We start from the raw sequence: 164,072 nt of genomic DNA, 5'->3' as shown, positions 1-164,072 counted from the left end.
GCTGACGGTCGGCGGCGGTGTCCGCACCGCCGAGGACGTCGACAAGCTGCTGCGGGCCGTGTTTCGTGCGTGGGGGCGTGGTTGGCCAAGGCCGGTGATTCTGCCGATGTACGGGGCGGGTCCTGGGCGGACAGTTGCCACCGCAACCATTGAGACGGACCCCCGCCGTCGCGTGGCGCGCGTCCTCCGGTTCCCCATGCCGGTGCGGTGCCTCGACCGCGGCGCGGGCCCGTCCTCCCTCACCGAGAGGACGCACCCACCGTGACCGTGCAGCAGCTGAACCGCGTACTCCCCGCCACGCCCGGCGGACCCGAACCGTCCCCCCGTCGACCGCACCGGCTCACGAGCCGGCTGGTGCGGGCCGGCCTCGCGGTGCTCCTGGCCGCGGGCGGCCTCGTCGCCGCCCAGGCCACCGGGGCGCGGGCCGTCGCCGGAACACGGGCGCTCTCGGCGCAGGCCGCCACGAATCCGTACGAGCGCGGCCCCGCCCCCTCGAACGCGAGCATCGAGGCGGCCACCGGGCCCTACGCCGTCTCCACGGCCACCGTCTCCGCCCTGTCCGTGAGCGGCTTCGGCGGCGGCACGGTCTACTACCCGACCTCGACCGCCGACGGCACGTTCGGCGCGGTCGCCGTCGCCCCCGGGTACACCGCCTACCAGTCGTCCATCGCCTGGCTCGGGCCCCGGCTCGCCTCCCAGGGTTTCGTGGTGTTCACCATCGACACCCTCACCACTCTCGACCAGCCCGACAGCCGCGGCCGGCAGTTGCTGGCCGCGCTCGACTACCTGACCCGGAGCAGTTCCGTGCGGACCAGGATCGACAGCGGCCGGCTCGGTGTCATGGGCCACTCGATGGGCGGCGGCGGCACACTGGAGGCCGCGAAGAGCCGTCCCTCGCTCCAGGCGGCGATCCCGCTCACCGCCTGGAACCTGGACACCACCTGGCCGGAGATCAAGACGCCGACCCTGATCGTGGGCGCCGACGGTGACACGATCGCGCCGGTCGCCACGCACTCCGAGCCCTTCTACGCGAGTCTGCCGAGCTCGCTCGACAAGGCGTACCTGGAACTCAGGGGCGCCACCCACTTCACGCCCAACAGCGCGAACACGACGATCGCGAAGTACAGCATCGCGTGGCTGAAGCGGTTCATCGACGACGACACCCGGTACGAGCAGTTCCTCTGCCCGCTGCCGCAGACCTCCCCGACGATCGCCCAGTACCAGGGCAACTGCCCGCACACCTCCTGACCCGCCCGCACGGTCCGACCCGTGCGCGGGTGACGGCCGCCGCTTTCGGCGGCCGTCACCCGCAGGTGTGTCCGGGGGCGCGCCGCCGCGCTTGTGCGGGCGCACAAGCCTTGCCCCGCGGCCCTGGGAGCCTGCCCAGCCGCCGTCCCGGCGAAGGCCTTGTCCGCCCAGGTCAGACAGGGTTTCCGGGTCCGTCGGCGCAAGTGAACGCGGGGCTTCCGCCGTCGTTTACGCGGAAGTAACGTGACGGTCGTGACGGGAAACTCGACCGCGCGAAGCCTCCTCCGGACAGCGGCCCGGAGTTCATTGCCGTCGCCCGTGAGGGGCACGCCGAACGAGCCGGACCCGGGCCGCGTCCCCGGCCGGCCGCCCGCCCCCGGGCACGAGCCGCAACCGGACGCGCCACGCCCGGCCCGCACCCTCTACGCCACCGTCGCACCGGCCCGCCGCCGCGCGCGGCGGGCCGGCTGCCGGCTGCCGGCTGATCCCCATACCGGGGAACCGCGCGCACTGCCGGTCCTCTTCCACCGGGCTTCGGCCGCTCGCGCCGCCACACCGGGCCTCGGTGACGCGCTCGCGGCGGAGGCGGAGCCGACGAACGGCGGACTCACACACGCGGAGCGTTCGGCGGCCCGGGAGCGGTCGGCCGAACTCACCGCCGACGCGGGACTGCGCGCCGTGCGCCTGGTCGACGCCGCCGAACAGGCCCGGCTGGCCGGACTGCCGCACCGCGCACGGGAGTTGCTCGCGCGCGCGGATCGCGAGGGCCCGCACGGCACCGTGCGCGGCGCGGCTCAGCTGGTGAGCGGACGGCTCGCGCTCCAGGACGGCCCGGTCGCCGACGCCCGCGAAGCGCTGCTCCTGGCCGCCGAGTTGCTGGCGCCCGCCGACGCCCACCGCGCCCTGGCCGCCCGGCTCGCCGCCGTCGAGGCGTCCTGGGCGATGGGCGACGCGGCGGCCTGTGCGGAAGCCCTGGGCCAGGGCCCGGCGCAGCCGCGGTCCGACCGGCTGCTCACGGCCTACCGGACGGGCCTGTCCGCGGTGATGCGCGGCCGCCCGGACAGCGGACGGCAGCCGTTGCGGGAGGTGGTGGCCGGAGCGGGGACGGCGGCCGGAGCCCTCGACGGCCCGGAGGCCCTGCTGCGGGCCGGCGGCGCCGCCCTCGTCGTCGGCGACCTCACCGCCGCGGCTCGCGCCAACTCCCGTGCCCTCGCCGTCGCCAGGGCCCGGGGCCCGTACATCCTGGTCGCCCAGGCGCTGGAACGGCTGGCCTACGGAGAGCTGCGCGCGGGCCGCCACGCCCGTGCTCGCGCCCATGCCGAGGACGGCCTGCGCACGGCTCTCGGCGCAGGTCAGGACAACCTCGCGTCGCACCACCACGCGATTCTCGCGCTGGTGGCGTCCGTCGAGGGTTCTCCGGAGTCCGTCGCGGAACACGCCGCGGCTGCCGAACGCGTCGCCGCGGCCCATGGGCTCGCGCAGGCGGCCACGCTGGCCCAGTGGGCGCGGGCCCGCGCCGACCTGGCCTGCGGCCGGCTCCCCGAGGCCGCGGCGCGGCTCGGCCCCCTGGTCGCGGCCGGCCCGCGCCGTGGCCATTTCGCGGTACGGATGCTCGCCGTCCCCTGCTTCGTCGAAGCCGCGGCCCGCACGGGACGGACGGATGCCGCCCGGTCGGCCGTGGCCGAGTTCGCCCACTGGTCCGATCAGGGCTCGGATCCCCAGGCCCGGGCCCAACTGGCCCGCTGCCGTGCACTGTTGAGCGACCCGGAGGAATGCGAGGCGCTGTTCCGCGCCGCGCTGGCCCAACACGACCGAGCGGCCGGGGACTTCGAACGCGGACGTACCCAACTCCTCTACGGCGCCTGGCTGCGACGGCGGCGCAGACCCGGTGAGGCCCGCCTTCGGCTGCGGGACGCGCTGGTGTCCTTCGAGCGCGGCGGGGCGCTCGGCTGGGCCGCCCAGGCGAGGGCCGAACTGCGGGCCACCGGAGACGCGGGACCGGGCGAACCGGCGGGCCCGCTCGGCCTTCTGACGCCCCAGCAGCTACGGATCGCGCGCTGCGTGGCGGAGGGGGCCACCAATCGCGAGGTGGCGCTGCGCCTGTCCGTGAGCCCCCGCACCGTGGACCACCACCTGCGCAATGTCTTCGCCGCGCTGGGGGTCCGCTCCCGGGTCGAGCTCTCCCGATGGGTGGACCGGGCCGAGAAGACCGTCGCACACCCCTAGGTACCGACCGGGCGGTATGTCATCCTGCGGGATCAGGAGGTGCGGAGCACCCGTGTGCCGCGTGTCGGCCCGGGCAGCCCGGCCGAGCCGACCCGGTGGAGGACAGCGATGCAGCACCTCGTACCCGACCACGTCCGGTACCGGCCCGGGCCGCGGCCCCCGGCACCGGACGCCCGCCCGGCTCTCGACGCGGAGGCGCTCCCGGTGCTGCACCGCGCCGCCCGGGCGCTGATGGCGGGGCTGCCCGAACTCTCCGAACGCCTGGTGGACCTCTTGGTGGCGCGTGAACCCGCGTACCGCGCGGCCATGGAGGCGGACGCGGAGAGCGTCCGCGACGAGGTGCGGCGCTCGCTGAAGCTCAACGTCGGATCCCTGATCCGGCCGGGTGAACTGCGCGAGGCCGCCCACCGCTGTTCCTGGGCCATCGGCAGGGCCCGCGCCGAACGCGGCTTTCCCCTGGACGCCCTGCTGCGGGCCTTCCGGCTGGGCGGCGGCATGATCTGGCAGGAGCTCGTCGACGAGACGACCCGCAGCCATCCCTCCGACGCGCGCCTGCTCGTGCACGTGGCCGCCGACGTCTGGAACTTCGTCGACGACCACTGCGCCGTCGCCGCCGACGCCTACCGCCAGACCGAGCGCGAGCTGATGTGGCGCAGGGAGAACCGGCTGCGGCTGATGACGGCCGCCCTCCTCGACGGCACCGCCCGGATCGCCGATCTGCCGGCCACCGCCGCCGCCCTCGGCCTTCCCGAACAGGGCCGGTACGCGGTGCTGCTGGTCCGCCTGCCGGCCGGCCGGGCGTTCACGGACGTACGCGGCCAGGTGTGCCTTCCGGGCCTGCGGATCCTCTGGTACCGCGACCGCGACCGTGACGGCGGGGGCTGCTACGGCATCGTCCTGCTCGGCGGCCGTTCACCTGACGGGGAGCGGCCCGGCCGAGGTCACGACGGCGGCCCCTTCGAGGCGGGCCCCGGGCCGGTGCCCGCCTCGGCGGCCGAGGCGGCTCCGGACGTCGCCGGCGGCCCGAGCGGGAAGCGACCGGGGACGCGCGGACCCGTGATGGACGCCGGGGAGATCGCCCGCCGGCTGACCGCACCGCAGGTCGCCCGGGTCGGAGTGAGCCCGGTCGTGGAGGGGCTCGCGGCGATCGGTGACGCCCGCCGGCTGGCCGACACCGCCCTGCGGGCCTGTCCGCGCTCCGGCGGAACCGTCGTCCTGGAGGAGCATCTGCCCGCCGCGCTCGTCGTCTCCGCGCCGGTCCTCGGCGCGGCGCTGTCGGAGCGGGTTCTCGGGCCGCTGCTTCGGCTGGACCCGTCCGAGCGGGACGTCATGCTGGACACGCTGAGGGTCTGGCTCGACTGCGACGGCTCCGCCCAGCGGGCCGCGGGGCGCCTCTACTGCCACCGCAACACCGTCCTGAACAGGCTGCGCCGCTGCGAACAGCTCACCGGCCGCGCTCTGACCCGGCCGGCGGACGTCGTGGAGTTGTTCCTGGCCCTGGAGGCACACTCCCTGCTCGATCCATGAGGTCCCTCCCGCGCCCCGGTCCCCCCGACCCGGTCCCTCCCGCGATCCCGGTACGGAGGTGAAAGTCCCGCCGACCGCGGCGTGCGGAACGGGACCGGTGGCGCAGGTCGGGAGCGACGGCGGGGCAGGCCGGGCGGGCCGGTGGGGCAGGTCGGGTGGGCCGCCGGCCGGGCCGTACCGACGCGTCCGGGCACGGCAGGTCCGGGCGCGCCGCCCGGACCGGTCCGCGCCCGGGCGATCCGGACAACGCCCCTGGAGCCCGGAGGCCCCGCTGCTCCTAGATTCCCAGCTGCTTCGCCTCGTGGAGCTTGGTGATCGCGTCCTTGTCGCCGTCCAGCTCGACGTCCGCCACGGCCTGCCGGCCGAACGCGAACAGCAGCAGCTCGGACGGCTCACCGGTCACCGTCACCACCGGCGTCGCCTTGTTCAGCACCGCCGTCTGGCCGTTCGGGCGGCGCAGGACCACGCCCGTCGGAGCGCCGCGGCCCATCAGCCGGGCCGTCCGCTCCAGGCGCGACCACAGGGCCTCCTGGAACACCGGGTCCAGCTCGCGCGGCGTCCAGTCCGGCTGCGCCCGCCGTACGTCCTCGGTGTGGACGTAGAACTCCACCACGTTCGACGCCTCGTCCACCTGCTTCAGGGAGAACGGGGAGAACCGCGGCGGACCCGTACGGAGCAGCTGGATCAGCTCCTCGTACGGCTTCTCGGCGAACTCCGCCATCACCCGCTCCAGCCGGGACGCGAGCTGTTTGACGACGACACCGCCGGCGGCGTCGAGGCGCCGCTCGCGCACCACCACGTGCGCGGCGAGGTCCCGGCTGCTCCAGCCCTCGCACAGGGTCGGGGCGTCCGGTCCCACCGCGTCCAACAGATCGGCCAGGAGGAGCCGTTCGCGCTTCGCATGGGTCGACATGCCAGCCAGCCTACGGCCGGGCACCCGCTCCGCCCACCGGAGAGCGCGGCGGATCCGGCCGGGCACGGCCTGTGGAAGACCGCACAGGTCCGGCCTGTGGACAACGGCCGGGAGGGACGGCCCGGCGCGGCACAATGGCACCCATGACCAGCACGCCCCCCGCCAGCAGCCTGGACCCCGAGATCGCCGCCCGCCTCAAGCGCAGCGCCGACGGACTCGTCCCCGCCATCGCCCAGCAGTACGACACCGGTGAGGTGCTGATGCTCGGCTGGATGGACGACGAGGCACTGCACCGCACGCTCACCACGGGCCGCTGCACCTACTGGTCCCGCAGCCGCCAGGAGTACTGGGTCAAGGGCGACACCTCCGGCCACTTCCAGCACGTCCGGTCGGTGGCCCTGGACTGCGACGCGGACACCCTGCTGGTGCGCGTCGACCAGGTGGGCGCCGCCTGCCACACCGGCGACCGCACCTGCTTCGACGCCGACGTGCTCCTGAAGGACTCCGGCGACCGGGCCGAGAGCGCCGATTCCGGTGCCCCGGCCGGGAATCAGTAAGGTCAGCCGCCATGGACCTCGAGACGTTCCGCAAGCTGGCCACCGACCGCCGTGTCATCCCCGTCAGCCGCAAACTGCTCGCGGACGGCGACACGCCGGTCGCGCTGTACCGCAAGCTGGCCGCCGAGCGCCCCGGCACGTTCCTGCTCGAATCCGCCGAGAACGGCCGCACCTCCCTGTCCTGGTCCCGCTACTCGTTCGTGGGTGTCCGCTCCGCCGCGACGCTCACCGAGCGCGACGGACAGGCGCACTGGCTCGGCACCCCGCCCGTCGGCGTCCCCGTCGACGGCGACCCGCTCGCGGCCCTGCGCGCCACCATCGAGGCGCTGCACACCCCGCAGGGCGAGGGACTGCCGCCCTTCACCGGCGGCATGGTCGGCTATCTGGGTTACGACATCGTGCGCCGCCTGGAGAAGATCGGCCCCGGCGAGCGGGACGACCTGAAGCTGCCCGAGCTGACCATGCTGCTCACCAGCGACCTCGCCGTCCTCGACCACTGGGACGGCTCGGTCCAGCTGATCGCCAACGCGATCAACCACAACGACCTGGACACCGGTGTCGACGAGGCGTACGCGGACGCCGTCGCCCGCCTCGACGCCATGGAGGCCGACCTCTCGCGCGCGGTGTCCCAGCCGCCCGCCGCGCTCCCGCCCTCCGAACTCCCCGAGTACACCGCGCTCTGGGGCGGCCCCGACTTCCAGGACGCCGTCGAGGACATCAAGGAGCGCATCCGGGCCGGCGAGGCCTTCCAGGTCGTCCCCTCCCAGCGCTTCGAAACGCCGTGCACGGCCAGCGCGTTGGACGTCTACCGGGTCCTGCGGGCGACCAACCCCTCGCCGTACATGTACCTGTTCCGCTTCGACGGGTTCGATGTCGTCGGCTCCTCCCCGGAGGCGCTGGTCAAGGTCGAGGGCGGACAGGCCATGGTGCATCCCATCGCGGGCACCCGGCCGCGCGGCGCGACCGTCCAGGACGACCAGGCCCTCGCCGACGAACTGATCGCCGACCCCAAGGAGCGCGCCGAGCACCTCATGCTCGTCGACCTGGGGCGCAACGACCTCGGACGGGTCTGCGAGCCCGGTTCCGTCGAGGTCGTCGACTTCATGTCCATCGAGCGGTACTCGCACGTGATGCACATCGTGTCCACGGTGACCGGCCGGGTCGCCGCCGGCCGTACGGCCTTCGACGTGCTCACCGCCTGCTTCCCCGCCGGAACGCTTTCCGGCGCACCCAAGCCGCGCGCGATGCAGATCATCGACGAACTGGAGCCGTCCCGGCGCGGGCTGTACGGCGGCTGCGTCGGTTACCTCGACTTCGCCGGCGACTCCGACACCGCCATCGCCATCCGTACGGCCCTGCTGCGCGACGGCACGGCCTACGTACAGGCCGGCGCCGGCATCGTCGCCGACTCCGTCCCGCAGGCGGAGGACGACGAGTGCCGCAACAAGGCGGCCGCGGTCCTGCGCGCGGTCCACACGGCGAACCGCCTCGGGCGGTAGCGCGACGCTCCGGCGGGCGGCCGCCGTACGGCCCGGCTGTGTCCGGGCTGTACGACGACTGTCCCCCGGCTGTGTCCAGGGTGTGCGCGACGGCGGCGGAACGCGGCCGATAGGACGAGGGTCACGCAACCCCGAATGACGGTTCGCCCGGGGTTCAGGCGATAGTGGGGTCTGTGACTGCTGTTCCTCACCCACGAACCGAAGCCGCGGGACCCGCCCGGTCCGGCCGCCGCAGCCTTGCCGTGACCCTGCTGAGCGGCGCGCTCGGCGCGGCCGTCGTCCTGCTCGCCACCCGGCAGAGCTGGGCGCGGGGGACCGCGACCGTGGCCGGCGGCGACTTCCCGCTGACCGCCAAGGGCAGCGACATCACGGGTGTGCCCGCGGCGCTCGCGATAGTCGGCCTCGCCGCGCTCGTCGCCGTCTTCGCCGTCCGCCGCTCCGGCCGCCTCCTGGTCTCCGCGCTGCTCGCGCTCTCCGGCGCGGGCATCGCCGTCGCCGCCGTCCTCGGCGTGAGCGACAGCTCCGCCCTCGACGAGCGGGCCGCCGCCGCCTCCGGCAACACCGCCGCCACCGCGGCCGGGCTCAGCCACACCCTGTGGCCGTACGTGGCCGCTGCGGGCGGCGCGCTCATCCTGCTGGCCGGGCTGCTCGCGCTGCGCCACGGCCGCTCCTGGCCCGTCATGTCCGGCCGCTACGAGCGGGACGGCACGCCCCGGCCCCGCAAGGCCAAGCCGGTCGACCCGGACCGCCCCGAGGACCTCTGGAAGGCGCTCGACCGCGGCGAGGACCCCACCGGCCCGGACCCGGCCGGGACGTAGGTCCCCGGCCCCCGGGGCCCCGGCCCCGGGCCCTTCGTCGTGACCCGGCCCGACCGGCGCGCATGGGGTGACCCCCCGCTCACACCGGACCCGTGCGTACGGGACAATGGGCGGTGAGCGTCCGACTCACACACGCATACAGCAACGAGGAGCAAGTCATGGCGGGCAGCAGCCACGGTCACACCCCGGCCGCCTGGACCGGTGTCATCATCGCCTTCATCGGTTTCTGCGTCGCGGGTGCCTTCATGGTCAAGGCCGAACCGCTGGGCTTCTGGGCCGGCATGGTCATCGTCGTCCTCGGCGGTGTCGTGGGCATGGTCATGCGGAGCATGGGTCTCGGCCAGCCGAAGACCGCCGCCACGCACTCCGTGAACACGGCCGGCTCCACCGTGGGCGCCGACGCCTGACCCACTGAGGCTTCACGGAAGGCGGCCCCGGCACCCTGCCGGGGCCGCCTTCCGCATGTCCGGGCGTCGCCCCCCGCAGACGCGCGCGTCTGCCTCCCGGGTACGCGCGTGACGCCTTCCGGGTGCGTGCGTGACGCCTCCCGCCTACGCACGTGACGACCTCCGCGGGTCCGGGCGTGACGTCTTCCGCGTACGCGCGTGACGCCTTCCGCGGGTGCGGGCGTGACGCCTTCCGGGTACGCGGGCGAGCGCCCGCCACCCGTGCGAGGCAGAATGCGTCGCGTGAACGCCGAAACCCAGAGGGTGACGCGGACCGGGCCGGACGCGGGCGTCCTGCGACGGCTCGCCGTTCCCGGCGCGCTGCTCGCGACCGTCGCCGGAGCCTTCGCGTACGTCGGGACCGTCGACCCCGACGAGCCCGGCCACTACCCCGTCTGCCCGCTCTTCCGCCTCACCGGCCTGTACTGCCCCGGCTGCGGCGGTCTGCGCAGCGCGCACGCCTTCGTGCACGGCGACCTCGCCACGGCGCTCACGGACAACGCGCTCGCTGTCGGCGGCTACCTGGTCTTCGCCCTCGTGTGGTCCTTCTGGGTGATCCGCGCGGCACGCGGACGGCCGGCCCGGCTCGATCTGGGACCGGTGCACCTGTGGAGCGTCGGCGCGTTGGTGCTGGTCTTCACGGTTGTCCGGAACCTGCCCTCCGGCGGCTGGCTGCATCCTTGATCGAACGGTAAATGTCCAGGTAGTGGGACCGGCGTCAACCGGATGCGAGGGCTACGCCTTCCTCCGGATACCATCGCAGTGACCCGACTTATCCGTCAGGACGGTGAACCCGGGTCCACTGCCCCACCGCTTCAACCGTCCACCGCAGGGAAGGGGGCCGCTCGCGTGAGTGTGCTCGACGAGATCATCGACGGAGTCCGTGCCGACCTCGCGGAACGGCAGGCGCGCGTCAGCCTCGACGAGCTCAAGGAGCGCGCGGCGAAGGCTCCGGCGGCCAAGGACGGCGTGGCCGCCCTCCGCGGCGACAGCGTCAAGGTCATCTGCGAGGTCAAGCGGTCCAGCCCGTCCAAGGGCGCGCTCGCCGCGATCGCCGACCCGGCGGCCCTGGCCGCCGACTACGAGGCGGGCGGCGCGGCCGTCATCTCCGTCCTCACCGAACAGCGCCGCTTCGGCGGCTCGCTCGCCGACCTGGAGGCCGTCCGCGCCCGCGTGGACATCCCGGTGCTGCGCAAGGACTTCATCGTCACGTCGTACCAGCTGTGGGAGGCCCGCGCGTACGGTGCCGACCTGGCGCTGCTCATCGTCGCGGCCCTCGAACAGCCCGCCCTCGAGTCCCTCATCGAGCGCGCCGAGTCCATCGGGCTCACGCCGCTGGTCGAGGTGCACAACGAGGACGAGGTCGAGCGGGCGGTCGACGCCGGGGCGAAGATCATCGGTGTCAACGCGCGCGACCTGAAGACTCTGAAGGTCGACCGTACGACCTTCGAGCGGGTCGCCCCCGAGATCCCCGACACCATCGTCAAGATCGCCGAGTCCGGTGTCCGCGGACCGCACGACCTCATCGCGTACGCCAACGCGGGCGCCGACGCGGTCCTGGTCGGCGAGTCCCTCGTCACCGGCCGCGACCCGAAGACCGCGGTCTCCGACCTCGTCGCCGCGGGCGCCCACCCGGCCCTGCGGCACGGACGGGACTGACCCGCCGGTGCCCGCCCCGACCCTCGCCCCCGCCGTACCCCGTCCGGGCCTTCGCCCCGACGGCGTACCGGCGCGCGCGGGGTCGGCCGCACCACGTCGGGCCGCACCACGTCAGGCCGTACCCCGGCAGGGTTCACCTCGTCCGGCCGTACCGCGCCCGACAGCCTCCACTGCGGGCGCTCCGCTCTCGGCCGCGCTTCGTCCGGTCGTACCGCACGTCTCCCTCTCCAGGGATCCGTACCCCAAGTGCGCCCGGGTGCGGTCCGCCGTCGTGCTCCCGGTTCCCTCGGCGGCCCGTGACCCCTACGCCCGTCTCGCCCGCGGCTGCCGGCCGCGCGGCTGCCGGGCGCCCGCCCGCCGTGTGCACGGGCGCCGGGTCCGTTACGTCATCGGCGACGAGCCGGGGCAGGTCAACGGCATGCGATGGCCCGAGCGCGTACGCGCGCTCACGCCCTCCTCGGCCTGATCACCTTCACGGGTGAACCGGGCCCCGTCCCCCTCCGCCGCGAGCCGGGCCGGCCCCACCGCAAGCGTGGACCGGTCCGAGTCCGCGGCACGGGCGGACCGGGCCGCGTCCACCCCGCACAGGGACCGAGCCGGAATCCGGCACCCCCGGTCCTCGCGACGGCACGTCCGTCGGCTGCGCGGGCGGACCTGCGGCAGGAGCGGCATCGTCACCGGCGGAGCAGCCGGTGACGGTCGGAGCGCGCGTGCGTCCGGTTCCCGTGACCCTGTCCGATCCCTGACCGGGGCTGTCGCCCCTGCGAGGTATCCGCATGCCCAGCGAGTTCTTCATTCCCGACCCCGACGGTCAAGTCCCCAGCGCCGAAGGCTACTTCGGCGCCTTCGGCGGCAAGTTCATCCCGGAGGCGCTGGTCGCCGCCGTGGACGAGGTCGCCGTCGAGTACGACAAGGCGAAGGCCGACCCCGAGTTCGCCCGCGAGCTCGACGACCTGCTCGTCCACTACACCGGACGCCCGAGCTCCCTCACCGAGGTGCCCCGCTTCGCCGAACACGCCGGCGGCGCGCGGATCTTCCTCAAGCGCGAGGACCTCAACCACACCGGCTCGCACAAGATCAACAATGTGCTCGGCCAGGCCCTGCTGACCCGGCGCATGGGCAAGACCCGCGTCATCGCGGAGACCGGCGCCGGCCAGCACGGCGTCGCCACGGCCACCGCGTGCGCGCTCTTCGGCCTCGAATGCACCATCTACATGGGCGAGATCGACACCCGGCGCCAGGCACTGAACGTGGCCCGGATGCGCATGCTCGGCGCCGAGGTCATCGCCGTGAAGTCCGGCTCCCGCACCCTGAAGGACGCCATCAACGAGGCGTTCCGCGACTGGGTCGCCAACGTCGACCGCACGCACTACCTCTTCGGGACCGTCGCCGGCCCGCACCCCTTCCCCGCCATGGTCCGCGACTTCCACCGGGTCATCGGCGTCGAGGCCCGCCGGCAGATCCTGGAGCGCGCCGGACGGCTGCCCGACGCCGCCGTCGCCTGCGTCGGCGGCGGCTCCAACGCCATCGGCCTCTTCCACGCCTTCATCCCCGACAGCGGGGTACGCCTGATCGGCTGCGAGCCGGCCGGTCACGGCCTGGAGACCGGCGAACACGCGGCGACCCTGACCGCGGGCGAGCCCGGCATCCTGCACGGATCGCGGTCGTACGTCCTCCAGGACGACGAGGGCCAGATCACCGAGCCCTACTCGATCTCGGCCGGACTGGACTACCCCGGCATCGGCCCCGAGCACTCCTACCTCAAGGACAGCGGCCGCGCCGAGTACCGCGCGGTCACCGACGACGCGGCGATGCAGGCCCTGCGGCTGCTCTCCCGCACCGAGGGCATCATCCCGGCCATCGAGAGCGCCCACGCGCTCGCCGGGGCCCTGGAGGTCGGCAAGGAGCTGGGCAGGGACGGGCTGATCGTCGTCAACCTGTCCGGGCGCGGCGACAAGGACATGGACACCGCCGCCCGCTACTTCGGCCTGTACGACGAGGGCGCCGACGGCGTCGTCGCGGCGGACGCCGACACCGAGAACGCCGAGATCGAGGGGGACGTCAAGTGAGCGGCAACATCCGGCTGTTGAGCGACACCCTCGCCGGCGCGAAGGCCCAGGGGCGGTCCGCCCTCATCGCCTACCTGCCCGCCGGCTTCCCGACCGTCGACGGCGGCATCGCGGCGATCAAGGCGGTCTTCGACGGCGGCGCCGACGTCGTCGAGGTCGGACTGCCGCACAGCGACCCCGTCCTCGACGGCCCCGTCATCCAGACCGCCGACGACATCGCCCTGCGCGGCGGCGTCAGGATCGCGGACGTGATGCGGACCGTCCGGGAGGCGTTCGAGGCCACCGGCAAGCCCGTCCTCGTCATGACGTACTGGAACCCGATCGACCGCTACGGGATCGAGCGCTTCACCGCCGAGCTCGCCGATGCGGGCGGCGCGGGCTGCATCCTGCCCGACCTGCCGGTCCAGGAGTCGGCGCTGTGGAGGGAGCACGCCGACAAGCACGGTCTCGCGACCGTCTTCGTCGTCGCGCCCAGCAGCAAGGACGCCCGGCTCGCCGAGATCACCGCGGCCGGCAGCGGCTTCGTGTACGCGGCCTCGCTGATGGGGGTCACCGGGACCCGGGAGTCGGTCGGGAACCAGGCCCAGGACCTGGTCGCACGCACCAAGGCGACCACCGGTCTGCCCGTCTGCGTCGGCCTGGGCGTCTCCAGCGCCGCGCAGGCCGCCGAGGTGGCCCGCTTCGCCGACGGTGTGATCGTCGGCTCGGCGTTCGTGAAGCGGATGCTGGACGCGCCCGACGAGGCGGCCGGCCTCGAAGCGGTACGGGAACTCGCGGCCGACCTCGCCAAGGGTGTGCGCGGAACGGCGTAACGCGACGGAGCCGATCCGCACGCGGCAGATCTGCGTGTAACGGACAATCCGCTCACTCGAACGAGTGGACCTTGGACCGGGGAGGCGCGCTGCGCCTCCCCGGTTCGTTCTGCCGGATGTGAGCGAGAAGAACCGTGACGGAAAGCGCAACGCCCGCGAGCGGCTGGCGGCCGAGCGAGAGAAGCAGAAGGCCGCGGACAAGCGCCGCCGCGCGCTGATCGTGGGGGCGTCGGTGATCTGCGTCCTCGGCCTGGCCGCCGTGATCGGCGTGGTGGCCGCCAACTCGGGCAAGGACAAGAAGAGCGACACCTCGGGCCCGGTCGTGTCGCCCTCGGGCGCCACCGGCAAGGACAGTCTCGCGATCCCCGTCGGCAAGGACGGCGCCAAGTCGACCCTCACGGTGTGGGAGGACTTCCGCTGCCCGGCCTGCCAGGCCTTCGAGACGGCCTACCGCCCGACCATCCACGAACTGGTCGACGCCGGTCAGCTGAAGGTCGAGTATCACCTCGTCACCCTGATCGACGGCAACATGGGCGGCAGCGGCTCCCGCAAGGCCGCCAACGCCGCGGCCTGTGCCCAGGACGCCGGGAAGTTCCGCGAGTACCACGACGTGCTGTACGAGAACCAGCCCAAGGAGACCGACGACGCCTTCGCCGACAACGCCAAGCTCATCGAGCTGGCCGGCAAGGTGGGCGGTCTGGACACCCCGGCCTTCCGCACGTGCGTGAACGACGGCACCCACGACAGCTGGGTCCAGAAGTCGAACGCCGCGTTCCAGGCCGGCGGCTTCACGGGCACCCCGACCGTGCTCCTGGGCGGCAAGAACATCTACGCGGACCAGTCGATGACCCCCGCCAAGCTCAAGCAGATGGTGGAGGCGGCCAACAAGGGCTGAGCCGTCCGCACGCTCCGGCGCCCCCCGCCTTCCGCGGGCCGGGGGCGCCGCACGTTATGGACCCGTTGCGGGCCTGCCCGTCGCGGGTGGCGTCCGGCACGGTAGCGTCGACCTTGCCATGGAACTTGCCTACATTCCCAGCCCGTCGCACGGTGTGCTGCATCTCGGCCCCATTCCGCTGCGCGGCTACGCGTTCTGCATCATCATCGGCGTCTTCCTAGCCGTCTGGCTGGGCAACAAGCGCTGGATCGCCCGTGGAGGGCGGGCCGGCACGGTGGCCGACATCGCGGTCTGGGCCGTGCCCTTCGGCCTCGTCGGCGGCCGGCTCTACCACGTGATCACGGACTACGAGCTGTACTTCAGCGAGGGCCGCGACTGGGTGGACGCCTTCAAGATCTGGCAGGGCGGGCTCGGCATCTGGGGCGCCATCGCCCTCGGTGCGCTGGGCGCCTGGATCGGGTGCCGCCGCCGCGGTATCCCGCTGCCGGCCTGGGCCGACGCCGTGGCACCCGGCATCGCCTTCGCCCAGGCGTGCGGGCGCTGGGGCAACTGGTTCAACCAGGAGCTGTACGGCAAGCCGACGGACGTTCCGTGGGCGCTGCACATCACGTCCTCCACGGACGGGCGCGTCCCCGGCTACTACCACCCGACATTCCTGTACGAGTCCCTGTGGTGCGTCGGCGTCGGCCTCCTGGTCATCTGGGCCGACCGCCGCTTCAAGATGGGCCACGGGCGGGCCTTCGCCCTGTACGTCGCCGCGTACTGCGTCGGCCGGGGCTGGATCGAGTACATGCGTGTCGACGACGCCCACCACATCCTGGGCCTGCGTCTCAACGACTGGACCGCGATGGTGGTCTTCGTCCTCGCGGTGCTCTACATCGTGATCTCGTCCCGGCTGCGCCCGGGCCGGGAGGAGATCGTCGAGCCCCACGCCGACGAGGACGCGCCGGCCGAGGACGACGCGACGGCCTCCGCCGAGGACAAGGCCGACGACAAGGCCGCGGACAAGGCCGACGACAAGGCCGCGGACAAGTCCGAGGGCGAGGCCGGGACGGACGGCAGGAGCGGGGACGGGGACGAGGACGGGACCGACGGCGGCTCCGTCGACCTCGGCAAGGAGACCGTCACCGGGTCCGACACGTCCTCGGTGAACGCTGGTTCCGCCTCCGGGACGGAGTCCGAGAAGGAGACCGAGACCGAGACCGAGGCACAGCCCGTGGCGCGGGACGAGGCCGGGTCGGCCAAGAAGAGCTGAGTTCTCCCCGTACACATGAAGGGGGCGCCGCGTCCGGGACGCGGCGCCCCCTTCATGTGTACGGCCCGTTGTCCCGGCACCCCGTCCCGCACCCGTCGTCGCGCACGCGGCGTCCCGGTGGCCTGTGGTCTCAGACCCGGCGCTGAGCGAGGGCGAGGGTGCGGCGGGCGCCCGTGACCACCGCCGCGTCGATGAAACGGCCGTCCGGCAGGGCCTGCGCGCCCGGGTCGGCGGCGGCCGCCCTGATGACGGCCTCGGCGGAATCGACCTCGGCCGGGGTGGGGAGGTAGGCCCGCTCGATGATCGGGAGCTGGCGGGGGTGGATCGCCGCCCGCCCGAGGAAGCCGAGGGCGCGACCACGCGCGCAGGACGCGGCCAGGCCCTCCACATCGCGGATGTCGGGATAGACCGACTGGGCCGGTGGGGGCAGCCCCGCCGCCCGCGCGGCCACGACCAGGCGGGCCCGGGACCAGTCGAGGCCCGCCTCGTCACGGACACCCAGATCGGCCCGCAGATCGCTCTCGCCGAGCGAGATGCCGCGCAGCGCGCGATGGGACGACGCGATGGAGTACGCCTGCTCGATGCCCAGAGCCGTCTCCAGCAGGGCGTAGAGCGGGATCGTCTCACCCGCGTCGGGGGTCGCGTTCTCCGCCACCCGTATGACGTCGGAGCGCGAGGTCACCTTCGGCAGCCGCAGGCCGGACAGCCCGCGCAGCGGCGAGAGCGTCTTCAGGTCGGCGTCGCAGAACGGGCCGTCGAGGGCGTTGACCCGGACGTGAACCGGGACGGGCGGTGCCTCGGCGAGCAGGTCGGCGGTGGCGGAGCGGGCGTACTCCTTGCGGTGCGGCGCGACCGCGTCCTCCAGATCGACGAGGACGACGTCCGCGCCCGAGACCAGCGCCTTGGCCACCACCTCGGGACGGTCTCCCGGAGCGTAGAGCCAGGTCAGCGGCAGGAGGTCCGCGGTCACAGCGCCCCCTCCGCCCTCAGTTCCTCGATCTCGGGCGCCGTCAGGCCGAGTTCGGCGAGTACGGCGTCGGTGTCCGCGCCGTGCGGACGGCCCGCCCAGTGGATGGCGCCGGGGGTCTCGGAGAGCCGGAAGAGGACGTTCTGCATGCGCAGCGGCCCGAGCTCGGGGTCGTCGACGCTGGTGACGGTGTCCAGGGCCTGGTACTGGGGGTCGCTCATGACGTCCCGGACGTCCTGGACCGGCGCGATCGCCGCTTCCGCCTTCTCGAAGGCGGCGAGGACCTCGTCCCGGGTGCGTTCGGCGATCCACGCGCCGACGGCACCGTCCAGGATGTCGGCGTGGCGGGCCCGGTCCGCGCCGGTCGCGAACCACGGCTCGTCGATCACGTCGGGGCGGCCGACCAGGCGCATCACCCGCTCGGCGATCGACTGCGCCGACGTCGAGACCGCGACCCAGGAGCCGTCCGCCGTGCGATAGGTGTTGCGGGGCGCGTTGTTCGCCGAGCGGTTTCCGGTGCGGGGCTGGACATGGCCCAGCTGGTCGTACCAGATCGGCTGCGGGCCGAGGACGGTCAGGATCGGCTCGATGATCGCCATGTCGATCACCTGACCCTCGCCGGTGCGGTCGCGGGCCCGCAGCGCGGTCAGCACGGCGTACGCGGTCGCGAGGCCGGCGATCGAGTCGGCCAGACCGAACGGGGGGAGGGTCGGCGGCGCGTCCGGCTCGCCGGTGATCGCCGCGAAGCCGCTCATCGCCTCCGCGAGCGTGCCGAAGCCGGGGCGGTGGGCGTAGGGGCCGAACTGGCCGAAGGCGGTGACCCGGGCGAGGATCAGCCGGGGGTTGGCCGCGGACAGCTCCGCCCAGCCGAGGTCCCACTTCTCCAGGGTGCCCGGACGGAAGTTCTCGATGATCACGTCGGCGTCGGCGGCGAGCCGGAGCAGGGTCTCACGGCCGCCCCGCTTGGACAGGTCGAGTGTGATCGTGCGCTTGTTGCGGCCGAGGAGCTTCCACCACAGGCCGATACCGTCCTTCGAGGGTCCGTGTCCCCGGGACGGGTCCGGCCGGCGGGGGTGTTCGACCTTCACGACCTCCGCGCCGAAGTCGCCGAGCATCGTGGCGGCGAGCGGCCCGGCGAACAGGGTCGCGAGGTCGAGGACGCGCAGGCCGCCGAGGGGGCCGCCCCCGGTGGGGCCGTTCATCCGCCGGCCTGCGTGTCGATCTCGGAGCGGTAGGGCATCGAGGACGTCGCCCCGTGCCGCTGCACCGACACCGAGGCGGCCGCCGACGCCCACACGAGGGCCTCCGACATCTCCCGGCCCTCGGCGAGCGCCACCGCCAGGGTGCCGACGAAGGTGTCGCCCGCTCCGGTGGAGTCGACGGCGGTCACCCTCGGGGCGGGCACTGTGATGGGGTCGGCGCCCCTGGTCGCGTACAGGCTGCCCTCCGCGCCCAGGGTGACGACGACCTCCGGGACCTGTTCGAGCAGGGCGGCGGCGGCTCCGCGCGGGTCGGTGAAGCCGGTGAGCGCGGCGGCCTCGTGCTGGTTGGGCACCAAGAGGTCGATGGACGCGAGCAGTTGGGGCGGCAGGAACTGTGCGGGGGCCGGTGTCAGGATGGTGCGGACGCCGTGTCTGCGCGCGGCCTCCGCGCCGGAGAGCACGGCCTCCATCGGGATCTCGAGCTGGAGGAGAAGCGCGTCGGCGCTGGCGATGAGGCCCTCGTCGCCGGGGGCCAGGGAGGTGACGGTGCCGTTGGCGCCGGGGATGACGACGATCGCGTTGCCGCCCTCGTCGTCCACCACGATGTGCGCGGTGCCCGACGGTCCCTCGGTGGTGCGCAGATGGTCGGTGTTCACGCCGAAGTGCTCGAGCGTGGAACGGAGTTGGCTGCCGAAGGAGTCGGCGCCCACGGCGCCGACCAGGGAGACGTCGGCGCCCGCGTGCGCGGCGGCCACCGCCTGGTTCGCGCCCTTGCCGCCGGGGACCGTGCGGAACTCCCGTCCCGTCACGGTCTCTCCGCGCTGCGGGGCTTTGGCGACATACGCGACGAGGTCCATGTTCGTGCTGCCGAGCACGGCGATATGGGTCATGGGCGAACGGTCTCCCGTTGTGTGAGGTGGGCGAGGGCGTCGAAGCCGATGCCGTCGAAGTCGGCGACGGAGGTGGCGAGCCGGTTCTTGAGGGGGGCCGTCCAGTGGGCGGGCAGGGCGGCGGGGTCGCCCGCGAGCAGGCCGGCGATGCTTCCGGCCGTCGCGCCGTTCGAGTCGGTGTCGAGACCGCCGGACACCGCCCGGCAGACAGAGCCGCCGAAGTCGCCGTCCGCGTGGGTGAGCGCGGCGGCGATCAGCGCGGTGTTCGGGACGGCGTGGACCCAGTGGCAGTCGCGGTGGGTGGCGTGCAGTTCGTCGACGACCGCGTCGAAGTCCGGTGTCGTACGGGCGAGGTGGACGGCGTGGCGGACGGCCCGGGCCAGCCGGGAGCCGGGCGGGACGACTCTCAGTCCGGTGCGCAGGCACGAGTGGACGTCACTGGTCCCGGTGGCGGCCTCGGCGACGGCGGCGGCCGTGAACATCGCCGCGTAGACGCCGTTGGCCGTGTGGGTGAGGGCCGCGTCGCGGTGGGCCTGTTCGGCGGCCCTGGCCGGGTCGCCCGGGTTGGTCCAGCCGTGCACGTCCGCGCGGATCAGCGCGCCGATCCACTCACGGAACGGGTTGTGCCGGAGGGCGGTCTCCGGGGGCTCGATGCCGCCGAGGAGGTTGCGGTAGGCGACGCGTTCCGCGGTGAAGGCGCGCCCCGCGGGGAGTTCGTCGAGCCAGAGGCGGGCCACGTCGGCGGTGGTGAAGTCCCGGCCGTACCGCTGGAGCAGCAGAAGGTTCAGGAGCGGGTAGTTGAGGTCGTCGTCCTCGGGCATCCCGTCGATGTTCTCGGCCAGCGAAGTGGCGGCCGAGCGCCGGTTCCAGGGGTGTGCGGCCAGCAGGTCCGGGGGTACGCCCCTCGCGGTGAACCAGGTGCGCAGGGGCCAGTTGCCGGAGGCTCGCGCGAGGGCCCGGATCGCTTCGAGGGGGAGCTTCTCCACGGGTTTGCCGAGCAGGCAGCCCACGGCCCGCCCGAGCCAGGCCGCTTCCAGGCGGGCCGGGCCGGGGGAGGGCACGGGCGCGTACCGCGGGGGCGGCCAGTCGGGGCACTGTGCCTTGATCAGTGCCGGATCCGTCGGTTCGTCGTCCGCCAACCTGCCCGGCAGGGCGGCGAGTTCGTCGAGGAGGACGGCCGCCAGCCGGCGCAGGGACGGCGAGGCCGGGGTCGCCGAGGCGCCCGCGCGCAGCGGGGCGGGGCGTCCGCCCGCCGCGTACCAGCGGGCGGCGACGCGGGAGGGATCCCGGCCGTCCTGCACGGCCTGGTGGATCTCGTGGCCGAGGAGGTCCTCGGGCTGGACCCAGGTCAGCCGGAGCACGGTGCTCCCGCCAGCGCGGCGTACGCCGTCTCGTGGGCCCGGCGGCGGTGGACGTCACGGTCGAAGATCTCCCGGGTCACCTCGGCGAGCGTACGCGCCGGGGCGTCCAGGTCGAGGCGGCTGGACTCGGCCACCGTCTTGGCCCAGTCGTGCGGGACCTCGGCGCCCAGCGCGCCGGCGAGGGCGCCGGCCATGGTGGCGATGGAGTCGCAGTCCCGGCCGTAGTTGACCGAACCGAGGACCGCGTGCCGGAAGTCGCCGCCCGACACCAGCAACATGCCGAGCGCGATGGGTAGTTCCTCGATGGAGTGGAGCCGGGAGGGGCGCCGGGCGCCGAGGGAGGGGGACCGGTAGTCGGGGCCGACCGTGTCGAAGGGGGCCACCGCCCGGCGCAGCGGGGCGAGCGCCGACTCGAAGTCCGTGTGCCGGGAGGCCACTTCGCAGACCGCCTCGACGGCGGCGCGGGTGCCGTCCTTGGCCAGCGCGAGGCACGCGGCGACGACCGAGCCCGGGGTCGCGCCGGGGGAGCAGGCCGCCGCCACGGCCGCCGCGAAGACGCCCGCGGCCTCGCGCCCGTACGAGGACTGGTGGGCGCCCGCGATGTCGAGCGCCTCGGCGTACGCGCCCGCCGGGTTCGCCGCGTTGACGAGGCCGACCGGGGCCATGTACATCGCGGCACCGCAGTTGACGATGTTGCCCGTGCCGGCCTCCCGGGGGTCCACATGGCCGTAGTGGAGGCGGGCGACCATCCACTTCTCGGCGAGGAAGATCCGCTGGAGGGGGAGGGCCTCGGCCTCCAGCTCCGGGATCCAGCGGGGTGTCGTCATCAGGTCCGGGACCAGGTGCTCGGCCACCGCGTAGGCGTCGAGGTGGTCGCGGACGGTGGCGTACACCCGTACCAGCGCATGGGTCATCAAGGTGTCGTCGGTGACATGTCCGTCGCCCTTGTGGTAGGGGGCGATGGGGCGGGCGGTGGGCCAGGCGTCGCCGTTCCAGGGGCCGACGACGCCGTGCACGCGGCCGCCGTGACGTTCGGCGATCTGCTCGGGGGAGTACCCCTCGACGGGGCCGCCGAGCGCGTCGCCGACGGCGGCTCCGACCAGGGCTCCGCCGATCCGTTCGTCGAGGGTTCCTGTTCCTTCTCCTTTGGGCGTCATGCCCGAATCATCCCTCTGGGGCGGTCAGTTCCGGGGAATCGAGCGGGTCGGCGAGTCCTGTCGCCTCCAGGAGTTCGGCGAGCCCGATGAGATCCGTGCCGGTCAGCCGGGGCAGCGCGCAGCCTGACAGGGTGCGGCAGGCGTCACGCCAGGACGCGGGGATCGCGGCGCCGCCGCCGAGTGCGCCGGTCAGCGCTCCGGTCAGGGCGGGGGCCGAGTCGGCGACCCGCGACAGACACGCGGCGGCCGGTACGGCCTCGGCGACCCGGCCGCGCGCGGCCAGCGCCAGGGCCAGGGCGACGGGGACGGTCTCGGCGGCCGCGATCCCGTAGCTGTAGACGTGGTCGACGATCTGGTGCTCCAGCAGCGGGACCAGGGCGAAGGTGCTCTCGCTGTCCCGGGCCAGCTCGAGGGCGTGCCGGGCGTTGCGGCCGATCTCCGTGGCGGCGGGCAGTTCGGTGAGGGCCGCCTCCACGCAGGTGCCGACGTCGTGCCCGGCGAGGGCGAGCGACACGGCGGCGGCCATGGCGCGGGCGCCGTGCACACCGTCGCCGTCCTGGGTGTACCGGGCGTCGAACTCGGCGAGTTCCGCGGCGAGTCGGGGGTCTCCCGGGTGTGCCACGGCGAGCACGCAGGCCCTTACGCAGGCCGCGTCGTCGAAGTAGTGGGGGTTGTCGTGGCCGGTGGCGGGCGGGCGCAGTCCGGTGGCGAGGTTGCCGAGTCCGGCCCGCACCGAGATCCGGGCGCGCAGCGGGAGCAGGGCCGACTCCACCTCGGGGGCGCGGTCCGCGGCGGCGGCGACCTCGCTGGCCACGGCGTTCCAGGACAGGTCGATGGACGCGCGCATCCTGCGGCCGAGGCTCAGGTCGCCGAGCGCCGTGGTCTCCCCGGCCCGCAGGACGGCCTCCGCCGCGAACGCCGCCCACTCCGCGTCGTCCGAGGGACCGAGCCGCAGCGGTTCCGGCGGCTGGTTCAGCGCGATCGGCACGGGCAGGGTGGTGGTCGCGTTCTGCTCCGCGAAGGTATCCAGCTCGCGGGTCAGCCGCCGGGTCCACTCGGGCATCCGGGCGGCCCGGTGGCGCGCGGCGGGCCAGCCGGCGGCGTCCCCGGCGGCCAGCCCGAGCAGCAGCCCCTCGATCCGCCGGACACCCGGCCCCCCGACCGTCTCCTCCGGAACCCCCCTCGGCTCCCGCCCCGCCCCACCACTGCCCCGGCCCCCCACCTCGAGCAGGACCACCCGGTACGACATCCCCGGTTCCGGGGCCGGTACGGGCGTCCCGGGCTCCGGGGCCGGTGGGGGCGATCCCGGCTTCGCCCCGGTGCCGGGCGGTCCCGGCTTCGCGGTCGGTGCGGGCGTCCTCGTGTGCGCGGTCGGTACAGGCGTCCCCGGTTCCGTTCCGGTTCCGGGCACCCTCGGCTCCGTTCCCGTGCCGGGTACCCCCCGCTCCGTCCCCCCGGCGGGCGGTCCCGGTTCGGTGGTCGTGCCGGGGTGAGGCGCGTCGGTCTTCGTTTCGAGGTGGGTCGGCGCGAGGGGTGTCGCGGAGGTGGCGCCCTCGCCCGTCCGTTCGCCGGGCTCGTCGCCGGCCAGGCCGGGGCTCACCGGTGGGCCCCGGCGTCACCGGCGGGCGTCCCGTACGGCTCGGGCGGAGGATCCGTCTTCCCGCCGGCGTCCGGGGGCGGCGGGGCGAGCGTCTCGGGGGCCGGCGGCACGTGCCCCCCGGCGCCCCACTTCTCCTCGTTCTCCGGGGCCAGGAGTTCCGCCACGTCCAGGATGTGGTGGCCCTCCATCGAGGGGAGGCAGCTGCCGCGGGCCGGTCCGATGGCCGCGGCCCACTCGGCCGGGATCGAGGACATGCCCCGGGTCGCCCCCGCCAGCGCTCCGGCCACCGCCGCCGTCGTGTCGGCGTCGCGGCCCATGTTCACCGCGGTGAGCACCGACTCGGTGAACTCCCCGTCCGCCGCCGCGTACGCGCCGAAGGCGAGGGCCACGGCCTCGGGCGCCAGGTCGGTCCACGGATAGCCGCCGATCACGACCGCGGAACGCACCGCGCGTTCGCCGCGGTGCGCCACCGCGACGGCGCGGCGCAGCGAGCGGGCCGTCCAGGAGTCGTCCGGGACGACGGCCAGGGCGGAGGCGACGACGGCGGCGGTGGAGGCGCCCGCCATCGCCGCCGCGATGGCGGCCGCGACCGCCTGGCCGCCGTAGATGCCCTCGCCCTCGTGGCTCACCGAGCCGTCGATCGCCACGAGCCGGGCCGCCTCGGCGGGCCGCCCGGCCGCGAAGACGCCGAAGGGCGCCGCGCGCATGGCCAGACCGTCGCTCCAGGCGTGCCGGTGCTGGGCCGAGATCGGCGCCGCGAGCCCCCGGCGGAGGTTCTCCAGCGTGCCGCGCTCGCTGAATCCGGCGCCGCGGAACGGCCCCTCGTCGCGGTCCGCGATCCACTGGTGCCAGGCCGATTCGACGTGCGCCACGGTCAGCGCCGAGCCGTGCCTGGCCAGCAGCAGCCCCGAGAAGATCGCGTACTCGGTGTCGTCCGTCCCGGCGGGATGCTCGGCGACGTACCCGGTGATCCGCCCCCACCGGGCGCGGATCTCCGACGGCTTCATGTTCTCGGCGGGCGCGCCCAGCGCGTCCCCGACGGCGAGTCCGAGCAGTGCGCCGCGTGCCCGGTCACGGAGATCCGCGGCGCCCCCGGATGCCGGGGTCGAGGGAATGCAGGCGATGGAAGCCATACGTGCCTCTCTCTCAGGGTCCCTGCCGGCGCGCGGAATGCGGCGGGCGGAGCCCCTTGCGGATCTGTGCCACGTTGGCGGTTGACAGGAGCCTCGGGGGCTCCGTTGTCACCCGGTCGACATATGTGCATGACATGCCACGGATGAGCGCTGAGAGGTAAAAGCGCAGGTTAGCCCAGCCTTTCCTTGCTGGCGGCAGGGAAATTCGCCGCGTACTTTTAGTGTTGTCGAAAAGTGGAAGCAGTCCAAAAAAGCACTCTGGGGGACCGGTATGGCGATCATCGAGACCGAGGCGGCGCTGCATGTGGCGCACCGGGACAACCACACCCACCGCGACGTCAACGGCGGATGGCTGCGCCCGGCCGTGTTCGGCGCCATGGACGGCCTGGTCTCCAACCTCGCCCTGATGACCGGCGTCGCGGGCGGCGCCGTCTCCCAGCAGACGATCGTCATCACCGGACTCGCGGGGCTCGCCGCCGGAGCCTTCTCCATGGCCGCCGGCGAGTACACCTCCGTCGCCTCCCAGCGTGAGCTCGTCGAGGCGGAACTCGCCGTCGAGCGGCGCGAACTGCGCAAGCACCCCAAGGACGAGGAGCGCGAGCTCGCCTCGCTGTACGAGGCCCGCGGCGTCGAGCCCGAGCTGGCCCGCGAGGTCGCCCGGCAGCTCTCCCAGGATCCCGAGCAGGCCCTGGAGATCCACGCGCGCGAGGAGCTCGGCATAGACCCCGGCGACCTGCCCTCCCCGGCCGTCGCCGCGGTGTCCAGCTTCGGCTCGTTCGCGCTCGGCGCCCTGCTGCCCGTACTGCCGTACCTGCTGGGCGCGACCGTGCTGTGGCCCGCGCTGGTGCTCGCCGTGATCGGGCTCTTCGCCTGCGGTGCCGTCGTGGCCAAGGTGACCGCGCGGTCCTGGTGGTTCAGCGGGCTGCGGCAGCTCGCCCTCGGTGGTGCCGCGGCCGGTGTGACGTACGCCCTGGGCAGTCTGTTCGGCGCGGCCGTAGGATGAGGCCTCGATCACCTATGCACGGGACTGCATAAGTAATTGTTACCCGGCGGTTTCGATTCCGTGGCCACTGGGAATGAGCCGTAAGCGCCGCGGGCAATGACGCCCGCGCCGCATCTCTCGCGGCGGATCACGACCTCCTCCGCGAACCGGACCGATGGTCATCGATCTGTCCGCTCAGGTCCCGTACCTTCCACCGCTGAAGCGCGTCACACCTGCCGCGGCTCCTGTGGTGTCCGCATGTTGGAACGAAGTATCCGGTTCACGAGAACCACTCCATCATGTAACCTGCACGAAATTTTGCACCCAGCAGAGGGCCAGAGTCGTCCCTCGGCAGATGTCTCCCCAGTGCCCGAGAGCCAGGGAGACCCCCCGCCCCGACGACGACGGGAGAGCCGATGCGTACTCCGCGCCAGCCGTCCCAGCACTCCACGAACGACCAGAAGTGGTCCTTCATGGATGCTCGCCCTGCTGCGCAGGGTATGTACGACCCCCGCAACGAGCACGACGCCTGCGGCGTCGGCTTCGTGGCCACCCTCACCGGCGAGGCGAGCCATGCGCTGGTCGAGCAGGCGCTCACTGTTCTGCGCAACCTGGAGCACCGCGGTGCCACCGGCTCCGAGCCCGACTCGGGTGACGGCGCCGGCATCCTCTCCCAGGTCCCGGACGCCTTCTTCCGCGAAGTGGCCGGATTCGAACTTCCCGCAGCCGGTGCGTACGCGGTAGGCATCGCCTTCCTCCCCGAGGACGGCACCGCCGACACCGTCTCACGCATCGAGACGATCGCCGCCGAAGAGGGCCTCACCGTCCTCGGCTGGCGCGAGGTCCCGGTCGCCCCCGAACTCCTCGGTGCCACCGCCCGCTCGACGATGCCGGCCTTCCGCCAGATCTTCGTCACGGACAACGCCAGTGAGGGCATCGCCCTCGACCGCACCGCGTTCGTGCTGCGCAAGCGCGCCGAGCGCGAGGCCGGGGTCTACTTCCCCTCGCTGTCCGCGCGGACCATCGTCTACAAGGGCATGCTGACCACCGGCCAGCTGGAGCCCTTCTTCCCGGACCTGTCCGACCGCCGCTTCGCCTCCGCGATCGCGCTCGTGCACTCCCGGTTCTCCACCAACACCTTCCCGAGCTGGCCGCTCGCCCACCCGTACCGCTTCGTCGCGCACAACGGCGAGATCAACACGGTCAAGGGCAACCGCAACTGGATGGTCGCCCGCGAATCCCAGCTCGCCTCCGACCTGTTCGGCTCCGCCGGCAACGGGAACGACAAGGGCCTGGAGCGGATCTTCCCCGTCTGCACCCCGGACGCCTCCGACTCGGCCTCCTTCGACGAGGTGCTCGAACTCCTGCACCTCGGCGGCCGTTCGCTCCCGCACTCCGTGCTCATGATGATCCCGGAGGCGTGGGAGAACCACGACTCCATGGACCCGGCCCGGCGCGCCTTCTACCAGTTCCACTCCACGATGATGGAGCCCTGGGACGGCCCGGCCTGTGTCACCTTCACCGACGGCACCCAGGTCGGCGCGGTCCTCGACCGCAACGGCCTGCGCCCCGGCCGCTACTGGGTCACCGACGAGGGCCTCGTCGTCCTCGGCTCCGAGGTCGGCGTCCTCGACATCGATCCCGCCAAGGTCGTCCGCAAGGGCCGCCTCCAGCCCGGCAGGATGTTCCTCGTCGACACCGCCGAGCACCGCATCATCGAGGACGACGAGATCAAGGCCGCCCTCGCCGCCGAGATGCCCTACGCGGAGTGGCTGGAAGCCGGCGAGATCGAGCTCTCCGACCTGCCCGAGCGTGAGCACATCGTGCACACCCACGCCTCGGTCACCCGCCGCCAGCAGACCTTCGGCTACACCGAGGAAGAGCTGCGGATCATCCTCGCGCCGATGGCCAAGGCCGCCGCCGAGCCGATCGGCTCGATGGGCACCGACTCGCCGATCGCCGCGCTCTCCCAGCGCCCGCGGCTGCTCTTCGACTACTTCACCCAGCTGTTCGCGCAGGTCACCAACCCGCCGCTGGACGCGATCCGCGAAGAGCTGGTCACCTCCCTGCGTTCCTCGCTCGGTCCCGCGAGCAACCTGCTGGAGCCCACGGCCGCCTCCTGCCGCTCGGTCACCCTGCCCTTCCCGGTGATCGACAACGACGAGCTGGCCAAGCTCATCCACATCAACGCCGACGGCGACATGCCCGGCATGAAGGCCGCGACCCTGTCCGGCCTGTACCGGGTCTCCGGCGGCGGCGACTCCCTCGCCGCCCGCATCGAGGAGATCTGCGCCGAGGCCGACGCCGCCATCGAGAACGGCGCCCGCCTCATCGTCCTGTCGGACCGCCACTCCGACGCCGAGCACGCGCCGATCCCCTCGCTGCTGCTCACCGCGGCCGTCCACCACCACCTCATCCGCACCAAGCAGCGCACCCAGGTGGGCCTGCTGGTCGAGGCCGGAGACGTCCGCGAGGTCCACCACGTCGCCCTGCTCATCGGCTTCGGCGCCGCGGCGGTCAACCCGTACCTCGCGATGGAGTCCGTCGAGGACCTCGTCCGCGCCGGCACCTTCCTCCAGGGCATCGAGCCCGAGCAGGCCATCCGCAACCTGATCTACGCGCTCGGCAAGGGCGTCCTGAAGGTCATGTCCAAGATGGGCATCTCGACCGTCGCCTCCTACCGCGGCGCCCAGGTCTTCGAGGCCGTCGGCCTGGAGAAGGCCTTCGTCGAGAAGTACTTCAACGGCACCGCCAGCAAGATCGGCGGCGCCGGCCTCGACGTCGTCGCCAAGGAGGTCGCCGCCCGGCACGCCAAGGCCTACCCGGCCTCCGGCATCGCCCCCGCGCACCGCGCCCTGGAGATCGGCGGCGAGTACCAGTGGCGCCGCGAGGGCGAGCCCCACCTGTTCGACCCGGAGACGGTCTTCCGCCTCCAGCACTCGACGCGCTCCGGCAGCTACGAGATCTTCAAGAAGTACACGGACCGGGTGAACGAGCAGTCCGAGCGTCTGATGACGCTGCGCGGCCTGTTCGGCTTCGCCTCGGACCGCCCCTCGATCTCCCTCGACGAGGTCGAGCCGATCTCCGAGATCGTCAAGCGCTTCTCCACCGGCGCCATGTCGTACGGCTCCATCTCCAAGGAGGCGCACGAGACCCTCGCCATCGCCATGAACCAGCTGGGCGGCAAGTCCAACACCGGTGAGGGCGGCGAGGACGCGGACCGGCTGTACGACCCGGCGCGCCGGTCCAGCATCAAGCAGGTCGCCTCCGGCCGCTTCGGTGTCACGTCCGAGTACCTGGTCAACGCCGACGACATCCAGATCAAGATGGCCCAGGGCGCCAAGCCCGGCGAGGGCGGCCAGCTGCCCGGCCACAAGGTCTACCCGTGGGTGGCCAAGACCCGTCACTCGACCCCGGGTGTCGGCCTGATCTCCCCGCCGCCGCACCACGACATCTACTCCATCGAGGACCTGGCTCAGCTGATCCACGACCTCAAGAACGCCAACCCGAAGGCCCGCATCCACGTGAAGCTGGTCTCCGAGGTCGGCGTCGGCACGGTCGCGGCCGGCGTGTCCAAGGCCCACGCGGACGTCGTCCTCATCTCCGGCCACGACGGCGGAACGGGCGCCTCCCCGCTGACCTCGCTCAAGCACGCGGGCGGCCCCTGGGAGCTCGGCCTCGCCGAGACCCAGCAGACCCTGCTGCTCAACGGCCTGCGCGACCGCATCGTCGTCCAGACCGACGGCCAGCTCAAGACCGGCCGCGACGTCGTCATCGCCGCACTGCTCGGCGCCGAGGAGTTCGGTTTCGCGACCGCGCCGCTCGTCGTCTCCGGCTGCGTCATGATGCGCGTCTGCCACCTGGACACCTGCCCGGTCGGCATCGCCACCCAGAACCCGGTGCTGCGCGAGCGGTTCGCCGGCAAGGCCGAGCACATCGTGAACTTCTTCAAGTTCATCGCCGAAGAAGTCCGCGAGATCCTCGCCGAGCTCGGCTTCCGCACCATCAAGGAGGCCGTCGGCCACGCCGAGAACCTCGACGTGGAGCGCGCCGTCACCCACTGGAAGGCGCAGGGCCTGGACCTGTCCCCGCTCTTCTACGTGCCCGAACTGCCCGAGGGCGCCGCCCTGCACCAGGTCATCGAGCAGGACCACGGCCTGGAGAAGGCGCTCGACAACGAGCTGATCAAGCTCGCCGCCGACGCCCTGGCCGCGGACACCGCGACCGACGCCCAGCCGGTCCGCGCCCAGGTCGCGATCCGCAACATCAACCGCACCGTCGGCACCATGCTCGGCCACGAGGTGACGAAGAAGTTCGGCGGCGCCGGCCTGCCCGACGACACCGTCGACATCACCTTCACCGGCTCCGCGGGCCAGTCCTTCGGCGCCTTCCTGCCGCGCGGTGTCACGCTGCGCCTGGAGGGCGACGCCAACGACTACGTCGGCAAGGGCCTCTCCGGCGGCCGGGTGATCGTCCGTCCCGACCGGGGCGCCGACCACCTCGCCGAGTACTCGACCATCGCGGGCAACACCATCGCCTACGGCGCGACCGGCGGCGAACTGTTCCTGCGCGGCCGCACCGGCGAGCGCTTCTGCGTCCGCAACTCCGGCGCGCTGGTGATCTCCGAGGGCGTGGGCGACCACGGCTGCGAGTACATGACCGGCGGTCACGCGGTCGTCCTCGGCGAGACGGGCCGCAACTTCGCGGCCGGCATGTCCGGCGGTGTCGCCTACGTGATCGACCTCGACCGCGACAACGTGAACGTCGCCAGCGTGGACGCCGTCGAAGAACTCGACGACGCCGACAGGCGGTGGCTGCACGACGTCGTGCGCCGGCACGCGGAGGAGACCGGTTCCACGGTCGCCGAGAAGCTGCTCGCCGAGTGGCCCGTCGCCGTCGAGCGCTTCAGCAAGATCATCCCCAGCACGTACAAGGCAGTGCTCGCCGCCAAGGACGCCGCCGAGCGAGCCGGACTCGACGAGTCCGAGATCACCGAGAAGATGATGGAGGCGGCGACCAATGGCTGATCCCAAGGGCTTTTTGAACCACGGCCGTGAAGTCGCCAGGTCCCGGCCGGTCCAGGACCGTCTCAAGGACTGGAACGAGGTCTACGTTCCGGGCTCGCTGCTCCCGATCATCTCCAAGCAGGCCTCGCGCTGCATGGACTGCGGCATCCCGTTCTGCCACAACGGCTGTCCGCTGGGCAACCTGATCCCCGAGTGGAACGACTACGCGTACCGCGAGGACTGGCAGGCCGCCTCCGAGCGCCTGCACGCCACGAACAACTTCCCGGAGTTCACGGGCCGCCTGTGCCCCGCTCCGTGCGAGTCCGCGTGTGTGCTGGGCATCAACCAGCCCGCCGTGACCATCAAGAACGTCGAGGTCTCGATCATCGACAAGGCGTGGGACAGCGGCTCCGTCGCGGCCCAGGCCCCCGAGCGCCTGTCCGGCAAGACGGTCGCGGTCATCGGTTCCGGTCCCGCCGGACTCGCCGCCGCCCAGCAGCTCACCCGGGCCGGTCACACGGTCGCGGTGTACGAGCGCGCCGACCGAGTCGGCGGCCTGCTGCGCTACGGCATCCCCGAGTTCAAGATGGAGAAGCGGCACATCAACCGCCGCATCGAGCAGATGCGCGCGGAGGGCACCCGCTTCCGCACCGGCATCGAGATCGGCCGCGACCTCAAGGCCACGGACCTGCGCAAGCGGTACGACGCCGTGGTCATCGCCGCCGGCGCGACGACCGCCCGCGACCTGCCCGTCCCCGGGCGGGAGCTGACCGGCATCCACCAGGCCATGGAGTACCTGCCGCTGTCCAACAAGGTGCAGGAAGGCGACTACGTGGCGCCCCCGATCACCGCCGAGGGCAAGCACGTCGTGGTCATCGGCGGCGGCGACACGGGCGCGGACTGCGTGGGCACCGCCCACCGTCAGGGCGCGGCCTCGGTCACCCAGCTGGAGATCATGCCGCGGCCGGGCGAGGAGCGGAACCCGGGCCAGCCCTGGCCCACGTTCCCGATGCTCTACAAGGTCACCTCCGCGCACGAGGAGGGCGGCGAGCGCGTCTACGCGGTCTCCACCACCCACTTCGAGGGCGACGAGGACGGCAACGTCCAGTGGCTGCACCTGGTGGAGGTAGAGTTCACCGCAGGCAAGCTGAACCAGAAGCCGGGCACGGAGCGCAAGATCCCCGCCCAGCTGGTGACGCTGGCGATGGGCTTCACCGGCACCGACGTCGAGAACGGCGTGGTCGCCCAGTTCGGCCTGGAGCTCGACGAGCGCGGCAACATCGCCCGCGACGCCGAGTTCGCGACCAACGTTCCGGGCGTGTACGTCGCCGGTGACGCGGGCCGCGGCCAGTCCCTCATCGTCTGGGCCATCGCGGAGGGCCGCTCGGCCGCCCGTGGTGTCGACCGCTTCCTCACCGGAGCGAGCGACCTGCCGGCCCCGATCCGCCCGACGGACCGTTCGCTGACGGTCTGACCCATGAACGCGTGACCTGACACGGTCACTCAAGAACGTCCCGCACAAAGGCGTGCGGAACACGAGACGGCGCCTGCCTCACTGTCCCCGACCGGACGACCTGGCAGGCGCCGCCGCATGCCCGCCGGTCTCTCCCGCTCACGGCACGTGGTACGTCTCGCCGTACACCTTCCACCGCAGCGGTGTGTGCAGATCCAGGTTCCCCTCGTCGAGGAACCAGCGCTGGGCCGTGTCGATGCGGGTGGTGTCGCGGGCGGGGTTCCTGGACTTCATGGCCTCGCGGCGGATGTCCAGGAAGATGTCGAGGTACGCCTTCTCGTCGCCGCCCTCGGACGGCGGTTTCGCCTCGCGCCCGGCGCGCTCGCGCAGCCCGTAGAAACCGTCGGGGCCGGTGCCGGGACCGTGCAGCACGATCGCGTCGTAGTAGATGAACTGGCCGAGGGTGCCAAGACCGTCGAGCTTGGCGAGCCGGACGGCGGGGTCGAAGTAGATCCGGTCGCGTTCGTCGTCCTGGGCCTTGCGGAACGCGGGGGCCGTGGCCTCGTGGCGCCAGGCCGCGACGAAGCCCGGGTCCAGGCCCTCGTGGGAGTCCGTGCCGTCGACCTTGCGCAGGGCCGGGAGATAGCGGGCGAGTCCGTTGGCCGGGTGCGCCCCGGTGTAGCGCTCGACGAGAGTGAGCAAGTCGTGGGTGCCGGTGCAGAAGCCGATGACGCCCGCCGTGTAGCCCTGGCCGTCGCCGATGTCCTCGATGTAGCCGTACGCCTCGTGCCAGTTCAGCGTGGAGTTCTCGGCACTCGCCACGATCTCCTGGGCGAGCTCCTTCTTGTCCGGAGCGGCGAGGCCCGCCGGCGGGCGGGCGGCGGCGTTGTCGTCCGTCGCCCGCCCCGACTCGGCCTTGTCCGCCGCCCGCCCCGCCTCGGCCCTGTCCGTCGCCCGGGACCGCGACACGGGCGCCGGGCCGCCCTTGGCGTCGGCCGTGGCGTGCTCGTGTCCGGGCGTGGCGAAATAGAGCGCCGCCGTGATCAGCACGGGGGCGAGGGCGCACAACAGACAACCCGTACGTTTCATGACGCACAGGGTACGCAGGACCGGCGTACGGGCGGGGAGGCCGGGCGGGCCATGTGCGCGCCCCCGGTGCTCTGTTGCACCGCGCCCGTCTCAGCTACACCGCGCCCGTTCTCAGCGCCGACACCTTCAGCACCGCGAGCACCAGCAGCACCGCGAGAAGTCCCACGCAGACGGCCGACTGGACCAATGCGCGACGGGGGCCGCGGGGAGCGTACGCGAAGGCCGCCGTCACCAGCCCGCCCGCCAGCAGTCCGCCCAGGTGACCCTGCCAGGACGTCAGCCCCGCCGAGATCACGAGCCAGATCAGCAGGCCCGCCATGAACCGGTTGACGCCGGCCATGTCCGCGCCGAGCCGGCGGGCCATGACGTAGTACGCGGCGCTGACGCCGAAGATCGCGCCCGACGCGCCGATCGTCTGCTGGTCCGGCGCGATCAGCAGCACGAGGACCGAGCCGCCGAGCGCCGACAGCAGATACAGCGCGAGATAGCGGACCCGGCCGAGCTGGGCCTCGACGGTCCGGCCGATGTTCCACAGCGCGAACATGTTCATCGCGATGTGGGCGATCCCGAACGTGCCCTGCGTGGGCGGCAGATGAAGGAAAGCGCCGGTCAGCAGCCGGTACCACTCCCCGGCGACCAGGCCCTCCGGGTGGTAGAACGAGGAGTGCGCGGCGTCCCAGAAGTAGTGGTTCCCGTCCGAGTCCCCGAGTCCCGCGCCGAGCATCGCGAACCGGTCCACGAACGAGGAGCGCAGCAGTTCGGCCAGATAGGCCAGCACGTTCAGACCGATGAGGACGTACGTGACCGCGGGCACCGTCGAGATCCGGCCGCCGAAGGCCGTGCGGGCCTGCCGGATCGACTTCGCGCCCTCCTTCACGCACTCCACGCACTGATGACCGACGGACGCCTCGCGCATGCAGCCCGGGCATATGTAACGGTCGCATCGGGTGCAGCGCACATGCGACTCCACCTTGGGGTGGCGGTAGCAGGTGGTGACTGCGGACTCGGACTCCACGGCCGGCTCCTCGGAACGCACGGGAAAAGGGGAAGGTGAGCCGGTGGGGGCGGCGGTGATCAAACTATCCAACACGCCGTCCCGCGCGGAACGGCAGGGCCACGATCCGTGGCCGCGGCAGGCGAACGATGCTGCCCACGCTCCGGACGCGGCAACACCGTGACGTAATCTCGTCGCTCCGCCGTCCTCGCACCACGGGAGTCCCGCATGGCCGGAATCAGCCTCACGAAGATCGAGGAGACCGCGCCCGCGCTGGTGGGTGCCTACAAGAGCGCCGGGGTCAGCCTCACCAAGAACGGACTGAGCGGGCAACGGGCCGCCGTGTACCTGGTCGTCGACTACTCGGGGTCGATGAAGCCGTACTACGACGACGGCAGTGTGCAGGCCCTGGCCGACCGGGTGCTCGGCCTGTCCGCCCACCTCGACGACGACGGCACCGTCCCGGTCGTCTTCTTCTCCACGGACGTCGACGCGGTCACCGACATCGCGCTCGACAACCACCGGGGGCGGATCGAATCGATCGCGCGGGGGCTCGGGCACATGGGCAGGACCAGCTACCACCTCGCCATGGACGCCGTCATCGACCACTACCTCGACAGCGGATCCGACGCCCCGGCCCTGGTCGTCTTCCAGACCGACGGAGGGCCGATCAACAAGCTCGCCGCCGAACGGTATCTGTGCAAGGCGGCCCGGCTGCCGATGTTCTGGCAGTTCATAGGCTTCGGCGACCGGGGCAGCAAGCAGTTCGACTTCCTGCGCAAACTCGACGAACTGGCCGTGCCGCAGAAGCGGGCCGTCGACAACGCGGGCTTCTTCCACGCCGGTTCGGATCCGCGCGAGGTGAGCGACGGGGAGCTGTACGACCGGCTGGTGGCGGAGTTCCCGCAATGGCTGGTGGCGGCACGGGCCCGGGGCATCCTGGCCTGACCCGGTACGCCCCCGCCCGAGCCGGTTCGCCTGCCCCCGCCCGGGCCGGTTCGCCCCCAACCCGGTCCGGTTCGCCTCCCGCCGCCCCGGCCGGTCCACAACCGCCGCTCCGGCCCCGCCCGCCCCAACACCCCTGCCACGACGCCCCGTTGGCTTCGGGCGGCCGACGTGCCACCCTGGTGGGCCGAGGGGAGCGGCGAATGGGCGCACGAGAGATCGACTCCGGCACGGCCGCACGGACTTCGGTGAACGAGGCCTCCGGGAGCGGGACTTCGCAGGACCTCGGACCGGAGGGGACCTTACGGGCCCGGCGCGCGCCGAAGAGCGGCAAGGGGGAGCGGCTCGCCGACTGGGCCGACGGACGCCTCGGCGTCTACTCCCTGGCCAAGGCCAACATGCGCAAGGTCTTCCCGGACCACTGGTCGTTCATGCTGGGCGAGATCTGCCTCTACAGCTTCCTCGTACTGATCCTCACCGGCGTATATCTCACCCTGTTCTTCGAGCCCAGCGGCGTCGAGGTCGTCTACCACGGCTCCTACGGGCCGCTGAACGGCATCGTCATGACACGGGCCTACGAGTCCACGCTCGACATCAGCTTCGACGTGCGCGGCGGACTCCTGATCCGCCAGATCCACCACTGGGCGGCGCTCGTCTTCCTCGCCGGGATGCTCGTGCACATGATGCGGGTGTTCTTCACCGGCGCGTTCCGCAAGCCGCGCGAGGTCAACTGGCTCTTCGGCTGGACCCTGTTGATGCTCGGCCTCATCACCGGACTGACCGGCTACTCGCTCCCCGACGACCTGCTCTCCGGCACCGGCGTCCGCTTCGCCGACGGCGCCATCCTGTCGGTCCCGGTCGTGGGGACGTACCTCTCCTTCTTCCTCTTCGGCGGGGAGTTCCCCGGGCACGACATCATCTCGAGGTTCTTCCCCATCCATGTCCTGCTGCTGCCGGGCATCATGCTGGGACTGGTGGCCGCCCATCTGATCCTGGTCTTCTACCACAAGCACACCCAGTACCCGGGGCCGGGAAAGGACCAGAAGTCGGTCGTCGGCATGCCCTTCATGCCCGTCTACATGGCCAAGGCGGGGGGCTTCTTCTTCCTGGTCTTCGGAGTCCTGGCGGTCATGGGCGCGATCGCCACCATCAACCCCGTGTGGGCGTTCGGGCCCTACCGCCCCGACCTGGTGACCACCGGCGCGCAGCCCGACTGGTACCTCGGCTTCTCCGAAGGACTCATCCGCGTGATGCCGGGATGGGAGATCAACGCCTTCGGCCACACACTCCAGCTGGGTGTCCTCATCCCCTTCGCGCTCTTCCCGCTCATCATGACCGCCATCGCCGTCCACCCGTTCATCGAGGCCTGGGTCACCGGCGACAAGCGCGAGCACCACATCCTGGACCGGCCGCGCAACGCGCCCACCCGCACCGCACTCGGCGTCGCCTGGCTGACGCTGTACGCCGTCCTGCTGGTCGGCGGCGGCAACGACCTGTGGGCCACGCACTTCCACCTGTCGATCAACGCGATCACCTGGTTCGTCCGCGTCGCCGTCTTTGCCGGGCCCGCCTTCGCCTACGTCCTCACGAAACGGATCTGCCTCGGCCTCCAGCGGGCCGACCACGACAAGGTGCTGCACGGACGCGAGACCGGCACGATCAAGATGCTGCCGCACGGCGAGTACATCGAGGTCCATCAACCGCTCACCCCGGCCCAGCGATTCACCCTCACCCAGCACGAACAGGCGCCGCCCTACGAGGTGGGCCCCCTCGTCGACGCGAACGGCGTGGCCCGCCGCGCCGGCCCCGCCCGACGGCTGCGCGCCCGGCTCGCGCGCGCCCTGTACGGGCCAGGCACGAGGATCCCGAAGCCGACGGCCGAGGAGTACCGGGCGATCACGAGCGGGGACGACCACCACCACTGAGACCGGCCAGCGCCTCGGCCCTGCACTCGGCCGGTGTGCCCCAGACCGACCGCAGGGCGCGGGCCCTGGTGAACCACAGGGACAGGTCGTACTCCGCCGTGTAGCCGATCGCGCCGTGCAGCTGCAACGCGGTGCGCGCCGTGGCGTACGCGGCCTCGCACGCCGTCACCTTCGCCGCGGCCACGTCCGCCGGCGCCATCGACAGCGCGGCCCCGAACAGCAGCGGGCGCGCGAACTCCAGGGCGATCATCGCGTCCGCGAGCCGGTGCTTGACCGCCTGGAACGAACCGACGGCAACACCGAACTGGGTCCGCTGCCCGACGTACGCGACCGTCCGGTCCAGCAGAGCGAGGCCCGTCCCGAGCGCCTGGGCGGCGATCGCCAGCCGGGCCCAGACCGACGCCCGCAGCGCGGCACGGGCGACCTGCGGTCCGGCGGCGAGGAGTTCGCCGCCGGCATCGATCGGAGCGAGCCGCCGGGCCGGGTCCACGGACGCCCGTACCGGCCCGTGACCGGACGCCAGCCACAGCCCGTCACCGTCCACCACGAGCAACACCGTCGCCGCGTCCGCGTCGAGCGCGTATCCGCGCGGCGGGGCTGCCGCGCGCGGGCAGGGCGCGGGCCCGTCGGACGGGGGAGCGGTGCCGGCGTCGGGTGCGTGGCTGCCGGACGAGGACGATGTGCCGGCGTCGGGTGCGTGGCTGCCCGATGAGGACGATGTGCCTGCCTCGGGTGCGTCTCCGCCGGACAGGACCAGTGTGGTGACGCTCTTGCCCGAGGCGAGGGCCGGCAGCAGCCGTTCGGCGGGGCCCGGCTCGCCCAGCCGGCTCAGCTCGCTCAGCAGGGCGGCAACGGCGAGCGTCTCCGCAACCGGTCCCGGAACCGCGTGCCGCCCCAACTCCACGCACGCGAGCGCCAGTTCCACGGGAAGCGGGCCCACCCCCTCGTACGCCTCCGGGACGGCCAGCGCGAAGACCCCCGCGTCGGCGAGCCGCGACCACAGGGCCCGGCCGGGCGCGTGATCGCCACCGGCCCACGCCCGCACGATCGACGGCGTGTCCGCGGACGTCAGCATCGCGTCCAGCGAGGCGGCGAAGGCACGCTGTTCGGCGTCGAGGAGGAAGCGCATCAGCGACGGCCCTTCGGAAGGCCGAGCAGCCGCTCGGCGACGATGTCGCGCTGGATCTCGTTGGTGCCCGCGTAGACCGGGCCCGCGAGCGCGAACACATACCCCTCGGACCACGCGGTGCCGGCCAGCTCGCCCTCGGCGCCCAGCAGATCGAGCGCCGTCTCGTGCAGCGCGATGTCGAGCTCCGACCAGAACACCTTGTTCAGACTGGACTCCGCGCCGATGCTGTCCCCCTCCAGGAACCGGGACGCGTTCGCGTACGTGAACAACTGATAGGCGCGGGCGCCGATCACCGCGTCGGCCACCCGGTCGCGCAGGGCCGTGTCGGACGGGTCGCCGTGCGTGCGCCACAACGCGGCCAGCCGGTCCGCGGCGGCCAGGAAACGGCCCGGCGAACGCAGCGTCAGACCGCGTTCGTCACCCGCCGTCGACATCGCCACCCGCCAGCCCTGCCCCGGCTCGCCGATGACGTCCTCGTCGGGCACGAACACATCGTCCAGGAACAGCTCCGCGAACGCCGGCCTGCCGTCCAGCCGCCCGATCGGACGGACCGTCACCCCCGGCGCGCGCAGACCGAACATCAGATACGTCAGACCCTGGTGGGGCTTCGCCAGGCCCGGCTCACTGCGGAACAGGCCGAAGGCCCGGTCCGCGAACGCGGCCCGCGAGGACCACGTCTTGTGGCCCCGCAGAAGCCAGCCGCCCTCCACCCGCACCGCGCGCGACCTCAGCGAGGCCAGATCCGAACCCGCCTCCGGCTCCGACCACGCCTGCGCCCACACCACCTCGCCGGTGGCCATCGGGGGCAGCACCCGCGCGCGCTGCTCCGCGGTCCCGTGCCCGAAGAGGGTCGGCGCGAGAAGGCTGACACCGTTCTGCCCGACCCGGCCCGGCGCGCCCGCCGCGTGGTACTCCTCCTCGAACGCCAGCCAGCGCACGAGGTCCGCGTCCCGGCCGCCGAACTCCGCCGGCCACGACACCACCGACCAGCGGTCCGCCGCCAGTTCGGCCTCCCACTCCCGATGTGCCGCGAAGCCCTCCGCGGTCTCGAGCGAGGGCAGCGGAGCCGCCGGGACATGGGCCTCCAGCCAGGCACGGGCCTCGGCGCGGAACACCTCGTCGGCGGGGGAGCGGGTGAGATCCATACGGCGGCACCTTCCGGCAACCTTCCCTAACAAGTGTTTGGTAGGTTAACTTGGCGGCATGAGCGACGTCGAGAGCCCGGCGTACGTACCCGGCCACGGACTGCTGAAGGGCCGCACCGCCGTCATCACCGCGGCCGCCGGCGCCGGCATCGGCGCGGCCACGGCACGCCGGTTCCTCGAAGAAGGCGCCCGCGTCATGGTCAGCGACGCGCACTCCCGCCGGCTCAAGGAGACCGCCGAGACCCTGACCACGGAGTTCGGCCCCGCCAACGTGAGCGCACAGCCCTGCGACGTCACCGCCGAGGACCAGGTCCAGGCCCTCTTCGACACCGCCACCGCCCACCACGGCCGACTGGACATCGTCGTCAACAACGCGGGCCTCGGCGGCACCTCACCCCTCGTCGACATGACCGACGACCAGTGGTCAACCGTCCTCGACGTCACCCTGAACGGCACCTTCCGCTGCACCAGGGCCGCCCTGCGACGACTCAAGGAAAGCGGCGACGGCGGAGTCGTCGTCAACAACGCCTCCGTCCTCGGCTGGCGCGCCCAGTCCGGACAGGCCCACTACGCCGCCGCGAAAGCGGGCGTCATGGCCCTCACCCGTTGCGCCGCCGTCGAGGCCGCCGCCTACGGCGTCCGCGTCAACGCCGTCGCGCCCAGCCTCGCCCTGCACCCCCACCTCGTGAAGGTCACCACCCCCGAACTCCTGGAAGAACTGACCGCCCGCGAGGCCTTCGGCCGGTACGCCGAACCCTGGGAGGTGGCCAACGTCATCGTGTTCCTCGCCTCCGGCTACTCCTCGTACCTCACCGGCGAGGTCGTCTCCGTGAGCAGCCAGCACGCATAGGACGACAATGACCGAGTGCCTACCAAGAAGAAGCCCCAGGTGACCGCCGCCCCCGAGCGCCGCCGCGAACTGCTCGGCACCGCCGCCGAGGTGTTCGCCGAACAGGGCTACAACGCCACCACCGTCCGCAGAATCGCGGACGAGGCCGGGATCCTCGCAGGCAGCCTCTACTACCACTTCGACTCCAAGGAATCGATGCTGGAGGAGATCCTGCGGACCTTCCTCGACGAGCTCTGGGCCGGCTACGACACCGTCCTCGACGCCGGACTCGGCCCCCGGGAAACCCTCGAAGCCCTCGTCACCGAATCCTTCCGGGAGATCGACCGGCACCGCGCGGCCGTCGCCATCTACCAGAAGGAATCCCGGCACCTCGCCGCACAGCAGCGCTTCGCCTTCCTCACCGAGTCCCAGCACAACTTCGAGAAGGCCTGGCTCAGCACCCTGGAACGCGGAGTCGACGCCGAGGTCTTCCGGGCCGACCTCGACATCCGCCTCACCTACCGCTTCGTCCGCGACACCGTCTGGGTCGCCGCCTCCTGGTACCGGCCAGGCGGCCGGCACAGCCCCGAGGAGATCGCCCGCCAGTACCTGTCGATGGTGCTCGACGGCATCTCCGTCCGCACATAGCCGCAGCGAACCACTCATCCTGGCAAGGGAGTCGTCATGGCCGAGGCCTACATCGTCGAAGCGGTCCGAACACCCGTCGGGCGACGAAAGGGAGGACTCGGCGCCGTCCACCCCGCCGACCTCGGCGCGCACGTGCTCAAGGCCCTCGTCGAACGCTCAGGAGTCGACCCGGGCGCCGTCGAGGACGTCGTCTTCGGCTGCCTGGACACCGTCGGCCCGCAGGCCGGCGACATCGCCCGCACCAGCTGGCTGGCGGCCGGACTGCCCGAGGAGGTCCCCGGAGTCACCGTCGACCGGCAGTGCGGCTCCTCCCAGCAAGCCGTGCACTTCGCCGCCCAGGGCGTCCTGTCCGGCACCCAGGACCTCGTCGTCGCCGGCGGCGTCCAGAACATGACCCAGATCCCCATCGCCTTCGCCACCCGCCGGGCCGCCGAACCGCTCGGCCTCACCGAAGGCCCCTTCGCGGGCAGCGACGGCTGGCGGGCACGCTACGGCGACCGCCCCGTCAACCAGTTCCACGGCGCCGAACTCATCGCCGCCAAATGGGGCATCAGCCGCCGCGACCAGGAGGAGTTCGCCCTCCGCTCCCACCAGCGGGCCGTCCGCGCCACCGACGAGGGTCGCTTCACCCGCGAGATCATCGCCCACGGCGGCATCAACGCCGACGAGGGACCACGCCGCGACACCACCCTGGAGAAGATGGCCGCCCTGAAACCGGTCGTCGCGGGTGGCACCGTCACCGCCGCCTGCTCCTCCCAGGTCTCCGACGGCGCCGCCGCGATGCTGCTCGCCTCGAAGCGGGCGCTGCGCGAACACGGCCTGACCCCCCGCGCCCGCGTCCACCACCTCTCCGTACGCGGCGAGGACCCGATCCGGATGCTCTCCGCCCCCATCCCCGCCACCGCGTACGCCCTGAAGAAGACCGGCATGTCCATCGGCGACATCGACCTCGTCGAGATCAACGAGGCGTTCGCCCCGGTCGTCCTCGCCTGGCTCAAGGAGACCGGCGCCGACCCGGAGAAGGTCAACGTCAACGGCGGCGCCATCGCCCTCGGCCACCCCCTCGGCGCCACCGGCGTACGCCTGATGACGACCCTGCTGCACGAACTCGAACGCACCGGCGGCCGGTTCGGACTCCAGACGATGTGCGAGGGCGGAGGCCAGGCGAACGTGACGATCATCGAACGGATCTGAGGCACCCCGGTCCGCGCGGCCGGACGAGGCCGGACCCCGTGACCCGCCGCAGGCACTCAACCCCTCGGCCCGCCACGGGCCCCGGGGCCCGGCAACCTGTCCGAGTGGCCGTCAGCCGTCGAGCGAGAAGCCCAGCAGGACACCGGCATGGACCTCGACCGCGCCCGGGGCCAGATCGCCCTCCGAGCCGCCACCGCCGCTCCCGTGACCCCGGTGACCGCGGAGCTCCCAGGACTCGGCGTCCACGTCCTGCACATGCAGGACCGTCCCCAGCGAGACGCCCGCGGCCTGCGCGTACACCTCGGCCTTGCGGCGGGCAGCGGCGACAGCCCTGCGCCGCGCCTCGTCCCGCATCGCGGGCTTGTCGAGCACGTCGAACGTGACGTCGTCGACACGGTTGGCGCCCGCGTCGACCGCGTCCACGATGAGCTGCTGAAGATCGTCGACCGCTTCGGTCTCGATGGTGTACGACGCCTGGCAGCGGTAGCCGAGGAACTTGCGGCCCGCGCCGTATCCGTCGTACTCGGAGTTGAGCTTCAGCTTGGAGCCGGAGACCGACGCGTCCGGTATCCCGTGCCGGCGCACCGCCTCGCGCAGCCCGGACACCGCCGTACCCGCCTTGCGGAACGCCTCGTCGGGCGAGGACTCCAGAAGGTCCACGGCCAGCCTGACCCGCACCAACTGCGGCTCGGCCCGCACACTTCCGGCGCCGAAGACGCTGAGGCCCCACGGTTCTCTGATCGACTGATTCATCCCGGCATTCAACCACCGCCTCCCACAAGGGCGTCGAGAGTTTCCCCGGCCTGCGCCATCACCCGTTCGACCAGCTCCGCGCACGACGGGAGATCCTCGATCACCCCCGCCACCTGACCAGACGCCATCACCCCCAGATCCGTCCGGCCGTCCACCATCGACGACTTCAGGAGCATCGGCGTGTTCGCGGCGAGCAGGACCTGGCTCCAGGTCAGATCCCGCCCGTGTTTCATGGCCAGGCCGTCGCCGATCATCCGCGACCAGGACAGACCGGAGAGCCGCCGGAACCCGGCGGCCCGGCGCACCGCCTGGACGAGCGCCCCCGCGCGCCCAGCCCCCTCCAGGGCGTCGACGAGCTCACTGCGCAGCATGCGGTGCGGCAGCCCGTCGACCGCCGTCGTCACCGTGACGTCCTTCACCGTCGCCGCCAGATACCTCGCCTTCACCGCGTCGGGGACCGTCGAGTCCGACGTCAGCAGGAAACGCGTACCCATCGCGATGCCCGCCGCCCCGTACGCCAGCGCGGCCACCAGCCCCCGCCCGTCGTGGAACCCGCCCGCCGCCACCACCGGGATGTCCACGGCGTCCACCACCTGGGGCAGCAGCACGCTCGTCGCCACCTCCCCGGTGTGGCCGCCGCCCTCGCCGCCCTGCACGATCACCGCGTCGGCGCCCCACGCGGCCACCTTCTCGGCATGCCGCCTGGCGCCCACGGACGGCACGACGATCACTCCCGCCTCCTTCAGCCCCGCGATCAGCTCGCGGGAGGGGGCGAGCGCGAACGACGCGACCCGCACCCCCTCCTCGACGATGATCCGCACCCGGTCGCCCGCGTCCCCGGCATCGGCGCGCAGATTCACCCCGAAGGGCCGGTCCGTACGCGACTTGACCTCCCGCACCGCGTCACGGAGCTGATCGAGCGTCATCGTCGCCGACGCCAGGATCCCCAGCGCGCCCGCGTTCGCCGTCGCCGAGACCAGCCGGGGCCCCGCCACCCAGCCCATACCGGTCTGCACGACGGGGCACCGGACACCGACGAGCCGTGTCAGCGCCGTCTCCATCAGCCCCGGCCCCCGCCCGGACCAGCGGTCGCGCCGCCCCGGGGATCGGGCACCTCACGGTCGCGCAGACCGTCCGGGTCGATCACCGTGCGGATCAACTCCAGCTCCCGGGGGCTCGGTTCACGGGTGAAGGGAACCTCGTCCGGGACCATCAGCCCGAAACCCGTCGCCCGCGCGACCTGCTCGACGGTGACGCCCGGGTGGACGGACACCAGCCGCATCGACCGGTCGGGCGTCGCGAAGTCGAGGACGGCCAGGTCGGTCACCACCCGAGGGAGACGATGGAAACGCGCGGCGCCCGGACCCGCGGCCGCGACCCGGTCGTACCCCACCCCGCACACCATGTCGACCCGGTCCACGAACACCCGTGGAGAGTGTCTGGGTATCCAGTAACTGGTCGGATTGTTGAGCGTGTTGACCGGAGCACCACGCACGCCGAGCAACTGGCGCCGGGGCCGGGACCAGTCACCGACGCACGAGATGTTCTGGTTGCCGAACCGGTCGATCTGACTCGCGCCCATCATCACGTGCCGCCGCCCGCCGGTCACCGCCGTCAGATGCCTGCGGTACGGCAGCCACCCCTCCGGGCTGCCGTCCGGGCCGACGAGCAGCGCCTCACCGTCGGTCAGCAGCAGATCCGGCGAGAAGGTGTGCCGGGCCAGCCGGGCGCCGACGGACGGGATCAGGCCCATCGGACTGGCCAGCACCTCGCCGTTGTCCCGCCAGGCCTCGGCGCACGCGATCACGCAGTACTCGGCTCGAGTGACGCTCACTGTTCCCGCTCCTTCCGCCAGTCCCGCACGGCGCTCTGATAGGCGTGCTCGCCACCGCCGAGGAACCGCTCGGCGAACTCGGCGTACGGCGTGGCCGCGTACAGCCTCTGGAACTCCTCGTCCCGCCCGTAGTCCGGGACGCACGAGGTGAAGTGCGCGCCGTTCGGCGTCTCCACCACCCCGGTCACGGACGACCGCTGGAGCAGCAGGGTCTGCGGCGCCGCCTCCTTGGTCAGCTCCGCCGTGTCGACGATCCGCTCGCAGGAGACGTACGCCGAGTCCGCCGCCTCGCAGAACAGATCGTCGAAGTACGGGTCGGGGCCCAGATACTGGCCGTTGCCCGCACGGTCCGCCCGGTTCATGTGGACCAGGGCCGCGTCCAGGCGCAGCGCGGGCATGGCCACCAGCTCCTCCGGTATCCCCGAGAGCGCGTCCGGATACGGCGAGGTGACCGTCCGCAGGTCCGGGTTGACCCGCATCACATCCGAGCCGAGTCCCGCCCGCACCGGGAGGAACGGCAGCCGGTTCGCCGCCGCGTGCAGCCCCCACATGAACATCGCCTCGTCCACCTCCCTCAGCTCGAACGCGCCGCGCTCGCGGGCAGCGCGGTAGTGCGGTTCGAGCGGGACGGAGTCGAGCGTCACGAAGGCGGTCACCAGCGTGCGGATACGGCCGGCGGCGGCCAGCAGCCCGACGTCCGGACCGCCGTACGACACGACGGTCAGATCGGTGATCCCGCTCCGGAGCAGCGCTCTGACCAGAGCCATCGGCTTGCGGCGCGACCCCCAGCCGCCGATGCCGAGGGTCATCCCGCTCTCCAGCCGGCCGACGACGTCCTGCGCCGACATGGTCTTGTCGCTCACCGGGGGGCCTCCTCGCCGAAGGTGTCGCGGACCCGGGCCGCCACTCCGGTGAGAGCGGCCTCGAAGGTGAAGCCCTGCTCGAAGCGGTAGCTGCGGCGCACGTCGACGGGATCGATGCCGTTGATGGCGGCCTTGGCGAGCCGCAGGAGCCGCCCGTCCTTCGCGGCCATCTCGCGCGCCAGCTCCAGCGCCGCCGACCGCAGTTCCCCGCGCGGCACGACCCGCCACACCGAGCCGTGGGCGTGCAGCTCGGCCGCCGTCGCCGTGCGCGAGGTGTAGTACAGGACACGCATCAGATGCCGGGGCACGAGACGGGCCAGATGCGTGGCGGCGCCGAGCGCGCCGCGGTCCAGCTCGGGCAGGCCGAAGACCGCGTCCTCGCTCGCCACGATCGCGTCCGCGTTCCCCACGAGCCCGATGCCGCCGCCCAGGCAGAACCCGTGCACCGCCGCCACGACGGGCACCTCGCACTCGTACACCGCTGCGAAGGCCTCGGCGCAGCCGCGGTTCGCGCCGATCAGCGCGTCATGACCGGTCCTGTCGCGTTGCAGCTCCTTGATGTCGACGCCCGCGTTGAATCCGCGGCCCTCCGCTCTCAGGACGACACAGCGGACCCCGGGATCGCGGCCCGCCGCGCGCACGGCCTCGGCGAGGTCGAACCAGCCCCGCACCGGCAGCGCGTTCACCGGCGGGAAGTCGACCGTGACGACGGAAATCCCCTTTTCCGGGGACGAGGTGGAGACACCCATGGACACATCAGCTACCTTTCCACCAAACGTTTGTTAGGTGTGATGCGAAGCTAGCAGCGATCGCGGCCGCGCGGGAGGCCCTGTGGACAACGCGGACACCATGAACGGGTCCGGATCCTCGGACGGGTCCGGATCCTCGGACGGGTCCGGATCCTCGGACGGGTCCGGATCCTCGGACGGGTCCGGATCTTCGGGCGGGTCCGGGCCCTCGGATCAGTGCGGCTCCTCGGACCGGCTCGGGCCCTTCGTGGATCTCGGCGGCCGGACCGTCGTCGTCACGGGCGGCACCCGAGGCGTCGGAGCCGGCATCGCGCGCGCCTTCGGGCGAGCCGGCGCGCACGTGGTGGTCTGCGCCCGCAGGCCGCCCGAAGTCCCCCTCGAAAAGGCCGACTTCGTCCCCGTCGACCTGCGCGACCCGGCCGCGGTCCGTGCCTTCTTCGACGCCCTGCCCCGCCTCGACGTACTGGTCAACAACGCGGGCGGAGCCCCTTACCGGCCCCTCGCCGAGGCGGACGCCGAGCGGCACGCCCGGGTGATCGAACTCAACCTCACCGCACCGCTCACCGCGTCGATCGCGGCCCACGAACACCTCAGACGGACCCGGGGTTCGATCGTGATGATCGGCAGCGTGAGCGGCTCACGCCCCTCGCCCGGTTCCGCGGCCTACGGCGCGGCCAAGGCGGGACTGGAGAACCTGGCCCGTTCGATGGCCGTCGAGTGGGCGCCGGAGGTCCGGGTCAACACCCTGGTCGTCGGCATGGTCCGCACCGAACTGGCCCATCTGCACTACGGAGGCGAGGACGGCCTCGCCGCCGTCGCCCGTACCGTCCCGCTGGGCCGCCTCGCCCGGCCCTGCGACGTCGGTGCCGCCGCCGTCTTCCTCGCCTCCGACGCCGCCGCCTACATCAGCGGCGCCTCCCTCCTCGTCCACGGAGGCGGCGAACGGCCCGCCTTCCTCGACGCCGCCACCGTCAACAAGCGGCGGCAGGCCACCGCCGACCGGCAGCAGGCCACCGCCCACCAGCACGAGCAGGGAGAAACCCGATGAGCGCACCACTGCTGTGCGAGGGGAGGGTCGTGATCGTCACGGGCGCGGGCCGCGGGCTCGGCCGGGCCCACGCGCTGGCGTACGCGGCCGAGGGCGCCCGACTCGTGGTCAACGATCTCGGCGTCGGCCTCGACGGGACCCCCGCGGCGGACGGTCCCGCCCGGCAGGTGGCCGAGGAGATCCGGGCGGCGGGCGGCGAGGCCGTGGCCCACGGCGGCGACATCGCGACCACCGAGGGCGCCGAGTCCGTCGTCCGCACCGCGCTGGAGACGTACGGGCGTCTCGACACCCTCGTCAACAACGCCGGGTTCCTGCGCGACCGGATGCTCGTCAACCTCGGCGAGGACGACTGGGACGCCGTCATGCGGGTCCATCTGAAGGGGCACTTCCTGCCGCTCAGGCAGGCGGCGGCCCACTGGCGGGCGGAGGCGAAGGCGGGCCGGGCGCCCGACGCCAGGGTCGTCAACACCAGCAGCGGGGCGGGCCTGCTGGGGTCGGTCGGGCAGGGCAACTACAGCGCTGCCAAGGCCGGAATCGTCGGGCTCACCCTGGTCGCGGCGGCCGAGATGGAACGGTACGGCGTCCAGGTCAACGCCATCGCCCCGGCGGCCCGTACACGGATGACCGAGCGCACCTTCGCCGACACCATGGCCGCCCCCGGCAGCGGCTTCGACGCCATGGACCCCGGCAACGTCTCGCCGCTGGTGGTCTGGCTCGGATCGGCGGCCAGCGCCGGGGTCACCGGCCGGGTCTTCGAGAGCGAGGGCGGCCGGATCACGGTGATGGAGGGCTGGCGGCCGGGCCCGAGCGCCGACAAGGGAGCCAGGTGGACCCCGGCGGAGGCCGGCGAGACGGCCCGCGAACTCCTGACCCGGGCCACTGCTCCGGGGGCGGTGTACGGGTCCGGGTAGCGGCCCCGGTGATCAACGAGGGCTCAGTGCCCGGGGCGGGTCGTGCTCGCCTTCAGCAGGGTGACGATCTCCGTGTGGCCGGTTTGGAGGTCGTCGCCCGCGAACGGCCTGCCCCGGGCGTCCAGGAGCTGGACCTCGACGGTGACGCCCTCGGGCGACGGATGCCGGTGGGTGACCGAGGCATGGCTGTGACCGTGCGTGCGGGCCAGGCCCTCCCTGAGCTCGGCCTCGACACCGACGCCGAGCAGACGGCGGGCCTCCGCCAGCGCCTCGCCCCGCGCCCCCGCCCCGTGCGCGAGCAGGGCCCGTACGCAGCCGGCGGAGCCCCGGTGCGCGGCCGTCACCAGCGGGGGTTCGCCCGCCGGTCCGGGCCGGCCGGGGTCCGCGCCCGCCCCGAGGAGCGCCTCCGCGACGGCGGTGTGACCCCGCCGCAGGGCCCAGGTCAGCGCAGTGAAACCGAAGGCCTCCACCGTGTCCGGGTGCGCTCCCGCCGCGAGCAGGGCGCGGACCACCTCCGTGTGACCGCCGCAGGCGGCGCCGCACAAGGGAGCGTCCGTTCCCAGGCTCAGCCGGTCGGGCTCGGCGCCGACGGCCAGCAGCAGCCGTACGACGGCGGGCCGGTCGCTCACCGCCGCCAGATACAGGGCGCTCTGCCCGTCCTCGTCGACCGCCTCGGGGCTCACTCCGGCCCGCAGCAGCCGTACGACCGTGTCCTCGTCCCCCTCGTACACGGCGGGGAAGAGAAGAGCGGTCGGGTCGTTCGTGCTCATCCTTCGACCCTCGCTCGCCACCGACGCGCGAGGCAAAGACTTTTGAGGTGTTCTGCCTCACCCGGGCCGCCCATCGCGCGTGCGGTGCCGGCGATCGGCCCATCCCCTACGTGTCGCACTCCAGCACCGTCCGGCACAGCGCGCACCGCGCCCGCACCCGGCCCCGCACCGGCACCCTGATGCGCTGGTGGCAGGTCGGGCACGGGAAGGAGACGCGCAACGGTCCGCGGTCGTCGGGCGCGAAGGTGTAGGGGACGCCGGAGTGGTCGGGGGCGCGGTGGTCCTGGGCGTGGCGGCGGTCGCGGGCGTAGCGGCGGCGGCCCGCCCAGCCCGCCGCGGTCAGCGGGGGCTGCTGCCCGTCACGCAGCGCCAACTCCTTGCCCTTGGTGTACGCGGTGTACGCCTGCGGGCTGGTGAACCACACCGAGGGGTCCTCGTCGAAGACCAGGGCGCGCTTGGCGAGGACGTAGCCGTACTCCTCGGGGGTCAGATAGCCGAGCTTCTGCGAGGACGCGCCGTCCTCGCGGTAGGCGTCGAGGAGGAGCCATCCCGCGCCGAGGTAGGCCGCGGCCGTGTCGGTGAGGATCTCGGTGTCGCGGGTGCCGGGGAAGGAGAGGTCCAGGCGGTGCAGATAGACGTGCATCACCTCGTGGGCGAGGGCCGCGCCGATGTCCCTGCGGTGGGTGCGGAAGCGGTCGTTGAGCTCGATGAAGTACTCGGGCCCCGCGGCTAGTTCGACATGCGCCGCGTGGGTCATCTCGCGGAAGCCGACGATCATCCGGGCGTCCGGCAGCCGGTAGTGCCGCACCATCTCGCGGGCCACGCGCTGGGCACCCAGATGCAGGTCGTCGACGTCGGCGAAGGCCACGTCGGCGGGCGCCACGCTGGCCGCGAAGGTGTGGACGGTGTCGTACGAGAGCCGCTTGTACAGCGCGGTGATCGATGCCCGCACCGTGTCCAGATGCGGGTAGCCGTGCTCGACGGGTCCGCCGTTCGCCACGCCCGCACCCCCAGAAGACGCCGGAACTCCTCTCCACTGTAAGCGGGGTTCCGCCCGGTGGCGGGGGAGCGGGGCGGGGCGGGGCGGGGGCTGGCCGGAATGCGGCTCTTGCCCGGTACGGCGGCCGGTCCCCATAATCCCCACCAGCTTGGCAGGTGCATGGCAGTAAATGGTTTCCGTGCACCCGCCCGGCGGACAACCCCCCACGAAAGGAAGCACGTTGAAGTCTCCCAGGAAGTACGGCGTCATCAGAAGACTGCTCGCCGTCGGCACTGTCGCGCTCGCCGCCATGTCCCTCCAGCCGCTCACCGCCCACGCCGCACCCGCCCCCGTCGTCGGCGGGACACGCGCCGCCCAGGGCGAATTCCCCTTCATGGTCCGCCTCTCCATGGGCTGCGGCGGAGCCCTCTACACCAAAAGCATCGTCCTGACCGCCGCGCACTGCGTGAACGGCTCCGGCACCAACACCTCCATCACCGCCACCGCCGGCGTCGTCGACCTCCAGAGCGGCAGCGCCGTCAAGGTCAAGTCCACCAAGGTGCTCCAAGCCCCCGGCTACACCGGCAAAGGCAAGGACTGGGCCCTCATCAAACTCGCCCGGCCCATCGAGCAGCCCACCCTGAAGCTCGCCACCAACACCGCCTACAACAACGGCGACTTCACCATCGCCGGCTGGGGCGCCACCCGCGAAGGCGGCGGCCAGCAGCGCTACCTGCTCAAGGCCACCGTCCCCTTCGTCGACGACGCCACCTGTCAGCAGGCCTACGGCAGCGACCTCGTCCCCGGCGACGAGATCTGCGCCGGATTCGTCACCCAGGGCGGCGTCGACACCTGCCAGGGCGACTCGGGCGGACCCATGTTCCGCAAGGACGACACCGGCGCCTACATCCAGGTCGGCATCGTCAGCTGGGGCCAGGGCTGCGCCGAACCCGGATACCCCGGCGTGTACAGCGAGGTCTCGACCTTCGCCGCCGACATAGCCAGGGCCGCCGCCGGCCTCTGACCCCGCGAACCACAGCACCCGTCCGTACGACACACGAACCGTACGACCCGTGAGCGCGCCGCCCACGACCCCGGTCGAGGGCGCCGCGCTCACGGCGTCCCACAAAGATCGAGGCCCCCGCGGCCACGTAGGGTTGGCTGTCATGACCACCAGCAAGCCCCAGGAAGCCGGCCCCGACGTCAGCGCGGAGCTCGCCCGGCTGCGCGACAGCATCGACAACATCGACGCCGCCGTCGTCCACATGCTCGCCGAACGCTTCAAATGCACCCAGCAGGTCGGCCACCTCAAAGCCGCCCACCACCTGCCGCCCGCCGACCCCTCCCGCGAGGCCCACCAGATCGCCCGGCTGCGCAGCCTCGCCGAGAACGCCAAGCTCGACCCGGCCTTCGCCGAGAAGCTGCTGAACTTCATCATCGCCGAGGTCATCCGCCACCACGAGCGCATCGCGGACGACGCGGACGGCGCCACGCCCGGCACACCTGAGTGACGGCGGTGGGCCGCCACGCCCCCACCCGACAGGACACCGCAACCCCCGCACATCCCCCGAACACACACCCCGACCGCGGCCCGTGACCAGGGGACGCCAATGAGTACATACACGACCACCCCTGTGTCCTGACCCCACCATCGGGCAGCATGGCCTCATGTCCGTACTGACGCGCGACGAAGCGCAGACCCGTGCCAAGCTCCTCGACGTCCACCACTACGGGATCGAACTCGACCTGACCACAGGGGACGAGACCTTCGACTCCCTGACCGTCATCCGGTTCACGGCCCGTGCCGACGCGGACACCTTCGTCGAGCTGAAGCCCGCCGAACTGCGCTCCGTCACCCTCGACGGCCGCCCCCTCGACCCGCAGACCCTGGACGAGAACCGGCTGCCCCTCAAGGGACTCACCGCCGGCGAGCACGAACTGCGCGTCGACGCCTCCATGCGCTACTCCCGCACCGGGGAGGGCATGCACCGCTTCACCGACCCCACCGACGGCGAGACCTACCTCTACACCCAGCTGTTCATGGAAGACGTCCAGCGCGTCTTCGCCGCCTTCGACCAGCCCGACCTCAAGTCCGTCTTCGAACTCACCGTCACCGCCCCCGAACGCTGGACCGTCCTCGCCAACAGCGTCACCGAACACCTCGGCGGCGGCCACTGGACAGCCGCCCCCACCCCCCTCATCTCCACCTACCTCGTCGCCGTCGCCGCCGGCCCCTGGCACTCCGTACGCACCGAACACGGCGGCCTCCCCTTCGGCCTCCACTGCCGCCGCTCCCTCGCCCCGTACCTGGACGCCGACGCCGAGGAGATCCTCGACATCACCCGCGCCTGCTACGACCGCTACCACGAGAAGTTCGACGAGCCCTACCCCTTCGACTCCTACGACCAGGCGTTCGTCCCCGAATTCAACGCCGGCGCCATGGAGAACCCCGGACTCGTCACCTTCCGCGACGAATTCATCTACCGCTCCGCCGTCACCGACACCGAGCGCCAGACCCGCGCCATGGTCATCGCCCACGAAATGGCCCACATGTGGTTCGGCGACCTCGTCACCCTGCGCTGGTGGGACGACATCTGGCTCAACGAGTCCTTCGCCGAGTACATGGGCTACCAGACCCTCACCGAAGCCACCCGCTTCACCGACACCTGGGTCGACTTCGGCGTAGCCCGCAAGTCCTGGGGCTACGACGCCGACCAGCGCCCCTCCACCCACCCCGTCGCCCCCGACCCCGACGCCGTCCCCGACACCGCGTCCGCCATGCTCAACTTCGACGGCATCTCCTACGCCAAGGGCGCCTCCGCCCTGCGCCAACTCGTCACCTGGCTCGGCGAGAAAGACTTCCTCGCCGGCATCAACACCCACTTCGCCCGCCACAAGTTCGCCAACGCCACCCTCGCCGACTTCATCGACAACCTCGCCTCCGCCACCGAACGCGACGTCCACGCCTGGGCCGACGCCTGGCTGCGCACCACCGGCGTCGACACCATCGAGCCCGAACTCACCGAGACCGACGGCACATGGCAGCTCACCGTCGGCCACCGCGGCAGCCGCCCCCACCGCGTCGCCGCCGGCGCCTACGACACCGTCCCCGGCGAGCAGACCCGGCTCACCCTGCGCGAGCGCTTCGAACTCGACGTCCCCCAGAGCGACCCCACCGCCCCCAGGCCAGGCCGCCGCCCCGACCTGCTCCTCCTCAACGACGGCGACCTCACCTACGCCAAGGTCCGCTTCGACACCAAGTCCTTCCAGACCCTGCGAGCCGCCCTCGCCGGCCTCCCCGACCCCCTCACCCGGGCCGTCGTCTGGAACGCCCTGCGCGACGCCGTACGCGACGGCGAACTGCCCCCCACCGCCTACATCGAGACCGCCCGCACCCACCTGCCCCACGAGAACGACCTCGCCGTCGTCCAAGGCGTCCTGACCTTCGCCACCGCCCACGTCGCCGACCGCTACCTGAGCCCCGAAGAGCGGCCCGCCGCCCTCGCCACCCTCACCGACCTGTGCCGCGACCTCGTCCGCCGCACCGAGGACGGCTCCCACCCCGGCCTGCGCCTCACCGCCGTACGCCACCTCATCGACGTCGCCGCCCACCCCGACACCATCAGCGCCTGGTTCTCCGAGGGCACCGTCCCCGGCGGCCCCGAACTCGACCCCGAGCTGCGCTGGCGCATCCTCGGTCGGCTCAGCGTCCTCGGCGCCGTCGACGACGCCGTGATCGAAGCCGAACTCGTCCAGGACCCCAGCGCCACCGGCCAGGAAGGCGCCGCACGCTGCCGCGCCGCACTGCCCGACCCGCAGGCCAAACGCGCCGCCTGGGAAGCGATGTTCGCCGGCGACGAACTCTCCAACTACCTGTTCACCGCCACCGCCCAGGGCTTCTGGCAGCCCGAACAGACCGCCCTCGTCCACGAGTACGTCGAGCGCTACTGGGCCGACGCCGTGGCCGTCGCCGAACGGCGCGGCCCCGCCATCGCCGAAGCCGCCGGCCGCTGGGCCTTCCCCGCCTGCGTCGTCACCCCCGAGACCCTCGCCCTCGGCGAGGCCTGCCTGCGCGACGCCGACCCCATCCCGGCCCTGCGCCGCAGGTTCACCGACCAGCTCGACGACCTCGCGCGAGCGCTGCGGGTGCGCCAGGCCTAGACACCACGCGGAGTCCGGAGTCCGGAGTCCGGAGACCCTAGACCAGGGACCAGGGACCAGGGACCAGGGTCAGGGGCCAGGGACCAGGGACCGGCGCCACGCCGGACGCCGGGGCCGACGCCGGACACAGAGCCCACACGCCCGAAGCCGACGCCGGACATCGAGCCCGAAGCCCGAAGCCGATGCCGGACACCGAGCCCGAACCCGACGCCGGACACCGACAGCACACCAGACGCGAACCCGGACGCCGGACAGCTGCACCGCAGCCGTCCGGCGTCCGGCGCGTCCGGCACCGCTCACACAAATCCTCCGTACGGCAGTACCCCCGCCGGGGCCGAATCGTTGTCCTTGGCGGGCGCACCTGCCCAAAACCACACACGCCGGGAAGGACCCCGCCGCACGTCCACCGGAGGACACCATGAGCACGCCGCCCCTCGCCTCAGGCCCCCAAGGCCCCGACGTACTGCGGCCGTTGCTCGAGACCGTCCTGCACGCCCTCGCCGAAGGCACGGCCGCCCGCGGCGGACCCCTCCCCGCCGGAGGACCCGAACACGTCGCCGGACGCCTGCGCACAGCCCTCGGCGACCCCCTGCCCCACCACGGCAGCCCCGACGCCCTGCACACCCTCGTCCGCGCCCTCGCCGAAGGCGCCGCCGACCCCGCCGACCCCCTGTGCGCGGCCCACCTGCACTGCCCGCCCCTGGCCGTCGCCACCGCCGCCGACCTCGCCGCCTCCGCCCTCAACCCCTCCCTCGACTCCTGGGACCAGGCCCCCGCCGCCTCCGAACTCGAAGCACTCGTCGCCCGGGCCCTCGCCCACCAGGTCTACGGCGACCCGGACACCTCAAGCACCCCGGACAGCCGAGGCACCCGGGACACCCCAGGCACGCGAGGTGACGCCCTCATCACCACCGGCGGCACCGAATCCAACCAACTCGCCCTCCTCCTCGCCCGCGAGAAACACCACGGCGTCCAACTCGTCTGCGGCACCAACGCCCACCACTCGCTCCACCGCGCCACCTGGCTTCTCGGCCTCCCCGAACCCGTCGTGATCCCCGCACCGGCGGGCACCCTCGACCCCGCCGCCCTCGACAGCGCCCTCACCGACCTGCGCGGCCCCCTCCTCGTCGCCGCCACCGCAGGCACCACCGACGCAGGACTCATCGACCCACTGTCCGACATCGCCGACCTGTGCGCCGCCCACGGCGCCCGCCTCCACATCGACGCCGCCTACGGCGGAGGCCTCCTCTTCAGCGACCGGCACCGCACCAAACTCGACGGACTCGCCCACGCCGACACCGTCACCCTCGACCTCCACAAACTCGGCTGGCAGCCCGTCGCCGCCGGACTCCTCGCCGTACGCGACCCCACCGACCTCACCCCCCTCACCCACCGGGCCGACTACCTCAACGCCGACGACGACACCGAAGCGGGCCACCCCGACCTCCTCGGCCGCTCCCTGCGCACCACCCGGCGCCCCGACGTCCTCAAAATCGCCGTCACCCTCAAAACCCTCGGACGCCACGGCATCGGCCGACTCGTCGACCAGGTCTGCGCCCACGCCCACGAACTCGCCGACCTCACCGCCGCACACCCCGGCTTCGAGCTCTACGACCACCCCGTCATCAGCACCGTCCTCTTCCGGCCCCACGACGCCACCGACGACACCGTCGCCGCCGTACGCCGCACCCTCCTCGACCAAGGCCGAGCCGTCCTCGGCCGCGCCACCCTCGACGGCCGCCGCTGGCTCAAAGCCACCATCCTCAACCCCCACACCCGGCCCGGCGACCTGGCCACGCTCCTGAAACTGGTGGAAGGACACACCCCCCGATGAGACCGACACCCCACCCCCAGCGCCCCACCGCCGAAACACCCCGCGACCTCGTCGGCATCGGCATCGGCCCCTTCAACCTCTCCCTCGCCGCCCTCGCCCACCCCCTCACCGAACTCGACACCGTCTTCTACGAACAACGCCCGGGCTTCGACTGGCACCCCGGCCTCCTCATCGACGGCGCCACGCTCCAAGTCCCCTTCCTCGCCGACCTGGTCACCCTCGCCGACCCCACCAGCCCCTGGTCCTTCCTCAACTACCTCAAGGACCGCGACCGCCTCTTCCCCTTCTACTTCGCCGAGCGCTTCCACATCCAACGCGCCGAATACGACGCCTACTGCCGCTGGGTCGCCGACAACCTCCCCGGACTCCGCTTCGCCCACCAGGTCGACACCGTCCGCTGGAACCCCGAACACGAGCTCTTCGAAGTCGACTTCACCCAACTCGACACCAACGGCCAGGCCCAGGCCCTCGGCCGCACCCACACCCGCAACATCGTCCTCGGCGTCGGCACCGCCCCCCACATCCCCGAACCCCTCAAACCCCTCGTCGACGCCCCCGACGCACCCGTCATCCACGCCGCCGACTACCTCAAACACCGGGACCGCTTCCTCACCGCCGACCACATCACCGTCATCGGCGCCGGCCAGTCAGGGGCCGAAGTCTTCCTCGACCTCCTCCGCAACCGCCCCATCGGAAAAGAACGAATCCACTGGCTCGCCCGCACCGAGGCCTTCGCCCCCATGGAGTACTCCAAACTCGGCCTCGAACACTTCACCCCCGACTACACCCGCTACTTCCACGCCCTCGGCGAACCCGTCCGCGACCGCCTCCTCGCCGCCCAATGGCAACTCCACAAAGGCATCGACGCCGACACCATCGCCGCCATCCACGACGAGCTCTACCGCCGCACCCTCCACGGCGGCTGGCCCGACGCCGTCCTCACCCCAGCCGTCACCGTCCGTACCGCCGGCCGCATCGCCACCACCAAAATCGAGCTCCACCTCGAACACGTCCAGCAAGGCACCCGCTCCCGCCTCACCACCAACGCCGTCGTCCTCGCCACCGGCTACCGCGAACGCCCCATCGCCCCCCTCCTGGCCGGACTCGACACCTACCTCCGCCGCGACAACGCCGAACGCCCCGCCATCGACAACCAGTTCCGCCTGGTCCTCGACCCCACCGTCACCGGCCGCGTCTACGTCCAGAACGCCGAACTCCACACCCACGGCGTCGGCACCCCCGACCTCGGCCTCGCCGCCTGGCGCAGCGCCACCATCCTCAACTCCCTCACCGGAAAAGACCCCTACCCCCTCCCCGGCCGAACCGCCTTCACCACCTTCGGCCTCGAACACACCCCCCGCGTCCCCGCCGCCCGCAAAGAACCGAGAACACTCACCCCCCTCGTCCCTCTCGTACCTCTCGTCCCCCTCATTCCCCTCGTCGAAGGACGATGAGGACCACCCCCACATCCCCTCATCGGACGAGCCCCACCGATCGGTTCACACAGCGGCCGGGATTTCTCCGATCGCCTCGTACACCCGCCCAAGACAAAACGGCGCCGACGCGAAATCCGCGCCGACGCCGCCCATCCGAACCACCACCGCCCTAGAACACGGGCACACCCTCACGCGTCAGCTTCCAGTCCACCGACGCGAACTCCTTCGGGTCCAGCACACCCTTCGCCGTGACCCACTCCGCGATCCGCGTCCGGATCTCCGTCGACTCCGACCACACCTCGGTCGCCGAAGCGACATGCGGGAACGCACCGCCACCATTGGCACGGTAGTTGTTCACCGCCAACACGAACTGCTGAGCATCGTCCAACGGCGCACCGCCGAACGTGACGTTCTTGATCCGCGAACCCTCCGCCTGCGCGATGTCGATGTCGTACCCAAGACCCGACACATAGTCAAAGTTGTAGTCCGGACGACCGTTCGCGTTCGTCAGCTTCTCCGTGTCGACCACCGCACCCACGGCCGTCTGCACGAAGTAGTTCGCCGAGTACTCCAGGTACGCACGGACCTGCGCGCCCGTCAGCACCTTCGCCACCAGCGTGTTGTCATACACGTACAGACTCGACAGATCCCGGATCGTCACATTGCCGGCCGGGATCTCCGACGTCCGCGAGAACGGCGACGCCTGCGCGATCACCGGCAACGACGCGTACTGCGTCCCCACCAGCGCCGCCCGCACCACATCCTCCTGGACCTTCGTGATCAGATCGATGATCGGAGCGTCCTTGTACCGCGCCTCCACCGTCGTCAGCGTGTCCGTCGCCGTACCTACCACCTGGTTGACGTACGCCACCACAAGATCGTGCTCGGCCTTCAGCAGCCGCGTGATCTTCGGGTCGTCCGCCACCGAGTTCGTGTTGCGCACCGAAGCCGCCACCGACTCGACCCGCCAACGCCCCTTCTCGAAGACCAGCCCGAAGTCGAACACCGACAGCCGCTCCGCGTACGCCAACGGCTCCGACAACACCACCGTCTTCCCCGTCGCCACGTTCGTCACCTTCAGCTCCGGGATCTCCAGATGCGCGTGACCCACCAGAATCGCGTCGATCCCCGGCACCTGCTGCGCCACCAGCGCCGCCGAGTTCTCCACGTACCGCACCTGATCACCGTACGACGACGTACCCGATGTACCCGAATGCGCCGACACCACCACCACGTCCGCACCCATCGACCGCAGCTTCGGCACCCACTTCGCCGCCTGCTCCTCAAGACCGGGGAACGTCAACTTCCCCTGCACATACGCCTTGTCCCAGATCGCGATACCCGGATTCGTCAGCCCCAGCACGGCCACCCGCACCGGCGGAGCCCCATGAACATGGAAATCCTTCATGAAATACGGCGGGAAAGCCGGCTTCAGCGTCTTCGCGTCCAGCGCGTTCGCACCCAACAACGGGAAACGACACTGCGACTCGAACTTCCGCAACGTCTCGATCCCATAGTTGAACTCATGGTTCCCGAGCGCCACCGCGTCATACCCGATCGCGTTCATCGCCTGCGCCATCGGATGCACCGGACCACCCTTGGCGGTGATCGGATCCACCTTCGCGTAGTAATACGCCAACGGAGTGCCCTGGATCGTGTCACCCGCGTCCAGCAACAGCGTGTTGCAACGCCCCTTCTCCGCCCGGATCCCGTTCACCAGCGTCGAGATCCGTGCCAGCCCCTGAGCGTTGCCCGCCTTGTCCGCGTACTCCGCGTCCTTGAAGTAGTCCCAGTTGAAGACATGACCGTGCAGATCGGTCGTCCCCATCACCGTCAGCTCGTACCGCTTCACCGACCGGCCCCCCTTCGCCCCCTCGGCGGCCTGCGCCACCGGAGCCGCGCCCACACCCGCGAGCGCCACCCCCGCACCCGTCACGGCGGACTCCTTCAGAAACTTCCGGCGATTCAACGGCATGTCTCGAACTCCTCGGGAAAAGGTCAACGACGCGCGTAGATTCTGGCCCAACACCCGCCCCCGCAAAAGACCCTGGAGGTTTCCATCTGATGGCCGGACGACACCACCGACCACCCACCCAGTGACAGAGCGGGACGAATGACCCCCGACCCCACCCCCACCGACCGACGCACCCCGGCCACCACCCCCGCCGCCCGACACACCCCAGCCATCACGCCCGCCGGTCGCTACGCCTCAGCCACCACCCCCGCCGGCCGGTACATCCCAGCCATCACACCCACCGGCCGGGTCAACGCCGCCTCACCGCGGCGCTACCACGGCTCCAGCCCCACCTGACAACATCACGGAAAGTCACCGGACGACTCTCCCGCGCACCCACCCCACCGGCAGACGCACACTGGACGGACACGGGCACAAGAACGCGCCGACCGCACGAAGAGCAATACCCTGCTCATCGGAGCGGCACGGCGCACAATTCAACACTTGTCAATAACCCTTCACGCAAAGGTTGTTGAGTAGTCATGCGCGACCAATTCTCTACCGACCGGTAAGGCCTAGGCTCGAATCATGCGCCGAGCAAAAATCGTCTGCACACTGGGCCCCGCAACCGACTCGTACGACCAGATCAAAGCCCTGGTCGAAGCCGGAATGGACGTAGCCCGCTTCAACCTCAGCCACGGCACCCACGCCGACCACGAAGAGCGCTACCGACACGTCCGGAAAGCCTCCGACGAAACCGGCCACAGCGTCGGCATCCTCGGCGACCTTCAAGGCCCGAAGATCCGCCTCGGCCGCTTCACCGAAGGACCCGTACTCCTTGAACGCGGAGACACCTTCACCATCACCGTCGAAGAAGGCGCCCAAGGAGACCGCGACCACTGCGGAACCACCTACGACGGACTGGCAGCCGACGTCACTCCCGGTGAACGCATCCTCGTCGACGACGGCAAAGTCTGCCTCGAAGTCACCTCCGTGGACGGCCCCCGCGTCCACACCACTGTCATCGAAGGCGGAATGGTCTCCGACCACAAAGGCCTCAACCTCCCCGGCGTCGCCGTCTCCGTCCCCGCCCTCTCCGACAAGGACGAGGACGACCTCCGCTGGGCGCTGCGCACCGGCTTCGACGTCATCGCCCTCTCCTTCGTCAGGAGCGGCAAGGACATCCACGACGTCCACCGCATCATGGACGAAGAAGGCCGCCGCCTCCCCGTCATCGCCAAAGTCGAAAAGCCCCAGGCCGTCGCCAACATCGACGACATCGTCGCCGCCTTCGACGGCATCATGGTCGCCCGCGGCGACCTCGGCGTCGAAATGCCCCTCGAACAAGTCCCCATCGTCCAGAAGCGCGCCGTCAAACTCGCCAAGCGCAACGCCAGACCCGTCATCGTCGCCACCCAGATGCTCGACTCGATGATCGACAACTCCCGGCCCACCCGCGCCGAAGCCTCCGACGTCGCCAACGCCGTCATCGACGGCACCGACGCCCTCATGCTCTCCGGCGAGACCAGCGTCGGGAAGTACCCCGTCGAGACCGTCAGGACGATGGCCAAGATCATCGAAGCCGCCGAGGAGGACATCCTCACCAAGGGCCTGCCCCCACTGACCGAACGCAACAAGCCCCGCACCCAGGGCGGCGCCGTCGCCCGAGCCGCAGCGGAGATGGGCGACTTCCTCGGCGCCAAGTTCCTCGTCGCCTTCACCCAGTCCGGCGACACCGTCCGACGCCTCTCCCGTTACCGCTCTCCGATCCCGCTCCTCGCCTTCACTCCCACGCCCGCCACCCGCTCCCAGCTGAACCTCACCTGGGGTGTCGAGACCTTCCTCGGCCCGCACGTCGACTCCACCGACGCCATGGTCGACCAGGTCGACGAACTCCTCCTGAAGTACGGCCGCTGCAACAAGGGCGACATCGTCGTGATCACCGCGGGCTCCCCGCCCGGCGTCACCGGCTCGACGAACCTGGTCCGCGTCCACCACGTCGGCGAGGACGACAGCCCCAAGTAACCGGACTTCGCCACTGGGTCAGTACTTGGGGCCCACGTGGGTGTCCATGAGGGCTACGTGTGCCTTCTTGGCGACCGAGATGTTGTACGGGTTCCCGTGCCGGGTGCAGTGCGTCCAGTCGACGCCGAGCTTGTCCAGGGTGCCGGTGAAGAGCTGTCGGATGTCGTCGGAGACATTGGTGAAGAAGTACCGGGGGTACTCGTAGCGCTTGAGCTCACCCCCGACGATGCGCGTCGTCCAGTTAGTGATGCGGCAACCGTCGGAGTGGATGAGGCCCCGGATGAACTCCCAGGGTTGGGCGTCGACGATTTCCTGCTGCCAGACTTCGAGCACGATGAGGCGCTCGTGCTTCTTGCCGGGGCCGTGCTGGGGGAAGAGGCAGGGCCAGTGCTTGGTGAAGGACTTCACTTCGACGCAGCCCTGCCTGTGGCGCCGGCCAATGTTCGGCAGGGGCATCACCTTGCGCATGGCATCTTCGGCGGCTGTGATCAGACCTGTTTGCGCTGCGTTGCAGAACACCGAAAGGTGGTGTTGCTTCCGCTTGGAGATGATGTGGCCGTCGCCGAGGTAGAGGCCTAGCAGGTAGGCGTACGAACCCTGGTCGACGGCGCGTTCAGTGCAGCGCGGGCAGTCCGTCGGGGGCTCGTAGCTTTCGCCGCGCGCTTTGCGGTCTTCGCTGCGCCACCAGCCGACGGTTCCACGCGGGATATTGAGGCTCTCTGCGACTGCGCGGTTGGGAATGCCTTGGCGCATGAGTGCGATCGCTTGAGCCCGAATCGAAGGGCTGTGCTGTTCCATGTGGCCACTTTGAGCACGTGGGGTGGGCGACACGCAGCAAAAAGCGGATGTTCACCAGAATGGGAACATCCGCTTTGCAGTCAACCTTCGAATCGAAGGAAAAGTGCCCCGGGTGGGATTCGAACCCACGCTGTCGGTGGTTTGAGCACCGTGTCTCTTCCGCTGGACTACCGGGGCTTCCTCTAAAACAAAGGCTGGCGGTCACCCGCCGTGCCCTCACCTTATCGCAGCTAGGTAGGCTCTTGGGAGCTGTACCCCGCCCTGAACGAGGAGCCCCCGTGACCGCCCCCGAGTCGCCCCAGCCCGTAGACGCGCCCGACGACGACAAGTCGCACGTGCCTCCGCTGACGACCCGTGTCGTCATCGCCGAGGACGAGGCGCTGATCCGTCTCGACCTCAAAGAGATGCTGGAGGAGGAGGGCTACAGCGTCGTGGGCGAGGCCGGTGACGGTGAGCAGGCCATCGAGCTGGCCCGCGAGCACAAGCCCGACCTGGTGATCCTCGACGTGAAGATGCCGAAGCTGGACGGCATCTCGGCGGCGGAGAAGATCGCCGAGGAGTCGATCGCCCCAGTGCTGATGCTGACCGCGTTCTCGCAGCGCGACCTGGTCGAGCGGGCCCGTGACGCGGGCGCGATGGCGTACCTGGTGAAGCCGTTCAGCAAGAGCGACGTGGTGCCGGCGATCGAGATGGCGGTGTCCCGGTTCGCGGAGCTGAAGGCGCTGGAGGGTGAGATCGCGGATCTCACGCAGCGTCTGGAGACGCGGAAGCTGGTGGACCGTGCGAAGTCGGTGCTTCAGACGGAGTACGGCCTGACGGAGCCGGCGGCGTTCCGCTGGATCCAGAAGACGTCGATGGACCGTCGTATGTCGATGCAGCAGGTGGCGGAGGCGGTCATCGAGGACGCCGAGGAGAAGAAGGCGGCGAAGGGCTAGATCCCGCCCCTTGCCGGAGAGTTCGTGTCCGCCTGGTCGTGGTGGACGGAAAGAGGCCCGCACCCCTGACGGAGGTGCGGGCCTCTTCGTGTGTGCGGCTCGGCCGCGGTGGTTCAGTCCTCGCCGAGGTACGCCTTGCGGACGGACTCGTCGTGGAGGAGGTCCTGGCCGGTGCCGGAGAGGACGATGCTGCCGACCTCCATGACGTGGGCCTGGTCGGCGAGGGAGAGCGCCGCCTGGGCGTTCTGCTCGACGAGGAGGATCGTCGTGCCGGACGCCTTGAGTTCGGCGATGGTGGCGAGGATCTTCTGCATCATGATCGGCGAGAGGCCCATGGAGGGTTCGTCGAGCATGAGCAGTTTGGGCTGGGACATGAGGGCGCGGCCCATGGCGAGCATCTGCTGTTCGCCGCCCGAGAGGGTTCCCGCGGCCTGCTTACGGCGTTCTCCCAGGATGGGGAAGAGGTCGTAGGCGCGCTGGATGTCCTTCTCGATTCCCGCCTTGTCGCTGCGGAGGAATGCTCCGAGCTGGAGGTTCTCCGCGATGCTGAGGCGGGGGAAGATGTGCCGGCCTTCGGGGGAGTGGGCGAGTCCGAGGGCGACGATCTTGTGGGCGGGGACGTTGGCGAGGGGCTGGCCGTCGAAGAGGATGCGGCCTCCGCTGGGCTTGAGGAGCCCGGAGAGGGTGCGCAGGGTCGTCGTCTTGCCGGCGCCGTTGGTGCCGATGAGGGTGACGATCTGGCCGGCTTCGACGGTGAAGGAGATGCCCTTGACGGCTTCGATCTTGCCGTAGGCGACCTTGAGGTCTTCGACCTCGAGCAGTGCGGTCACTGGGCGTTTCCTTCCTTGGTGGTGCTGCCCTGCGCGTCGGAGTCGTCGGACGCGGCGGGGGCGGCGTCGGATTCGTCGGACGGGGTGGCGGCCTCGGGCTCCGCGGAGGCTTCGGAGTCGTCGGTGGCCTCGGGGGCGTCGGATGTTTCCTCGGCTGCCGCGGGGGCTGCGTCGGTGTCCGTGCCGTCCTCGGCTGCCGGGGTCTCTTCGGCTTCCTCGACCGCGGGGGCTTCCGCCGTGTCGTCGGCCGGGGTGGCCGCGGGGGTTCCGGCGGCTTCGGCGGCCTCGACCTCGGCGAGTTCCTCTTCGCCGGGGGCGCCCTCGAAGGGGGTTCCGAGGTAGGCGGCGATGACGCGTTCGTCGCCCTGGACGACCTCGGAGGTGCCTTCGACGAGCTTCTCGCCCTGGACGAGGCAGGCCACGCGGTCGGACAGGTTGAAGATGAAGCGCATGTCGTGCTCGATGACGAGGACGGCGATGCCGCGGTCGCGGATGGCGAAGACGAGTTCTTCGGTCGCGCGGGTTTCCTGCGGGTTCATGCCGGCGGTGGGCTCGTCCAGGAGGAGCAGGCCCGGCTCGCTCGCCATGGCTCGCGCGATCTCCAGCTTGCGCTGTTCGCCGTAGGGGAGGTTGCGGGAGAGGTGGTCGGCCTTGTGGGCGAGGCCGATGAACTCCAGCAGTTCCATGGCGCGTTCGCGGGAGGTGGCTTCGGCCTTGCGGAAGCCGGGGCCGCGCAGGAGGGCCGACCAGAGGCCTTCCTTGGTGCGGGTGTGGCGTCCGACGAGCACGTTCTCCAGGACGGTCATGTTGGCGAAGAGCCGGATGTTCTGGAAGGTGCGGGCGATGCCGGCGCTGGTGACCAGGTGCGGCTTGGGGGGCAGCACCGTGCCCTTGTAGGCGACTTTGCCCTCGGTGGGGACGTAGAGGCCGGTGAGGCAGTTGAAGAAGGTGGTCTTGCCCGCGCCGTTGGGGCCGATGAGGCCGACGATCTCTCCGGCGTTGACCGTGAGGTCGACGTTGCGGACGGCGGTGAGGCCGCCGAAGCGCATGGTGACGCCGGTGGCTTCGAGGACGGGGCTGGGGGCTGTGGTGGTGGTCATGTTGGTTACGCCCCTGCCTTGGTGACGCCGACGGTGGAGTCGGGCAGGCCTTGTTCGGGGATGTGGACGGTCTCGTCGCTGTCGTCGCTGTCGTCGCTCTCGTGGAATTCGAGCTGGTTGCGGCGGTTGGCGATGATGCCTTCGGGGCGGAAGCGCATGAGGACGACGAGCGCGACGCCGAAGGCGAGGAGTTGGTACTCCTTGAGGAACTGGAGCTTCTCAGGGAGGAGGTAGAGCAGGGTGGCGCCGAGGATGGGTCCGCTGACGGTGCCCATGCCGCCGAGAACGACCGCCGCGAGGAGGAACGCGGAGTTCGGGGGTACGGAGCCGGCGAACTGGTACGGGGCCGGGTTGACGCTGTAGCCGACGTGGGCGCTGACCGTTCCGGCGAGGCCGGCGAGGGAGGCGCCGAGGGCGAAGGCGACGAGCTTGACGCGGAAGCCGTTGATGCCCATGGCGGTGGCGGCGGTCTCGTCCTCGCGGATGGCGATCCAGGAGCGGCCGATCCGGGAGTCGGCGGCGCGGGAGAAGACGACGACGACGAGTCCCGTGATGAGCAGCATCAGCAGGAAGTAGTTGGCGAAGCGGCCGAGGGTGTGGCCGGCGACGTCGTGGGTGGCACCGAAGTCGAACCCGAAGATGTTGAGGTCCGGGATCATGGAGATGCCGTTGGGGCCGTTGGTGAGGTTGGGTCCGGAGGTGCCGTCCAGGTTGTTGACGGCGATGCGGAAGATTTCTCCGAAGCCCAGGGTCACGATGGCGAGGTAGTCGCCGCGCAGTCGCAGGGTGGGGGCGCCGATGAGGACGCCGAAGACGAGCGATGCTGCCATGCCGGTGAGCATGGCGGCCCAGAAGGGGAACTGGACGCCGGAGAAGCGGGAGAACTCGGAGCCGGAGACGAGGGCCGCGGCGTAGGCGCCGACGCCGAGGAAGGCGACGTATCCGAGGTCGAGGAGTCCGGTGAGGCCGACGACGATGTTGAGGCCGAGGGCGACGGTGCCGACCACGAGAATGCTCACACCGACGTTGGAGTTGTGCTCGTTGTCCGCGACGTAGGGGAAGATCGCCGCGGCGAGGAACGCCATGGTGGTGGCGAATCCCTTGTGGCGGGCGTTGAGCTGGGCGAAGCGGTCGAAGAGTCCGGCGGTCTGGAGGGCCCAGGTGCCGAAGACGACGAGGAACAAGTAGCCCAGGAACGTTTCGCTCGCGTCGGGGTCGACGCCGATGCCGTAGTTGAAGACGATCAGCGCGACGGCGGTGACGCCGGTGATGACGAGGCGCTCGCCCCAGCCGGGCAGCTTGGCGGCCGGCGGGATGAGGTCGGGCTTGGTGACGTAGTCCTTGAAGGTGTCACCGGGCTTGGGGAGTGCCAGGGTGCCGAGGAGGGCGACGAGGGAGCCGACGGCGGCGAGGTAGGCGCCGGGGTCGAGTGCGACGAGGCCCTTGAGGTCGACGGCGATGGCGATGGCGCTGAACCAGCTCACGGCGAACGCGGAGGCGGCGGCGAGGACGACGGGCTGGGTGGCGCCCGCCGGGTTGAGCCAGCCGAGGCCGCGGACGTTCCAGAGGGTCAGGGCGAAGAGGAGCGTGAGGGCGCCGGCGACGATGTCGAGGACCTGGAGTCCGGCCGGGGAGCCGTAGTAGGTGAGGTCCCCGGGGAAGTCGGACGTGTAGGTCCAGGACATGAAGGTGCTGGCGATGGTGGCGATGGCGCCGACCGCGACGAGGACGCGGGCCGCGCTCTCGGGGAGCGCGATCAGGCCGCGCTCGGGGGTGGTGGTCTCGGTGGTTGCCATGGTGCTCACGCCCTGTCCGCGACGCGTTCGCCGACTAGGCCTTGTGGCCTGAACAGCAGTACGAGGATGAGGAGTACGAAGGCCCAGACGGAGGACCAGCCGCCGCCGCCGAGCTGCTGCATGCCGGGGATGCCGTCGATGTAGCTGGTGGCCAGGGTCTCGGCGAGGCCGAGGACGAGGCCGCCGATCATGGCGCCGTAGATGTTGCCGATGCCGCCGAGGACGGCCGCGGTGAAGGCCTTGAGGCCCATCTGGAAGCCCATGTCGTACTTGACGGTGCCGTAGCGCAGGCCGTAGGCGACGGCCGCGACGGCGGCGAAGAAGCCGCCGATGGCGAAGGCGATGACGATGATGCGGTTGGTGTCGATGCCCATGAGCTGTGCGGTGTCGGGGTCCTGCGCGGTGGCCTGCATGGCGCGGCCGGTGCGGGACATGCTGACGAACAGCGCGAGGGCGGCCATGCACAGCGGGGCGGCGACGATGACGAATACGGAGCCGCTCTGGATGCTGACGGAGCCGATGTGCCAGGGGCCGAAGGGGAGCTGGGGGAACGTCAGGTCGGTCTTGGCGTTCGGGTAGGCGTTGAAGACGACCTGCTGGAGGGCCAGGGACAGGCCGATGGCGGTGATGAGGGGGGCGAGGCGTGGTGCTCCGCGCAGGGGGCGGTAGGCGAAGCGTTCGGCCCCGACGGCGATGAGGACGGAGACGATTCCGCCGCCTATCAGCATCGCTGGGAGGGCGATCCACATGGATGTGCCGTTTGGCAGAACGTACAGGTAGACCGAGAGTGCGCCGAAGCCGCCGGTCATGAAGATCTCGCCGTGGGCGAAGTTGATGAGCTGGACGATGCCGTACACCATCGTGTAGCCGATGGCGATCAGCCCGTACATCGAGCCGAGGAACAGCCCGTTGGCCAGCTGCTGCGGCAGGGTGTTCACCGCGTGGCCTCCATGTGGTGGGGAGAGTTGAGCAGGGCGTATGGAGCGGGCCGCGCGGTGACGTGTGGTCGTGGCCGCGCGGCCCTGGGGTTGTGCTGAGGGCCTGTCCGGTGGACCGGACCTGGCTTACGGTGCTGGTCGGCTCCGTGGCCTGGTGTCGGACCGATCCGCCGGAGTGGTCCAGGGTGGTGCTGATCAGCCGGTGAACGTACCGCTCTTGACGGCCTTGAACTTGCCGTCGACGACCTGGTAGACGGTGAGCTGCTTGTTCGTGGTGTCGCCGTACTCGTCGAAGGAGACGGGGCCGGCGATGCCGTCGAACTTGGTCTTCTGGACCTCGGCGACGATCTTGGCGCGGGCGCCGTCCGGGATCTTGCCGTCCTTCACGACAGCGCCGATGGCCTTGATGATGGCCGTGGCGGCGTCGTAGGAGTAGCCGCCGTAGGTGCCGTAGTCGCCCTTGAGGCCGGAGGCCTTGTACTTCTTGATGAAGTCGGCGGCGGAGGGCAGGGAGTCGACGGGCGCGCCGACCGAGGTGACGAGGTCGCCCTCGGAGGTCTTGCCGGCGGTCTGGATGTAGGTGTCGGAGAACATGCCGTCACCACCGAACAGCGGGATCTTGGCTCCGCCGTCCTTGAGCTGCTTGGTGAGCTTCTCGGACTCGTCGTACTGGCCGCCGTAGTAGACGAGGTCGGCCTTGGAGTTCTTGATCTTGGTGACGAGGGCGGAGAAGTCCGTGTCGCCGGTGTTGACGTGGTCCTCGCCCGCGAGCTTGCCGCCGGCCTTGGTGAAGCCGGCCTTGAAGAGCTTGGCGAGGCCGGCGCCGTAGGTCTGCTTGTCGTCGACGACGTACACCTTGCGCTTCTTCAGCGTGTTGTAGGCGTAGTCGGCAGCGAAGCCGCCCTGGAGGGCGTCGGTGGTGGCGGTACGGAAGTAGGTCTTGAACGGGCGGGACTTGGCGGTCTGCCAGTTCTTGCCCTGGGTGAGCTCCGGGGCGGTGTTGGACGGGGAGATCTGGACGAGGCCGGCAGTGTCGAAGACCTGCTGCATCTGGGTGGCGACGCCGGAGTTCAGCGGGCCGACGACGCCGAGGACCTTGTCGTTCTGGACGAGCTGGGTGGCGTTGGCCTGGCCGGAGGCCGGGATCGCCTTGTCGTCGAGCGCCTGGACCTTGAACGTCACGCCGGGAACGGTGTTGTTCTTGTTGGCGTCGTCGACGGCGATCTGGACGCCGCCCTGGATGCCGAGGCCGGTGGCGGAGTTCTGGCCGGTCAGCGGCGCGTCCACGCCGATGATGATCTCGGTCTTCTTGTCGCTCTTGCTGTCGCCGCTGTTGTCGCGCGAGCCGCAGGCGGTCAGCGTGAGTGCTCCTGTCGTGAGCACGGCGGTGAGTATGACCATGGAACGCTGTCGCACGTTGAATCCTCTCCCTGGCGCGGCACCCCAGGGTGGGGGCCGTGTGTCTCGCCGGGCCGTACTGGGTGAAGCAGGGCCGTGCAGTGACGCGCCCGGCGGCGCGGTGACTGGCCGTGACTATAAGCGCAGGTTGGGGGGGTGGGGAGGAGCGTGGGGAAGGCTGTGACGCTCTTGTTATCCGGGGGGTGCCTTGCGGGGCGTGGGGCGGACGATCGGAGCATTTCGGCGCGTCGGCCGGAGGTGCTTGTGTGTTCGCATGGTGAGAACGCGCTGTTCCGGGTTGATGGCGGATACCGGAAGCTGCACGTGTGATGGCGGTTCGGGGTGCCGTCGCGAACGTGGTGCGGTGCGGCTCGCGGCGCGGGGATTGCTTTATTGCAGCAGAGGTAACCGTCTGTTACCGCCGTGTGAGGCGGGTGCCGGTGTCCTGGCCGGGTGAAGTGGGTGTGGGGAAGGGCCTGTTGGGGAAGGCGTGGGCGGGCGGGCAGGTCCTCGGCCCGTAAGGCCGGGTGCCGCCGAGGTGAGGCTTTGCTGTTGCCGTGCGTTGTCGTCGCCGGTGGGCAGGTCGGGGCGGGGGGCCTCGATCGCGGACGTGGGGCGGGCGCGGTTGTATACGGCGCTGCGCGAGGCGATGGGCCGGGGATTTCCGGCCTTCACTGTCAGTGGCAGCGGGGGCCTTGCGGCACGCCCAATTGGGTCGCCCAGGCGCCTACTTGGAGGACGCTGACGACCGCACGGTTGCCCGCTGCCACCTCGAAGCGGAAGCAAGTGGCGGCGCGGCGGGGGTCGTTGCGGCGGGCGCCGACGGCGCCGATGGTCACGGGCGGTGGCCGTGGGTGGCGCGAGTGCGGGGCGACGGGATGCCGGTTGCGATCGCGACGACGGCCCGGGATCCGGGCGGGTCGCCGGGGCGGCCGGGGGTGCGCGGTCCCGGGCGAGCCGGCGCCGGGCTCGCGCGGGCGCGTGGAGGGTCCTTCTGTGCCGGGGGGTCGGGTCCCGCAGGGCCCGCCGTCATCGTGTCTCGGGTCGGCCCGGAAGGCGCGGCTGTCAAGAGGGCGGTACGGGGCGGGAGTTCGGGCTTCTGGCGGGCCTGACCCCGGGAGGCTGGGCGGCCCCTCAGGACCCCCTCAGGACCCCTCAGAGCTCCGCGGGCCCCGCAACAGGGCCCCGGAGGCGTGGAGCCCCCGGGTGCCCGCGTGGGGTCAGCTCTGGGGCGCGTCCTTGAGGATGCAGGTGAGGCGGGCGCTGCAGACGCGCTTGCCGTCCTCGCCGGTGATGACGATCTCGTACGTGGCCGAGGTGCGGCCGCGGTGGACGGGTGTGGCCACGCCGGTGACGAGGCCGGAGCGGACGCCGCGGTGGTGCGTGCAGTTCAGGTCGACGCCGACGGCGATCTTGGTGATGCCGCCGTGGAGCATGGCGCCGACGGAGCCGATGGTCTCGGCGAGGACCGCGGAGGCGCCGCCGTGGAGCAGGCCGTAGGGCTGGGTGTTGCCCTCGACGGGCATGGTGCCCACGACGCGGTCCGCGGAGGCCTCGATGATCTGGACGCCCATGCGGTTGCCGAGGTGCCCGGCGGAGAAGAGTGCGGGCAGGTCGACGCCGAGTGCGGCGTACTCGTCGATGACCCCTTGCGGAAACTTCGGGGTGTGCTGTTCGCCCATCGGGTCCGGCTCCGTTCGTCGTGGACCACTTCTGCGTGGATGCCCTCGCTGAGCGAACGCTCAGTCGGCTGTCGATTGTTCCAGACGGACGACCACGGATTTGCTGGCAGGGGTGTTGCTGGTGTCGGCGGTGGAGTCGAGGGGGACCAGGACGTTGGTCTCGGGGTAGTAGGCGGCTGCGCAGCCGCGGGCGGTGGGGTAGTGGACGACGCGGAAGCCGGGCGCGCGTCGTTCGACACCGTCCTTCCATTCACCGACGAGGTCGACGTACGAGCCGTCGGCGACCTCCAGCTCGCGGGCGTCGTCGGGGTTGACGAGGACGACCCGGCGGCCGTTCTTTATGCCCCGGTAGCGGTCGTCGAGTCCGTAGATGGTGGTGTTGTACTGGTCGTGCGAGCGCAGGGTCTGCAGGAGCAGGCGGCCTGCGGGGAGTTCGGGGTGTTCGACGGGCGCGGCGGTGAAGTTGGCCTTGCCGGTGGCCGTCGGGAAGCGGCGTTCGTCGCGGGGGGCGTGGGGGAGGGCGAAGCCGGCGGGGTCGGCCACGCGCGCGTTGAAGTCGTGGAAGCCGGGGATCACGCGGGCGATGCGGTCGCGGATGGTCGCGTAGTCCTTCTCGAACTCTTCCCAGGGGGTGGTGCAGGCCTCGCCGAGGACTCTGCGGGCGAGGCGGGCGACGATGGCGGGCTCGGAGAGCAGGTGGGGGCTCGCGGGCTCCAGGCGGCCGCGTGAGGCGTGCACCATGCCCATGGAGTCCTCGACGGTCACGAACTGTTCGCCGCTGTCCTGGAGGTCGCGTTCGGTGCGTCCGAGGGTGGGCAGGATGAGGGCGCGGGCGCCGGTGACGGCGTGCGAGCGGTTGAGTTTGGTGGAGACGTGGACGGTGAGGCGGGCGCGGCGCATGGCCGCTTCGGTGACCTCGGTGTCGGGGGAGGCGGAGACGAAGTTGCCGCCCATGGCGAAGAAGACCTTGGCGTCGCCGTCGCGCAGGGCGCGGATGGCCCGTACGACGTCGTAGCCGTGTTCGCGGGGCGCCTCGAAGCCGAACTCCTTCTCCAGGGCGTCGAGGAAGGCGGGGGCGGGGCGTTCGAAGATGCCCATGGTGCGGTCGCCCTGGACGTTGGAGTGTCCGCGGACGGGGCAGACGCCGGCGCCGGGGCGGCCGATGTTGCCGCGCAGGAGCAGGAAGTTGACGACTTCGCGGATGGTGGGGACGGAGTGCTTGTGCTGGGTGAGGCCCATGGCCCAGCACACGATGGTGCGCTGTGAGGCGAGGACCATCTTCAGGGCTTCGTCGATGCTGTCGCGGGTGAGGCCGGTGGCGGTGAGCGTCTCGTCCCAGTCGGCGGCGCGGGCGGCCTGGGTGAATTCCTCGAATCCGTGGGTGTGTTCGGCGACGAACGTCTCGTCGACGGCGCCCTCGGTGTCGAGGATCAGTTTGTTCAGCAGGCGGAAGAGTGCCTGGTCGCCGCCGAGGCGGATCTGGAGGAAGAGGTCGGTGAGGGCGGCGCCCTTGATCATGCCCTGGGGGGTCTGCGGGTTCTTGAAGCGTTCCATGCCCGCTTCGGGCAGCGGGTTGACGGTGATGATCTTCGCGCCGTTGGCCTTGGCCTTCTCCAGGGCGGAGAGCATGCGCGGGTGGTTCGTGCCGGGGTTCTGGCCGGCGACGATGATCAGGTCCGCTTTGTAGAGGTCCTCGAGCAGGACGCTGCCCTTGCCGATGCCTATGGTCTCGTTGAGCGCGGAGCCGGACGACTCGTGGCACATGTTCGAGCAGTCGGGGAGGTTGTTCGTGCCGAGCTGGCGGGCGAACAGCTGGTACAGGAACGCGGCCTCGTTGCTGGTGCGGCCGGAGGTGTAGAAGAGGGCTTCGTCGGGGGAGTCGAGCGCCGCGAGTTCCTCGGCGACGATGTCGAAGGCGCGGTCCCAGCCGATGGGCTGGTAGTGGCCGGCGCCTTCGGGGAGGTACATGGGCTGGGTGAGGCGTCCCTGCTGGCCGAGCCAGTAGCCGCTGCGTCCGGCGAGGTCGGAGACGGGGTGCGCGGCGAAGAAGTCCGAGGTCACCCGGCGCAGGGTGGCCTCCTCGGCGACTGCCTTCGCGCCGTTCTCGCAGAACTCGGCGGTGTGCCGGTGCTCGGGTTCGGGCCAGGCGCAGCCCGGGCAGTCGAAGCCGTCCTTCTGGTTGACGCGCAGGAGGGTGAGCGCGGTGCGGCGCACGCCCATCTGCTGCTGCGCGATGCGCAAGGTGTGTCCGATGGCGGGGAGCCCGGCCGCGGCGTGCTTGGGCTCGGCTACCTGCGGAGCGTCCTGGACCGGATCGCTTTTCGGCGGCTTGCTGGCCATCGCTGAACCCCTTCGCGTGCGCACGGCGGTGTGCGTGTGTTCGTACCTCTTCGATCCTCGCACGCGTGAGCGACGGCGTCGGTCGTGGGTTGTGGGAATCCGGGGCGGGGAGGGGGTGGGCCGGGCCGGGAGGGTCCGCGTTGTCAGTGGGCCGTGGCAGGATCGGGGGTGTGGCAGAGACAGCATCGAAGAAGACCGAGAAAACCGCAGGTACGGGCCGCCCGCGCCTGATGCTCATGGACGGGCACTCGCTGGCCTACCGCGCGTTCTTCGCGCTGCCCGCGGAGAATTTCACCACCGCGACGGGTCAGCCGACGAACGCCATCTATGGTTTCGCGTCGATGCTGGCGAACACGCTGCGCGACGAGTCGCCCACGCATTTCGCGGTCGCGTTCGACGTCTCGCGCAAGACGTGGCGTTCCGAGGAGTTCACCGAGTACAAGGCGAACAGGTCGAAGACCCCGGACGAGTTCAAGGGGCAGGTCGAGCTGATCGGCGAGGTGCTGGACGCGATGAACGCGCAGCGGTTCGCGGTGGACGGTTTCGAGGCCGACGACATCATCGCGACGCTGGCGACGCAGGCCGAGGCGGCGGGGTTCGAGGTGCTGATCGTCACGGGCGACCGTGACTCGTTCCAGCTGGTCTCGGAGCACACGACGGTGCTTTATCCGACGAAGGGTGTCTCGGAGCTGACCCGGTTCACTCCGGAGAAGGTCTTCGAGAAGTACGGGCTGACGCCGGCGCAGTATCCGGACTTCGCGGCGCTGCGCGGTGACCCGTCGGACAACCTGCCGGGCATTCCCGGGGTGGGGGAGAAGACGGCCGCGAAGTGGATCAACCAGTTCGGTTCGTTCGCGGAGCTGGTCGAGCGGGTCGACGAGGTCAAGGGCAAGGCGGGGCAGAACCTGCGTGATCATCTGGAGGCGGTGAAGCTCAACCGCCGTCTCACGGAGATGGTCAAGGACGTCGAGCTGCCCCGGACGGTCGAGGACCTGGAGCGGGCGGCGTACGACCGTACGGCTCTGGCGATGGTCCTGGACACGCTGGAGATCCGTAATCCCTCGCTGCGTGAGCGGCTTCTGGCCGTCGATCCGGGGGCCGCGGAGGCCGAGGAGGTGCGGCCGGCCGTCGAGGGTGTCGAGATCGACGGTGCGGTGCTGGGCGCGGGTGAGCTGGAGCCGTGGCTCGCCGGGCACGGCACCGGGCTGCTGGGCGTGTCCACGGTCGACTCGTGGGCGCTGGGTTCGGGGTCCGTCGCCGAGGTGGCGCTCGCGGCGGGTGCGGGGCCCGCGGTCTGGTTCGACCCGTCCCGGCTGGACGAGGCCGACGAGAACGCGTTCGCCGCGTGGCTCGCCGACTCCGCCAGGCACAAGGTGATGCACAACGCCAAGGGCGCGATGCGGGTCTTCGCCGAGCACGGCTGGACCATCGAGGGCGTGACGATGGACACGGCGCTCGCCGCCTATCTGGTCAAGCCGGGCCGTCGTTCCTTCGCGCTGGACGCGCTGTCGCTGGAGTATCTGGGCCGGGAGCTCGGACCCGCCGTGGCGGCCGACGGACAGCTGGCGTTCGGTACGGACGAGCAGGCCGAGGCCGACGCGCTGATGGCGCAGGCCCGCACGGTCCTCGATCTGGGGGAGGCGTTCGGGCAGAAGCTCCAGGAGGTCGGCGCGGCGGATCTGCTGCGTGACATGGAGCTGCCCACGTCCAGCCTGCTGGCGCGCCTGGAGCGGCACGGCATCGCGGCGGACCGGGCGCATCTGGAGGCCATGGAGCAGATGTTCGCCGGCGCGGTGCAGCAGGCGGTGAAGGAGGCGCACGCGGCCGCCGGGCACGAGTTCAACCTCGGTTCGCCCAAGCAGCTCCAGGAAGTCCTCTTCGGCGAACTGGCCCTGCCGAAGACGAAGAAGACGAAGACGGGTTACACGACGGACGCGGACGCGTTGGCCTGGCTCGCGGCGCAGACCGAGAACGAACTGCCCGTGATCATGCTCCGGCACCGTGAGCAGGCCAAGCTGCGTTCCACGGTCGAGGGTCTGATCAAGACGATCACGGCGGACGGCCGTATCCACACGACGTTCAACCAGACGGTGGCAGCCACCGGCCGGCTGTCGTCGACCGATCCGAACCTCCAGAACATTCCGGTGCGCACGGACGAGGGCCGTGCGATCCGCCGCGGGTTCGTCGTCGGTGAGGGCTTCGAGTGCCTGATGACCGCGGACTACAGTCAGATCGAGCTGCGGGTGATGGCCCACCTGTCCGAGGACGAGGGGCTGCGGGAGGCGTTCGCCTCCGGTGAGGACCTGCACACCACGGTCGCCTCGCAGGTGTTCTCGGTGGAGCGGTCCGCGGTCGACGCCGAGATGCGCCGCAAGATCAAGGCGATGTCGTACGGCCTGGCCTACGGGCTGTCGGCCTTCGGTCTGTCCCAGCAGCTGAACATCGAGGCGGGCGAGGCCCGTGCGCTGATGGACACCTACTTCGAGCGCTTCGGCGGTGTACGGGACTATCTGCGCCGGGCGGTCGACGAGGCCCGGGCCACGGGCTACACGGCGACGCTGTTCGGGCGCCGCCGCTATCTGCCCGATCTCAACAGCGACAACCGGCAGCGCCGTGAGGCGGCCGAGCGCATGGCTCTGAACGCGCCCATCCAGGGCACGGCGGCCGACATCGTGAAGATCGCGATGCTGAATGTGGACCGGGCGCTGCGCGAGGCGAAGCTCGACTCCCGCATGCTGCTCCAGGTCCATGACGAAATCGTCCTGGAGATCGCTCCGGGTGAGCGGGAGCGGACCGAGGAACTGCTGCGGCACGAGATGGCGTCCGCCGTGCGGCTCGACGTCCCGCTGGACGTCTCCGTCGGCGCGGGCCGGGACTGGGAGTCGGCGGCGCACTAGGACCTGTTCCCTGCGGCTTGATCGGCCGGACAGGTCCTAGGCGTCTGGCACCGCTTTCACCGGAGGGCCGTGGGCCCGGCACCGCGAGGTGGCCGAACCCACGGCCCTCCGCCGTCCCCAGCCACGGCCCTCCGCCGTCCCCAGCCACGGCCCTCCGCCGTCCCCGGCCACGGCCCTCCGGGTCCCCGGTTACGGCCTTCTGGCGTCTCTGGCCACGGCCCTCCGGGGCATCCCCGGCAACGCCTCTCCGGCTCCCGCGGCTGTGCGCCGGCTGTCTTCGTGCCCGCGCCGGGCGGCTCGGGGTCCCGGCGCGGGGGGTGTCACTCGCGTGGCTCTTACGGGGCGCCGCGTACCGGAGGGTGACGTAAGGATGCGGGCATGGGTATACGCACGCTCCACCGCCGTACGGCCACGGGTATGCGCACGCTCCACTGCCGTACGGCCATGGCCACGACCGTGGTGGTCGCGACCGCGACGGTGGCCGCGGCCGTCGTCCCGGTGCTGCTCGCGCCGGTGCCCGCGGTCGCCGCCGGAGCGGGCACGGCCCAGCTGCCGGAGTCCGGCCTCTCGTCCCGTGAGGATGAACGCGAGGAGGATTTCGGGGCCCGGTTGTCCCGCGATCTACAGGCGGCGCTGTCCGCGCGCCCGGGCACGGTCCTGGTGTCGGTGCGCGACGACGGGAGAGGCGCCCGGGCCCGCGCCACAGCCGACGACCGGTTGCTGTGGCCCGCGGTGGTCGCCGGTGCCCGCGCGTTCCGGAGGGCCGGCGCGCGGGGCGTCCGGGTGCTCGCCAGGCTCCGCGACAGCCGGCGCCGCCCGGCGTTCCTCGGTCTGCCGCGGGTACTGGGCGCGCACATCTCGACCGGCCGGCTGCCCCGGGCCGCGAACGGCGGGCGCGTCCACGCCATCGGCTCCTTCGCGGGCCCCACCCGCAGCTACCGTGTCATCGTCCTGTCGTACGACCGTCAGGCGATGTCGTACGGCGCTCGGGTCGTCGAGCGGTTCGCCCGGGCCGTGCACCGGAGCCTCGGCCGGGGCCGCGGTCTGTTCCGGGGTCCGGCCGCCGGTACCCCGGTCAGCGAGCGGCGGGACGGCTCGGCTCCGTACGCGTCGGAGCGGGGCCGGGACGAGCCGGGGTGGGGCGCCAGATCCTGACCGCCGTGACGTACAGGCACAGGCCGAGGACCAGGCCGGCGCCTCCGCCGAAGCACAGCGGCGGAATGAGTTCCCACGGCTTCGCGACGGACTTCCAGTACGCCCACCACCGCACCGCGCGCTGCACCGCGGCGGCCAGCGCGAGGCCGCCGATCACCGCGGCGGCCAGCCGGCGGTCGGCGGTGGACAGTGCGGGCACTCCGACGGCGGGGCCGTCCGGGGCGCGGCGCAGCGCGCGCACCACGAAGGTGACGATCACGACGGCGGCGACCGCCGAACTGCCGTACTGGACGTACCAGTAGAGCGGCGAGCCGGCGAGGGTCCGCCCGAGGGCGGGGAAGAGCCGTACTCCCCACCGATCGTGATGGGTGAACGCGTCCCACACGACATGCGTCAGCGCGCCGAGCGCCGCGGAGACGTACCACCACAGAACGGTCGGCGCGCGCACCGGCTCGCGCGCGGCCCCGCAGCGCACGAGCTGAGCCGTGCGCCCCTGTCGTGCCGCGGGCATCAGCGCCACCAGCGGTTCGCGCAGCAGCAGCCAGGCGCCGACGAGGATCCATGCGATGAGCACATCGACGGTGAACACGCCGGTGAACGAGTGGGTGAACGTGCCGAACTCCATGGCCCCGGGCGCCACGCCGGCCGCGTAGTAGGTCAGGTCGGGGGCGAAGGAACCCGTCACGAGAACGGCGGGAATCAATCGGCCGCGGCCGTTTCCGTTAGCGCGTATTACGGGCAGCACGGCGGCCGCGTGACTGAGAGTGAAGGGCAAATCGTCCCCCTGTGTCACCTGTTGACCGGCTGTGTTCGGTCAGTTGATCACCGGAGGCCAGTATGCGGGACGACGGTACATGGCCAACTGGTGAATATCGGGCGCGAACGGGTCCCTGGGCAACGGAAGTTGTCGTAGGGTCACTTGGGTTGCCGTGCGGGGGCGCGCGGCCGGAATCAACGGCATCGCACAGGTCCGAGGGACGACAGGCTACGCCGGTCGTCGGTGGGAGGGGTTCGATCGATGGCGGCGCAATTCGGCAGGAGGCTGCGCAAGGGCGCGGCAACCACCGCTGTGGCCGCGGCCGCGGTCGCGGCTCTGTCCGCTTCGCAGGCCCCGGGTGTGATCGTCGACAACCACGGCAGACAGTCGACGGGCGCCGACCTCGGCCTGGGCACCGGTGACACGGGCGGTGACGGCACCGCGTCCGGCAACTCGCGCTACTACACGGACCTTCCGCCGCTCGAGAGCCCGAACCCGGCGCCGAGCGCGAGCGAGGGAAGCGGTACGCCCGCGGCCACGGGCGCCGCAGAGGCGGGCATCCCCGCGACCGTCCTGGCCGCCTACAAGCAGGCCGAGGCCTCGCTGCACGAGTCCAAGCCGACCTGCAACCTGCCCTGGCAGCTGTTGGCAGCCATCGGCAAGGTCGAGTCGGGTCAGGCCCGCGGCGGCCGCGTCGACGCGAACGGCACCACCCTGTCGCCCATCCTCGGCCCGGTCCTGAACGGCAACGGCTTCGCCAGCATCAAGGACACCGACCACGGCGCGTTCGACGGCGACAGCACGTACGACCGCGCGGTGGGGCCCATGCAGTTCATCCCCTCCACCTGGGCGTGGGCGGGCCGTGACGGCAACGGCGACGGCAAGAAGGACCCCAACAACGTCTACGACGCGGCGCTGGCCGCGGGGCACTACCTGTGCCGCTTCGACCACGACATGTCGGTCCAGGCGCAGATGAACGCGGCGATCCTCAGCTACAACAACTCGACGGCGTACCTCAACACCGTCCTGTCGTGGCTGGAGTACTACCGCAAGGGCACGCACGAGGTGCCGGACGGCACCGGCTCGCTGCCCTCGCACAACAGCGACGAACCGTCCTCGCCGAGCCCCACGCCCACGCCCGTGCAGCCGTCCCCGCCGAGCAGCCCCCGGCCGGGCGGCGGTCCGACGAGCCCCGCCCCGACCCCGCCCGCCACCCCGACCCCGCCGGCCACACAGCCCCCGACGGGCACGCCCACGCCGACACCGACGCCCACCCGGACGGTGGACCACCTGACGAACATGGGCGCAGGGAAGCTCAAAGCGACGGCCGGGGACACCTTCGCGCAGAAGCTCGTGGTGCGGACCGACGACGCCGCGGGCAAGCCCGTGGCGAAGGTCCGGGTGCGGTTCACCATCGTCGGCGACACCGACGCCACGTTCGCCGGCGGTGAGAGCGTCGCCACCCAGGTCACCAACGGACTCGGCGTGGCCGCCGCTCCCGCGCTCACGGCCGGTGAGAAGACGGGTGACTTCACGGTCCGCGTCACCGTCGTGGGCCGCGTCATGGCCGGCCTCGACTACACGGCGAGCGTCACCGCTCGCCAGGCCGACACCCTGACCCGCACCGGCGACACCGCCCTGACCTGCGTCCCGGGCGGCGAGTTCGCCGACCAGGTCGAGGTGAAGGCCACCTACAAGGGCGCCGCCGCGGGCAAGGTCGCCGCCACCGCGACCCTGGTCAAGTCCGCCGACGACGCAGGCGAGAACGACAAGGGCCCCTACTTCAAGGACGCGGACGGCAAGCCCGTACGCACCCTCGGCGTCCTGACCACCGACGCCGACGGCCTCCTCCAGCTCCCGAAGCTGTACGCCGACGACTCCACCGGCACCTTCCTCCTGCGCCTCACCACCACCGGCGGTGCCACGCTGACCGTCGAACTGACGGTGGCCGCCGCTCCTGCTCCCGCCGCCACCCCCGCTTCCTAGAACCGAGCCGCCACCGCGCGGCACCAGGTCGCCTCCAGGGCGCCCTCCCGGCTCACGCCGCGAGGGCGCCCTGATCCGTTGTGTGTGCGACGTGTTCTCATCTCGCCCCGCCGTTGCTACGGTGCCGGACCTGACGATGTATCAGCTAATGGCCCCGGGAGGCCCGCATGCGTGCCCTCATCGCCGCCGCGACCGGTCTCGCCGTGGCGTTCGCGCTGGTCCTGACCATCACGGCCATGGGCTCGCCGGCCGGACACACCTCGCCGAAGCCGCTGCTCACCACCGTCCCCAAGCACCCCTGACCCAACGCACCGGGAGGGCCGTCGAGATGCGCCGCAAGGCAAGCCTGATCCTGCTCGCGCTCGCCGTGTTCTTCGCGGCGCTGTCCCCGCTGCTGCGCTGGTACGCCTTCCCGCGCCTGGCCAAGATCCCCGCGGGCCAGTACCAGGACATGGTCCTGGAGGCGAAGGACGCGACCCTCCTCGACTACGGCACCATGAAGGCCAGGAAGGTCTCCGAGGTCACCGTCGTGCAGACCCTCAAGGGCAACGTCGAGGCCTCCGACCGGATCGAGCGGACCGCGGGCCGTGACGTCGTCGTCTGGGACTCCCTGTCCTACGTCCAGGGCCCCGACGGGAAGATGGTCTCCAAGATCCCCGAGCGCTACATCTTCGACGCGCACAGCCAGGAACCCGTCCACGCCACCGGCGAGTCCGTCGACGGCGATCCGGTGACCCGTCAGGGCATCGAGTTCAAGTGGCCCTTCCGGACGGAGAAACGCGACTACGAGTACTTCGACGCGCAGACCCGCACCTCGGCGCCCATCCACTACAAGGGCACCCGGACCTTCCGGGGCGTCGACGTCTACTACTTCGAGCAGACCATCCCCTGGACCGAGGTGAAGTTCCCCAGGGTCATGCCGGTCCAGGGCGTCACCCCGCAGTCCCTCGCCAAGACCGGCACCACCCGCTGGTACACCACCGTCCGCAGGTTCTGGGTCGAGCCGGTCACCGGAGCACCCGTCTACGGCGAGGAGATCCACAAGGAGGAACTCCGCGGCGGCACACTCCTGGGCGGCCGGGACAAGGTGACCGCCTTCTCCGGGGACGTGAAGATGCGCGAGGACTACATCAGGAACACCGTCGCCCTGGTCAAGTCCAACCGCACCCTCGTCCTGATGATGACCTCCTACCTCCCCTGGGGCTTCCTGCTCCTCGGCGCGGCCCTGCTGTCCCTCGCGCTGTACCTGGAGGCCCGCGGCCGCAGGCCGGGCGAACCCGCACCCGCCCCGGCGGCCGACCCCGACCCCGAGCCCGTCAGCGCCTGAGCCGCGCGTTCGTGTACCGCGTCGGCTCGGCGCTCGCCGGGTCCTCGGGCCACGGGTGCTTGGGATACCGGCCGCGCAGTTCGGCCCGTACGCCCTTGTAGCCGTCCTTCCAGAAGGACGCGAGATCGGCGGTGACCGCGGCCGGCCGGCCCGCGGGGGAGAGGAGATGCACGAGTACGGGCACGCCGGCGACGGCGGGCGACGCGTGCAGCCCGAACATCTCCTGGAGTTTCACGGCGAGCACCGGCTGCGCCGGGTCGGTGTAGTCGACGCGGATCCTCGACCCGCTGGGCACCTCGATCCGCTCGGGCGCGAGCTCGTCCAGCCGGGCCGCCTCGCCCGTCGCCCAGGGCAGCAGCCGGTTCAGCGCCTGCCCCGCGTCGATCCGCGCGAGGTCGGCCCGCCGCCGGGCACGGCTCAGCTCCGGCTCCAGCCACTCCGACTCGCGCGCGTGGAGCGCTTCGTCGGAGACGTCCGGCCACGGGTCACCGAGCCGCCGCCGCAGGAACGCGAGCCGCTGCCGCAGCACCTCGGCGTCCGGCGGCCACCGCAACAGACCGAAGCCTTCCTCCCGCAGCCCTTCGAGCAGCGCCTCCCGCACGAGCCCGGGGTCCGCGTTCCGCAGCGGCCGCACGGCCAGCTCCACCGCCCCCAGCCGCTCCACCCGCCGGGCGACGACATCGCCCTCGGCCCAGTGGACCTCGTCGCCCTCGCCGTGCAGGCCGTCGGCGGCCCGCCTCGCCGTCGGCTCGTCGATCACCGCCGCGAGCCGCACGCGCGCGTGCCCTCTGCCCACGGGACGGTCGGCGACCGCCACCGCGATCCAGTAGGCACCGCGCAGGACGGACCCCTCACCGGCGTCGGCGCGGGTCCCGCTGACCATGAGGTGGGAGCCGCCCCGCAGGTGCGCGACACGTTCGGGGAACGCCAGCGCGGCGACGAGCCCGGCGACCCGGTCGTCCCCGCCCCCCATGTCCGCCCCGCCGTCCACCGGGGCACGGTGCCGGTCCCCCGCGGGGGGTGCCAGGCCCGGTGCCGGTGTGGGGGCGGCGGAAGCGGGAGTCAGGCCGGCCGCGGCCGAGCGGAGGCGGCGGGACTCGGCGCGCCAGCGGGCCGCGTAGGCGTCGCCGCCGCGCCGGGCGGTGCGCCAGGCCGCGGCCAGGTCGTCGCCGTACTCGCGCGGGGGCTCCTCGCTCAGCAGGGCGACCACATCGGCGGCCCGCCCCGCGCCCACCAGCGGGGTCGCGTCCAGCAGGGCCCGCGCCAGCCGCGGGTGAAGGCCCAGGCGGGACATGCGCACACCGCGTTCCGTGGCCCGCCCCGTGGCGTCCACCGCGCCCACGGCCGACAGGACGGCCCGCGCCGCCGCCATCGCCCCGCCGGGCGGCGGATCCAGCAGGGCGAGCCCGGTGGCCTCCGGATCGCCCCAGCAGGCCGCCTGGAGCGCGAACGCCGTCAGGTCGGCCACCTTGATCTCCGGGGCCGGGAACCGCGTCAGACGGCCGTCCTCCGCCTCCGCCCAGCACCGGTAGACCGCGCCCGGCGCCTCACGCCCGGCCCGCCCCGCCCGCTGCCGTCCCGCCGCCTGTGAGGCCCGTACGGTCGCCAGGGCGCTCAGCCCGCGCGCGTGGTCCACCCGCGGCTCCCGCGCCAGTCCCGAGTCCACGACCACCCGCACCCCCGGAACCGTCAGCGAGGACTCGGCCACCGACGTGGAGAGGACCACCCGGCGCCGGGCACCGGCCGTGAGCACCGCGTCCTGCACGGCCGCCGGAGCCCGCCCGTGCACCTGGAGAACGTCGACGTCCCCGAGGCCGCCCAGCTGCCCGGCGACCCGCGCGATCTCCCCGACCCCGGGAAGGAAGCACAGGACGTCACCCGAGCGCTCGGCCAGCGCCCGTCGCACCGTGGACGCCACATGCGTCAGCAGCGCCGGGTCCACCCGCATCCCGTGCGGCGGCCGTACGGGGCGCGCGGGCGGCGCCCACACCGTCTCGACCGGATACGAGACGCCCTCCGCCTCGACCACGGGCGCGTCGCCCAGCAGTCGGGCCCAGCCTCCGGCGTCCGTCGTCGCGGACGCGGCGAGCAGACGCAGTTCGGGACGGAGCGCGGCCCGCACGTCCAGCAGGAACGCGGCCACCGTGTCGGCGTCCAGATGCCGCTCGTGACACTCGTCGAGCACGACCACGTCGACACCCGTCAGCTCCTGGTCCCGCTGAAGCCGCTGGAGCAGGACCCCGGTCGTGACGATCTCCACGCGCGCACGTGGGCCGACGACCCGTTCCCCGCGCACCGTGAAACCGACGCTCTCCCCGACCTCCTCGCCCAGCAGCCATGCCATCCGCCGGGCGGCGGCCCGCGCCGCGATCCGCCGCGGCTCGGCCACCACCACCCGTCGCGCCGGCCGTTCGCCGTCCAGGAGACCCGCCAGGGCCAGCGGCACCAGCGTCGTCTTCCCGGTGCCGGGCGGCGCCACCAGCACCGCGCCGCCGTGGTCCTCCAGGGCATCGTCCACGGCGGGCAGGGCGCCGCGTACGGGCAGCGCGTCCAGGGCTTCGTAACGGATCACGCCCCCAGTCTCGTACGAGCGACGGCGGGGCCGCGTACGAAGTCCGGGACAGCCTCACCGCGCTTCCCGCTCTCGTGCCACGCGGTGGCACGAGAGCGCGTGCCGCGCGGTGGCACGAGAACGCGTGCCGCGCGGTGGCACGAGAGCGCGTGCCGCACGCGGTGACGCAAGAAGGGGAGCCGGATCGGCTCCCCTTCTTGTTCGTTCTTCTCTGCTGTTGTTCCGGACCCGTATGTCCTTACATCAGTCCCGTTCGCAGACGAAGATCGCCGTGCCCGGGACGAGGTTCCCGCGCAGCGGGGACCAGCCGCCCCACTCCTGGGTGTTCCAGGCGGGCCACTCGGGCTCGACGACGTCGACCAGGCGGAAGCCACCGGCCACCACGTCACGCACCCGGTCGCCGAATGTCCTGTGGTGCTCGACGTAGACCGCGCGGCCCTCGTCGTCCTGCTCCACGTACGGAGTGCGGTCGAAGTAGGACGCGGACACCGTCAGCCCTTCGGGGCCCGGCTCGTCCGGGAACGCCCAGCGGACCGGGTGCGTCACGGAGAAGACGAAACGGCCGCCGGGGCGCAGCACCCGGTGGACCTCCCGCAGCACCAGCACCGGGTCGGCGACGAAGGGCAGCGCGCCGTACGCCGAGCACGCGAGGTCGAAGGAGCCGTCCGCGAACGGCAGTGCGCTCGCGTCCGCCTCCACCAGGGGCACGGTGCCTCCGATGCGCAGCGCGTGCTGGAGCTGGCGGTGGGAGAGGTCCAGGGCCACCGGACGTGCGCCCTGCCCGGCCAGCCAGCGCGAACACTGTGCCGCGCCGGCGCCGATCTCCAGGATGTCCTTGTCCTTGAGGTCCTCCGCGGGGCCGAGCAGCTCGGCCTCCACCTCGTCGAGGCCCTCGGGGCACCACACGAATCGGTCGTCGCCGAGGAACGTGCCGTGTTCGATCTGGTACTCGTCCGCGTTCCGGTCCCACCAGCCCCGATTCGCCCGGGAACTCTCGATGAGATCCGCTTTGCGTCGGGTGGCTTCCGGTTCGAACGGTTCGGGCTCTTGGATGATCGGCTCCCTCGTCGTACTCTTCCGTCCAACCCGTCTCGGGCGTGTCACGACAGAGGCGTCCTACTGCCCGCGTGGCCTTGTGAGACAGGACTTGTGCCGGGATTGCGGCGATCCGCCCCGGGTGTGCGCCTTCGCGCATTGACCCTGCCCGGCTGCCCCCGTATGCTACAAGTTGCGCTGCGGGCCTGCGCTCCTCAGACGTAGCAGGCTGTGCTCGCTCGGTATGTATGTCCCCTCGGTTTTCGAGGCGCCTCCGGCTTTTGTCGGGTAGGGCGCTTCCTTCACTGTCCGGCTTCTACAGGGCGAAACGGGCTCACGGCGTAAGCAGTACCTACGACTCACTGTCCGTACCGGAGCCCTTTCCCACATGACGAGCAGCACCGAGACCACCTCTACCACGCCGCAGGTAGCGGTCAACGACATCGGTGACGAGGAAGCTTTCCTCGCCGCGATCGACGAGACGATCAAGTACTTCAACGACGGCGACATCGTCGACGGCATCATCGTGAAGGTCGACCGGGACGAGGTCCTGCTCGACATCGGTTACAAGACCGAAGGTGTCATCCCGAGCCGCGAGCTCTCGATCAAGCACGACGTCGACCCGAACGAGGTCGTCAAGGTCGGCGACGAGATCGAAGCCCTTGTTCTCCAGAAGGAGGACAAAGAAGGCCGCCTGATCCTCTCGAAGAAGCGTGCCCAGTACGAGCGCGCCTGGGGCACCATCGAGAAGATCAAGGAAGAGGACGGCATCGTCACCGGCACCGTCATCGAGGTCGTCAAGGGTGGACTCATCCTTGACATCGGCCTCCGTGGCTTCCTGCCGGCTTCTCTCGTCGAGATGCGCCGTGTCCGCGACCTCCAGCCCTACGTGGGCAAGGAGCTCGAGGCCAAGATCATCGAGCTGGACAAGAACCGCAACAACGTGGTCCTGTCCCGCCGTGCCTGGCTGGAGCAGACCCAGTCCGAGGTCCGCCAGACGTTCCTTACGACCCTTCAGAAGGGTCAGGTCCGCTCCGGCGTCGTCTCCTCGATCGTCAACTTCGGTGCCTTCGTGGACCTGGGTGGCGTCGACGGTCTGGTGCACGTCTCCGAGCTCTCCTGGAAGCACATCGACCACCCCTCCGAGGTTGTCGAGGTCGGCCAGGAAGTCACCGTCGAGGTCCTCGACGTCGACATGGACCGCGAGCGTGTCTCCCTGTCGCTCAAGGCGACGCAGGAAGACCCGTGGCAGCAGTTCGCCCGGACGCACCAGATCGGTCAGGTCGTCCCGGGTAAGGTCACCAAGCTCGTTCCGTTCGGTGCGTTCGTCCGCGTGGACGAGGGCATCGAGGGTCTGGTCCACATCTCCGAGCTGGCCGAGCGCCACGTGGAGATCCCGGAGCAGGTCGTCCAGGTCAACGACGAGATCTTCGTCAAGGTCATCGACATCGACCTCGAGCGTCGTCGCATCAGCCTCTCGCTGAAGCAGGCCAACGAGTCCTTCGGTGCCGACCCGGCCTCGGTCGAGTTCGACCCGACCCTGTACGGCATGGCCGCGTCGTACGACGACCAGGGCAACTACATCTACCCCGAGGGCTTCGACCCCGAGACCAACGACTGGCTCGAGGGCTTCGAATCCCAGCGTGAGGTGTGGGAGAACCAGTACGCCGAGGCGCAGACGCGCTTCGAGCAGCACCAGGCTCAGGTCATCAAGTCCCGCGAGGCCGACGCGCAGGCCGAGGCCGAGGGTGCCAGCACCTCCAGCGCGGCTCCGGCCGCCTCCGGTGGTGGCGGCGGCGGTTCCTACTCCTCGGAGTCGGACGACAACTCCGGCGCCCTGGCGTCGGACGAGGCGCTCGCCGCCCTCCGCGAGAAGCTCGCCGGCGGCCAGAGCTGAAAAGCTCACCGCTAGCAAGTAGCTGAAAGAAGCGGGCCCGCACCGATCAGGTGCGGGCCCGCTTTGTTTTCCTCGGGCCCACTTCGTTCCCCGGTCCCGGCACGGGACGGGAATGTCCGTGCTCCATGCCACGTTGTGAAGTACGAACACGAGGAGGAGCGGTCACAGTGCTTGATCCGCAGGGTTTGTACGCATGGGAGCCGAAGGGCCTGGCCGTGGTCGACATGGCGCTCGCCCAGGAGTCGGCCGGTCTTGTCATGCTCTACCACTTCGACGGATACATCGACGCGGGCGAGACCGGCGAGCAGATCGTCGACCGGGTGCTCGACTCGCTGCCGAACCAGGTCGTGGCCCGCTTCGACCACGACCGGCTCGTGGACTACCGCGCCCGCCGTCCGCTGCTGACGTTCAAGCGCGACCGCTGGACCGAGTACGAGGAGCCGACCCTCGAGGTGCGGCTCGTGCAGGACGCCACCGGCGCGCCCTTCCTGCTGCTGTCGGGACCCGAACCGGACACCGAGTGGGAGCGCTTCGCCGCCGCCGTCCAGCAGATCGTGGAACGGCTCGGCGTCCGCCTCATGGTGAACTTCCACGGCATCCCCATGGGCGTCCCGCACACGCGCCCCGTGGGCCTCACCCCGCACGGCAACCGCACCGACCTGGTGCCCGGCCACCGCAGCCCCTTCGACGAGGCGCAGGTCCCCGGAAGCGCCGAGTCGCTCATCGAATACCGCCTCGTGGAGGCCGGGCACGACGTGCTCGGCGTCGCCGCCCATGTGCCCCACTACATCGCTCGCTCCCCGTACCCGGACGCGGCGCTGACCGTCCTGGAGTCCATCACGGCCGCGACCGGCCTGGTGCTCCCCGGGATAGCGCACGCCCTGCGGACCGAGGCGCACCGCACCCAGACCGAGATCGACCGCCAGATCCAGGAGGGCGACGAGGAACTGGTCGCGCTCGTCCAGGGTCTTGAGCACCAGTACGACGCCGCCGCGGGCGCCGAGAGCCGTGGCAACATGCTCGCGGAGCCGGTGGACATCCCCTCGGCGGACGAGATCGGCCAGGAGTTCGAGCGGTTCCTGGCAGAACGCGAAGGCGACGCCTGACCCCTCCTTCCCGGGTTCCGGAGGCTTCCGGGCTCCCGGGCGGAGGGACTGTCGGTGGCAGGCCCTAAGCTGCGATGCATGCTGAAGGTGGGCCTGACCGGTGGTATCGGCGCCGGCAAGAGCGAAGTGTCACGGCTGCTCGTCGAGCACGGCGCGGTGCTGATCGACGCCGACAGGATCGCGCGGGAGGTCGTCGCGCCCCGAACTCCCGGTCTGGCGGCGGTCGTCGACGCCTTCGGCGAGGACATCCTCGCCCCGGACGGAGGTCTGGACCGGCCGAAGCTCGGCTCGATCGTCTTCGCCGACCCGCAGAAGCTCGCCGTCCTGAACTCGATCGTGCACCCCCTGGTCGGCGCCCGCTCGCGCGCTCTGGAGGACGCCGCGCCCGGGGACGCCGTCGTCGTCCACGACGTGCCCCTGCTCGCGGAGAACGGCCTGGCCGCCCTGTACGACCTCGTGATCGTCGTCGACGCCCGCACCGAGACCCAGCTCGACCGCCTCGTGCGCCTGCGTGGCATGACCGAGGAGGACGTCCGCGCGCGCATGGCCGCACAGGCCTCGCGCGACAAGCGTCGGGCGATCGCGGACATCGTCATCGACAACGACGTCCCCTTGGAGGAACTGGAGCGGCGCGTGCGGGACGTATGGGCCGAGCTCGAGCGCAGAGCCCGCCTGCCCCAGGAATAGCCCCCCTCCGGAGGGGCGTTGAATCCTTGCAGCGAGGGAAGGACTCTGCCGTGCCCGAGACCAGCGGATCGATCGGACGTACTCCCGAGACGCACGTCATCGACTTCCGCGCCGCCGAGCAGCTGCTCGGCGCGCGCGACCCCCGGGGTGCGGTGAAACTGCTCGACCCTGTCATCGCCGCTCACCCGGAGAACACCGCCGCCCGGCTGCTGCGCGCGCGTGCCTTCTTCGCCGCCGCCCAACTGCGGCCCGCAGAGCTGGAGTTCACGATCGTCCTCGAGCGCGAGCCGGACAACGCGTTCGCGCACTTCGCGCTCGCCCGTACCTACGAGCGGCAGCGGCGACCCGAGCAGGCGAAGCGGCACTTCAGGCTGGCCGCCGCGCTCGACCCCAAGCCGGAGTATCTGCAAGCCGCGCGCTTCGACTCGTAGCGCGTCCGTGAGGGGCGGTTCGGCCGCCCGGCCGCTTCAGGGGTGCGAGGGCCTCGACGGCCGGCGACGCTCCGGCGGCCGGTACGCGCGCCGGTCGTCCACCGGCTCGTAAGGCGGGACGTCTCGGCCCGGCTGGTAGTGCGGGCCCTGCCTGATGTGCCGAAGGATCATGGTCATGTCGACCGTGACGATCACCCACAGCACTGCGCATGCGGCCGCCCAGCCGGGCCGCCCCACCAGGATGAACGCGACCGTCCCGAAGACGGCCCACATCAGGCCCCAGACGCTCAGCCAGAAGCGCATCCGCAGAGCACTGCGCGCTGTCACCGGTTCACTGCCCGTACGCATCAGGATCACCACTCCTACGAGGAAACGTACTCTTCGTGGTGCACGTTCACCAAGGGAGAGCCGTCGTGCGACGGCCGCCGGGGGAGGCGACGGTGCTGCTGAAGGCGCTGCGGGCGGACGCGAGGACCGCCGAGTGGCTGAGAGACCTGGAGAGCGAGGGCTCCGACCTGCGGGAAGCGGTGCTCCCTGACGCCGACGCGTTGCCCGACATCCTGCTCGACCTGTCCGTGCCCCACGAACACGTCAACGAACTCGTCGCACTGCGCTCCCGGCTCGCCGCCGATCCGGAGGCCATGACTCTCCTCGCGCGCTGCGTCACCCGCTTCGTGCGGGACATGGGGGACATAGGGAAGGGCTGGGAGCCGCCTGCCTTCCCCGAGACGGCGGGACCTCTCGGGCGCTGCTTCCATCTGTACGTCTTCATAGTGGCGCTTCCGTACGTCCGCGCCCATCACCGGGAACTCGGGGTGCCCGAGGACGTCTCGCGGCGCACGCTCGCCGACCTCGGCCGGCATGTGTCCGTGCACCACAGAAGGGCCGGGGGCCCGGGACTGCTCTTCCCCTGGTGGATCGCCCTGCACTTCCACGGCGAGCTGTTCCAGCTGGGCCGGCTCCAGTTCCAGCGGGTGCTGCTGGGACGGCGCACGGCCGCCGCCATCGGGGCGGCGGCCCCGGCCCCCGGCACTCCCTGTCTGAGCCTGCACATCACCGACTTCCGAGGCCCGCTGTCGCCGGCCGCGTGCGACCGTTCGCTCGCCCTGGCCAGGGAGTTCTTCGCCCGTCACTACCCCGAGGAGCGCCATGACACGGCCCTCTGCGACTCCTGGCTGCTCGACCCGCAGCTGAAGCGGTATCTGCCGGCCGACTCCAACATCATTCGCTTCCAGGACCGCTTCCAACTGCTGCACGAGGAGCGCGCCCCGGACGACACCCTGCCCATCGGCTTCGTCTTCGGCGATCCGGAGGTCCCGCTCGACCGGCTGCCGAGGGGCAACAGCGTAGAGCGCGCGGTGGTCGACCACCTGCGCGGAGGCGGGCATTGGTACGGAGGACGGGGCTGGTTCGCGCTGTAGTCCTGCCACCCGGCCTCGGCGCCCCCGATCCTGGGCTCGGACTGGTGTCCCTCGAACATCTAACTCGAACGAGTGACGGGAGGGGGGAACGGGCCGACGGAGGCCGCCCGTTGGACGGGTATGAGGATCGAAATGCGTCAAGGACACGAGGGCACGGGACCCGGTGCCATCACACCGGACGGCTGCGCGGTCGAGCTCTACACCCGCCTGCCCGTGGGAACCGAAGCGGACGTCATCACCGCCGCCGTGCCCGCAGCCGCGAACATCCTGGAACTGGGCAGCGGGGTCGGGCGGATGACCCACCCGCTCCTGGAGCTCGGCTTCGCGGTCACGGCGGTGGACGAATCCGAGGACATGCTGGAGCACGTCCGGGGGGCCCGCCGGATACGCAGCAGCATCGAGGACCTCGACCTCGGCGAGACGTTCGACGTCGTGCTGCTGGCGTCGTTCCTCGTGCACACCGGGGACGTCCGGGTGCGGCGGGCGCTCCTGGACACCTGCGCTCGCCATGTCGCCGACGACGGCTGTGTGTTGATCCAGCGCGAGGGTGAGAACTACCACACCGACGTGCCCCGCGAGCGCACGGACCCGTCCGGATTCGTCGTACGCATCCTGTCCGCCGAGCCCGTCGGGGACGGGGTCGACTCGGTGCGCGTGGAGTACACGTTCCCGGACGCCACGTGGACCCAGACCTTCCTGTCCCGTGCTTTGACGAAGGACGCCTTCGAACAGGCGCTGGCGGAGGCGGGGCTCAAGGTTGACCGGTATCTGACGGAGGACGGGATATGGGTGAGGGCCGTGAAGGGGTGAGAGGCGGGTCGCCGGGTGGCACAAACCCCGTTCGGCACCGATGAGTTCCCGCCGGATCCCCGGTCTGTCCCTGTGTGAGCATCCACCGCTTCCCACAGGAGACCACCGTGTCCGAGACCACCCTCCCCCTCACCACCGCCCGGGCCGCCGTCACCCCGCGCTCCCGAGCCGCCCGCATCTCCCTGGCCGCCCTTCAGGCCGTCCTCGGACTCTTCTACGCGTTCGCGAGCGCCCTTCCCAAGCTGATCGCCCACCCCTCGGCGACTGAGGCGTTCGACAAGCTGGGCTGGGGGCACACCGGTATGTACATCATCGGCGCGCTCGAACTCGCCGGAGGCCTCGCCCTGTTGATCCCGCTGCTGGACTCCGTGGCCGCGATGGCGCTCAGCGCGCTGATGGTCGGCGCCTTCGTCGTCAACGTGACAGTCGTCCACGGACCGTACGTGGCGACCCCGCTCATCCTGCTGCTGCCGCTCGGTCTGATCGCCTGGGCCAGGCGCGGCCACACGAGCGAACTGCTCCGCCTGGTACGGGGGTGGACGGGACACGGGGTGTGACGGCGGGGCAGCGCGCGGGGAGCGGCTTCAGTGGCGCGAGGAGCCCGCGGACCCGGCCGCGCCCGTGGACCTGGTCGAGCCGGCGGGCCCCGTGGAGGGGCCCGAGGTTCGGACGGGGCCGGACGAGCCCGCCTGCATGCCCCGTAGGCGTTCCATGTCGCGGCGGTCCCGCTTGGTCGGGCGTCCCGTGCCCCGGTCCCGGACACCCGCCGGAGCCACGGCCTCGCGCGGCGGGGGCGGCGGACTGTTGTCGACATAGCATTCGGCGGCGACGGGAGCGCCGACCCGCTTGCGGATCACACGCTTCACGACGACGACCCGTTCACGGTTCTCGTGCCATACACGCACCTCGTCGCCCACGCGGACCGAGTACGCGGGCTTGACGCGCTCCCCGTTGACCCGAACATGACCGCCCTTGCAGGCCGTGGCGCCGATCGAGCGGGTCTTGACGAGACGGACGGACCAGATCCAGGCGTCGACCCGCACACTCTCGCCGCCGGCGGGCCCGGCGGCGACGGCGGCCCTGACGGCGGCAGCGGTCTGCGAAGCCGCCGTGGAAGCCGGGGCGGAGGCGTCACCGGGGCCGGTTCCCGAAGCGGCTTCGGAAGCGACACCCCTGGAGTCCGCCCCAGAAACGGCTCTGGCGCCGGCGCCGGAAGCCGTCCCGGCATCGGTTCTGGAGTCGGCGCCGGCGGCGGTTCCGGAAGGGGTCCCGGCGTCGGCACCCGGGTCGGTTCCGGAAACGGTTCCGAAAGGGGCCCTGACGTCGGTCCTGGGGTCGGCGCTGGGGCTGGTTGCGGAAGCTTTTCCGGCGTCGAGTCCTGAGCCGGCCTTGGCGGTCCTCCCGTCGTCGGCGCCGCGCCCGCGCCGTCGTCCGGTACCCGCGCCCTTCATCTCCCCGTCAGCACCCTGAGAAGCCATGACTCGACTCTAATGCCCGCGGCCCGGCACACCGCATGCCTTTTCCGTCGCACGGACCACACCGGATGCGTCGCTCCCCGGGCGGGCGGAGAGAAGCTGTCCGGGGAGCAGGAGAGGGGACCAGGGTGGAGACAGCAGCGAAGGTCGACGCGTTGATGGACGGTCTGCGCGCCGATCTGGAGCGCCTCGCGGCCATCCCCTCCGTCGCGTTCCCCGGCTTCCCGGCCGAGCCGGTGCGAGAGGCCCACGATCTCCTCGTGGGAATGCTGCGGGACGCCGGAGTCGAGCGCGTCGAGAGCATCGATCTTCCCGGCACCGCCCCCGTGATCTTCGGAGAGATCCCGCCGCCGGACCCGGGCGCGCCGACCGTCCTGCTCTACTCCCACTACGACGTCCAGCCGCCAGGGGACGAGAAGCTGTGGCTGTCGCCGCCCTTCGAGCCGACCCCCGTCGAGGGCGGCCTGCGGGCCCGCGGGATCGCCGACGACAAGTCCAACGTGATCGCCCACCTGGGAATGCTCCGGGCCTACGAGGGCCGGCCGCCCGACGCCTCCCTCCTCGTCGTCGGGCTCGCCCCCGCCGCACACGGCGGCAACCGGACCGGGCGGATGTTCACCGGGGACCGGTCGGGTGACGTCCTGTACACGGCGCTGCACGACGTCGGGCTCGCCTCGCAGGGCACCTCGGTGAGCGCGGACGACGGACTGGAGTTGTACGGGGTGCGCGTCACCTCTCCCGTGCACTGCGCGCCTCCGGCCAACAGGCCGACGCCCGAGGAGCGGGACACCTGCCGGCCCTGGCTCGTCAGGGAACTGGGGCTGCTGCGGCCGACACTGCGTACGGTGGTCGTCCTCGGGGCCTTCGGCTGGCAGGCCGCCCTGCCAGCCCTCGCGGCGGCGGGGTGGGCGGTACCGCGGCCCCGTCCGGCGTTCGCGCACGGGGCGCGGGTGACACTCGTACGACGACCGGAACCGGACGACGCGGGTACCGGCGGTACTGGTCGCGGTCCCGCGGCCGTCGAACTCTTCGGGTGCTTCCACGTGAGCCAGCGGAACACCTTCACCGGGCGGCTCACCCCCGCCATGCTGAGGCAGGTCCTGGTCACGGCGGCGGAGTCCGCGGGGCTGGCGCCGCGCTCCCCGTAGGCGCCGCACAGGCGGCACATCGGCGCCGTACAGGCGGCACATGGGCGCCGTGCGGGAGTCAGACGCGGTCGGGCTCGGTTCCGGCCGACGGTTCGGCCTCGGGTACGACGGCGGTCGCCGTGATCTCCACGAGCTGTCCGGTGTACCCGAGACAGGCCACCCCGAGCAGGGTCGAGGAGTGCGGGCCGATGCTCAGCCCCGACGCCTCGACGACGTCCCAGACCGCGGACAGCACCGCGGTCTCACCGCTGACGACGTACACGTCGGTCGACACGACATGGGCCATGCCGCTCCCCACGGCGCGCAGTTGCTCGTCGAGGTTGGCCAGCACCTGCTCGGCCTGGCGTACGGGATCTCCCGCCCCGACCAGCTTCCCGTCGGCGTCGAGTGGCACGGACCCGGCGAGGAAGGCCAGCTTCGTCCCCGCCTCGACGACGGACGCGTGCGCGTAGACGGGCGGCGTGAAGAGGCCGGGAACGGTGACGCGCTGGACCATGGGGGCTCCCTGTGGGTGGGACCGTCGACGGGATGACGGACAACCTGCCGATGATGCGGGTCCGACGACGGCCCGCGCATCCCCATTACCGCCGCCGGCACACGGGTGCGAGGGACGGACACGCGCAGGCTGGGGTCGGCCGTGCGCCGGCGGGGGTCGGCCGGGCGAAAAATGCTTCGAGCGATTCCCGCCGACGCTGCTACGGTCACCGACGTGGCGAAACTCAATCAGATCATCGCAGTGGAGAAGGGCATCAAGTCCAAGTCCCATCAGGACCTGACGGCTGCTCATCATGGCCTGCAGAAGCCCGCGTTGCTCGCGGGCATCTCGCGGACGTACCAGCCGAAGGACGAGGAGGGCGAGCAACTGCCGCCCGAGTCGACCCGGGTCCAGGTTCAGGCCGAGGACGTGCTGCGGGACACCGCGGCGACCCTGACGCGGCTGTTCGACGTGACCGCCACCAAGGACTGGGCCAACTGCACGGCGAGGGCCGATGTGAAGGTGGACGGGCGTGTGCTCGTCGCCCAGGTGCCGGTTTCCTATCTGCTCTTCCTGGAGAAGCAGCTCACCGATCTCAACACCTTCGTACGGAAGTTGCCCGTCCTCGACGCCTCCGAGTCCTGGGTGCGGGATCCCTCCACCGACGCCTGGAAGACCGAGCCGGTGCGGACCCTTCGTACGAAGAAGGTCCCCCGGAACCACGTCAAGGCCGAGGCCACCGAGAAGCACCCGGCCCAGGTCGAGGTGTACTACGAGGACATCCCCGTCGGCTACTGGACGACCGTCAAGTTCTCCGGCGCCCTGCCCGCCCGGCGCGTGAACGAACTCCTCGACCGGGTCGAGAAGTTGCAGCAGGCGGTGAAGTTCGCCCGCGAGGAGGCCAATGGCGTGGACGTCGTCGACGAGCGCGTCGGGGACGCTGTTTTCGGCTACCTGTTCGCACAGGGGTAGCCTTTGAAACTCCCCGGCCACCACGCACGACGGCCGGGGTGCGCGAGGAGCGCAAGCTGAACCTGAAGCTTGTCGTGAATGCACGGTTCCAGTGGAGGTTCGAGTCCTCCCCGCGGCACCAAGCGGCACTCCGGACCACGGAGTGTCCACGCGCCGCGGTAGCCCAACTCGGCAGAGGCAGACCGTGATCAATCTCAGACTATTGCTCCAGACTCAGTATTCGCCGCCGATCGCCGGATCGACCGGGCCCAGGCCCCAGTACGCCGAGATGCTGGTTCAAGTCCAGTCCGCGCAGCTCGATGCGTGGTGGTCCAAAGGCAGGACGCGGCGACATAACGACTGACCTGGGTTCTCAAGCGTGCCGGCGTGCGACATGGCGGCATTTCAGGGTCCGGGGGCCGGCTACGCCCTCGGACCCGCTCCTCCTCCCCGAATTCGTCGTCTGTGGGCGACGCGCACTACCCTGAACAACGACACGAGCCCGGCCGACGTCGCCCGATGGCACCCGCCCTCGCCCGACAGGAGCCCCGTGCACCTCGCCCCGCCCTCCGTACCACCCTGGCTCGCCCATGCCCTGCGCGCCCAGCGCGGACCGGTCCCCTGGAACGCGGTCGTACGGGGTGCGCTGGCCTCCGGGCCGCTGCTGCTCGTGGCCGTACTGGGCGGCCGCACCTCACTCGGCGTGATCGCTGCCCTCGGCGCCATGCTGGCGGGGATCAACGACAGGCCGGGCAGCCGACGCGTCGCCGTCGAACGGCTCGGAGTACCGGCCCTCGCCGGGGCCACCGGCCTGCTCATCGGGTCGTACGCCGGACAGCACACCGGCGCCGTGGCGCTCACCCTTGTCCTCACCGGACTCGGACTGCTCGCCGGAGCCGTCAGCGCCGTGGGCCTCGTGGCCTCCGGGGCCGGGACCCAGCTGCTGGTCGCCTCGGCGATCGGGGCCGGGATGCCGTCGCCCGAACCGGGGTGGGTGCGCGCGCTGCTCTTCCTCGGCGGGGCCGGCTGGCTCCTCGTACTGCGGCTGGCGCTGCCGACGACCGCCGTGAACACCGGGGACTACCGCTTCGACGGCGAGCGTGACGCCGTCGCCGGTGTGTACGACGCCGTCGCCCGGCTGCTGCTCGCCGTGGGCGGCCCCCACGCGACCCGGCGACGCGTCGCGCTGACCGCCGCCCTCGACCACGCGCAGGACGCGCTCGACGGGCCTCGGCTGCGGCGGTACGCCAGTTCCGAGGCCGAGCGGCGACTGCACGCGCAGTACGCCGCCGCCCTGCCGCTCGCCGAGGCCGCGACCGCGCTCGCCTGGGCGGGCGAGACCGTGCCCGCACGCGCCGCCGAGGGGCCGCGGCGGCTCGCCGTCGCCGTCCGCACCGGCGCTCCCACCGGGCCGCTGCCGGCGCCCGCAGTCCCCGGCGCCCGGTCCGGCGGCACACCCGTCGTCCCCGCGCTGCGCGCCCTCCACGACGCCCTGCTGCACGCCGCCGAGACCTTCGACCGGGGTTCCGGGAACTCCCTGCACAACCGGCGGCGTACCGCTGGCTCCCTCGTCCGCACCGCGCTCGGCTCCGCGGGGCGCGAGTACGGCATCCGGGTCGCCCTCTGCTTCGGCGCGAGCGTCGCCGTGGCACAGGCCCTGCACCACGCGCGCTGGTACGGCAATCACCCGCACTGGTACTGGCTTCCCGCGACCGCCGTCTTCCTCGTCAAGCCCGATCTGGGACCGCTCGCCTCGCGCGTGCTGTGCCGTGCGGCGGGAACCGTCCTCGGCGCGATCGCCTTCGCGGGGCTCGCGCTTGTGCTCCCGGGGCCGGAGGGCTTCGTCGCCCTGGTCGCGGTCAGCGGCGCCCTCATCCCCGTCGCCACCAGGCACTTCGCGGCGCAGACCGCCGTCGTCACGGTCCTCGTCCTCGCCCTCGTGATGGTCGGCGGTGAGCCGCAGGCCTCCTGGAACCGGATCGTGGAGACGCTGCTGGCCTGCGCCATCGTCCTGCTGGTCGGACATCTGCCGACACTCGGACAGCGTGGCGGGACCGTGCGGGCGAGGCTCACCAGGGCCGGCGAGGCGGCGGACGTCTATCTCGCCCATGTGCTGAGCGACGGTACGGCGCGTGACCGTACGGGCCGCTGGGTCCTGCGCCGGGAGGCCTACCGCGCGCTCGCCGAGGCCCGTGCCGCCATCGATCTCGCCGCGGCCGAACTCCCCGCCCTGGCACGGCACTCCGAGGGAACGGACGCGGTCGCGGCCGCCCTGGAACGGCTGGTCGACACGACCACCGCGTGCGCCGTGCAGCTCGACGACACCGGCCGGCTCACGCCCCGGCACACCGAGCGGATCGCCGAACTCCTCGACGAACTGGCCGAGCGGCGAAAGATCTTGGCTCCGCTCCGATGAGTTCCGCTCCTCCCGGGCGTCCACCACACAGGAGGAACCGTTCCGCAGGAGGAGCACATGACGCTTCCGCAGATCGTCTCGCGTGAGGAGTGGCAGGCCGCGCGCGAGGAACTGCTGGTCAGGGAGAAGGCCGCCACCCGCGCACGTGACGCGCTCAACGCGGCGCGGCGCGGACTGCCGATGGTCGAGATCGACAAGGAGTACGTCTTCGAGAGCGGCGGCGGCAAGGCGACGCTTGCCGACCTCTTCCGCGGGCGGGACCAACTGGTCATCCAGCACTTCATGTTCGCTCCCGAGTGGGACGCGGGCTGCCGCCGCTGCTCGGCGTTCCTCGACCAGATCGGGCACCTCGCCCATCTGCGGGCGCGTGGAACCGAGTTCGCGGTGGTGTCCCGGGCGCCGTACACGAAGATCCTGCCGTTCAAGGCCCGGATGGGGTGGACGGTGCCCTGGTACTCGTCGTACGACAGTGACTTCGACTACGACTTCCAGGTGTCGTCCGGTGGACGCGAGCCTTGTGAGCGGGCGGGACTGAGCTGCTTCCTGCGGGACCGCGAACGTGTCTTCCATACGTACTCCACGTACGAACGCGGTCTTGACGGCCTCGGCTCCACGACCTCTCTCCTCGACCTCACCGCGCTCGGACGACAGGAGGAGTGGGAGGAACCCGAGGGCCGTGCCTCCGCGCTCGGGGTGCCCGCGGCCGGCGAGGGCGTCCGGTACCACGACGAGTACGAGGACTGACGGACCGAGACGAGGACCGACGTGACGAGGAGCGGTGGATTCCGTCGTGGAGGTTCCGTGCCCGGTGTCGACTTCGTCTCAGTACCGTCACTGCCAGAGCCGTTCACCCCGTGGCAGGCGTTTAACTCTCCACAGTGGCGCGACATGGAGGTAGACGGTGAACGGGCGAAGGGTGCTGGAGCGTTTTCCCGCAGGCGGACCACGAGGGTCCTGGCCCGCGGAGGAGTTCGCGCAGGCGCGCCGTCAGGAGGGCCAGGCGGCGGAGGTCGTCATGGACCTCGCCTCCGACGCGTTCCTGGTCGTCGCGGGCGGTGCCGACGCCGTCGAGTGAGGGCGTGCGGGACCTGTCGTTCCGGGTCTCCGTCGCGCCACCGCTTCCGTCGCGCTACGCCTCACGCGCTGATCGGACGCGACCAGGCGGGTGTCGTGCCCGTGACCTGGCACAGGGCCAGATACAGGGGGATCGGCGGGGTATACGGAAGCGTGCCATCCGGTTTGTGGATGAGCCCGGGAATCCGAGGTGAGTCCGGTACGACGGCGCCTGTCGCGTAGTGGGCGGGCGCGGGCCATTCCAGGGCGACGTCGGAGTCGGACGGAACGATCCACCACCAGTGCGCCGGGTCGGCGTACACACAGCCCACACGGGGCAGCCGCGACAGCAGCAGCGGTCCGAACCGGGCGGGCACCGACACCGCGTCGCAGCCCAGCGGCACATTCATGCCCTCCGGGACGGGGAGACGCCTCGGCGGCCCGGACCGTCGCCGCCCGCGGTTCACGCGGACGAGCGTGTCCAGGCTCAGGACCTGCGTCGCAGGCCCCGCCGCCGACGTACGGCTCACAGGCTCTCCCGATCCCGATCCCTGTCCTGATTCCGGTCCTGATCCCTGACTTGATCCCTGACCCGATCCCGGTCCTGACTCGCGCCCGGGGCGGAGGGAGGCCGGGGGTTCCCCACGGATCCCGCCCCCCAGGATCCCTCCGCCCCCGTGCCCCGACCGTCGTTCGGGGGCTTCTTCGCGCTCCAGCCGAGGTCCGCCCGTGGGCCGGTGTCGACGCCGGGCGAGCCCGGTTCACGCAGGGCCCGGGCGGGCCGCCCGGACGGCGCCGGTTCCGGTCCGGCCCTGAACCCGGCGCCGAGCGCGTCCAGTTCATCCCGGTCGTACCGGTCATCCCGGTCGTGCCGGTCGTCCAGGTCGCTCCGGTTCTCCGGGGCGACCGGTTCGTGCCAGGTGTCCCCGATGGAGCCGGCCGTGTTTTCGGCCCGGCCTGCCGAGCGCGCGATCTCCGCCCACACCAGCAGGCCGGGCCCGGTGTCCTGGGCCCCCCAGGCCCTGGACACTGCCGCGACGAGAAGCAATCCCCTCCCGTGCTCCTCATCGGGCCGTTGCGGAGAGGGGTGCGGCTCGCCGGGAGCACACCCCTCGTCACCCACGGCTATACGCACCAGATCGTCGGTGTCGTGCAGTTCGCACACCACGCGTTGCCCGGCGGCGTGCACGATCGCGTTCGTGACCAGTTCCGAGACCACGAGGGCCGCCGTGTCGCACGTGTCCTCGCACACCGCCCAGCCGGACAGGCGGGACCGGGTCAGGCGTCTCGCCTGAGCCACGGAGCCCGGGTGTGCGGTCAACTCGAAGCGGAACCGGCGCTCGGCGGCCGCACCGGGGTGTTGCCCCATGGCGGCACGGAGACCGAACCGGTCCTCGGCGGCGTCTGTTCCTAACGGTGCGGACGGAATCACGCTTGCCACTATCGCGTCGCCGCGAACACTTGGCAAGACTCACTCTGAAAAATGCAGAGTGCCGTGTGACGCCGTGGGGGCGCGTGGCACACTGCTGGCAACAGCAAGCCGCGCGGCGCCAGTTGGGATCGTCGAGGCAGACGAGGAAGAACCCGGACGGCGCCGACCGGGCTGCCCGGACTCAGTGGAGGTGGGACGTGAGCGAACCGCGGTCCGCGCCGACGGTCGGCCAGGTCGTTCTCGGACGGCGACTGCTGGACCTGCGGGAACGCGCGGGTCTCAAGCGGGAGGAGGCCGCGCGGATCCTGCGTGTCGCGCCCGCGACGGTCCGCCGGATGGAGATGGCCGAGGTCTCCCTCAAGATCCCGTATCTCCAGCTCCTGTTGAAGTCCTACGGCGTCGGGGACCAGGAGGCCGAAGCCTTCGTCCAGCTCGCGGAGGACGCCAACAAGCCCGGCTGGTGGCAGCGGTTCCACGACATCCTGCCCGACTGGTTCTCCATGCACGTCAGCCTGGAAGGCGCCGCCTCCCTGCTGCGCTCCTACGAACCGCACTTCATTCCGGGCCTGTTGCAGACCGAGGACTACGCGCGCGGAGTCCTGAAGGCGGGAGCCATCGGGCAGACCAGGCCCGAGGACATCGAGCGCCATGTGGCGCTGCGCATGCAGCGCCAGGCTCTGCTCACGCGCGAGGACGCGCCGCGGATCTGGGCCGTGATGGACGAGACGGTGCTGCGCCGCACCATCGGCGGCCCCGAGGTGATGCGCGCTCAGATCGACAAGTTGCTTCAGGCCACGAAGCTGCCCCATGTGACGTTGCAGGTGATCCCGTTCTCCTCGGGGCCGCACCCCGGCACGTACGGGCCCTTCGTGCTGTTCCGATTTGCCATGCCGGAACTCCCGGACATGGTCTACAGCGAGTACCTGACCGGCGCCGTCTACCTGGACGCGCGTTCCGAGGTGGCGACCCACCTGGAGGTCATGGACCGCATGGCGGCCCAAGCCGCCACGGCACATCGCACGAAGGAGATCCTCCGGGATCTCCGCAAGGAGCTGTGAATGGAACGCATCACGCCGGAACGCATCAACCCGCGAATAGGCAACGTGCGCATCTACAACGGAATGCCCGCCCGTGAACTGGGCAGCGAGGGCTGGCACAAACCATGGAGCGGCGGAAACGGCGGCAACTGCCTGGAGGCGATGAAACTCGCGGACGGCCGTATCGCCGTGCGCCAGTCGGCGGACCCGGACGGTCCCGCCCTCATCTACACGCCCGGCGAGATGACCGCTTTCATCGAGGGCGCGAAAGCGGGAGAGGCGGACTTCCTCCTCTCCTGAACGACTTGCTTTCTCTATTTCATGACTTCCCTGAATTTGCTTCCCAGTTGATCACTCACCACGTCACTCACCAGGTCGCGGACTTACGGAGACCCGCCTGAGCGGACAGCCCCGACCGGAACAGACAGGTCCTAGGCGGTCATCGGGCGGTCGTACGGTCCGATCGGTGCCGGCAGGCGCGAGCGGGCCGCTCCGCTGAGTGCCCGGTCCACCGCCGAGGCGACCGCGCGGCCCTCGGCGATCGCCCACACGACGAGCGACTGCCCGCGCGCGGCGTCCCCGGCGGCGTAGACCCCGGGGACGTTCGTGCCGAAGTCGGCGCCGCGGGCGATCGTGCCACGCGGCTCGAGGCCCAGCCCCAGCTGGTCGATCAGGCCGTCGTGCCGGTCGGGGCCGAGGAAACCGAGGGCGAGCAGGACGAGGTCGGCGGGCAGGGTCCGCCCGGAACCGGGGATCGGGCGGCGCCGTTCGTCGACCTCGGCGAGACGCAGTGAGCGCACCCTGCCGTCCGCGTCACCGTCGAACCGCAGCGTGGACGCGGCGAAGAGCCGGGCGTCGGCGTCCGCGGCGGGTGCCGTGCCGAGCGCGCCGGCCTCCTCGTGCGCGGCGGAGAGCCGGTAGATCTTCGGATACGTCGGCCACGGCTCGGCGTCCTCGTCGCGCTCGGGGTCCGGTTGTCCGTATATGTCGAGCTGGGTCACGGACGCGGCGCCCTCGCGCACCGCCGTCCCCAGACAGTCGGCACCGGTGTCACCACCGCCGACGATCACCACATGCCTGCCCGCCGCCGACAACGGGGAGGCCTCCAGATCCCCCTCGCACACCCGGTCGGCCAGCGGAAGGTATTCCATCGCCTGATGGATGCCGGACAACTGCCTTCCCGGTACGTCCAGTTCGCGCCAGGCGGTCGCGCCGAGCGCCAGAATCACGGCGTCGTAGCGCGCTCTGAGCTCGGTCGCCCCGATGTCGGTGCCGATCGCCGTCGACGTACGGAACCTGGTTCCCTCCGCGCGCATCTGGGCCAGCCGACGGTCCAGTTGCCGCTTCTCCATCTTGAACGCGGGGATTCCGTACCGCAGCAGACCGCCGATCCGGTCGGCCCGTTCGTACACGGCCACCGTATGACCGGCCCGGGTCAACTGCTGTGCCGCGGCGAGCCCGGTGGGACCCGAGCCCACGACCGCGACCGTCCGTCCCGAGAGACGGTCCGGTGGGCGCGGCGGGGTGAAACCGTCCTGCCAGGCGCGGTCGGCGATGGCGACCTCGACGTTCTTTATGGTGACCGCCGGCTGGTTGATCGCCAGCACACAACCCGCCTCGCACGGAGCGGGGCACAACCGCCCGGTGAACTCCGGGAAGTTGTTCGTGGCGTGCAGCCGGTCGCTCGCCGCGCGCCAGTCGTCGCGGGAGACGAGGTCGTTCCACTCGGGGATCAGATTGCCCAGGGGGCACGCGTCATGGCAGAACGGGATGCCGCAGTCCATGCACCGGTCGGCCTGTTTCTCGATGATCGGCAGCAGGCCTCCGGGAACGTACACCTCGTCCCAGTCCCGTACCCGCTCCGGCACGGGCCGACGCGGATACTCCTGGCGGGGTGTGGTCATGAAACCCTTGGGATCGGCCATGGCCGTCTCCCTCGTGTACGCGTACGTGTACGAGGCCGGAGTCGCACGGCCGTCGGGCCTCGTCGGGCCGCGAACCCGGGCAGCACTCCTTTACCGCCACGATACGTCGCCCGCGCACACGCCGCCGCTCCGGACAACAGCGTGCCGAGGAGTCGGACGAGGGCGGCCGGGGAGTGGCCGGGAGACCGGGGAGGAGCGCACACGCGCACGGCCCGGGCGGCGCGGACGTACGGGGGCGGGGGAGGGATCAGGACGTACGGGGCGGCGCGCACGCACGGGGCGGGGAGGGACCGGAACGTACGGGGCGGGGGAGGGACCGGACATACGGGGGGCGGGGAAGAACCGGGACGTGCGGCTCAGGTGAGGGCAAGCGCGTACGACACCGCCGCCGCGGCCGAGGCGACGGTGCGGACGTGGTTCCACAGCGTCCACTGGCGCACGAACACGGGCCAGTATGCGGCGGCTTCCGGTGTCTCAGGGTCCAGCTTCAGCAGCGCGTCGTTGCGGGGGACGTTCGCCGCGATGGTCACCCCGAACGCTCCGAACAGATACAGCGCGCTGCCGAGCAGCAACTCCACCGTCCCGTCGTCCGGCAGCAGCACGAACGTCACCACCGCCAGCACCGAGCACAGCACCGCCGACCCGAGGAACACCAGCATGAACGGGGGGCGGACCGCGGCGACGTTGATCGCGTTCATCGCGGCGACCCCCTGCGCCGGCGGCAGCTGGGCGAGCGCCCTCATCACGAAGGTCGAGAACGCGCAGAAGACCCCGGCCGCCAGCCCGCAGCCGAGCACCCCCAGCAGAGTCAGCACGAAATACGGTCCATCGATCATGTCCACTCCCGTATCGAACCGGTCGAACCCAAGAGCCTGCACAGCGCCGGCCGTCATCTCAAGCGAAATCCCGTGCGACGACCACGGCCGAGCGACGCACACCCCAGGGCGACCGTCTCCGCACACCCGCAGGCCGCCCCGGCCCACCCGCACCCGCGGCCGCCACGCCGCACCTGCGACTATCCCACCCGCACCCTCGGCCACCCCGCTCACACCTGCGGCTACCCCGCCCGTATCCGCGTGCCTCCTCGCTCACGCCCGCGCGGTGAAGTCGTCGCGCCACTCCCAGAGCCTCGTGTCCACCGTGGCCGCGATGCGGCGGCGCGCCTCGAACCGCGAAACACCGCTCATGAGCAGCTGGTCGTACGGAGTCTCCGTGTGCCGCACCGACGCCCGGACCGCCGCGGTCACCGCCGCCTCGGAGAGCGCCCGGCCCGCCGAGCTCCGCCCGACCCGCCTGCTGCCGCGCACCGAGGCATGGGCGGCGATCGCTCGTGCCCGGTCGGCCGGACAGTGCGGGAACAGCCGGGATATCTCCCGCGTGAACGCCTCCGTGAAGCGGACGTCCTCAGCCTCCCGGCGCCGCGCGTCCCGTACCCGGCGCCGCCGTCGTGCCTCCGCGTCCGCGAGGCACCGTTCCTCGGCCAGGGCGAGCGCCGCCTCCTCGACCATGACCCCCTGCCGTTCGTAGCGGCCCCGCCGCCGGTGGAACCGCAGCACCACCGCCGACAGCGCGCTGCCCTCCCGCGATCTGCGCGTCAGCGCGGTGTCGCCGCGCGGCAGGAACACCAGGTGTCCGAGATCCGCGCAGTCCAGACACCGGGGTGCCCCCTCCTCCAGCACCAGCAGCGGGAGCGGCCCGCTCCTGCACTCGACACAGTGCCGCTTCTTGAGCGGCTGGACGACGAGAAGTCCGGTGCGGTGAGGGGGTTCAGCGATCGGTGCCATACGCGGTTCCTTCCCCGGACCGGCGCCACATCTACGTCCCCGGCCAGCGGACCCGCACGACGCAGGCCCCGACGGCCGGATGCCCTGGCACGAATCACGTCCCGGCGGCTGGATGCCCCGGTACGACTCGAGCCCTGGCGGCTGGATGCCCCGGTACGGCTCAAGCCCCGGCGGCCGGATGCCCGGGTGCGAATCACGCCCCCACGGTCGGATGCCCCGGCACGACCCTTGCCCCAGCGGCCAGCTGCCCCGGCACCCCTCAAGCCCCGGCGGCCGGATGCCTTCCACGCCCGGTCGAGGCCGGCCGCGACAGCCGGGTCCCTTCGCGTGCGCGGCATCATGGGTCCTGTGCGACTCGAAGCGATCACCTGGGAACGGCTCGGCGACCACCTCGCCGATCGTCTGCTCGACCTGAAGCCGCAGGACGGCAGCCCCTGGCCGCGCGTCGCCTTCGACGGAGCACCGGCCGCCCGGCCCGGCGAACTCGCGCGGCGCGTCTTCGAGGCGCTGCGGGTACGCGGCCGTCCTTCGCTGGTCGTCGGTGCGGAGGGCTTCCTGCGTCCCGCGTCGCTGCGGCTCGAATACGGTCACCAGGACGTCGAGGCCTATTACGACGGCTGGTTCGACACCGGCGCCCTGTGGCGCGAGGTCTTCGGACCCCTGGAACCCGGCGGCGACGGCAGCGTCCTGGCCGACCTCCGGGACCCCGTCACCGACCGGGCCACCCGCAGCCCGTACGTCCAACTCCCGCCCGGCGGAATCATGTTGCTCCACGGCCCCCTCCTCTTGCGCCACTGGTTCCCCTTCGACCTCAGCGTGCACGTACTCCTCTCCCCGGGTGCGCTCCGCCGCCGTACGCCCGAGCCGGAACACTGGACCCTCCCCGCCTTCGCCCGCTACGACAGGGAGGTGGGACCGGACGCCGCGGCCGACGTCCTCGTGCGGGCCGACGACCCCCGCCACCCGGCCTGGAACGGCTGACCGCAGCCCGAGACGGCTGACACCGGGCCTGAGACGGCTGACCGCGGTGGTCGTAGATCAAGGTGCGTGGCCCCTGGGGCGCGGCGAGAATGTAGGGCGCCGGGACTAGCGGTGTGTTCCGCGCCGCGCCGGCCGTCCGGCACAGGGAGGTACTCCATGACCACCGCCGGAGACATCATGCACCGTGGTGCCCAGTGGATCCCCGCCCACGAGACCCTCGACCGCGCCGCCCAGCTGATGCGCGAGCTCAACGTGGGCGCGCTGCCCATCAGCGACAAGGACGAACGCCTCTGCGGCATTCTCACGGACCGCGACATCGTCGTCGGCTGTGTGGCCATGGGACATGACCCCGCACGGATCACCGCGGGCGAGATGGCACATGGCACACCGCGTTGGATCGACGCCGACGCGGATGTCGGCGAAGTGCTCCAGGAGATGAAGGAGCACCAGATCCGCCGGCTTCCGGTGATCGACGACAAGCGGCTGGTCGGCATGATCAGCGAGGCCGATCTCGCCCAGCACGTCAGCGACGAACAACTCGCCGCCTGGGTCGAGAGCGTCTACGCGAGGGGTGCGACCGGCGCGGCGGGCTGACCCGCCGACCGAGCCCCTTGGCTTTCAGGCCGCTCCGGGCGAGTGACGTGTCAGAGCCAGCCGTTTCGCCGGAACCCTCGGTACAGGACGAGACAGCCGATGGATATGACGCCGATGACGATGGGGTAGCCGAACCTCCAGTGCAGTTCGGGCATGTTGTCGAAGTTCATGCCGTAGACGCCGCACACCATGGTGGGGACGGCGATGACCGCCGCCCACGCCGTGATCTTGCGCATGTCCTCGTTCTGCGCCACCGTCACCTGTGCGAGATGAGCCTGAAGGATCGAGTTGAGCAGTTCGTCGAAGGCGGCTATCTGTTCGGTGACCCGCATCAGATGGTCGGAGACGTCACGGAAGTACGCCTGTATCTCCGGGTCGACAACGCGGGCCGGCCGGGCCGCGAGTTCCTGGACGGGCCGGGCGAGGGGGACCACGGCCCGCTTCAGTTCGAGGAGTTCACGCTTGAGCTGGTAGATGCGGCCGGCGTCGGCGCGTGCGCCGTTCTCGGCGAAGACGTCGGCCTCGACCTGGTCGATGTCCGCCTGCACCGAGTCCGTGACGTGCACGAACTCGTCGACCACATGGTCCGCGATCGCGTGCAGGACCACGGCCGGCCCCTTCGACAACTGCCGTGCGTCGGACTCCAGTTCCTCGCGCAGCGGGCCGAGGGAGCCGTGCCGTCCGTGCCGTACGGTGATGACGAAGTCAGGGCCGACGAACACCATGATCTCGCCGGTGTTCACCACCTCGCTGGTCGCCGTCAGCTCCTTGTGCTCCACGTAGCAGACGGTTTTGAACACCGCGAACAGGGTGTCGCCGTACCGCTCCAGCTTGGGACGCTGATGCGCCTCCACCGCGTCCTCGACGGCCAGGGGATGCAGATCGAAGAGTTCCGCGATGCCCGCGAACTCCACGTCGGTCGGTTCGTGCAGCCCGAGCCAGACGAAACCATCGTCGCGTTTGCGGATCCGCTGCACGGTGTCGACCAGGTCGCGGCCCTCGGGGATCCGTACTCCGTCCCGGTAGGCCACACAGTTCACCACCGCGGAGCCCAGCGGCGACCGGGCGGGGTGACTCAGGTCGACACGGCGGTTCCGCCGTGTCAGCCGTGCCACTCTGCGGAGGCCGTCGACCGCGCCGAGAGCCGTCACCCTCCGCAAATTCCCTGCCATGGACATCTGGATCTCCTCGCGTGGATCTCCTCGGGCCGCACTTTGCGCCTGGCGCGCCAGTCTGCCAGGCCTGGCCGGAGACCGGAAAAGGCTGTGGGAACGGAACGTTCCGTTCCGCTGTGAAGGGTGGTGCTGACAGTCCTGGCGGTTCCGAGGGGTCCGGGCGGTACGAGGGGTCTGGGCGGGCGTGGCACTCTCGGCGGTCCGAGCTGTCCGGACGGCCTGGGTGGCTCCGCGGGCCCGGACGGCTCGACGTCACCGTGCCAACCGGTGCCAACCGGCGGTCGCGCCCGGGCGGCGGCACGGCCCCATCGCCCGACACCCGTGCCGACAACGGGAGCGTCGCCGATCCGCCACGAGCGGGTCGACTGGGATGATCTCCTCATGACGCGAGCCGACGGATATCTCCTCGACAACCAGCAGACGGAGGCGGGCCGGCGTTTCGAGGCCCTCGCCACTCTCTTCGACCCCACGACGTTCCGGCACCTGGAGCGCTTCGGCGTGGGGTCCGGCTGGCGGTGCTGGGAGGTCGGGGCGGGCGGCACGTCCGTCGTGTCCTGGCTCGCCAAGAAGGTGGGTCCGACGGGGAAGGTCGTCGCCACCGACATCGACACCTCGTGGGCGGCCTCCGTGGCACGCCCGCCGGTCGAGATCCGCGTCCACGACGTGGGTGCCGAGGAACCGCCGGGGGAGGGCTTCGACCTCGTGCACGCCCGGCTCGTACTGGTCCATGTGCCGGACCGGGAGCGCGCGTTGCAGTCGATGATCAGGGCCCTGCGGCCCGGCGGCCGGCTCCTCGTCGAGGACGCGGACCCCGCCCTCCAGCCGCTGCTCTGCCCCGAGGAGTACGGCCCCGAGCAGCGGCTCGCGAACCGGCTGCGCCAGGGCTTCCGCGAACTGCTCGCCGAACGCGGTGCCGATCTCGCCTACGGACGCAAGCTCCCGCGGCTGCTCCGGGAGGCGGGGCTCTCGGGAGTGGAGGCCGAAGCGTACTTCCCCGTCACGTCACCCGCGTGCGCGACGCTCGAAGCCGCCACGGTCCGTCAGATCCGCGACCAGCTCGTCACCGCCGGCCTGGCCACCCAGGAGGAGATCGACCAGCACCTCGCGAACGTGGCCGCCGGGTCCATGGACCTGGCGACCGCCCCGATGATCTCGGCCTGGGGCCGCAAGAGCTGAGCGAGGGTGGGGGCAGGGAGCCGGTCCGGGCCCCGCGAGTACCTCCTCGCGGGACCGAGACATTCAGCGGACCGGTGCCGCTTCCTCGCCTCGCCGGGAATCTTCCGTCGGCGGTCTTCCCCCGACCCGCTCAACCGCCATCGCCCCGGCCGCGCACCCCGCCCTCGCCGCCTCCTGCGGTCCGGCGCCCGCGAGCAGCGACGCGAGGAAGGCGCCGGTGAACGCGTCACCGGCGCCCGTCGTGTCCCGCGGTGTCGCCCGCAACGCCGGGACATGGGCCCGGACGGATCCTGAACGGGCCACCAGGGCGCCGTCACCCCCCAGCTTGGCGACGACCAGGGGGAAATGGCGACTCAGCTCGGCGGCCGCGTCGGCCGGATTGGGCAGCCCGGTCAGCAGACACGCCTCGTCACGGCTCGGCAGCAGGACGTCCACGCCCGCACAGAGTTCGAGAAAGCGGTCCACGCCCAGGTCGGTGAGGAATCCCGCCGACGCCGGGTCGAGACTCACCGGCACACCACGCGTGCGCGTCGACTCCAGAACCACCGACACCAGCGCCCGGCTCGGTGCGGAGAAGAACAGGTAGCCCGACAGATGCAGCCGTGCGACCCCGTCGAGCAGGGCGGGCGACCAGTCGTCAGGTGCCAGCCGCAATGACGCCCCGCTGTCCGTGAGGAACGTACGCTCCGCCGAGGCGCCGCCGTCCACCAGGCAGATCACCGTCCCGGTCGGTGTCGTCGGATCGGTCACCAGGAGAGGCCGTACGCCGCTCGCCCTGAGTTCGCGTTCGTGCCACACCGCGGCGTCGCGGCCCACCCTGCCGAGCAGCCGTACGTCGGCGCAGCCCTCGTGCACGGCCCAGCACGCGACATTGGCGCCCGCGCCGCCCGGCACGGTCCGCACGGCGGCGACCGTGTCGGTGCCGGGCGCCAGCGGTCCGCGATGCCGGGCCACGACATCCGTGACCACGTCCCCGACGACGAGCAGAGCGCCTTCGAAGAGGCCGCCCCGGTCCGCCGGCCCCGCCCCGCCTGCCCGGACCTCCCGGTCCGTGTCGCTCACGCCCCCGCCCAGGCCGCCGCGATCCGTCCCGCGAGGCGTACGTTGCCGCGTACCGCCGCCAGATTGGCGGCGAGCGAGGCGCCGTCCGTGCGCCGGACCAGATAGGCCAGCAGGAACGGCGTCACCGCCTGCCCGGTCACACCTTCCGTCTCGCACGCGTGCAGCGCCTCGGCGAGCACGCGCGCGTGCAGTGCGGGATCGAGCTGCTCCTCCTCGGGGACGGGGTTCGCGACGATGAGCGAGGAGTCGGGGGCGTGCAGGGCGTCCTGGGCGCGCATCACCTCCGCGACCTGCTCGGGGGAGTCGAGGGTCCAGTCCACGGGGTGCCCCGAGTCGGACAGATAGAAGCCGGGGAACCGGTCCGTGCCGTACCCGGCCACCGCCACGCCCAGCGTCTCCAGACGTTGCAGTGTCGCGGGCACGTCCAGGATCGACTTGACGCCCGCGCACACCACCGTGATCCGGGTACGCGCCAACAGGCCCAGATCGGCGGACTCGTCCTGGGTCACCGTCCACTCGCGGTGCACACCGCCGAGCCCTCCCGTCGCGAACACCCGCACCCCCGCGCGGGCCGCCAGCAGGGCCGTAGCGGACACCGTGGTCGCTCCGCTCGCCCCCGCGGCCACCGCCAGCGGCAGGTCGCGGTGGCCCAGTTTGCGGATGCCGTCCTCGTTCGCGACCCGCTTCAGTTGGCCCTTGTCCAGGCCGACGTGCGGCCGGCCGTCGAGCACGGCGATCGTCGCGGGTACGGCGCCCTCCTCGCGGACGACGTCCTCCAGTTCGAGGGCGACCTCCAGATTGCGTGGGCGGGGCAGCCCATGGGCGATGATCGTGGACTCCAGGGCCACCACCGGCCGGCGCGCGTCGAGCGCCTCCCGCACCTCTTCGGACGTCACGATCACGCGCCTGCCTCCTGTCGTCGGTCGACGTTCCCGTCCCTGGATCTCTGGCGGGCGGCGCGCCCGGCCAAACCCCCGCGAGCCTCGGGGTACTCCACCGACCCGGCAGCAAGGGGGACAACGCGCCACGACTCGGCCATGTTCTGGCGCGGACAGGAGAGCTTTCCGCCACGGTCGTGCAGGATCGCCTTCTTCAGTTCCGGTGGAACCACCTTCCAGGGCGGGGCGTTCTCGAAGTGGCTTCGGCAGGGCCGCGGGAGCGACCCTCGGCGCCCCCGGCGGAGAGCAAACCCTTAGGGTGTCCGCTCATGACCATGTACCCAGAGGCCCCGCCGTCGTTCGCCGTGCACATTCCCGACGCGGAGCTCGATCCCGAGCCGCTGGACCCGGCCCAGATCGTCTCCGGTGACCCCGCCGTGACGGGCAAGGTGCTGTGGGAGTCCGCCGACGGCAAGCAGTTGCGGGGCATCTGGCAGATCACACCCGGCGTGGTGACCGACACCGAGGCCAACGAACTCTTCGTCGTCGTCAGCGGCCGCGCCACCATCGAGGTGGAGGGCGGCGACGTCATCGAGGTGGGCCCCGGTGACGCCGCGTTCCTGCGCGAGGGCGACCGCACGACGTGGACCGTCCACGAGACGCTGCGCAAGGCGTATCACATCAGTCTCTGACGATCGGCGGGACGGAACGGACGCTCCACCCGGCGTCCGTACCACCGGCCACCGTCCTGACCTCAGAACAGCGGCTCGGGGAGGACGCCTTCGAGAGCCAGCAGCCTCCGCTTGGTCTCCAGGCCGCCCCCGAAACCGCCGATGCCGCCGTCGCTCTCGACCACCCGGTGGCAGGGCACCACGACAGGCAGCGGGTTCGAGCCCATGGCCACCCCCACGGCCTGGGCCGCCCCGGGTGCGCCGACCCGCCCGGCCAGGTCGCCGTAGGCCACGACGGAACCGAACGGAACGCCCGAGTTCAGTTCACGGAGCACCTCGCGGTTGAACCCCGAGATCAGGGTCCAGTCGAGCGGCAGGTCGAAGTCGTGCCGCTCGCCCGCGAAGTACGCCTCGATCTGGAGTATCGCCTCGGCCAGCAGCGGCGACCCGGGCGCCTCGACCGGCTCGCCGCCCAGACGGGACGCGAGCCGGTCGAGCGCCTTGTCGCGCACCGTGTCCGAGGCGTGGAACACGACGTTGACCAGGCCGTGGGGCGTCGCGGCGAGGAGCAGGGGACCGATGTCCGTGCCGACGACGGACCACACGATCTGCTGCTCGTACCGCCCGTGGCTGTTCATGCGATCCACCGTACGGCCCGCCACTGACAACGCCCCGGGTGTGCCCCGAACCGGTCCGCACCCGAACGACAGTGGTCTAGCGCAGAGCGGCCCGGATCACGTCGGGCGTGTTCGTGATGACGCCGTCCGTGCCGAAGCCGGCCAGACGCCGCGCGGTGGCCGCGTCGTCCACGGTCCAGGCGAAGACCTTCATCGGGCCGTGCGGGCCGTGGAGCGCGTGGACCGCCGAGACGTAGTCCGCCGCCAGTGAGCGGTGATCGGAGTTGATCTGATCGGCGAACCGCGCGTACCAGGGCAGTCGCGCGACCGTGGGCGTCCCCAGGAAGGCCGTCGTGACGCCGGGTCGCAGCCGGTGCACGGTCCGGACACTGTCCGTGCTGAAGCTCTGGACGATCAGTCTGTCCCGCAGATGCAACGGGTCCAGCCAGCCCTGGTTGCTCAGGAGCCTGAGCGTCTGCCGCTCGATGCCCGGATACAGCTCGGGGTTCTTGATCTCCAGGACGAGCTTCTGGTGGTTGCGCGAGACGCGTTCCATGTATTCCCGCAGCGTCGGAACCTTCGCTCCCGCGAACCGCGGGCCGAACCAGCTCCCCGCATCCAGGCGCGCGATCTCGGCCGCGGTGAAATCCTTGACCTTCCAGGGGCTTCGGCCGGGATAGACCGCCTGGACGTCCGTGGTGCGGGCCAGCGAGGCGTCGTGAAGGACGACCAACTGGCCGTCACGGGTGCGCTGGACGTCGTTCTCGACCCAGTCGAAGCCCAGTTCGGCCGCGCGGTCGATGGCGGCCAGAGTGTTCTCCGGAGCGTAGGCCGAGGCGCCGCGGTGGGCGACGACCAGCGGTGCTGTGATCCGGCCGCCGGCCTTGGCGTGCGGGCTGGGCAGTATCAGAACGGCTCCCCCAAGAAGCGCGGCGGTCGTGGCGGCGGCAACGCGCGCGTGCATGCGTTCTCCTCGCGTCGGACGATCACGGACAGTACAAGACTGACAGCAGAGAGTCGACGGAGGGGGGAAGGGAGGTGGCCGCGGATTGAATGGAGTTGTCCAAGTCCGCTCGCTGGCACCGCACAACTGGGGAGAGGTCGTGATTGTTTGCAGGATTATCGTTCGACCATTCCGGTGGGGTCGTAATCTCTCCCTCAAACCGGTCCGCTCCGGCGGTCCGGGCCGCGGGGGCGTTTCGGTCGGTTCCAGGAGCAACAGGGCGGGAAAGGCAGCCGCGCATGCAAGGCACGGTCGACGGCTTCACCTACGGACTCGTCACACCACTGGTGGCGTATTTCATGGCCTGTCTGGGCGGGGCGCTGGGCCTTCGCTGCACCACCAGATCCATGCTCGTAGGCGGCCCCTGGCGAGCCGGGTGGCTCGCGCTCGGCTCGGTCGCGATCGCCTCCGGCATCTGGACGATGCACTTCATCGCGATGATGGGATTCACGGTCGAGCAGAGCCCCGTCCACTACGACCGGCCGACGACGTTCGCGAGTCTGGGTGTCGCCGTGCTGATGGTCGGCGCCGGGATCTTCATCGTCGGCTACCAGGGCGCCACCGGGACGGCACTCTTCACCGGAGGGACCGTCACCGGCCTGGGCATCGCGTCGATGCACTACCTGGGCATGGCCGGCATGCGGCTCAACGGGAACCTCGCCTACAACACCCTCACCGTCGCCGCCTCGGTCGTCATCGCCGTCGTGGCCGCCATCGCCGCCCTCTGGGCCGCCGGGCAGGTGCGCGGGTTCCTCTGGAGCGTGGGTGCGAGTCTCGTCATGGGGCTGGCCGTCAGTGGCATGCACTACATGGGGATGGCCGCGCTCACCGTGCATCTGCACGGCCCCGCCGGCGGCACCCCCGCAGGGGACTCGGCCGCCTCACTGCTCGCGCCCATGATGATCGGCCCCCTGGCCCTTCTGTGTCTGGCGGGCGTCGTCGTGATGTTCGATCCGCAGATGGTCGTGGGCAAGCCCGACCGGCGCCCCGCGGAGATCCGGCGTCCCGGCGTCCCGGCCCATCCCCACTCGGTGCACTCCGGCCGCCGTCCGGCCGTCCGCCCCGTGCGGGAACGCGCCTACCGCCGTTCCCGGACCCCGCAGAGCAGGTGATCCGGCCCGGTTGTCAGTGCTGGGTCGTACGGTGGATCCATGCGGCCCGTATCCAAGATCGAACGTTCGGTGGCGCCCTTCGAGGTCGTCAGCTCCTTCCAGCCGGGCGGTGACCAGCCCACGGCCATCGCCGACCTGGAGAAGCGCATCCGCGCAGGTGAGAAGGATGTCGTCCTGCTGGGTGCGACCGGCACAGGCAAGTCCGCCACCACCGCGTGGATGATCGAGAAGCTCCAGCGCCCCACGCTCGTCATGGCACCGAACAAGACGCTGGCCGCCCAGCTGGCCAACGAGTTCCGCGAGCTGCTGCCGAACAACGCCGTCGAGTACTTCGTCTCGTACTACGACTACTACCAGCCCGAGGCGTACGTCCCGCAGTCGGACACCTACATCGAGAAGGACTCCTCGATCAACGAGGAGGTGGAGCGCCTGCGCCACTCCGCGACCAACTCGCTGCTGACCCGCCGTGACGTCGTCGTGGTCGCCTCGGTGTCCTGCATCTACGGCCTCGGTACTCCGCAGGAGTACGTGGACCGGATGGTCAGCCTCAAGGTCGGTGACGAGATCGACCGCGACGACCTGCTGCGCCGCTTCGTCGACATCCAGTACACCCGCAACGACGTCGCCTTCGCCCGAGGCACCTTCCGGGTCCGCGGCGACACGATCGAGATCTTCCCGGTGTACGAGGAGCTCGCGGTCCGCATCGAGATGTTCGGCGACGAGATCGAGGCCCTGTCCACGCTGCACCCGCTCACCGGCGAGGTCATCAGCGACGACGACCAGATCTACGTCTTCCCCGCGTCCCACTACGTGGCGGGCCCCGAGCGCATGGAGCGCGCCGTCAACGACATCGAGAAGGAGCTGGGGGAGCGTCTCGCGGAGCTGGAGAAGCAGAGCAAGCTACTGGAGGCCCAGCGCCTGCGCATGCGGACGACGTACGACATCGAGATGCTCCGCCAGATCGGCTCCTGCTCCGGTGTCGAGAATTACTCGATGCACTTCGACGGCCGTGAGCCCGGCTCCCCGCCGAACACACTGATCGACTACTTCCCGGACGACTTCCTGCTCGTCATCGACGAGTCGCACGTCACCGTTCCGCAGATCGGCGCGATGTACGAGGGCGACGCCTCCCGCAAGCGCACCCTCGTCGACCACGGCTTCCGGCTGCCCTCCGCCCTGGACAACCGCCCCCTGAAATGGGAGGAGTTCCAGAAGCGCATCGGTCAGACCGTCTATCTCTCGGCGACCCCGGGGAAGTACGAACTCTCCCGCTCGGACGGCTACGTCGAGCAGATCATCCGCCCCACCGGCCTCGTCGACCCCCAGGTCGTCGTCAAGTCCACCGAGGGCCAGATCGACGACCTCGTGCACGAGATCCGGCAGCGCACCGAGAAGGACGAGCGCGTCCTGGTCACCACGCTCACCAAGAAGATGGCCGAGGACCTCACCGACTACTTCCTGGAACTGGGCATCCAGGTGCGCTACCTGCACAGCGACGTCGACACCCTGCGCCGCGTCGAGCTGCTGCGCGAGCTGCGGGCCGGCGAGTTCGACGTCCTGGTCGGCATCAACCTGCTGCGCGAGGGTCTCGACCTTCCCGAGGTCTCCCTGGTGGCGATCCTCGACGCCGACAAGGAGGGCTTCCTGCGCTCGGGGACCTCCCTGATCCAGACCATCGGCCGTGCGGCGCGCAACGTCTCCGGCCAGGTCCATATGTACGCGGACAAGATCACCCCGGCGATGGAGAAGGCCATCGATGAGACCAACCGCCGCCGGGAGAAGCAGATCGCGTACAACAAGGAGCGGGGCATCGACCCGCAGCCCCTGCGCAAGAAGATCAACGACATCGTGGCGCAGATCGCCCGCGAGGACGTCGACACCGAGCAGCTGCTCGGCTCCGGGTACCGCAGGACGAAGGACGGCAAGGGCGCCAAGGCCCCCGTGCCCGCGCTGGGCGGCAAGGCGAACCGTGCCGCCAAGTCCGCCAAGGACAAGAACGCGGTGCCCACCGACCGCCCCGGCGCCGAACTCGCCCAGCAGATCGAGGACCTGACGGAACGGATGCGTGCCGCGGCGGCCGACCTCCAGTTCGAGATCGCGGCCCGTCTGCGCGACGAGGTGTCGGAGATGAAGAAGGAACTGCGGCAGATGAAGGAGGCGGGAATCGCCTGACGGCCGTGTCGACGGCGTCGGACCCGGCCGATGCGCGGTGTGTTGCAAGACCGACACAAAGTCCGCCCCAGGGTTCGGCGCTGTCAGTGCCGCTGCGTAGGGTTCTGTTCATCCGCGGACTCCGCGGCAACAGGGGACAGTTCGAGAGGGGAACAGCGCGTGACGGTCAACATGACCAAGGGTCAGGCCATCAGTCTGCAGAAGAACGACGGGGGCACGCTGACCGCGGTCCGTATGGGACTCGGCTGGCAGGCGGCTCCCCGGCGCGGCCTGTTCGGCTCGCGCACCCGGGAGATCGACCTCGACGCGTCCGCCGTGCTGTTCGCGGACAAGCAGCCCGTCGACGTGGTGTTCTTCCGTCACCTCGTCAGCGACGACGGCTCGGTGCGGCACACCGGTGACAACCTCGTCGGCGGCGTGGGCCAGGGCGGGGACGACGAGGCCATCCTCGTCGACCTCCAGCGCGTCCCGGTCCACATCGACCAGATCGTCTTCACCGTGAACTCCTTCACGGGCCAGACCTTCCAGGAAGTGCAGAACGCGTCCTGCCGTCTGGTCGACGAGACTAACGGGCAGGAGCTCGCCCGCTACACGCTGGCGGGCGGCGGCCAGTACACGGCCCAGATCATGGCGAAGGTGCACCGCGCCGGAACCGGCTGGCAGATGACGGCCCTCGGCACGCCGGCCAACGGCCGCACGTTCCAGGACCTGATGCCCGCCATCTTGCCGCACCTCTGATCGGCCGGCGCACACGCACACAGCGACACAGGGGGACAAGACGATGACGGCCGAGCTGGTCAGGGGGCAGAACCACCCGCTCTCCCAGGTCCGTCTCGAGGTCCGTATCTCGGCCGGCAAGCCGATCGTGGCAGGGGTCACGCTCAGCGACGAGCAGGGCAGGGTCCGGGGCGTCGAGTGGGTGGCCCACCCGGGCGCGCCCACGCTCCCCGGGCTCGAGGTCTCCAAGCAGGCGGCGGCCGACCACCGCCTGGCCTTCGACCTTGACGCCCTGCCGCAGGCCGTGCACCGGGTCAGCGTCCTGCTCGCGCTGCCCACCGGCGTCGGCGGACCGGTCCGGTTCGGCGCCGTCGCCGCCCCCTTCGTCGCGGTGACCGGCCTCGACGGTCTCGAGGTCGCCAGCTACACCCTCACCGGACTGGACACCGAGTCCGCCGTCGTGGCCCTGGAGCTCTACCGCAGGCAGGGCGCCTGGAAGGTGCGCGCGGTCGGCCAGGGCTACGCGGGCGGACTCGCCGACCTCCTCGCCGACCAGGGGCTTCCGGAGGCCCGGCAGCTCGCGGGCAGCATCAACGAAGCGGTGGCCCAGGGACTGGCGCGGTCGGTGGCGGCGCCCCCGCCCCGCACTCCGGACTCGGACCGGTCGCGACAGGCCGCCGCCCCTGCCCAGGGACCTGACCAGCCGCCCTACGCCGGAGCAGGACCGCAGCAGGGCCCCTCGGGGGCCGCGCCACCGCAGCAGAATCCGTACATGCCCGGTCCGCAGGGAGGCGGCGCCGGCGGGACCGGTCGTCAAGGGAGCCCCGCGCAACCCGACCCTTCCCCGGTCACCCAGCCGTCGCCGCCCACCGCCGGTGGCCCGGTCGACTACAGCCATCCCGGCCGGCAGACCTCCGCTCCGCCACCGCCCCCGCCGACCGCCCCGCCGGCCCAGCCCGGGCAGCCCGCGCAGCCCGTCGCGGGCGACGCGACCGGCTGGTCCATGGAGGAGCGGCTGTACAACCAGGTCTGGGGAATGTTCGAGGACCTGGCCAGGACCGTCGCCGCGTACCGCAGCGCCGTCGACTTCGCCGACTCGCGCATGGAGAAGGAACTCGACGAGGTCCTCTCCGACCCGCGCAGCCGGATCGGAGGGCAGGGCGACGCCGCTCGCGAAGCTGCCCGCGCCAAGCACACGCTGCTGGTCGACCAGGCCAGAGCCGCTCTCGACCGGGACCTCGCCCAGCTCACCGCCGAGGCCGAGGTCGTGGAGCCCGCGCTGCCGATGGCCTACGCACGCTGGGACAACCCGGTCTGGCACGGCTACCGCGCCCCCATGGAGACCCCCATGGCGCTGAGGCTCGGTGACCTCCGTCTGCCGGAGACCGAGAACCTGAGCATCCCCATGCTGGTGCGTCTGCCGCTGGAGCGCGGCCTGTGGATCGACAGCGGCCGTACCTCCCTGGAGGGCACGCTCGCCGACTCTGACCAGGTGCGCCGCCTCTCCATGGACACCGCCGTGGCGCACGCCGCTCGGCTGCTCGCGGTCTATCCCGCGGGCGAGTTCACCGTGCATGTCATCGACCCGGCCGGCACCGGGGCCTCGTCACTCGCGCCCCTGACGCGGTCCGGGGTGCTCGGCGGCCCTCCGGCGGCCGGCGCCACGGGTGTGGCGGACGTACTGAACCGTCTCACCCAGCGGGTCGACCTGGTGCAGATGGCGGTGCGCGGGGGAGCGGCCGACTCGCTGCCGCCGGATCTCGACACAGCCGAGCAACTGCTGATCGTCAACGACTTCCCGCACGGTTTCGACGACCGGGCCGTCACCCAGCTCCGCTACCTCGCGGACGAGGGGCCGGCCGTCGGCGTCCATCTGATGATGGTGGCGGACCGGGAGGACGCCACCGCGTACGGACCGCTGCTCGACCCCCTCTGGCGGTCGTTGCTGCGGATCACACCGGTGCCCGACGACCATCTCGCCGATCCCTGGGTCGGGCACGCGTGGACGTACGAGCCCGCGCTCGTTCCCGCGAACAGTCAGGTGCTCCAGCAGGTCCTCGCGCAAGTGGCGGAGGCCCGCCGGTCGTGGAACCGCTGACCTGACGCCGGCGGTCCCGGGCCTCGCACACCTTCGGGCGTCGGGGGCCCGAACGGCTTCACCAAGCAACCGTAAAGTGCCCTGACCTGCACTCTTGGCTCTTCTTTTACTAACCCCTTTACCTTTCCTTGGTGATTCGGGTACTCTTTTTCCATACGGAGGGGAGTACTCCCTACCTGCTGCGACGCACCCGTCAATACGGATCGAGTCGGATCCCGGGGCGTCGGCCCGCGGGCCTCTGGGCGCATCCAGCGCACCGCCGGCCGCGGGTGGAAGAGACCTCCGGTGGCGAACGACGCTGAAAATCTGCCGTTACGTACTGCCGGAGGCGCAGTGAATGTTTCCCTGACCCTGTGGGTCCTGACCATCGTGGGGCTGGCCGCACTGATCGCGGTCGACTTCCTCATCGGCCGCAAGCCGCACGACGTATCGATCAAGGAAGCCGGAATCTGGACCGTCGTCTGGATCGCCCTCGCCGGGCTGTTCGGACTCGGACTGCTCCTGTTCGCGGGCGGACAGCCGGCCGGGGAGTTCTTCGCCGGCTTCATCACCGAGAAGTCGCTGAGCGTCGACAATCTCTTCGTCTTCGTCCTGATCATGGCGAAGTTCGCGGTGCCCTCGAAATACCAGCAACGCGTGCTCCTCGTGGGCGTCCTGATAGCCCTCGTCCTGCGCGCGGTGTTCATCGCCGCCGGCGCGGCGATCATCGCGAACTTCGCGTGGGTCTTCTACATCTTCGGCGCGTTCCTCATCTACACCGCCTGGAAGCTGATCCAGGAGGCCCGCGCCGACGAGGACGACGAGGAGTTCGAGGAGAACAAACTGCTCAAGGCAGCCGAGAAGCGGTTCGGCGTGGCCGACCGCTATCACGGCACCAGGCTGTGGATCCGCCAGAACGGCAAGCGCGTCATGACGCCGATGCTGGTCGTGATGCTGGCGATCGGCACCACCGACGTGCTCTTCGCCCTCGACTCGATCCCCGCGATCTTCGGTCTGACGCAGGACCCGTACATCGTCTTCACGGCCAACGCCTTCGCGCTGATGGGTCTGCGGCAGCTGTACTTCCTCATCGGCGGCCTGCTCAAGAAGCTGGTCCACCTCAGCTACGGACTGTCGGTCATCCTCGGATTCATCGGCGTCAAGCTCGTCCTGCACGCGCTGCACGAGTCCGGTGTCCATGTTCCCGAGATATCCATCCCGGTCTCGCTCGGCGTGATCTGCGCGGTCCTCGTGGTCACGACGATCACCAGCCTGACCGCCACCAGGAAGCAGGCGGCGCGCGAGCGGACCGAGAGCGCTTCGAAGGAGAGCGTTGACGTCTGACCAGGCCGAACGCGGCGACGGTCACTTCCGGGAGCGGTGCGTGGAGCATCATCGGCCACCGCTCCCGGTGCCCGGCGGCGCTCGTTCACCGCTCCCGGCGCCCGCCGGCGTCGGGCCGCCGCGATTCCGGAGCGCGCCCCGCGCCTCCGGAGTGCGGGGCACGCCCGTGGCTGCGACGATCGCGGCATGATCGTTCGGCTCAGGTCACTCGTGACACGGTGGACCGTCGTGGTGCCCGTGATCGCGGTGGTGCTCCTGGCCTTCACCTGGGGGCGCGACCTGTCCGGCGCCGTCGTCGCACTGGTGACGCTGGTCCTCGCGGGTTCCGTACTCGCCGCGGTCCATCACGCCGAGGTGGTCGCCCACCGCGTGGGGGAACCCTTCGGTTCCCTCGTCCTCGCCGTCGCCGTCACGATCATCGAAGTCGCCCTCATCGTCACGCTGATGGCGGACGGCGGCGCCAAGAGCTCGACACTGGCCCGCGACACGGTGTTCGCGGCGGTGATGATCACCTGCAACGGGATCGTCGGCGTGTGTCTGCTCGTTGCGTCGCTGCGCCACGGTCTCGCCGTGTTCAACGCCGAAGGAACCGGGGCCGCCCTGGCGACCGTCGCGACGCTCGCCACACTCAGCCTCGTCTTCCCCACGTTCACCACCAGCAAGCCGGGTCCGGAGTTCTCCTCCGCTCAACTCACCTTCGCCGCAGTCGCCTCACTGGTGCTGTACGGCCTGTTCGTGGCGACCCAGACCGTACGGCACCGTGACTACTTCCTGCCGATCACCCAGCAGGGCAAGGTCATCGACGTGGACGACCACGCCGACGCACCGACCGCCCGGGAGACCAGGTTCAGCCTGGGGCTCCTCGGGCTGGCCCTGGTCGGCGTGGTCGGTCTCGCCAAGGGGGTGTCGCCCACCATCGAGTCCGGCGTCGAGGCGGCCGGCATGCCGCACTCCGTGGTCGGTGTGATCATCGCCCTGCTGGTGCTGCTCCCCGAGACCATCGCGGCACTGCGCGCCGCCCGCCGGGACCGGGTGCAGACCAGCCTGAACCTCGCCCTCGGATCCGCGATGGCCAGCATCGGTCTGACCATCCCCGCCGTCGCCCTGGCCTCTCTCTGGCTCTCCGGACCACTCGTTCTCGGCCTCGGCGCCACCGAGATGGTGCTGCTCGCGCTGACCGTGGTCGTGAGCTCCCTGACGGTCGTGCCCGGGCGGGCCACTCCGCTTCAGGGAGGCGTTCACCTGGTCGTGTTCGCCGCGTATCTGGAACTGGCCGTCAATCCCTGACCGACTCTCACTCCGTGACGGGCACGACGGACAGCCTGGGCACCGGCCGGGTCTCCGGCAGCAGCGCGAAGCACCCGAGGCTCAGCAGCGCGATCCCCGTCAGATAGGCGGCCACACCCCACGGCACGCGCTCCCCGCTCGCCACCGCCGTCGCCACGACCGGCGTGAGCGCGCCCCCGAGGACACCGCCGAGGTTGTATCCGACGGCCGCGCCCGTGCAGCGCACCCGCGGCTCGTACAACTCCGGCAGATAGGCGGCGATCACCGCGAACATGGTGATGAAGGCGATGAGCGCCACCAGGAATCCGAAGAACATCAGCAGGGGCTCGCCGGTCGACAGGAGTCCGATCATCGGGAACATCCACAGCGCGGCGCCCGCGCAGCCCGCCAGGCACAGCGGCCGCCGTCCGTAGCGATCTCCCAGCAGGGCCACCAGAGGCGTCAGCGACCCCTTCACCACCACCGCGGCCATGATGCAGGTCAGCATGACGGTGCGGCTCACGCCGAGCCGCTCGACTCCGTAGGCGAGCGCCCAGGTCGTCACCGCGTAGAAGACGGCGTATCCGACGGCGAGGCCGCCGGCCGTCAGCAGGACCAGTCGCCAGTGGTCGCGCACCACCTCGGCGATCGGCACGCGCGCGTGATCCCCCACTTCGAGGAACCGCGGGCTCTCCTCGAGCGAACTGCGCAGCCACAGCCCCGCCGCCGCGAGCACCCCCGCCGCCCAGAACGGCACCCGCCAGCCCCACTGGGCGAACTGCGCGTCGGACAGTGTCGACGACAGCGCCAGCATCACGCCGTTGGCCAGCACGAACCCGAGGGACGGACCGATCTGGGGGAAACTCGACCACAGCCCGCGCCGCCCGGCGGGCGCGTGCTCGGCCGTCAGCAGCACAGCCCCGCCCCACTCGCCGCCGAGTCCGAGCCCCTGGAGAAAACGCAGCACCAGCAGCAGCACGGGTGCCGCGGCACCGATGCGGTCGTAGGTGGGAACACAGCCGACGGCGACGGTCGCCGCGCCGGTCAGCAGCAGCGAGGCCAGCAGAACCGGCCGCCGTCCGCGCCGGTCCCCGATGTGCCCGAACATCACCGAGCCCAGCGGACGGGCGACGAACCCGACGCCGAACGTCCCGAAGGCCGCCAGCGTGCCGGCCAGCGGTGAGAACGTCGGGAAGAACAGCGGTCCGAGAACCAGCGCCGCCGCGGTTCCGTAGACGAAGAAGTCGTAGAACTCGATGGCCGTCCCGGTGAGCGAGGCGGCCGCGAGCCGGAGCATGGAAGGCGCCCTTACGGTGCGTACGTCGTGCATGCCGGATCAACTACCCACAGTGATCGGTGGTTACGGGGGCGCACGGGAGCGCGGCGTGCGTCAGTAGGTGACGGTGATGCGCCGGGCCGGGCCCTCGACCCGGACCGTGCCTCCATAAGGGATGACGATCTGCGGATCGGTGTGGCCGAGGTCCACATCGAAGACGACCACCATGTCCGGTGCATATGTGTCGATGGCCCGGAGGACCGCTTCACGCTGGTCCCGCGCGTAACGGACCCTGGCCGCCGGCTCCAGGGGCCGAGCGAACGACCACGCCTTCGGACGGCCCATGAGGAGTGCCGGAAAGCGCCGCAGAAGACCACGCTCGCCCATGTTCCGCAGGATCCGGAAGACGTCGTCGGCTCCGGGCATCTCCTCCGAGGTCTCCAGGAACAGCACGTGACCCTCGTACACGGAAGGATCGCGGGCGATCTCGCGGTCGGCCATCAGCAGCCACGAGAGGATCTCGATGTTGCCGCCCCAGGAGCGGCCCTCGACCACCCGGTCCGGGCGGATCCAGGTCCACCCCGCGCCCGGCTCGGTCGGCGGCTCGGTGAGGAAGCTCTCCGGCTTCTCCCAGGGCACGTCGACCTCGCGGAAACGGCCGGCGGGACGCAGCTCGTAGGGCCCGGACGTGAACAGCGCGGCCCGCAGCGACTCCGCTGTCAGCGGGTCCATGGCACCAGGCCGGCCGAGCTCGCACATCACCGTTCCGCCGTGATAGCCGACGATTCCGACGTTCCACAGATGGACGAGGAAGTTCGTGTTGTCGCTGTATCCGAAGAACGGCTTCGGATGTGCCCGGATCAACTCGCGGTCCAGCAGCGGCAGCACGGTGATCTGGTCGTCGCCGCCGATGGACGCGATGACCGCCTTGACCGTCGGATCGGCGAAGGCCGCGTGGATGTCGTCGGCCCGCTCGCGCGGGGTCGACCCCATCCTCCGGGTCGCCGGGTACTCGACCGGTTCCAGACCGAACTCCTCGCGCAGCCGCTCCAGGCCCAGTTCGTACGGGAGCGGCAGGAGGCCGGGCAGACCGCTGGACGGCGAGATCACGGCGATCCGGTCGCCGGGCACGGGCTTGGGAGGGTACGCGGGCGTCGTCATGGCGCGAGCGTACGAGCCGTCACCCTTCAGGGGCATCGTGATAAACCGGGTCCGAGCAGCGGTCCTTGACGGGCCGGCAGACCCCAAGGACCGGAGGAGACGTGCCCCGCACCCTCGCCAACGCCCCGATCATGATTCTCAACGGCCCCAACCTGAACCTCCTCGGGCAGCGGCAGCCGGAGATCTACGGCTCCGACACGCTGGCGGACGTCGAGGCGCTGTGCGCCGAGGCGGCGGCCGCGCACGGCGGCACGGTGGACTTCCGGCAGTCCAACCACGAGGGCGAGCTGGTGGACTGGATCCACGAGGCCCGCCTGAACCACGCCGGGATCGTGATCAACCCGGCCGCCTACTCGCACACCTCCGTCGCCGTCCTCGACGCGCTCAACACCTGTGACGGGCTTCCGGTGGTGGAGGTCCACATCTCCAACATCCACCAGCGTGAGGAGTTCCGGCAACACTCGTACGTCTCGCTGCGTGCCGACGGGGTCATCGCGGGCTGTGGCGTACAGGGATACGCCTTCGCCGTGGAGCGGGTGGCGGCCCTCGCGGGAACGGGGCGGGCGGACACCTGAGCCCGCGGACGTCCACGGGTCACAGGCGTCCGGCTTCGACGATCCGGCTGAGGAAGCGCCGGGTGCGCTCCTGTCGCGGGTCGCCGAAGACCTGCTCGGGCGTGCCGCGCTCCAGGATCACGCCGTCCTCCAGGAAGCAGACCTGGTCCGAGACCTCGCGTGCGAAGCCCATCTCGTGCGTGGCCAGGACCATGGTCATGCCGCCCTCCTTCACATCGCGGACGACATCCAGGACCTCGCCCACGAGCTCGGGGTCGAGGGCGGCGGTGATCTCGTCGAGGAGGAGCAGCCTGGGACGCACGGCCAAGGCGCGGACGATCGCGGCCCGTTGCTGCTGTCCACCGCTCAACCGGTCCGGGTACTCGCCCGCCTTGGCGCCGAGCCCGAGCCGTTCGAGGAGCTCACGCGCGTGTGCCTCGGCGTCCGCGCGGCCCACCCCGTGCACACGGCGCGGAGCGAGGGTGATGTTCTCCAGGACGGTCATGTGCGGGAACAGGTTGTACGACTGGAAGACGACGCCGATGCGCCGGCGCACCGCGTCCTGGTCCGTCCTCGGGTCGGTGATCTCCTCACCGTCCAGCCAGATCGCTCCGTCGTCCACCTCCTCCAGGAGGTTGGCGCAGCGCAGCAGCGTGGACTTCCCGGAGCCGGATGCGCCGATCAGCGTGGTGACCGTGTGCGGGGCGACCTCCAGATCGACGTCCCGCAGGACGACCGAGTCGCCGAACGTCTTGCGGACGGACTCCATCCGAAGCAACGGACCGCCCGGTGCGGATACCTCGCTCATACGGTGCCTCCCTGGCCGCGGCGCCGGTCCATGCGGGCGGTGACCCAGTCGGTGAAGCGTGTCATCGGGATGGTCAGGGCCACGAAGAGCAGCGCCGCGACGATGTACGCCGTGTAGTTGAGGCTGCGGCCGACGATGACGTCCGCGGAACGCATCGCCTCCACCGCGCCGCCGATCGAGACGAGGCTGGTGTCCTTCTGGAGGGACACCATGTCGTTCAGGAGCGGCGGGACCTGACGGCGGACGGCCTGGGGCAGCACCACATGGCGAAGGGTCTGCCGCGCGGTGAGGCCCAGCGAGCGTGCCGCGGCCCGTTGCGAGGGGTGCACGGACTCGATGCCGGCGCGGACGACCTCGGCGACGTACGCCGAATACGTCAGCACCAGGCCCGTGCCGCCGAGAAGGACAGGGTCGGTGGTGACGCCCTGCAACCGGAGCGCGGGAACGCCGAACACGACGATCGAGAGACAGATGATCAGCGGCAGACCGCGGAAGAAGTCGGTGTACGCGGTGGCGAGGGCGCGAACCGGCCAGTACACCGGACCGCGCAGCGTGCGCGCCACGGCGATCAGGGTGCCCAGCAGGAGCACCACGACGCCGCACACCGCGAACAGTCGGAGGTTGAGCCAGAGCCCGTCGAGGACCTTGGGAAGCGCCTCACGCGCGAACGACGCGTCGAAGAACGTCTCCTTTGTTCGCGGCCAGCCCGGCGCGTCGACCACGACGAGGTAGAGCACGACGGCCGCGACGAGGGTGGAAAGCGCGGCGACGGCCGCCGAACGGCGGGCCCGCCCGCGTTTGTGGCGTTCGCGCTCGATCCTCCGCTGCGACGGGACGTACACCTCGCCCCGCCCGGGCGCCACTTCACCGGGCAGGCCCCCTTCGGGTGTGTCCCCTCGGGACACCTCCGCTTCGAGCACGCCGCCACCGGGCGCACCCCCTGGGGACGCCTCTCCTTCGGAGGCGTCCTCTCCCGACGGCCCGTTCGTCGCGGTCACTTGAGCACCGGCGCGTCCACTGCCTCGGACAGCCACTGCGTCTCGATCTTCGCGAGTGTGCCGTCCGCGCGGAGGGCGTCCACGGCCTTCGTCACGCAGGAGGTCAGCGCGCTGCCCTTGTCGAGGACGAGCCCGAACTGCTCCGGCGCGCTGCCCCTGTTCTCGAACTGCCCGACGATCCTGGCGTCGGTGACCTCGGCGGCCGTGATGTAGAAGGCGGTCGGCAGATCGGTGACGATGGCGTCGACCTGGCCGTTCTTCAGGGCGGACTTCGCCTGGTCGTTCTTCGCGTACGCGGCCGCCTGCCGGGTCGGCTTCACCACGTCGTCGATGTAGTCCAGGCTGGTGGTGCCGACCTGCGCGCCCAGCTTCAGGTTCTTGAGGTCCGCGAGACTCGTCGCCTTGGCGGCCTTGGAGTTCTTGAGCGCGATGACCGCCTGGCGCACGTCGTAGTAGCCGGAGGAGAAGTCCACGGCCCTTTTGCGTTCGGTGCTGATCGACACCTGGTTGATGTCGAAGTCGAAGGTCTTCGCCCCGGGGGCGAAGGCCTTGTTGAAGGGCACGCTCTGCCAGACGACATTGCCGTCGGCGTAGCCGAGCCGGCGCGCCACGGCGTACGTCACCGCCGACTCGAAGCCCTTTCCGTTGCCGGGCTTGTCGTCCTTGAACCATGGTTCGTACGCCGGCTCGTCGGTGGCGACGGTGAGCTTGCCGGAGGTCCGGGTGCCAAGCGAGCCCCTGGCGCACTTCTCGGCGGCGCTCGCGGACGCTTTGCCGGACGTCTTGCTCTCCGGCTGCGGGGCACAGCCCACGGCGAGGGCGAGCAGGGCGACGGCGCAGGCGGACACGGCGGGGCGCAGGGCGCGTTGGGGTCGGTACATGGCGGGAGAGTGGCAGCGAAGCGGCCGTTTGTCCACGTCACAGCGGTAATTGTCCGCATGGTGGGAACGTGTGTTGCAGTCGCGTGAACACCCGCGCCGCGGCCGTCTCGCGCGCCCGCCGTGGACACCGGTCACGGGCACGGCATTTCGAGGACGTCCCTTTCCGCAGCCTCGTGCCGACAGGTTCGCGGCGCCCGGGCAGAGCAGCGGGGCCGCCCCTGTTCAGGACGGCCCCGCGCAGATCAGCCGATCACCAGCCCCGGGCTCGCCACTCCGGCAGGTGCGGGCGCTCGGCGCCCAGGGTCGTGTCGTCGCCGTGGCCGGGGTAGACCCACGTCTCGTCCGGCAGGACGTCGAAGATCCTCGTCTCGACGTCGTGCAGGAGACGGGCGAACGCCTCCGGGTCCTTGCGTGTGTTGCCCACGCCGCCCGGGAAGAGGCAGTCGCCGGTGAACACGTGGGGATGACCGTGCGGGTCGTCGTAGACGAGGGCGATCGAGCCCGGTGTGTGCCCGACCAGGTGGCGCGCGGTGAGTTCGACGTTCCCCACCCGAACCGTGTCACCGTCCTGGAGGGGGACGTCGGTGGGCACCGGGATGCCGTCGGCGTCGTCCCGGCCCGCGTAGGTGCGCGCGCCCGTGGCGGCCACGACCTCGGCGAGCGCCTGCCAGTGGTCGCCGTGCTGATGGGTGGTCACGACGGACGCGATGCCGTCGTCACCGATCAGGGTGAGCAGTGTCGAGGCCTCGTTCGCCGCGTCGATCAGGAGTTGCTCGTCGGTGGCCCGGCAGCGCAGCAGATACGCGTTGTTGTCCATGGGGCCGACCGCGACCTTGGAGATCATCAGGTCCTGCAGCTCGTGCACGTCGGCCGGGCCGCCGACCGTCACCGCTCCGCTGTACGTCATGGCGGCAGCCTATAGCGCGGGCAGGGCCGGAAGCGGGCCGCCGCGAACCGTCAGACCGGTGCCGTCGCGGCGGCCGCAGAGCCAGCCGAGGAGATCGGCGGGCGGGCCCTGGACCTCGACCGGTCCGCCCCCGGCGCCACCGCCCGTGGTCCGCACCCGGCCGTCGCCCGCGTCCAGCGTGGTGGAGGGCACGTCCTTGTGGCCGGCGAACCGCTCCGCGAGGAAGTCGATCTCCCGGGCCACGAACTCCTCCGGCACATCCTCCAGCTCGTACCCGATCCCCAGATCGACATGGTGCAGGTCGACCTCGACCCAGCGTCGGAACGGCACCCGGGCCGCGGAGTCGGTGACCCCGTTGCGCAGCGCCACCGTGCGGGACCAGTCCGCGGGAGCGGCCCCGGTGTCCGCGAAGCGGGCCGCGCTCTCCCGCAGGTCCGCCAGCTGCGCTTCCAGGGCGCGCGGCGCGTCCCGCTCGATGTCGGAGTCCCGGGTGCTCGCGGAGGCGTACATGGGGCGTCCCTCCAGAACGTTCACCAGAGCGTCCGCGTTGCGGGACAGGTGGGCGAGCACATGCCCGCGGCTCCAGCCGGGAAGCCGTGACGGCTCGGTCACGGCGGCGTTGTCCAGTCCGGCGGCTGCGGTGAGCAGTCGTTCCGTCGCGTCACGTACAGATGCCAGGTCGCGCGCATGATCCATCATGTGGCCGACCCTAGCCTCGCCACACGTTCGGGTGAAGCTGGTCGGCCGCCCGCCTAAATCGAATGCACGTGCTATAAGCTCGCCGGTGGCGTCGGGCATGCTGGATGGTCCGGGATTGTTGTGAACCAGCGAAAGCAACCGGCGTTGTCAGTGGCTCGCCCTAGTCTGAGAAGACGGGGCCCGCGGCCCCTGTCACTTCTCTGAAGAAAGGTGCGGACCGGCGTGGCCGACCGTCTCATCGTCCGTGGAGCGCGCGAGCACAACCTGAAGAATGTCTCGCTCGACCTTCCGCGCGACTCGCTCATCGTCTTCACGGGCCTGTCGGGGTCGGGCAAGTCCTCCCTCGCCTTCGACACGATCTTCGCCGAGGGGCAGCGGCGCTACGTGGAGTCCCTGTCCTCGTACGCCCGGCAGTTCCTCGGCCAGATGGACAAGCCGGACGTGGACTTCATCGAGGGTCTCTCCCCGGCCGTCTCCATCGACCAGAAGTCGACCTCGCGCAACCCGCGCTCGACGGTCGGCACGATCACCGAGGTCTACGACTACCTGCGGCTGCTCTTCGCGCGCATCGGCAAGCCGCACTGTCCCGAATGTCGCCGTCCCATCACCCGCCAGTCGCCGCAGGCCATCGTCGACAAGGTCCTGGAACTCCCGGAGGGGAGCCGCTTCCAGGTCCTGTCGCCGCTGGTGCGCGAGCGCAAGGGAGAGTTCGTCGACCTCTTCGCCGATCTCCAGACCAAGGGCTACAGCCGTGCCCGGGTCGACGGCGAGACCATCCAGCTCAGCGAGCCGCCGACGCTGAAGAAGCAGGAGAAGCACACCATCGAGGTGGTCATCGACCGTCTCACGGTGAAGGACTCCGCAAAGCGCCGTCTCACCGACTCCGTGGAGACCGCGCTCGGCCTGGCCGGCGGCATGGTCGTGCTCGACTTCGTCGACCTCCCCGAGGACGACCCCGAGCGCGAGCGCATGTACTCCGAGCACCTGTACTGCCCGTACGACGACCTCTCCTTCGAGGAGCTGGAGCCCCGCTCCTTCTCCTTCAACTCGCCGTTCGGCGCCTGCCCCGAGTGCACCGGCATCGGCACCCGCATGGAGGTCGACCCCGAGCTGATCGTCCCGGACGAGGACAAGTCCCTCGACGAGGGTGCCATCCACGCCTGGTCGCACGGGCACACCAAGGACTACTTCGGCCGCCTGATCGGCGCCCTCGCGGACGCGCTGGGCTTCCGGACGGACATCCCCTTCGCCGGGCTGCCCCAGCGTGCCAAGAAGGCCCTGCTCTACGGCCACAAGACGCAGATCGAGGTCCGCTACCGCAACCGGTACGGACGCGAGCGCGTGTACACCACGCCCTTCGAAGGGGCCGTTCCCTTCGTCAAGCGGCGCCACAGCGAGTCCGAGAGCGACGCCAGCCGCGAGCGCTTCGAGGGCTACATGCGCGAGGTGCCCTGCCCCACCTGTCAGGGCACGCGCCTCAAGCCGCTCGTCCTCGCGGTCACGGTCATGGAGAAGTCGATCGCCGAGGTCGCGGCCATGTCCATCAGCGACTGCGCGGACTTCCTCGGGAGGCTGAAGCTCAACGCGCGCGACAAGAAGATCGCCGAGCGCGTCCTGAAGGAGGTCAACGAACGGCTGCGCTTCCTGGTCGACGTCGGCCTCGACTATCTGTCGCTGAACCGCGCGGCCGGCACCCTCTCCGGCGGCGAGGCCCAGCGCATCCGCCTGGCCACCCAGATCGGCTCCGGACTCGTCGGGGTTCTGTACGTCCTCGACGAGCCGTCCATCGGCCTGCACCAGCGGGACAACCACCGGCTGATCGAGACCCTCGTCCGCCTGCGCGACATGGGCAACACGCTCATCGTCGTCGAGCACGACGAGGACACCATCAAGGTCGCCGACTGGGTCGTCGACATCGGCCCCGGCGCGGGCGAGCACGGCGGCAAGGTCGTGCACAGCGGCCCCTTGAAGGAGCTGCTGGCCAACCCCGAGTCGGTGACGGGGCAGTACCTGTCCCGGAAGAGGGAGATCCCGACGCCGGACGTCCGGCGTCCGGCCGACCCGAGCCGCAGGCTCACCGTGCACGGCGCCCGCGAGAACAACCTCCGGGATATCGACGTGTCCTTCCCGCTGGGCGTCCTCACGGCCGTCACCGGCGTATCGGGTTCGGGCAAGTCGACGCTGGTCAACGACATCCTGTACACGCACCTGGCCCGCGAACTGAACGGCGCGAGGAACGTGCCGGGGCGCCACACGCGTGTGGACGGCGACGACCTGGTCGACAAGGTCGTGCACGTCGACCAGTCGCCCATCGGCCGTACGCCCCGCTCCAACCCGGCGACGTACACCGGAGTCTTCGACCACGTCCGCAGGCTGTTCGCCGAGACCACCGAGGCGAAGGTGCGGGGCTATCTGCCCGGCCGCTTCTCCTTCAACGTCAAGGGCGGCCGCTGCGAGAACTGCTCCGGCGACGGCACCATCAAGATCGAGATGAACTTCCTGCCGGACGTGTACGTCCCCTGCGAGGTCTGCCACGGGGCGCGCTACAACCGGGAGACCCTGGAGGTCCACTACAAGGGCAAGTCCATCTCCGAGGTCCTGGACATGCCGATCGAGGAGGCGCTCGACTTCTTCGAGGCGGTGCCGGCGATCGCCCGTCACCTCAGGACGCTCAACGACGTCGGCCTCGGCTACGTCAGGCTCGGCCAGTCCGCGCCGACGCTCTCCGGCGGTGAGGCGCAGCGCGTCAAGCTCGCCAGCGAGCTCCAGAAGCGCTCCACCGGCCGCACCGTGTACGTGCTCGACGAGCCGACCACCGGTCTGCACTTCGAGGACATCAGCAAGCTCATCACGGTGCTGTCCGGCCTGGTCGACAAGGGCAACACGGTCATCGTCATCGAGCACAACCTCGATGTCGTCAAGACCGCGGACTGGGTCATCGACATGGGCCCCGAGGGCGGCAACGGCGGCGGTCTCGTGATCGCCGAGGGCACGCCCGAGGAGGTCGCCGGGGTTCCGGCCAGCCACACCGGAAAGTTCCTTCGCGAGATCCTGGGCGCGGACCGGATCAGTGACGCCGCTCCCGTGAAGGCCCCGCGCAAGACGGCCGCCAAGAAGACGGTCGCCGCCGGGACGACGACCAGGAAGACGGCCACGAAGACCGTCGGCGGCACGGCCGCCAAGAAGACGGTCGCGAAGAAGGCGGTCGCCACGAAGTCGGCAACCAAGAAGGCGGCCCCCGCGAAGACCACGCGGGCCCGGAAGGCCTGAACAGACAGGGCAGGCATGCCGGACCACGTGTGCCTGCCTCACCTGTCCGACCACGCCTGTCCTGCCTCGACGGGCGGCGCCCCGCGGGAACTCCCTGCGGGGCGCCGCCCGTTGAAGGGTCGAATGCCAGGACCGCCGCGTTCCGGGAACCGAAGGCGTCTGTGCGGCGCCCCTACAGGTCGCCGAGTTCGCGGGCGTACGGCGGTTCGGCTCCGGCGCGGGAGCAGGTGACCGCCGCCGCCCGGGCCGCGAAGCCCAGAAGCTCGGTCCAGCCCCGGGTGCCCAACTCGGCCAACGCGGTCGGGGACAGGGCGTCTTGCACGGCCAGGCCGTGCAGCAGTGCCGCGTTCACGGTGTCACCGGCCCCGATGGTGTCCACCACGTCCACCGGTTCGCCGGGCACGGAATACACCGAGCCGTCCCGGGTGAACGCGGTGAGACCGTCGCCGCCCTGGGTGATCACCACCGCAGAGGGACCGGCGGCCAGCCACTCGAGCGGGGTGCCCCCGAGCCACCGGGCGTCCTCCTCGGACAGCTTGAGCAGGGACACCGACGGCAGCCAGCTCTTGAACCGGGCACGGTAGGCGTCCGGGTCGGGGATCAGACCGGCGCGGATGTTCGGGTCGAGCGCCGTGAAGACACCCCGCGCGGCGGCGGCCCGCATCAGCTCCTCGTACGCGCTCGCGCCCGGTTCCAGGACGAGCGAACAGGTGCCGAAGGACACCGCCCGCGTCCCGTCGGGGAGCCGGCCTGGGGCGGTGAAGAGACGGTCCGCGGTGCCCTCGACGTAGAAGGAGTACGCGGCCGAGCCGTCCGTCCCGATCGTGGCGACGGCCAGGGTCGTCGGTTCGCCGCCACGCTGGACGGACGACACGTCGACGCCGGCGTCCACCAGCCCGTCGAGAAGAGCCTCGCCGAACGCGTCTCGGGAGACGCGGGAGCAGAAGGCGGTGGACGAGCCGAGGCGGCCGAGCGCCACCGCCGTGTTGTAGGGGCCACCGCCCCGGCGAGGCAGCAGTCCCGCCAGGGCGCCGGAGTCCTGCGGCACCAGATCGATCAGGGCCTCACCGGCGACGACGATCACGACTCGGGTCCTTTCCTCGGTATCTCGGTCACGGGGCCTTCGCCGTGCACGGCGTCCGCGGGGCAGCCGCACGAGGTGCGATGGACGAAGGCGGAGGGAAGCCGGACGGTGCGGCTCTCCCGGTGCGGGGACGCCAGCCGTTCCAGCAGCAGCCGGACGGCCGTGGCGCCGATCTCCTTGCTCGGCTGGGCGATCACGGTGAGCCGCGGTGTGAACAGATCCGCCCAGGAGAAGTCGTCGAAGCAGCACAGCGCCAGGTCGTCGGGCACGGACAGGCCCCGATCACGCAGGGCCCGCAGCGCGCCGACGGTCATGGCGTTGTTGGCGGTGACGAGCGCGCTCGGCGGTGCCCCCAGGGACAGCAGCCGGTGGGTGGCCTCCTCGGCCGTCCCTGCCCGGGAGTCGCCGTGCGCCACGAGCCGTTCGTCGTAGGGGAGTCCGGCGTGCGCGAGGCCGTGCCGGTAGCCGGTGATCCGCTCCGCCGTGGTGCTCAGTCCGGGCAGGCCCGCGACCAGTCCGATACGCCGGTGCCCTCGCTCGGCGAGGTGAGTCACCAGGCTCGCCATCGGGGCGGTGTTCTCGGCGCACACCTGGTCGTGGCGGAAGCCGCTGCCGGCGGGTGCGTCAATGAGCCGGTCCAGGAAGACGGTGGGCACGTCGTGCTGCCCGAGGTAACTCAGGAGGGCGTCCGGAGCCGGCGACGGCGCGATGATCATTCCGTCCACGCGGCGCTCGTGCAGCAGCTGGACGACCTTTCGCTCGTGCCCGGGATCGTCGTGCGGATCCGCGATGAGCAGGCCGTAGCCCTGCTCCAGGGCAGCGGCCTCCACGCCCTGGAGGATCTCCGTGAAGTAGGGGTTGTCGATCGCCGACACCGCGAGCCCGATGGACCGCGTGCGGGAGGTGACGAGCGAGCGGGCGAGGGTGTTGGGCGTGTAGCCCAGCTCGTCGATCGCGTCGCGAACGGCTTGGCGGGTCACGGGCAGCACCGGGCGGGTGCCGTTGAGGACGTGCGAGACGGTCGCGATGGACACACCCGCCCGCCGGGCCACATCGGCCATCGTCACCATGGCGCTCCCTCCTCGGGACATGTCGCTCGCGGTGAGCGTATCTCGTCCGACGGTTACGCAAACGCTTACGCATACGTTTGCGCAAGCGTTTACGTCCAGGGTCGAGCCGACCCGCCCCGTAACGGACGGAACGATCTGTGCCGGTATCGTCGGTGCACGGCACCCCCGCCGTGTTCAGCCCACTCGCTGCCGGCGGAGTGTCCGTCCGCGCCCTCGACCAGTGGAGATGCCATGTCCGGCCGTCCGTCCGCGAGCCGTCGTACCGTCATGCGGGGAGCGGCGATCACCCCGGTCGCCGGGCTCGGCCTGGCCGCCTGCTCCGCAGGCGGCAGCGGCGGCGGGACCCCCGCGACGCCGACCGCTCCCGTCGTCCTCGGCGCGGGCAGCGAGATCTCCAAGGGCGGTGCCCAGCTCTACCAGGACCAGAACGTCGTGGTCAGCCGCGCCGAGGACGGTTCACTCAAGGCGTTCAGCTCGATCTGCACCCACGCCGGGTGCGCCATCAACAAGCTCCAGGGCACGACCCTCGTGTGCCCGTGTCACGGCAGCGAGTTCGACGCCGGGACCGGCAAAGTGCTGCGCGCGCCGGCCACCGTGCCGCTCCACGGACTGCCGGTCCAGGAGAAGAACGGGAAGATCGTCGCGGGGCCGGGCGCCTGAGCCCGGTGTGGTCCCCGGTCCGGACCGGGGACCACACCCGAGCGGAAGGTCACTCCCAGTCCCAGCCGATCCCGACGATCCCCGATCGCACGCGCGGCTCGACCAGGTGCACCGAGCGGTGCCGGCCGCTCAGCGCCAGCTCCTGCCGGCCGCTGCGCGGCGCGGCGGCCGAGTGCTGGGTGAAGCGGTGACACCGTACGGGCAGCGCGCTCTCGGTGAAGTGCACCTGGAGCGCGTACTGTCCGCCGGCGAAGCCGAACCCGCGGACGTACTCGCTGGACGTCCCGGCCGTGCCGTCCTCGAAGCCGTACCGGAAGAGGAACGTCTCGCCTGCCCGCAGCCGGGTGTCGAAGAGGAGTTCGGCGACGAGGACACCGGTGTCGCGGTGCCAGCGCACCCGGCCCGTACGGCAGTTCTCCAGCGCCCGGACCGTCGTCCGCTCCGGCGCGCATCCGGGGTCCCCGTGATGGATGGCCACATAGCGGTCCACACCGTCCCTGTGGGCGCGCACTATGTGGTGCGACTCGCGGCCCAGCAGTTCGCGACGATCGCCTATATGTACGCGTTCATGATGGCCGAGCGTGTGCAGACCGCCGTCGAGAGGGGACTCCAGTTCGGCGAGCAGCCGTTCCAGGACGCCGGAGGCCTCCATGAGGGCACGGTAGGAACGCCCCGTGGGACGTTCCGGGTCCGAGCGCTCCTCGGCCTCGGCCAGCAGCCTGATCAGGGACTCGTCGGGCAGCTGGAGTATCTCCTCCAGGGCGCGGACGGCCCGCAGGGACTCGGGGCGCTGGGGACGGCGGGCACCCTGCTGCCAGTAACTCAGGCTCGTCACACCGACTTTGACGCCGTATCGGGAGAGATGGTGCTGGACGCGCTGGAGCGGCAGCCCGCGGGCGTTGATCGCTGCGCGCAGTGCGACATGGAAGGGGCCGCCCCGCAGGGCCGTTTCCAGTTCCGCCGGTGCGACGTCCGCGTGCTGTGTGCCGGTCCGCATGCAGGGGCCTTTCTGTGGATGTTCACCACGGCTGGTCAGGCCGTGGGAGAGCGGTTCATCGGCGCAGCCCGGTGGGCGCGCGGGGGCTGTACACGCGCGGGTTTCGCCGTTCACGCCCCGAGTTCCCCCGCATTGAAGCGTGTTGACCAAGTCCCGACAACACCTGATGCTCAACATGGCTCACCGCAGCCCCCCGGACGCGCTCCGTCCCTCCTCGACCCCCACTCGGGAGCAAACACGATGCGCCGCACTCGACGACTTGTCGCTCTCGCCGCTGTACTGGCCGCCCTGGGTACAGCCCCGGCGACGGCGGCCGCCGGGCACCCGGCGGGCCACCCGGGGACGGCCGCCCGCGCGGGCGGACTCCCCGGATCGCCCTCCGCGCCGTCCGGCACGGCGGTCCGGCACGACGCGTCCCGGGTGGCCGGATCCGGTGCTTCCCGCGTGACGCGGGCAGGACACGGGAACGATCACGTACAGGATCAGGACGGAGTGCGAGGTGGCGAGGGGGCCGGCCGGGTCAGGACCCGCGGTGCCGACCCGGCGGACCCCTTCGTGGTGGTGGCGTCCGCGGCGGCCGGCGCGGGAGCCCTCGTCGCGCTCGTCCTGAGCGTCGCGCGGGCCCTGCGCAGGCGCCGCGGCTGACACCGCGAGGTTTTCCACAGGCGGGCCGGGAGCCGGCCGCGCTGTCGGCCCGCGCCAGTAGGGTGTGTGACATGGCCGACCCCTCCAGCTACCGCCCCAAGCCGGGCCAGATCCCGGACACCCCGGGGGTGTACAAATTCCGTGACGAGCACCGCCGGGTGATCTACGTCGGGAAGGCGAAAAGCCTGCGTCAGCGCCTGGCGAGCTACTTCCAGGACCTGACGAATCTCCACCCGCGCACCCGCACGATGGTCACCACGGCCGCGTCGGTGGAGTGGACGGTCGTGTCCACCGAGGTCGAGGCCCTTCAGCTGGAGTACACCTGGATCAAGGAGTACGACCCCCGGTTCAACGTCAAGTACCGCGACGACAAGAGCTACCCCCATCTCGCCGTGACGATGAACGAGGAGTTCCCGCGCGTCCAGGTGATGCGCGGCGCCAAGAAGAAGGGCGTGCGCTACTTCGGTCCCTACGGGCACGCGTGGGCCATCCGCGACACCGTCGACCTGCTGCTGCGCGTCTTCCCGGTCCGCACCTGCTCCGCCGGAGTCTTCAAGAACGCCTCCCGCACCGGCCGGCCCTGCCTCCTCGGCTACATCGGCAAGTGTTCCGCCCCCTGCGTCGGACGGGTCTCGCCCGAGGAGCACCGCGAGCTGGCCGAGGAGTTCTGCGACTTCATGGCGGGCCGAACGGGGACGTACATCCGACGCCAGGAACAGCAGATGACGGAAGCCGCCGAGGAGATGGAGTACGAGCGGGCGGCCCGGCTGCGCGACGACATCGAGGCCCTGAAGAAGGCCATGGAGAAGAGCGCGGTCGTCCTCGCGGACGCGACCGACGCCGACCTCATGGCCGTCGCCGAGGACGAGCTGGAAGCCGCGGTGCAGATCTTCCACGTACGCGGCGGACGGGTGCGCGGCCAGCGCGGCTGGGTCACGGACAAGGTGGAGGCGGTCACCACGGGTGACCTCGTCGAGCACGCGCTCCAGCAGCTCTACGGAGAGGAGACGGGCGACTCCGTCCCCAAGGAGGTGCTCGTCCCGGCGCTGCCCGAACCGGTGGAACCCGTTCAGGAGTGGCTCACCGCCCGCCGCGGATCGAACGTGTCGCTCCGCATACCGCAGCGCGGCGACAAGAAGGCGCTCATGGAGACCGTGCAGCGCAACGCGCTCCAGGCGCTCGCCCTGCACAAGACCAGGCGCGCCTCCGACCTGACCACGCGCTCGCGCGCGCTGGAGGAGATCTCCGAGGCGCTCGGTCTGGACAGCGCGCCGCTGCGGATCGAGTGCTACGACATCTCGCACCTCCAGGGCGACGACGTGGTGGCCTCGATGGTCGTCTTCGAGGACGGCCTCCAGCGCAAGAGCGAGTACCGGCGCTTCCAGATCAAGGGCTTCGCCGGGCAGGACGACGTCCGCTCCATGCACGAGGTGATCACCCGCCGCTTCCGGCGCTACCTCGTGGAGAAGGAGCGGACGGGGGAGTGGACGGACGGCGAGGACGCCGCCCGGGGCACCCCGGAGACCCTTGCTCCCGCCGACTCCGGCCCCGCGCTCGCCGGGACGGACTCCGGCGCCGCGCTGACCGGGACCGATTCCGGGACCTCGCCGGCCGGGACCGATTCCGGCGCCCCGTTCGTCGGAACCGACTCCGGCGCCTCGCCCATGAGAATCGCGGACTCCGGTGCCTCGCTCACGGGGATCGCGGGTTCCGGCCTTTCGCTCACCGGGGCCGGCGAGACCGAGACCGACGGCTCCGAGACCGACGGCTCCGGGATGGACGGTTCCGGGATGGACGGTTCCGCCACCGGGACTCCCCTCTCCGTGAGCGCGTTCTCCGAGGACGACGGCCGGCCCAAGCGCTTCGCCTACCCCCCGCAGCTCGTCGTCGTCGACGGTGGCCGACCTCAGGTCGCCGCCGCTCGGAGGGCCCTCGACGAGCTCGGCATCGACGACATCGCCGTATGCGGACTTGCCAAGCGCCTGGAGGAGGTGTGGCTGCCCGGCGAGGACGACCCCGTGGTCCTGCCGCGCAGCAGCGAGGGCCTGTATCTGCTCCAGCGGGTCCGGGACGAGGCCCACCGCTTCGCGATCACCTACCAGCGCGCCAAGCGGGCCAAGCGCTTCAGATCGGGCCCTCTGGACGACGTGCCGGGCCTGGGCGAGTCCCGCAAGCAGGCGCTGATCAAACACTTCGGTTCCGTGAAGAAGCTCCGGTCCGCGACGATCGACCAGATCTGCGAGGTCCCCGGCGTAGGACGCAAGACGGCGGAGACCATCGCCGTGGCCCTCGCCCGGGCGGCCCCGGCGGCACCCGCCGTGAACACGGCCACTGGAGAGATCATGGAAGACGACGAAGACGTGGCGCCTGGGACGACGGCGGGCCCCGCGGAGGAGCCCGTGACCGCGGGCGCCTCGGACGAGCGACGGGGGCAGGAGACATGACCGAGAACGAAGCGCGCGAAGAGGAACGCCCGGCGCAGGGCCAGGAAACGCAGAGTGAAGCAGGCGAAGATCACGCGGATCGTGAAGCGCCACGGGAAGACGGAGCACAGGTGGGTACGGGCATCGAGACGGCCGGGACGGCAGTCCCGGACGCCGTCATCCCCGAGTTGGTGATCATCTCCGGCATGTCCGGAGCCGGCCGGTCCACGGCCGCCAAGTGTCTGGAGGACCTCGGCTGGTTCGTCGTCGACAACCTGCCGCCCGCCCTCATCCCCACCATGGTGGAGCTCGGTGCCCGCTCCCAGGGCAACGTGGCACGGATCGCGGTCGTCGTCGACGTACGCGGCCGGCGGTTCTTCGACAACCTCCGCGAGTCCCTCGCCGACCTGGAGTCCCGCAACGTCACCCGGCGGATCGTCTTCCTGGAGTCCTCAGACGAGGCCCTGGTGCGCCGGTTCGAGGGGGTGCGCAGACCGCACCCCCTCCAGGGCGACGGCCGCATCGTGGACGGGATCGACGCCGAGCGCGAGCTGCTGCGCGAGCTGCGCGGCGACGCCGACCTCGTCATCGACACCTCCAGCCTGAACGTGCACGAGCTGCGCGCCAAGATGGACGCCCAGTTCGCGGGCGACGAGGAGCCCGAGCTGCGGGCCACCGTCATGTCCTTCGGCTTCAAGTACGGCCTGCCGGTCGACGCCGACCTGGTCGTGGACATGCGCTTCCTGCCCAACCCGCACTGGGTCCCGGAGCTGCGCCCCTTCACCGGCCTGAACGAAGAGGTCTCGGCGTACGTCTTCAACCAGCCCGGGGCCAAGGAGTTCCTCGACCGCTACTCCGAGCTGCTCCAGCTCATCGCCGCCGGATACCGGCGCGAGGGCAAGCGCTATGTGACCATCGCCGTCGGCTGCACCGGCGGCAAGCACCGCTCGGTGGCGACCGCCGAGAAGCTCGCCGCCCGCCTCGCCTCCCAGGGCGTGGAGACCGTGCTCGTGCACCGGGACATGGGGCGCGAGTGACCGGACGTACCACCCTGCGGCTGAGCCGGCTGCGCCGGGAGATCCCCGGGGTCCGAGCCACCCAGCCGGTCGCGCGGCGCGGCGCCAGGCCGCGCCGCCGCGGTGCGCAGCCCAAGGTCGTCGCCCTCGGCGGCGGCATGGGGCTGTCCGCCTCGCTCGCGGCGTTGCGCCGGATCACCGGCGACCTCACCGCCGTCGTCACCGTGGCCGACGACGGCGGCTCCAGCGGGCGCCTGCGCGACGAGCTGGGAGTCCTGCCGCCCGGCGACCTGCGCAAGGCGCTGGCGGCGCTGTGCGGCGACGACGACTGGGGCCAGACCTGGGCCCGCGTCATCCAGTACCGCTTCCAGTCCAAGGGCGACCTGCACGAACACGCGGTCGGCAATCTGCTCATCGTGGCCCTGTGGGAGCAGCTCGGCGACCATGTCCAGGCACTCGACCTGGTCGGCAAGCTGCTCGGAGCGCACGGCCGGGTGCTGCCCATGTCCGCCGTGCCTCTGGAGCTCCAGGCCCTGGTCAAGGGACACGACCCCGACCGGCCCGACGAGATCGGCACCGTCCGGGGCCAGGCGAACGTGGCGCTCACCCCCGGCGAGGTCCAGTCCGTGCACGTCGTACCGCACGATCCGCCGGCCGTGCCCGAGGCCGTGGCCGCGGTCCTCGACGCGGACTGGGTGGTTCTCGGCCCCGGATCCTGGTTCTCGTCGGTCATTCCGCATCTTCTGGTGCCCGAACTGCTGGACGCCCTCAGCCAGACCAGGGCGCGCCGGGTACTCTCCCTGAACCTCGCACCGCAGCCCGGAGAAACCGAAGGCTTCTCCCCGCAGCGTCATTTGGAGGTTTTGGGACGACACGCCCCTAAACTCGCCCTGGACGTGGTGCTGGCCGACGAGGCTGCCGTGCCCGACCGCGAGTCTCTCGCCGACGCCGCCAAGCGGTTCGGTGCCGCGGTCGAGCTGGCGCCCGTGGCCAGGACCGACGGATCTCCGCGGCACGATCCGGAGCTGTTGGCCGCCGCGTACGACCGTATTTTTCGGATGCATGGAAGGATCGGCCCATGGCGATGACGGCAGCGGTGAAGGACGAGATCTCCCGGCTCCCCGTCACCCGGACCTGCTGCAGGAAGGCGGAGGTCTCAGCCATCCTGCGGTTCGCCGGCGGCCTCCACCTGGTGAGCGGCCGGATCGTGATCGAGGCGGAGCTGGACACCGCGATGGCGGCGCGCCGCCTGAAGCGGGACATTCTGGAGATCTTCGGCCACAGTTCCGAACTGATCGTGATGGCACCCGGCGGACTGCGCCGCGGTTCGCGTTATGTGGTGCGGGTCGTCGCGGGCGGTGACCAGCTGGCCCGCCAGACGGGGCTCGTGGACGGGCGGGGACGCCCGATCCGCGGACTGCCGCCGCAGGTGGTCTCGGGGGCCACCTGCGACGCCGAGGCGGCTTGGCGCGGGGCCTTCCTGGCCCACGGCTCGCTCACCGAGCCCGGCCGCTCCTCCTCCCTGGAGGTGACCTGCCCGGGTCCGGAGGCCGCGCTCGCGCTGGTCGGTGCCGCCCGCCGGCTGTCGATCGCGGCGAAGGCCCGCGAGGTGCGCGGTGTGGACCGGGTGGTCGTCCGTGACGGCGACGCGATCGGAGCGCTGCTGACCCGCCTCGGCGCGCACGAGTCGGTGCTGGCCTGGGAGGAGCGGCGGATGCGCCGCGAGGTCCGTGCCACGGCGAACCGGCTCGCCAACTTCGACGACGCCAACCTGCGCCGCTCGGCGCGCGCCGCCGTCGCCGCCGGAGCCCGTGTCCAGCGTGCCCTGGAGATCCTCGCGGACGAGGTGCCGGAGCATCTCGCCGCCGCCGGACGGCTGCGCATGGAGCACAAGCAGGCATCCCTGGAGGAGCTGGGCGCGCTGGCCGACCCGCCGCTGACCAAGGACGCCGTCGCGGGCCGTATCCGCCGGCTGCTGGCGATGGCCGACAAGCGGGCGCAGGACCTCGGGATCCCCAGCACGGAGTCGAGTCTGTCCGAGGAGATGGCGGACAACCTCGCGGGCTGACCGGGACCCGCGGGGCAATGTGAAAGACACGCGGGATCATCTGACGGAAACTCAGGACGCCGGTGCCGAAACCCACTTGGGAGATCGGCACCGGTGCCCGTCGGACCGCGAGGCACCCTTGACTTGACCTTGAAGTGTCATGAGCCTGGCATCTGTTCGCTGCTGTGGCGGACCAGTGCAAGGGGGGCTCATGAGACGAAGAGCGAGCGCGATCCTCGCTACCGGCGCACTCCTGCTGGGCGGTGCGGCCGTGGCGCCGATCGCCCGGGCGCAGAACGGCGGTTCACCCGAGCCGGACGCGAACGCCGTGAAAGTGTTCCGGGCCGACATCACGAAGCAGCAGGTACCCCTGCTGCTCGCCGCCGGCCAGGACGGGCACGAGCTCGGCGACACCACCTGGAAGAACGGCCGGAGCACGGTCGAGGTCTACGCCACCGACCAGCAGGCGAAGAAGCTGGAGAAGCAGGGCGTCGACCTCACCGAGCACACGCTCTCCGCCAAGGCGGAGAACCGGGTCTCGGCCGCCGCCCAGGGGGTGTTCCGCCCGTACAGCGGGAAGGGCAACCTCCAGGAGGAGATCATCAGGACGGGTCAGGCCAACCCCGGCCTGACCAAGGTCGTCTCCATCGGCAAGACCCTGAACGGCCAGGACATCCTCGCGCTCAAACTGACCAAGGGCGCGCGGAAGACCAAGGACGGCTCCAAGCCGTCGGTGCTCTACATGTCCAACCAGCACGCACGCGAGTGGATCACGCCCGAGATGACGCGGCGGCTGATGCACTACTACCTGGACAACTACGCCACGGACAAGCGCGTCAAGAAGATCGTCGACTCCACCGAGCTGTGGTTCGTCCTGTCGGCCAACCCGGACGGCTACGACTACACCTTCAAGGACGCCGACACCCGCCAGTGGCGCAAGAACCTGCGGGACGTGAACGGCGACGGCGTCATCTCCACCGGTGACGGCGTCGACCTCAACCGCAACTTCGCCTACAAGTGGGGCTACGACGACGAGGGTTCGTCCCCCAACCCGACCAGCGAGACCTACCGCGGCGCGAGCCCCGGCTCCGAGCCCGAGACCAGGGCGCTCGACGCCTTCGAGAAGCGCGTCGGCTTCACGTACGGCATCAACTACCACTCCGCCGCCGAACTGCTCCTCTACGGGGTGGGCTGGCAGGTGGCGACGCCGACGCCGGACGACGTGCTCTACAAGGCGCTCGCCGGAACCCCGGAGCACTCCGCGATCCCGGGCTACCACCCGCAGGTCTCCTCGGAGCTCTACACCACCAACGGCGAGGCGGACGGCCACGCGGGCAACGTCAACGGCATGGCGATGTTCACCCCCGAGATGTCGACCTGTCAGACCGCCTCGGACGCCGACCCGAACGACGCCTGGAACGCGGCGGACTGCGCCTCGGTCTTCACCTTCCCGGACGACGAGAAGCTGATCCGGACGGAGTTCGAGAAGAACGTCCCGTTCGCGCTCTCCGTCGCCGAGACCGCGGCCCACCCCGACCGGCCGTCCTCCTCGGTCGGCCTCGAAGCTCCCGACTTCACCCCGGCCGCGTTCACGACGTCGTACTCCCGGGGCGCCGGCCAGGAGGTCTCCGTCGTCGTCCGCAAGTCCGTACGCGACAAGGAGCTCAAGTACCGCGTCGACGGCGGCCGTACGCACGCCACTGCGCTCAGGCCCTGGCGGGGCGGCGAGACCTACGGCGGCACGGACAACCTCTACTTCGACGAGTACCGCGCCAAGGTCAGGGACGGCGGCCAGGGCGACAAGGTCGAGGTCTGGTTCACCGGCGAAACCAGGAGCGGGAAACCCACCTCCAGCACCCACTTCACGTACACCGTGGCCCCGCGGCCCCGGGCCGACGTGCTCGTGGTCGCCGAGGAGGGCGCGGCCGCCACGCAGGCGCAGACCTACGTCGACGCGCTGAAGGCCGACGGGAGGAAGGCCCTCGTCTGGGACGTGGCCACCCAGGGCGCGCCGGACGCGCTCGGCGTCCTCGGCCACTTCGGGACCGTCGCCCACTACACCGGCGCCGTGCGGCCCGGCAACGCCACCCAGCTCCAGCTCCGGGCCTTCCTCAACGAGGGCGGCAAGCTGGTCGAGGCGGGCGAGCTGGCCGGCGGCAGCGTCGACCTCGGCGGCGGCACCCTCTCGAACGACTTCAGCCAGTACTACCTGGGCGCCTACTCCCGCACGTCCACGCCCGGCGCCAAGGGCTTCACCGGCTCGGGCAGGCTCGACGGCGCCACGGGAGCGCTCGGCGACGCGCCCGGCAACCCGCTGAACGCGGCGGGAACTTACGGCGTCACCTCCGACTCGCTCGCCGGGGCGCAGTACCCGCAGTTCGCGTCCGGCGCGGGAGCGGGACAGTTCAGCGGGACCGTGAACCCGTACGGGCCGTACGCGGGCTCGTACATGGCCGCCGCCGTGCATACCGACGACGCCTACAAGCGTCTGACCCGAACCATCGACCTCACCGGGGTCGCCGCCGCCGACAAGCCGACGCTGCGCTCCCGGATGCTGTGGGACACCGAGCCCGGCTACGACCACGCGGTCGTCGAGGTCCACACGACCGGGGCCGACGACTGGACGACGCTGCCCGAAGCGGGCGGTGCCACCTCGGCCACGGTGCCGGCCGAGTGCGAGGCCGGCTTCCTCGCCCAGGAACACCCGTGGATCAGGCACTACCTGACCGTGAGCGCGGCGGGTTGCACGGCCACCGGCAGCACCGGCGCGTGGAACAGCTTCACCGGCGCCTCCAGCGGCTGGCAGCAGGTCGGCTTCGACCTGAGCGCGTACGCGGGCCGGTCGATCGAGGTCTCGTTCAGCTACATCACTGACCCGAGCACGGGCGGCCACGGCCTCCTCGTCGACGACGCCTCCCTCGTGGTCGGCCAGAACGCCGTGGACACGGAGGGCTTCGAGTCCTCCCTCGGTCCCTGGAGCGTCGCCGGTCCGCCCGCGGGCAGCCCGGCCGTCCTGCGGGACTGGGCGCGCACCGGAGAGCTCTTCAAGACATATGGAGCGGTCACCACCGACGACACCGTGCTGCTGGGCTTCGGGCTGGAGCACCTCGGTTCGGCTGCCGACCGCGCGGCCCTTCTAGGCAAGGCGCTTTCGGCGCTGGACAGCTGACTGTCCGTGAAAATCGCATGATCGACACGGGTGATCCGTACCCTACTGACGGGTACGGATCACCCTGCCGTGTATGGCCCTACTCGATGTCACTCCGGGGCCTCCAGGGAGGTAGGGTCGGAGGCGGTCGGGGACATCCCATACAACTCGCCGACACTTGAGTCGGCGTACCTAACGAGGAGATCGGTTCGTGACGATCCGCGTAGGCATCAACGGCTTTGGCCGCATCGGTCGTAACTACTTCCGCGCGCTGCTGGAGCAGGGTGCTGACATCGAGATCGTGGCTGTCAACGACCTGGGTGACACCGCGACCACCGCCCACCTGCTCAAGTACGACACCATTCTGGGCCGCCTCAAGGCCGAGGTGTCGCACACCGCCGACACGATCACCGTCGACGGCCACACCATCAAGGTCCTGTCCGAGCGCAACCCCGCCGACATCCCGTGGGGCGAGCTCGGCGTCGACATCGTCATCGAGTCGACCGGCATCTTCACGAAGAAGGCCGACGCCGAGAAGCACATCGCCGGCGGCGCCAAGAAGGTCCTCATCTCGGCTCCGGCCAAGGACGAGGACATCACCATCGTGATGGGCGTCAACCAGGACCAGTACGACCCGGCGAACCACGACATCATCTCCAACGCCTCCTGCACCACCAACTGTGTGGCGCCGATGGCCAAGGTTCTCGACGAGAACTTCGGCATCGTCAAGGGCCTGATGACGACGGTTCACGCGTACACGAACGACCAGCGGATCCTGGACTTCCCGCACTCGGACCTGCGCCGCGCCCGCGCCGCCGCCGAGAACATCATCCCGACCACGACCGGTGCCGCGAAGGCCACCGCCCTGGTCCTCCCGCAGCTCAAGGGCAAGCTGGACGGCATCGCCATGCGCGTCCCGGTCCCGACGGGTTCGGCCACCGACCTGGTCGTGACGCTCCAGCGCGAGACCACCAAGGACGAGGTCAACGCCGCGTTCAAGAAGGCCTCCGAGGACGGCGACCTCAAGGGCTTCCTGACCTACACCGAGGACCAGATCGTCTCCTCGGACATCGTCGGCGACCCGGCCTCCTGCACCTTCGACTCCTCCCTGACCATGGTCCAGGAGGGCAACACGGTGAAGATCCTCGGCTGGTACGACAACGAGTGGGGCTACTCCAACCGCCTCGTCGACCTCACGGTCTTCGTCGGCGGCCAGCTCTAGGTCCCGGAGCCGGCACCTCGATGTGAGCCAGGGCTCGGGCAGCGCGACGCCGCGCTGTCCGGGCCCTGCGCCGCGTAGTGATCGATCCCTGCGATCGATCAGCCCTCCCGGAACCGAAGAGCCTTCCCAAGGAGCCCCCTCATGAAGACGATCGACGAACTTCTCGCCGAAGGCGTGGACGGCAAGCGGGTCTTCGTCCGCGCCGACCTCAACGTGCCGCTGGCGGGCGGCCTCATCACCGACGACGGCCGCATCCGCGCCGTCCTGCCCACCGTCAAGGCCCTGGCCGCGGCGGGCGCCAAGGTCATCGTCGCCTCGCACCTGGGCCGCCCCAAGGGCGCCCCGGACCCGGCGTTCTCCCTTCTCCAGCCCGCCGAGCGACTCGGTGAACTGCTCGGCGCGCCCGTCGCGTTCGCGCAGGACACGGTCGGCCCCGCCGCCCACGCCGCTGTGAACGGCCTGGAGCCCGGCCAGGTCGCGGTCATCGAGAACCTCCGCTTCAACGCCGGTGAGACGTCCAAGGACGACGCCGAGCGCGGCGAGTTCGCCGACCGGCTCGCCGCCCTGGCCGACGTCTACGTGGGCGACGGCTTCGGCGCCGTGCACCGCAAGCACGCCTCGGTGTACGACCTCCCGGCCCGTCTGCCGCACTACGCCGGCCACCTCATCGCCACCGAGGTCGGCGTCCTGAAGAAGCTCACCGAGGACGTCGCGCGCCCGTACGTCGTAGCGCTCGGCGGTTCCAAGGTCTCCGACAAGCTCGCCGTCATCGACCAGCTGCTCGGCAAGGCCGACCGCATCCTGATCGGCGGCGGCATGGCCTTCACCTTCCTCAAGGCCAAGGGCTACGAGGTCGGCACCTCGCTGCTCCAGGAGGACCAGATCCCGGCCGTCACCGAGTACATGGAGCGCGCCGAGAAGCTGGGCGTCGAGCTGGTGCTCCCGGTCGACGTCGTGGTCGCCCCCGGATTCCCGGACCTGAAGACCAAGGCGCCCACCGAGCACGCCGTCGTCGACGGCGACCGGATGCCCGCGGGGCAGCTGGGCCTGGACATCGGCCCGAAGACCGGTGCGCTGTACGCAGCCAAGCTCGCCGACGCCGAGACCGTGTTCTGGAACGGTCCCATGGGCGTCTTCGAGCACCCCGACTACGCCGAGGGCACCAAGGCGGTCGCCCAGGCCCTCGTCGACTCCAAGGGCTTCACCGTCGTCGGTGGCGGTGACTCCGCCGCCGCGGTGCGCACCCTCGGTTTCGACGAGAACGCATTCGGCCACATCTCGACCGGTGGCGGCGCCTCCCTCGAATACCTCGAGGGCAAGACGCTCCCCGGCCTCGCCGCACTGGAGGACTGACCTTAATGGCTGCATCTAATCTCTCTGGGCGCACGCCGCTGATGGCGGGCAACTGGAAGATGAACCTCAACCACCTCGAGGCCATCGCGCACGTCCAGAAGCTCGCCTTCGCCCTGGCCGACAAGGACTACGAGGCCTGTGAGGTCGCCGTCCTGCCGCCCTTCACCGACCTGCGCTCCGTGCAGACCCTGGTCGACGGCGACAAGCTCAAGATCAAGTACGGGGCCCAGGACCTGTCCGCACAGGACTCCGGCGCCTACACCGGCGAGATCTCCGGCTCGATGCTGGCCAAGCTGAAGTGCACGTACGTGGCCGTCGGCCACTCCGAGCGCCGCCAGTACCACAACGAGACCGACGAGATCGTCAACGCCAAGGTCAAGGCCGCCTACAAGCACGGCCTGACCCCGATCCTGTGCGTGGGCGAGGAACTGGACGTCCGCGAGGCGGGCAACCACGTCTCCCACACCCTCGCCCAGGTCGAGGGCGGTCTCAAGGACCTCTCGGCCGAGCAGGCCGAGTCCGTCGTGATCGCGTACGAGCCCGTCTGGGCCATCGGCACCGGCAAGGTCTGCGGCGCCGACGACGCCCAGGAGGTCTGCGCCGCGATCCGCGCCAAGCTCGCCGAGCTGTACTCCCAGGAGCTGGCCGAGGCGGTCCGCATCCAGTACGGCGGCTCGGTGAAGTCCGGCAATGTCGCCGAGATCATGTCGAAGCCCGACATCGACGGCGCTCTGATCGGCGGCGCCTCGCTCGACGCCGACGAGTTCGTCAAGATCGTCCGGTTCCGCGACCAGTAAGTATGCGGTAGCGGCGATTCGTCGTACCCTTGCGGGGGTCTGGTGCCATCGCGCCGGGCCCCCGTCGTCCATCCAGTTCCGAGGAAGTTGGTCCAGCCGTGGTTTTGGGGTTCTCGATCGCCCTGATCGTCTTCAGCCTGCTGCTGATGCTGCTCGTGCTGATGCACAAGGGAAAGGGCGGCGGCCTGTCCGACATGTTCGGTGGCGGCATGCAGTCGTCCGTCGGTGGCTCCTCGGTGGCCGAGCGCAACCTCGACCGCATCACCGTGGTGCTCGGCCTGCTCTGGTTCACGTGCATCGTCGTGCTCGGCGTCCTGATGAAAATCAACAACTGATCGCCGATCGACATCGGTACGACAGCACAACTGCACATTACGCAAGCACATTCCGCACGTAAGGCCCCATGTCCGGTACGCGCCTCCAGGCGCCGCCTATCATGGGGCTTGCGTCTAGGGGTGGGGATGTAACTCCAATCACTGGACGCGCGTTGGGCCTTACGTAGACTGAGGTGCTCGCAACGAAGCGAAACGCCGACTTGCTTCGCGGCACCATCACGCAGGGAGTTACACCGTGGCAAGTGGCAACGCGATCCGAGGAAGCCGGGTCGGGGCGGGGCCGATGGGCGAGGCCGAGCGCGGCGAGTCCGCGCCGCGGCTGCGCATCTCCTTCTGGTGCTCCAACGGGCACGAGACGGTGCCCAGCTTCGCCAGCGACGCACAGGTTCCCGAGACCTGGGACTGCCCGCGGTGCGGCTTCCCCGCCGGACAGGACCGGGACAACCCGCCGGACCCCCCGCGCACCGAGCCCTACAAGACACACCTCGCGTACGTGCGGGAGCGGCGCAGCGACGCGGACGGCGAGGCGATCCTCGCCGAGGCGCTCGCCAAACTGCGGGGCGAGATCTAGGAATTGAGAGCCGGCCGGGCATCCCGTGGATGTCTGGCCGGAACCGTCCGACGGCGACTTCGCGGCCGATGTCCGGCCCGTCGCCGGGTCCACCGCGCCCGGACGCGCCCACCTGGTGCCGATCATCCCGGGCACCCGGCATCCGGGCACCGGCTGCCGATCATCGGGACCCGCGCACCCGGAGCCGATCATCGGGTCACCCGGGCACCCCGCGCCAACCGCGCATGCACCCGGCGCCGATCTCCCGGTCACCCGCGCCGCGCGCCGGTTCGTCCGCCGTGCCCGGAGACGGAACGACGGCCGGTCACGCCGATGCAGCAACGCGGACCGGAATTCATGCCGGGCACGTCGGCCCGGAGTTTCCCGCGAGCTCTCCTGCGAAGCCCTGCCGGACGAAGCGCGCGCGGCGGCCCCCGAACCGAACGGACCGGCACCGTTCGCGGCCGCGCGACCTGCCCCCGCCTTCCTCTCGCCGTCATCACGCTGACACCTGCGGGCCGCCGGGACGTATCTGTTGTTGAGCCGGTGGACGCGCTGCGACAGCTCGTGTCCAGCCCTGATCAATTAGGTTGGGACCGGCAGCGGGGCAAGGTACGCAGCAGTACAGGCAGGAAAGAAGGCGGAAGTCCGAGATGAACGCAGAAAGCCGTACCAGGCTCAACCAGACACCCGAGTGGACCGCTCTCGCCAAGCACCGCGAGGAGCTCGCCGGCACCGGTCTGCGCGAGCTGTTCGCCGCCGAACCCGGACGCGGCTCCGGCTACTCGCTCCAGGTCGGCGATCTGCACGTCGACTACTCCAAGCACCTGGTCACCGACGAGACGCTGCGGCTGCTGCGCGAGCTGGCCGTCGCCACCGGTGTGTTCGGGCTGCGGGACGCGATGTTCCGGGGCGAGAAGATCAACACGACCGAGGACCGGGCGGTGCTGCACACCGCGCTGCGGGCGCCGCGGGACGCGGTGGTCGAGGTCGACGGGGAGAACGTGGTTCCGGCCGTGCACGCGGTCCTGGACAAGATGGCGGACTTCGCCGGCCGGGTCCGCTCGGGTGAGTGGACCGGGCACACCGGCAAGCGCATCAAGAACGTCGTCAACATCGGCATCGGCGGCTCGGACCTCGGTCCGGCGATGGCGTACGAGGTGCTGCGCTCCTTCACCGACCGCTCGCTGAGCGTGCGGTTCGTGTCGAACGTGGACGGCGCCGACCTGCACGAGGCGGTCCACGATCTGGACCCCGCCGAGACGCTGTTCGTCATCGCCTCGAAGACGTTCACCACGATCGAGACGATCACCAACGCCACCTCCGCCCGCTCCTGGCTGCTGACCGGCCTGAAGGCCGGCCAGGAGGCGGTGGCGCGGCACTTCGTGGCGCTGTCGACGAACGCGGAGAAGGTCTCGGACTTCGGGATCGACACGGCGAACATGTTCGAGTTCTGGGACTGGGTCGGCGGGCGTTACTCGTACGACTCGGCGATCGGCCTGTCGCTGATGATCGCGATCGGCCCGGACCGTTTCCGCGAGATGCTGGACGGTTTCCACCTGGTCGACGAGCACTTCCGCACCGCTCCGGCGGAGGCCAACGCCCCGCTGCTGCTCGGCCTGTTGGGCGTCTGGTACGGCAACTTCCACGACGCCCAGTCGCACGCAGTGCTGCCGTACTCGCACTACCTCTCCAAGTTCACGGCCTATCTCCAGCAGCTCGACATGGAGTCCAACGGCAAGTCCGTCGACCGTGACGGCAACCCGGTGGAGTGGCAGACGGGACCGGTGGTGTGGGGCACGCCCGGGACCAACGGCCAACACGCGTACTACCAGTTGATCCACCAGGGCACCAAGCTCATCCCCGCCGACTTCATCGGCTTCGCCGAGCCCGTGGCCGACCTGCTGCCCGGCCTGGTCGCCCAGCACGACCTGCTGATGGCCAACTTCTTCGCGCAGACGCAGGCGCTGGCCTTCGGCAAGACCCCGGACGAGGTCCGAGCCGAGGGTGTGCCCGAGGAACTGGTGCCGCACAAGACGTTCCAGGGCAACCACCCCACGACCACGATCCTGGCGAAGGAGCTGACCCCCTCGGTCCTGGGCCAGCTGATCGCCCTCTACGAGCACAAGGTGTTCGTCCAGGGCGCGATCTGGAACATCGACTCCTTCGACCAGTGGGGCGTCGAGCTCGGCAAGGTCCTCGCCAAGCGCGTCGAGCCCGCCCTGACCGAAGGCGCGGACGTACCAGGACTGGACGAGTCGACCAAGGCCCTCGTCGCCAAGTACCGCACAGTGCGGGGCCGTTGAGCCTGAATGAGGGGAAGCGGGCGGCGGGAGTCCGCCCGCTTCCCGTAACATCCCTGACGATCACGATGGCGATCGTTCGGGGGAGCGAAAAATGGCCGGGTCACGTGAGCGGTGGACGAGGGACAGACTCACGGTCGGGACGTTCCTGCGACCGAAGCGGATGGCGAAGGCACTGTTCCACCCGGCGTGGATCCCGGAGCCCGTCGATCCGTCGGTGGAGCGGCTCAAGCGGGTGCGGGTCGTCGCCGGAGCCGTCGCGGTGTTCGGCGTGTACACCTTCGTGCAGCACAAGTTCGACACCACGGAGATCCTGGCCAACATCCTGACGGCGGCCGTCGTCCTGCTGTTCATCACTCCGCTGACCGTGGGCGTGATGCTCCTCGTATGGCGGCGCACCGGCACCGTTCGTCAGCTGCGGCGCCCGCTCCTCGGCTCGCTCAAACTGCTGCTGCTCTTCCTCGGCCTGGCCGCGGCCGCCGTGTTCCTGCTGCACCTGGCGACCTCCGTCGGAGGCCCCGCGCTGGTTCCGCTGGGTTTCCTGGCTCTCTGGCTGCTCGGCGTCGTGGGCTACGGCGCGGTGCAACTGGCCGGGAACTACTTCGGATCCGCGGCCGTGCACCGCTGTCTGCCGCCGCTGCTGGCCTCGGTGACGACCTGGCTCATGGCCGTTCCCGACCTCGTCACCGGTGACCTGCACGGGCTCAGCCTCACGCTGGGCGTCGTCTTCATCCTCGGCGCGCCGGTGACCGTCACCGCCATCGCCGTCCTGGAGACGAACCGGCTCCGCCGCCGCTACGGGATCAGGCTGCGCGCGCACCCCGCGACCCTGCCGGTCCCGCGCCCCGTGGCCTACCCGCCGCCCGGCCCCCGCCTGCCGCCCCAGGGCACCCCGTTCCCGCCAGGGAACCCCTACGCCGGGTATCCCCACGGCAGTCCCTCGGGTCCCTACCCGCAGGGCGATCCGTACGCGCCGCGCCCCGGGGGAAATCCTCCGGCGCCGGGTACGCGACAGAACCCGTACGGCCGCGGACCGTACGGCACTTGAGCGGGATCGCGAACGGGGGCGGCAGAGTCGAAAGACCCTGCCGCCCCCGTTCGGCGGTTCAGCGGTTTGCCGGATCAGCCGTTCAGGCGGAAGCCGGCGGGTAGAGCGACCGTGGGAGCTGGGACGCCGCTGCCGCGTCCAGCAGCCACAGGGTGCGTGAGCGGCCGTACGCCCCGGCGGCCGGGGCCTGGATCTCGCCCGCGCCGGAGAGGGCGATGGCCGCCGCCTCCGCCTTGTCCTCGCCGGCCGCGAGCAGCCACACCTCGCGGGCCGAGCGGATCGCGGGCAGGGTCAGCGAGATCCGGGTCGGCGGCGGCTTGGGCGCGCCGTGCACGCCGACCACCGTCCGCTCCGTCTCCCGCACCGCGGGCAGCTCGGGGAAGAGCGAGGCCACATGGGTGTCGGGGCCCACGCCCAGCATCAGCACGTCGAAAGCGGGGACCGGTCCGTGGTTCTCCGGCCCGGCCGCCTTCGCGAGCTCCGCCGCGTACGACTCCGCCGCCGCCTCCACGTCGGCGCCGTACGGACCGTCCGACGCGGGCATCGCGTGCACCCGTGCCGGGTCCAGCGGCACCGCGTCGAGCAGCGCCGCGCGGGCCTGCGTGTCGTTGCGGTCGGGGTCGCCCTCGGGGAGGTACCGCTCGTCGCCCCACCACAGGTCGAGACGCGCCCAGTCGACGGCGTCCCGGGCCGGCGCGGCCGCGAGCGCCGCGAGGAGCCCGTTGCCGTTGCGCCCGCCGGTGAGCACGATCGAGGCGTAGCCGCGCGAGGCCTGCGCGTCCACGATCTTCGTGATCAGCCGCGCCGCCGCGGCCTGGGCCATCAGTTCCTTGTCGCGGTGGACGACGAGCTGCGGAGTGTTCACTCGGCGGCCGCCTTGCCCGCCGCCTTCTTGGCGAGCGTCTCGGCCACCCCGGCGGGGGAGTCCTTGGCGGCCGGGGCCGCCTTCGTGGCGGTCGCGGTCCCGCCCGAGGACCCGGACCCGGCGCTGTCCGCCGGCGTGTTCAGCCGGTCCACGCCGAAGCGCAGCGCCGAGGCGTAGGTGTCGTCCGGGTCGAGGCGGCGCAGCTCCTCCGCCATCAGCTCGGCCGTGTCACGGCGCTTGAGCGCCACGGCACGGTCGGGCTGCCCCTGGATGGACAGCGTCGCGAGGGTGCCGTCGGCGCGGTCCAGGACGATCGGGCCGCAGCTCGTGTCCAGCCGGACCGCGGTGAGGCCGGGGCCCGAGGACAGCGAGCGCTTGACGGGGACCTCCAGCCGGTCCGCGAGCCACATCGCGAGCAGCTCGCAGCTGGGGTTGAACTCCTCGCCCTCCACCTCGACCGCGTCCACGTCGCAGGTGACCTGGTCCAGGGCCGCGGCCAGCATCGAACGCCAGGGCGTGATGCGGGTCCACGACAGGTCCGTGTCGCCCGGGGTGTAGGCCTCGGCGCGGGCGTTGAGCTCCCGGACCGGGGTCTCGGCGGCATAGGTGTCGGTCACCCGGCGCTGCGCGAGCGCGCCGAGCGGGTCCTTCGCCGGATCGAGCGGCGCGTTCACCGGCCACCAGACGACGACGGGCGCGTCCGGCAGCAGCAGCGGCAGCACGACCGACTGGGCGTGGTTGATCACCTCGCCGTACAGGCGCAGCACCACCGTCTCGCCGGTGCCCGCCTCCGCCCCGAGCCGCACCTCGGCGTCGAGCCGCGACGTCGTGCGGTCGCGGGGTGAGCGGGAGACGCGCTTGATGACCACGAGGGTGCGCGAGGGGTGCTCGCGCGAGGCCTCGTTGGCGGCCTTCAGGGCGTCGTAGGCGTTCTCCTCGTCGGTGACGATGACGAGGGTGAGCACCATGCCGACGGCGGGCGTGCCGATGGCGCGGCGGCCCTGGACGAGCGCCTTGTTGACCTTGCTGGCCGTGGTGTCCGTGAGATCGGTCTTCATGGGCGACGCCAGCTCCGTCCGTCTCGTTCGAGCATCTCGTCGGCCTCGACGGGTCCCCAGGTGCCCGAGGGGTACTGCGCGGGCTTGCCGTGCTTGTCCCAGTACTGCTCGATCGGGTCGAGGATCTTCCAGGACAGCTCGACCTCCTCCGTGCGCGGGAAGAGGTTCGAGTCACCGAGCAGCACGTCGAGGATCAGACGCTCGTACGCCTCCGGGCTCGACTCCGTGAAGGACTCGCCGTACGCGAAGTCCATCGAGACGTCCCGGATCTCCATGGAGGTGCCGGGCACCTTGGAGCCGAAGCGGACCGTGACGCCCTCGTCGGGCTGGACGCGGAAGACGATCGCGTTCTGGCCGAGCTCCTCCGTCGCCGTGTGGTCGAAGGGGGAGTGCGGGGCGCGCTGGAAGACGACCGCGATCTCGGTGACGCGGCGGCCCAGGCGCTTGCCGGTGCGCAGGTAGAACGGGACGCCCGCCCAGCGGCGGTTGTCCACCTCCACCTTGATCGCGGCGAAGGTGTCGGTCTTCGACTTGGGGTCGATACCATCCTCCTGGAGGTAGCCGACGACCTTCTCGCCGCCCTGCCACCCCGCCGCGTACTGGCCGCGGACCGTGCTCTTGCCCAGGTCCTTGGGCAGCCGGGTCGCGCCGAGCACCTTGGTCTTCTCCGCGGCGAGCGCGTCCGCGTCGAAGGAGGAGGGCTCCTCCATGGCGGTGAGCGCCATCAGCTGGAGCAGGTGGTTCTGGATGACGTCACGGGCGGCGCCGATGCCGTCGTAGTAGCCGGCCCGGCCGCCGATGCCGATGTCCTCGGCCATGGTGATCTGCACATGGTCGACGAACGACCGGTTCCAGATCGGCTCGAACATCGTGTTGGCGAAGCGCAGCGCCAGGATGTTCTGGACGGTCTCCTTGCCCAGGTAGTGGTCGATGCGGAAGACCTGGTCAGGGGCGAAGACCTCGTGCACGATCGCGTTGAGCTCCTCGGCCGACTCGAGGTCGTGACCGAAGGGCTTCTCGATGACCGCGCGGCGCCACTGGCCGTTCGACTGGTCGGCCAGCTTGTGCTTCTTCAGCTGCTGGATCACCACCGGGAACGCGGACGGCGGTACGGACAGGTAGAAGGCGAAGTTGCCGCCCGTGCCCTGAGCCTTGTCCAGCTCCTCGATGGTGGAGCGCAGCCGGTCGAAGGCGTCGTCGTCGTCGAAGGTGCCCTGGACGAAGCGCATGCCCTGCACGAGCTGCTGCCAGACCTCCTCGCGGAACGGGGTACGCGCGTGCTCCTTGACCGCGTCGTGGACCTCCTGGGCGAAGTCCTCGTGGGCCCACTCGCGACGGGCGAACCCGACGAGTGAGAAGCCCGGCGGCAGCAGACCCCGGTTGGCGAGGTCGTACACCGCGGGCATCAGCTTTTTACGTGACAAATCGCCCGTGACGCCGAAGATGACCAGGCCCGACGGCCCCGCGATACGCGGGAGCCGTCGGTCTGCGGGGTCACGCAGCGGGTTGCTGCTCGACAAGATTTCAGCCCTCCGAAGGGGCGAGGCGCCGGAGCTCCGCCTCGGTCGACTTGAGCAGGTCGTTCCAGGCGGACTCGAACTTCTCGACGCCCTCGTCCTCAAGGAGCTGGACCACGTCGGCGTAGGCGATCCCGAGCTTCTCGACGGCGTCGAGTTCGGCACGGGACTGCTCGTACGTACCGGCGATGGTGTCGCCGGTGATACCGCCGTGGTCCTCGGTGGCCTCCAGGGTGGCCTCCGGCATGGTGTTCACCGTGTTGGGCGCGACCAGCTCGTCGACGTACAGGGTGTCCTTGTACGCCGGGTCCTTGACGCCGGTCGAGGCCCACAGCGGACGCTGCTTGTTGGCCTGCGCCCGGTCGAGGGCCGTCCAGCGGTCCGAGGAGAAGACCTCCTCGTACGCCTCGTACGCGAGCCGGGCGTTGGCGACGCCCGCCTTGCCGCGGGCGGCCTTGGCCTCGGGGGTGCCCAGGGCGTCGAGCCGCTTGTCGATCTCGGTGTCCACGCGGGACACGAAGAAGGACGCCACGGAGTGGATCTTCGACAGGTCCAGGCCGCGTTCCTTGGCCTTCTCCAGGCCGGAGAGGAAGGCGTCCATGACCTCGCGGTAGCGCTCGAGCGAGAAGATCAGCGTGACGTTGACGCTGATGCCGAGGCCGATGACCTCGGTGATCGCCGGCAGACCCGCCTTGGTGGCCGGGATCTTGATGAGCGTGTTGGGACGGTCCACGAGCCAGGCGAGCTGCTTGGCCTCGGCGATCGTCGCGCCGGTGTTGTGCGCAAGACGCGGGTCGACCTCGATCGAGACCCGGCCGTCCTGGCCCTCGGTCGCGTCGAAGACGGGACGCAGGATGTCGGCGGCGTCGCGGACGTCCGCCGTGGTGATCATGCGGATGGCTTCCTCGACGGTGACCTTGCGGGCCGCGAGCTCGGAGATCTGCTGCTCGTAACCGTCTCCGCTGCTGATCGCCTTCTGGAAGATCGACGGGTTGGTGGTGACGCCCACGACGTGCTGCTGGTCGATCAGCTCGGCAAGGTTGCCGGACGTGATCCGCTTGCGCGACAGGTCGTCCAGCCAGATCGCGACGCCTTCCTCGGAGAGGCGCTTGAGTGCGTCTGTCATGGAAATTGCATCTCCTACGTGTCGTATGTCAGCGTCAGCGCTGGGCTGCGGCGATCGATTCCCGGGCGGCTTCCGCGACGTTCTCGGCGGTGAAACCGAATTCGCGGAAGAGCACCTTGGCGTCGGCCGAAGCACCGAAGTGCTCCAGCGAGACAATGCGTCCGGCGTCCCCGACCAATCGGTGCCAGGTGAGACCGATTCCGGCCTCGACCGAGACACGGGCCTTCACCGAAGGCGGCAGGACGCTGTCCCGGTACCCCTGGTCCTGCTCGTCGAACCACTCGACACACGGCATCGACACGACCCGCGTGGGGACGCCCGCGGCCTGGAGCTGCTCGCGCGCCTCGACGGCCACGTGCACCTCGGAACCGGTGCCGATCAGGATGACCTCGGGCGTGCCGCCCTCGGCCTCGAACAGCACGTAACCGCCCTTGGCCGCGTTCTCGTCGGCCTCGTACGTCGGAACGCCCTGACGGGTCAGCGCGAGACCGTGCGGGGCGCCCTTGCCGTACACCTTGGTGTAGCGCTTGAGGATCTCGCGCCAGGCGATCGCCGTCTCGTTGGCGTCCGCGGGACGGACGATGTTCAGGCCCGGGATGGCGCGCAGCGAGGCGAGGTGCTCGACCGGCTGGTGGGTGGGGCCGTCCTCGCCGAGACCGATCGAGTCGTGCGTCCACACGTACGTCACCGGCAGGTGCATCAGGGCCGACAGGCGGACCGAGTTGCGCATGTAGTCGGAGAACACCAGGAAGGTGCCGCCGTAGATGCGCGTGTTGCCGTGCAGCGCGATGCCGTTCATCTCCGCGGCCATGGAGTGCTCGCGGATGCCGAAGTGGATCGTGCGGCCGTACGGGTCGGCCTCGGGCAGCGGGTTGTCCGCCGGGAGGAACGAGCTGGTCTTGTCGATCGTGGTGTTGTTCGAGCCGGCGAGGTCGGCGGAGCCGCCCCACAGCTCGGGGATGACCGCGCCGAGGGCCTGGAGCACCTTGCCGGACGCAGCGCGGGTGGCGACGCCCGTGCCCGCCTCGAAGACGGGGAGCTTCTCCTCCCAGCCGACCGGCAGTTCGGTGGCCGCGATGCGGTCGTACTCCGCTGCGCGCTCCGGGCTCGCGGTACGCCAGGCGGCGTAGCCCTTCTCCCACTCGGCCTTGGCCTGGGTACCCCGGTCCAGGGCGTGGCGGGTGTGGGCCAGCACCTCGGCGGCGACGTCGAAGGACTTCTCCGGGTCGAAGCCGAGGACGCGCTTGGTGGCCGCGACCTCGTCGTGGCCGAGCGCCGAGCCGTGCGCGGCCTCGGTGTTCTGCGCGTTCGGGGCGGGCCAGGCGATGATCGAGCGCATCGCGATGAACGACGGCTTGTCCGTCACCTTCTTCGCGGCCTCGATGGCGTTGTAGATGGCGTGCGGGTCGAGGTCGCCGTCCGGCTTCGGGGCGATCCGCTGCACGTGCCAGCCGTACGCCTCGTAACGCTTGACGGTGTCCTCGGAGACCGCGGTCTCCGTGTCGCCCTCGATCGAGATGTGGTTGTCGTCCCAGAGGAGGACGAGGTTGCCGAGCTTCTGGTGCCCGGCCATGGAGGACGCCTCCGCGGAGATGCCCTCCTGGAGGCAGCCGTCACCGGCGATCGCGTAGATGAAGTGGTCGAACGGGGACTCGCCCTGGGGCGCGTCCGGGTCGAACAGGCCGCGCTCGTAGCGGGCGGCCATCGCCATGCCGACCGCGTTGGCGACACCCTGGCCGAGCGGACCGGTCGTGGTCTCCACACCCGGCGTGTGACCGTACTCGGGGTGTCCGGGGGTCCTGCTGCCCCAGGTCCTGAAGGACTCCAGGTCGTCCAGCTCCAGGCCGAACCCGGCCAGGTAGAGCTGGGTGTAGAGGGTCAGGGACGAATGGCCGGCGGACAGCACGAAGCGGTCGCGTCCAACCCAGTCGGGGTCCGCCGGGTCGTGCCGCATCACCTTCTGGAAGAGGGTGTAGGCGGCGGGCGCCAGGCTCATGGCCGTACCGGGATGGCCGTTGCCGACCTTCTGTACGGCATCGGCGGCCAGGACGCGGGCGGTGTCCACGGCCCGCTGGTCCAGCTCGGTCCACTCGAGGTCTGTGGTGGTCGGCTTGGTGCTCACCCTGGGTCAGGGCTCCTCTCCACATGTCACACATGTCGAAATGCCGGTGCACTGGGCGCCCCGGCCGTTGTCGAGCCTACCCCCGTGAGTACGCGCGTTTTTTCGAGTCATTCCAGACTGCCGGGACTCGTCGGGATCCGCCTCCCGACTAGGTCGTTCCGTGTTCGGCACATGAATACGGAGCCGCTCGTCCGAGTGCTCAATCGAGTCTCGATCAGCTCTTCCGGCCGCACTCCCCAACACGGGCGCACCCCCGCGAATGCCGGGGTCTGGGCAACGTCTACAGTGGCGTGGTACGCGCGGGCCTTCGCGGGGAATTCATTCCGGGGCCCGCTGGGATGTCTCTGTCAGGGGTGTGCGTGACGGCCGTCGAATCCCGTCCAGCCGGTGTGCTCGGGACGAGCAGCAGCCGGGGCCAGCGGCCGTTCGGGGCCCGTGTCAAGGCGTTCGTGGCGCTGACCAAGCCGCGGATCATCGAACTGCTGCTGATCACCACCGTTCCGGTGATGTTCCTGGCCCAGCAGGGCGTGCCCGACCTGAAGCTGGTGCTCCTCACCTGCCTCGGCGGCTTTCTGTCCGCGGGCGGCGCCAACGCGCTGAACATGTATATCGACCGCGACATCGACGCCCTCATGGAGCGCACCTCGCAGCGCCCCCTCGTCACCGGCATGGTCAGCCCCCGTGAGTGCCTCGCCTTCGGCATCACGCTCGCGGTCGTGTCGACCCTGCTGTTCGGTCTCGCCGTCAACTGGCTGTCGGCCTGGCTGTCGCTCGGAGCGCTCCTCTTCTACGTCGTCGTCTACACGATGATCCTCAAACGGCGTACCTCGCAGAACATCGTGTGGGGCGGCATCGCCGGCTGTCTGCCCGTGCTCATCGGCTGGTCGTCCGTCACGAACTCCATGTCGTGGGCGCCGGTCATCCTCTTCCTCGTCATGTTCTTCTGGACGCCCCCGCACTACTGGCCGCTGTCCATGAAGGTGCGCGACGACTACGCGCGCGTGGGCGTGCCGATGCTGCCGGTGGTCGCGAGCAACAAGGTCGTCGCCCGCCAGATCGTCATCTACAGCTGGGTGATGGTCGCGGTCTCGCTGCTGCTCACCCCGCTCGGCTACACGGGCTGGTTCTACACCGTGGTCGCGCTTGGCGCGGGCGGGTTCTGGCTGTGGGAGGCGCACGGTCTTCAGAACCGCGCCAAGGCCGAGGTGTCCGGCGGCAAGCTGAAGGAGATGCGGCTGTTCCACTGGTCGATCACCTACGTGTCGATCCTCTTCGTGGCCGTCGCGGTGGACCCCTTCCTCCGCTAGACCACCTGCCCGGAGCCCGGGTTCGGCGGCCCGGCGGTCCAGGGAGACGTGGACGGGAGGGGTGCGTGGCCAAGGCCACGCACCCCTCCCGTCGCTCTTTGATCTACCCGTCGGTAGCATCCTGGCCATGGCAGAAACCCAGCACATCGACGAGACCCCCGGCACCGTCCAGGACCCCAGGGCCGAACGCGCCGCCGCCAAGCTCGCGCAGCGGATCACCGCCTTCTCCAAGGCGCACGGCGGCGCCGAGGCGCAGGTCGCGTACATCGGACAGCGCGGCGCCCGCATCGTCCTCGTCGGTGAGGACGGCGGCTGGGGCGACCTCGTGGCGACGAGCTACGAGATCGCCGAGAACGCCGTGAAGAAGGCCGGGATCACCGTCCACGAGACCTTCGACGGCGAGTTCGCGGCCAAGGTCAAGACCGGTCCTTACGAGTGGAAGCGCATGGCCGGCATCCAGCTCGGCGGTCCCTCGAACGGCTGACGTCTCACCCGTCGCACGGACGGCCGACAATCGTCGGCTGTTCGCACGGGGTGTGCCCGACCAACACCTGACACCCGGCTCAGCCGTTAGGACCTGAAAAGCAACGGTCCATTCGCGGGGAGTCCGGATGATCGAAACGCCGTCCCTCGTGGACCAGTACTGCCATGGCGTACTGCGGACGGAGCTGGGCCTCGGCACGTTCGAGGCCCACCTCTCCAGGACCGAGGGACCGCCGGCCGCGGGCACCACCTTCTTCGACACCCAGACGGGCTTCGCCGTACGACGCTGGTGCCCGCCCCTGCTCGGACTCGAACCGCACTGCACGCCCGCCCGCTATCTGGCCCGGCGCCGCGAACTCGGGGTCCTGGAATCCGGGCGAAGACTGCTGCGCGGCAGCGGTATCACCACGTACCTCGTCGACACCGGGCTGCCCGGCGATCTGACCGGACCGGGCGAGATGGCCTCCACAGGGGCCGCCAGCGCGCACGAGATCGTCCGGCTGGAACTGCTCGCCGAACAGGTCGCCGACACCTCGGGAACCGTCGAGGCCTTTCTCGCCAATCTGGCCGAATCCGTCCACGGGGCCGCCGCGAACGCCGTGGCCTTCACCTCCGTGGCGGGCGCGCGGCACGGTCTGGCCCTCGCGCCCGAACCGCCCGGACCCGGGGAGGTGCGCGGCGCGGCGGGCCGCTGGCTCGCGGGCCGCCGGGTGGGCGGGGCGCTCACCGACCCCGTCCTGCTCCGCCATCTGCTGTGGATCGCGGTCGCGTCGGGCCTGCCCCTGCAACTGCACGCCGGACTCGGCGAACCAGGACAGCGCATCGACCGCACCGACCCCGTGCTGCTCACCGACTTCGCCCGCGCCACGGCCGGCCTCGGCACCGATCTGGTCCTGCTGCACGGCTATCCGTACCAACGGCACGCGGCACACCTCGCCGGCGTCTTCTCACATGTCTACGCCGACCTGGGCGCCGCCCTGGTGCGCACCGGCGCGCGGTCGGCCGCCGTCCTCGCCGAGATACTGGAGCTGGCCCCCTTCGGCAAGCTCCTCTTCTCCAGCGGGGCCCAGTGCCTGCCCGAACTCCATGTGATCGGAGCACGCCTCTTCCGCGAGGCACTGGCCCGGGTGCTCGGCAACTGGGTCGCCGAAGGGGCCTGGTCACTGGCGGACGCCCAGCGGGTCGCGACCCTGATCGCGGCGGGGAACGCCCGGCGGGTGTACGGGCTGGAGTGAGCGCGTGGGCGCGCGGAAGCGCCGTCCCCCTGGAGCCACCGGGCTCCTGGAGGGGCTACGCGCGCGTGAGGGCCGACTCCGTTGCGGGACCCGGCAGGTCCGCCACGACGTCCGGGCGTTCGCGCAGAGCCAGCAGGACGCGCAGCACACCGATCCACACCAGGCAGGAGCCGAGCATGTGGAGGGCGACCAGGGCCTCGGGCAGGTCGGTGAAGTACTGGACGTAGCCGATGACGCCCTGGGAGAGCAGGATCAGGAACAGGTCGCGGGTGCGCCGCAGGGGACCCTGGGGGGCGTCCACCGCCTTCAGGACGAACCAGAGGGCGAAGGTCAGCGTCACGACGATCCAGGCCAGCACGGCGTGCAGCTTGGCCACGGTCTCCCAGCCGACGGGAATGCGCTCGACCTCGCTCGAGTCGCCCGCGTGCGGTCCGGCCCCGGTGACGACCGTGCCGACCGCGATCAGCAGGACGGCCGCGACGACCAGGAACCACACGAGCTGCTGCACCGACCTGCCGACGAGCGGACGCGGTGCCGCGTCACCCTCGCGGGTGCGCTGCCACATGAGCGCGGCGACGGTGATGAGCGCGGTGGAGAGCAGGAAGTGGGCGGCGACCGTGTACGGGTTCAGGCCGACCAGGACGACGATCCCGCCGAGGATCGCGTTGCTCATGACGATCCAGAACTGGGCCCAGCCGAGGCGGGTCAGATCGCGCCGCCACGGCTTCTGCGAGCGCGCCGCGACGATCGCCCACCCGACGGCGGCGCACAGCACGTACGTCAGCATGCGGTTGCCGAACTCGATGGCGCCGTGGAAGCCCATCGCGCTCGTCGCCGTGAGCGAGTCGTCGGTGCACTTGGGCCAGGTCGGGCAGCCGAGGCCGGAGCCGGTGAGCCGCACGGCGCCGCCGGTGACCACGATCACGACCGACATGACGAGCGCGGCGAGGGCCGCGCGCCGCACCGTCCGGGAGGCCGGGGTCCAGCGTTCGGCGATGAAGGCGAGCGGGTTGCGCACCGCGCTGAGGGCGTCGGCTCGGGTCAGGTTCTGCACGCGCACCATCGTAGGGGCCCGCTTGTGCACGCTTTCACGAGGGTCGCCCCCGGACGGACGTATCGGTCACTCCCGGTGGAAGGTCCGACAGCTCCCCGTGGCGGAGCCGGTCACTCCCAGCGGAAGAACCGGCCCGCCGCGCCGAGCCCCACGACCGCCCAGACCGCGAGGATCCCCAGGTCGGCCCAGGGCATCCCGGCACCGTGCTGGAGCACGTCCCGCAGCCCGTCGGACAGGGCCGAGACGGGCAGCAGACCGAGCACGTCCTGGACGCCCGCGGGGAACTTGTCCATCGGCACGATCACCCCGCCGCCGACCAGGAACAGCAGGAACACGAGGTTGGCGGCGGCCAGCGTCGCCTCGGCCTTGAGCGTGCCGGCCATGAGCAGGCCAAGCCCGGAGAAGGCCGCGGTACCGAGGACCAGCAGGAGCAGGACGGGGAGCGGGCCGCCGTGCGGCGACCAGCCGAGCGCGAAGGCGATCGCGGTGAGCAGGATCACCTGAAGGATCTCGGTGACCAGGACCGACGCCGTCTTCGCGGCCATCAGTCCCCAGCGGGGGAGCGGCGAGGCGGCCAGCCGCTTCAGGACGCCGTAGCGGCGCTCGAAGCCCGTGGCGATGGCCTGGCCGGTGAACGCCGTCGACATCACGGCCAGCGCCAGGATGCCGGGCGCGAGGAAGTCGACCGCCTTGCCCGGACCGGTGTCGATGATGTCGGCCGAGC

The 164,072-nt window shown here is 71.0% G+C and carries 137 protein-coding genes, 1 tRNA gene and 4 pseudogenes (1 of these 142 cut by a window edge); 80 read left to right on the top strand and 62 right to left on the bottom strand.

The window, feature by feature from the left end; translation table 11 throughout:
- Positions 1-261 precede the first annotated feature (261 nt).
- The 3 genes from ABZV42_RS12050 to ABZV42_RS12040 all read left to right on the top strand — a co-directional run bounded on the left by ABZV42_RS12050 (position 262) and on the right by ABZV42_RS12040 (position 5,001).
- Positions 262-1,248, top strand: coding sequence for an alpha/beta hydrolase (locus ABZV42_RS12050; protein WP_356051807.1), 987 nt, complete (start codon positions 262-264; stop codon positions 1,246-1,248).
- Positions 1,249-1,566: 318 nt separating this feature from the next.
- Positions 1,567-3,474, top strand: a complete 1,908-nt coding sequence (locus tag ABZV42_RS12045; protein ID WP_355991003.1) for a LuxR C-terminal-related transcriptional regulator — start codon at positions 1,567-1,569, stop codon at positions 3,472-3,474.
- A 108-nt stretch (positions 3,475-3,582) separates the two neighbouring features.
- Positions 3,583-5,001 carry a helix-turn-helix domain-containing protein gene (locus ABZV42_RS12040; protein WP_355991001.1) on the top strand — a complete coding sequence of 473 codons (1,419 nt, stop codon included), beginning with the start codon at positions 3,583-3,585 and terminating at the stop codon, positions 4,999-5,001.
- 277 nt (positions 5,002-5,278) lie between these two features.
- Here ABZV42_RS12040 and ABZV42_RS12035 read toward each other — a convergent pair whose 3' ends face one another.
- Entirely contained in the window at positions 5,279-5,914 is a 636-nt protein-coding gene (locus ABZV42_RS12035; RefSeq protein WP_355990998.1) for a TIGR03085 family metal-binding protein, read from the bottom strand.
- 143 nt (positions 5,915-6,057) lie between these two features.
- On the opposite strand from ABZV42_RS12035, the gene hisI reads away from it, so the two are divergent.
- From hisI to lgt, 11 genes are all read left to right on the top strand, one after another.
- Positions 6,058-6,471 (top strand): phosphoribosyl-AMP cyclohydrolase, encoded by a 414-nt coding sequence (gene hisI, locus ABZV42_RS12030; protein WP_355990995.1) that lies wholly within the window; start codon positions 6,058-6,060, stop codon positions 6,469-6,471.
- A gap of 11 nt (positions 6,472-6,482) precedes the next feature.
- Positions 6,483-7,970 (top strand): anthranilate synthase component I, encoded by a 1,488-nt coding sequence (locus ABZV42_RS12025; protein ID WP_355990992.1) that lies wholly within the window; start codon positions 6,483-6,485, stop codon positions 7,968-7,970.
- A 164-nt stretch (positions 7,971-8,134) separates the two neighbouring features.
- The gene (locus ABZV42_RS12020; RefSeq protein WP_355990990.1) at positions 8,135-8,788 is read left to right on the top strand and encodes a TIGR02234 family membrane protein; all 654 of its coding nucleotides are present in this window, start codon (positions 8,135-8,137) and stop codon (positions 8,786-8,788) included.
- A 158-nt stretch (positions 8,789-8,946) separates the two neighbouring features.
- Positions 8,947-9,195: an HGxxPAAW family protein gene (locus ABZV42_RS12015; RefSeq protein ID WP_355990988.1), complete on the top strand. Its 249-nt coding sequence runs from the start codon at positions 8,947-8,949 to the stop codon at positions 9,193-9,195.
- Positions 9,196-9,468: 273 nt separating this feature from the next.
- Positions 9,469-9,918, top strand: coding sequence for a DUF2752 domain-containing protein (locus tag ABZV42_RS12010; protein WP_356051805.1), 450 nt, complete (start codon positions 9,469-9,471; stop codon positions 9,916-9,918).
- A 165-nt stretch (positions 9,919-10,083) separates the two neighbouring features.
- Positions 10,084-10,893 carry an indole-3-glycerol phosphate synthase TrpC gene (gene trpC, locus ABZV42_RS12005; protein WP_355990983.1) on the top strand — a complete coding sequence of 270 codons (810 nt, stop codon included), beginning with the start codon at positions 10,084-10,086 and terminating at the stop codon, positions 10,891-10,893.
- Positions 10,894-11,149: 256 nt separating this feature from the next.
- On the top strand, positions 11,150-11,359 hold the full coding sequence (locus ABZV42_RS12000) for a tryptophan synthase subunit(beta) (RefSeq protein WP_356051804.1): 210 nt from the start codon (positions 11,150-11,152) through the stop codon (positions 11,357-11,359).
- A gap of 310 nt (positions 11,360-11,669) precedes the next feature.
- Complete coding sequence (trpB, locus tag ABZV42_RS11995; RefSeq protein ID WP_355990978.1) at positions 11,670-12,962, top strand: tryptophan synthase subunit beta; 1,293 nt, start codon at positions 11,670-11,672, stop codon at positions 12,960-12,962.
- Entirely contained in the window at positions 12,959-13,774 is an 816-nt protein-coding gene (gene trpA / locus ABZV42_RS11990; protein WP_355990975.1) for a tryptophan synthase subunit alpha, read from the top strand. Before trpB ends, trpA begins: the two co-directional genes overlap by 4 nt.
- Positions 13,775-13,892: 118 nt before the next feature.
- Entirely contained in the window at positions 13,893-14,669 is a 777-nt protein-coding gene (locus ABZV42_RS11985; RefSeq protein WP_355990973.1) for a thioredoxin domain-containing protein, read from the top strand.
- 118 nt (positions 14,670-14,787) lie between these two features.
- Positions 14,788-15,924 carry a prolipoprotein diacylglyceryl transferase gene (lgt, locus tag ABZV42_RS11980; RefSeq protein ID WP_356051802.1) on the top strand — a complete coding sequence of 379 codons (1,137 nt, stop codon included), beginning with the start codon at positions 14,788-14,790 and terminating at the stop codon, positions 15,922-15,924.
- A gap of 130 nt (positions 15,925-16,054) precedes the next feature.
- Here the strand turns inward: lgt and ABZV42_RS11975 are convergent, their stop codons facing one another.
- The 7 genes from ABZV42_RS11975 to ABZV42_RS11945 all read right to left on the bottom strand — a co-directional run bounded on the left by ABZV42_RS11975 (position 16,055) and on the right by ABZV42_RS11945 (position 24,234).
- The gene (locus ABZV42_RS11975; protein WP_356051801.1) at positions 16,055-16,894 is read right to left on the bottom strand and encodes a CoA ester lyase; all 840 of its coding nucleotides are present in this window, start codon (positions 16,892-16,894) and stop codon (positions 16,055-16,057) included.
- Complete coding sequence (locus ABZV42_RS11970) at positions 16,891-18,093, bottom strand: CoA transferase (RefSeq protein ID WP_355983807.1); 1,203 nt, start codon at positions 18,091-18,093, stop codon at positions 16,891-16,893. Before ABZV42_RS11970 ends, ABZV42_RS11975 begins: the two co-directional genes overlap by 4 nt.
- The gene (gene rbsK, locus ABZV42_RS11965; protein WP_355983806.1) at positions 18,090-18,983 is read right to left on the bottom strand and encodes a ribokinase; all 894 of its coding nucleotides are present in this window, start codon (positions 18,981-18,983) and stop codon (positions 18,090-18,092) included. The genes ABZV42_RS11970 and rbsK overlap by 4 nt, the downstream gene beginning before the upstream one ends.
- The gene (locus ABZV42_RS11960) at positions 18,980-20,344 is read right to left on the bottom strand and encodes an ADP-ribosylglycohydrolase family protein (RefSeq protein WP_355983805.1); all 1,365 of its coding nucleotides are present in this window, start codon (positions 20,342-20,344) and stop codon (positions 18,980-18,982) included. Before ABZV42_RS11960 ends, rbsK begins: the two co-directional genes overlap by 4 nt.
- Positions 20,332-21,501 (bottom strand): ADP-ribosylglycohydrolase family protein, encoded by a 1,170-nt coding sequence (locus ABZV42_RS11955; RefSeq protein ID WP_356051799.1) that lies wholly within the window; start codon positions 21,499-21,501, stop codon positions 20,332-20,334. The genes ABZV42_RS11960 and ABZV42_RS11955 overlap by 13 nt, the downstream gene beginning before the upstream one ends.
- A gap of 7 nt (positions 21,502-21,508) precedes the next feature.
- Positions 21,509-22,750, bottom strand: coding sequence for an ADP-ribosylglycohydrolase family protein (locus ABZV42_RS11950; protein WP_355983803.1), 1,242 nt, complete (start codon positions 22,748-22,750; stop codon positions 21,509-21,511).
- 347 nt (positions 22,751-23,097) lie between these two features.
- Positions 23,098-24,234, bottom strand: coding sequence for an ADP-ribosylglycohydrolase family protein (locus ABZV42_RS11945; RefSeq protein WP_355983802.1), 1,137 nt, complete (start codon positions 24,232-24,234; stop codon positions 23,098-23,100).
- Between the two features lie 271 nt (positions 24,235-24,505).
- On the opposite strand from ABZV42_RS11945, the gene ABZV42_RS11940 reads away from it, so the two are divergent.
- The 3 genes from ABZV42_RS11940 to ABZV42_RS11930 all read left to right on the top strand — a co-directional run bounded on the left by ABZV42_RS11940 (position 24,506) and on the right by ABZV42_RS11930 (position 31,696).
- Positions 24,506-25,237 carry a VIT1/CCC1 transporter family protein gene (locus ABZV42_RS11940; protein ID WP_355983801.1) on the top strand — a complete coding sequence of 244 codons (732 nt, stop codon included), beginning with the start codon at positions 24,506-24,508 and terminating at the stop codon, positions 25,235-25,237.
- 395 nt (positions 25,238-25,632) lie between these two features.
- Positions 25,633-30,243 (top strand): glutamate synthase large subunit, encoded by a 4,611-nt coding sequence (gene gltB / locus ABZV42_RS11935; protein WP_356051798.1) that lies wholly within the window; start codon positions 25,633-25,635, stop codon positions 30,241-30,243.
- Positions 30,236-31,696, top strand: coding sequence for a glutamate synthase subunit beta (locus ABZV42_RS11930; RefSeq protein ID WP_355983799.1), 1,461 nt, complete (start codon positions 30,236-30,238; stop codon positions 31,694-31,696). Before gltB ends, ABZV42_RS11930 begins: the two co-directional genes overlap by 8 nt.
- 138 nt (positions 31,697-31,834) lie before the next feature.
- On the opposite strand, the gene ABZV42_RS11925 is transcribed toward ABZV42_RS11930, so the two are convergent.
- Positions 31,835-32,764, bottom strand: coding sequence for a chitosanase (locus tag ABZV42_RS11925; protein ID WP_356051797.1), 930 nt, complete (start codon positions 32,762-32,764; stop codon positions 31,835-31,837).
- A 94-nt stretch (positions 32,765-32,858) separates the two neighbouring features.
- Positions 32,859-33,779 carry a rhomboid family intramembrane serine protease gene (locus tag ABZV42_RS11920; protein WP_355983797.1) on the bottom strand — a complete coding sequence of 307 codons (921 nt, stop codon included), beginning with the start codon at positions 33,777-33,779 and terminating at the stop codon, positions 32,859-32,861.
- A 207-nt stretch (positions 33,780-33,986) separates the two neighbouring features.
- Between ABZV42_RS11920 and ABZV42_RS11915 the strand changes: the two genes are divergently transcribed.
- Both ABZV42_RS11915 and ABZV42_RS11910 read left to right on the top strand, forming a co-directional pair.
- The gene (locus ABZV42_RS11915; RefSeq protein WP_355983796.1) at positions 33,987-34,706 is read left to right on the top strand and encodes a VWA domain-containing protein; all 720 of its coding nucleotides are present in this window, start codon (positions 33,987-33,989) and stop codon (positions 34,704-34,706) included.
- A 200-nt stretch (positions 34,707-34,906) separates the two neighbouring features.
- Positions 34,907-36,628, top strand: a complete 1,722-nt coding sequence (locus ABZV42_RS11910) for a cytochrome bc complex cytochrome b subunit (RefSeq protein ID WP_355983795.1) — start codon at positions 34,907-34,909, stop codon at positions 36,626-36,628.
- On the opposite strand, the gene ABZV42_RS11905 is transcribed toward ABZV42_RS11910, so the two are convergent.
- Together ABZV42_RS11905 and ABZV42_RS11900 are read right to left on the bottom strand one after the other, a co-directional pair.
- Positions 36,600-37,757 carry an acyl-CoA dehydrogenase family protein gene (locus tag ABZV42_RS11905; protein ID WP_356051795.1) on the bottom strand — a complete coding sequence of 386 codons (1,158 nt, stop codon included), beginning with the start codon at positions 37,755-37,757 and terminating at the stop codon, positions 36,600-36,602. The two genes, ABZV42_RS11910 and ABZV42_RS11905, sit on opposite strands and share 29 nt — an antisense overlap.
- Positions 37,757-38,902 (bottom strand): acyl-CoA dehydrogenase family protein, encoded by a 1,146-nt coding sequence (locus tag ABZV42_RS11900; RefSeq protein WP_355983793.1) that lies wholly within the window; start codon positions 38,900-38,902, stop codon positions 37,757-37,759. The genes ABZV42_RS11905 and ABZV42_RS11900 overlap by 1 nt, the downstream gene beginning before the upstream one ends.
- A gap of 58 nt (positions 38,903-38,960) precedes the next feature.
- Here ABZV42_RS11900 and ABZV42_RS11895 point away from each other — a divergent pair, with 58 nt between their 5' ends.
- The 3 genes from ABZV42_RS11895 to ABZV42_RS11885 are packed head-to-tail and all read left to right on the top strand — an operon-like array spanning position 38,961 to position 41,573.
- Positions 38,961-39,752 (top strand): SDR family oxidoreductase, encoded by a 792-nt coding sequence (locus ABZV42_RS11895; protein ID WP_356051793.1) that lies wholly within the window; start codon positions 38,961-38,963, stop codon positions 39,750-39,752.
- Positions 39,753-39,767: 15 nt separating this feature from the next.
- The gene (locus ABZV42_RS11890) at positions 39,768-40,379 is read left to right on the top strand and encodes a TetR/AcrR family transcriptional regulator (RefSeq protein ID WP_355983791.1); all 612 of its coding nucleotides are present in this window, start codon (positions 39,768-39,770) and stop codon (positions 40,377-40,379) included.
- A gap of 36 nt (positions 40,380-40,415) precedes the next feature.
- Positions 40,416-41,573 (top strand): acetyl-CoA C-acetyltransferase, encoded by a 1,158-nt coding sequence (locus tag ABZV42_RS11885; protein ID WP_356051791.1) that lies wholly within the window; start codon positions 40,416-40,418, stop codon positions 41,571-41,573.
- 111 nt (positions 41,574-41,684) lie between these two features.
- Here ABZV42_RS11885 and ABZV42_RS11880 read toward each other — a convergent pair whose 3' ends face one another.
- Genes ABZV42_RS11880 through ABZV42_RS11860 form a run of 5 tightly spaced genes read right to left on the bottom strand, consistent with a single transcriptional unit; the run spans position 41,685 to position 45,772 of the window.
- Entirely contained in the window at positions 41,685-42,326 is a 642-nt protein-coding gene (locus ABZV42_RS11880; protein WP_355983789.1) for an SIMPL domain-containing protein, read from the bottom strand.
- Positions 42,327-42,334: 8 nt separating this feature from the next.
- Positions 42,335-43,387, bottom strand: coding sequence for a nitronate monooxygenase (locus ABZV42_RS11875; protein ID WP_355983788.1), 1,053 nt, complete (start codon positions 43,385-43,387; stop codon positions 42,335-42,337).
- Positions 43,387-44,160 carry a CoA-transferase gene (locus tag ABZV42_RS11870; protein WP_356051789.1) on the bottom strand — a complete coding sequence of 258 codons (774 nt, stop codon included), beginning with the start codon at positions 44,158-44,160 and terminating at the stop codon, positions 43,387-43,389. The genes ABZV42_RS11875 and ABZV42_RS11870 overlap by 1 nt, the downstream gene beginning before the upstream one ends.
- Positions 44,157-45,023 (bottom strand): CoA-transferase, encoded by an 867-nt coding sequence (locus tag ABZV42_RS11865; RefSeq protein WP_355983786.1) that lies wholly within the window; start codon positions 45,021-45,023, stop codon positions 44,157-44,159. Before ABZV42_RS11865 ends, ABZV42_RS11870 begins: the two co-directional genes overlap by 4 nt.
- Entirely contained in the window at positions 45,020-45,772 is a 753-nt protein-coding gene (locus tag ABZV42_RS11860; RefSeq protein ID WP_355983785.1) for an enoyl-CoA hydratase family protein, read from the bottom strand. Before ABZV42_RS11860 ends, ABZV42_RS11865 begins: the two co-directional genes overlap by 4 nt.
- Before the next feature lie 247 nt (positions 45,773-46,019).
- Here ABZV42_RS11860 and ABZV42_RS11855 point away from each other — a divergent pair, with 247 nt between their 5' ends.
- Together ABZV42_RS11855 and ABZV42_RS11850 are read left to right on the top strand one after the other, a co-directional pair.
- A complete protein-coding gene (locus ABZV42_RS11855; RefSeq protein WP_355983814.1) occupies positions 46,020-46,820 on the top strand; it encodes an SDR family oxidoreductase in 801 nt (266 codons plus the stop codon).
- Complete coding sequence (locus ABZV42_RS11850) at positions 46,817-47,731, top strand: SDR family oxidoreductase (protein WP_356051787.1); 915 nt, start codon at positions 46,817-46,819, stop codon at positions 47,729-47,731. The genes ABZV42_RS11855 and ABZV42_RS11850 overlap by 4 nt, the downstream gene beginning before the upstream one ends.
- A 23-nt stretch (positions 47,732-47,754) precedes the next feature.
- On the opposite strand, the gene ABZV42_RS11845 is transcribed toward ABZV42_RS11850, so the two are convergent.
- Both ABZV42_RS11845 and ABZV42_RS11840 read right to left on the bottom strand, forming a co-directional pair.
- Positions 47,755-48,501, bottom strand: coding sequence for an ankyrin repeat domain-containing protein (locus ABZV42_RS11845; RefSeq protein WP_356051785.1), 747 nt, complete (start codon positions 48,499-48,501; stop codon positions 47,755-47,757).
- A gap of 106 nt (positions 48,502-48,607) precedes the next feature.
- Entirely contained in the window at positions 48,608-49,501 is an 894-nt protein-coding gene (locus ABZV42_RS11840; protein WP_355983782.1) for a hypothetical protein, read from the bottom strand.
- A gap of 220 nt (positions 49,502-49,721) precedes the next feature.
- Here ABZV42_RS11840 and ABZV42_RS11835 point away from each other — a divergent pair, with 220 nt between their 5' ends.
- The 5 genes from ABZV42_RS11835 to ABZV42_RS11815 all read left to right on the top strand — a co-directional run bounded on the left by ABZV42_RS11835 (position 49,722) and on the right by ABZV42_RS11815 (position 56,929).
- On the top strand, positions 49,722-50,504 hold the full coding sequence (locus ABZV42_RS11835) for a serine protease (protein WP_356051783.1): 783 nt from the start codon (positions 49,722-49,724) through the stop codon (positions 50,502-50,504).
- Between the two features lie 142 nt (positions 50,505-50,646).
- Positions 50,647-50,991: a chorismate mutase gene (locus tag ABZV42_RS11830; RefSeq protein ID WP_355983780.1), complete on the top strand. Its 345-nt coding sequence runs from the start codon at positions 50,647-50,649 to the stop codon at positions 50,989-50,991.
- A gap of 157 nt (positions 50,992-51,148) precedes the next feature.
- Positions 51,149-53,641, top strand: a complete 2,493-nt coding sequence (pepN, locus tag ABZV42_RS11825) for an aminopeptidase N (protein WP_355983779.1) — start codon at positions 51,149-51,151, stop codon at positions 53,639-53,641.
- Between the two features lie 418 nt (positions 53,642-54,059).
- On the top strand, positions 54,060-55,475 hold the full coding sequence (locus tag ABZV42_RS11820) for an aminotransferase class V-fold PLP-dependent enzyme (protein WP_356051781.1): 1,416 nt from the start codon (positions 54,060-54,062) through the stop codon (positions 55,473-55,475).
- On the top strand, positions 55,472-56,929 hold the full coding sequence (locus ABZV42_RS11815) for a SidA/IucD/PvdA family monooxygenase (RefSeq protein WP_356051780.1): 1,458 nt from the start codon (positions 55,472-55,474) through the stop codon (positions 56,927-56,929). Before ABZV42_RS11820 ends, ABZV42_RS11815 begins: the two co-directional genes overlap by 4 nt.
- 151 nt (positions 56,930-57,080) lie before the next feature.
- Here ABZV42_RS11815 and ABZV42_RS11810 read toward each other — a convergent pair whose 3' ends face one another.
- Complete coding sequence (locus ABZV42_RS11810; protein WP_356051778.1) at positions 57,081-58,886, bottom strand: 5'-nucleotidase C-terminal domain-containing protein; 1,806 nt, start codon at positions 58,884-58,886, stop codon at positions 57,081-57,083.
- A 567-nt stretch (positions 58,887-59,453) separates the two neighbouring features.
- Here ABZV42_RS11810 and pyk point away from each other — a divergent pair.
- Positions 59,454-60,890, top strand: coding sequence for a pyruvate kinase (gene pyk / locus ABZV42_RS11805; protein WP_356051776.1), 1,437 nt, complete (start codon positions 59,454-59,456; stop codon positions 60,888-60,890).
- An 18-nt stretch (positions 60,891-60,908) separates the two neighbouring features.
- On the opposite strand, the gene ABZV42_RS11800 is transcribed toward pyk, so the two are convergent.
- A complete protein-coding gene (locus tag ABZV42_RS11800) occupies positions 60,909-61,688 on the bottom strand; it encodes a helix-turn-helix domain-containing protein (RefSeq protein ID WP_356051774.1) in 780 nt (259 codons plus the stop codon).
- 104 nt (positions 61,689-61,792) lie between these two features.
- Positions 61,793-61,865: transfer RNA gene (locus tag ABZV42_RS11795), tRNA-Leu, on the bottom strand.
- 101 nt (positions 61,866-61,966) lie between these two features.
- On the opposite strand from ABZV42_RS11795, the gene ABZV42_RS11790 reads away from it, so the two are divergent.
- Positions 61,967-62,623, top strand: coding sequence for a response regulator (locus tag ABZV42_RS11790; RefSeq protein WP_355983774.1), 657 nt, complete (start codon positions 61,967-61,969; stop codon positions 62,621-62,623).
- 113 nt (positions 62,624-62,736) lie between these two features.
- Here the strand turns inward: ABZV42_RS11790 and ABZV42_RS11785 are convergent, their stop codons facing one another.
- The 7 genes from ABZV42_RS11785 to ABZV42_RS11755 form a co-directional block, all read right to left on the bottom strand.
- Positions 62,737-63,453 carry an ABC transporter ATP-binding protein gene (locus tag ABZV42_RS11785; protein ID WP_328453590.1) on the bottom strand — a complete coding sequence of 239 codons (717 nt, stop codon included), beginning with the start codon at positions 63,451-63,453 and terminating at the stop codon, positions 62,737-62,739.
- Positions 63,450-64,553, bottom strand: coding sequence for an ABC transporter ATP-binding protein (locus ABZV42_RS11780; RefSeq protein WP_356051772.1), 1,104 nt, complete (start codon positions 64,551-64,553; stop codon positions 63,450-63,452). The genes ABZV42_RS11785 and ABZV42_RS11780 overlap by 4 nt, the downstream gene beginning before the upstream one ends.
- A gap of 5 nt (positions 64,554-64,558) precedes the next feature.
- Positions 64,559-66,349 carry a branched-chain amino acid ABC transporter permease gene (locus tag ABZV42_RS11775; RefSeq protein WP_356051810.1) on the bottom strand — a complete coding sequence of 597 codons (1,791 nt, stop codon included), beginning with the start codon at positions 66,347-66,349 and terminating at the stop codon, positions 64,559-64,561.
- Positions 66,350-66,354: 5 nt separating this feature from the next.
- Positions 66,355-67,287 carry a branched-chain amino acid ABC transporter permease gene (locus ABZV42_RS11770; protein ID WP_355983772.1) on the bottom strand — a complete coding sequence of 311 codons (933 nt, stop codon included), beginning with the start codon at positions 67,285-67,287 and terminating at the stop codon, positions 66,355-66,357.
- A gap of 195 nt (positions 67,288-67,482) precedes the next feature.
- A complete protein-coding gene (locus ABZV42_RS11765) occupies positions 67,483-68,688 on the bottom strand; it encodes a branched-chain amino acid ABC transporter substrate-binding protein (protein ID WP_355983811.1) in 1,206 nt (401 codons plus the stop codon).
- A 1,217-nt stretch (positions 68,689-69,905) separates the two neighbouring features.
- Positions 69,906-70,367 (bottom strand): hotdog fold thioesterase, encoded by a 462-nt coding sequence (locus ABZV42_RS11760; RefSeq protein WP_355983770.1) that lies wholly within the window; start codon positions 70,365-70,367, stop codon positions 69,906-69,908.
- Positions 70,368-70,427: 60 nt separating this feature from the next.
- The gene (locus ABZV42_RS11755; RefSeq protein ID WP_356051770.1) at positions 70,428-72,707 is read right to left on the bottom strand and encodes an FdhF/YdeP family oxidoreductase; all 2,280 of its coding nucleotides are present in this window, start codon (positions 72,705-72,707) and stop codon (positions 70,428-70,430) included.
- A gap of 170 nt (positions 72,708-72,877) precedes the next feature.
- On the opposite strand from ABZV42_RS11755, the gene polA reads away from it, so the two are divergent.
- Positions 72,878-75,604: a DNA polymerase I gene (gene polA / locus ABZV42_RS11750; protein ID WP_355983768.1), complete on the top strand. Its 2,727-nt coding sequence runs from the start codon at positions 72,878-72,880 to the stop codon at positions 75,602-75,604.
- A 378-nt stretch (positions 75,605-75,982) separates the two neighbouring features.
- Positions 75,983-76,759: a hypothetical protein gene (locus ABZV42_RS11745; RefSeq protein ID WP_356051769.1), complete on the top strand. Its 777-nt coding sequence runs from the start codon at positions 75,983-75,985 to the stop codon at positions 76,757-76,759.
- On the opposite strand, the gene ABZV42_RS11740 is transcribed toward ABZV42_RS11745, so the two are convergent.
- Entirely contained in the window at positions 76,680-77,534 is an 855-nt protein-coding gene (locus ABZV42_RS11740) for a DUF4184 family protein (protein ID WP_356051768.1), read from the bottom strand. The two genes, ABZV42_RS11745 and ABZV42_RS11740, sit on opposite strands and share 80 nt — an antisense overlap.
- 243 nt (positions 77,535-77,777) lie before the next feature.
- On the opposite strand from ABZV42_RS11740, the gene ABZV42_RS11735 reads away from it, so the two are divergent.
- The 3 genes from ABZV42_RS11735 (at position 77,778) to ABZV42_RS11725 (ending at position 80,829) form a co-directional block, all read left to right on the top strand.
- Entirely contained in the window at positions 77,778-79,502 is a 1,725-nt protein-coding gene (locus ABZV42_RS11735) for a lytic transglycosylase domain-containing protein (RefSeq protein ID WP_356051767.1), read from the top strand.
- Between the two features lie 167 nt (positions 79,503-79,669).
- The gene (locus tag ABZV42_RS11730; RefSeq protein WP_355983764.1) at positions 79,670-79,804 is read left to right on the top strand and encodes an SPW_0924 family protein; all 135 of its coding nucleotides are present in this window, start codon (positions 79,670-79,672) and stop codon (positions 79,802-79,804) included.
- A gap of 26 nt (positions 79,805-79,830) precedes the next feature.
- Positions 79,831-80,829, top strand: coding sequence for a DUF3068 domain-containing protein (locus tag ABZV42_RS11725; protein WP_356051765.1), 999 nt, complete (start codon positions 79,831-79,833; stop codon positions 80,827-80,829).
- On the opposite strand, the gene hrpB is transcribed toward ABZV42_RS11725, so the two are convergent.
- Positions 80,819-83,401 (bottom strand): ATP-dependent helicase HrpB, encoded by a 2,583-nt coding sequence (hrpB, locus tag ABZV42_RS11720; protein WP_356051762.1) that lies wholly within the window; start codon positions 83,399-83,401, stop codon positions 80,819-80,821. The genes ABZV42_RS11725 and hrpB overlap by 11 nt on opposite strands.
- 243 nt (positions 83,402-83,644) lie before the next feature.
- Entirely contained in the window at positions 83,645-84,505 is an 861-nt protein-coding gene (locus ABZV42_RS11715; protein WP_355983761.1) for a class I SAM-dependent methyltransferase, read from the bottom strand.
- A 319-nt stretch (positions 84,506-84,824) separates the two neighbouring features.
- Between ABZV42_RS11715 and rpsA the strand changes: the two genes are divergently transcribed.
- The 4 genes from rpsA to ABZV42_RS11695 all read left to right on the top strand — a co-directional run bounded on the left by rpsA (position 84,825) and on the right by ABZV42_RS11695 (position 88,557).
- Positions 84,825-86,333, top strand: a complete 1,509-nt coding sequence (gene rpsA, locus ABZV42_RS11710) for a 30S ribosomal protein S1 (RefSeq protein WP_355983760.1) — start codon at positions 84,825-84,827, stop codon at positions 86,331-86,333.
- A 167-nt stretch (positions 86,334-86,500) separates the two neighbouring features.
- Positions 86,501-87,439 (top strand): PAC2 family protein, encoded by a 939-nt coding sequence (locus ABZV42_RS11705; RefSeq protein ID WP_355983759.1) that lies wholly within the window; start codon positions 86,501-86,503, stop codon positions 87,437-87,439.
- A gap of 78 nt (positions 87,440-87,517) precedes the next feature.
- The gene (coaE, locus tag ABZV42_RS11700) at positions 87,518-88,126 is read left to right on the top strand and encodes a dephospho-CoA kinase (protein WP_356051760.1); all 609 of its coding nucleotides are present in this window, start codon (positions 87,518-87,520) and stop codon (positions 88,124-88,126) included.
- A 50-nt stretch (positions 88,127-88,176) separates the two neighbouring features.
- Positions 88,177-88,557 carry a tetratricopeptide repeat protein gene (locus tag ABZV42_RS11695; protein WP_355983757.1) on the top strand — a complete coding sequence of 127 codons (381 nt, stop codon included), beginning with the start codon at positions 88,177-88,179 and terminating at the stop codon, positions 88,555-88,557.
- Between the two features lie 36 nt (positions 88,558-88,593).
- Here the strand turns inward: ABZV42_RS11695 and ABZV42_RS11690 are convergent, their stop codons facing one another.
- Positions 88,594-88,905, bottom strand: a complete 312-nt coding sequence (locus ABZV42_RS11690; protein WP_355983756.1) for a DUF6343 family protein — start codon at positions 88,903-88,905, stop codon at positions 88,594-88,596.
- Positions 88,906-88,970: 65 nt separating this feature from the next.
- On the opposite strand from ABZV42_RS11690, the gene ABZV42_RS11685 reads away from it, so the two are divergent.
- From ABZV42_RS11685 to ABZV42_RS11675, 3 genes are all read left to right on the top strand, one after another.
- Complete coding sequence (locus ABZV42_RS11685) at positions 88,971-89,978, top strand: acyltransferase domain-containing protein (protein ID WP_356051758.1); 1,008 nt, start codon at positions 88,971-88,973, stop codon at positions 89,976-89,978.
- A gap of 132 nt (positions 89,979-90,110) precedes the next feature.
- Positions 90,111-90,788, top strand: a complete 678-nt coding sequence (locus tag ABZV42_RS11680; protein ID WP_355983754.1) for a class I SAM-dependent methyltransferase — start codon at positions 90,111-90,113, stop codon at positions 90,786-90,788.
- 107 nt (positions 90,789-90,895) lie between these two features.
- Positions 90,896-91,345, top strand: a complete 450-nt coding sequence (locus ABZV42_RS11675; protein ID WP_355983753.1) for a DoxX family protein — start codon at positions 90,896-90,898, stop codon at positions 91,343-91,345.
- A gap of 135 nt (positions 91,346-91,480) precedes the next feature.
- Here the strand turns inward: ABZV42_RS11675 and ABZV42_RS11670 are convergent.
- Positions 91,481-91,882 (bottom strand): annotated as a pseudogene (locus tag ABZV42_RS11670) (RNA-binding S4 domain-containing protein); the annotation flags it as partial.
- 419 nt (positions 91,883-92,301) lie between these two features.
- Here ABZV42_RS11670 and ABZV42_RS11665 point away from each other — a divergent pair.
- Positions 92,302-92,745: pseudogene (locus ABZV42_RS11665) on the top strand (dipeptidase); the annotation flags it as partial.
- 60 nt (positions 92,746-92,805) lie between these two features.
- Positions 92,806-93,411 (top strand): annotated as a pseudogene (locus ABZV42_RS11660) (uracil-DNA glycosylase family protein); the annotation flags it as partial.
- 58 nt (positions 93,412-93,469) lie between these two features.
- On the opposite strand, the gene ABZV42_RS11655 reads toward ABZV42_RS11660, so the two are convergent.
- Positions 93,470-93,907, bottom strand: a complete 438-nt coding sequence (locus ABZV42_RS11655) for a RidA family protein (protein WP_356051757.1) — start codon at positions 93,905-93,907, stop codon at positions 93,470-93,472.
- Positions 93,908-94,120: 213 nt separating this feature from the next.
- Here ABZV42_RS11655 and ABZV42_RS11650 point away from each other — a divergent pair, with 213 nt between their 5' ends.
- The 4 genes from ABZV42_RS11650 (at position 94,121) to ABZV42_RS11635 (ending at position 98,328) form a co-directional block, all read left to right on the top strand.
- Positions 94,121-94,858, top strand: a complete 738-nt coding sequence (locus tag ABZV42_RS11650; protein WP_355983751.1) for a hypothetical protein — start codon at positions 94,121-94,123, stop codon at positions 94,856-94,858.
- A 529-nt stretch (positions 94,859-95,387) separates the two neighbouring features.
- Positions 95,388-97,253 carry an FUSC family protein gene (locus ABZV42_RS11645; protein ID WP_355983750.1) on the top strand — a complete coding sequence of 622 codons (1,866 nt, stop codon included), beginning with the start codon at positions 95,388-95,390 and terminating at the stop codon, positions 97,251-97,253.
- 57 nt (positions 97,254-97,310) lie between these two features.
- Positions 97,311-97,997 carry a DUF899 domain-containing protein gene (locus ABZV42_RS11640; RefSeq protein WP_355983749.1) on the top strand — a complete coding sequence of 229 codons (687 nt, stop codon included), beginning with the start codon at positions 97,311-97,313 and terminating at the stop codon, positions 97,995-97,997.
- Positions 97,998-98,154: 157 nt separating this feature from the next.
- Entirely contained in the window at positions 98,155-98,328 is a 174-nt protein-coding gene (locus ABZV42_RS11635) for a hypothetical protein (RefSeq protein WP_355983748.1), read from the top strand.
- 61 nt (positions 98,329-98,389) lie between these two features.
- On the opposite strand, the gene ABZV42_RS11630 is transcribed toward ABZV42_RS11635, so the two are convergent.
- Together ABZV42_RS11630 and ABZV42_RS11625 are read right to left on the bottom strand one after the other, a co-directional pair.
- On the bottom strand, positions 98,390-98,836 hold the full coding sequence (locus ABZV42_RS11630; protein WP_356051755.1) for a hypothetical protein: 447 nt from the start codon (positions 98,834-98,836) through the stop codon (positions 98,390-98,392).
- A 428-nt stretch (positions 98,837-99,264) separates the two neighbouring features.
- Positions 99,265-99,774 (bottom strand): annotated as a pseudogene (locus ABZV42_RS11625) (ATP-binding protein); the annotation flags it as partial.
- Between the two features lie 161 nt (positions 99,775-99,935).
- Between ABZV42_RS11625 and ABZV42_RS11620 the strand changes: the two are divergent.
- Complete coding sequence (locus tag ABZV42_RS11620) at positions 99,936-100,796, top strand: helix-turn-helix transcriptional regulator (RefSeq protein WP_355983746.1); 861 nt, start codon at positions 99,936-99,938, stop codon at positions 100,794-100,796.
- Complete coding sequence (locus ABZV42_RS11615) at positions 100,797-101,075, top strand: DUF397 domain-containing protein (protein ID WP_355983745.1); 279 nt, start codon at positions 100,797-100,799, stop codon at positions 101,073-101,075.
- A gap of 131 nt (positions 101,076-101,206) precedes the next feature.
- Here the strand turns inward: ABZV42_RS11615 and ABZV42_RS11610 are convergent, their stop codons facing one another.
- The 3 genes from ABZV42_RS11610 to ABZV42_RS11600 form a co-directional block, all read right to left on the bottom strand.
- On the bottom strand, positions 101,207-102,700 hold the full coding sequence (locus ABZV42_RS11610; protein ID WP_356051752.1) for a glutamate synthase subunit beta: 1,494 nt from the start codon (positions 102,698-102,700) through the stop codon (positions 101,207-101,209).
- A gap of 356 nt (positions 102,701-103,056) precedes the next feature.
- The gene (locus ABZV42_RS11605) at positions 103,057-103,536 is read right to left on the bottom strand and encodes an anthrone oxygenase family protein (protein ID WP_355983743.1); all 480 of its coding nucleotides are present in this window, start codon (positions 103,534-103,536) and stop codon (positions 103,057-103,059) included.
- 252 nt (positions 103,537-103,788) lie between these two features.
- Positions 103,789-104,484 (bottom strand): DUF2293 domain-containing protein, encoded by a 696-nt coding sequence (locus ABZV42_RS11600; RefSeq protein ID WP_356051750.1) that lies wholly within the window; start codon positions 104,482-104,484, stop codon positions 103,789-103,791.
- A gap of 339 nt (positions 104,485-104,823) precedes the next feature.
- On the opposite strand from ABZV42_RS11600, the gene ABZV42_RS11595 reads away from it, so the two are divergent.
- Positions 104,824-105,465: a uridine kinase gene (locus ABZV42_RS11595; protein ID WP_355983741.1), complete on the top strand. Its 642-nt coding sequence runs from the start codon at positions 104,824-104,826 to the stop codon at positions 105,463-105,465.
- Between the two features lie 156 nt (positions 105,466-105,621).
- On the top strand, positions 105,622-106,059 hold the full coding sequence (locus tag ABZV42_RS11590) for a CBS domain-containing protein (RefSeq protein ID WP_356051749.1): 438 nt from the start codon (positions 105,622-105,624) through the stop codon (positions 106,057-106,059).
- 50 nt (positions 106,060-106,109) lie between these two features.
- Here ABZV42_RS11590 and ABZV42_RS11585 read toward each other — a convergent pair whose 3' ends face one another.
- Positions 106,110-107,237: a magnesium and cobalt transport protein CorA gene (locus ABZV42_RS11585; protein WP_355983739.1), complete on the bottom strand. Its 1,128-nt coding sequence runs from the start codon at positions 107,235-107,237 to the stop codon at positions 106,110-106,112.
- 378 nt (positions 107,238-107,615) lie between these two features.
- Between ABZV42_RS11585 and ABZV42_RS11580 the strand changes: the two genes are divergently transcribed.
- Positions 107,616-108,410: a methyltransferase domain-containing protein gene (locus tag ABZV42_RS11580; protein WP_356051747.1), complete on the top strand. Its 795-nt coding sequence runs from the start codon at positions 107,616-107,618 to the stop codon at positions 108,408-108,410.
- Between the two features lie 63 nt (positions 108,411-108,473).
- On the opposite strand, the gene ABZV42_RS11575 is transcribed toward ABZV42_RS11580, so the two are convergent.
- Together ABZV42_RS11575 and ABZV42_RS11570 are read right to left on the bottom strand one after the other, a co-directional pair.
- Positions 108,474-109,397, bottom strand: coding sequence for a sugar kinase (locus ABZV42_RS11575; RefSeq protein WP_356051809.1), 924 nt, complete (start codon positions 109,395-109,397; stop codon positions 108,474-108,476).
- Positions 109,398-109,468: 71 nt separating this feature from the next.
- Complete coding sequence (locus tag ABZV42_RS11570) at positions 109,469-110,374, bottom strand: pseudouridine-5'-phosphate glycosidase (protein WP_356051745.1); 906 nt, start codon at positions 110,372-110,374, stop codon at positions 109,469-109,471.
- Positions 110,375-110,679: 305 nt separating this feature from the next.
- On the opposite strand from ABZV42_RS11570, the gene ABZV42_RS11565 reads away from it, so the two are divergent.
- A complete protein-coding gene (locus tag ABZV42_RS11565; protein WP_355983736.1) occupies positions 110,680-111,042 on the top strand; it encodes a cupin domain-containing protein in 363 nt (120 codons plus the stop codon).
- Positions 111,043-111,104: 62 nt separating this feature from the next.
- Here ABZV42_RS11565 and ABZV42_RS11560 read toward each other — a convergent pair whose 3' ends face one another.
- Together ABZV42_RS11560 and ABZV42_RS11555 are read right to left on the bottom strand one after the other, a co-directional pair.
- Positions 111,105-111,659 (bottom strand): methylated-DNA--[protein]-cysteine S-methyltransferase, encoded by a 555-nt coding sequence (locus tag ABZV42_RS11560; protein WP_355983735.1) that lies wholly within the window; start codon positions 111,657-111,659, stop codon positions 111,105-111,107.
- A 76-nt stretch (positions 111,660-111,735) separates the two neighbouring features.
- Positions 111,736-112,602, bottom strand: coding sequence for a glycerophosphodiester phosphodiesterase family protein (locus ABZV42_RS11555; protein ID WP_355983734.1), 867 nt, complete (start codon positions 112,600-112,602; stop codon positions 111,736-111,738).
- Positions 112,603-112,880: 278 nt separating this feature from the next.
- Here ABZV42_RS11555 and ABZV42_RS11550 point away from each other — a divergent pair, with 278 nt between their 5' ends.
- The 6 genes from ABZV42_RS11550 (at position 112,881) to ABZV42_RS11525 (ending at position 121,350) form a co-directional block, all read left to right on the top strand.
- Positions 112,881-113,753 (top strand): MHYT domain-containing protein, encoded by an 873-nt coding sequence (locus tag ABZV42_RS11550; RefSeq protein ID WP_355983733.1) that lies wholly within the window; start codon positions 112,881-112,883, stop codon positions 113,751-113,753.
- A gap of 39 nt (positions 113,754-113,792) precedes the next feature.
- Positions 113,793-115,925 (top strand): excinuclease ABC subunit UvrB, encoded by a 2,133-nt coding sequence (gene uvrB, locus ABZV42_RS11545; protein ID WP_355983732.1) that lies wholly within the window; start codon positions 113,793-113,795, stop codon positions 115,923-115,925.
- Positions 115,926-116,084: 159 nt separating this feature from the next.
- Positions 116,085-116,663, top strand: a complete 579-nt coding sequence (locus ABZV42_RS11540) for a TerD family protein (protein ID WP_355983731.1) — start codon at positions 116,085-116,087, stop codon at positions 116,661-116,663.
- Between the two features lie 43 nt (positions 116,664-116,706).
- Positions 116,707-118,740, top strand: a complete 2,034-nt coding sequence (locus tag ABZV42_RS11535; protein ID WP_356051742.1) for a TerD family protein — start codon at positions 116,707-116,709, stop codon at positions 118,738-118,740.
- 333 nt (positions 118,741-119,073) lie between these two features.
- Positions 119,074-120,063 (top strand): TerC/Alx family metal homeostasis membrane protein, encoded by a 990-nt coding sequence (locus ABZV42_RS11530; RefSeq protein WP_355983729.1) that lies wholly within the window; start codon positions 119,074-119,076, stop codon positions 120,061-120,063.
- A gap of 186 nt (positions 120,064-120,249) precedes the next feature.
- On the top strand, positions 120,250-121,350 hold the full coding sequence (locus tag ABZV42_RS11525) for an ionic transporter y4hA (RefSeq protein ID WP_355983728.1): 1,101 nt from the start codon (positions 120,250-120,252) through the stop codon (positions 121,348-121,350).
- Positions 121,351-121,357: 7 nt separating this feature from the next.
- Here the strand turns inward: ABZV42_RS11525 and ABZV42_RS11520 are convergent, their stop codons facing one another.
- Together ABZV42_RS11520 and ABZV42_RS11515 are read right to left on the bottom strand one after the other, a co-directional pair.
- On the bottom strand, positions 121,358-122,626 hold the full coding sequence (locus ABZV42_RS11520; protein ID WP_355983727.1) for an MFS transporter: 1,269 nt from the start codon (positions 122,624-122,626) through the stop codon (positions 121,358-121,360).
- 93 nt (positions 122,627-122,719) lie between these two features.
- Positions 122,720-123,766 (bottom strand): S66 peptidase family protein, encoded by a 1,047-nt coding sequence (locus ABZV42_RS11515; RefSeq protein WP_356051739.1) that lies wholly within the window; start codon positions 123,764-123,766, stop codon positions 122,720-122,722.
- Positions 123,767-123,867: 101 nt separating this feature from the next.
- Between ABZV42_RS11515 and aroQ the strand changes: the two genes are divergently transcribed.
- Positions 123,868-124,341 (top strand): type II 3-dehydroquinate dehydratase, encoded by a 474-nt coding sequence (gene aroQ, locus ABZV42_RS11510; RefSeq protein WP_355983725.1) that lies wholly within the window; start codon positions 123,868-123,870, stop codon positions 124,339-124,341.
- A gap of 19 nt (positions 124,342-124,360) precedes the next feature.
- On the opposite strand, the gene ABZV42_RS11505 is transcribed toward aroQ, so the two are convergent.
- From ABZV42_RS11505 to ABZV42_RS11485, 5 genes are all read right to left on the bottom strand, one after another.
- Positions 124,361-125,128, bottom strand: coding sequence for an amino acid ABC transporter ATP-binding protein (locus ABZV42_RS11505; RefSeq protein WP_356051737.1), 768 nt, complete (start codon positions 125,126-125,128; stop codon positions 124,361-124,363).
- Complete coding sequence (locus tag ABZV42_RS11500) at positions 125,125-126,003, bottom strand: amino acid ABC transporter permease (RefSeq protein WP_355983809.1); 879 nt, start codon at positions 126,001-126,003, stop codon at positions 125,125-125,127. The genes ABZV42_RS11505 and ABZV42_RS11500 overlap by 4 nt, the downstream gene beginning before the upstream one ends.
- A 119-nt stretch (positions 126,004-126,122) precedes the next feature.
- Positions 126,123-127,007 (bottom strand): ABC transporter substrate-binding protein, encoded by an 885-nt coding sequence (locus tag ABZV42_RS11495; protein ID WP_356051734.1) that lies wholly within the window; start codon positions 127,005-127,007, stop codon positions 126,123-126,125.
- Between the two features lie 250 nt (positions 127,008-127,257).
- Entirely contained in the window at positions 127,258-127,914 is a 657-nt protein-coding gene (locus ABZV42_RS11490) for an MBL fold metallo-hydrolase (protein ID WP_355983722.1), read from the bottom strand.
- Between the two features lie 9 nt (positions 127,915-127,923).
- Positions 127,924-128,613, bottom strand: a complete 690-nt coding sequence (locus ABZV42_RS11485) for a maleylpyruvate isomerase family mycothiol-dependent enzyme (protein ID WP_355983721.1) — start codon at positions 128,611-128,613, stop codon at positions 127,924-127,926.
- A gap of 222 nt (positions 128,614-128,835) precedes the next feature.
- Here ABZV42_RS11485 and uvrA point away from each other — a divergent pair, with 222 nt between their 5' ends.
- The gene (uvrA, locus tag ABZV42_RS11480) at positions 128,836-131,883 is read left to right on the top strand and encodes an excinuclease ABC subunit UvrA (protein WP_355983720.1); all 3,048 of its coding nucleotides are present in this window, start codon (positions 128,836-128,838) and stop codon (positions 131,881-131,883) included.
- A gap of 172 nt (positions 131,884-132,055) precedes the next feature.
- On the opposite strand, the gene ABZV42_RS11475 is transcribed toward uvrA, so the two are convergent.
- The gene (locus ABZV42_RS11475) at positions 132,056-132,967 is read right to left on the bottom strand and encodes a carbohydrate kinase (RefSeq protein ID WP_355983719.1); all 912 of its coding nucleotides are present in this window, start codon (positions 132,965-132,967) and stop codon (positions 132,056-132,058) included.
- On the bottom strand, positions 132,964-134,037 hold the full coding sequence (locus tag ABZV42_RS11470) for a LacI family DNA-binding transcriptional regulator (RefSeq protein WP_355983718.1): 1,074 nt from the start codon (positions 134,035-134,037) through the stop codon (positions 132,964-132,966). The genes ABZV42_RS11475 and ABZV42_RS11470 overlap by 4 nt, the downstream gene beginning before the upstream one ends.
- A 231-nt stretch (positions 134,038-134,268) precedes the next feature.
- Here ABZV42_RS11470 and ABZV42_RS11465 point away from each other — a divergent pair, with 231 nt between their 5' ends.
- Positions 134,269-134,697, top strand: a complete 429-nt coding sequence (locus ABZV42_RS11465) for a Rieske (2Fe-2S) protein (RefSeq protein WP_356051732.1) — start codon at positions 134,269-134,271, stop codon at positions 134,695-134,697.
- Between the two features lie 49 nt (positions 134,698-134,746).
- Here the strand turns inward: ABZV42_RS11465 and ABZV42_RS11460 are convergent, their stop codons facing one another.
- Positions 134,747-135,694, bottom strand: coding sequence for a hypothetical protein (locus ABZV42_RS11460; RefSeq protein ID WP_355983716.1), 948 nt, complete (start codon positions 135,692-135,694; stop codon positions 134,747-134,749).
- Positions 135,695-135,934: 240 nt separating this feature from the next.
- Between ABZV42_RS11460 and ABZV42_RS11455 the strand changes: the two genes are divergently transcribed.
- The 13 genes from ABZV42_RS11455 (at position 135,935) to ABZV42_RS11395 (ending at position 152,581) form a co-directional block, all read left to right on the top strand.
- Entirely contained in the window at positions 135,935-136,339 is a 405-nt protein-coding gene (locus ABZV42_RS11455) for a hypothetical protein (RefSeq protein ID WP_355983715.1), read from the top strand.
- A gap of 71 nt (positions 136,340-136,410) precedes the next feature.
- Positions 136,411-138,783, top strand: coding sequence for an excinuclease ABC subunit UvrC (gene uvrC / locus ABZV42_RS11450; RefSeq protein ID WP_356051730.1), 2,373 nt, complete (start codon positions 136,411-136,413; stop codon positions 138,781-138,783).
- Positions 138,780-139,799 carry an RNase adapter RapZ gene (gene rapZ / locus ABZV42_RS11445; RefSeq protein ID WP_355983713.1) on the top strand — a complete coding sequence of 340 codons (1,020 nt, stop codon included), beginning with the start codon at positions 138,780-138,782 and terminating at the stop codon, positions 139,797-139,799. Before uvrC ends, rapZ begins: the two co-directional genes overlap by 4 nt.
- On the top strand, positions 139,796-140,866 hold the full coding sequence (yvcK, locus tag ABZV42_RS11440) for a uridine diphosphate-N-acetylglucosamine-binding protein YvcK (RefSeq protein WP_356051728.1): 1,071 nt from the start codon (positions 139,796-139,798) through the stop codon (positions 140,864-140,866). The genes rapZ and yvcK overlap by 4 nt, the downstream gene beginning before the upstream one ends.
- Positions 140,857-141,846: a DNA-binding protein WhiA gene (gene whiA, locus ABZV42_RS11435; protein ID WP_355983711.1), complete on the top strand. Its 990-nt coding sequence runs from the start codon at positions 140,857-140,859 to the stop codon at positions 141,844-141,846. The genes yvcK and whiA overlap by 10 nt, the downstream gene beginning before the upstream one ends.
- Before the next feature lie 190 nt (positions 141,847-142,036).
- Complete coding sequence (locus tag ABZV42_RS11430) at positions 142,037-144,994, top strand: M14 family zinc carboxypeptidase (protein WP_356051726.1); 2,958 nt, start codon at positions 142,037-142,039, stop codon at positions 144,992-144,994.
- 190 nt (positions 144,995-145,184) lie between these two features.
- Positions 145,185-146,195 carry a type I glyceraldehyde-3-phosphate dehydrogenase gene (gap, locus tag ABZV42_RS11425; protein ID WP_355983709.1) on the top strand — a complete coding sequence of 337 codons (1,011 nt, stop codon included), beginning with the start codon at positions 145,185-145,187 and terminating at the stop codon, positions 146,193-146,195.
- A gap of 141 nt (positions 146,196-146,336) precedes the next feature.
- On the top strand, positions 146,337-147,548 hold the full coding sequence (locus tag ABZV42_RS11420) for a phosphoglycerate kinase (RefSeq protein ID WP_355983708.1): 1,212 nt from the start codon (positions 146,337-146,339) through the stop codon (positions 147,546-147,548).
- Between the two features lie 5 nt (positions 147,549-147,553).
- Positions 147,554-148,345 carry a triose-phosphate isomerase gene (gene tpiA, locus ABZV42_RS11415; protein ID WP_355983707.1) on the top strand — a complete coding sequence of 264 codons (792 nt, stop codon included), beginning with the start codon at positions 147,554-147,556 and terminating at the stop codon, positions 148,343-148,345.
- A gap of 98 nt (positions 148,346-148,443) precedes the next feature.
- A complete protein-coding gene (gene secG, locus ABZV42_RS11410) occupies positions 148,444-148,680 on the top strand; it encodes a preprotein translocase subunit SecG (RefSeq protein ID WP_355774192.1) in 237 nt (78 codons plus the stop codon).
- A 235-nt stretch (positions 148,681-148,915) separates the two neighbouring features.
- Complete coding sequence (locus ABZV42_RS11405) at positions 148,916-149,251, top strand: RNA polymerase-binding protein RbpA (protein ID WP_078615979.1); 336 nt, start codon at positions 148,916-148,918, stop codon at positions 149,249-149,251.
- Positions 149,252-149,883: 632 nt separating this feature from the next.
- A complete protein-coding gene (pgi, locus tag ABZV42_RS11400) occupies positions 149,884-151,536 on the top strand; it encodes a glucose-6-phosphate isomerase (RefSeq protein WP_356051725.1) in 1,653 nt (550 codons plus the stop codon).
- Positions 151,537-151,627: 91 nt separating this feature from the next.
- Positions 151,628-152,581, top strand: coding sequence for a hypothetical protein (locus ABZV42_RS11395; RefSeq protein WP_355991461.1), 954 nt, complete (start codon positions 151,628-151,630; stop codon positions 152,579-152,581).
- 82 nt (positions 152,582-152,663) lie between these two features.
- On the opposite strand, the gene pgl is transcribed toward ABZV42_RS11395, so the two are convergent.
- The 5 genes from pgl to tkt are packed head-to-tail and all read right to left on the bottom strand — an operon-like array spanning position 152,664 to position 159,269.
- Positions 152,664-153,446 carry a 6-phosphogluconolactonase gene (gene pgl, locus ABZV42_RS11390; RefSeq protein ID WP_355991458.1) on the bottom strand — a complete coding sequence of 261 codons (783 nt, stop codon included), beginning with the start codon at positions 153,444-153,446 and terminating at the stop codon, positions 152,664-152,666.
- Positions 153,443-154,504 (bottom strand): glucose-6-phosphate dehydrogenase assembly protein OpcA, encoded by a 1,062-nt coding sequence (gene opcA / locus ABZV42_RS11385; protein WP_355991456.1) that lies wholly within the window; start codon positions 154,502-154,504, stop codon positions 153,443-153,445. Before opcA ends, pgl begins: the two co-directional genes overlap by 4 nt.
- Positions 154,501-156,027 (bottom strand): glucose-6-phosphate dehydrogenase, encoded by a 1,527-nt coding sequence (gene zwf / locus ABZV42_RS11380; protein ID WP_355991465.1) that lies wholly within the window; start codon positions 156,025-156,027, stop codon positions 154,501-154,503. Before zwf ends, opcA begins: the two co-directional genes overlap by 4 nt.
- Position 156,028: 1 nt before the next feature.
- A complete protein-coding gene (gene tal, locus ABZV42_RS11375) occupies positions 156,029-157,147 on the bottom strand; it encodes a transaldolase (RefSeq protein ID WP_356051723.1) in 1,119 nt (372 codons plus the stop codon).
- 34 nt (positions 157,148-157,181) lie between these two features.
- Entirely contained in the window at positions 157,182-159,269 is a 2,088-nt protein-coding gene (tkt, locus tag ABZV42_RS11370; RefSeq protein WP_356051721.1) for a transketolase, read from the bottom strand.
- A 353-nt stretch (positions 159,270-159,622) separates the two neighbouring features.
- On the opposite strand from tkt, the gene ABZV42_RS11365 reads away from it, so the two are divergent.
- The 3 genes from ABZV42_RS11365 (at position 159,623) to ABZV42_RS11355 (ending at position 162,294) form a co-directional block, all read left to right on the top strand.
- Positions 159,623-160,576 carry a heme o synthase gene (locus tag ABZV42_RS11365; protein ID WP_355991463.1) on the top strand — a complete coding sequence of 318 codons (954 nt, stop codon included), beginning with the start codon at positions 159,623-159,625 and terminating at the stop codon, positions 160,574-160,576.
- Between the two features lie 127 nt (positions 160,577-160,703).
- Positions 160,704-161,060 carry a hypothetical protein gene (locus tag ABZV42_RS11360; RefSeq protein ID WP_355990892.1) on the top strand — a complete coding sequence of 119 codons (357 nt, stop codon included), beginning with the start codon at positions 160,704-160,706 and terminating at the stop codon, positions 161,058-161,060.
- Positions 161,061-161,187: 127 nt separating this feature from the next.
- Complete coding sequence (locus ABZV42_RS11355) at positions 161,188-162,294, top strand: amidohydrolase family protein (RefSeq protein ID WP_355990889.1); 1,107 nt, start codon at positions 161,188-161,190, stop codon at positions 162,292-162,294.
- A 55-nt stretch (positions 162,295-162,349) separates the two neighbouring features.
- On the opposite strand, the gene ABZV42_RS11350 is transcribed toward ABZV42_RS11355, so the two are convergent.
- Positions 162,350-163,357, bottom strand: a complete 1,008-nt coding sequence (locus ABZV42_RS11350; protein WP_355990887.1) for a COX15/CtaA family protein — start codon at positions 163,355-163,357, stop codon at positions 162,350-162,352.
- Positions 163,358-163,458: 101 nt separating this feature from the next.
- Positions 163,459-164,072 carry the 3' portion of an ABC transporter permease gene (locus ABZV42_RS11345; protein WP_356051719.1) on the bottom strand. The gene runs 199 nt beyond the window's last position, so 614 of the gene's 813 nt are visible here — the last part of the coding sequence; its start codon lies off the right edge, out of view; its stop codon occupies positions 163,459-163,461.

Source organism: Streptomyces sp. NPDC005281, from assembly GCF_040607495.1.
In the GTDB taxonomy this organism is placed as follows: Bacteria; Actinomycetota; Actinomycetes; order Streptomycetales; family Streptomycetaceae; genus Streptomyces.
This window is presented reverse-complemented; position numbering and strand designations above follow the sequence as displayed.

Excerpts from the sequence above, each read along its gene's own strand:
- ABZV42_RS11815 (WP_356051780.1), top strand. The coding sequence starts at position 55,472 with ATGAGACCGACACCCCACCCCCAGCGCCCCACCGCCGAAACACCCCGC.
- ABZV42_RS11680 (WP_355983754.1), top strand. The coding sequence starts at position 90,111 with ATGCGTCAAGGACACGAGGGCACGGGACCCGGTGCCATCACACCGGAC.
- ABZV42_RS11925 (WP_356051797.1), bottom strand. The coding sequence starts at position 32,764 with ATGAAACGTACGGGTTGTCTGTTGTGCGCCCTCGCCCCCGTGCTGATC.
- pgi (WP_356051725.1), top strand. The coding sequence starts at position 149,884 with ATGAACGCAGAAAGCCGTACCAGGCTCAACCAGACACCCGAGTGGACC.
- ABZV42_RS11490 (WP_355983722.1), bottom strand. The coding sequence starts at position 127,914 with ATGACGTACAGCGGAGCGGTGACGGTCGGCGGCCCGGCCGACGTGCAC.
- ABZV42_RS11350 (WP_355990887.1), bottom strand. The coding sequence starts at position 163,357 with ATGGTGCGCGTGCAGAACCTGACCCGAGCCGACGCCCTCAGCGCGGTG.
- ABZV42_RS12015 (WP_355990988.1), top strand. The coding sequence starts at position 8,947 with ATGGCGGGCAGCAGCCACGGTCACACCCCGGCCGCCTGGACCGGTGTC.
- ABZV42_RS11595 (WP_355983741.1), top strand. The coding sequence starts at position 104,824 with ATGGGTCCTGTGCGACTCGAAGCGATCACCTGGGAACGGCTCGGCGAC.
- ABZV42_RS11755 (WP_356051770.1), bottom strand. The coding sequence starts at position 72,707 with ATGGCCAGCAAGCCGCCGAAAAGCGATCCGGTCCAGGACGCTCCGCAG.
- ABZV42_RS11955 (WP_356051799.1), bottom strand. The coding sequence starts at position 21,501 with ATGACGCCCAAAGGAGAAGGAACAGGAACCCTCGACGAACGGATCGGC.
- ABZV42_RS11610 (WP_356051752.1), bottom strand. The coding sequence starts at position 102,700 with ATGGCCGATCCCAAGGGTTTCATGACCACACCCCGCCAGGAGTATCCG.
- ABZV42_RS11525 (WP_355983728.1), top strand. The coding sequence starts at position 120,250 with ATGATCGTTCGGCTCAGGTCACTCGTGACACGGTGGACCGTCGTGGTG.
- rbsK (WP_355983806.1), bottom strand. The coding sequence starts at position 18,983 with ATGACCCATATCGCCGTGCTCGGCAGCACGAACATGGACCTCGTCGCG.
- gltB (WP_356051798.1), top strand. The coding sequence starts at position 25,633 with ATGCGTACTCCGCGCCAGCCGTCCCAGCACTCCACGAACGACCAGAAG.
- ABZV42_RS11580 (WP_356051747.1), top strand. The coding sequence starts at position 107,616 with ATGACGCGAGCCGACGGATATCTCCTCGACAACCAGCAGACGGAGGCG.
- ABZV42_RS11730 (WP_355983764.1), top strand. The coding sequence starts at position 79,670 with ATGCGTGCCCTCATCGCCGCCGCGACCGGTCTCGCCGTGGCGTTCGCG.
- hisI (WP_355990995.1), top strand. The coding sequence starts at position 6,058 with ATGACCAGCACGCCCCCCGCCAGCAGCCTGGACCCCGAGATCGCCGCC.
- ABZV42_RS11910 (WP_355983795.1), top strand. The coding sequence starts at position 34,907 with ATGGGCGCACGAGAGATCGACTCCGGCACGGCCGCACGGACTTCGGTG.
- ABZV42_RS11900 (WP_355983793.1), bottom strand. The coding sequence starts at position 38,902 with ATGGATCTCACCCGCTCCCCCGCCGACGAGGTGTTCCGCGCCGAGGCC.
- ABZV42_RS11485 (WP_355983721.1), bottom strand. The coding sequence starts at position 128,613 with ATGATGGATCATGCGCGCGACCTGGCATCTGTACGTGACGCGACGGAA.
- ABZV42_RS11555 (WP_355983734.1), bottom strand. The coding sequence starts at position 112,602 with ATGCACGCGCGCGTTGCCGCCGCCACGACCGCCGCGCTTCTTGGGGGA.
- ABZV42_RS11760 (WP_355983770.1), bottom strand. The coding sequence starts at position 70,367 with ATGGGCGAACAGCACACCCCGAAGTTTCCGCAAGGGGTCATCGACGAG.
- ABZV42_RS11830 (WP_355983780.1), top strand. The coding sequence starts at position 50,647 with ATGACCACCAGCAAGCCCCAGGAAGCCGGCCCCGACGTCAGCGCGGAG.
- ABZV42_RS12025 (WP_355990992.1), top strand. The coding sequence starts at position 6,483 with ATGGACCTCGAGACGTTCCGCAAGCTGGCCACCGACCGCCGTGTCATC.
- ABZV42_RS12035 (WP_355990998.1), bottom strand. The coding sequence starts at position 5,914 with ATGTCGACCCATGCGAAGCGCGAACGGCTCCTCCTGGCCGATCTGTTG.
- pyk (WP_356051776.1), top strand. The coding sequence starts at position 59,454 with ATGCGCCGAGCAAAAATCGTCTGCACACTGGGCCCCGCAACCGACTCG.
- pepN (WP_355983779.1), top strand. The coding sequence starts at position 51,149 with ATGTCCGTACTGACGCGCGACGAAGCGCAGACCCGTGCCAAGCTCCTC.
- ABZV42_RS11745 (WP_356051769.1), top strand. The coding sequence starts at position 75,983 with ATGGGTATACGCACGCTCCACCGCCGTACGGCCACGGGTATGCGCACG.
- ABZV42_RS11950 (WP_355983803.1), bottom strand. The coding sequence starts at position 22,750 with ATGTCGTACCGGGTGGTCCTGCTCGAGGTGGGGGGCCGGGGCAGTGGT.
- ABZV42_RS11725 (WP_356051765.1), top strand. The coding sequence starts at position 79,831 with ATGCGCCGCAAGGCAAGCCTGATCCTGCTCGCGCTCGCCGTGTTCTTC.
- ABZV42_RS11470 (WP_355983718.1), bottom strand. The coding sequence starts at position 134,037 with ATGGTGACGATGGCCGATGTGGCCCGGCGGGCGGGTGTGTCCATCGCG.
- ABZV42_RS11780 (WP_356051772.1), bottom strand. The coding sequence starts at position 64,553 with ATGACCACCACCACAGCCCCCAGCCCCGTCCTCGAAGCCACCGGCGTC.
- ABZV42_RS11765 (WP_355983811.1), bottom strand. The coding sequence starts at position 68,688 with ATGGTCATACTCACCGCCGTGCTCACGACAGGAGCACTCACGCTGACC.
- ABZV42_RS11930 (WP_355983799.1), top strand. The coding sequence starts at position 30,236 with ATGGCTGATCCCAAGGGCTTTTTGAACCACGGCCGTGAAGTCGCCAGG.
- tpiA (WP_355983707.1), top strand. The coding sequence starts at position 147,554 with ATGGCTGCATCTAATCTCTCTGGGCGCACGCCGCTGATGGCGGGCAAC.
- ABZV42_RS11800 (WP_356051774.1), bottom strand. The coding sequence starts at position 61,688 with ATGGAACAGCACAGCCCTTCGATTCGGGCTCAAGCGATCGCACTCATG.
- ABZV42_RS11820 (WP_356051781.1), top strand. The coding sequence starts at position 54,060 with ATGAGCACGCCGCCCCTCGCCTCAGGCCCCCAAGGCCCCGACGTACTG.
- ABZV42_RS11505 (WP_356051737.1), bottom strand. The coding sequence starts at position 125,128 with ATGAGCGAGGTATCCGCACCGGGCGGTCCGTTGCTTCGGATGGAGTCC.
- ABZV42_RS11640 (WP_355983749.1), top strand. The coding sequence starts at position 97,311 with ATGACGCTTCCGCAGATCGTCTCGCGTGAGGAGTGGCAGGCCGCGCGC.
- ABZV42_RS11550 (WP_355983733.1), top strand. The coding sequence starts at position 112,881 with ATGCAAGGCACGGTCGACGGCTTCACCTACGGACTCGTCACACCACTG.
- opcA (WP_355991456.1), bottom strand. The coding sequence starts at position 154,504 with ATGAAGACCGATCTCACGGACACCACGGCCAGCAAGGTCAACAAGGCG.
- ABZV42_RS11560 (WP_355983735.1), bottom strand. The coding sequence starts at position 111,659 with ATGAACAGCCACGGGCGGTACGAGCAGCAGATCGTGTGGTCCGTCGTC.
- ABZV42_RS11860 (WP_355983785.1), bottom strand. The coding sequence starts at position 45,772 with ATGGGTGTCTCCACCTCGTCCCCGGAAAAGGGGATTTCCGTCGTCACG.
- ABZV42_RS11420 (WP_355983708.1), top strand. The coding sequence starts at position 146,337 with ATGAAGACGATCGACGAACTTCTCGCCGAAGGCGTGGACGGCAAGCGG.
- ABZV42_RS11460 (WP_355983716.1), bottom strand. The coding sequence starts at position 135,694 with ATGCGGACCGGCACACAGCACGCGGACGTCGCACCGGCGGAACTGGAA.
- ABZV42_RS11945 (WP_355983802.1), bottom strand. The coding sequence starts at position 24,234 with ATGGCTTCCATCGCCTGCATTCCCTCGACCCCGGCATCCGGGGGCGCC.
- rpsA (WP_355983760.1), top strand. The coding sequence starts at position 84,825 with ATGACGAGCAGCACCGAGACCACCTCTACCACGCCGCAGGTAGCGGTC.
- ABZV42_RS11360 (WP_355990892.1), top strand. The coding sequence starts at position 160,704 with ATGGCAGAAACCCAGCACATCGACGAGACCCCCGGCACCGTCCAGGAC.
- ABZV42_RS11395 (WP_355991461.1), top strand. The coding sequence starts at position 151,628 with ATGGCCGGGTCACGTGAGCGGTGGACGAGGGACAGACTCACGGTCGGG.
- ABZV42_RS11655 (WP_356051757.1), bottom strand. The coding sequence starts at position 93,907 with ATGGTCCAGCGCGTCACCGTTCCCGGCCTCTTCACGCCGCCCGTCTAC.
- ABZV42_RS11880 (WP_355983789.1), bottom strand. The coding sequence starts at position 42,326 with ATGAATCAGTCGATCAGAGAACCGTGGGGCCTCAGCGTCTTCGGCGCC.
- ABZV42_RS11885 (WP_356051791.1), top strand. The coding sequence starts at position 40,416 with ATGGCCGAGGCCTACATCGTCGAAGCGGTCCGAACACCCGTCGGGCGA.
- ABZV42_RS11465 (WP_356051732.1), top strand. The coding sequence starts at position 134,269 with ATGTCCGGCCGTCCGTCCGCGAGCCGTCGTACCGTCATGCGGGGAGCG.
- ABZV42_RS11430 (WP_356051726.1), top strand. The coding sequence starts at position 142,037 with ATGAGACGAAGAGCGAGCGCGATCCTCGCTACCGGCGCACTCCTGCTG.
- whiA (WP_355983711.1), top strand. The coding sequence starts at position 140,857 with ATGGCGATGACGGCAGCGGTGAAGGACGAGATCTCCCGGCTCCCCGTC.
- ABZV42_RS11585 (WP_355983739.1), bottom strand. The coding sequence starts at position 107,237 with ATGTCCATGGCAGGGAATTTGCGGAGGGTGACGGCTCTCGGCGCGGTC.
- ABZV42_RS12040 (WP_355991001.1), top strand. The coding sequence starts at position 3,583 with ATGCAGCACCTCGTACCCGACCACGTCCGGTACCGGCCCGGGCCGCGG.
- ABZV42_RS11915 (WP_355983796.1), top strand. The coding sequence starts at position 33,987 with ATGGCCGGAATCAGCCTCACGAAGATCGAGGAGACCGCGCCCGCGCTG.
- ABZV42_RS11605 (WP_355983743.1), bottom strand. The coding sequence starts at position 103,536 with ATGATCGATGGACCGTATTTCGTGCTGACTCTGCTGGGGGTGCTCGGC.
- ABZV42_RS11515 (WP_356051739.1), bottom strand. The coding sequence starts at position 123,766 with ATGACGACGCCCGCGTACCCTCCCAAGCCCGTGCCCGGCGACCGGATC.
- ABZV42_RS11495 (WP_356051734.1), bottom strand. The coding sequence starts at position 127,007 with ATGTACCGACCCCAACGCGCCCTGCGCCCCGCCGTGTCCGCCTGCGCC.
- ABZV42_RS11850 (WP_356051787.1), top strand. The coding sequence starts at position 46,817 with ATGAGCGCACCACTGCTGTGCGAGGGGAGGGTCGTGATCGTCACGGGC.
- ABZV42_RS11615 (WP_355983745.1), top strand. The coding sequence starts at position 100,797 with ATGGAACGCATCACGCCGGAACGCATCAACCCGCGAATAGGCAACGTG.
- ABZV42_RS11535 (WP_356051742.1), top strand. The coding sequence starts at position 116,707 with ATGACGGCCGAGCTGGTCAGGGGGCAGAACCACCCGCTCTCCCAGGTC.
- ABZV42_RS12010 (WP_356051805.1), top strand. The coding sequence starts at position 9,469 with ATGCGTCGCGTGAACGCCGAAACCCAGAGGGTGACGCGGACCGGGCCG.
- uvrC (WP_356051730.1), top strand. The coding sequence starts at position 136,411 with ATGGCCGACCCCTCCAGCTACCGCCCCAAGCCGGGCCAGATCCCGGAC.
- ABZV42_RS11810 (WP_356051778.1), bottom strand. The coding sequence starts at position 58,886 with ATGCCGTTGAATCGCCGGAAGTTTCTGAAGGAGTCCGCCGTGACGGGT.
- ABZV42_RS11940 (WP_355983801.1), top strand. The coding sequence starts at position 24,506 with ATGGCGATCATCGAGACCGAGGCGGCGCTGCATGTGGCGCACCGGGAC.
- ABZV42_RS11845 (WP_356051785.1), bottom strand. The coding sequence starts at position 48,501 with ATGAGCACGAACGACCCGACCGCTCTTCTCTTCCCCGCCGTGTACGAG.
- ABZV42_RS11735 (WP_356051767.1), top strand. The coding sequence starts at position 77,778 with ATGGCGGCGCAATTCGGCAGGAGGCTGCGCAAGGGCGCGGCAACCACC.
- coaE (WP_356051760.1), top strand. The coding sequence starts at position 87,518 with ATGCTGAAGGTGGGCCTGACCGGTGGTATCGGCGCCGGCAAGAGCGAA.
- ABZV42_RS11590 (WP_356051749.1), top strand. The coding sequence starts at position 105,622 with ATGACCACCGCCGGAGACATCATGCACCGTGGTGCCCAGTGGATCCCC.
- ABZV42_RS11600 (WP_356051750.1), bottom strand. The coding sequence starts at position 104,484 with ATGGCACCGATCGCTGAACCCCCTCACCGCACCGGACTTCTCGTCGTC.
- ABZV42_RS11455 (WP_355983715.1), top strand. The coding sequence starts at position 135,935 with ATGCGCCGCACTCGACGACTTGTCGCTCTCGCCGCTGTACTGGCCGCC.
- ABZV42_RS11520 (WP_355983727.1), bottom strand. The coding sequence starts at position 122,626 with ATGCTCCGGCTCGCGGCCGCCTCGCTCACCGGGACGGCCATCGAGTTC.
- ABZV42_RS11565 (WP_355983736.1), top strand. The coding sequence starts at position 110,680 with ATGACCATGTACCCAGAGGCCCCGCCGTCGTTCGCCGTGCACATTCCC.
- lgt (WP_356051802.1), top strand. The coding sequence starts at position 14,788 with ATGGAACTTGCCTACATTCCCAGCCCGTCGCACGGTGTGCTGCATCTC.
- ABZV42_RS11875 (WP_355983788.1), bottom strand. The coding sequence starts at position 43,387 with ATGGAGACGGCGCTGACACGGCTCGTCGGTGTCCGGTGCCCCGTCGTG.
- ABZV42_RS11905 (WP_356051795.1), bottom strand. The coding sequence starts at position 37,757 with ATGCGCTTCCTCCTCGACGCCGAACAGCGTGCCTTCGCCGCCTCGCTG.
- ABZV42_RS11970 (WP_355983807.1), bottom strand. The coding sequence starts at position 18,093 with ATGAACGGCCCCACCGGGGGCGGCCCCCTCGGCGGCCTGCGCGTCCTC.
- tal (WP_356051723.1), bottom strand. The coding sequence starts at position 157,147 with ATGACAGACGCACTCAAGCGCCTCTCCGAGGAAGGCGTCGCGATCTGG.
- ABZV42_RS11355 (WP_355990889.1), top strand. The coding sequence starts at position 161,188 with ATGATCGAAACGCCGTCCCTCGTGGACCAGTACTGCCATGGCGTACTG.
- ABZV42_RS11690 (WP_355983756.1), bottom strand. The coding sequence starts at position 88,905 with ATGCGTACGGGCAGTGAACCGGTGACAGCGCGCAGTGCTCTGCGGATG.
- uvrB (WP_355983732.1), top strand. The coding sequence starts at position 113,793 with ATGCGGCCCGTATCCAAGATCGAACGTTCGGTGGCGCCCTTCGAGGTC.
- rapZ (WP_355983713.1), top strand. The coding sequence starts at position 138,780 with ATGACCGAGAACGAAGCGCGCGAAGAGGAACGCCCGGCGCAGGGCCAG.
- ABZV42_RS11895 (WP_356051793.1), top strand. The coding sequence starts at position 38,961 with ATGAGCGACGTCGAGAGCCCGGCGTACGTACCCGGCCACGGACTGCTG.
- trpB (WP_355990978.1), top strand. The coding sequence starts at position 11,670 with ATGCCCAGCGAGTTCTTCATTCCCGACCCCGACGGTCAAGTCCCCAGC.
- ABZV42_RS11775 (WP_356051810.1), bottom strand. The coding sequence starts at position 66,349 with ATGGCAACCACCGAGACCACCACCCCCGAGCGCGGCCTGATCGCGCTC.